Source organism: Methylobacterium sp. WL1 (assembly GCF_008000895.1).
Taxonomy (GTDB): domain Bacteria; phylum Pseudomonadota; class Alphaproteobacteria; order Rhizobiales; family Beijerinckiaceae; genus Methylobacterium.
Genome location: NZ_CP042823.1, coordinates 5,064,020 through 5,287,760, shown reverse-complemented (window position 1 = coordinate 5,287,760; position 223,741 = coordinate 5,064,020). Strand labels below are relative to the sequence as shown.

The window sequence follows — 223,741 nt, the reverse complement described above, 5'->3', positions numbered from 1 at the left end:
TGGCCGCGACCCTCTCGGGACTGGATTCGGGCGGCCTCGTGCTGATCGGCCGCCCCGACGGTGCTGAGGCCTGGAGCGTCACGGCCCGCACCCCGGTGCAGCCCGGCCCGCCCCTGAAGATCGCCGGCATCGCGGATTTCGCGGGTTCCGGCATCGTGCAGGCCGCCACGGTCAGCGCACGGGGCCTGCTGCAGCTCTGGACCCTGCAGGCGGGCCGGATCGAGGCCGCTGGCGAGGCCCCAGGCTACGCGGCGGGCGAGGGAGATGCGGACCTCGCCGTCACGGCCCCGGCCGCAGGCCCACCCGAGCTCGCGGTGCCGGTGGCCGGACGGCCGGAGATCGCCCTCGTTCAGGCGAAGGGTGCGCTGCACGAGCGCTTGCGCATCCCGCTGCCGGCACCGGCCACGATCGGCATCGTGGCACTCGGCGAAGGCGCCGCGACGCGGCTGGTGGTCGGCCTCGCCGACGGGCGGGTCGCAATCGTCGCCCCCGACGGAGGCAAGCCGTGACGGCGGGCGAAGCCGATGGCGGCGGGCGCCTGTTCCCGACCCGGCCCTTCGTGGGCGCGTCGATCGCGGTGATCCGCGGCGATCGCGTCCTGCTGGCGGCCCGGGCGAACGAGCCGATGCGCGGCGTGTGGACCCTGCCGGGCGGCCTGGTCGAGGCCGGCGAGGCCCTGGCCGAGGCGGCCCTGCGCGAATTGTCCGAGGAGGTCGGCCTGGCGGCCGAGGTGGTCGGCGTGCTCTCACCCACCGAGATCATCGTCCGGAACGAGGCCGGCCGCGTCCGGCACCACTACGTCGTCCACCCGCACGCAGCCCTTTGGTGCGGCGGCGAGCCCGTGGCGGGCCCGGAGGCCCTCGGGGTCAGGTGGGCGACGCTCGCCGAGATCGCCGGCCTGGCGACGACGCCGGGCCTGATCGGGACCCTGCAGGAGGCGTTCGACCGGGTCGGCGACAGAGGAGAGGCGCGCCCGTGAGGCTTCCGGTCATCCTCTGCCTCGCCGTGGCGCTCGCGGGGCCGGCCCTGGCGCAGCAGCGCGGCAGCCGCGCGGCGCCAGTCAAGGAGGCGCCCAAGGAAGCGTCCCCACCGGCGGACGTGCCCGCTCCCTACGACCGCGACCTGATGCGGATGTCCGAGATCATCGGGGCGCTGGCCTTCCTGCGCGGCCTCTGCGCGGCACCCGACGCCGGGGAATGGCCGGCCCGCATGAAGGCGCTGATCGAGTCCGAAGGCGTGACGCCGGCCCGGCGTGATCGGCTGGCCGGCGCTTACAATCGCGGCTATCGCGGCTACGCGTTGACCTACCGGGTCTGCACCCCGGCCGCGCACGAGGCGGCCGCCCGCTACGTCACGGAGGGTGACAGGCTGTCGCACGCCTTGGCTGGGCGATTCGGCGGGTGATGCAGAGGCAACACAGGCGGGACGCATCCCCTGAAAGGATCAACTTCGAGCGTCCGCGTTAACCGATCTGAAATTCTCGGCTGGCCGAGCAGCGGGGAGCCACCTATCATTCGTTGGTCCGCCGGGTCCCGTGCCCGGCGCAACGGAAGTATCGGGTCCATGCAGCACATCTCTCAGACCGCCCCCATCGAGGTCGATGTCGAGGAGAAGCGCGTCGCGCTGAGTTATGTCTCGGAGGCGTTCGCGGAAGGCTGTCTCGACGGGCTCGACGGCGACTGCATGGCTCAGGCCGCCTTGTTCGCGGCCTTCCAGGAACTCGTGATGACCTACGGCGAGGAAGCCACCGCCCGCTACGCCGAGGGCTTTCCCGAGCGCATCCGCGGGGGTGCTTTCACCACGACCCTCCAGCATTGACGAGGCGGCCGCGGAGCCCGGACGGTTGAGGCACGGGTGCGCAGCGACTACCTCCCGACCCTGTGCTCCGGAATTCCGGATTGCCCCTGTCGCGTGAGGATCTGACTGCCATGCCCGTCGCCCTGCTGCCGGACCGCGCCCTCGTCACCGTCACAGGGCCTGAATCCACCGCACTGCTGCAGGGCGTGCTGACCTGCAACGTCGAGACCCTGCAGGCCGGAGAGGCCCGCCTCGGCGCCCTCCTGGCGCCCCAGGGCAAGATTCTGTTCGACTTCCTGATCTCGCGGATCCCGGACGGTTTCCGGCTCGACACGGCGATCGACCGGGCGGCCGACTTGGCCAAACGCCTCACGCTTTACCGGCTGCGCGCGCAGGTGGCGATCGCGGTCGACCCAACCGTGGCGGTGGCTTCGGCCTGGGCCGGGGCCTCGCCGGCGGCCGAGTCGGACACCGTGGCGGATGCCCGCCATGTGGATCTCGGCGCCCGGATCTACGCCGGCGAAGGTGCCTTCTCGGCCGACGCGTCGGAGGCGGAATACCACCGGCGCCGCATCGGCCTCGCCGTGCCCGAGGGCGGACGCGATTACGTCTACGGTGATGCGTTCCCCCATGAGGCGCTGTTGGACCAGCTCGGCGGCGTGGACTTCAAGAAGGGCTGCTACGTGGGCCAGGAGGTGGTTTCGCGCATGCAGCACCGGGGCACCGCCCGCACCCGGATCCTGGCGGCTCGCTATACGGGCGAGGCCCCTCCCCCCGGCACCGAAATCACCGCCGGTGGCAAGGGACTGGGTACCACCGGCAGTACCGCGGGCGAGTACGGCCTCGCGCTGGTGCGGCTCGACCGCCTGGCCGACGCCCTCGCGGCCGGTGCAACCCCTCTCGCCGGCGATCGTCCAGTGACGTTCGAGAAGCCGGCCTATGCGACGTTCTCGATGCCTGAGGCCTCTGCATCGCCGGCCGCCTGATCGCTGATCGCAGCGTAAAGTGACGTGTTTGGCGTGGCGATAGCGTTCCGCTCCTGTTCTCGCTAAACCACCGGGATGCCCGAGACCGGCCTGATCGACCATCCCGACGGTTGCCCCCGCTGCTGGTGGGCCGGCTACGACCCGCTCTACGTCGCCTATCACGACACCGAATGGGGCGTGCCCGAGCGCGACGGGCAGGCGCTCTACGAGAAGCTGATCCTCGACGGCTTCCAGGCGGGCCTGTCCTGGATCACGATCCTGCGCCGCCGCGAGGGCTTCCGCGACGCGTTCTCCGGCTTCGACCCGGAGGCCATCGCCCGCTACACCGAGGCCGACGTGGCGCGGCTGATGGCCGACGCCCGCATCATCCGGAACCGCGCGAAGATCGTCGGTACGATCGCCGGGGCCCGGGCCTGGCTGCGGATCGAAGAGAGCGGTCCGGGCTTCGCACCGTTCCTGTGGGACTTCGTGGACGGCCGACCGATCCAGGGGAGCGCCCGGAGCCGCACCGAGATCCAGACCGAGACGCCGGTCTCCCGGGCGATCGGCAAGGCCCTCAAGGCGGAGGGCTTTTCGTTTTGTGGACCGACCATCGTGCATGCCTTCATGCAGGCGGTCGGCATGGTGAACGACCATCTTGTCGGCTGCCACCGCCACGGGCCCTGCGCCGCGCTGGGCCAGCCGGCATGAGCGACCCGGCACCCCGGGCCTGGCAGCGGATGCTGTCCGGCCGCCGCCTCGACCTCCTCGATCCCGCGCCGCGGGACATCGAGATCGCCGACATCGCCCACGGGCTCGCCCGGGTGGCACGCTGGAATGGCCAGACCCGGGGGCCGCACGTCTTCTCGGTCGCCCAGCACAGCCTGCTGGTGGAGGCGGTCGGCCGCCACATCGCCCCGGGCTGCACCGATCGGGACGGGCTTGAGCTACTGCTGCACGACGCCCCGGAATATGTCGTCGGCGACATCATCTCCCCGCTCAAGGCGGCGATCGGCGACGCCTATCGCGGGGTCGAATTGCGCCTGCTCGCGGCCGTGCGCCGCCGGTTCGGCCTCGCGGCTCCCGTGCCCGCCATCGGACGGCTGGTGAAGCGGGCCGACCGGATCGCGGCCCATATCGAGGCCGTCGAACTCGCCGGCTTCGCCCTGGATGAGGCCGAGCGCTATTTCGGGCGCGCCCCGAACCTGCCGGCGGGTGTCCTCGCGCTCGCCGAACCGTGGCCGACCTCGCAGGCGCAGGCGCGGTTCCTCGACCGCTTTCATACCCTGGCGGAAGATTCCGGGGCCCCATCTCCCGATCCGGAATGAGGCGCCATGCCGAGGCTGCGGGCCGCCGCCGCGTCGCCCTCGATCCGTCACGATCACGCGTCAGGTGCCCGCCATCATGCCAACCCTTCACGTCTGTCCGCTCTCGCGCCTGCCCGAGACCGTCGCCGCCACCGGGGCGAGCCACGTGCTCACGCTCGTCAACGTCGGCACGCCGCTCGAGCGCCCGGCGCTGATCGATGCGGAGAACCACTCCGTCATCGGGGTCAGCGACATCGCCGAGCCCCGCGATGGACACGTCTTGCCGGCCGACGAGCACGTGGCCGGCATCCTGGCCTTCGCCCGAGCCTGGCCCCGGGACAAGCCGCTGGTGATCCACTGCTATGCCGGGATCAGCCGGTCCACCGCGGCCGCCTACATCGCGGCCTGCGCGCTGGCACCGGACCGCGACGAGGGTGACATCGCCGACGCCCTGCGCGCGGCATCCCCGTCCGCGACGCCCAATCCGCTGTTCGTGGCGATCGCGGACCGGATGCTCGACCGTGACGGCCGGATGATCGCGGCGGTCGCGCGGATCGGCCGCGGCGCCGAGGCGTTCGAGGGGACGCCGTTCTGCCTGACGCTGACGTGACAGCCGGGCGGATAACCTCCGGTTGTCGGCGCCCCCGCCGCCGCGCACGACCGTCCGGTAGGCGTTCCACGCCGGGTTCGCTAAGGGGCGCCCCAAGGCGCGGAGAGTGTGGCGCAAACGCCGCCGCATGCTGCCAAAACGCGGCCTATCCGGCCGGCCTCGCCCTCGCGTGGGTTGTGGCCGCACCGGCTGCCGCCTTAGAACCGACCCAAAGGATGTGTGTGGGATGAACGCGAGCAGACCCGAGGTGGCCCCGGCCGCCGGCGACCTGCCCTTCGAGAAGGCGCTGGAGCAACTCGAAGAGATCGTGCGCAGGCTCGAGCGGGGTGATGTCCCGCTGGACGAGTCGGTGGCGATCTACGAGCGCGGCGAGGTGCTGAAGAAGCACTGCGAGGCGCTGCTGAAGCGGGCCGAGGCGCGGATCCAGAGGATCACCCTCGGCGCCGACGGGCGGCCCGAGGGCGTGGCGCCGCTCGATATATCCTGAGGCTCGGCGGTCAGACCGATCCCGTCCGATAGAGGTTGATGCCGTGGCGATTTCCCCCGAGCTGAGCGCACTTCTCGACCGTATCCCGGAGCCTGCGGCGCTCCGGCAGCTTCCCGAATCCGAGTTGCAGGGGGTGGCGGACGCGGTACGGGCCGAGATGATCGACGCGGTGTCGATCACCGGCGGCCATCTCGGCTCCGGGCTGGGCGTGGTCGAGCTCACGGTCGCCCTGCACCACGTGTTCGACACGCCCGACGACCGCATCGTCTGGGACGTCGGCCACCAGTGCTACCCGCACAAGATCCTGACCGGACGCCGCGACCGCATCCGGACGCTGCGCCAGGGCGGCGGCCTGTCCGGCTTCACCAAGCGCTCCGAGAGCGCCTACGACCCGTTCGGGGCCGCCCATTCCTCGACCTCGATCTCGGCCGCGCTCGGCATGGCGGTCGCCCGCGACCTCGACGCCGAGGCCGCCAAGGCCAAGGGCCGGACCGCGAAGCGCCGCAACGCCATCGCGGTGATCGGCGACGGCTCGATGTCGGCCGGCATGGCCTACGAGGCCATGAACAACGCCGGCGCCCTGCACTCGCGCCTGATCGTCATCCTCAACGACAACGACATGTCGATCGCCCCGCCGGTGGGCGCGATGTCGGGCTACCTGGCGCGGCTGGCGTCGGGCGGCACCTACCAGTCCCTGCGCGAGACCGCCAAGCAGCTCGGCAAGCTCCTGCCCAAGGCGCTCTACCAGCGCGCGGCGGCCGCGGAGGAGTACGCCCGCTCCCTGGTGGTGGGCGGCGGCACGATGTTCGAGGAGATGGGCTTCCACTATGTCGGCCCGGTCGACGGGCACAACCTCGACCAGCTGCTGCCGGTGCTGAAGAACGTCCGCGACGCCGAGCACGGCCCGATCCTGCTCCACGTCGTCACCCGCAAGGGCAAGGGCTACGCGCCGGCCGAGGCCAGCGCCGACCGCTACCACGGCGTGGTCAAGTTCGACGTGGTCTCGGGCGTCCAGGCCAAGGCCAAGCCCAACGCCCCGGCCTACACCCGGGTGTTCGGCGAGAGCCTGATCAAGGCGGCCGACGCCGACGACCGGGTCGTGGCGATCACGGCGGCGATGCCGGGCGGCACCGGCATCGACCTGTTCGGCAAGGCGCACCCGGACAAGACCTTCGACGTCGGCATCGCCGAGCAGCACGCGGTGACGTTCGCGGGCGGGCTGGCGACGGAGGGCTACCGGCCGTTCGTGGCGATCTACTCGACGTTCCTGCAGCGGGCCTACGACCAGGTCGTGCACGACGTGGCGCTGCAGAACCTGCCCGTGCGGTTCTGCCTGGACCGGGCCGGTCTGGTCGGCGCGGACGGGGCGACCCATGCCGGCGCGTTCGACCTGGCGTACCTGTGCTGCCTGCCGAACATGACCGTGATGGCGGCCTCCGACGAGGCCGAGCTGGTGCACATGGTGGCGACCGCGCACGCCCATGACAGCGGCCCGATCGCGCTGCGCTACCCGCGCGGCGAGGGCGTCGGCGTGGAGCTGCCGGAGCGGGGCGAGGCGCTGGCGATCGGCAAGGGCCGGATGGTGCGCCAGGACCCGGAGGCGCGGGTGGCGATCCTGTCGCTGGGCACGCGGCTGTCCGAGGCGCTGAAGGCGGCCGACACGCTGGCGGAGCAGGGCGTGGCGGTGACGGTGGCGGATGCGCGCTTTGCCAAGCCGCTGGACGAGGCGCTGATCCTGGACCTGGCGCAGAGCCACGAGGTGCTGATCACGATCGAGGAGGGCTCGCGCGGCGGGTTCGGGGCGATGGTGCTGCACCTGCTGACGGAGCGGGGCGCCCTGGATGCGGGGCGCGTCCGGGTGCGCACCCTGACGCTGCCGGACCTGTACCAGGACCACGACAGCCCGGAGAAGATGTACGCCGAGGCCGGCCTCGACGCCGCAACCATCGTCAAAACCGCGCTCGCGACCCTGCCGGCATCCTCCGGCCAGGTCGAGCAGGCGAGCAACGTGGTGAGCGTCCGCCGCCGCCCGCGCTGATTTTTCGAGCGGCGCGCCCAACCAGCCAAAGACCTTGTCCTGACGGCTGTGTAGCCCTCGGGGGAGCCCTTCAGTGATCTAGCGATTCTGCAGGGCTCCTCAGGATAGACGGGGATTTATCCCAACGCGTCCGCCACGGCCTTCCCGCAGGCCTGCGTGTCGGCATTGCCGCCCAGGTCGCGCGTGCGCAACGTCCGCTCGGACAGCACCCGCTCGATCCCGCTTACGATCTCCCGCGCGGCCTCGTGCTCGCCGAGATGCTCCAGCATCATCGCGCCCGACCAGATTTGGCCGATCGGGTTGGCGATGCCCTGGCCGGCGATATCGGGGGCGGAGCCGTGGACCGGCTCGAACACCGACGGGTGAATCCGCTCCGGATTGATGTTGCCGGACGGCGCGATGCCGATCGTGCCGGTGCAGGCGGGTCCGAGATCCGACAGGATGTCGCCGAACAGGTTCGACGCCACGACCACGTCGAACCGATCCGGATTGAGCACGAAATGCGCGGTCAGGATGTCGATGTGGTACTGGTCCCACCGCACGTCCGGGTAGCCCTCGGCCATCGCCTTCACGCGCTCGTCCCAGTACGGCATGGTGATCGAGATGCCGTTCGACTTCGTAGCCGAGGTCAGGTGCTTCTTCGGCCGGCTCTGGGCCAGCGCGAAGGCGAACTTGAGGATCCGATCTACCCCGTGGCGGGTCATGATCGTCTCCTGCAGGGCGAACTCGCGGTCGGTGCCGGCGAACATGCGGCCACCCGCATTCGAGTACTCGCCCTCGGTGTTCTCGCGAACTACCCAGAAGTCGATATCGCCGGGCTTGCGGTCGGCCAGCGGGCACTTCACCCCGGGCATGAGGCGCACCGGGCGCAGGTTGGCGTATTGGTCGAACTCGCGCCGGAACAGGATCAGCGAGCCCCACAGGGAGATGTGGTCGGGCACGCGTTCCGGCATGCCGACGGCACCGAAGTAGATCGCGTCGTGTTTCTCGATCTGCGGCTTCCAGTCCTCCGGCATCATCCGGCCGTGCTGCTCGTAATAATCGCAGCTCGCGAAATCGAACCAGTCGAACTGAAGCGCGAAGCCGTGCCGCTTGGCCGCCTGCTCAAGCACGCGCACGCCCTCGGGCACCACCTCCTTGCCGATGCCGTCGCCCGGGATCACCGCGATGCGGTAGCGGCGCTGGGAGCTGCTGTCTTGACCGGCCATGGATCCTCACGGGTCTCGCGTCGGGGGCCGCGTACCAGCCCCGGGTTGCACGATGCCAGGGTGTTGCACGCGCGCATGCGGTCAACACCCCGGCCTGACAATCACGCAGATTCGCCTGCCATGGCTCGGCGCTGACGGTCCAGTTCCTCACTGTAGCGCTTGAGCGTGTGGCTCTCGGTGAGCAGGCCCAGGACCTGGCGGCTCGCGGCACTCTGGAGCACCGCGAGCGCCTCGCTCTCGCTGCGGTCGAAGGTTGCGGCCGCATCCTTGGCGTTCATCTCCGGCGTCAGGAACCGGTCGGGGTGATGCAAGAGGTCGGCGAGGACCGGCGGGGCGCCGGCCTCGGCGTCGCGGGCGGCGGCATGAGCCTCTGGAACGTTCACGATCCCGGCGTAGCGGCCCTGCGCATCCACGGCGACCACCCGGGAGGGGGAGCCCAGCGGATGCGCGCGCAGGAAGGTCGGCAGCGGCGTGTCTACCGCCACGGTGGCGACGTCCCGGCGCATCAGCCGGCCCACGGTCAGCGAGCGGATCCAGCCGACATCGTGGGGACTGCGGATGGTCTCGCCGCGCAGGTGGAAACGCCAGGTGGCGAAGGAGTAGCCGAAGATCTTCCGGACGGTCAGCGAGGAAGCGATCACCGCCGCCAGCACCAACCCGGTGATCGGCAGGCTGCCGGTGATCTCCAGCGCCAGGAACGTCATGGTCAACGGGCCGCCGATGATCGCCACGGCGAGCGCGCTCATGCCGATCACCGCGTAGGCCAGCGGCGTGAGGCCGAAGACTGCCATCGCGGGCAGGAGCTCCGGGGCCAGGGCGGCGAACAGCTTGCCGGCGATCGCTCCGAGGAACAGCGACGCGAAGAACAGGCCGCCCCGGAACCCGGAGCCGATCGAGATCGCGGTGGCCGTCGCCTTGGCGGCGAACAAGCCGGCCAGAAACGCGGCTCCGTGCCCCTGCCCCTCGGCGGCGAAGTGCATGTGCAGCGCCCCGTGCCCCCCCGAGAGCACCTGCGGCGTCGCGATCAGCGCCAGCGCGCCGACACATAGCCCCCCGAAGGCGGGACCGGCCGCCCGAGGCAGGCCGGAGGCCTGGACCAGCCGCTCGACCAGGGTGACGCCACGCATGATCAGGATACCGAACAGCGCGCAGACTAGCCCGAGGGCGAGGCTCGGCAGGATCTCGAGGCTGGTGATGTGCGAGGTCGTGACCGCCTGCATGTCGCCGAGGTCGACCAGCGGCTGGGTGTGGATCAGCGCCCGGGAGACGAGGTTGCCGCAGAGCGCTGCGACCACCACCGGCGCCAGGGTGGCGATCGAGTAGGTGCCGATGATCAGCTCGAAGGCATAGAACGCCCCGGCCAGCGGCGCCCCGAACCCCGCCGCGATGGCCCCGGCCGCCCCGCACCCGACCAGGGTCCGCAGGTCGCCCCGGCGTACCTCGAAGGCGATACCGAGTCGCGAAGCGAGGCCGGAGGCGAGCTGCGTGTAGCCGGCCTCCAACCCCACGGAGGCCCCGGAGCCGTTCGAGATCACGTTCTGCAGGGCAAGGTAGAGGCTGTCCCGCAGGGACATCCGGCCGCCGTGCAGGGCGTTGGCCTCGATGGGGTCGATGGCCGGGCGCTTGCGCGGCCCGCGCAGGTAGTTCGCTGCGAGGATCAGCAGCCCGAGCAGCACGCCGCCGAGACACGGGCCGATGAGCAGGAGCGGCGGTGCGACCGCGTCGGCGGCGCTGAGCCGGGTCCCTGCCGGGAGGTGGTAGAGCGCCTCGCGCAGGGCCTGCGTCACCCAGGTCATGGCCGAGACCGCCAGCCCGCTGACGCTGCCGACCAGGGTCGCCAGCAGGACGAGCCCGCCCTCGCTGCGCCGAACCAGGCTGCGCAGCCGCCCGGGCGCCAGGAAGATCCGGGAGCGGGTCCAGCGCCTGCGAGGGCTATGGCCCGGCCGGGCAGCCGTCCGGTTCGCCGCCCCCGTCTCGGCGGCCTGGCCCCGATCCCGGCTCCCGGTCGCGCCCGACGCTGGCTCTCGCGCGCTCACGCTCGCCCCTACCCCCCGATCCGCCCTGGCCGACGCGCGGTTTCGTCGTTGCACTTATGAGGCGAATCCGCCCTGCGTCCACCGAGACCGCATGAGCCTGCACACATCGTCTTGAAAACTGCCGCGGCCCACGATACACCGCCCGCCAGTGCCGCCGTAGCTCAGTTGGTTAGAGCACCAGATTGTGGATCTGGGGGTCCCCCGTTCGAGCCGGGGCGGTGGTACCATCCATTCAGCACGATAGCGCAAGGGGTTGGCGGATCGCCGACCCCTTTTGCGTTGCGGATGCTTCGCGGCGCGCGGGTAGGATCTTCCGGCCGGCGTCGACCTCCACGCTTTTGGCATCCGCTTGTTTCAGCGCCCGCCCTCTGGCGGAATCGCAGGGCCAAGACGGTCGCCGACGCATCGCTGTCGGCGGCGCATCGGCCCTGTGCCCACCTGGGGGACGCCGGCGTGTCCGGAATGGCGTACGGTCCAAGAAACGGAGGACGCGCCATGAAGCAGTACCGCATCGCCGCCATCCCGGGGGATGGGATCGGCCAGGAGGTCATCGCCGCCGGGATCGACGTGCTCGACGCCCTCGCCGAGCGCGACGGCAGCTTCGGATTCGCGTTCGACCAATTCGACTGGGGCTCGGACTACTACAAGGCCCACGGCGCCATGATGCCCGCGGACGGGCTGGCGCAGATCGCGGGCCACGACGCGATCTTCTTCGGTGCGGTCGGCGCGCCGGACGTGCCGGACCACATAACCCTGTGGGGCCTGCGGCTCGCCATCTGCCAGCCGTTCGACCAGTACGCCAACGTCCGGCCGACCCGGATCCTGCCGGGCATCACCAGCCCCCTGCGCCACGTCACCGGGCCGGAACTGGACTGGGTGATCGTGCGCGAGAACTCGGAGGGCGAGTATGCCGGCGTCGGCGGGCGGGTCCATCAGGGCCATGCCAACGAGGTCGCCACCGACGTCTCGATGATGACCCGCTCGGGTGTCGACCGCATCATCCGCTACGCGTTCGAGCTCGCACGCGCACGCCCGCGCAAGCTGCTCACCGTGGTCACGAAGTCGAACGCCCAGCGCCACGCCATGGTAATGTGGGACGAGATCGCCGCCGAGGTCGCGGCCGAATTCCCGGACGTGACCTGGGACAAGATGCTGGTCGACGCCATGACCATGCGGATGACCATGAAGCCCCAGACCCTCGACACGATCGTGGCGACCAACCTGCACGCCGACATCCTGTCGGACCTCGCGGCGGCCCTGGCGGGATCGCTCGGCATCGCGCCCACCGCCAACATCAACCCGGAGCGCCGGTTTCCCTCGATGTTCGAGCCGATCCACGGTTCGGCCTTCGACATCGCCGGCAAGGGCATCGCCAACCCGGTCGGGACTTTCTGGACCGCCTGTCAGATGCTCGAGCATCTCGGCGAGACGCAGGCCGCCGCCCGGCTGATGCGCGCGGTCGAGCGCGTCACCGCGGATCCCGGGCTGCACACCCCCGATCTCGGCGGCACCGCCACCACCCGCGCGGTCACGGACGCGGTGATCGCGGCGATCCGCGGAGACAACGGCTGACGGAAAGGCACCCCGCCCGCCGCGATCCGGAGTTCCCCCGGCGGGCTTGGGGCGCTAAGACCGTCCTCCGATCGCGGCGGCGAGCCCGCCCCACAAGAAGAACCAGCCCCCGGGACCCGTCCGATGAGCATCCCCGAGCGGCGTGTCCGCCCCCTGTTCGACGAGGCGGCGATCGCCAAGCGCAACACCGAGCTGGCGCAGGAGATCCTGTCGACCAACCCGGAGGACCTTCTGGTCGTCGCCGTGCTCAAGGGCAGCTTCATGTTCGCCGCCGACCTGCTCCGGGCCCTGCACCGGGTCGGGCTGTCGCCGCAGGTCGAGTTCGTGCACCTGTCGAGCTACCGCACCGGCACGGTCTCCACCGGGCAGGTCGAGATCCTGCGCGACGTGCAGAGCGAGGTGCGCGGGCGGGACGTGCTGCTGGTGGACGACATCCTCGAATCCGGCCGGACCGTCGTGTTCGCCAAGGACCTGCTCATGGCACGGGGCGCCAAGCGGGTGCTCACCGCGGTGCTCCTGGAGAAGCCGGGCAAGCGCGCCGTGACGATCGACGCCGATTTCGTCGGCTTCACCTGCCCGGACGTGTTCGTGGTCGGCTACGGAATGGATGCCGCCCACGCCTACCGGCAACTGCCCTTCGTGGGCGTGGTCGATTTCGGCAGCGGCGATCCGGACCTGTTCGACGAGGCGTGACCGGCCCGCTGGACGGCGCGGCATTTTCGTCCCGGCGGACGGGGATGCGATTGTTTTCCCGAGTTGTGCCTTGACAGCGCAACGGTTCCGTTCGTGATCTGTTATCCATGAGCAGGCCTGAAGTCTCATCTTGGCGGGACATCCTCGGAATCAGGCCCGGGATCAGGAACGTTTACGGGACCCCATGGCGCGCATCCTCCTCGTGGATGACGAAGAGACCGTCCGCGGCTTCCTCAAGCGGGGGCTGGAGATCGACGGCCATGCCGTCGTGACCGCCAATGACGGCAGCGACGGGCTGGATCGGCTCAACGAGGCCGATGGCGGCTTCGACCTGATGCTGACCGATATCCGCATGCCGCTCATGGACGGCATCGCGCTGGCCCTGGCGGCCAAGCGCGATTTCCCGGACCTGACCATCCTGCTGATGACCGGCTTCGCCGATCAGCGGGAGCGGGCCCGCGGGCTCGACGCGATCGTCACCGACGTGCTGACGAAGCCGTTCTCCCTGGCGGATTTGCGCGCCACCGTGAGACGGGCGCTGGCCGCCTGACGGTGCGCGTCCTCGTGCCGGCCGTCGATTTCATCCGCCTTTAAACATCCGTTTTAGGTGGCGCTTCACGAAAGCGTGTCAGTTTCGGCGGTGGATACCGATCCGGCCGGGCAAGACAGCGCGATGGACCGTCGAGACAGGCACGCCTCCGAGGCGGATTGGGACGACGACTGGGACGCGCCGCCGCGTCCTCGCAGAAGCGTCTTCGGACGAACGTTCGGGCTTCTCAAGCTCGCGGTCTTCGTCCTGCCGGTGGCGATGCTCCTCTATGGCAGCGTCGCCGATTGCAGCACGCGTCCCGCCCCGGGGAGCTGGCTGGGGCTCGTCGGCGCGAGCGCCTGTGCGCGCGGCGAGATGATCGGCAGCGTCCTTTCGATCCAGGACAACTTCGCGCTGCTGAAGCGGCTGATCGATTGAGGCCGGCCGGTGAACGCCTGCCGGATCCGCCCGAGAGCATCGTTCCGAATGGCGGTCGCCGGCCTTCGGGACAACGACGATGGGAATGAAGAAGCGACCGCCGCGTGACGGGCCCGAGATCCGGCCCGCCGCCCTGGAGCGGATACCGGCTCAGCGTCAGCGAGCGCGTCACATCCAACACTGAGAGGCGACCCCGATTGCATCGCGACCGGGCTCGTCTGCTACACCGATCTTCGCGAGCCCAGCATGTCCAGCCAGCCCCTCCCCCCGTCTTCCGCCGCGAACGGGCACGACGCGCTTGAGGAGGCCCAGTTCCGCGCCCGCATGGCGCGGCTCGGCTCCGACCAGCGGTCGGCGCCGCCCGCGGAACCCGCGGGCCGCCGGCCGCGGCGGCTTCCGCCTCGGCTGGAAGGGCTGGCTCGTCGTCGACAGCCTGATCGTGCTGCTGGTCGTGGCGGCGGTGGTCGCCTGGCCGCCGATCCAGGCCTGCCGGCACCAGGACAAGACAACCGGCTTTTACGCCGGCGATTCCGTCGATCGCTGCATCCGCCGGGGCATTGCCGAGCGCATCGACCGGGCGGACCAGCGCCTCAAGGCCCTGGTCCGCGGCTCCGGCCGCTAAAGCGCGCGCCGCCGACACGGAGGCCGGCTCAGCCTGAACGCGTCACACCAAGGATCTGGCGCCGTTTCCTGTCACACCGGCATCGGAAATGACGCCCGCCTCGGCACAGGTGATCGGGTCGGACCCCGGATCCTCGCCGGGGCCCGCTTGAGCGGCGGCACCGCGACTGGTAGCAAGCGTGTCGTGGGCCGGTGTAGCACAGCGGTAGTGCAGCGGTTTTGTAAACCGAAGGTCGGGAGTTCGATCCTCTCCACCGGCACCAGATTTTTGTCTAACGATGGCAGTAGGTTAAGCGGATTTCAGGCCTCGGCGACCGCATCGCTCGTACAGCGGCATGTCGCATCGACTCTTCGAACCGCCAGGCCGTGGAAGGACCCGGAAATAGCGGTCCACCATTCGGCCAGCCTTCATCGTGCCATTCTGTGAGGCGCTTCAGACTCGCACAATGCGCTGCGATCGTATGACCTGGCCGTACCACGATCGGCGCCCGTGCTGCCGCCGACCGGACCGTAAGTCCTATCGGTCGGGCAAAGCGTTCGCCGTCTCTGTTTCAGACGCTCGCTTCGACGCAGACCGACAGCCTACCGGCCGGTCTTCTGACGGCCGTGCGGCCCGCTGGACACCTTGGCGTTGTCGAGGTTCTCGGTGAGCAGCTTGCGCCATCGGGTCAGCCTATCGGGATCCAGCTGGCCGTTGGCGACGGCAGCCCGCACTGCGCAACCGGGTTCGTGGGCATGCGTGCAGTCGCGGAACCGGCACGAAGGCGCCAGTTCGGTGATCTCGGCGAACAAGGTCGCGATGCCGTCGGCGGCGTCGCTGACCTGAAGCGTTCGCATCCCGGGCGTATCGATGACCCAGCCGCCGCCCGCGATGGCGTGCAGCGAGCGCGACGTCGTGGTGTGGCGCCCCTTCGCGTCGTGCTCGCGGATGCTGCCCGTCTCCTGGGAGACCTCCGCGTTCACGCCGGTCAGGGTGTTCACCAGAGTCGACTTGCCGACACCGGAGGAGCCGACCAGTGCAACGGTCTGTCCGACGCCGCACCACGGCGATAAGGCGCCTGCAGCCTCCGGGAGACGGGAATCGACGATCACGACCGCCAGACCGCGCTGCAACGCGGCGGCTTGGTCCCGGTAGGTTTGCGCATCGGCCACCGTGTCCGCCTTGGTCAGAAGGATCACCGGATTTGCACCGCCCTGATTGGCGAGAGCCAGATAGCGCTCCAGCCGAGCAGGATTGAAATCCGCGTTGCAGGATGTGACGATGAACAGCGTATCGACGTTGGCCGCGGCCACCTGCGGAATCCTGCCGCCTTCGGTGCGTCGCTCCAGGACCGACCTGCGGTCCAGGCGGCGGTGCAGGGTCTGGGTCCGCGGATCGACCAGCACCCAATCGCCCACCGCGAAGGCGCCGGTGTTCGTATGAACCGGAAGCGTCAACTTGACCGGTCCGGTGAGAGCCAGGGCGGTCATGCGGGAGCGGTGGACCGTGGCGATCCGCATGGGGGCGAGATCGGCCTCGTCGTCCCCCCGCTGGTCTTCGAAGAAGCTGGACCAACCCAGGCTGGCAGGCTGCGCGGAAGGGGGGCAGACGGGATGATCAATCACCGGCTTGGCCATGCCACGGCCTCCCGCCCATGGCCAGCATCGAAATTGTAACGCTGCGCCGGACCCGGCGTGCTTCCAGCGATGCATCCGACCCTGTCATCGACCCGGCTGCACTTCGCGCCGCGTCCTTGGGAGTGACATCGTCGGCTTCCATTGGGTGCGCGCAGTGGCAGGCGGAGCAGAAAGACCGATCGCCTCCGGTGGGTTTCAGTGAGATACCACGGAACAACCAGCCGCTTGAGCTTGCCGTTCTCGTCCTCCAAGTGCTTGCGCCAGCGGGTCGCCAGCACGCCTATGCCGACGAACTGGTTCGTCCCGCGATAAAGCGTCGGATCGGACACGCCCATCTCCCGGCAGACCTCGTCCACTGATCCGCCGTTCTCCGCCTGCCGCCGGCCAAAGGACTCAGATCGCGCGCATCCAGCCCAGAAAGCCCGCGATGGCCAAGATGGGGAGCGGATTGAGATTGGTGCGCCAGAACAGCAGGGTGAAGATCGCTGCGGCGCTGTACCCGCGAGACGAGAAGCCGGCCCCCTCCGCGACCGTCCACCCGCTTGCCAGGATCAGCCCGACCGCGATCGGCCCGAGCGCCGCCTCCAGGGCGATATGCCAAGCGGCCCCCGAGGACGCCTGCCAGATCCGCGCCACGACGATCATCAGCACCGCGGCCGGAAGCATCATGGCGGCCTGGGCGACGACCGCCCCGGCGAGGCCCGCGACCTTGTAGCCGATCATCGCGACGATCAGGTTGCTCGGCCCGGGCGCGGCCTGCGAGATCGCGAAGAGGTCGGAGAACGCGCCGCCGGTGAGCCAGTGCGCCTCCCCGACCGCATGACGCGCCATCTCCGGCACGACGCTGTTGCTGCCGCCGATCGACAGGATCGACATCGTGCTGAAGAAGGTCGCGAGCGCGACGAGAGCGCCGGGTCTCACCGCTCGGTCTCCGCGTCTCCGCGCCGGCGCGGATGCCGCCACGCCACCAGGAAGGCCGGGGGTGCCAGGATCGCCAGGACGGCGAGGAGCGGGAGGTGCAGAACGATCGAGCCCACGAAGGCCAGGGCGATGATGGTGAGCGCCGCGGGCCGCCGCGCGAAGCCCTCGCCGGCCTTCAGGCCTGCCGACAGGGCGAGCCCGACTGCGGCGGCGGTGACCCCGCGCAGGATATCCTGAACCGCCGGGACCGCGCCGCTCCGGAAGTAGGCCCAGGCGAGGCCCAGGACGATGCAGAACGGCACGAGCGTCAGGCCGAGCAGGGCGGCCGCCGCTCCAGGCACGCCGCGGAAGCGGTGGCCGACATAGATCGCGAAGTTCGCCTGGTTGGCCCCGGGCAGCACCCGGGCCAGCGCGTAGGCGCTGAGGAACTCGGCGTCGTCGAGCCAGCGCTTGTCCTCGACGATCAGCTTGCGCGCCCAGGCCGTGAGACCGCCGCCGAAGCTGACCAGCGTCAGCCGGTTGAACAGCCAGAACAGCTCCGGAAGTCCGGGCGCCACGGCGGTTCGGGCCGGGACGGGCTCAGCTGTGTGGGAGGTCGGCATCCGGCTCGAACTCCGCATTCTCCTCCGCGTCGGCCGCGGCGATCGGATAGGGGGGCTCGTACCGCCGCGAGCCACGCCAATCCGCCTCGAAGATCGCCGCGATCGCGCCGACGGTCGCGGCGTCTCGGACAACGACGCCGAGCTCGCGCCGCAGGTCGAAGGCGGCCTGATCGAGGTTCTGGGTGCCGAGATAGACCCGCGCCCCGTCGATGATCGCGATCTTGCCGTGGCTGCGCAGCCCCCGCTGCTTGTGAAGCCGGCCGCCGGCCGCGCGGTACAGGCGCCACAGGGCGAAAGAGTACATCAGGTCGGGCTGGTGCAGCCCGTGCTTGCCGCCACACAACAGGCGGACACGCACCCCGCGCTTCAGGGCGGCGTGGATCCGCTCGAAGATCACCGGCTCGGCGAATTTCGGGTGGGCGAGATCGATGCTGCGCTCGGCGCCGTCGAGCAGGTCGCACAGGATCGCCCTGGCGCCCCCGGGGCTCCAGGACAGGTCGGAGCCGCCGTCGGGCGCGAACGCCTCGCCGCTCCAATCGCCCTCGAAGCAGGCCCGGATGCCGGCGACCTGACCGGGATCGGACAGGACGACCGCGTAATCCCGGGTCTTGGTGAAGTACTTCTCCATGAAGTTGAACGTCGCCACCATGGCGCGCGCGCCGTCCACGACCAGGGACTTCTCGTGCGTGACAAGGAAGCGCGGCGACGTCCAACGCACGGAGATGCCGGCCTCCTCCAGGCGCGCGAAGGTCCCGTCGTTGATGCGTTCGCCGGTGCCCTTGGCCGGGTTGAGGAGGACGCGCACCGCGACGCCCTCGGCGTGGCGAGCCAGAACCGCGTCGATCAGCAGGGGATGGTCGAAGGTGAATTGCTTGAGCAGGATTTCCCGCTCGGCGCTCCGCATCAGCGCGACGACCGGCTCGACGCCGTGGTCCGGTTGAACGATGAGCTGCGGCGCTTGCATGTCGTCGCTACGACCTCCTGACGTCAGACCCGTGCGATGGCCGCGATCGAGCCGGGGCGGTCGAACCGGTTATCGACGCTGCCGCGACGCAGCGGTCTGCCGTGGCGACTCATGTAGATGTACATGGCGGGCGCCGTATAGAGTGTGGAACTCTGCGCAGCGATCAATCTTCGCACCATCGTCACCTATGCCGGCTGGCGCAATTTTGCGCCGGCACCGGTCGCGAACAATATCGGCCAGAAATCCGCGCTGCGGCGGCTGCGCTCTCGACCGCCGTGGCGCCCGGGACCGGAGCATCGCCCTCCACCGCCCGAGCCGTCGATCGGAGCTGCGAGGGCCAGGGCGATGCGGTCCGTGAGGATTAGGCTGCGGCGGCGCCGGGGGCCAGCATCAGCACAGGTGCCCGTCCAGCCCCGCGCGTGGGACGAAGCGAGCAAACCTGCGTTCGGAAACTTTATGATGCCGTGCCGATACAAGTCCATAGCGGCAACATGCAATCCACGGTCGAATTGCGCCATTATACAGGCGTATCGGAGACGGGCTGGTGCAATCTCCCTAAGCTGGTGGACCCGGTTGGATGAGTGGCATGCGGCAGGTCTTCTCGCGCTGGCCGAGCCTGGCGCAGACGTCCCACCACCAGGTCACGGGCAATGACGACCTGCCGGCCTGGATGCGGGCACAGCCATCCCGCCCCGCGCACATCGGCGCGGGAGACCTCGGCGCAGCGGGGCTGTCGGTTGGCATCCCGGTCGCCCTGGCCTTCCTGGCGGGCTCGACGGGCGCGTCGTCGAGCGGCGTCCTGCCGATCCTGTGCGGGATCCTGGCGCTTCTCGCCGCGGCCGCCACCGCGGCCCATCTGATGGCGCTGCGGCGAGGCCGGCGGAGCGCCGACCGTGCCTTCGAGGCCATCTACGAGCGCTCGGGCATCTCGATCTGGCGCGAGGATTGGACTGCCGTGGCCGACGCCGTCGCGGCCCTGCGCCGGGACGGAATCGTCGACATCGAGTGCCATTTCGCCAGTCACCCCGATGAGCTCCGTGCCCTGCGGGCGAAGGTCATCATCACGGATGTGAACGCCTTCACCCTCGAGGAGACCGGCGCGGCGGCCAAGGACGCCTATCTCGGCTCCCTGGATCGCCTGCTGCCCGACACCGACCAGACCTTCGTGCAGTGGCTCGTCGCATTCGGCCGGGGCGACCGCTTCTTTCGCTCGGAAGCCCACATCCTGGGCGCCGATGGGCGCGAACGCGACGTGCTGTTCACGGCGACGCTGCCGCAGGAGCGCGCGGCGTTCGCCGACGTGATCGTCACGTCGCTGGACGTCACGGCGTTCAAGCGCGCCCAGGCCCATCTCGCGGCGGCCGACACGGAACTCGCCAGGACCTCGCGGATCACCACGGTCGGGGCGCTCAGCGCCTCCATCGCCCACGAGGTCAACTCGCCCCTGGCAGCCATCGTCGCCAACGCCCAGGCGGCCCTGCGCTGGCTGCGCCGCTCCGAGCCCGACGTGGTCGAGGCCTCCCTCGCCCTCGACGACGTGGTGGCCGAGGCGACGCGCGCCCGCGATGTCGTGGCGCGGACGCGCTCGTATCTCAGCAACGCGCCGCGGATCGTCGCCCCGATCGACCTGGTCCAGGCCGCGCGGGACGCGAACCTCCTGGTCGAGCGCGAGATCCGCAGCCACGGCGCCACGATCCATCTCGCCGCCGAGGAGGCGATCCCACCCGTCCCGGCGGATCTGATCCAGATCCAGCAGATCTTCGTCAACCTGCTGGTCAACGCGGCCCAGGCCATGGCGGACGCCCCGGGCCGGAAGGACATCACCATCGCGATCCGCCGGGTTGCCGCCTCCGTGGTGGTCGAGGTGGTCGATACGGGTCCCGGCATCGAGCCCGAACGGCGTGCGCGGATCTTCGAACCGTTCCACTCCACCAAGGTTGGTGGCATGGGGATGGGTCTGGCCATCTGCCGGAACCTGATCGACGCGCATGGGGGCGACATCTGGGTCGATGCCGCCCCAACGGGGGGCGCCGCCTTCCACTTCATGCTGCCGCTCGCCCATGGCTGAACGTTCCGTGCGCAGTCCCGTCGTCGCCATCGTGGACGACGATCCCTCGATCCGCTCCGCCCTCGATCGTCTGACGCGCGCGCTGGGATACGAGGCCCTCGTGTTCGACGGCGTGGAGCCGCTGCTCGCCACCCTCGACGAGGCCAACATCGCGTTCGTGGTGACGGATGTGCAGATGCCGGGCTTGAGCGGCCTCGATCTCCTCCGGATCCTGGCGGGCCAGCGGCCGCATCTTCCCGTCATGGTGATGACGGCCTATCCGAGCGAGGCGACCCGCGAGCGGGCGCTCGCGCTCGGAGCCTTCGCGTATTACGCCAAGCCTTTCGAGGCGGACCAGTTCGAGCGCTGCCTGACCACCGTGCTCGGGTCCCGCCCGCTGTCACGTTAGGGGCGCGCCGCCGGGCTTGCCCGAGGCCGATCGGCTCGGCATCGCTGCCGTCCGGGACAACGCTCGGCACGAACCCGCGCGGCCCGTCGGGACGCGGGTCTGTTCGGCGCCGTGACGGCACAAGCGCGATGCTTTCGTACAAGCGGGCGTGGGCGCGGCGCCCTAGGAACCGTGCTCGGCCGTCCGGCGGAACGGCCGGAACGGAATTGGATCAGGTACGGGGAACACCATGGCCACGGTTACGACCCGGGACGGCACCGAAATCGCCTACAAGGATTGGGGTCCGAAGGATGCCCAGCCGATCATGTTCCATCACGGCTGGCCGCTCTCGTCGGACGATTGGGACGCGCAGATGCTGTTCTTCGTGGGGAACGGCTATCGCGTCGTGGCCCATGACCGCCGCGGTCACGGCCGCTCGGCGCAAGTCTCGGACGGCCATGACATGGACCACTACGCGGCCGATGCCGCCGCCGTGGTGGAGCATCTCGATCTCCGGAACGCCATCCATATCGGCCATTCCACGGGCGGCGGCGAGGTCGTCCGCTATGTCGCCAGGTTCGGCCAGCCGCAGGAGCGGGTCGCCAAGGCGGTCCTGGTGAGCGCCGTCCCACCACTGATGCTCAGGACCGAGGCCAATCCGGAGGGGTTGCCCCGCGACGTGTTCGACGGATTCCGCAAGGCGCTCGCCGAAAACCGCGCCCAATTCTTCCTCGATGTCCCGGCCGGTCCGTTTTACGGCTTCAACCGCGACGGGGCGAAAATCCTTCCGGGTGTCATCCAGAACTGGTGGCGGCAGGGGATGATGGGCAGCGCCAAAGCCCATTATGAGGGTATCAAGGCCTTCTCGGAGACCGATCAGACCGAAGATCTCAGGGCGATCACCGTACCGACCTTGGTGCTCCATGGCGAGGACGACCAGATCGTGCCGATCGCCGACGCGGCGCTGAAGTCGATCACGCTCCTGAAGAACGGAACACTGAAGACATATCCCGGATACCCGCACGGCATGCTGACGGTGCATGCGGATATCATCAATGCCGACATTCTCGCCTTTGTCAGACGCTGATCGTCGATAGCTCGGTGGCCTTGCCGACGCGGGCATCGCTTCGGGGCGCCCGAAGATGGCCCACGTCCAGCGTGGGCCCTCCTCTCGACGTGAGCCCTCCTCTCAACGTGGGGCCGACGACGGGAGAGGCGTTGTCTCGACGCGGCCGAGGAAGTCGCGGGTGAGCCGGGCGATCTCGTCCGTCGCCTCGTCCAGCGCGAAGTGCCCGGCATCGAGGATGTGCAGTTCCGCCTTCGGCACGTCGCGCAGGTAGGCCTCGGCGCCCGGCACGATGAAGGATGGGTCGTAGCGGCCCCACAGCACGAGCATCGGCAGCCGATGCTCCCGCATCCAGGCCTGCCAGGCCGGGTAGGACGCGACGTTCGTGCGGTAGTTGGCGAGCAGCGCCGCCTGGATCTCCCGCTCGCCCGGCCTCGCCAGGATGGCGTACTCGTCGGCCCAGGTGTCCGGGTTGTAGCGCTCGGGGTTGGGACTGGTGCCGAGGTGGCGCTGCTTGGCCCCTTCGAGCGACGTGAACGCGTCGACCTGCTCGGGATGAGCGGCGGGATCAGCCCAGTACTGGGCGATACCCTGCCACTTGGCACCGAGGCCCTCCGCATAGGCGTTGGCGTTCTGAACGATGAGCGCGTCGACCCGTTCGGGATGAGCCAGCGCCATGCGGAAGCCGACCGGCCCGCCGTAATCCTGCAGGAACAGCGTGTACCGCTCTATGCCGAGCCGGGCGACCAAGCCTTCCATGGTCTTGGCGAGAGTGTCGAAGGTGTAGGTGTACCGGGCCGGCGACGGCGCGTCGCTCTGTCCGAAGCCCGGGTAGTCCGGGGCGATCAGATGGTAGCGGTCGGCGAGGAGCGGCAGCAGCGGGTCCCACTGCCGGGACGACGACGGATAGCCGTGCAGCAACAGGACCGTGGGCGCGTCGCGTGGCCCGGCCTCACGGTAGAAGATGCCGACGCCGTCGATCTCGACCCGATGGTAGGTCGTCGTGGCCGAGACTGAGGGAATCGGTTGCGCCGTGCCCTGCCCGAGGGCCAGGGCGGTCGTGGCGGCCAGGATGGTTTGCGTCGGCATGGTCCGAACTCCTTCGTCGGCGGAGGGCGTTACGGTCGAGCGCATCGACGGCGGCATGCGGGTGCGGGAGGATCCAGCCCTACAAGGAGGTTAGGACGCAAGGAGGTTAGGACGTCGGAGCCGCGGAGAGGAAGCCTGCGGTCCGTCTCCTCCGTCGCCCTGCCGGCTCGCCGCCGAGGCGGCGGCGTTCAGGATCTCGGCGGCGGACCGGACCGAACCCGCGCGCACGGCGGCGAGGACGTAGCGAAGGGCTCGGCGGTCTTGATGGGCGACACCGTGCCTGCGGCGCCCCCGCCGTCAAGCCGGCGACGGCGTCGTTCCGGCGACCGGGCCACGGCGGTCGATGGCGACCACCCCCTTCGCCAAAACCAGAACCGGTTCCTGGCGCTCGACGATGATCTGCGGCGCGCAGGCGGCGTCGAACGCGACGAGGTCGGCCCGCACGCCGGAGGCCACCGTCCCCGGGCCAAGCCCGGCCACCCGCGCCGGCACGGCGGTGACCGGATCGAGCAGAGCCGTGAGGTCCGCGTCGCTCCTGAGATCGAACCGGTACGCGGCGAGCAGGACGCGGTCGATCATGCCGGTGACCGTGGACGGGTTCCAGCAGTCGCGTACGTTGTCGGTGCCGAAGCAGACCGCGACGCCGAGGTCCCGCAGGCGCGGGATCGGCGGGCACCTGCGTGTGCCGGGCACGCTGCTCACCAGGGTGATGCCGGCTTCGCGCAGCGCCTCCGCGATCCTGCCGAGCCGCAGGTCGTCGGCATCCGCCAGGGCGAAGGCGTGGCTGATGGTGACCTGGCCGCCGAGCCCGGAGGCCTTCGTGCGCGCGACGATCGCGTCGATCTCGTCGAGGCCGGCCTCGCCGCCGTCGTGGAGATGGATGTCGATGCCGCGGCCGTGACGCTCGGCCAGTCCGAAGACGGTGTCGAGCGGCCCGTCCCGGTCCCCGTCGATGCCGACGGGATCGAGGCCGCCGACGAGGTCGGCCCCCATCCGCAGGGCTTCGTCCAGGTAGCCGGCGACCGGGGCGCAGCGGAGGATCCCGCTCTGCGGAAACGCGACGATCTGGATCTGCATGCGATCGGACCAGCGCGCGCGCAGGTCGAGGATCTGCGCGAGGTGGTCCAGCCGGGTCACGTCGTCGATGTCGACATGGGTCCGCAAGCTGGTGGTGCCGCCGCGGAGCATGCGTTCGAGGAGCGCCTCGGCGCCCTGACTCGCCAGCGGCATCCGGCGGGCCCGGCGGACGGCCTTCTCGTCCTCGATGATCGCGCGGACGGATCCCTGGGCCCGGTGCGGCCGCCAGTCCAGGCCGAGCATGCACTTGTCGAGATGCACATGGCTGTCCGACAAGCCGGGCAGCACCAGAGCGCCGCCAAGATCGATCTCCCGGCCTGCGGGCGGCAGGGGTCGGTCTGGGGCGTGGAGCGCGGCCACACGCTCACCTCGGATATCGATGGTGACCTGGCCGCCTGCGATCGTCGTGGCGTGCAGCAGGCGCAGGTCGCAGGACGCACCTCCCGGCAGATCGGACCTCGCCGTCATCGTGAACCTTCCTCTCGGCGAGCCCGGTCGCAGCTACGCCGGCTCGGGACCTGTGGCGTCAGGAGGCGCGCGCCCGGGTGCCCGCCTCGATCGAGCGCTTGGCCTGACGGATGACCTCCTCCGGCGTCGGCGGGTTGGCCGGATGGTAGGACAGGCAGAGGGGTGTGCGCAGCTTGGCCGGCCGTCCAGAGCCCTCGGTGGCGAAGTAGAACTCCCCGGCCCCCAGCTTGCCGATGTCGGCGGCCGCGCCTCCGTTCGCCGCCAGGATCTCCTGGGCGGCCGCGATCGTCGCGGGCGCGCTCTGTCGCCCGAAGAACTGCGTGGTGCAGTTGGAGACGACCTGGTTGTGGATGCCGCGCGGCACCTGCGTCGCCACGATCATCCCGAGCCCATACTTGCGGCCCTGGGCCACGAGCTTGATGCCGCTTCCGAGACTCGGCGACGCCCTCTGGGCCGGCAGGAACGTCTGCGCCTCGTCGACGACGTAGAGCATGCCGCGCGGGGACGGGTTCTTCTTGATCCAGCCGAATAGCGTCATCTGGAGCCGGTTCACGAAATCCTCGCGGGCCGCGTCCGATGCGAGACCCGACAGGTTGATCACCGAGATGCGGGTGCGCGCCGGGTCGCGCCCGAAGAACAGGTGCCGCGGGTCGAGCACCGTGCCCTCCACCTTCAGGAGCGGGTTCGTCGCCACGGCGGCGTGGAGCTGGTCCGCCATGCCGAGCCCGAGCTTGGCGGCGTTGCCGATCTGGCTGATGCCGTCGGGTAAATCCGCGAGCAGGGCCATGAAGGCCGCGAGGTTGCCGCCGCCGCGCTCCGCGAAGCGGCGCAGCGAATCCGCCAGCACGCCGCGCTGGAGATTGGTCTTGGCCCCGGCCAGAGGCCCCAGAGTCTCGGCCGCCATCTCGATCGCCTGTTGGCGCTCATCCCGATCCTCGCCCAGGTCCGCGAAGTCGGGCAGGACGGAGAGGAACAGCGGGTTGCCGGCATGCACGCCCGGCGTCCACACCACCACCTCGACCCGCTCGGCGTAGAGCGCCGCCTTGCGATCGTCGTCCGGCGAGAACCCATGCGGCCGCTCGGGCCAGCGATCGCCAAGGCGCGAGAGATCGTTGTTGGGGTCGATGACGATGGCCGGAAGCCCCGCGAGCGCGGCCTCCTCCACGAGGCGGCGCAGGAGCACGGTCTTGCCGGAGCCGGAGCCCGCGATGATCGCGGTATGCCGGGGCAGAAGGCGCAGCGGCAGGCTCACGCCGGGCGCATCGGGCGTGAGCCGGTGCCCGACCGATATCGCATCCGCTTCGGCACCCGGCGCCGACGGTCCGGGATTGGGCCGATCCGGCCGAACTCCCCGTCCCGCCGGGGCGTGAGCCGCCGGGGGCGCAGCGGGTGCGTTCGCGACAGCGGCGCCCTCGCCGGCGGCTTGAGCTTGTCCCAGAGCTGAAGCGGCCTTCGCCGCATGGGCGAGGCCCGCATCCCGGAAGAACGCGGTGTTCACGAGCGGCTGCTCGGCACGGATCCAGCGCTCGAACCGATCGGACGCGCCCGCCTCCAGCGCCCGCGCGTGGAGGTCGCGCAGGGCGACGAAGACGCGCAGATCCGCGTCCGAGGGGTCGATCGACATGCCCCCGGCTGCCGTGAACGCGTCGACGAGCTGCTTCGTCTTGGCCCCGCCGGGCATGGGCCCGCGGCGGATCAGCAGCAATTCCCGGTCGGGGATTCGCGCCGAGATGCCGGAGGCCGTGAGCGCCGCCCGCAGACGGGCCTGGAACGCGATCGCGTTCTGGTGCTGGAGGGCCCGATAACAGACGTGCCGCTCCCGGTCGTTCTCATCCCGGTGGATGTAGATCAGCCGTCCGTGCAGGGGCGGGATCCGCTGGTCGGGCTCGCCTTTGCTGGCGACGTCGAGGGTGTCGTCCGGATCGTCTTCCAGGGCGTAGAGGTCGAAGGTGTCGCGCAGCAGCTGGCCGAGCCAGGTATCCTCATCGCTGCGGATGCCCGCAATGTCGGCCTCCCGGCACGCGGCGGCGAGATCGAATCCGGCCTCCTCGGATGGGGCTTCCGGAGGTGGACCGGCCGTTCCGAGACTGTCGCAGACCGAGACGGCGCCCTCCGCGAGGCAGCGGCGTCGGAAGGCGTCGCAGCGCATCAGCAGCGTGCGGGGCATCATGCCGGCCGCCGCCGCGGCGGCGAGGGCGCGCTCGCTGAACGGCCAGGTCGGGAACGGTGGCACGTAGCCGGCCTCCGCGTAGGCCGGCTCGAGACGACCGGCCACGAGAGCGGCGGCGGCAGCCCGCTCGTTCATGCCCACGAGCCCCGTCGCCTCCGCGAAACGCTCCCGCATGGGCTTCAGGCCGCGTACCTCCAGCCGCTCCCAGGATTCCTGGAGGCAGGTCATCACCGTCATGCTGCGGTCGCAGACGATGTGGACCTCCAGGAGCCCCGCGGCGAGCACCTCGGCCAAGCCCGCCTCCGCGTCGATCCCATCCTCGGCCGCGAGACGGCCGGTCTCGATCACCCCGTCGATCTGGTCGACGGCGATGAGCGTCGGCCCACTCAGCGCCATGATCCAGCACATGCCGCGCACGAGCTCGACGGGAGCCGGCGGCGGCGTCTTGAAGCCCAGGGCCGCCCGCTCCGCCGGGTCGGCATCGTAGCCCTGCAGCCAGGCATGCGCGAGGCCGACGACGGCGAGATCCTGCGACCGCAGGAGACACAAGGCGCGGAAGACATCGAGGTGCTTGAGCGCCCGACCGGGATCGACGCTCATCAGCGCCCGGACCAGCACGTCGACGATCCGGCGGGCATCCATGTTCGGCGTGTTGAATGCGGCCTCGACCTGCGCCTCGACACGGAAGCGGCGTGCCACGCCGGCGAGCACGGCATCCGACTGCCGCCGCCCGTCCGGCATCGTCTGCAGCAGGGCGGTCACGAAGCTCAGGGCCGCGCTGCGCCAGAAATCCGTCAGCCCGAGGACGTCGAGGGGCACGAACCACGCGCCCGTGCGCCAGGCCTCGCGCCGGACCTGCCCGATGAGGTGGGTCTTGCCGATTCCGGATTGGCCGACGAGCACCCGGCCCAGCGCCCGGTCGGCCGGCTGGTGCGCCTTGCCGTGCAGGTCGGCGACGATCTCCGGGACGAGCCGCTCGTTCGGGCCGCCGGTCGGCGCCGTATCGATCCAGATGCTGTCGAGCGTCCGCACCCAGTCGAAATCGATCGCGCGCAGGGCGTCGAGGGCATCGATCATGATTGAATCCAGAGGATGTGGAACGGCTCGCCGGCCGGGCTGAACGCCGCCTCGCGCTCGGCGGCATTCAGCGATTTGGGGTCGCTGAACTGGCTCAGCCGCGCCGTGCGATCGTTGCGCAGGATGGCCGCGAGGCCCGCATCGACGGTCGCGCGGTCGAGGTCCTCGAGATGGGCGCGCAGGGCACTCAGGCGCACGGCCTTGGCCCGCGCCCCGCCCGTCAGCGCGAGGTAGGCGGCGTCGATGCGCGCCCGGAGCTGCTTGGGTCCGAGCTGCTTGGGTCCGAGCTTCTTAGGTCCGCGTTTCTGCGGCCCCTCGGCCGTCGATCTACTCGCACGTGGGGCAGGCGCCGCCGGTGCCGGCTCGTCGGGGGCGCTCCCGACGAGGTCGGCGAGGGGCCGACCCGTTCTGGCGAGATCGACATGAATGCGCTCCAGCCAGTCCTGCAGCACCCGGAAGGTTGGCGGCAGGGGCTCGCGCATGTGCTCGCCCGCCCAGTTCCAGCCCTTGTCCGTGACGGTCAGGCGCAGGGAGCGCCCCTGCCGCTCTGCCTCGAGGTAGCGCCCCGCGATCAGGGCCTCCCGGTCCGCTTTGTCGATGCGCGGCGCGAGTGTGCTCTGCAGCGCGCTTCCACAGCGGCCGAGGAGGCACCACAGGATCAGCGCCTGCTTCGGCGTCGGCATCTCACGCATCGGTTCGCCCTTCCTGCGCACCGCGTCGCAGGCGGACGACGGCTCGAATCTTCTCGATCGCGAGGGGAAGGTCGGTCGCGACCTGATCGTTGGTCAAGCGCAGCACGAGGTAGCCCGCCGTGAGGAGCTCGTAGTCCCGGTGACGATCGTTGCCGAACTTGGGCTCGACCCGGTGCTCGGGGCCGTCGAGTTCGACGACGATGCGGTGCTTGCGGCAGAGCAGGTCGACGCGGGGTCGTGCGCCCCAGGCCCCCACGGGCACAGGGGCATTGCAGACGAACAGGCCCCTGAGGTCTGCGTCCTGCGCCAGTGCCTCCGCGACGTGCCGCTCGATGGCGCTCGCGTGGTGTGCTCCGGCCGGCGCGATGAAGCGCTCGGCCGCCGCACGTTCCCTTCGTGCGAGCTGATGGACGCCGTAGAGGATCCGGTCGTAGGGCGCGGCGTCGGATGGCTCCGCGGCGAGCACCGGCACCACCGTGGCCTCGTGCCGCACGCACCATTCCAGCGCCTCAATGGCCGGACGCGCCCGCGTCGCCGCCACCGGATCGACCTCCCAGACCAAAATGACGCCGGCGGGGTCGATCAACCGGGACAGGCGGCGGAGTTCGAGGTCGCGCCCCATCTTGCGGAAGCGCGGCGTCAGGCCGAGCCTGGCGCGCTTGGCGGCCGCCTTCAGCCACGGATCGGCGACGACCGGGGTGGGCGACGCATCACGGCCGTACCAATGCGGCCAGCTCTCCAGCGCCAGCTCGGCGAGATCGTCGAGAAGCCGGTCGATGAGCGCCGCGGCCGTGCGTCGGCCTCCGCTTGCGACCAGCAGCGCGCTGCGGTCTGTGCCATCTGAGATCAGCGTCCCCATGGCGGCGCTGTCGACGCCCAGGACGACCAGACGCTCGCCCTGCCCCAGGCCGGCAAGCCTCCGCGCCAGGTCGTCTGGCGTGAGCTGCGGCCTCACCGCAGCGACGGGATGGAGAGGCGATAGCAAACTGCGACCGTGCTGCCCGCTTGCTGCCGGCGCCGAGGCGTCCTGCAGCCGTTCGTCGGACCTATTCAGCACAGCTGCCCGGCCCTGGCTACAGACCCCGCATCTTCAGGTTGTCGCATCCTGCGGGACGCGCCTGGCTTGCGCACACCGAACGTCAGCGCGGTCGCGCACCCTCGACGCTTTCGCCCACGAGGTCCCGAACGTCGCCAGGATGCTCAGCCGCCGTTCAGCCTCAGTGGACGACCTTGGCTTATGGCCAAGCTATAAATAGTATTTCTGAATTGTAACTGGAATATTTGCTAATCAATCACCGTCTAGCTCATAAATTCCGACATTAAGATTTGATGAATACGAAGTTCAGAACCGATTAAATCCGCCGCGCCTACCAGCGCCGTCGGAAGGCGATGGAGCGCGTCTTCGCCGGATCCGGTCGACAGACCGGGGCGGCGGGGGTGCCGCCCCCCCGGGGCCGCATCGCCGAGGATCGGGGCGTGATCATGATCCAGGGCAAGGACGAGCGGGTGGTGACGCGCCTCGCCGGGGAGGCGGAGGGCGCCGGGCTGACGCCCGCGAACGATGCTGCGCCCCCGCCCGACGGCGCGGCCGCACGCCCCATGCCCGGACGACGGCCGATGAGCGAGGCGGATCGCGACCGGATCGGACGCGGCCTGCGCCTGCACTACGCCGACGTCCTGGCCCTGCCGATCCCGGAGCGGCTCCGGACGCTGATCGACGACCTCGCCGCATGCTCCGACACGGAGGCCCTGCAATGATGATGATGACCCAAGCCGCTCCCGCCGGCAGCAATTCCGGGCCGCCATCCCAGGGGGTCGATCCCGAGATGCGTGGCCTCCTGCTGGGGGCGATCCCGGCCCTGCGGGCCTTCGCGTTCTCGCTGACCTACGACATCGACCGGTCCGACGACCTCGTGCAGGACACGCTGGTGCGCGCCTGGGTCAATGCCGGAAGCTTCCGGCGGGGGACCAACCTCACGGCCTGGCTGTTCACGATCCTGCGCAACCTGTTCTACTCGGAGCAGCGCAAGCGCAAGCGCGAGGTCGAGGATGCCGACGGCGTGCTGGCGGGGAAGCTGACCTCCCTGCCCGAGCAGGAGATCCGAGTGGAGATGGCCCAGTTCCAGAGCGCCCTGAACCGCCTGCCCTACGCCCAGCGCGAGGCCCTGGTCCTGGTGGGCGCCCAGAGCTTCACCTACGAGGAGGCGGCCGCGATCTGCGGCGTCGCCGTCGGGACGATCAAGAGCCGGGTCAGCCGCGCCCGCATGCGGCTAATCGAGGTGCTGGGCCTCGAGGGCCTGGACGATATCGGTACCGACGCCCGCACCCGTGCGGCTCTGGACGGCGGCTGAGCCCGCTCACTTGATCAGCTTGACGGCCTCGCGGAAGCGCGGGTGCCGGGCGGTGCCGAGCCATTCGAACACCACCATCTCGGTGGTGACGATCTCGGCTCCGTGGGCCGCCATCCGGGCGAGGCCGGCCGCACGGTTCTCGGGCCGGCGCGAGCCGACCGCGTCGGCGACCACGCAGACGCGCCGACCGGCCTCCAGGAGGCCGAGGACCGTCTGCAGCACGCAGATATGCGCCTCGCAGCCGGTCACGACGAGGTCGCGGTCCCCGATCCGGTCAAGGAAGCCCGGCGCCTGCGCGGCGCCGAAGCTCATCTTGGCGAAGGCCGCCCCGGGTTCCGGGGCGAAATCCGGCACGGTCGGCCCGAGGCCGCCGGCATTCTGTTCGGTGAACAGGGACGGCACGTCGAGCATCCCGGCCGCAGCCAGGAGGCGGCCCGTGTTGGCGATCACCCCGGCGCCGTCCGCGATGGCCGGCATCAGCCGGACCTGGATGTCGATGACCAGGAGGCGCGTCCGGGCGGGATCGATCAGGGGCATCGGTTCTCAATAGGTCGCGAAGAGGCGCGCGACCGCGTCGGGCTCGGAGGTCGCGGTCAGCGCCAGGGCGAGCAGGATCCGGGCCTTCTGCGGCGTCAGGTTGTCGGCGCTGAGGATGCCGCGGGTGCGCAGCCGCGTGGTCAGTGGCACCACCCCGCTGCCGGCCCGGGTCGACATCACCACCGGGATGCCCGCTGCGGCGGCCTCCTCCAGGGCGTCGGCCTCGGCCGGCGGCATCATCCCCGGGGCGAGCCCGGCCGCGACCAGGCCGCGCGCCCCTGCTTGCCGGAACGCCCGCACCGCGGTGCCGTCGGCGTCGGCGTAGCCGTAGCACACGTCGACCCGCGGCAGCGCGGCCAGCGCCCGGATGTCGAAGGGCGTGCCCGGCGCGTGCGCCCGCTCGGAGCGGCGGTAGTAGCGGACATGATCGCCGTCGACCTGGCCGAGCACGCCGAAATCCGGGGTGCGGAAGGTCTGCAGCCGAGCCACCGAGGTCTTGGTGACCTCGCGAGCCGCCTGGATCTCGTCGTTCAGCACCACCAGTACGCCGCGCCCCCGGGAGGCGGGGCTGGCGGCGGTGCGGACCGCCGCCACGAGGTTGAGCTTGGCATCGGTGGACAGCGCGCTCATCGGCCGCTGCGAGCCGACCAGCACCACCGGCAGGTCGATCGTGAGCGTGAGGCTCAGCGCGTAGGCGGTCTCCTCCAGGGTGGCGGTGCCGTGCCCGATGACGATGCCGGCGAGGTCCGGATGCTCCCCGGCGGTCCGCTCGCACAGCAGGACGAGGTCGCGCCACTCGGCGAACCCGATCGCCGGGCTCGGAACCGCCCGGAACGGCACCGGGACCACCGTGGCGACCGTGGCCAGTTCCGGGACCGCATCCAGGATCGCGCCGGCTTCCAGGCGCCGGTCGGTGGCGGTGTAGTCGAGGATGTCGAGGGCGTCGCGTCCCAGCGACGAGATCGTCCCGCCCGTGCCGATGAACGCGACCTTGGGCAATCCCGCCCCGTGTCCTGCCGCCATTCCTGCCGCCATGCCGTGTCTCCTGGCCGCCGGGCCGTCCGCCGATCCCGGGCTGCTGCGCAGGCCCTTGATGCCGCCTCGCTACGCCGGGGTCGACCCCGTCCGGGCGCAGGCGGGCGATGCGCCCGGCGGCGGGCGCCCGTCAGGACGCCGGCACCGGGCATGGCACCGGGGCCGGCCGCGACGATCCCGACGCGCAGAACGGGGCCCGGACCGGCCGCCGGGCCGTCAGACGCCGGCGGCCACGCGCAGGGGCGGTACCATCTCGGGGGTGCGGCCCACCGGTTCGGAATGGCCGTAGAGGCCGCGCTGCTTCGGGTTGGGACTGAGCCGGTCGGTCAGGCCGATCACGGTCTCGGCCGCCCCGAGCAGCAGGGCGCCCCCCGGTGCAAGCTGGGCCGCGAGCCGGGCAAGGACATCCGACTTGGTCGGTGCATCGAAGTAGATCAGCACATTGCGGCAGTAGATCACGTCGAACTGGCCGAGCGACGCGAAGCTGTGCAGCAGGTTGAGCTGGCGGTAATCCACCATGGAGCGCAGGCTCTGGGCGATCTGCCACTGCTCGCCGATCTGGGTGAAGTACTTGATTAGCCACTGCACCGGCAGGCCACGCTGAACCTCGAAGTGGCTGTAGAGGCCGAGCTTGGCCTTCTCGATCACCTCGGTGGACAGGTCGGTGGCGACGATCTCCACCTGCCATCCGGCGAGCCGGGGCGCTGCCTCCTGCAGCAGCATGGCCAGGGAATAGGGCTCCTGGCCGGTCGAGGCCGCGGCGCACCAGATCCGCAGCCGGCGCCGGCTGGCGTTGCGTGCCAGGGCCTCGGGCAGGATCGTGTCGCGGAACAGGTCGAACGGGATGCGGTCGCGGAAGAAGAAGGTCTCGTTCGTGGTCATCGCCTCGACCACGGCGCGCTCGGTCGCCCCATCCTGCCCGAGCTTCAGCGCGCCGCTGAGATCGCCGAGGGTCGCGAGCCCGAAACGCCGGCAGACCGGGGTCAGGCGGCTCTCGACCAGGTAGCGCTTCTCCGCGGTCAGCGCGAGGCCGGAGCGCTGTTTGAGGAAGCTGCGCAGGTATTCGAACTCGAGTTCGGTCATGACAGCTGCCCCGTGATCAGGGCGCGCAGCGCCGTCGCGAGTTCGGGGAGCGGCAGCACGGCCTCGGCGAGGCCGGCTCGGGCGACGCTGCCGGGCATGCCCCAGACGGTGCTGGTCGCCTCGTCCTGGGCCAGGACCGGGCCGCCCGCCTCGGTGAGCGCGCGCGCCCCGTTGGTACCGTCCGAGCCCATCCCGGTGAGGATCACCGTCGCGGTGGCGGCGCCGAACACCACGGCCGCATCCTTGAACAGCACGTCCACCGCCGGACGGCAGAAATTCACCGGCGGCCCGTCGGTGAGCCGGATCGTGGGACCGCCGGGTCCCGCCACGAGCCCCATGTGGCGCCCGCCCGGTGCCACGTAGATCCGGCCCGCCTCTAAGCGCTCGTCGGCCTTGCCCTCGGCCGCGCGCAGCCCCGTGCGGGTGGAGAGGTGCTCGGCGAAGACGGCCGTGAAGATCGGGGGCATGTGCTGCACGATCAGCACCGGCACGCGCCGCAGGGCGGCGGCGCCGATCCCCTCCAGCATCTCGCCAACCGCCCGCGGTCCGCCGGTGGAGGAGCCGATCAGCAGGGCGCGGGGCTGGGTGCGGTTGCGGACCTTCGGCCGGAGGGTGAACGGGGTGGCCGGGCGCGGCACCGGGCGGCGGCGGGCGCCAGCGCGGGCGCGGCCTGGGCGGGGTCGGAGCGGCACCCGGGGCGCCCATGGGACGCCGGGCCCTGGCCCGAGCAGCGCCGAACACCCGCACGCGCTCGATCAGCTCCACCCGGAACGTCTCCGAGGTGGTGACGCCGCGGTTGCTCTCGGGCTTGGCGATGTAGTCGACGGCGCCGAGGGCGAGGCATTTCAGCGAGATGTCGGCGTTGCGCGTGGTCAGCGTCGACATCATCACGACTTGGAGGTTCGGGCTCATCGCCAGCATGCGCGGCAGCGCCGTCGTGCCGTCAAGCTCCGGCATCTCGATATCGAGCAGCACGACGTCCGGGTCGTGCTTGGCCATCATCTCCAGGGCGATGCGGCCGTTCGAGGCGGTCCCGGCGAGTTCGAACCCCGCTTCGGCGATCCAGCGGGCGACGAGCCCGCGCACGACGGCCGAATCGTCGGCGATCAGCACCCGGATCGGAGCCGCCGTGGATGTCGTGGATTGCGCAGGCGGACTGCGAAGCGGGACGACCGCGGGGCTCAGGGCCATGATGTTTGCCTCGGGTACTGGGTCGCGGTTGGGGGCGGCGCCGATTCAGGCCGCGTCTGCGACGAGACCGACCTGTTCGAGCTTGGCCGCCAGGATGTCGCGGTCGAAGGGCTTCATGATGTACTCGTCTGCCCCGGCGCGGAGTGCCCGGGCGATCGCCCCGACATCGTTCTCGGTGGTGCAGAACAGGACCTTCGGGACCGTCCCCCCCTCGCTCTGGCGCAGGGCCTGGAGGAAGGTGTAGCCGTCCATGTTCGGCATGTTCCAATCGAGCAGGATCGCGTCCGGCATGCTGGCCGCGCAGACTTCGAGTGCGGCGCTGCCGTCCTCGGCCTCGCTCACATTGATGCCGAGGGCCTCGATGATCCGCCGCGCGACCTTCCGGATCACCGCGGAATCGTCGACCACCAGGCAGGTCGTCTCGTGTGGCGCTTTCATAGCCCCTCCTTCACGCCGCCTTCGCGCCGGCAGCGCTGAAGCCGAGGAGCGCGTCCACGTCGAGGATCACCAGGAGGCGGCCGTCGAGGCGGTGGACGCAGGTGGCGAGGTTGCGCCAGCGCGGATCCAGGTTGATCGGCACCGCCTCGCGGCTGTCGCTGCCGAGCTTCAGCACCTCGCCGACGCCGTCGACCACGAGCGCGAAGGTCTCGCCGCCCTGCTCCAGGCCGATCGCCATCTTGGGATTGGCCTTCTCGTCCTGCACCACGGCATCGGGCAGGCCCAGGCGTCGGCGCAGGCACACGGCCGTGACCACGCGGCCGCGCAGGTTCAGCAGGCCGACGATCTCGGACGGCGCCAGCGGCACCGGCGTCACGCCGGAGGGGACGAACACGTCGTGGACGCGCTCGATCGCCAGGCCGAACAGGGTGTCGCCCACGAAGACGGTGACATAGTCGTCGGTGGGGCCGGTCTCGGCGCCGTTGGCATTGGCAGCCTGCATCAGAACTCTCCGGGTTCGATCGTCGTATGGCGGGCGGTGCCGGGATCAGGCGGCTTGAGAGACATCCGTGGCGCTGATCTCGGCCAGGGCCGCGATCAATCCGCTGCGGTCGAACTTGGCCACCAGGTCGCTGATCGCCAGCGCCCGAGCCCGCTCCACCGCCTCGGCGCCCACCGACCCGGTGAGGCCGATCACCGGCAAGCCGGCGAGGCGCGGCTCGGAAGCCCGCATGGCGGCGACGAGGTCGAAGCCGCTGCGGCCCGGCATCTCGAGGTCGGTGACCACGATCTCGATCCGGGTCTCCGACTGGAGGAGTGCCAACGCGGCCTCGGCGCTCGCCGCGGTGATGACCTGATAGCCCGCGGCCTTCAGCACCGGGCTCAGCATGTCGCGGAAGAAGGCCGAGTCGTCGACCAGCAGGAGCGTCGAGACCTGCTCCGACTTCTTCGGGCCGCGCGCCCAGTCGTCGTAGGCGAGCGGCAGGAAGTGGGCGATGTTGATGATGTCGGTGGCGCGGCCACGCAGCACCGCCGAGCCGATCAGGTCCGAGCGGTCGGCCGCGATCTCGATGTCGAGGCGCTCCTCGACGATGTCGACGATCTCGTCGACCACGAGGCCCATGGCGCGCTCCCCGTCGGAGAACACCACCAGCGCCTGGGTGCCTTCGGAGCGGATCGTGATCGCCGAGTCGGCCGGGACCAGCGGCATCAGCCGGCCGCGGTACTGGATCAGCGGACGGCCGCCCAGCCACTCGACCTTGTCGCACTCGATCTCTTCGAGGCGGGTCACCAGGGAGAGCGGCACCGCCTTGAAGCTGCCCTGGCCGCCCTTGAACACCAGGAGCGTGGTCTTGGAGTCGATGCCGTCGGACATCTCCGCCTCGGCGTCGGGATCGGCATGGCTGTTGCTGCCCTGGACGCCCTGGGCGACCTGCCGGGCCACGCCGTTGGGATCGACGATCAGCACCACGGCGCCGTCGCCGAGGATCGTGTTGCCGGCAAACATCGGAATGTGCCGCAGCTTGGCCGACATCGGCTTCACGACGATCTCCTCCGTGTGGAAGACCTCGTCGACCAGAATGCCGAAGCGCTCGCGCCCGACCTGGGCCACCACCACGAAGCCCGCCTGCGTCGCCTCCTCGCTCGTGTCGGCCGATTGTCCGAGCAGGCCGGTGAGCGACACGATCGGCAGCAGCCGCTCGCGCAGGCGCAGCACCGGCGAACCGTTGATGCGCTCGACCCGCTGCGCCCCGGCATCGACCCGCACCAGTTCGAGCACGGCCACCTGCGGCAGCGCGAAGCGGTGCTCGCCGGCGCGCACGATCAGGGCGGCCACGATGGCCAGGGTCAGCGGGATCTTGATGGTGAAGGTGGTGCCGCGGCCCGCCGTGGTGGCGATGTCGATGATGCCGCCGATGGTCTCGATGTTGGTCTTGACCACGTCCATCCCGACGCCGCGGCCCGACACCGAGGTGACCGCCGCCGCGGTCGAGAACCCGGCGTCGAAGATGAACTTGGCGACCTGCGCGTCGGTCATCCGCTCGACATCGGCCTGGGCCGCCAGCCCGCGCTCCACCGCCTTCCTGCGGATCGCCGCGAGGTCGAGGCCCTTGCCGTCGTCGGCGATCTCGATCGTGATCGTGCCGCCCTCGTGGTAGGCGGCGAGGCGGATCGTGCCGCGCGCCGGCTTGCCCGCCGCGATGCGCCCGGCGGTGGACTCGAGGCCGTGATCGGCCGAGTTGCGGACCATGTGGGTCAGCGGGTCCTTGATCACCTCGAGGACCTGCCGGTCCAGCTCGGTCTCCGCGCCGACCATCACGAGGTCGATCTGCTTGCCGAGTTCGGCCGAGAGGTCGCGCACGACGCGCGGCAGCTTCTGCCAGGCACTGCCGATCGGCTGCATGCGCGTCTTCATGACGCCTTCCTGCAGCTCGGCGGTGACGTGGGACAGGCGCTGGAGCGGAACCTTGTAGCTCGAATCCTCGTGCCGGCGGGCGATCTCGAGGAGCTGGTTGCGGGTCAGCACCAGCTCCGAGACCATGGTCATCAGGTGCTCGAGCGTATCCACGTTCACGCGGATCGTCTGGATCTTCCCGGCCGCCGTCGTCTCGGTGGCCACCACGGCCTCGGCGTCACCCGCCGGCTCTGCCCTGCCCGACTCGGGCTCGGACGACTCGGGCTTGGACGACTCGGGCTTGGACGACTCGGGCTTGGCCGCGGCGGGCTTGGGCGCAGTGGCCTTGGCGATCGCGGGCTTGGGGGCCTCGACCTTCGGAGCCTCGATGGGAGCCGGGGCCGGCGCGGCGAAGTCGGCCTCGCTCGGGCCCGGGGCTGCCAGGAAGGCCGCCTCCAACTCGTCCAGGGTCACCTCGCCCGGCTTCGGCTCGCGGGAGACCGGATCCGGCAGCACCGGCTCGGGCGCGGGGGCCGGTGCCGCCTGGGGCTCGGGCTCGGCCGAGGCCAGGCGCTCCAGCTCGGAGATCAGGTCGTCGTCGGAGCCCGCCGGCTCGGTGCCGGTGGCTTCCAGGTCGGCCAGGATCGCCTTCAGCCGGTCCAGGGTCGAGAGAATCACCGTGACCGATTCGGAGGTGGCGGGCAGGCCGTCCCGGAAGCGGCCCATCAAGGTCTCGGCGGCGTGCGCCAAGGCCTCGAGGCGCGGAAGGCCGAGGAACCCGCAGGTTCCTTTGATCGTGTGAACGAGTCGGAAGATATTCCGAAGTATCGTCTGGTTATTCGGATCCTGCTCGAATCGAACCAATTCAGCATCGACCGTGTCGAGGTGCTCCCCGCTCTCGGTCAGGAACTCACGAAGCAGGTCGTCCATCGGCGATACTCGTTACACGAAGAGGCTCTCGCGTAACGTACTTACTCGCGCGGGGTTAGGGAAGCGTTTCAATCCCCTCCCCACCCCGTGGTTTTCCAGTTTTTTAGGCGAGCGCGGTGCCGGAATCTTCGTCACCGGCCTCCGCGGGCGCAGCGATCACTGTCGGCGAGGCCGTGATCGTCACTTCATCACCTTCGATGGCGAATCGCACATCCATGGCGGCGGCCTGCGCCACGAGGCCGGCGTAGAACGGCAGGATGGCGTGGGCGTCGACGGTGCCGCTCTCCGGGCTGCCGGCCATCAGCTCCTCGACATGGGGCGGGATGCGGGCATGCGAGCCCTTGGCGGTGAGCACGAGGGTCGGCGCCTCTCCGTCGCCGGAGACGGTGACGTCGATCAGGCCGCCCCGCGGGATCGCCGAGGTGGCGATCATCACGAGGTTCAGGAGCAGCTTGACCTTGTTCTTGGGGAACAGGGCCTGCGGCGCGCTCCAGGCCAGCTTGGTCTTCTCGTCGCTGAACATGCCCTTGGCCACGCTCTCGGCGTCGGCGAGGTCGATCGAGGCGCCGGCGGAGCCGGCCGCCCCGAAGGCGATCCGGGCGAATTTCAGCCGGGCCGAGGCTTGCCGTGCGCTCTTGCCGATCAGTTCGAGGGCGAAGACCCGCATCGATTCGTCATCGTCGTCCTCCAGCACTTCCAGCCCGTTCACGATCGCGCCGACGGGGCTGATCACGTCGTGGCAGACGCGGGAGCAGAGCAGGGCGGCGAGGTCGAGGCCGTCGAGAGTCAGGCGGGGTGCGTTCGGGGAGGACATGCTGCGCTCCGGGCGGGCGGATCTGGGGGCGAATCATCTGCGGGTCGGCCCGTCGCGTCGGAGCCGCCGATCCTTGGCCGCCCGGTTGGCGGTCGAGTCCCCGCGAAACACGCCGCGCGGCCCGGCTGCCGGGCCGGGGACGATGGACCGGTCCGCACGGATAAACGCCACGGTCGCCTTTGAAAAGCGTTACCGGGCGGTTCGGCAGGCAGCTCCATGGGTAGCTTGGCGGGCAGCTTGGAAAGCCCCGTGCCGGCCGCGCCCGGATCGGTTAGGATGCCGGCCATCGTGCCGAGGGCGACGCGGATCGTGCGCCGTCCCGGAAGCCAGACGCGATCGGGTGCGGCGCGCGACTGGTGCAACGCGCTCGCTGACGCCGAACCGGTCTCCGCTTCGGCGGCCAGCGCTTTAGGAAGGATCGGCGTGAGACGCGAGACCACCGGTCGAAGCGGAAGCTCCATCGCCCAGGCGCGCGCCGGCATTCCCACAGAGCCGATCCGGGTGGACGCGCCCGGACGGCCGCGCTGACGACGGCCCGGCCGATGCAGCCCGAACCGACCCTGCGCGACAGCCTGCGCCCCAGCCTTCGGCCCGCCGATCCCGAGACCGCCCGCGCGCGGCTCGCCGAGATCGAGCCGGCCCTCCCGGAGGGTTTCCTCACCCCGACCTGCCGCACCCTGCTGCTCGGGCTCGCCGACCATTCGCCGTTCCTGTGGCAGGCCGTCACCCGCGCGCCGGAGCGGCTCGTCGCCCTGATGGCGCAGCCGCCGGGCGCCGCCAGCCGGGCGATCATCGAGCGGCAGCGCGCGGTCGGCGGGGCCTGCGGGGCCAACCCCGACCTCGCGGAGGTGGCCCGCCAGCTCCGCAGGAACCGCGAGGCGCACGCCCTCCTGGTGGCGCTGGCCGATCTCGGCGGCTGCTGGGATCTCGACGCGGTCGTCCGGGCCCTGTCCGACTTCGCCGACGCGTCGGTGAGCGCGGCCACCGACGCCCTGCTCCGGCAGGGGATGGCGGCCGGCCGGTTCCGGCCGCAGGACCCGGGGGCGCCGCAGGTCGGCTCCGGGCTGGTGATCCTGGCGCTCGGCAAGCATGGCGGGGCCGAGCTGAACTATTCCAGCGACATCGACCTCGTCGTCTTCTACGAGGCCGAGCCCGCCGCGGCCGCCACCGGCGGCGACCCCAAGGCGTTCTTCGTCAAGCTGGCGCAGGGCCTGGTGAAGCTCCTGTCCGAGCGCACCGCCGACGGATACGTCCACCGGATCGACTACCGGCTGCGCCCGGACCCGGGCTCGACGGCGGTGGCGCTCTCCACCGGCTTCGCCTTCGACTACTACCAGACGCTGGGCCAGAACTGGGAGCGCGCCGCCTTCATCAAGGCCCGGCCGATCGCCGGAGACATCCCGGCCGGCGCGGCGTTCCTGGCCGACCTCGCGCCGTTCATCTGGCGCCGGCACTTCGACTTCGCGGCCATCGCCGAGATCCACGCGATGAAGCGGCAGATCCACCTGGTCCGCGGGCACGACACGATCACGGTGGCGGGCCACGACATCAAGATCGGCCGCGGCGGCATCCGGGAGATCGAGTTCTTCGTCCAGACCCAGCAGCTCGTGTTCGGCGGCCGCAAGCCCGCCCTGCGGGGGCGCCGGACCGTCGAGATGCTGTCCCGCCTCGTCGAGGAGGGCTGGATCGACGCGCGAGCCCGGGACGAGCTCACGGAGGCCTACGGGTTCCTGCGCACCCTCGAGCACCGGATCCAGATGATCCGCGACGAGCAGACCCAGCGCCTGCCGACCGGGGATGCGGCGCTCGACGCCCTGGCCCTGTTCGCGGGATTCGACACGCGGGCGGCATTCGAGGCGGCGCTGCTGCACCAGGCCGGCCGCGTCCAGGCCCATTACGCCCTGCTGTTCGAGGCGGCGCCCGGGGATGGGGCGCCGGAGGACGCCCTGGTCTTCGGCGAGAGCGAGGCCGACCCCTCCACCCTGGAGGCCCTGGCGGCGTTCGGGTTCCGCGATCCGCGGCCGGCCTGGGAGACCGTGCAGGGCTGGCATGTCGGCCGCCGTCCGGCACTGCAGACAGGCCGGGCGCGGGAGATCCTGACGGAGTTGCTGCCGAGCCTGTTGCGGGCGCTCGGCGGCACGAACGATCCGGACGCGGCCCTGCTCACCCTCGACCGGGCCTTCGCCCGGATGCCGGCGGTGGCGGAGCTGCTCGCCATCCTGCGCTCGCACGCGCGTCTGCGCCTGCTGTTCGCCGACATCCTGGGGACCTCGCCCCACCTCGCCGACACGGTCAGCCTCAGCCCCCACGTCCTCGACACCGTGCTCGATCCCGACTTCGTGGCGCCGGTGCCGGGTCCCGAGCAGGTCAGCGACCAGTACCGGGCGCTGGTCGGGCAGCCGGCGAGTCACGAGGAGCTTCTGGACCGGTGCCGGGACGCCACCCGGCAGATGGCCTTCGTCACGGGCGCGCGGCTCCTGTCCGGCCTGATCACGCCGCGCCAGGCCGGGGAGGCCTATTCGGCCATCGCGGAGGCGACGGTCACGCTGAACCTGGAGGCGGAGGAGCGCCGGTTCGCCCAGGACCACGGCGCCGTGCCGAAGGGCCGGTGCTGCGTGCTGGCGCTCGGCCGGCTCGGATCCCGGCAGCTCAGCGCGGTCTCCGACCTCGACCTCGTGTTCCTGTACGATTTCGATCCGGAGAACCGGATGAGCGACGGCCCGCGCCCGCTCGACGCGGTTGTGGCCTATAACCGCCTGGCGCAGCGGCTCTACGCGGCGCTGACCACCGCCACACGCCGCGGTCGGCTCTACGCGGTCGACCTGCGCCTGCGGCCCTACGGAAGCCACAGCCCGCCCGCCGTGCAGCTGAACGGCTTCGTGACCTATCAGCGCGAGGCGGCCGAGCCTTGGGAGCACATGGCGCTGACCCGGGCCCGGGTGGTGGCGGGCGATCCCGAACTCGGCGCGGCCGTGATGGCGACCATCGCCGAGACGATCGCGCAGCCGCGCGATCCCGCCCAGGTCTGCGCCGCGGCCGGAGAGATGCGCCGGCTCGTCGCCGAGGAGCGCGGCCATGCCGGGCCCTACGACCTCAAGCTCGCCCCCGGCGGGTTGTTCGACCTCGATTTCCTCGCCCAGTCCATCGTGCTGAGCCACCCGCCGGTCCAGTCCGACGGCCTTGGCCTCTCCGGGGAGACTGTGCTCCGGAAGGCCGGCGCGCGCGGGATCCTGCCCGCCGCCCTGACCGAGCCCCTGGCCGAGACCTACGGCTTCCTCGACGCGGTCTACCAATGGCAGCGGCTCGTGATGGCCGATCCCGGCTCCGACCCGTCCCACGGGGCCGCCCGGCAGATCGCGAAGGCAGTGGGCCTGCCGGATGCCCGCAGCCTCGCGGCGGAGCTGCATCGCCACCGGCGCCGGACCTGCGCGCTGCTCGCCCGGATCAAGCGGACGGCGATCGGCCCATCCCCGCGATAAGGCTTCGCCCGGCGCCGACGCGCTCAGGCGGCCCGGACGTTCCTGAGGAACTGATCGATCTCCGCGTGCAGCGCGCGGGACTGGACGGCCAGATCGTCGGCCGAGGTCGCCACGGCCTTCGCGGCGTGACCGGCCGCGCTCGCCGAGCGGGCGACCTCGGAGATGTCGGCGGTCACCTTGTCGGTCCCGCCCGAGGCTTCGGACATGCTGCGCACGATGTCCTGCGTGGTGACGCCCTGATCGTCGATTGCGCCGGCGATGCGCGTCGTCACGCCGCCCATCGCGTGGATCTGAGCGGTGATGTCCTGAATCGCCTCGGCGGCACTGTTGGTCGCGCACTGGATGGCGTCGATCTGACGGCCGATCTCGTCGGTGGCCTTCGCGGTCTGCCCGGCCAGCTCCTTCACTTCGGCCGCCACGATGGCGAAGCCCCGTCCGGCTTCTCCGGCGCGGGCCGCCTCGATCGTAGCGTTGAGCGCCAGGAGATTGGTCTGGCCCGCGATGGTGGAGACCAGGCCGACCACGTCGCCGATCCGGGTTGCGGCGGCGGAGAGCGCCGCCATGATCGTGTCGGTGCGGGAGGCGGCCTGCACGGCAGAGGACGACAGCCCGGCCGCATGCGCGACCTGCTGGCCGATTTCCTGCACGGTCGAGCCCAGCGCATCGGCGGCGGCTGCCACGGCGGTGACGTTCCCGCCGGTCCGTTGCGCGGCGTCCGCGGCGCTGGTGGAGCGCAGCGCCGTCCCCTCCACGGCCGCCTGCATCGTGCCGGACGAGGCCTGCAGGCCGGCCACGGCTTCGGCCACGTGGGCGACGATACCCCCGACCGAGCGCTCGAACCGGTCGGCGAGGTCGTGCAGCATGGCGCGCCGCGCCTGCTCCTCGCGCAGGCGCGCGGCTTCGGTGGCCTCGAGCTGCTGTGCCGCCTCGTCCCGGGAGGTGTCGCGGATCGCCACGGCGGCGCGGGCGATGGCGCCGATCTCGTCCCGGCGCTGCGCGGCCGCCAGGGCGACGCTGGTGTCACCCACCGCCAGGCGGGTCGTCTCGCTGGTCAGGCGCACCAGCGGCCGCGCCAGAGTCCCGGCGAGCCACCACGCCGTGAGCGATCCGAGAAGGACGGCGCCGCCGCTGAGCCCGAGCATCGCCCAGATCTTCCACGCCGTGGCCTCGCGGGTCGCCTGCATCTGAGCCCGGGTGTCCGCGGCGGCGAGCGCCACGGCTTCGTCGAACCGGGTCCGCAGCCGTCGGCTCTGCTGGACCATGCGCTCGTGAACCGGGATCTCCCGGGCCTGCCGGATGCCGAGCAGAAGCTCGGCATCGTCACGCCACTGGCGGGCATCCGCCTCCGCGTTCCGGGCCAGGACCTGCATCGGTCCGGACAGGGCGATCTCGTTCAGGCGCCCGAGCAGGGTCGCCACCTGAGCGCTCGCCCCGGCGAACTCCGTCTGGATCGGCGCCATGTCGAGGAAATCGGTCATCGCGCTCACCCGCGCGACCAGGCTTTCGGCCCGCAGGAACTGATCCCGGGCGGCGCGACTGGTCTCGGCCGCCTCGGTGGTACGTTCCGAGAGCAGTGAGAGGTCGCCGACCGCTCCGAGGCCGACGAAACCGGTGATTCCGGCCAGGAGTCCGGCGAGGAGCATGAAGGCGAGCAGCGGGAGCAGGATCTTGTAGCGGATGGACATGGTAACTTTCCGGTTTCCCGCTCAGAACAACATCGCGCAGTGTGACGTCCGATTTTTGAATCGCGACGATGGAGAGCGAAGATCTGGATCGATGGTCGAAACGCGATTCCAGGACGACGCATCGAGGCGGCGCTCTGGCGCAGAGTCCAACCGCAAGCGGGCGGGCTCACCTCAAGCCTGTTTGATGCGACGCGCCCGCTGGCGCCGGACCGATATCCGCTGCGGCGGCAGCGGGCGCCCTAGTTGGGCAGGTTCGGCAGTGCGGTCCGGGTCTGCTCCGCGGTTAGGGAGCGCAGGAAGGCGATCACGTCCGCACGCTCTTCCTGGCTCAGCTTGAGCGGCTTCATCAGGGGCGACTTCGAAGGCCGGTCGAGACCACCGGTCACGTAGAACGCCACGATCTCCTCAAGGTTGGCGAACTGGCCCGCATGCCCGAAGGGTGCCCGGTAGGTCAGGTTGCGCAGCCCCGGGGTCTTGAACGCGTGCTGCGCCAGCGGGTTGTCGGGTTCGACGGCCGCCCGGCCGATATCGGTCGTCGGGATGCCGAGATCGTGGAACTTGTTGTCGGTGAAGTTCCAGCCGGTATGGCAGGCGGAGCAACCGGTCTTCCCGGTGAACAGGGCAAAGCCACGCTGCGCCGCCGGCGAGATCGCGGCGTCATCGCCCTCGATCCAGCGGTCGAACGGAGCCCATTCCGCCACGACAGTCCGTTCGTAGGTGGCGATCGCCCTCAGGAGATTGTCCTGGGTGATGCCGTCTCGCGGGAACAGCGTGACGAACCAAGCCCGGTACTCCGGGATCCGCTCGAGTGTCGCGATGATCTCGGGGAACTTGCCGTCCATCTCGGCTTCGGCCGTGATCGGTCCCATCGCCTGCATCTCCAGGCTCGGAGCACGCCCATCCCAGAACAGCGTCGGGATCCAGGCCGCGTTCAGCAGGGTCGGCGCCTTGCGGGCAAGCGGCGCGTTGGCCGACCCGATCGCCCCGGGGACAGGAACCTCGAAGCCGAATGACGGATTGTGGCAGCTCGCACAGCTGAGATTCTGCTTCCCGCTCAACCGCGGGACGAAGAACAGCATCTTGCCGAGGGTCGCGACCTGCGGCGAGAACAGCGCATCCTCCGGGAACGCAATTGCCGTCGGCCTCTTATATTGACCCTTGATTACATCCAGCTCTGCTGCATTCAAACCCGTAAATCCGATAATTTTTAGCAAAACCATCGAAATACCGAATATAATAATCGATCTCATATCGCATCCAGACCAAATCCCGTCGCCTGCCGTAACAACACCTCTGTCGGAGGCGCAAGTTTGGGGGCTGATTCTACGTGACTCTATCAGATCTCAGTTTGAATTTTTCTTAAGAAGGCACGATACGGCTGCCTTTCTTCTGCGCGCCATCGCGAGACGCAGGGCGTCCCGATCGCGCCGGGAAAGACCCGCGCTCGAATCGCCGGCATCCGCGAAGGGCTGGGTGGGGCCGGGTCGGGCCGGGCTGGCCGTCGGCCGTCCCCCGATCAAGACGACGCAACGGAACCGTTTGCCGGCCCGAACCGTCGACAATCTCAACCCGCTCGGGCATGCAGGCGGGGGCGGGAGGCGACATGACGGGCGCGGCGATGTTTTCGGGGCCTGAGCGCGAGCGGATCGCCGCGGTGCTCGCCGAGATCGCCTGCGCCGCCGGTGAGGTGCTGCGGCGCTATCATCGCGGTCCCTGCCCCCACGCCCTCAAGCCCGACGGATCGCCGTCGAGCGCCGCCGACGTCGAGGCCGAGGCCTTGATCGTCGCGGCTCTGGCCGCCCGCTTCCCCGGGATAGCCGTCGTCGCCGAGGAGAGCACCCCGGCGTCCGAACTCGCGGTGCGGCCGTCCCAGAACTTCTTCCTGGTCGATCCTCTGGACGGCACCCGCGACTTCCTGGCCGGGACGCCGGATTACTCCGTCAACATCGCCCTGGTCGCCGGCGAGCGCCCGGTGGCGGCCGCCCTCGTCGCCCCGGCCTCAGGCGGGCCTGGTGGTGGGCCGGCGCGGCCACCGTCGAAGGCCCCGTGATCGACGGACGCCCGGCGCGCGGGCAGTCCGGTGCAGGCCCGTCCGGCGCCGCGCAGCGGACTCGTCGCCCTGGGGAGCCGGCGGCACGGCGATCCCGAGACCGCGACGTGTCTCGCCGCCCTGCCCGTGTCGGAGACCCGCCAGACCGGATCCGCGCTCAAGTTCGGGTTGATCGCGGCCGGCGAGGCGGATGTCTACGTCCGCTGCGGGCCGACCATGGAATGGGACACGGCCGCCGGCGACCACATCCTGGCGGCGGCCGGCGGCTGCGTGGTGGTCCCCGGTGGCGGCCCGATCCGGTACGGCTGCTACCGCGAAGGCTACCGCAACGGGCCGTTCGCGGCCCTGGGCGACCGGACCTCGCCACCGGCCTCGCGCTGCCGGCCCCCGGGCCCGCCCGGCCGGTGCGGACGCGCCTCACCGCGGCGCATCCTTGAGCGGTTCATCCTTGAGAGGCGGGGCCTTGAGCGGCGGGTCCCGAGTCGGCATGTCCAGCTGGTCCTGCAGGCCGGGCCAAGCCGCCTCCGCCTTGCGGACCAGTTCGGGCGCAGCCAGGAACCGGTCGCGTCGGGCCGCATCCCGGAACAGGTAGAGGCGCTCGCCGATGACGGCGAAGACGAGCGGGTCGGCATCGACAAGGCGCCCATCCAGGATCCCGGCGGCGTCGAAGCCGCCGAGCCGCGGGGCGTAGACCTCCGGGTTGTCCCGGAAGGCCGTCCTGTCGGCACCGTTGGCGAAGCGCCAGACTTGGCCGCCCCACGACAGCTCGAACCGTGCGGCGCCGGCCCGCGGCCCGTCCTTGAGGAAATAGCTGACCGGGTCGAACCCTTGGAGCGCCAGCAATTCGATCGCCGCCGTGTCTCCCGGCTCTGCCGCCGTCGGCGCGCCGCCCATCAGGGCGGCGGCGAGCGCCAGGACCGGCACCAAGCCGGAGCGTGCCGCGTGGAGGCGCCGGCGCCCGGGACGCGGCGCGTGGAGCGAGGCCGGAGCGGGAGCGGCGTCAGGGCACGTTAACCACATCTTGCGGTTTTCCTCAGAAGCTGGTCCGACGTATCGATCCGCGCCGCCCCGGATCGCGGGCCCGTCCTCGAGCGGATCCCGGTCGCGGGTGCGGCCGAGACCGGCTCATGTCCGCGGCGGCCAGGATCCGCCGCGGAACCGTTAAAGCATCGCCCGAACGATGGTCACCGGCTTTCGGACGATGCGGAGTCTCAAGACCGGCGGCATCGGCCTGAATCCGATGCTGCCGTCGAACCGGGCGAGGAGGCAACGATGACGGCACGAGACGAGCGCGGCACCCACCGCCGCCACCTGCTCCGCGCGGGCCTCGGCCTGGCGCTGGGCGCGCCGCTGGCGGGTTTTTCCGGAGTCGGCGCGGCGCTGGCCCGCGGCGAGGACCTGGACACCCCCGAGACGTTCCGCCCCGGCGAGATCGTGGAATCGGGCCATCGCTTCTTCGGGTCGGTCTCCCGCGGCCTCGCACTCACCGTCGAGGAGGCGGGGCGGCGCTGGGGCGAGCCGAACGGCTATATCCTCGGGCAGGAGGGCGGAGGTGCGGTGGTCGCCGGCGTCCGCTACGGCGAGGGCACGCTCTACACCCGCAACGCCGGCCAGCGCCGCGTCTACTGGCAGGGACCCTCGGTGGGCTTCGACGTCGGCGGCGACGGCGCCCGCACCATGATGCTGGTCTACAACCTGCCGAACGTGCGCGAGCTGTTCCGGCGCTTCGGCGGCGTCGACGGCTCGGCCTATCTGATGGGCGGCTTCGGCATGACGGCGGTCGTGAGCGACCGTATCATCGTGGTGCCGATCCGCAGTGGCGTCGGCGCGCGGCTGGGGATCAATGTCGGCTATCTGAAGTTCACCCGGGAGGCAACCTGGAACCCGTTCTGATTGATGGGTGGAGCTTGATTTCGCCCCGGCGACCGACCTGGGTTAGACTGATCCTGGGCCGGGTCTTCCGGCCGTCTGCGCGGGCCGTCCCCTCGTGATCGAAACCGTGATGATCTTCGCGCTGGGATTCCTGGCAGCGAGCCTGTGCGGCCTTCTGCTGCTCCCGGCACTCAACGCGCGCGCCGCGCGCCTGGCGCGGCGGAGGGCGGAGGCGCGGCTGCCGCTGTCGCCGGCCGAGATCGCCGCGGAGCGGGATTTCCTGCGCGCGCAGTTCGCCGTGCAGCAGCGGCGCCTGGAGCGCCGGGTCGAGACCGTGCAGGCCAAGCGCCATGCGGATCTCGCGGCGATCGGTGCCGGCGCCATGCGGGCGGCCGCCCTCGCCCGGGACGTGGCGGCCCGCGACGGCGAGATCGCCCAGGCGCAGGCCAAGACCCGGGAGCTCGAGACCGAGCTCACCAGCGCCCGCGAGGACGGCACTGCGAGCGTCGCTACGCTCCGCGTTCTCGAGGAGGCGCACGCGGACCTGCTCGACAGCCTCCTGGCGGTCCGACAGGGCCGGCACGCCGACCAGGCGCCGCCCGGCAATGCCGACGCGAATCCCGTCGCCCTGGCAGCGGAGCGCGACGACCTGCGGGCCAGCCTGAAGGCCGCCGAGGAAGCCCTCGCCCAGACGCTCACGGATCGCCAGGGCGGCGTCGAGCGGGAGAACGCCGACCTGCGCAGGCGGATCTCGGAGGTCGCCGACGCCCTCACCGGCCAGGACCGGATGCCCAGGGCGGCCTTTCCCGCCCCCCAGCCCGAGCGCGTCTGATCGGAGCGCAAAGCCCGATCGCCGCTCAGAAACGTTCGCTGATTGCCTTGTTTCGACCATGCAAAGGCATCATCGCAACCGGGACTTTTCCCGACAGTCCTGCCTCCGAGAGATGGTACGTATCCCCATGCGCCTGAAGCCAATCCTTCTCGCCGTCGCGGCGGCTACCGCCCTGACGCTGCCGGCCGCGGCGCAGCAGTCGAAGCGCGGCAACGAGACCCTGAAGAAATACTGCACCGGCGATTATCTGACCTATTGCGGCAACCTCGCCCCTGACGACCCGGCCACCGACGCCTGCTTCCAGAAGAACTGGAAGAAGCTCAGCGAGAATTGCCGCCGGGCGATCGACGCGTACGAGGCCCAGCAGCAGCAGGACGCCCCGGCCAAGGGCAAGCAGGGCGCCCGCGGCACCAAGGAGCAGCGGGGCTGAGGCGAAGCCGCTTGCTGTGGCGGGTCCGCGCTCGCGCCGCCGCCCGCCAACCGCTAAGGTAAGGCTCCCGCCGGCCCTCGAGCGCCGGCGCCGAGCCCGCCGGATCCTCGCGCGATGTTGTCGTCTCCCGCCCTGAAGCTCCTCGCCGCTTCCGGCCTCATCGCCCTGGCGCTCGCCGCCTGCGGCCGACGCGGCTCCCTGGAGCCGCCGCAGACCGCGGCGGCGCGCGCCCGGGGGATGGGGCCGGGAGGCCCTGCCGGTCTCGGTCGGTCTCGGCGGCGGCGCGGAAGAGCCGACGGCCGCGGCCGTGCGGGCCGGGGACGAACTGTCCATCGCGGCGGTTCCGCCGGGCGGCACCGGGGCCCCGATCGAGACCGGCCGCGGCGCGAAGCGCGGCTACCGGATCCCCAAGGAGCCTTTCATTCTCGATCCGCTGCTGTAGACGGCTTTTTGCCGGAGCCCGCCTCCGCGCCTACGCCGTGTCGTCCCCCTCGTCGATGGGCGCCCCGCCGGCAGGCGGCCGGGATGTTTCACGGGAAACACCCCGCGCTCCGGCACGCAGGAGAGACACGGCCGAGATGCACCACTTCCACTATCGCGACGGTCGCCTGCAGGCCGAGGACGTCGATCTGACGGGCCTTGCCGCGGAGGTCGGCACCCCCTTCTACTGTTACAGCAGCGCCACCCTGGAGCGGCACTACCGCGTCTTCGCGGAGGCCTTCGCGGGCGACGACGCGCTGGTCTGCTTCGCCATGAAGTCGAATTCGAATCAGGCCGTGCTGCGGACGCTCGCCGCCCAGGGCGCGGGCATGGATATCGTCTCGGGCGGCGAGTTGCATCGGGCTCTCGCGGCCGGGGTCGACCCGGCCAAGATCGTATTCTCCGGCGTCGGCAAGACCCGGGACGAGATGGTGGCGGCGCTCCGGGCGGGGATCTTCTGCTTCAACGTCGAGAGCGAGCCCGAACTCGCCCAGCTGTCGGAGACGGCGGTCGGCCTAGGCCTGACCGCCCCCATCTCCGTGCGGGTCAACCCGGATGTCGATGCCGGCACCCACGCCAAAATCTCCACCGGCAAGTACGAGAACAAGTTCGGCATCCCGATCACCCGGGCCCCGGAGGTCTATGCCGCGGCCGCCGCCCTGCCGGGGATCGCGATCCACGGCGTCGACATGCATATCGGCAGCCAGATCACCGACTTGGGCCCGTTCGCCAGCGCGGCACGGCTGCTCGCCGACCTCGCCCGGCAGTTGCTGGCGGCCGGCCATCCCCTGCGCCACATCGATTTCGGCGGCGGCCTCGGCATCCCGTACCGGGACGACAACGCCCCGCCACCCGACCCCGCCGCCCTGGCCGCGACCCTGCGTCCGCATTTCGCGCCGCTCGGCCTGCGCCCGGTTTTCGAGATCGGCCGGATGATTTCCGGCAATGCCGGGATCCTGGTGACCCGGGTCCTGTACGTGAAGCACGCCGAGGGGCGCACCTTCGTGATCGTCGACGCGGCGATGAACGACCTGATCCGGCCGACCCTGTACGAGGCCTATCACGGTCTGCGGCCCGTCGCAGAGCCGGGCCCGGACGCGCCCCGCATCGTCGCCGACGTGGTCGGCCCGGTCTGCGAGACCGGCGACTATCTCGCCCTCAACCGCGAGATGCCCGCGGTGCAGGCGGGCGACCTGATCGCCGTGATGAGCGCGGGCGCCTACGGGGCGGTCCAGGCCTGCACCTACAACACCCGCGCCCTCGTGCCGGAGGTGCTGGTGCGCGGCGACCGGGCCGCCGTGGTGCGCCCGCGCGTGAGCGTCGAAGCCCTCGTCGCCCTCGACCGGGTTCCGGACTGGCTGGCGTGACCGGCGCGCCGGCGGGCTCGCGGGCGGCCGGGGCGGGACCGCTGCCCCTGTCGATCTTCCTGATCGCCCGGAACGAGGCGGACCGGATCGGCGCCACCATCCGGGCGGTGCGCGACCTGACCGACGACCTCGTGGTGGTCGATTCGGGCTCCACGGACGGCACCCAAGCCCTGGCGGCCACGCTGGGCGCCCGGGTGATCCACAATCCCTGGCCCGGCTACGGCCCGCAGAAGCGCTTCGCCGAGGAGCAGTGCCGGCACGTCTGGCTGCTGAACCTCGACGCCGACGAGGTCGTCCCCGCCGAACTCGCGGCCGAGATCCGCACCCTGTTCGCCTCCGGCGAGCCCGGCCGGGCGGCCTGGCGGATCGGCATCGCGGAGGTCTTTCCGGGCGAGGGCCGGCCCCACCCGTGGGCCTACCGGCTGACTCCGGTTCGCCTCTATCGCAAGGACCGGGGGCGCTACGCCGCCTCCCCGGTCCACGACCGCGTCGCCCTGGAGCCCGGGGTGAAACCCGGCCGCCTCCGCGGGGTGATCCACCATTTCTCGGTGCGCTCGCTCGGCGATCAGCTGGACAAGCTCAACCGCTACTCCGACCAGCAGGCGGACGACCTCGAGGCCCGGGGCGTGGTGATTCCCACCTGGCGCGTGTTCGTCGAGCTGCCGGGCAACTTCCTCAAGGCCTATCTCGGCCGACGCCACGTCGTGCGCGGCACCTACGGCTTCCTGACGGCCATGAACTACGCCATCTCGCGGCATCTGCGCATCGCCAAGCACTACGAACGCCGCCGCCGCACCGCCACCGGCCCGGATCGGGTTGACCCGCCCGATCCGACCTTCTAGAGCCAGAGCGCCGGAGACGTGGCCGAGCGGCTGAAGGCACTCGTTTGCTAAATGAGCATACCCCGAAAGGGGTATCGAGGGTTCGAATCCCTCCGTCTCCGCCATTTAAGCTGTAAGCCGCTCTTACAGCTGCCTGATTTTCCAGACGCCTCTGCCAATCCGCCTCCCTGGTACAAAATCCTGGGACAGAGGGATTGCCCGCGTGCGTTCCATGCCGCGACTCGTCAGGCGCGACGGCGTCTTCTATTTTCGTATGGCGGTACCGAAGCCGCTCGTTCCAGTCCTGCGGCGGACGGAAATGAAAAAAACCCTGCGTACAGGTGACCTATCGGTCGCCAAGACGCGGGCGCGGCGGTTAAGCGAGGCATGCGATGCGCTGTTCGGGGATTTGAGGCGGATGCCCGAGTTGACCCAGGAGGAGATCGACCGCCGTCTCCGAGCCTACATGCAGGAGAGTCTGAACAAGGGACTGGAGTTCGCCCGCTTCATACCGAGCGACACGGTCGATACAAACGCGGAGGTGATAGGCCTGCGCGATGACATCAAGCGGCTCCGCGACCAGCTTGCTTCGCAGTTGTTCAAGGAAGACGTTGTCGGCACGGCGAAGCACCTCCTCTCTGAGCCTCCCTCCGGGTCCGAATTCCTCACACTAAGCGCGATCCAGCATGCGAGCGAGGGGGTGGCTCGTGCGAGGATCGAGAACTCCCGTATCCTCGCAGCGCGTCTAGAAGGCCGGTACGACGAAGCCGCTATCAGAGACCCTCTTTTTGCAGGTCTCAGGATCGATACTCTTCCACCCGAACCCGGCGAGACACCGGTTGCAACGACCCAAACGCTGACACTCAAGATGTTGGGGGATCGCTACCTCAGCCATGCAGAGAAAGCGGCCAATCAAAAAAAGACACTGGGTGACATCGAGCGCTCACTCCGCCTAGCCTATGCTGTGATCGGCGAGGACAAGCCCGCCTCCAGCATCAGCACAGCTGACGTCGCATTGCTCGCGGATGTCATCGGCACCATCCCGCCAAACTTCGCAAAACTCGGTATTCAAACGTCCATCGTTGAAGCAGCAGCTGCCAATGCCGCCGGGCCTAAGCTGGAACCAGCGACTCAAGAGAAGCTATTTCGCCTCACAAAAGCTGCGCTGAAATGGGCAGCGGAGATGGAGCTGATCCCAAAGCAGCCGGGCATGTACGTGAAACTGCCCGCGGTTAAGAAGATCAGCAAGAAAGACTCTAGGCATCCCTACTCGGCCGAACAACTGATAGCGATTTTTGCCTCTCCGGCGTTCGTCGGTCATCGCACCCCAAGTCGTCGGACAGAGCCAGGGAACGTGCTCATTCGCGACGGCAAATTTTGGATACCTTGGATCGGCCTCTACTCAGGCATGCGACTCGGGGAGATTGTCCAGCTCCTCAAATCCGACATTAAGCAGGAAGCGGGCGTATGGTATTTTGACGTATCCAAGGGTGAGAACGAACAGAAGCATATTAAAACGGCCGCAAGTGTTCGTCGAGTGCCAATCCACCAAGCTTTGATCGACGCAGGCTTACTGACGCAGATTGCCGTTGCGAAGCAAGGCAAACGAATTTTTGAGGATGTAAAGTTCGGACAGGACGGGTACCCTTCTGCAAATTTCACAAAGCACTGGGGCCGGTACGGCCGCGAAATCGGCTTTTGGACACGGAAAACAACCTTTCACAGTTTTCGCCACAACCTCATCCAGGCCCTTAAAGAGGCCGGAGTTCCAAAGGACATTCGAATCGAGATTGTAGGCCATGAAAGCGAAGACGCACATGACAATTATGGCAGCGGCCTATCAATGGAAAAATTAAAGGACGCGATTGATAAGGCGAAGTACCCAGTTGTGCCGCCTGATGAGAAAATTGAAGTTTAAAAAGACTGGTCGCGCCTTAAGGCTGGTTCGCTCATCATCGCGCCCGGCCGCTGCGCACAATACCCATCGGCCATCTCAGACCGAGCCCGCATGCCAATCAAAATACCGCTCAAGAAGGCCTCTTCTAACAAGACCCAAACCCTAGGCAAAAAGCCGACATCAGAGCCCCAGGGGCCACCTCCACCCCTTCACCCACAGGGCCAGCTTTCCCCGTTCATAGACAAGCTCAGCGTCGTCCTGGAGCCGCTGGAGGAAGATGCCTATGACATTCACAGCAGCATCTGGGAGACACTGAAGGACGGCGGCGTGTTCCAAAGCGCTGGGCCTCAATCTCTCAAAGGCGGGTGGAAACGCGCGCAATTAATTGCACTACCGTCAAGCTTGTCCCGCTGACCTGACCGGCTGGCTTTGGACCGGGCTGATTGAGAGGATCAGCCAGGACTGAAGGAGCTGGACATGAAGCGAGGTCAGAAGACGGGTGCGGAGCAGGTGGTGCTGAAGCTGCGCCAGATTGAGGTGCAGACGGCCCAGGGTAAGAGTTTGGCGATAGCGTGCCGGGGGGCGGAGATCTCCGAGCAAAGTTACTATCGCTGGCGCAAGGAGTACGGGGGCCTGCAAATCGACCAGGCCCGTCGGATGAAGGATTTGGAGCGCGAGAACGCTCGATTGCGCCGGCTCGTGGCTGACTTGTCCCTGGAGAAGCAGGTACTGGCGGATGTCGCCTCGGGAAACTTATAGCCCCGGAGCGACGCCGGCAGGCAGTCGACGCCATCCAGGAGAAGTACGGCCTCTCGGAGCGTCACGCCTGCCGGATCGTCGGCCAGCACCGAGGCACGCAACGCTACGTGCCCACGGTACCAGCTGACGAGGATGCGCTGACCCGCGCCATCATCGCCTTGGCGTCCGAGTACGGACGCTACGGCTACCGCCGCGTCACCGCACTGCTGCAGGCAGCGGGCTGGCAGGTGGGGAAAGACCGGGTTCAGCGGATCTGGCGTCGTGAGGGGCTCAAGGTCCCGCAAAAGCATCGACCACGCAGCCGTCTCTGGTTGAACGATGGCTCCTGCGTACGGCTGCGGCCTCTCCATCGCAATCACGTCTGGAGCTTCGACTTTGTGCAGGGCCAGACCCATGACGGGCGAAGCCTGCGTATCCTGACGCTGATCGACGAGCACAGTCGCGCCTGCCTGGCGCTAAAGGTCGCGAGGCGCATCAGCAGTCTGGGTGTGATCGAGGCGCTGGCCGATGCGATGTGCCTGCATGGCATCCCCGACAACATCCGCTGCGACAACGGCCCAGAGATGATCTCGAAGGCTTTGCGGAAATGGGTCGCCAAAACCGGCCCGCAGATCCAGTACATCGCACCAGGATCGCCGTGGGAGAATGGCTATTGTGAGAGCTTCAATGGCAAGCTGAAGGACGAGTGCCTACGCCAAGAGATCTTCTACTCGCTCAAGGAGGCACAGACCGTGATCGGCATGTGGCAGAATACCTACAACCGCGTTCGACCGCATTCGTCCTTGGGCTATCGGCCGCCCGCGCCTGTCACCTTCCCGGACCTGGCCTTCCGGCTACCCATGGCCGCCACCATGCAGTAGCCTCTCAATCGGCTCGGTCCAAAATACCGGGCAGGTCACCCCTGCCAGAAGACTGGTGTCAGCCCTTAAAGGGCTACACCTGTCCTATCTGTGTCGGTGTCAGCCCACGGCGTCCTTATGAGCCTTCGTCTATGCCCTACGCTGTCGGCCTGGAGCGGGCTGGACGCCCGGGAACGGCGAGAGGACGAAAAACGCAAGATCGGCCCAGTGCCGTTCCGACCCAGGGACCTGAAAAGTGGCACTCCTTCTAGCCTTCTCTCACTAACTCGGGATCAGAAGGTCCTCTATTCCACCTTCAATGAACCAGCCCTTCCAGTCTCGAATGCCTTCTGCGACGTCGGCGAAGAGCTCCTCAATGGCGGCTATCTCCGCAGGCAGGCACCTGGAGCAAATTCCTGCGGATGTCAAAACACACAATTCAATAATTGACCTCTTCGTTACAGCTTGGGATGAGCTCAGTTCGAAGTGGCACGGCACCCATAGGTTTGAGGATATGCGCTCTTTATCAAAACAAATACAGCTATGAAATACTTACAATTAGAACAGACTGAAATCCGGAATTACTGGATGTTTATAGCAAATAATTTTGATTTAAATTAAATAATACTAAATATTTTTCTCAAAAATACAATCAATTTTGCCCGATACTAATCGATCAGAACCCTTGAGCCCTGCGCACAGTTCGATGGATCTGATGCGCCAGGGCCGGGAGATGAGGGTGTTCAAGGCCTGGCAGCAATGGTCGAAGATGTTGGCGTGGGAATTAAAGACGCGATTGTCGACCCAATCGCCGCGCATGAATGGCCAAAGGTTCTCGACCGTGTTGAGTTCGGGGGCGCGGGCCGGCAGGGGCAACAGGGTAATGTGGGCGGGTACTGAGGCTGTATTGGTGATGCGGCAGCCAGCCTGTTTGAGCAGCAGGAAGGCCTACGCGCCGGGGACCACGACTTGTACGATCTCTTCGGGGTGAAAGGCCATCGCCTCGGTGGTGCAGCGGGGCATGACAAGACTGGCCCCTTTTGCCGAGGGCGGGGCAAATCGCCCCGAAATGGAGGCGGGGGCGGTACGCTGGTCCTTAGGGGCAGAAGAGCGCGTGCCACGTTGGGCCCAGCGCAGGGTAATCGTGTTCTCTTGGCAGACTCGGGCCTCATCGGCGAACCAGATCTCTATCGGCTTGCGCGATCTCCGTCAGGCAGGCGGGGAAAGGTTTTTAACAATCGGTATGGCGTCCGGGTCCTGGGCGTGGTAGCGCAGACGAGCGGAGCGCTTCCGATAGCCCATGCTCCGCAGGGCTCGGCTCAGTGTCTGCTAGTGCACTGACGTGGTCAGAGGATTCACGCAGGGGGTGATGCATGCGAGTCTGGGCGATGGCTCAGACCGTCTGCGTGCTCCTCGACGACGCCACCAAGTTGGCGTTGTCCACGATCGCCGGAGACCGATCCCGCCCGCTCAAGCACATCCTGCGGGCGCGCATCGTCCTGCTCTCGTTCGAACGCTTGAGCGTGCAGGACGTGGCTCGGCAGGCCGGCGTCAGCCGGCCCGCAGTCTGGCGCTGGCAGCAGCGCTTTGCCGAGGAGGGCGTCGAGGGCCTGCTGCGGGACAAGACCCGCCCACCCGGCACCCCGCCGCATTCCACCCGCACCGTGGCGACGGTGCTGGCGCTGACGTGTTCGGAACCGCCGGACGAGGTCACGCACTGGACCGGCCGCGCCGTCGCTGCGCGGACCGGCATCTCACTCCGCTCCGTGCAGCGGATCTGGCAGGAGCACCGCCTGCAACCGCATCGGGTGCGGACCTTCAAGCGCTCCCACGACCCGGCCTTCGCCGAGAAGGTCGAGGATGTGGTCGGTCTCTATATGCAACCGCCCGCCCACGCCGTCGTGCTGTCCATCGACGGTCCTTCGACACGCTCAGGATGAGGAGTCCCAGATCCAGGCCCTGGAGCGAACCCGTCCCGACCAGCCGCTCGGGCCCGGGCATCCCGCCGCTCAGACGCACGACGACACCCGCCACGGCACCACGACCTTGTTTGCCGCCCTCGACGTCCTGGAAGGCACGGTGCTCGGCCGCTGCATGCAGCGCCATCGCCACGGTGAGGTCATCCGTTTCCTCAACACCGTCGAGGCGGCAGTCCCAGCGGGCAAGGCGATCCACGTGGTGCTCGACAACTACGGCAGCCACAAGCACCCGAAGGTGCGCGCCTGGCTCACCCGCCACCCGCGATGGACGTTCCACGTCACACCGACTTCGGCTTCCTGGCTCAATGCCGTCGAGGGCTTCTTCTCCACGCTGACGCGCCGTCGCCTCCGGCGAGGCACCTTCACCGGCATCGTCGACCTGCAGGCCGCCATCAAACGCTACATCGGTGAGCACAACCAAAGCCCACGACCCTTCGTCTGGACCAAGCCCGCCGCCGCCATCTTCGACGCCCTCAATCGAGCCCCTGAACCATCCGTCTGAGTCAGTGCACTAGAGCCGTGCCCTGGCGGGTTGAATCGCGCGGGGTAGGCGATCTGGCTGGCGTGTGATTCACTGGATGGGCTTGTGATGGAGGATCGCCATGCCTTCAGCCCTGTCGGTGGATCTGCGCGAGCGTGTGGTCGCTGCGATTGAAGCGGGTGCATCGCGGCGTCAGGCGGCCAAACGCTTCGGGGTCGGGGCGGCCAGCGCGGTCCGTTGGTACGAGCGCTTCCGTCAGAACGGGCAGATCGCGCCCAAGCCCATGGGCGGCGACCGCAACTCGCAGCGTCTGGAAGCGCAGGCGGCCCTGATCCTTCGGCTCAACGAAGAACACCCGCTCTCCTTCGTGCGGGAACTGCGCGACAGGCTCTCGGAACGCGGCGTCCGGGCGAGCACGAGCAGTTTGTCGCGCTTCTTCGCCCGGCATGGGATCACCCGTAAAAAGGGGCTGTCCACGCGGCCGAGCAGGAGCGGCCGGATGTGAAGGCTGCACGCGAGGACTGGTTCGAGCGACAACCCGATCTGGATCCAGATCGCCTGGTTTTCCTCGACGAGACGGCCGCCACGACGAAGATGGTCCGCCGCTATGGTCGTGCTCCGTGCGGTCAGCGCTGCCGGATCGCCGTGCCTCACGGGCACTACAAGACCACCACCATCACCGCCGCCCTGCGCGCCACGGGACTGATCGCCAGGACCGTCTTCGATGGGGCCACGAATGGTATGCGTTTCCGGGCCTACGTCACCGACACCCTGGCTCCGGTGCTGAGGCCCGGTGACACCGTCATCCTCGACAATTTGAACGCCCACAAGGTCGCCGGGGTGCGCGAGGCCATCGAGGCGGTCGGCGCACGGGTTCTCTACCTCCCGCCCTACAGTCCCGACTTCAATCCGATCGAGTAGGTCTTTGCCAAGGTCAAAGCCCTCCTCCGGACGGCTGCAGCATGGACCGCCGCCGGCCTGACCATCGCCATCGAGGACGCGTTCGCCGCCGTCCGACCGGATGAGTGCCGAAACTACCTTACCGCTGCTGGATACGATGCCTATGAGCCAACCTGAAAGGGCACGGCTCTAGCTCTGCCCGGACCAGGCAGTCGGTGCGCCATACGGCGTGATCCACCAGTATTCATGTTCCGGTTGTCTACACAGCTCACGCCGGGCTGACCAAGCGCCAGGAAAAGGCAAGACGATGCAGAACGTCCCCCTCGGTATCGACCACCCCGTGGTCACGGTCCGCAATCATCCCGCGTGTCTAGAGCGCTACCGTGCCATCGGATTTAGCCCCTCGCCGGTCTCGTATCATCCATGGGGGACGGTCCTCTCATTGATGATGTTCCGTGACAACTTCATTGAACTCATCAGCGTTGCGGATCCCAGTAAGTTTGGGATCAACGCGGTTGAGGATTTCTGCTACGGACGGAACGTCGGCCGCTTTCTCGATCGGGCAGAGGGGTTGGGCCTCGTCGCCCTTCACAGCAAAGATGCCGACGCCGATCATGCAAAGCTTCGCCAAGCCGGTCTACCCAGCCAGGGGCGCATCGATTTCCGGCGTGCGACAAAAAAGGCGGATGGAACCCCGGATACCGCGATCGTGTCGCTGGGCCTGTTTCTAAATCCAGAACAACCAGACGTTTCGCAATTCATCTGTCATCAGCACCGGCCCGAGCTCATCTGGGTTCCAGAGTGGCAGGATCACCCAAATGGCGCGAATGCTGTCGCTGGTGTGACATACATCGCGGAGCGGCCCGCCGACCTGGAGGAGCGGTTCGTTGCCTTCTATGGAGAGCGTGCGACGTTCGGGGATGATGCGTCTCTTGTTGTCGATACGGGGTGCGGGGTCATGCGTGTCGTTAGCCCTGACGCCGCGCGCTTACGCTTCGGAAGCAGCGAACTACCGTGGTGGGAGAACAACAGCCCACATGGTATAAGCATCACTGTGTCAACAACGCGTTTTGATAGCCTCGAAGGCTTGTGGTCGACCAACGCTGTGACCTTCAAACGAGGCCCAGGCGGAAATTTGTTTCTACCGCCATCGGAGTGCGGGAACGTCATCCTCGAATTCACTCCGGCGAAGATCGGGACTTGATCAGCACCAGATGGCGGTGACAGCTGCCTGGGTGAAGGCTGAGGCGTAGTCGAGGGCGAGTTTGTCCGAGCGCGCGGGAGGTAAGGGGGAAGTCCGTGAGGCGGTTGAAGGTCGCTTCCGGCTCACCAGCGCAACGTCGTGCTCGTCGGGATGCCGTGGCGTTGCAGGCACCGATAGCGATGAGCGGGGCAAATGCGGGATCGTCGCCTGGAGCGCGTCGAGGCAGGCGTCGAGCGGGAGGAACGCATGACGGCGCAAGGCGACGACCGTCTGGTCCTCGGGTCACTGCTCCGTCGATCCCGGAACCTTCGGCGCCGTGCGCTGGCCGGCGACCGTCTTCGGGTTGATCCTGTAGCGCTTCGAGAGCGTCTTCAGGCTCGCTTGACTATGCTGGATCGCGCGAAAGATCGCCTCCGTCATCGTGGCGCTGTCGTGAAGAACCTACCCAATAGCGCGTCCCTTCACGCGGACATGAAGGGTGCACCATCAAACCCTGGGATCAATCATCTCGCCGACCCGCACGACGGCCTTGCATTCATAGACTTATCGCAAAACTCGGGAGTGGATTGGTTCCCGATTCAAGATTGAGCAGTTTATCGGCACGCCCAGTCAAGTCATCAGGGCTAAAAGAAAGCACACCACAACGACGCATCCGAGGATGACGAGGCCGAGCGTGTGGATACCACGCGCCGACGCATCGGCGCCGTTGTCGTTGGCCGGTTCCGGAAGCGCGCGGGGCCAACGTCGCCACCTGTGGCAAGCGGAGGGGGCCTGACGCCGGGAGCCTCCGGTATCCGAACCCGGCTCACGTCGACATGTCATGGGCGGGATATCGGATGCGGCCCCAGTCAGGGGCGGGGTCGGACACTGCGAGTCCTCCGCCGTACCGGGCGCAATCCTCGATGGCACGTTCGGTCGAGGTCGCCGGTCCGGTGCCGGAACCACCCGGCGGCGAGGCGAGGCCCGGCCGTCTCCGGAGCGCGCGGACCAGCCGTGCCGTTCGATCCAACGCTTGCCTCATGGCACTCCTTGCCGCCTGGCGGAGGGAACCCCGGATTGGCGCCGAGTCACGACCGCGCCCGGAACCAGGCTGGGGTCGTCGTATGGCTCCGCATCGAACGCAAGCCGCGCCCGGAGGGGCTGCAGGCGGCCGTCAGGTTTATCCCGACGCGGTTGCGGGCTTCTCTGACTGAAAGGAGCGCGTCCGGCGGCACAGATGACCGTGTGAGCCGGAGAGGTTGCGCCACATCCGACCGGGGCGCTCACCCGGGTCGGCCTGTCGGCCGAACCTTTCCTCCCGCCGCGCGGCCACGCATGGCCCATTCGGAGTCGCTCCATGAAACGCATCGCACTCGCCCTCGCGGCGGTATCGAGCCTCGTCCTGTTCGCCCCGTCGAGCGAGGCGAGGCCCTTCGGCAGGGGGCATGGCTTCCACGGACATCACGGCGGTTTCCACGGTCACCGCGGAGGCTTCCGAGGGCATCGCGGTTTCCATGGGATCGGTTTCCGCGCGCATCATCGCGGGTTCGGCCGCTATCGCGGGTTCGGCTTGCGCCATGCCCGCTACGGGTATGGACGCCACTATGGACGCTACGGTTACCGTCGCGGTTATCGCGGCCTCGGTCTCGCGACGGGCCTGGGCCTCGGGCTCGCCGCCGCGACGGTGCGGCCAGCCTATTACGGTGCCGGCTTCGGCCGCCCCTACGGCTATGGCTATGGATACGGCTACGCCCCGGTCCGCTACGGTTACGGCCGCCCGTATCCCGGCTGCGGCTACTAGTCTCCGCACGCGAGGAGAGAGCATGGGCCGCCCATCGGCGGCCCATGCCGCGCTTGTGGCCAGCGCGGTCCTTGCCGGTCCGGCGCTCGAGCAGAACGGGACTGTGCGGAGGTTTGGCGGCGACAAGACCGGTGCGATGACGGCGCCTCACGGACGGACAAGAAGAATTCCCGACCGCCAGGCGCTGAGCGGCCAGGTCACGTGGCCCGTTCGCCCCGCCCTGTTTTCTCCAAATAGGCGGCACGACAACGGTCAAGCGTAATCCGGGCACCGGGACGTCGGGATTATCCTGACGTGTGTCGGTGAGAACGGCGGCCAGGAGCGAACACGCTTGTCGGGACCGGCGATCCGCGCGCTACTCGACGCCGTCACGAAAGCTTCGTGGGGGCGGGAAGACAGGCGCCAATGATCATGGAAGTCATCAAGCAGGGCGCGCGCGCCCGTACCTTCGGCCGACCCAGGGATGCCTGCCCCTACCCGGGGGATTCCCGCGAGCGTCGGGCCTGGTACGAGGGCTATGACGGCGCGGCATGGAATTCGGCATGGGATCTTGGCACGCGCGTGCCCCATCCGGCCGCGGCACACCGGGCGGGCACCGCGACGGTGGAGACCGCGGCCGCCGTGAGCCCGGTGGTGTCCCGGATCTGAGGCCATCGGTACGTGCCAAGCTTTCACCGTCGGCCCTCCGGCCCGCATGGCACCGCCCCGGCGGTGCCGCTTCGGTTCGACCCAGGGGCAGGTTGGACGAGGATGCAGTTGAAACACCGGCCATCCCTCGAGGGCCGGACCTTCGGCCGGCTGGAACGGGTGGTGACCACTCTGGTGGAGGCAGGGCTTCAGCACCGCGACGCCGCACCGCCGAACCTGATCGAACGTCTGCGGCACCTCGAGCACGGGGTGTTGGCATCAGGCGGCGACCGGCAGGTCCTGCAAGTCATCGCGTCCGGCCGTCGCCTTCTGGGCGACCGGATCGAACCGGTCTCGTCGGACGATGCCGCGCGCATCGACCCGGGGGAGGCGCTACCCTAGGTCACTCGGAGCCTTGACGCGCGCGTCGGCTGTCGGACGGGGCGAGATTCAGAGGCCTGCGGACTGTGCAGGCTGCGGCGCTCACCACGGACGTTCCCCTTCGAGTGCCCGCGTATGCCCCTTCGGAGAGACGACGTCGACGGCCGCGGCGACCGGCCCGAACTGAGCCGGGGCAACGGCCGCACCTTCGTCGCGCTCGCGCTCGCCGCCGCAATCCCCGTGCTCCTCCTCAGCGCCTGCGTGGCCACGCTGATGGCGCAGCAACAGCGGGACCTGACCCGCAGCGCCGCGGTGGCGAGCGCGACACGCGTCGCTGAGCGCGTCGCCTCCGACATCGCCGCGCAGATCGGCGTCCTCGAAGCGGAGGCTGCATCCGCCACCCTCGACAAGCCCGACCTCGCCGCCTTCTACGCCGAGGCCGAGCGACTGAAGGCGGGGCGTCCCCTCTGGGAGACCGTGGAACTGGCCGATCCGGACGGCCGCCAGGTCGTCAACCTGCTCCGCTCCCTCGACGACGAGCTGGGCCCCACCGCCGACCGCGGGAGCTTCGATACGGTGGTCCGGACGCGGCGTCCCGTGGTCGGCGGCATCGGCCCGGTCGGCCCGGTCTCGGGCAAGCGCCTCGTCGCCCTGCGGGTGCCTGTCATCCGGGGAGGCGGCCTCCGCTACGTCCTCTCGGTCGGTCTCGCCAACGACGCGGTCAGCTCGATCCTGCGCGACGCCGGCGCGCCGGACGGCTGGGTGGGGACCATCGTCGATGCCGACGGAAACACCATCGCCCGCACCCGCGCCGAGGCGGAGGAACTCGGGCAACCGGCCGACGCCGCACTCCAGGCGGCGATCCGGCACGCGCCCAACGGCTTCTACTCGGGCTCCACCTTGGAGGGCTCGAACGTCGAGGTCGTCTACCGGACGCTGGCGGACACCGGGCGCTGGTCGGTGCATTTCGGGATGCCGGCCGCGACGCTGAACGCCCCGGTCCTGCGCGCCTACCTCGTCCTGGCCGGCGGCAGTGTCCTCAGCATCGGCCTCGCGCTGGCGCTGGTCGGCCTGGTGGGCCGCGACATGGCGCAGAGGCGGGCCGGCGAGCGCGCGCGGTTCTCCCTGGCGCTCAAGTCGAGCCAGGAGCAGGGCGCCGTCGCCGCCGAGGCCGCCGAACTCGGAACGCTGCGATGGGATATGGTTCGGGACACGGTGACCGGGTCGCCGCGCGCGGCCCATCTCCTGGGATGGCAGACCGGCATCCCTGAGTCCGGCGAGACGGAGGCCGATGCCGGCAGGGTGATCGGGATGGTGCATCCGGACGACCGCGCCCGGCTCGCCGACGACCTGCACAGGAGCCTTGCGGACGGGGGCGCGCTCGACGTCGAGTTCCGGGTCGCGGGCTCGCCCCCGCGCCGCGCTGGGTCCGCCTGGCCGGCCGAGCTCCGCGGCTGCACGGCGCCGCCGCGGCCGGCCTGATCTACGGCGTGGTGTCCGACATCGAGCCGCGCAAGCGGGCCGAAGCGGAACGGCTCGAACTGCTCCGCCGCCTCGGCGAGGCGCAGGAGAACGAGCAGCGCCGGATCGCGCGCGAGCTCCACGACCAGGTCGGCCAGACCGTGACCGGGCTCTCACTTGGCCTGAAGGGCCTGGAGCGGCTCCTCGCAGCCGGGGGCGCGACCCTCGAGGCGGGGCGTCAGGTCCAGTGGCTGCAGGCCCTCGCCGGCGAGATCGGGCGCGACATCCACCGCGCCGCCGTCGACCTGCGCCCGACCGCCCTCGACGACCTCGGCCTGCAAGAGGCCCTCGCCACGCAGTTGCGCGAGTGGGGCCAGCGCCACGGCGTCCGCGCCGACCTGGAAATCCTCGGCGAGCCCGTGCGCCTGCCGCCCTCCGCCGAGAGCGCGGTCTACCGGATCGTGCAGGAAGCGCTCACCAACGTCCTCAAGCATGCCCGGGCCGACACCGTCAGCGTCTCGGTCGAGCACCGCGCCGGGGAGGTGCGGGTGATCGTCGAGGATGACGGCGTCGGTTTCGATCCCGAGGCCGTTTCCCAATCTCCAGAGGACCGCGCGCCGGCCAAGCCGCGCCTCGGCCTGTCCGGTATCCGCGAGCGCCTGTCCCTCCTGGGCGGCGGGCTCACGCTTGAGAGTTCCCCGGGCGTCGGCACGACGTTGTTCATCGCCATCCCCGTTCCGCCAGCGCCCTGCGCATGAAGGACCGATCCATGGGCCGCATCCGCGTCGTCCTCGCCGACGACCATCCCATCGTCCTCGCGGGCATCCGTGCGCTCCTGAACGCCGATGCCCAGGTTGAACTGGTCGGCGAGGCCACGAACGGCGGCGAGGCGCTGCCGCTGATCCGGTCCGTGGCACCCGATGTCGCCGTGCTCGACGTGTCGATGCCCGGCCTCAACGGTCTCGAACTGACGGAGCGCGTCACCGGCGAGTGTCCGGAGACCAAGGTGCTTGTGCTGACGGTCCACGAGGATGCCGCCTACGTCCAGCCGCTGCTGAAGGCCGGCGCCCGGGGCTATCTGCTGAAGCGCTCGGCGGCCGAGGACCTCCTGCGGGCGGTCCACGCCGTCGCGGCGGGCGGCGTGTACCTCGATCCGTCCGTCGCCGGACACGCCGTGGGGGACGGCACCGCGACGGCGGCGGGATCCAAGCCGGCCGAAACCGGCGAAGCGCTCAGCCCGCGGGAGACGGAGACGTTGCGCCTGATCGCGCAGGGCTTCAGCAACAAGGAGATCGCGCGGCGCATCGACGTCAGCGTGAAGTCTGTCGAGACCTACAAGGCCCGGGCCGCCGAGAAGCTCGGCCTGAGATCCAGGGCGGAGATCATCCGCTACGCCGCAGCCCAGGGCTGGCTGGACGCGCTCACCCTCCGGTAGCGCAGCACGCGTCCGCAGCGTCGCCGGATCGGGCTGCGGGCGCGGCACGGTCGCTGGATTCCACCCGCGCGCGTGCGACCGTCTTCGCCTGGAACCTGGGGCTGTCCAAAGTCTTGTCAGCGACAATCAAAGACTTCTGAGGATACGCTTATGAAATCCGTTGCCATCGCCGTCGTGGCCACCCTCGCCCTGGCCGTGCCGGCCCTCGCCGCCCCGTGCAACACCGGGACGACGAAGGCGAAGGACCCCACCCCGGGTCAGGTGAACCCGAAGAGTTCGGACGTCGACAAGTCGAGCCAGAACCTGGCTGGCGGCCAGCAGCCCGCCTCGCCCGGCACGGTCGGCGCGATGAACGCCGCAGGTGCCAACCAGATGGTCGGCCAGAAGCCGGGATCCGAGGCGAAGACCGACCAGGGCGCCGGCGTCGGCACGTCCAGCAAGAACCTCGCTGGCGGCCAGCAGCCGGCCTCGCCGGGCACGGTCGGCGCCATGAACAACGCGGGAGCCAACCAGCAGCTCGGTGACAAGGCCGGCAAGGGCGACGATTGCTGAGCCAGGCCACGTATTAAGCCATCGTCACAGGGCCCGCCGCGGATCGCCGCGGCGGGCCATTTTCATGGTCATCTACGCTGTCATCCGGCGACGACGGCAGCGGAAGGATCTCCATGCGCACGCCCGTTGCTGTCGCCGTCCCTGATAGCGGGACGTACCTCGCCCCGGCATCCGATCGCCGCGGGTCTATCAGTCCCCCGAGCCGCACCGACCAAACCTGATGGCGATTCATGCGCGGGAGCGGGTGGCTGCGGCGGCCCTCGCAGCACTTGCCGCGGCGGTGTGGTTTCCCGACGGGCTCGACTGGCCGGCGCGGGCCGCGCTGTTGGCCTTCGGCGGAGCCGCGATCCTCTGGATCCTGACCGACCTGAGCGCGGCCTACGTCGCTGTGGCCGCCGCCGTCTTCCTCGTCGCGGTCCGGGCCGTCGAGCAGCGGGCGCTGATCGAGGGCCTCGGCTCGAAGGTGGTGTGGCTCGTGATCGGCACCTTCGTCCTCGGTGCGGCGGTCGAGAAGAGCGGGCTCGCCGACCGGCTCACCGCCGTTATCGCCGGGCGCGGGACCACGGTCGGCGGCCTGATGTGGCGCCTGACGCTCGGCATCGTCCCCCTGGCCTTCCTGATCCCCTCGACCTCCGGGCGGGCGACCGTGCTCCTGCCGCTCCATCGCAGCCTGACCGAGGCGGATGACGACCCGCGCCTGGCCAAGGCCGTCGGGCTGCTGATCCCCGCCCTCGTCGTCATCTCGACGATCTGCAGCCTCACGGGCGCCGGCTCGCACCTCGTCACCGTCGACATGCTGGAACGGCTTTCCGGTCAGAGCCTCGGCTTCGGGCAATGGATGCTCTGGGGCCTGCCGTTCGGCATGGCCGCCTGCCTGATCACGACCTTCCTGATCGGCCGCCTGTTCCTCGACCGGCAGACGCGGGCGCGGCGGCTGGCGGAGATCGAGGCTCCGTCCGGTCCTCTCTCCGCCCGGGAATGGCGGACGGGCGCGGTCGTGCTCGCCATGCTGGGGCTCTGGCTGACGGAAGGGTATCACCCGTTCGGCATCGCCACCGTGGCGGTCGTGGGTGCGGTGGTCCTGACGATGCCGGTCGTCGGCGTGCTCGACTGGGACGATGGCGTGAAGGCCGTGAACTGGGGGCTGGTACTGTTCATCGCCGCCTCCCTGGTGCTCGGCCGGGCCCTCATCTCCACGGGGGCCGCGAAATGGCTGATCGGCTCGGCGTTGTCGGCGAGCGGCCTGGACGGCGACAGCCCGACGCTCCTGATCCTGCTCGGATTGTCGGCGCTCAGCCTGTCGGCGCACCTCTACATGGTGTCACACACCGCACGGGTGGTCGCGTTGCTGCCACCGCTGCTGCTCCTGGCGGACAGGCTCGGCCTCAACCCGGTCGCGGTCGCGTTCCTGGCGAATGTCGGGATGGATTACTGCCTCACCCTGCCGGTCTCCTCGAAGGCGCTGCTGATCTTTCAGGGCACCGAGCGACCGGCCTGGACGGCGAGGGACCTGCTCAGGCTGGGGGCGCTCCTGGCGCCCGCCTACGCGGCGCTGATGGTCGCGGCCTACTATCTCTTCTGGTCGCAGGTCGGCCTGTCCTTGTGACGCCGTCCTTGCGTCGTTCCGAAGCGGGCGCGAGCGAGGGGGATGCTGCGATGCGGAGCAGGAGCGCGTAGCCGGTCAGTCGGTGGTCGGCCTGATGGACGACGTGACGATGGCCCTTGGCGATGGCGTCCGGGATTGCCGTGCACGCTCACGCGGGATCGCCGCCCATGCGTGTCACCGTGAAACGGACATGCCGTGCCTCCAGGTCGGCAAGGTCGTGCGGATCCGCGACGTCGCGCCGGGCCGCGGCGAGGACGAGGTCCGCATGGCGGGCGAGTTCGGCGGTCCGGTCCGTCAGACGCTCGACTTCGGCGACGCGGGTGAGCACGTCGAGCATCCGGGCCAGCACGTGCACCGAGCCGGCGGCGTTCTGGCGGATCATGTGAAACATGGCATCGCACAAGCCGTCATAGTCGGTGACCGGAACGACGAGCACCACCCGGCCGTCGCGCACGACCGTTCCGGACGGCAGGTGGCGCCACGCAACGCGGCAGAGGGCGTCCCCGAGATGGTCGACGACGCTTCCGGCCGTGAACGGGTCGTTGATGCCCGGCGACAGCGCGCGGACTGCAATCTCGACGAGCTGCCGGATCGAGTATTCCAGATCCTGGAGGGCGGCCGGGCGGCGTCCGAAGGTCAGCGCCCGGTTGAGCGCCACCTCGACGTCCTCGATCCCGGCGGAGAGGAACGCGACCGGGAATCCCCTCGGGACGTAATCCCCCGGTCGCACGCGCAGGGCAACGGTCGCGCCATGCGCGTGAGCCCAGTCGGCCAACCCGTCCTCATCCACGGCCTGGAGATAACCGCTGCCCTCAATGCGGACCCCGCCACCGGTCGGCAGCCGGGCCGGGAGCGTCATACCGGCCGTCTCGCAAGTCCGGGCCTCGACGGCAGCGCACAGGTCGCGGTGCACCGCGTCGACAACCGTCTCGACGTTAATGCTGACGGCGATGTGGTGGACGAACCAGACCAGGGTGGCCAGTGACAGCAGCGCCAGCGCGATGGCCCCGGTGATCGCGAGGTGCGGGACGAACGGGCTCTCCTGCACCGTGCGCACCGTCCGCAGGACCATCAGCGCGTACGCGAAGGTGCCGAGGAAGATGCCCAGGACGACCTGGTTGCGGGCGTCACGGGTGAAATTGCGCAGCAGCCGCGGGCCCATCTGGCCGGAGGCCAGCGTCAGGGCCGCGATGGTGATGGAGAAGGTGGTGCCGGCGACCCCGATGGTCGAGGACGCCACCGCACTCAGGAGTGCCCGCGCCCCCTCGGCGCCTCCGGAATAGCCCCAGTTCTGGTTCGGCGAGGACGCGTCGTAGCTGGCGATGTGGGCCGTCTCCAACCAGACCCCGAGCTGGGCCAGCCCGAGGCAGCCGAGAACGATCAGGGCGGGCCTGAGCCAGAACAGGTCGCCCAGGAACTCGATCCAGGCCTGGAGGCGCGCCTTCATGCCGGCTCCTGCTTTCTCTCGGAACGACCGCCTTCAGCGTCCTCACGTTCGAGGTCGTCACGATCGGCGCGGAGCACCTGCCAGCGCGCTCGCGGCGGAGTCTTGCCGGCGGGCCAGCCCTCGCGCTGGCGGGTGCGGTCGCCGTCCGACGCCTCGGTCTGGTCGTGCAGAAGCACCTGGCTCGTGGGGTACGGCAGGTCGATGCCGGCGGCGGTCAGCGCGTCCTTCACGTTCGAGATCGCGTGGTCCAGCGCATCCACCGCGTCGCGGCGGCGTGGCGGGTCGATCCAGAACCGCGCCGTCATGTCGACGCCGGCGGCGCCGAGCCCCGTGACAAGCGCCTCCGGCGCCGGGTCGGCGAGCACGCCCCCGGTCCCGCGCAGGGCCTCGACGATGACGCGGCGGGCCTCCTTCATATCGTCGCCGTTGCCGATGGTGAGCGGGAAGGCGAGCCGGCGCTTGTCGTGCGCGGTGATCACCGTGATCTTGTCGACGAACAGCGTCGCGTTCGGGATCAGGACCCGCTGATTGTCGTAGGTGCGCAGCACCGTGGCTCGCACCCACACGTCCTCCACCGTGCCCTCGTGCGAGCCCGCCCGGATCTGGTCGCCGATCACGAACGGACGGGTCAGCAGGATGAGGATCCCGGCCAGCAGGTTCTGGAGCACGTCCCGGAAGGCGAAGCCGATGGCGACGCCGCCGATTCCGAGGAGGTTGAACAGGTCGGCCGCGGAGACGGAGGGGAAGGCCACCGAGGCCGCGACCAGGAACGACACCAGGATCGTCATGCCGCCGGCGATGCGGCCGAGGACCGAAGCCGAGCCGGGCGAGGCCTGCCGCAATTCGGCGGCCCGGCGGACGGCGGCCCGGACGCCGCGGGCGATCAGCAATCCGACGCCGAATAGGACGAGGGCGATGACGAGCCCCGGCACGAGGGCGGCGGCCGAGCGGCCGAGCCCTTCGAGGCGTCCCAGCGCTTCCGAAAAGATCATGCGGGATCCCGATTCATGGGAAAGCCGCCGGTGGCGGATGTGCCAGCCGGCGGCGCTTCATCTTCGGTCCGCGAGGGCGGCAGGCCCCCGCGGATCATATCTCAGCCGGATCAGCGACGCGGGCCGCCGGTGGTTCCACCATATTGTTGGCCGCGGGCTCCCCGTGAGGGCATGGCGGCGTTGCCGCGGCTCGCCGAGCCCTGCCGCATGCGGTGGCGCCGGTGCATGCGCACCTGCACGAGGTCGGCGTTCGCGGCCGGAGCGACGCCCGTCATGGTCATCGGCAGGGCCGCCGACGGCATCGTGGAGGCACCGAGGCCGAGGCCGGCCAGGAGCGCCGAGGCGAGGATGGTGTGCTTCATGGTCGTCTCTCCTTCCGTGGGGCCGATCAGCTCTTCTTCTTCGAGTAGGTGAACTTCGGCGCGTTCTTGAGGGTGTCCTTGTCGGTGTCGGCGTGGACCGCCCACGTGCCGTCCTTTTCGCTGATGGCGAGCGTCGCGGGATCGAGCACGACGTAGCTCTCGCCGATGCCGAGGAAGCCGCCGACGCTGACGACGACGCCGGTCAGCGTCTTGCCGTTCTCGATCGCGAGATCCTCGATCTCGCCGACGGTCTCGTTCTTGTTGTTGTAGACGGTCGTGCCGATGAGCTTGGACGACATCACGTCCGCGGGCTTCACAGTCACGTACTTCAGCTTCACCGTCGCGGTGTCAGCCATCGTCATCCCCCGGCCGGAGGATGTCATGTCGGAGGACGCGGGCATGGCGGTGCCGGGAGCCGGGGCCGCGGGCGTCGTCTGGGCCAGGGCCGGGGCCGACAGGCAGGCGAGCGCGACGGCGGCGGCGAACGTGCGATAGAGCAAGAAGATCTCCCGAGTGTTGGTTCGAAGGTGCCGCTCGGATCGCCCCTGACGGGACCGGACTCATCCCCGTTCCGGCTGCACAGTTCGGAGCCCCAACGTTCGCGTTCAGGAAACGTTCAGAAAAAACGACGGCCCGCGTGTGACTATTTGGCTAGTTTCCCGCTCGTCAGGGACCGAAAAAGGGGCCCGGGAACCGTGCCGCTGACAATCAAGCGTCAGCATAATGTCGAGCAAACTAGCATGAAGAAAAACTAAGCCCGCGTCATTTACGCAGGGGCGATGAATTTCTTGTGATCTAGGCTGTGAAACCCGAACGCTCATCATCCCGTAACGCCGTGACGAGCCTCGACGATCGAGCCGTGATGACGCCTACAGGACCCTTTATGATGCGTACGATTCTGCCTGCCGCCCTTCTCGCCTCCGGCCTGGCCTTCGCGGCGCCGGCCTTCGCCGAGACCGCCCCCATGGTCGGCGGCGCGCCGATGATGCCCAGCAAGACCATCGTGGAGAACGCGTCCAAGGCCAGCAACCTGACGACCCTCGTCGCCGCCGTGAAGGCCGCCGGGCTCGCCGACACCCTGAATGGCAAGGGCCCGTTCACGGTGTTCGCGCCGACCAACGACGCCTTCAAGAAGCTGCCGGCCGGCACGGTCGACGCGCTCCTGAAGCCGGACATGAAGAAGACGCTGACGGCCGTGCTCACCTACCACGTCGTTCCGGGCAAGCTCGACGCCAAGGAACTGATGGCCAAGGCCAAGATGGGCGGCGCCGACGCCAACCTGAAGACGGTCGAGGGTCAGGTCCTGACGGTGAAGATGGACGGCGACCGACTGGCGCTGATCGATCAGAAGGGCGGCGGCGCCTTCGTGGAGCAGGCCGACGTGAACCAGTCGAACGGCGTCGTGCACGTCATCGATAGCGTCCTGATGCCGAAGTAAGCCGACACCTCGGACGGCCCGCCCCGTGTGTCACGGGGCGGGTTCGACCACGGCGACATCGCCGTCCCGGCAGCGTGCCGGGCCCGGCTTCGCGTTCGACGTACGGACGGACCACACGGGAAACGGATCGTCGCGCCTCGGCGGCCCTGCGCCCGACGAGGAACCAAAGGGGCCGGCGGGGTTTCAGATCGACACCCCCGATCGCCGTCCATCCGACAGGACCGTTTGCATGAATTCGCTCCACCTCGCCCGGGCCGCGTCCGGTCGCGCCGCCACGCGCATCGTCGGCCCACTCCTGTTTGCCGTCGGCGTGGCGTTTGCCAGCCCCGCGAGCGCGCAGTCCGCGGCCAGCTCTATCGACCAGCCGACCGCTGGGACGCTGCCCTCGGGAACCTCGACGGTGAAGGGCGCCGGAAACGCGCGCCACGAGGGCAACGGGCAGGTCGCACCGCCGAGCGCGATCCAGTCCTCGACCGACGTCATGCAGTCCGAGGGTTCGGTCCAGAGCAAGACCCAGGGCGGCCGGACCGACCCGATCAAGCACCTGCCCAAGGACATGCGCTGAGCTCCGCCTGCCCCGATTGCGGGGACGGCCCGACCGGCGTTTCTCGGCTGGCGGTGAGCCAACCTGCCGGGCGCCGCCCGTGAAGGCCCTCGCCCGCTACGCGCTCATCCTGCTTGCCGCCATCCTGGCCGCCGCGAGCCTCGTGCCCTTGATCCCGACCGAGTGGTGGGCGGTGCGGCTGCTCGACTTTCCGCGCCTGCCTTTCGCCGGAGGCCTGCTGGCGGTCGGTCTGGCCCTGTTTCCCTTCCTTCGGGGAGCTCCCAGGTCGACCCTTCCGGCTCTTGCGCTGGTGACCCTCGCACTGGCGGTCAACGCCTGGATCCTGTGGCCATATCGGCCGACGGGCGGCATGCGGGTCGAAGGATGCCCCGTGGAGCGCAGGCTCTCCGTGCTGATCGCGAACGTGCAACTCGGGAGCCGGAACGCCGCGCCCTTGGTCGAGGCCGTCGGGCGGGAGGAACCCGACCTGTTCCTCGCCATGGAGACCGACACGTGGTGGGACGAGGCCTTGAAGCCCGTGCTCGCCGCGATGCCCCACGCCCTGCAGCGGATCACGGGGTCGTATTACGGCATCCACTTCTTCTCGCGTCTGCCCCTGGTGAACGGCGGCATCCGTCATCTCGCCGGGCAGGACACGCCGGCGGTCGTGACCGGCGTCACCCTGCGCAGCGGGGAAATCGTCGATTTCGTCGGCCTCCACCCGAAGCCGCCGCAGCCCTGGCAATCCGCCCGCGGACGGGACGCCCAACTCTACGCGGCGGCCGCGGTGCTGCGCGACCGGGTCGAGCCGGGCGTCCTCGCCGGCGACCTCAACGCCACGCCGTGGGAGATCGCCGTGGAGCGGATGGCCAGGCTCTCCGGATTGATCGACCCGCGCCGCGGCTACGGCTACGTCGCGACCTGGAACGCCCATTCGTCCTGGATCCGCTGGCCCCTCGACCACGTCTTCCACGAAGGCGGGTTCGCGACGCTGGACGTCGAGCGCCTCGACGCCTTCGGCTCGGACCACGTCCCCCTTCTCGTCCGTCTGTGCCGGAAGACCGGGGAACGGGGGAGGATGACGCCGCAGCGGGACGCCGACGATGTCGCCGCCGCCAACGCGGTGCTCGCCGCCGCCGGGGCGACCGAACGCCTCCAGCCGCGATGAGCCTCCGGTCCGGCAAACCCATCGCAGCCCGCTCCGGCGCGGGCGGGAGAGTCCCATGATCTCGATCTTCGACCTCGCCGCACTGCTGCTGACCCTCTCGGCCCTGTTCGGCTGGCTGAATCGCCGCTTCCTGCGCATGCCGCATACCATCGGCCTCCTGGTGATGGGGCTGCTTGCCTCGCTCACCCTCGTCGGTCTCGACCTCGCCTTCCCGGGCCAGCACCTCTACGAGGACCTGACCAGGGTGCTGAGGCAGGTCGACTTCACCGAGGTGGTGATGAATGGCATGCTGGCCTTCCTCCTCTTCGCCGGCGCCATGAGCCTCGACCTGCGCATGCTTCGCGACCGGGCCTGGCCTGTCGCCACGCTGGCGCTTTTCGGCACCTTGATCTCCACGGCCATCGTGGGCGGCGCGTTCTGGCTGGCGGCCGACCTCGTCGGGCGGCCGGTCCCGCTCTCCTGGGCCCTCGTCTTCGGCGCCCTCATCAGCCCGACCGATCCGGTCGCGGTGCTGGCGACCCTGAAGAACGTCAAGGTGCCGGAAACTCTCGAGGTCGAGATGCAGGGCGAAGCCCTGTTCAACGACGGCATCGGCATCGTGCTGTTCACCGTGCTCGTGGCCTTCGCGGCGGGCTCCGGCGGGGAGGCCACGAGCGCTGGCGGCATCGCCACGCTGCTTCTGCAGGAGGCCGGCGGCGGTCTCGTCCTGGGGATCGCGACCGGCTACGTCGCCTACCGGGCCATGCGCGCCATAGACGACTTCCCCGTCGAGGTGCTGATCACACTGGCGCTGGTCGCGGGCACCTACGCCCTCGCCCAGAAGCTGCATTTCAGCGGCCCCCTCGCGGTGGTCGCCGCCGGGCTCCTTGTCGGCGACCGGGCCCCGCGCGACGCCATGAGCAAGGAGACGCAAGGCTACGTCTCGGCGCTGTGGACCCTGATCGACGAGGTGCTGAACTCGGTGCTGTTCCTGCTGATCGGGCTGGAGGTGCTGGTGCTGCGGTTCGAGCTCGGCGGCCTGGCACTGGCCGCCTGTGCGGTTCCCATCGTCCTCGTCGCCCGGTTGGTGGCCGTCACGACGCCGCTCCTCGCCTTCCGCTGGGGCGGCAACCTCTCGCCCCGCAACGTGCCGTTCCTGACCTGGGCCGGCGTTCGGGGCGGCATCTCCGTGGCACTGGCGCTTTCGATACCGGAGAGCGACGCCAAGCCCGCGATCCTGGCATCGACCTACGCGGTGGTGCTGTTCACCATCATCGTGCAGGGCTCGACGCTCGGGCTGGTGGCACGACGCACGCTGCGTGAACGAGTGCCGCCCTCGGATGTCTCCTGAAAGGCCGACTTGGTCGCCGGGCGCTGTCCCGCGCCGGTAGCGCCGTCCGCTTGATGGGCCATACCCCTGACGCAGCCGGTCAGCTTTCGGCCGGACGACGCCATGCCGAATCGCCGATGGGCGCGGAACCGGCCGTTCGACCTTGTGTCCATCACGGCCGTCGAGAGCACCGCGCAGGCGATCACCCCGGGTAGTCTTCGGTGGCGGGCTGCGGCCTCGCTTCCGGCGCTCCGCCTCCAAACGCCCGAGCGGATCGGGCCATTCGCGCATGGAGCTACGAGTCTGAGCAGTCCTTACGCGGCCGGTTTTTATCGGGCGCTCAGCGTTCGCCGATCCGGTTCGGGTTCGGTTCGCTCACCTCGTCGGCCCGGATCGAGGGCCGCTGTTTCGTCCTCCGGCGAGGATCGGTTGTCATCTGCTGTCGGGTCCGTGGCATCCACGGGCAGCCTTCTGCGGTCGAGCTGCTTTGGCGTGAAGGGCGGGCATCCCACTCGCTCGCGCTCCTGAGCCTTCGTCAGGTCCGGGAGAACGGGCCGTCCGTTGGGCCGATCTCGCTGCGGTCTCCGAGCACGTGCCGACCCGAGGCGATGACCTGAATGGCCGCCCGGCTTTCGCATTCCCGGCGCGCTACGGTCTCCAGATCACGGAGATAGGCGATGACCGGACCCCGCGCGCTCCGGCGCTGTCGAAGGACGGGCCGGACCTTCGCGGTGACATGGTCCGCGACCGTGTCCCAAAAGCCGTCAGGCGTCGCGGCGGTGTGGGGCATGATCCATCCTCATGGCGGCGTGTGAACGAGAGGCGGCTCCGCCGGCCAGGATCGGGGGCGTGTCAGAACCGGCGGAGCCGACCGGAGCATGTCCGGTGGCCCGATCTACATCGGCGGCGCCGGTCCCGAATCGACCTGGATCAGAGTCCGTCCAGAAATCTCGCGTCGCCGAACCAATCTTGCATCGTCGTCCGATCGGCGTCGGAATCCGTTCAGCGGAGGGTCGCGAGATAAGCCGCGATGGTCCGGGCGTCGTCCTCGGTGATCCCCATGTTCGGCATGGCATTGCCGGGCACCACGGATTGCGGATCCCGGAGCCAGCGGATCATGGATTGCGGTTCGTTCCGCAGCATCCCTGCGAGGAAGACCCGCCGGCCGATCCCGTTGAGGGGCGGGCCGACCCGACCGGTCGCTCCCTCGACGCCGGGGATCTCGTGGCAGCCTCCGCAGCCGTAACTCCGGATGAGGTGCACCGCGCCATGGGCATCGGTCCGATCGCCGGCGGTGGCCTGACCGTCGCAGCCGGCGGTCGAGAGAGCGCAGGCGAGCGCGGCGAGGGCGAGCGGCCCCCTCGGCCGGGGACGACGGCGATCGATCAGCATGTCGAGACCAGCAGGATGGGAAGGAGCGCGAACAGGATTCCGATCGCGAAGCCGAGGCTCGTCACGATCCCGCAGAGGGCCAGGAAGCGCGTGCGGCCTTCCCCGATCTCCAGCGTCCGCTGCTGGCCGCCCGCCTGCTCGGTCCCGGTGCGTCGCCACGCGGCGTGCGCGTACCAGAGGGCGGCCAGGGAAATCCCGAGGCCCAGGATGTCGGCCACGCCGAGGATTGCCCAGGTCGCGCCCGCCGCATCCATGGCGCAGGACTGGCTCGCGAGGCCGTAATTGACGAGGCTCAGACCGACCCAGGCGAGTGGTGCGCCCGCAAGTCCGAAGGCGACCTGAACGAGGCCGACCCGGTGGCGCTGAGGTGCCGGATGCCCGGCGGCGAGGTCCGGTGCCATCGCGCTAACTCAGGTGTGGCGACAGGGACAGGGTCGCGAAGACCGCGACCTCGGCAGCGACGACGAAGTACCAGTAGGCGGCCCCGATCCGCACCGGCGCCGACCGCGCGGCGCCGAAATAGCCGCGCAGCGTCCAGCCGCTCAGGGCCGCCAGGATTCCGAGTCCGACGACGAGATGCGCGACGTGGACCCCGGTGATGGTCAGGTACAGGGAACGGTAGGCCCCGGCCGTGAGGCTCGCATGGGCGCGCCAATCGAGCCCCTGGATGCCCAGGAAGACGAGGCCCAGGAGGAACGCCGCAGCCAGACCGGCTGCGGCGGGGCGCGGCTGGTCGACGCGAATGGCGCGATCCGCCCACCATACCGCCCCGGCGCTGACGAGGGCGAGGACGAGGTTGGTGAGGGCGTAGCCGAGGCCGGGCGACCCCTGCGGTGGCCATGCGCCCTGCGCGGAGGCGGCCGTGTAGAAGTATCCGAAGATCAGGTAGCCGAAGATCGTCGCCTCGGTCAGGATCAGGAACAGCATCCCGAGCATGCCGGAGGAGCGGACGTCGCTCACCGTGCCGACCGGCAGGGCCCGCTCGGCGGGCTCCAGGGTCCTGTCCGCCGGCGGTGCGAGCGTTGCTGAATCAGCCATGGGCGGGGGCTCCCGTCGCTGCGGCAAGCCGCTGCCCGAGGCCGCGTTCCGGCCAGAGCCAGGCCAAAATGGCGAGGCCGGTGCCGATCATCGCCGCCCCCGCGAGCCACCACGCGTGGAGGAGCAGCGCCACGAACAGCAGGGCCAGGGCGACCGTCAGCCAGAACGGCGCTTGGCTGTCGCCGGGCATCTTCAGGATCACGTCGGGCTCGGCATCCAGCACCGTCGTCGCGATGGTTTCCCGGCCGTGGTCGAGGAGGAGACCCCGGTCGATCTGCGAGCGGTCGGTGCGCTCGTCGGCATCGAGGCGGTCCTCCCAGAGCGGATGGCGGCTCGCCACGGTGGGGATCACCGCGAAGTTGTAGGGCGGCGGCGGTGACGGGGTCGCCCATTCGAGGGTCGGCGCGTCCCAGGGATTGTCGCCCGCCACCGCTCCGCCCCGCAGGCTGATCGCGACGTTGACGAGGAACAGGAGCACGCCGAGCGCGAACAGGAAGGACCCGATCGTGGTGACGAGGTTGAGGTTGGTCCAGCCCATCTCCGGGCCGTAGGTGTAGATGCGCCGGGGCATCCCCATCAGGCCGGTGATGTGCATCGGGAAGAAGCCGAGGTTGAAGCCCACGAACATCGTCCAGACGTTCCACCGGCCGAGGCGCTCGTTCATCATCCGGCCGGTGAATTTCGGGAACCAGTAATAGATTCCGCCGATCACCGGGAAGACGTTGATGCCGACCAGAACGTAGTGGATGTGCGCCACCACGAAGTACGTGTCCGTCAACTGCCAGTCGACCGGTACCGAGCCGGTCATGAAGCCGGAGACGCCGCCGATCACGAACAGCAGGACGAAGCCCACGAAGAACAGGAACGCCGTGGTGACGACAGGTCGCCCGCCCCAGATCGTGGCGATCCAGGCGAAGACCGCCACCGCGCTCGGCACCGCGATCACGATCGAAGCCGCCGAGAGGAAGGAGAGCGCGAGGTCGGGGATCCCGGTGGCGAACATGTGGTGCACCCACACGCCGAAGCCGAAGATCATGGTGGCGACGGTGCCGAGCGCCACCAGGGTGTAGCCGACCAGCGGCCGGCGGCAGAAGGTGGGCAGGGCGTCCGAGACGATGCCCATGGCCGGCAGCACCAGGGCGTAGACCCATGGGTGGCCGAACATCCAGAACAGGTGCTGCCACAGCAGCGGCGAGCCGCCGTCCCGCGGATCGAAGAACGTCGTGCCGAACTGCCGGTCGAGCCACAGGAGCAGGCAGGCGAGGCTGACCGCCGGCACCGCGAACAGGTTGGCGACCGAGGCGGTCATCGTGCCCCAGACCAGGATCGGCAGGCGGTTGATCGACATGCCCGGCGCGCGGGTGCGCATCAACGTCACGACGAAGTTCACCGAACCGACGGTCGTGGAAATGCCCAGGAAGATCAGGCCCAGCAGATACCAGTCGATGTTGGGGCCGGCATTGTAGACCTTCGACGCGTAGGGGACGTAGTTGAACCAGCCGTCGTCCGGCGCCTGCCCGATGAAGAAGCTCGCGTAGAGGAAGAGCCCCGAGGCCAGGAAGATCCAGTAGGACAAGGCGTTGAGCCGGGGGAAGGCCATGTCGCGCGAGCCCAGCAGCAGCGGCCAGAGATAGTTCGAGAAGCCGGAGAGCACGGGGAAGGCGTAGAGGAACATCATCGTCACGCCGTGCATCGTGAAGAGCTGATTGTAGGCCTGCGGCGAGATCAGCGCCCGGTCGGGGCCGGCGAGCTGCAGGCGGATCGCCAGGGCCTCCAGGCCACCCGCGATGAGGAAGGCGAAGGCGGTGACGAGGTAGCGGATGCCGATGATCTTGTGATCGACGGTGGCCACCACCCCGAGGAGGCCGGGCTCGGTCCGCCAGATCCGCTCCAGCCGGTCGAGCACGTCCTGGCCGGGCCGCTCGATCGCCTCGGGGATGCGCGCGGGGGAGGCCGCCGGTGAATGCGCCATGGCGGTCTCCTAATCCAGCGTATCGAGATAAGCCTGGACCCGGGCGAGCTCCGGGCCCGAGATGTCGAGACGAGGCATTTTCGACCCCGGCTTGATGTGCTGCGGATCGGCGATCCAGGCGCCGCGATAACCGGGGTTGTTGGGCACGGTCCCGGCAGCGAGGGTCGTGCGCGACTTCAGATGGGTGAGGTCCGGTCCGAGCCTGCCGCCCACCGGCGTTCCGCGCACGGCGTGGCACAGGCCGCATTTGGCCGCGAAGGTCGTCTGCGCCTCAGCGAGGTCGCCGGTCGGCGGCGGTGTCGGCGCCAGCTGATGCCGATACCACGTCTCGAACGCCTCAGGCTCCTGCGCGATGACGACGAAGCCCATATGCGCGTGCTGCTGCCCGCAATACTCCGTGCATTGCCCGCGATACGTGCCGGGCACCCGCGCCTGAAGCCAGGTCGTGTTGGTCTGGCCGGGGATGACGTCCGTCTTGCCGTGCAGCGCCGGCACCCAGAACGAGTGGATCACGTCCTCGCTCGCGAGCTTGAACGCCACAGGCTCGCCGACGGGAATGTGGATCTCGTTGGCGGTGGTGACGGTGCGCGCGTGATCGGGGCTGAGGTAGCGCACACCCCACCACCATTGCCGGGCGGTGATCTCGATCGTGAGCCTGGGCTTGGTCGCGGGCCGGGCCACGGTGGAGAGCACCACCATCGTCCAGGCCGCCGCGCCGAACAGCACGAGGGTCGAGACGCCGACGCCGACATAGATCCACGGCAGGCCGCCGCCCGAACGAGCCACGGCCAGCGCTCGGGGATTGCCCGAACGGTCGGTTCCCCGGTGGCGGAGGAGGGCCCAGGCCAACAGGGCCGCGATCAGCACCGAGACGAGGCAGGAGATCGCCATCGTGCCGTAGGTCAGCGGCAGGATGCCGTCGGCCCGCGTGCCGAACGCGGTCATGTACCCGAGCGGGGCCGCCGCCGCGCAGGCGGAGTCACACAGTAAAGCTACGCCGAGCGTCGCGCCGGCAAGCAGGAAGTCCCGGCCATCGCGATGCCCTGACCTGCTGTCCTCGCGCAAGCGCTACCTCATGAAGCGATGAACCCGTCCAGGGGGGCCGGCCCCGCACACTCTATCTTGAAGTCTATCGTTCATCTCCCACCGATCTACCGAAACAACATAGATCATAAATCCCGGCGGAATTATTTTCGCAATAAAAACCCTTACTTTGAGAACCCGAATGGAAGATCGCGGTTGGCTCGACAGGGGGCGAGCATCGACTTGGCCCGGTCTGCTGCGACGGAGCGATCATGCGACTGACCGTCACCTCGGTATCTGTTATCGCACTTGTCTGGGGCAGCGTCGCGTTCGCTCAGGATGCGGGCCGGGACAGGAGCCCTGCGACGGGCAAGGGGACCGGGACGGAGGGGCCCTCAGGCAAGACGCCGCCCCCCGGGGACGAACTGGCGAAGAACCCTCAGGTCCTCATGCCGACCGTCAACCCCGTCACGGAAAGCGCCTCGAAGGCGACGCTACCGGCCTTCGCCGCGAAGGCCGACACGGACAACGCCGGTCAATGGCCGAGCCCCGGGCGCAACACGGCGCTCACCCGCTACAGCGACCTCGACGAGATCACCAAAGACAACGTCCAGGGCATGCAGGTGGCCTCGACGTTCTCGGTCGGGACGAACCGCGGCCAGGAGAGCGCACCGATCGTGGTCGGCGACACGCTCTACCTGGTCTCCGCCTTCCCCAACATCCTCTACGCGCTCGACCTGACCAAGCCCGGTTTCCCGATGAAGTGGTCCTATGACCCGAAATCGGAGATCGCCTCGCAGGGGGTCGCGTGCTGCGACACGGTCAACCGCGGGCCGACCTATGCGGGCGGCAAGGTCCTCTACAACACCCTCGACAACGTCACGGTGGCCGTGGACGCCAGGACCGGCAAGGAGGTCTGGCGGCATAAGAACGGCGACATCAACCAGGGCGAGACGATGACGATGGCCCCGCTGGTGGCGGGGGACAAGGTCATCGTCGGCAATTCCGGCGGGGAACTCGGTGTACGCGGCTGGTCGAAGGCCCTGGATCTCGGCTCCGGCAAGGAGATCTGGCGCGCCTACACGACGGGCCCGGATACCGACGTGAAGATCGGGGCGGATTACAAGCCCTTCTACGACCAGGAGAAGGGCAAGGACCTCGGGGTCAAGTCCTGGCCCGCCGACATGTGGCGGCATGGCGGCGGCTCGGTCTGGGGCTGGGTCAGCTACGACCCGGATCTCCGGCTCGTCTATTACGGCACGTCGAATCCCGGGCCGTGGAACCATGAGCAGCGACCGGGCGACAACAAGTTCACTGCCGGGATCTTCGCCCGCGACGTCGATACGGGCAACGCGCGGTGGTATTACCAGTTCAGCCCGCACGACTATTACGACCACGACGGCGTCAACGAGAACGTGCTGCTCGACATTGAGTGGAAGGGCAAGCCGCGCAAGGCCCTCGTCCATCCGGACCGGAACGGCCACGTCTACCTGATGGACCGCACGAACGGCGAAGTCCTCTCGGCCGGCACCTACCACTACACCAACACCAATTTCGGCGTGGACCTGAAGACCGGCAAGCTGAAACACAACACCGAGAAGGCACCGAAGGTCGACACCGTGGTGCGCGACATCTGCCCGAGCCCGCCCGGCGCCAAGGATTGGAGCCCGTCGAGCTATTCGCCCCAGACCGGCTTCCTCTACCTGCCGCACAACAACCTCTGCATGGACGAGCGCCTGTCCGAGGTCGGGTACATCGAGGGCACGCCCTATGTCGGGGCCGACGTGAACATGAAGCCGGGCCCCGGCGGCCACCGCGGCGAGTTCACCGCCTGGAACGTCACCGACGGCTCGGAGGCCTGGACGATCAAGGAGAAGTTCCCGGTCTGGGGCGGGGCGGTGGCGACGGCCGGCGGCCTCGTCTTCTACGGGACCATGGACGGCTGGTTCAAAGCGGTCGACGCGCATACCGGCAAGGAGCTTTGGAAGTTCAAGACCGGCTCCGGGATCATCGGCCAGCCCACCACGTGGAAGGGGCCGGACGGACACCAATACGTCTCGATTATCGACGGTGTCGGCGGCTGGTCCGGGGCACTGGTGTCGGCCGGGCTCGACCCGAAGGAGGGTACCGCGGCGCTCGGTTTCGTGGCGGCCATGCGCGACCTCCCGCAATACACCACGGCCGGAGGCACGCTGTATGTCTTCAAGCTGGCCAAGAACCCGGCCTAGCATGGCCGCGCGTCTCGTTGCGCTGGCGGCTGCGCTGCCCCTGCTGGCGACCGCGACCCTGAAGCCGGCCGCGGCACGCGACCTGCGGGTCTGCGCCGACCCGAACAATCTGCCCTTCTCCGACAAGGCCGGGGGAGGCTTCGAGAACAGGATCGCCCAAATCGTCGCGAAGGACCTCGGCGCCGAACTCACCTATACGTGGTGGGCGCAGCGGCGCGGGTTCCTCCGCAACACGCTCAATGCCGGCCTGTGCGACGTGGTGCCGGGCCTGCCGGTCGGCGTGGAGATGGCTCGACCGACCGCGCCGGTCTACCGGTCCGGCTACGCCTTCGTGCAGAAGGCGGATGCCGTACCCATCACCGCTCTCGACGATCCGCGCCTGAAAGACCTGCGCATCGGCGTGCAGATGGTCGGGGACGACGGCTACAACACGCCCCCGGCCCACGCCCTGTCCCGACGGGGAATCGTGGCGAACGTGCGCGGTTACGATCTCTACGGCGATTACGGCACGCCGCACCCGCCCTCGCGGATCGTCGAGGCGGTCGCGAAGGGCGAGGTCGACGTGGCCGTCGTCTGGGGGCCGTTGGCGGGCTACTTCGCCGCCCGGCAGGATCCGCCGCTTCAGGTCCACCTCGTGCGGCCGCCCTTCGACGGGGCCCGTCTGCCGCTCGCCTTCGACATCGGCTTCGCCGTGCGCCGCGAGGAGGACGGGGGCGCCTTCGCCCAGGAGATCGGCGGAGCGTTGCGGCGGCACCGAGCCGAGATCGACGCCATCCTGGTCGATTATGGCGTGCCGCGCCTCGACACGCCGGAGACCCAGGACGCTCCGAACCCAACGCCCTCACGCCAGGATTCGCAACGATGATGCGCCGCCATGCCCTCCTCGCCGGTCTCGTCGCCCTGGTGTCCGGGCCCATGCTGCACCGTGCGCTCGCCCAGGACCCCGCGGGCAACCAGCAGCCTCAAGTGGTGCTGACGCCCCAGGGCGTCGGTGGCGCCGCGGTCCCGACGACCGGCGCGGAGAAGGCCAAGAAGTATGAGAACGACCCGGCCGCGATCGAGCAGGGTAAGGCCCTCTACGCCGCCTTCAACTGCAACGGCTGCCACGCCGGCGGGGGCGGCGGTTTCGGGCCGGCCCTGTCGGACGACAACTGGATCTACGGCGGCTCCCTGCCGAACATCGTGGACACCCTCTACGAGGGCCGCCCCAAGGGCATGCCCGCGTGGCGCGGCAAGATCCCCGACGAGCAGATGTGGCAGATCGCGGCCTACGTGAAGTCGCTGAGCAAGCCCGGCGGCATCGCCCCGCCGCTCTGACCGTTCGCCCGGTTCCCGAGGCCCGAAGGAGATTGCCCATGCTCACGCTCGACGACGCCAAGCGGATCATCGCCGCCGCCGAGACGGCCGCCAGCGATCAGGTTCAGCAGCCGATGAACATCGCCGTGGTCGATGCGGGCGGCCACCTCCTGGCCTTCGCCCGGCAGCCCGGGGCATGGCTCGGCAGCATCGACATCGCCATCAACAAGGCGTTCACCGCCCGCGCTTTCGATATCTCGACCAAAGCGCTGGCGGAGCTGTCGCAGCCCGACGAACAGTTCTTCGGCATCCATACGAGCAACCACGCCCGGGTCGTCATTTTCGCCGGTGGCATCCCGCTCAAGCGCGACGGGACGGTGATCGGCGCCGTCGGTGTCAGCGGCGGGTTCTCGAAGCAGGACCAAGCCGTGGCCGAAGCGGGCGTCGCTGCCCTCTAGAGCCGTTCCCAATCCTCGATTCGACGCGCTCGCCTGCGCCGGACTGGTATCCGCCTCGGCGGCGCGTGCTCCAGCCGATCGTTTTCCAAGAGATGAGGCGCACGATGCCGGCGCAGATCCCCTATTGTGGCAGCCCGCCCGATCCGGGCACGCTGATGGCGCACTGGAACCTCGACCCGGTCCTGATCGCGGTCCTCCTGGTGATCGCGGGGTTGTACGGAGTGGGCAGCACCCGTGCCCGGCTGAGCCGCGGGGAGCGCGCTTCGTTCCTCGCCGGCTGGGGTATCACCGGCCTGGCCCTGGTGTCGCCGCTCTGCGCCCTCTCCGTGGCGCTCTTCTCCGCCCGGGTCGGCCAGCACATGGTGATCTCCCTCATCGGTGCGCCCCTCATCATCCTGGGACGCCCGGTCCTGGCGTTCGGAGCGCTGATCGGCCGGCAGGCGGCGGGCACGCGACGCCCAGGCCCCGTCGTCGCGGGGCTGGTCTTCGCGATGGTGCTCTGGTTGTGGCACAGCCCCGCCCCGTACGCGGCCACCTTCGCGAGCGACCGTGTCTACTGGCTGATGCACATCACCCTGTTCGGCAGCGCCCTGATGGTGTGGCAGGCCGTGCTGGCCGACGGGCGGGACGCGCTGATCGCCCTGGGCGTCGGCATCGGCACGTCGATCCAGATGGGCTTTCTGGGAGCGATCCTGACCTTCGCGGGCCGGCCGCTCTTCGCCGACCACCTGCTGACGGCCCCGATCTGGGGCTACACGCCACTGGAGGATCAGCAACTCGGCGGCGTCCTGATGTGGGTGCCGGGCTGCTCCATCTTCGTCATGGCCGCCTGCCTGTCGCTGGGACAGCTGATGCGGTCGGCCGGACCGGCGCGGAACGTCCCGGCGGCCTGAACCGGATCGTCCGTAACACCTTGATCTTACGGCTTGGGCGAGAGACCAAGGTCGGCGCCACCCCGCAGCCGGAATGATCTCTTTTGACATCGACCACATCAACAAAGATGCCTGAAATATCTTTGCTGTCCGTCTTTGTTGATCGGAACACCGCCGCAGGTCTTGCTTTGATCGGTTGTAGATCTTGCTGATCCGCCGCGTTTGGCGATCACGAGCCCCGTTGCCGTCATTTGGGAGAATGCCATGCCGATCAGTGACGTGATGACCGCGGACGTATCCGTCGTACGATCAGACCAGAGCATCCGGGACGCCGCGCGCTTGATGGCGGATCTGGACGCGGGTGTCGTTCCCGTCGGCGAGAACGACCGGCTGGTCGGCATGCTGACGGACCGCGATATCACGGTGCGTGCGGTCGCCGCGGGCAAGGGGCCGGATACGCCCATACGCGAGGCGATGACCACCGAGGTCCGGTACTGCTACGCCGACGAGGATTGTGCTGCGGGCGCGCAGACCATGGGCGAACTCCAGATCCGACGCCTGCCGGTGCTGGACCGGGACAAGCGGCTCGTCGGCATCGTGTCGCTCGGCGATCTCTCGACGCTCTACAGCAGCGGCTCGGCCGGGAGCGCCCTCGGCTACGTGTCGGAGCAGTCAGGGTCGTGACCGTGGGCCTGATCTTGCGCCGTCATGACCGATACCACGACGATTCACATGGCGGATAGGAAGCAACGCGAGCACACGCCCCGCAGCCGGGACGAAGCACGGTCTCCGCTGGATGAAGAGCCACCGCTGTTCTGCAGCCACGAGGATCGCTGGCTCGACCGGATCATCGTGGGGTTCCTGGCGCTGATGCTCATCCTGGCTGCGATCGGGCTGATCACCACCCTGGTCGACCTGCGCGCCTTGCTCCGCTGAAAGCGCAGCCAAACCGGGAGTTGTCGCGATGGACAGACGCACCCATCACATGACCGATCCCTCGCCCCAGCGGCTCTCACGCGAGGAAGCCTGCGCGATCGATAAAAAACCGCCTCCGATGCAGGCCGGGACAAGCCGAGAGGCGGTCGTCCCGGCCCCGTCGACCGAACGACTGCCCGACCCGTCGTGGTCCGAGCGACGTTCCACGGCGACCGCAGGGTCGGCGGGTACGGCCCCCGCTGGCACCGCTGGAGCAGCGATCGCCCCATCGGATTCCACCCACCCTGAGGCGGCCGGCACGGCGGATGGCATCACCGCCGATGATCCGACCCTGACCTGAACGACGCCGCCCGGAGCGACGGCCGGGCGGCCTCAGGCCTTCGGGTGCGGTGCATTCCACCTGCGAAAAGGGGCACCCGGATCGAATCCGAGTGCCCCGACAAACGCCAGCGTCAGGTGGTGGAAGGCTCAGTAGCCGTAGCCGTAAGCCGGGTAACCGTAGCCGCCGCCGTAGCCGTAAGCGGGGGCGTAGCCGTAGGCCGGCGCGTAGCCGTAGCCACCGCCGTAATAACCGACCGGGCTTCCGTAGCCGTAGCCACCGTAGCCGCCGTAGCTGTTGGCCACGATCGCGCCCGCGGCCAGGCCGGCGATGCCGAGGCCGATGGCTGCGCCCGGGCCGATGCCGCGACGGTAGCCGTAGCCGCGGCCGTAACCGCCGTAGCCACGATAGCCGCCGTAACCGCCGCGGAACCCGACGCCCCGGTATCCGTAGCCGCCATGACCGTAGCCGCCGCCATAACCCCAGCCGCGTGCCTCGGCAGGTGCCGACGCCAGCAGGCCTAGTCCGAGCAGTGCCGTCGAAGCGAGTGCAAGCTTGCGCATCCGGGTTGTCCTGTTCTGGTGAATATGGCGTTTCAACAATTTGGCCGCCGGCCCGTTCCAAAATGAAGCTGGTTCAGCCTGTCACGGTACAGACGGATGGGCATACTGGTGAGAGCGTCGAAAGCGGCGGACCGGACCTTGGCGGCGCACCGCGTTCCGGATCCGGCACCCACACTGCTACGCCTGCCGGCGATCCGGCGCCGTGCGCGTCCGCACGGGTCTTCGCAGCGCGCCAGACTGGCGAACACGCTGTCTTGATGCGTCATTCCGGAAGGCCGCCCTGCGATCGATCAATCCAGTCCCCGTCGGATTGATGAACGATCCGACCGGAACCGGTTCAGGCCGCCGGCCACATCCTCTGGTCATCCGGTCCGGCAGATGCGGGCCGACGGGTTCAGGAGATCGGGTCATGGTGCGTTCCAGGATGCTCGGTATCGCCGCGATCGTCGCGGCAGGACTTGCCACCGGCACGGCGGCGCAGGCGGCCCCGTTCGGGTACGCCCCGCCCGACAGCGCCGGGCTGATCGAGCACGTGGCCGGCGGCTGCGGTCCGGGCTTCCATCCGAACCCGTGGGGTCATTGCCGTCCCAACGATCGCGGATGGGGCTATGGCGGCCCCCGGGGCCCCTATGGCGGCCGTCCGGGATATGGGTACGGCCACGGGGGTGGTTACGAGCGTGGCCCCGGGGGCTACGACGGCCCGCGCCGGTTCTACGGCGGCTGGTAATCCGTACGGATCGGGGCTCGTCCCGCCCCGTACCCAGCGTCTGAACCGTCCGGGCTCCCGGGCGGTTCTCCCGGCGGAGGTTGCCATGTCCGATGTGTCCCAAGAGCCGAAGCGCGTGAACGTCGAGGACCCGAGTTCGGCTGCGTACTGGGCGCGGCGCCTTCAGGTGCCCGTCGAGACTGTGACGGCCGCCGTGCGGGCGGTCGGCGACGATCCGGCCACCGTCGCGGCCCATCTCGGCCGGCCGTGGCCGTACGACGGCAGCGGTATCGTGTAGGACGTAAGGCCCGCCCTCGGCGGCGACACGGATCGATGGAGCCCTGCGCGCAATTGCAACCACAGGGTGCAATTATTTGAGATCATCGACGCAAAAGTAGTATTCGGCGCCTTACGGTCAAGCTGATACGCAGTCTTTGCAGCTGTGTGCGCCGCAATAACTGGGACATGCTCTGGCAGGGATTCCGTGCAGAGCATGACTTTATGATCGATGAGTTCTCGGACGACCAAGCCGGCAGCCCGGAGTCGGGCTCCGAGATGGCGCAGGAAGCCAACGGGGTCGCGTTTCTACTCGCCAGCGCGGCCTACCTGGCCCTGGCGGATGCCTACCTGCGCCGGGAGGGCCCGCAAGCCCTGACGGTCATGGAGGAGATCGAGGACCGGATCGAGGAGGCGCTCCAGAGCTTCGTCACGGAAACGTCCTACGACGAGGCGCGCCCCGACATCCTCGCCCACGCCACCGCGAAGATCCGTGCCTTGCTCGAGGCCGGGCGCTCGATGTCGCCGGGTCCGGGCTCGCTCCAGTAAGGCGCAGGCCCAGGGACCCGTCGGCGTCGTGGAGCGAGGGACGCGGCTCCCTACGGGCGGGCCGCGGGCGCCTGCGGCGACGCCTTCGGATCGCTCGGAGACTGCGGGTTCGAAGACTGCGGGTTGGGAGTCTGGGGCGGCGGCGGGGTCTGCTGCTGCGGAGCCGGGCCCGGCGCGGTCTGGTCGGTCTGTAGCGTCTGGTTGGCCTTGGTCTGGATCTGATCGGCGGTCTGCTGGCTGATGACCCCGTAGGACACCGCCGCCGCGAGCGCGACGGCGACCACGGCCCCGATGATCGTCTTGGTGAGCTTGGGCGGCATGCGGACCTCCTCGTCGGCGCCGGCGGCGTGTCAGGCGGCTTCCCTGCGGGTGACCACCAGGGCCCAGATCGTCGCCGGGATCCAGCCGATGATCGTGATGTGGAGGATGATGCAGAGGATGCCCTGCAGAACCTTCCCGCGCAGGAACATGGCGAGCCATGGCGCGAGGAAGCAGATGATGATCATGATCATGGATTGAACGGCTCCTTGCAGCGGAGACATAGGCAGCCTGGCCGTTTCAGGTAGGGCCGATCCCGCCGCGGTTTTCCTACCACGCGTTCACGAGGTGCCCCCCGGCCAGCACGAGCACGGCGAGGGTCACGAGCGAGACGAGGACCTTCCGGACAGCGCCGGCCGCGCGAAAGGAACGGCGTCGGCCATCCGGCGTCTTGAGGACCCGGATCTTCGGATCCGAGAGATGCTGCGTCAGGCTCTCGGGCAAAGCCCGCTTCGATACGCCAGACCTGGACCGACCCCTGCGCATGCGCACCCCTGCTCAAAACCGCTCCCCCTTCGTCACCGCTCCCGCGCGGCCGGCCCATCGCGCCGGACAGCGGAATTGGAACGGTGCGCTCCCATTCGAATGCGGCCCGTCGTCCCGCCGAACGCCGGAGACCGCCCTTCGGGACGATGCCCTATCCGACGGTCACGGCACCATCGATCGGGTTCACCGCGACGACGCGCGGCCCGCGGATCTCGGGGTCCCGCTGCTCCCATGCGGACAGGGCCGCGTTGGCGGCCTCGACGAGCGCTCCGGGCGAACCGGTCCCGACCTCGGGGCGGATCGCCTCGACGAGCCGCGCCAGGATCGTCTGCTCTTCGAGCGGGTGGGCCGGCATCGTCGCCTGCCGGCAGAACGCGGCGTAGACGTTCTCGGCAATCCTCCGGGCGACGCGGTCGGCGTCCGGTGTGTCGTCAGCCATCTGTCCGTCTCCCGATCGCCTGCAGCGTGCGGACCTCCGAAGCGGAGACCGGCTGGGCGCCAGCGCGCGTGACATCAAAGCCCGAGCGGCGAACTGGGTTGCACTGCGATCGGCACCGCTCCCGCCGCGCGGCAGCCGCTCAGTCGTCGTCGGTATCGGCCGGCGAGCCAGGCGGCAGGGGGCCGTCATCGATGACGCCGCGGTCGCCGTAATTGTCGGGCACGCCGTCGAAGCCGACGACGCCGTCGGGATTGTCCGGCGTCACGTTCGGGTCGACCGGCCGGATGCCGTCGCGGTCGAGGCGCCTGTCGAGCCGGTCCATCCGCCTGAGGTCGCGCTGGACCGGGACGTCCTGCATGCTCTGCGCCAGCGCCTCCGGTGCTGCCGTGAGGGCCATGACGGCACCGAGAGCCAGAAGCCTCATGTCGGATCGCCCTTCGCGTTCAAGTCCACGCCCGCGGATGGTTGCCGGCAGCGTCGGCATATTCGTGCGTACAGTGGCGGTGATTGCTCGGGGGATCAACGACAAGTGGCGGGCTGTCCCGCCTCCTGTTCGGCTTGCGGCCGCCCGGGCGAGTCGCGCGTGGGCCCGCCCGATGCCGCGACCGTCAATCGACCCCGCATCCTTCCGCACGCTCCCGCCTGCGGCGTTCCGCGTTCTGCTGCGCCTGCTCCTGCCAGCTGTCCTCGGGCGGGATCACGGCGACCCTGTCGGACTCGACGGCCAGGGCGTCCAGGTCCCGCATCCCGGTGGGCAGAGAGCCGGTCGTCTGCGGGTCGTCGCAGCCCGGCCCGGACCGGTCGCCCCGGGCGAGGGCCGGGCCCGCGCATACGATCATCAAGGCCAGGAACGCGAAGCGGTTTTTCATGCGGGATGCCAAAGGAAGCCGTCGAACGATCCGTCGGCGGCGGGCGGAGAGCCGGGCCGGCGTCGGATCGTGGGTACAGAAGAGGGGTATGGGGAAACGCTTAACGAAAAAGAGCCCGCCGCGGCTTGTGCCGAGCGGGCCCGAAGGGGTCGTCTTGGGAGGAGCCGTCACCTACCGCGCGTCCGACGGCCGGGCCACCGGTCATGAGGCATGGCCGACGCGCGCTGGCGGCATGTAACCGCCACGCTGGCAGGCTTGAGAACCGTCCCCAAGAGCAATCTTCGGGGCCTTTCGCGCTTATCGACGGCGATTCTCCGTGCCGGATGGGTGGGCCGGGCGCGAAGATCCGGCAGGCCCGCATCGGAGTTCGAGCCGGGACTGTCTGGTCATGCCGCGCAAGAGACGACGCGATGACCCGGAACAACCCTCCCGAGGGGTGAATTCTTATCCCGAAATGCAACTTCTGATTAGTATTGGCCGCGCTATCGTGCGCCCGTATTGCCGCGTGGCGAGGCTCCCATGTACCGCGCTTTGGCCTGCCTGACCGACGAGCACACCCCTTGGGTGGTTCCCCTGGCAGCCTGTGTCTGCTGGATCTCGTGCTACGTCGCCCTGCTGCTCGAGCAGCGCGTGCGCAAGGGTGGCGCCTGGGCGCCGAGCTGGCTTCTGGCCGCCAGCTTCTCGGCCGGCGCCGGCATCTGGAGCACCCACTTCATCGGGATGCTCGGCTACGATCCCGGTGTCGTCGTCGGCTACGAGGTCGCCACCACGCTGCTGTCCCTGATCGTCGCCATCGCGGCCGCCCTCGTCGCCTTCACGCTCCTGCGCGCCGCGCATCAGGGCTCGCCCTGGGCGGAGGCCGTCGCCGGCGTGGTCCTGGGCGGCGGCATCGCCTGCATGCACTTCCTGGGCATCGCCGGCGTGGTGCTGCCCGGACATTTCGATTGGGATCGGACCCTGGCCGTCGTGGCGGCGACGATCGGCTGCGGCCTCTCAGGCGCTGCCCTGATGGTCCACGGACGCGGCGGCGACGCCAGGACCCGGGTGGCCGCCGCCACGATCCTGACGGCGGCCATCGCCGGGCTGCACTTCCTGGCCATGGCGGCGGCGCGCGTGGTCCCGGACCCGGCGCAGGAGACCCTGGATCTCGGCCTCGCCCGCGGCGCGGTGGCGGGCGGCATCGCGGTGATGATGGCGGTGATCCTGGCCTTCGCGGCGCTGGCGCTGATGCTTGACCACCTGCGCACCATCAACGCGGCGCTGGCCCACCAGGGCCTCGCCCTGCGCGAGAAGACCCTGCTGCTCGACATGACCCTGGACAGCATGGACCAGGGGCTGATCCGGGTGGACGGGCGCGGCACGGTTCAGGTGTGCAACGAGCGGGCCTTGGCGCTCCTGGACCTGCCGCGCGCGATGATGCTGGGAGCCCCGAGCTACAAGGCCGTCCTGCGCCATCAGCTGCGCCACCGCGAGCACAACCGCACCGATCGGTCGTACCGGGACTGGATCGAGCGCGGCGGCCCGGAGCAGGCGCATGTCCACGAGCGCGTGCGCCCGAACGGCCTGGTGCTGGAGATCCGGACCGTGCCGCTGCCGGACGGTGGCTTCGTGCGGACCTTTACGGACATCACCCAGCGCAAGGCCGCGGAGGCCGAGGTGGCGCGGCTGGCGCGCCACGACATCCTGACGGGCCTGCCGAACCGCGGCCTGTTCCGGGAGCATCTCGACGGGTGCCTCGCAGAGATCGCCGTCCGGGGCGGCACCGCTTCGGTCCTGTACCTCGACCTCGACGGCTTCAAGGGCGTGAACGACACGCTCGGCCACCAGGCCGGCGACGACCTGCTGCGCAGCGTGGCGGACCGGTTGCGGTCGTCGGTGGGGGATGGCGTCGTGGCCCGCCTGGGCGGCGACGAGTTCGCCGTCCTGCTCACCGGCGGTCCCGAGGAGGCCGTCGCGGTCGCCGAGCGCCTGACCGGCCTGTTCGCGGCACCGCTCCAGGTGGGCGGGCAGCGGATCGGCGTCGGCCTGAGCGTCGGCATCGCCCTGGCGCCGGAGCACGGGGTGAGCGCGGAATGCCTGTACCGGCGGGCCGACCTCGCGCTCTATCGGGCCAAGGCGGAGGGCCGGGGCACCTTCAGGGTGTTCGGGGCCGACATGGACGAGGAGGCGGAGGAGCGCCGGGTGCTGGAGAGCGACCTGAGGCAGGCGCTAGCGGACAACGCGCTGAGCCTGCACTACCAGCCCCAGGTGGACGGCGCCTCCGGCGCGCTGGTGGGGTTCGAGGCGCTGGTGCGCTGGACCCATCCCGTGCGCGGCCAGATTCCGCCCGGCGTGTTCGTCCCCCTGGCCGAAGAGACCGGGCTGATCATCGCGCTCGGCGACTGGGTGCTGCGCGAGGCGTGCCGCGAGGCCGCGACCTGGGCGCCGTCGCTCAAGGTCGCGGTGAACCTGTCGCCGCGGCAGTTCCAGAAGCCGGACCTGCCCGAGACGGTGCTGGCCGTGCTGGCCCAGACCGGCCTGTCGCCGGACCGGCTGGAATTGGAGGTCACCGAGAGCGTCATCATCAACGACATGGCCCGGGCGATCAACATCCTGCGGCGCCTGAAGAGCTTCGGCGTCCGGATCAGCATGGACGATTTCGGCACCGGCTACGCGTCGCTGGCGACCCTGCAGGCCTTCCCGTTCGATAAGATGAAGATCGACCGCTCGTTCGTGGCGCAGCTCGGCGTCGATCCGCAGGCGGCCGTGATCGTGCGGGCCGTGCTGAGCCTGGGCCGGAGCCTCCGGATGGGGGTCGTCGCCGAGGGCGTCGAGACGCCCGCGCAGAGGCGGTTCCTGGCCGACGAGGCGTGTGGGGAGATGCAGGGCTACCTGTTCGGGAAGCCGCGCCCGATCGGCGACTACGCGGACCGGCTCAGCCATCCCGACCAGACCGACGCGGCGCTGCCGCGCCTGGTCCAGCTCATCAGGGCATCGGCCTGAACCGCGGAAGCCGCGGGCCCGGGGATCCGGGTCCCGCGCAGGCTCCAGGGGCCGTGCCGGGCGCCAAACGAACACATCTCGGGGCGTCGGGGCCGGCCGGCTCAGCCGTGGGGCGTGCGCCGCCGGGCCGAGGACCGCGCCTCCACCCGCCGGGACGCGGTCGCCGCACGCATCCGCGCGGCCCGTGCACGCTCGAGGTCGGCGACGCCGACCGGCCGCGGCGGGCCCTCGCGGGTGAACGGCATCCGGCTGCGGATGTCGCCGTAATAGTCCGAGCCGCTCATGCCGAAGCCGCCAGCCGCCACCGGACCGTCCAGGAGCGGTTCCCCGGCCGAGGCGGCCGTGGCGCAGCAGACGAGGAGGGCGGCGGCGAAGATCGTGCGCATGCGGGAATCCTGGCAGCGGAGGTGCGGCCGTTTTGCGGCCACGGACGCAGCGTCGGCGCAAGCGCCGGGGTTCCGGCCGCTCGGCCCCGCCCCGATCTGCTCACGGGGCGGGGGAGCGTCCGATCTCACCAGCGGTCGAGCCCATACGCAACGCGGCTCGCGACTGGGTATGCCGGAGCGCGGTTAGCGGATCCTGCGGGCCGGTCGGCCGAGCGTTCCCACTGCGGGACTCGTCCGCTCGCGGCTGCCCGCGGACGCGGCCGCGAAGGGTGCGGAAACCCGCACGCGTCGCGGCTCGTTGCCGATCGGACAGGACGGACGCGGCCCTCGCGTCGGCGTATCGATCACGCGCTGGAAGACCGCTCGGCAGGATGTGGGGTTGCCCGATGAGACGCGCGACGGTGATGGGGCTCGTGATCGCGCTCGCGGGCTTCGCCTCGGACCCCGCCGCCGCCCAGCATCGCGGGGCCGACCGGCCGCATCGGCGCGGCACGATCGAGCGGCTGCGCTTCGGCGTCCCCCCGCCGCCGGCTACGACGCTGCGTCCGGCCGACGACGGCATCATCCATTGGAACACCCCCAACAAGGACGGCAATCTCGGCGGTCCCGGAACGGGTGGCGGCGGCGGTGGCGGCGGTTGAGGCATCGCCTCGGAAGATGGCCGCCGGCTTTCTGAACACGACGATGCGCGAACGCGGATCGTTCAGCCGCCGCCGTTGTCGCCGCTCCCGCCCCCGCCGGTCTGGGGAACACCGCGCTCGGGCTGGCTGGCGTTGCCGCCCGCGGCCGTGTCGGTCGTGATCGTCGCCGCGCCCGTGCCGGTGGGCGCGATGACGGCCGTCGTGCCGGGGCCGCCGTTCTTGGCGCCGTCCGGGACGACGACCGTTCCCGGCGGCGTGCCGGGGGCCACCTGCCGTGGCGGTCCAGGCTGCTTGATCGGCGCCGGACCGGTATGGGTCTGGGCAAGGGCCGGCGCGGCTGCAGTGAGGGCAAGAACAGTAAAGACGGCCTGACGCATCATGGGCTCCTCGACATCCTGGTTGCAGGGTGCGCGTTGCACACGGTCTTCGAGCCAAAACGTACCGCGGGAGCCGGAGTTTCCTTCCGGCAGCCCACGGGATCGAACCGGGCGCTCCAGGACGGCAGGGGCGTCGGAGGGATGCCCGAGCCGAAGCGCCGGTCGAGAAGCCCGCCGCGACGGGGCCGGAGGCTGAAGCGTCATCCCGAAAGGTGGCCGCCGGCTTTCGGAAGACACGCGGAAGGAACGATGCGGATCACGGAGCGCATGCATCGCTCCGGTGCCGGTATCCGGCATGACGCGCCAGCCTGCTGGCCGGCGACGTGGAGGCCGGTTCGGCGCAAGCGAGCGCGTTATTTCGAGGCCTGAGCGATGACCCCGATCGCACCGCGATCGGGACCAGATCTAGCGTCCGCTCGGGGCGGCGTAGCTGCCGGTCGTGCCGTTGCCGCCGCTGCTGCCGGCCGGCGCGCCCCGCGTGGTGTTCCGCACGAAGCTCGCACCCGGATATTTCCGCTGCGTCCGCGCCATGCTGCCCCGGCGCATGTGGTGGCGCCGCATCCGGACCTGGGTGAGCAGGGCGGACGGCGTGGCCAATCCGGCGCCGGGACCGGCAGGGACGGCCGCAGCAGGCAGGCACAGGATGACGAGGCCGACACCGGCCAGCGCTGCGAGAGAGGGGATACGCATCGGGATTCCTCCTGCCGCGGCACGAACGGATCGCCCCGGCGGATGGAGAAGTCCGTGAGCCGCCCTCTGGTTCACGGACCCATTCGACGCGGAAGGGTCGCCGTCGGACGGCGAGCGGTCGGCCCGGACCCTGAGCCGCCCTCTCACGTTATGCTGTCGGCTCGGCAGGCAGCGCGGCACGGATGATCGGGCGGTCCAAGACGACACTCATCGCCCTAAGCGTCATCGCGTGCGCCGCGATCGTTGCCGTGCTGGTCCACCTGCTGCTCGGCCTGCTCGCCCTCGACATCGCGGTCGCGAAGACCAGCACGGAGGATCGAGAGGCGGCCCAGGCGCTGACGCAGCTCTTCGAGACCCGGCATCCGCGGGTCCGCATCCGGACGATCTTCGAGCCGGACCGCCTCGGGGCAGCGGAGGCCCTGGACCGGGGCAAGACCCAGCTCGCCCTGGTGCGCAGCGATGCCGCCCCGAAGGACGGACAGACCCTGGTCATCCTGCGCCGAGACGCCGTGGTGTTCGTCGCGCCCGGCGGCAGCGCCGTCGACAGCGTGGCCAAGCTGCGCGGCAGCACGGTCGGACTCCTCGACGGGCGAAAGCTCGATCCGCGGCTGCTCGACCTGATCCTGACCCATTTCGGCGTGCCGCTGGGCAGCGTGCATCGCAGGATCCTGAGCCTGGACCAGCTGGCCGAGGCCGCCCGCACCCGGCAGATCGGTTCGATGTTCGTCGTGGCCCCGGTCGGCAGCGCGCTGTGGCTGCCGCTGTTCACGGCGCTGCGCAAAGGCTCCGGGGCGGTGAAGCTGTTCGAGGTCGACGAGGCGGCGGCGATCGCCAAGGAGCATCCCGTACTCGACACGATCGACGTGCCCAAGGGCGCCTTCCTGGGCTCCCTGCCGGCGCCGGGCGACGACATCACCACCCTGTCGGTCAGCCACCGGCTCGTCGCCAGGGGCGCGATGCCCGACTGGCTCGCCGGCGAGATCACCCGCGAGGTCCTGACCGGCAAGCCGCGGCTCGTGGCGCTCGACGACGACCTGGCCGGCATCGAGGCGCCCGACACCGACGACAAGGTCCAGGCGCTCCCCATCCATCCGGGTGCCGCTTCCTACCTGACCGGAAACCAGCCGAGCCTGGCGGATCAGGCCCAGAACGGGGCCTACTGGCTCGGGCTGATGATCAGCGCGGCGGCCTCGCTGAGCGCGGCGGGCATCGGCCTGTATCGCCGCTTCCGGCCGCGGCGGCCGCCGACCCGGGTCATGCGCCTCCTGGAGATCTGGCTGTCCGTGTCGGGCGCCGAGCCCGCCGATCTCGAACGGCTGGAGCGGGAGGCCGACGCGCTCGCCGCCGAGGCGATCCGGTCGGAGGCGCACGGGCGGACGGAGAGCGTCGAGATGCGCCTCGTCGCCCTGCTGGTCACGCATGTCCGCGAGGCCGTCCAGAGGCGCAGGCGCGCGGCGCGAGAGACGCACCAGCCTTGAACGGCCCGGCTTCGACGCCGGCTCGGCCGCCGGTCCCGGGTTGGCGACGCGCGAACCCGGTCGGCCCAAATCGGCACCGCCGCCACAACCGTGAAGCGCAGAAGGCAGTACTTCGACTGTGCTATGGAGCCGCGGCACTTGAGGTCATCCCGAAAGCCTATGCTGCACGAACAGGATTGTTGATCTCCGCGCTCGACAACGCGCGGTTCAGTCCCGTATGATGCTTGAACGTTGCCGGCACATTTTGCGCCGCCGGGCACGTTAGTCTCAGGAATTCCGCCCACATGAAGCGCCGGAGCGCGCGGCCGTTCACGGTCGAAGTCAAGCATACCCGCACCTCCCGCGTCGCGCTGGTCGATACGACGACGCGGCACCGCGACAATCCCGACCAGTGGTGGGACATTCCGCCGGACACCGCCGACAAGCCGGCCGAGGCCGCATTCGCGCCCGCCGTTCCTGTCGAGCCGGTGCCGGCCGAGACCCCGGCCCGCCGGGTGCTGCCGAGCCTCGTGCCGATGTTCGCGACGGCGAGCGAGCCCGAGGCCGACGCGGCGGACGAAGCCCCATCGGTCGAGCGCCTGCCACGGGTGCGCCGTGCCAAGGCCGTTTCGAAGCCGGCTTCGAAGGTGCCGTCCAAGCGGGCGCAGACGCCGGTCGTCGCGGTGGCGCGGCCTGTTCTCGCCCCGCCGCCGGTCGCGGTCGTGAGCCAGCCGGCCGCGATGCCGACGCGCCCGATCCGGCTTTCCCGGCAGGGCGACACCCTCAAGGCCGGCGAGCGCTGGAAGCGACGGTTGCCGCGCAATCTCTGGTGATGGGATCCGAGGCCGCCCCGCGGTAACGCTGCGGAGCCCCCGAAGCCCCGCGGCGTCTCTCCCCCGGTTACGACCCTCTTGCAGACGGTATCGGGCGGCGCGCAGCCGTCCGGACGTCCTCAGATGCCGACGCTGGCTGCGCCGGCCTCCGCGGCCTGGCTGACGGTCGCACCGTTCCGGAGCGCCATCGCGATCGCGGTCGAGGCCGTGTCGACGGCCTCCGCACGGTCCTCGCCGTAATCGTACATGCTGTTGGCCTGCGACCCCAGCCGGGCGTGAAAATTATCGGGAAAGTTCTTGTCCATCCGCTGTTTCAGCAGGTTGGTCGCTGCATGATAATCACTTTCGAACCCGGATGACTGATAAGCCGGGGCCGCATCGTAGGTCCCGCCCTCCTTGTCGGCAGCAGCTTTGCGGTTCTTGTGGTCGATCGTCTGCGAGAACAGGAAGCCGATAACCTTGGCCATAAGCCATCTGAAGGCGTTCATGTCGGTCCTCGGCGAGAGCAGCGGCGGAATCTCTTCAGGTCTGTACCACGCATTGTCCCGGCGCCGCGGCTTTCTTGGCCGCGATGACCTTTTGCCCGGCCACGAACCGCTCCGGGCGGCCCGTCACCATCGCTCCTCGGCGATGAGCGCCCCGCTCCCATCGAAGATGCCCCGCCAGCCCTTGTCGAGCAGGCGAACCGTCACGCGGGTCTGATCCGCCTCCGCGCCCGAACCGGGCTTGATGCGGGCCTCGACCTGGCCGAGGCGTTCCTGCTGCTTGAGCACGGCCATGGTGACGCCCAGACGCGACGCGAGTTCGCGGGGATCGACGATCCAATCGCCTTTGTGACCGAGATCGAGCCGCACGGAGCGTATCCTTCATCCCCACGGAAAGCGGGACAGAGCCGGCTGCCAACGACGCCGCCGTCGGACTTTAGCGCAGCCGGAGCATCATCCCGAAGGGGGCGCCGGGTTTTCGGGACGACGACGGTGCGGCTCAGGAGGCGCGGGCCGTATTGCGGCGCTTGCGCGGTATCCTGTGATGGGGCCGGGCCGGGTGGCGCCGGACCTGGACCCGGGGCGGCGGCGCTGCCTGCGGCACGACCACCGGGACGCCGTCATGCTCCGCGATGACTTCGCGCGCACGCGCGACGCTCATGTCGCAGGCGCTGGTCATGCCCTGGAGAGCGCCGAGCGCGCGATTGTATTCGGGAAGGTTGCTGCAACCGGGAACGCCCCAGGCCCGGGCCGGGGCGGGCGCCGCCAGGAGGACAGTCGTCACCAGCGCCAGGACGACGACGCAGGGGGCGAGCGGCGGGCGGAGGGCCAGGACGATCCCGTCCCGAAGGGTCTGCACGCGCATCGAAATCTCCCGACCGGCACCAGGGACAACCCGCATCGGCCCGCTTGGTGCGGTGTGGACGGAGTCGCCGTTGCGGACGGCGCCGGCCCGGATCGATGATCCGGGCCGGCTTACAGATGACGACCCGGCGCGGCCGTGAAAGGCGCCCGCGCCGGGTCGTCGTGTCGAGGTCTGGAGCCGGCTTAGAAGTCCATGCCGCCCATGCCGCCCATACCGCCGCCGCCCGGCATGGCCGGGGCTTCCTTGCGCGGCAGCTCGGAGATCATCGCCTCGGTGGTGACCAGCAGGCCGGCCACGGAAGCCGCACCCTGGAGCGCCGCCCGGACGACCTTGGACGGATCGACGATGCCGGCCTGGAGCATGTCGACATACTCCTCGGTCTGGGCGTTGAAGCCGTAGGTCTCCGAGGCGTTGGCCAGGATCTTGCCCACCACGATCGAGCCTTCGACGCCCGAGTTCGAGGCGATCTGACGGATCGGGGCCTCGAGCGCCTTCAGCACGATCTTGATGCCGGCCTGGACGTCGGGGTTGTCGCTGGTGAGGCCCTGGGCGGCCTTCTTGGCGCGCAGCAGCGCGGTGCCGCCGCCCGGGACGATGCCTTCCTCGACAGCCGCGCGGGTGGCGTGGAGGGCGTCGTCGACGCGGTCCTTCTTCTCCTTGACCTCGACCTCGGTCGAACCGCCGACGCGGATCACCGCGACGCCGCCCGCGAGCTTGGCCAGGCGCTCCTGCAGCTTCTCGCGATCGTAGTCCGAGGTGGTCTCCTCGATCTGCGCCTTGATCTGCGAGATTCGGCCCTCGATGTCGGTCTTCTCGCCGACGCCGTCGATGATCGTGGTGTTCTCCTTCTCGATGCGCACCCGCTTGGCGCGGCCGAGCATGTCGAGCGTCACGTTCTCGAGCTTGATGCCGAGGTCCTCGGCGATCATCTGGCCCTTGGTCAGGATCGCGATGTCTTCGAGCATCGCCTTGCGGCGGTCACCGAAGCCCGGCGCCTTCACGGCCGCGACCTTCAGGCCACCGCGCAGCTTGTTCACCACGAGGGTGGCCAGCGCCTCGCCCTCGATGTCCTCGGCGATGATCAGCAGCGGCTTGCCGGTCTGCACCACGGCCTCGAGCACCGGCAGCATCGCCTGCAGCGACGACAGCTTCTTCTCGTGGATCAGGATGTAGGGATCCTCGAGCTCGGCGACCATCTTCTCCGCGTTCGTGATGAAGTACGGGGACAGGTAGCCGCGGTCGAACTGCATGCCCTCGACGACGTCGAGCTCGGTCTCGGCCGTCTTGGCCTCCTCGACCGTGATCACGCCCTCGTTGCCCACCTTCTGCATGGCGTGGGCGATCATCTCGCCGATCTCCTTGTCGCCGTTGGCGGAGATCGTGCCGACCTGGGCGATCTCCTCCGAGGAGGCGACCTTGCGGGAGCGCTCGCTGATGTCCTTCACGACCGCGGCGACCGCGAGGTCGATGCCGCGCTTCAGGTCCATCGGGTTCATGCCGGCGGCGACGTACTTCACGCCCTCGCGGACGATGGAGGCGGCCAGCACGGTGGCGGTGGTGGTGCCGTCACCCGCGATGTCGCTCGACTTCGAGGCCACTTCGCGCACCATCTGGGCGCCCATGTTCTCGAACTTGTCGGCGAGTTCGATCTCCTTGGCGACGGTGACGCCGTCCTTGGTGATGCGCGGGGCGCCGAAGCTCTTCTCGATCACGACGTTCCGGCCCTTCGGGCCGAGCGTCACCTTCACCGCGCTGGCGAGCAGCTCGACGCCGCGCAGCATCTTCTCGCGGGCGTCGACGGAAAAACGGACGTCTTTGGCTGACATGGACAATCTCTTCTGTTGTCGTTCGGCCCCGAGGCGCGCCGGAGCGGGCGCCTCGAAGGGCTTGGGCAGCATCTGCGGGAGCGGACGCCCTCAGAGCGCCGGCTGCTGAAACGGGTACCGGTTCGGCGTTCGCGGGCGCGTCGAATCTAGGACTGAGTGCCGTACCCGATTGCAGTGCGATCAGGGACGGCGCGATCCGGTACGACTCTAGGCGACGACGCCCATGATGTCGGATTCCTTCATGATCAGAAGGTCCTGGCCGTCGATCTTGACCTCGGTGCCGGACCACTTGCCGAACAGCACGCGATCACCGGGCTTCACTTCCAGGGGATTGATCTTGCCGGCCTCGTCCCGGGCACCGGGTCCGACGGCGACGACCTCGCCCTCCTGGGGCTTCTCCTTGACGGTGTCGGGGATGATGATCCCGCCCTTGGTCTTCTCCTCGCCCTCGATGCGGCGTAGCACCACGCGGTCGTGCAGCGGGCGAAACTTCATGTGTGGCGTCCTGGTCGTCCCGCCTGCGGGTCTCGCGTCGGCATGACGGAGCCCGGACGGGAAAGGCGGCGGCGGACCGAATCATCCGCGCCGGGTGTGGATCTCTTAGCACTCAATCGGCGAGAGTGCTAACGCGCTTCGAAGCCGCCGGGCTCGATCGCGGCCCTCCGAAGCGGCTGAGCCTGCACGGGCGGCCTGGAATATTGAAAGTCGCACACCAAAACAACATCGCAAGAACCCGCGATTTCGCCGGCACGCCAGACGGTTTTTCTCCGCGGCCTATTTCGGGATTGTGATTATCCCGGCGATGCGCTAGAGATCACGGATCGATTTGAGGCCAGATATTCGGCCGTCTCGCCACAACAGGGCGAGCGCTCTGCATCTCTCCCATTTTCGACGACTCGCGGATGAGCGCATGCACGGCGTGCGCTCGACCCATTCGATCGTCCAGCGTTCGCTGCCCGTGCAGCGCATCAGCAGCAAACACTGGATCTTTGTTACCGTATGATGATTTTGGTCGGCCGGAATGCTGGTCGATCGCATCATGCTCTAAAGCAGTTGGAATATTTATGACCATCGGCACCGTTAAGTGGTTCAACGAGACCAAGGGCTTCGGCTTCATCCAGCCTGACGACGGCGGCAAGGACGTGTTCGTGCACATCTCGGCTGTCGAGCGCGCCGGCATGCGCAACCTGATCGAGGGCCAGAAGCTCTCCTTCGAGCTGGAAACCGACCGTCGCAGCGGCAAGCAGTCCGCCGGCAGCCTCCAGGCCGCCTGAACCGAGCGCCTCACCAGAGGACGCGTTTCGAAGCCGTTCCCTGTGTGGAGCGGCTTCTTCTGTTTCTGGACCGGCATCCGTGATGCCGTTTCGGGCTCTTGATCGGGCATCATCGGTCTCCGATACGCTTTCGGGATGATGCTCTCGCCACCGGCGCTGCGAAGCGCGCGAGGAGTATCCGTGGGTCAATTCAAAGAAACGCAGCTGTCCGATCGTCTCGAGGCCGGCGCGAAAGCCAAGGAAGAGCGGCTGGCCCAGTTCCGTGCACGGCCCGCGGCGGACGATCCGGCCGTCCTCGCCCGGCAGGCTGAACGCCAGGCCGTCGTCGAGGCCCGCGAAGTGCGGGTGAGCGAGCGGGAGGCCGCCCGCGCCGCCGCCGAGGCGGTCCGCGCCGCCGAAGCCCTTGCCGAACAGGAGCGCGCAGCGGCCGAGATCGTCCGTCAGGCCGCCGAGAAGGTCGAGCGCCAGGCCGCCCTCGCCGCCGAGCAGAAGGCGACCCGCGATGCCCGCTTCGCCGCCCGCAAGGCCAAGGTGAAGCGGTAACGCATCGTTTCCTGCGAAAGCCGTCTGTCCAGGCTTTCCCCCGGAATCACCGTGTCATTCCGGGGCCGCGACGCGGAGCCCGGAATGACGGAGTGGCGCCTTGGGTAGGCGCGCAGATCTCGAACCGTTCGCAAACCGGCCCACCCTTCTCAGTCACGCGCGCCTCGTCTCGTCCGACGCGAAGAACCGGTTCGGCGGGCGCGGCAGGCCGAGATGGTCGCGCAGGGTCGTGCCGGCGTAGTCGCGCCGGAACAGGCCGCGCCGTTGCAGTTCCGGCACGAGCCGGTCGACCACGTCGTCGAGCCCCTCGGGCACGAACGGGAACATGACGTTGAAGCCGTCGCACCCGCGGCTCTCCAGCCATTCCTCCATCCGGTCCGCGACCTGCGCGGGCGTCCCGACGAACTAAAGCCCGGCATAGGCGCCGACCTTGCGGGCGAGGTCGCGCACGGTGGCGCCGGTCCGGCGGGCCTCATCGAGAATCTGGGCCTGGCTGGTCTTGCTGGCGTTGGTCGCGGGGATCTCGGGCAGGGGCGCGTCGAGATCGAACCCGGAGGCGTCGACCCCGAGCCGCACCGACAGGTTGGCGAGCCCGCTGTCGGGATGGACGAGGTCGTCGAGGCGCGCCCGCTTGGCCTGCGCCTCGGCCTCGGTCTCGCCCAGGACCACCAGGGCGCCGGGCAGGATCTTCAGGTGGTCGGGATCGCGCCCGAGCGCCGGCATCCGGCCCTTCACGTCGGCGTAGTAGGCCTGCGCGGCCTCCAGGGTCGGGCTCGCGCCGAACACCATCTCGGCGGTCTCGGCCGCGATCTGCCGTCCCGCCTCCGAGGCGCCGGCCTGAACGATCACCGGCCAGCCCTGGACCGGCCGGGCGATGTTGAGCGGGCCCTTCACCGTCAGGAACGCGCCCCGGTGGTCGAGGACGTGCAGCTTGTCGGCATCGAAGAACAGGCCGCTCTCCGGATCCATCCGGAAGGCGTCGTCGGCCCAGGAATCCCACAGGCCGGTGACCACGTCGTAGAACTCGCGCGCCCGGGCGTAGCGCACGGCATGGTCGAGATGCGCGTCGCGGCCGAAATTCAGGGCCTCGTCCGGGTTGCCCGAGGTGACGAGGTTCCAGCCCCCGCGGCCCTTGGAGATGTGGTCGAGCGAGGCGAACTTCCGGGCCACATGATAGGGCTCGTTGTAGGTGGTCGAGGCCGTGGCGATCAGGCCGATCCGCGACGTGAGGACGGCCAAGGCCGGCAACAGCGTCAGCGGATCGAACGAGGTCACGGTGGCCGAGCGGCGCAGGGCCGCCATCGGCATGTTCATCACCGCCAGGTGGTCGGCCATGAAGAAGGCGTCGAACTTCGCCGCCTCCAGCCGCCGGGCGAAGTGCGCCAGATGCTCGAAGTTGAAGTTCGCGTCCGGGTAGCCGCCCGGATAGCGCCACCACGCCGTGTGGATCCCCACCGGGCGCATGAACGCGCCGAGATGCAGCTGGCGGCCTCGACTCATGTCTGCGCTCCACTCACGGCTGCGCTCCGCGGCGGCTCACGGGTGCTTGTGGATCGGATCGACCCAGTGGACGGATTCGGGCCGCTCCACCGGCTCGACATCCGGGATGTTGACCACCACGGCCTCGTTGTCCGAGCGCACCAGCACGCAGTGCAGGGGCTCGTCCGTGGAGGCGTTGATCTCCTGGTGCGGCACGAAAGGCGGCACGAAGATGAAGTCCCCCGGCCCGGCCTCGGCCACGTATTCGAGCCGCTCGCCCCAGCGCATCCGGGCGCGGCCGGAGACCACGTAGATCACGCTTTCCAGGGCGCCGTGATGGTGCACGCCGGTCTTGGCGTCGGGCTGGATCGCCACCGTGCCGGCCCAGATCTTCTGGGCGCCGACCCGGGCGGCGTTGACCGCCGCCTGCCGGAACATGCCGGGGGTCTGCGCCGTGTTGCTGTCGAGCTGGTCGCCCGGGATCACGCGCACGCCGTCATGCTTCCAGCGCGCCGCCCCCTCCCCTGCGGGATGATCGTGATCATGGTTGTGATTTTGGCCGTCCTCGTGGGCATGGCTGTGGGTGTGGTCGTCGCCGGTGTCATGCATCGTCAGGACCTCTGATCCGGGGAACCGCCCCTCATCATTGCACCGCGACCGGGACTTTCGACAGGCCTGGGGTGAGACCCTGGGATGGGGCTTGGGAAAACCCCGTGTCGAAGATCGCCGCCGCCCGTGGCGCGCGGGCCTTCGGGATCAGGCCGGCGCGGACGTAGAGCTCGATGGTGCGCTGCTCGTCGGCGATCACGTCGGCATCGATCGGCACGGTCCGGTAGCCGGCCCGGCTGAACCAGCGCAAAGGCACCGCCTCCGGCAGGCCGATCAGCTTCGACCACACCGCCGCGTAGGGCGCCGGGTCCTCGAGCGCCCAGGCCCGGGCCTTCGCGAGGCGCGCGGCGAAGTCGGCGAGCAGCGGCCGCTTGGCCGCCAGGGCGCTGTCGCGCGCCACCGTGAAGGTCAGGCCCGGGGTGATGCCGTTGCCGTCCCGGACCACCCGGGCCAGGCCGGCGAGTTCGGCCGCCGAGGTGTAGGGCTCCCAGGTCGCCCAGGCATCCACGGACCCGGACGCGAGGGCGATCTTGGCGTCGGCCGGTGGCAGGAAGCTGAACACGACGCCGTCCGACGGCAGCCCAGCCTCCTCCAGGGCCGCCAGGACGACCTGGTGCCCGATCGAGCCGCGGTTGGTGGCGATGCGCTTGCCCTTGAGATCCGCCACGGTGCGGATCGGCGAATCCCGCGCCACCAGGATCGCCAGCCCGTCCTGCCGGTTGCGGAACGCCATGAACGCCTTCACGGGCGCCCCGGCGGCGGCCGCGAAGGTGAAGGGCGCGTCGCCGACGCCGCCGGCATCGATCGCCCCGGCGTTGAGCGCCTCCAGCAGGGGCGCGGCGGCCGGGAACTCGCTCCATTCCAGCCTGTAGGGCAGGCCGTCGAGCACGCCGGCCGCCTCCATCAGGGCGCGGGCGTTGCCGCGCTGGTCGCCCACCCGCAGCACGTCCTCCGCCCGGGCCGGCGTAACGACCAAGTGGGCCAGAAGCAGGAGGGCCAGAAGCAGGAGGGCGAGCCCCGAAGACAACGCGGCGCGCATCAGGCGGCCTCGGCGGCGCTGCCGCGGGCTGCCAGCGCCGCCTTGAACGCCGGCAGCAGGTCCCGGCCGTACTGGATCGCGTCCTCCAGGGGATCGAAGCCGCGGATCAGGAAGGTGCGGATTCCGAGGTCGTGATAAGCGAGCAGCGCCTCGGCGACCTGCTCGGGCGTGCCGACCAGGGCGGTGGAATTGCCCGCCGCCCCGGTCTCGGCCGCGATGGCGGTGAACAGCCGCGTGTCGAGGCGCGCACCGGCGGCGGCCGCCGCGAGCAGCCGGCGCGAGCCCTCGTTCTGCGGCGCGGCGGCGGGGCCGACTCCCCTGGCCGCCCGGGCGGCGCGGGTCCAGGTCAGGATGTCCTCCGCCCGGGCCCAGGCGCGCGCCTCCGTCTCGGCCAGGATCGGCCGGACCGACAGGCTGAAGCGCGGGTGGCGCCCGTGCGGCGCGGCGGCCTCCCGGACGCGCCCGATCAGGTCCCGGACCTGGGCCTGGGTCTCGCCCCACAGGGCGTAGGTGTCGGCGTGCCGGCCGGCCACCGCCAAGGCCGCCGGCGAGGCGCCGCCGAAATAGACCGGAATGGCGTCGACCGGCTTCACCTCGGAGAAGCCCCGCTCCACCCGGTAGAACGTACCCGCGTAGTCGAACGGCGCGGTGGCGGTCCAGCTCTGTCGGGCGATGTCCAGGAACTCGGCCGTGCGGGCGTAGCGCTCGTCCTTGGTGAGGTGGTCGCCGTCCTGGGCCAGCTCCCGGTCGTCGCCGCCGCTGATCACGTGGATCGCGACCCGGCCGCCGGTGAGCTGGTCGAGGGTCGCGAATTGCCGGGCCGCCACGGTCGGCGCCGTGAAGCCGGTCCGGTGGGCGATCATCAATCCCAGGCGCTCCGTCACGGCGGCGACGTGTCCGGCGAGCAGCAGGGCGTCCGGCGCCGTCGCATGGAACGCCATCAGCACCCGGTCGAACCCGCCCCATTCATGCGCCTGGGCCAGCAGCTTCAGGTAGTCCCGGTCGATCGCCGGACCTTGGGCCGGGTGGATCTCGGAGGTGTGGCGGGGGGCGACGAAGCCGATGAACTCGACGGCCTCCGGGGGCAGCAGACTCATGGAAGATCTCCGTGTCGGGTTATCGGACGTCGAGGGCGGCCTTGCCGGCGGCGACCCGTACCGCGTCGGCCTGGGGCCAGTGGATGCGCGCGCACAGGACGTCGCGCAGGTGCCGCTCCAGCGGGTTCGCCCGCGCCAGGGCGGCGTTGCCGCAGAACTCGACGGCGCGCTGGACCACGGCGATCGCGTTCTCGGTGACGGTGAGCTTCACGAAGCCGGCCTCGTGCGGCGGCGGCGGCCGGCCGGCATCGACCTCGGCCGCCAGCCCGGCGACGAGGCGGGCATTGATGGCAAGCAACTGTGCGTTCTCGCCGACCGCCTCCTGGAAGCGCGGCAGGCTGGCCAGCGGCGCCCCGAGGCTGCCGGGCTTGCGCGCAAGCAGGTAGCCGACGAACCAATTCTGTGCGGCCCCGGCTACCCCGTCGTAGAGCGCCGCCAGGAGGCCGCAGCTCCAGGCCTGCTGGGCCGGGTCCGGCCGCTGCCAGCCCTCCGGCGGCCGCAGGTCGACCGCGTGATCGTCCGGGACCGGCACATCTTCGAAGAACACGTCGTGGCTCGCCGAAGACCGCAGGCCGAGATGGTCCCAGGTCTCCGCGACGCGAAGGCCCTTCGCTGCGAACGGCACCAGCACGTTGCCGATCCGCGGAACGTCTTCGTCGGTTCGGACGAAGACGACCCCGTAGGCGAGCCCCGGCGCGCCGGTAGCGTAGATCTTCCGCCCGGTGATCCGCCAAACCTTGCCATCGCGCCGGGCGATCGTCTCGGGCACCCCGCCCCGGGCCGGCGTGCCCAGTTCCGGCTCGACCCGCAGGGCGTTGATTAGCGCCCCGGTCTCGACGGCGGCCCTGCCGACCGCCTCGGCGACGGCGCGTGGCCAAGCCGAATCCGCCCGATGGATGATCCCGTGCTGCAGACAGTGCATCGCCAGCACCAGGGCGGTCGCCGGATCGCCGGCCGCGATGGTGCGGACCGATGCGGCGGCCCGCTCCAGTCCGGCGCCGCCGCCGCCCAGCCGCCGCGGCACGGTGAGCGCCAGCAGCCCGGCCGCGCGCAGCGCCGCGATGTTGTCATGCGGGAACGTGCCGGCGCGGTCATGCCCGGCCGCACGGTCCGCGAAGGTCTCGGCCAGGCTACGGACGATGTCGGGGAGCGGGACGGCGACGGTCATGCAGGCGAGGGGGGCTGCGAAGCGGGCCGCCATCGTCCGCCCGGCACCGCGACGGGTCAACGAAAGGGTTTTTCGAATATTGCGCGGCGGCAGGACAGGTCTTCGCCTCGACCGGCCGATATCGAGAAAGAGCTTACCGCCGACGCGTGGATCGAAGGCGTTTCCTGGTTAAAGCCGCGCAGCCGCATCCCACGTCGGCTCATGCCGGTGGCAGGCCGTGCTGGATCCGACCCCACGCGCCGCCCCCCAAAAAAAGGCCGGCCGGACCTGTCGGGGTCCGGCCGGCCTTCGGTCCGGGACAACACTCAGTGCCGCGGCAGGCTGTGCAGCGCCTTCAGGAACACGTCGACGTCCGACTTGGTGTTGTAGAAGGCCAGGGAGGCCCGCACCGACTGGTCGACCCCGAACCGGCGCAGGGCCGGGAGGGCGCAGTGATGGCCCGAGCGCACCGCGATGCCGTGCGCGTCGAGATGGTGGGCCACCGCCTCGTTCTCCTGCCCCTCGATCACGAAGGACATCACGCTCGCCTTCTCGCGGGCCGTGCCGATCAGGCGCAGGCCCTTCACTTCGGCGAGACCGCCCTGTGCGTAGTCCAGAAGGTCGTGCTCGTAGGCGGCGATCGCCGGCAGTCCGATCCGCTCCAGATAATCGAGCGCCGCCCCCAGGCCGACCGCGCCCGCGATGTCCGGCGTGCCCGCCTCGAACTTCTCCGGGGCGCCCTTGTAGACGGTCCGGGTGAAGGTGACGTCCTCGATCATGTGGCCGCCACCCTGCCAGGGCGGCATCGCGGCGAGCAGCTGCGTCTTGCCGTAGAGCGCGCCCACCCCCGTCGGCCCGAACACCTTGTGGCCGGAGAAGACCAGGAAGTCGGCGTCGAGGGCCTGCACGTCGAGCGGCATGTGCGGCGAGGATTGCGCCGCATCGACCAGCACCGGCACCCCGTAGGCGTGGGCCAGCGCGATGATCTCCCGCACCGGGTTCACGGTACCGAGCGCATTGGCGACATGGGTCACCGAGACGATCTTCGTCCGGCCCGAGAGCAGGGCCGCGTATTGCTCGAAGATGATTTCGCCCCGGTCGTTGACCGGGATCACCCGCAGCGTCGCACCGGTCGCCTGGGACAGGAGCTGCCACGGCACGATGTTGGCGTGGTGCTCGATCGTCGAGACGATAATCTCGTCGCCCGGGCCGATATTGGCCCGCCCGAAGGAGTTGGCGACGAGGTTGATCGCCTCCGTGGTGCCGCGCAGGAAGACGATGTCGTCCTTCGAGGGGGCGTTGAGGAAGCGGCGCACCGCCTCGCGGCCACCCTCGAACAGGTCCGTGGAGCGCGCCGCCAGGGTGTGGGCGGCCCGGTGGATGTTCGAGTTGTGCCGCCCGTAGAACTCCGAGGTCGCGTCGATCACGGCCTGCGGCTTGTGCGTGGTTGCGGCGTTGTCTAGCCAGACCAGCGGGTGGCCGTTGACGCTCTGGTGCAGGGCCGGGAAGTCCCGCCGGACATGCTCCACGTCGAACGGTGCCGCCACGGGGCTCGCCCCCTGCGCGGTGAGCCGCGGGGCGGGCCCCGGATAGCGGGCGGGCTCCACCCGCGGGCTCGCCGGCGCCTTGCGGGCTGGCCCCGGGCCGGCGTTCAGGAAGTAGTAGTCGGACAGCGGCGCCTCGGGCGCCCGGGACAGGTGCCCGGTTCGCGCGAAGCTCTCCTGGGCGACGTCGCCGCCCGGCCGCGCCGGGTCGGCCGGCACGAGTTGCGGCGCGATCGCGTGCGCGAAGGCCTTGGCCCGGGGATGATCCCCGGCGACCTGCCGGTACAGGTCGGGACCGCCCGGGAAGGCCGCCGGCGCGCTTGGAAAGGCCGCCGGCGCGGTTGGGAAGGACGCCGGCGCGCTCGGGCCCCCGAAATCCGGCAGGACCGGACGCGGGCTCGCCGGATGGACCGGCGGGATCGCGGCGACGTCGAAGAAGGCCGGGCTCGCCGGCGCCAGGTTCGGCACGATCGGGCCGGTGAGACCGGGCACGCCGAGCGCGGGACCGCCGAACGACCGGGCCCCGAGGGCGGAAGCATCCGGCTGCAGGCCGGAGGGTTGCCCCCCGGCCGGAGCCGAGGGGATTCCCGTGGCCGCGCTCGGCACCGGGGCGCCGCCCGGTCCCTGAGGCAGGCCTTCGAGGGCCTGCGGGACCTGCGGTCCCGCGGGCAGCGTCGGGGCGAGGGGCCGGCTCGCGGCCTGCCCCTGCTGGTAGATCTCACGGGCGAGGCGCCCGATCAGATCGCTGTGGGCGAGCTCGGCCGGGCTCGCCTCCGGTCGGCCGAAGGCCAGTCCCTCAGGCATAGTCATGGTAGTTGCCGAGGAGGACGTTATCGAGGCGGGCGATCGAGTCCTCGACCAGCACGGCGGCCGAGAAGTAGCGGGTCACCAGGTGCGAGGCGATCGAGTGATCGTTGGTGCCCATGTAGCGCACCGACAGGCCGGGCTCGATCTCGCCGGTCACGCCCGACTTCTGCAGGCCGACCACGCCCTGCTCGCCCTCGCCGACGCGCAGCAGCAGGATCGAGGTGGTCTCGGCGCCGGTGACCGGATCGATGTCGATCGGCAGCTTGTCGCTCGGCACCAGCGGGACGCCGCGCCAGGTGATGAACGGGGCGCCGAACAGGTGGACGACGACCGGCGGCACGCCGCGGCGGGTGGCCTCCCGGCCGAAGGCCGCGATGGCGCGCGGATGCGCGACGAAGAAGGCCGGCTTCTTCCAGACCAGGGTCAGGAGCTCGTCGAGATCGTCAGGGGTGGGCGGGCCGCCGCGGGTGGGGATGCGCTGACGCGGGCCGACCTCGTTCAGGAGGCCGAACTGCGAGTTGTTGAGCAACTCCCACTCCTCGCGCTCCTTCACCGCGTCGACGGTGAGGCGGATCTGCTCGCGGAGTTGATCGATCTCGTTCGAGTAGAGGTCGGTGACGCGGGTATGGGTGTTGAGGATCGTCTGGATCGTCGACAGGTGATACTCGCGCGGATGCGATTCATAGTCGACGAAGGTGGTCGGCAGCCGCGGCTCGCCGGTCTGGACCGCCAGCAGCTCGATCCCCTGCTCGCCGTGCGAGCTGGTATGGCCCTTCAGCCGCTCCTGCTCCTCCCGGTATTGCGCGATCTTGGCGCGGATCTCGTCGCTCTCGAGGGCGTCCGGATCCAGGGTCAGCAGGGTGACCGCCGAGAGCGCCTTGACGGCCGGTGCGGGCGCGCCGGCGCCGAGGAGGTCGCCGTCACCGAAATAATCGCCCCGGGTCGCCAGACCCTGGCGCAGGCGGCCCTTGTAGGGGCCCGAGAAGGTCAGCTCGACCGTGCCGTCCGCCACCACGGTCAGGGTGCGGGTGCCGGCGCCCTCCTCGTGGATGATCTTGCCGGCCTTGTGCTTGCTCTCGGTGAAGCGCTCGGCGATCTTCGCCAGCTCGGCATCACCCAGGCGGCTGAACAGCGGCACCGCCCGCAGCGAGGCGGAGCGGATCGTCCGGTCCTTGTTCTCGGTGACGAGGTCGACGCGGCCGGGCTGGGCCAGCACGACGGCGCGCCGGTTGACGCGGTAGACGCCGCCCGCGACATCCACGAAGGGCAGGAGCCGGAGGAGCCAGCGCGGCGTGTTGGCCGCGTTCTGGACCGACGTGACGGTGGCTGTCGCAAGATTGCGTGCCGCCGTGGCGCTCACGCTCAGACCCGGTCCACTCATCGTTCGTCCTCTTTCGTCTCGATTGCAGGCGCGCCGCATTGACCCACGGCTTGGCGAGCTACCGCGCAGGACGTGCAGGTCGGGCACAATGTTTTGTTGATTCCGACAAGATCGGATGACCGTGTCGCCTTTGAGAAGATCTCATTTTAGCGCATCCGCACAGTCAGCGGCCTGCGCGACACTTGCCCGTTGCTTCAGCGAGCCAGCAAAGCCAAGGTAAGCTTTGATTCCACACGCGGTCAACGAAACGATTTTTCTTATTTACCGACGCTTCGTGGAATGAATCGCCCGGTAGCGCTACGATTGTAGAATGACGGGCGCGCAAATTCTCAAGATTATGGAATTATATTCTCATCGCAACGCCAATCTTTCAGGATTGGCGATTCTCGTCTGAGAGAAAAATTTTTCTGGCCGGGATCAGATCCCGTCCCCGAAGCCGAAGGACTGATCCATGCTCAGCGCCGGCTGTTCGGCGCCCGCGGCAAGGCGTGACACCACCCGGGCCGGGACGCCCGCCACGGTGGTGTGTGGCGGCACGTCGTGCAGCACCACCGCGGCGGCCGCGACCTTGGCTCCCTCGCCGATGCGGATGTTGCCGAGCACCTTGGCCCCGACGCTCAGCAGCACCCCGCGCTCGACCTTCGGGTGCCGGTCGCCGCTCTCCTTGCCGTTGCCGCCCAGCGTGACCGACTGGAGGATCGATACGTCGTCGGCCACCACCGCGGTCTCGCCGATCACGACCCCGGTGGCGTGGTCGATGAATACGCCCGAGCCGATCCGGGCGGCCGGGTGGATATCGCAGCCGAACACCTCCGAGATGCGGCTCTGGACATGCAGGCCGAGCGTCGCGCGGCCCTGGTGCCAGAGCCAGTGGGCGACCCGGTAGGCTTCGAGCGCCGCCAGGCCCTTGTAGAACAGGAACGGGTCGAGGTAGCGCCGGCAGGTCGGATCGCGCTCGCGGATGGCGATCAGGTCGCGCGCGGCGTTGGCCCCGGCATGGGGGTCGGCCTCGAAGGCGGACAGGCAGAGGTCGCGCATCGACAGGCGCGCGAGGTCGCCGTCGCCCAGGCGGTGGGCGAGCCGGTAGGCCAAGGCCTGGGCGAGGCTGCGCTGATCCAGGATCGTCGCCTGGACGATCCCGGCATAGAGCGGTTCCTCGACGAGCACCGCCTCCGCCTCGGTGCGCAGTTCCGCCCATAGCTCGCCCTCGAGGCTGCTGCGGCTGGTGGCACGCAGCGGCGGGATCGCGGCCGAGACCGTCACGTCCGGCGGATCCTGCAGGGGTTCTGGATGACGGGCGTCATCAATGCACCAGCTGGAACAGGTCGGCGAGGTAGTGCTCCAGCGTCTCGTGCCCTTCGAACTTCACGTCGACCGTGGCCGAATGGCCGTGCTGCCGGTGGATGCCGACGATCCGCCCCCGCGCATGGCGCCAGATCCCCAGGATCTCCGCGAGGTCGAGCCGTTGGAAAACCACTTGATCACCGTGCGCCATCGTCGCTGAACCTTTCGCGCTGTCGTCGCTGCGGGAGCCGATCGTGCCGGCCCGATTCGAAGTCCGAAGCAGGTCCGGCGAGGTCCCGGCTCGTTCCAGGAAAGCTCTTCCGCCTGCCCGGCCGTTGAGGAGAAGGTTTCGTTCGCGGATTGCTCGTGAAAGAGCACGATCTTCATTAAGTGCCTGAAAGTAATCGATAATTGCCGGTTCAAGGGCGTTTGGCAAGGCTTGTTCCGCGCCGTCCCGGGCGCTACCCCGATGGTCGGGGGCTGCCGGGGCGGCCTTCGAGTCGCGACACGAGACCCCGAAGCGAGACCTGCATGAGCACCTATCTCCCGCCGCTCGCGGGCGGCCTGCTGATCGGCCTCTCCGCCGCGATGCTCCTGCTGCTGAACGGCCGGATCGCCGGGATCAGCGGCCTGGTCGCAGGCCTCGGCCGGCCCGGGCGCGCGCGCTGGCTCGCCGACGCCGCCTTCCTGCTCGGGCTGGTCCTCGGGCCGCCGGCCTTCGCGTTGCTGGCCGGGCGCTGGCCCGAGATGCGGATCGCAGCAAACCTGCCGGTCCTGGCCCTGGCCGGCCTGCTGGTCGGCTTCGGGACCCGGCTCGGTTCCGGTTGCACATCCGGGCACGGGGTGTGCGGCCTCGCCCGTCTGTCGCCCCGCTCGCTCGCGGCGGTGCTGGTCTTCCTCGCAACCGGCATGCTGACGGTGGCCGCAACCCGGGTGCTGGCGTGAGCGCGGCCCTGCGCAGCCTCGCGGCCCTGGCCGCCGGCCTCACCTTCGGGCTCGGCCTGGCGCTCTCCGGCATGCTCGATCCGGCCCGCGTGCGCGGCTTCCTCGACGTCGCGGGCGCCTGGGATCCCAGTCTGGTCCTCGTGCTCGGAGGGGCCGTCACGGTGTCGGGGCTCGGCTATGCCGTGAGCCGGCGCCTTCCTGGCCCGGTGCTGGATACCCGTTTCGACCTGCCGGGCTGGCGCAGGATCGATGCGCCCCTGCTCCTCGGCGCCGCCCTGTTCGGGATCGGCTGGGGGCTCTCCGGCTTCTGTCCCGGCCCGGCGGTGGCGGCCCTGTCCACGGGAGCGGTGCCAGTCCTGGTGTTCGTCGCCGCGATGCTCATCGGCATGGCGCTCCACGGCCTGCTGCCGACCGCACCTGCCAGAAACGCGCCCTCTGTGAGACCCTCGGCCTGACCGGCCGATGATCGGACCGGGCGTTCCGCGCGCGGGCCGGCCCCTTCAGAGGCTCTCGATCCAGCTCTGCAGGACCGACAGGGGTTCGGGTCCCCGGCCGGGGCCCGGGCGCTGCGCGGCGTCGCTCGGGATGAAGCCGAACCGGCGCTTGAAGGCGCGCCGGAAGGTGCGCTCGTCCGAGAAGCCGACCGCGAAGGCGACCCGCGAGACGCGCGCCGGCTGCGCCTCGTCCCGGACCAGCATCCGCATCGCGTGCATCAGGCGGCGGTCGCGGATGTAGCTGACGATGCCGTTCGGCGCGAACACGCGGTACAGGGTCGAGCGCGACAGGCCGAGCCGCGCGGCGATCAGCGCCGGCGAGAGCTTCGGGTTGCCGAGCTCGGCCTCGATGAACCGGCGGACCCGGATCCGCACGTCCTGGTGCGGGACAGGGTTCCCCGCGTCCCGGCCGCGCAGCCAGGTCGCGCAGAGCTGGGTGATCGCCGCGGCCGCCGCCAGGGCCTCGCGCTGGTCCAGACGGTCGCCGCAGGCCACGACGTTGGCGACGAAACTGTGGACCAGGCGCCCGAACGGGTCACCGTCGTGGTCCAGGGGCCGGCCGTGCAGGGCGTCGGGGTGGCAGCCCTGCTTCTCGAGCAAGACGCGCGGGATCACGACGTTCGTGGCATCGACGGCGCCCGCGACGATGCGCGCGGGCTGGGCCAGATCGAACACGATGCACTGGACCTCGCCGACCGGCTCAGCGTCGTGGTCCGTCTCGACGAGGCTTTGGCCACGCCGGTAGAACTGCAGCAGGATGTGGTCGAGCCCCTGCTGGCGGATCATCTCCGGCGACCGTTCGAGGATGTGCGCGGGCGCGATCACGTCGCCGACCAGCAGCTCGCCGAGGTGATAGCTGCGCATCGCGATCGGGACGGTGAGGTCGGTCTCGGGTCCGAAGCTGACCGCGAAGACCGGCGCCAGATGCGCCTGCCAGGCCCGGCCCAGCGCGGCCGGATCGCCGGGGGGCTCGAAGCGGAGGCAGGCGATTCCGGGGGCCGGGGCTGCGGCATCCGCTTCGCCTGAGCGGAACGCCTCCGCGCCAGAAGGGGACGCCGTCGATGGGGCCGGGCCCCGCTGCTGTTCTACAGAGTCGGCGAGGGCGCTGTGATGTCTCATCGTATCGGACCCGCAATGATCCCGCTCCCCAGCGATTGATGTCAGTCTTTCGACGAGCACTATCGCAGGAAGCAAATTGAAAACGCCGAATAATATCGATTCTTTTCGACACACTTCGGCCGGACCCTTGGATAGGCTTCCCGCCGGTCAATCCGGATCGAGTGCGCTCATCGCGTGGCCCCGCCGCATGCAGTACGTCTCAAAAGGGGTGAAGAAAGTGCCAAATCGCGCGTGCGCGGCACCCTGTGCCCGGGGTGTCATAGTCTGTCAAAGGAGTGCCTGCGTAAGTCCCGCGACCAACCTTCCTTGGGACTGAACGGACGACCCTCATGTCAGACCGGCACGATGCCATGAGCCCGACGGGTGAACGCTGCGGCCCTGACACGCGAGCGGACCGCGTCGGAAGGCGGCATGGACGGGCTCGGCGCGGGCTTCTACTCGGCTGCTCGCTTGTGGCACTCGCCGCAGCGCTGGAGCCGGCGGCGGCCCAAGGTGTCGTGAGACGCTCGCCCGCGTTCCTGGGCCTGACGGCGTCGGATTTCGATACGCCCGAGTATCGGAACGATTGGGGTCTCGGAGCCATCAATGCCGCGACCGCCTATGCGCGCGGCTTTACCGGCCTTGGCGTGCTGGTGGCCGTGGTCGACACCGGCATAGATGCAGGGCATCCAGAGTTCCGGAACCTGGCGACCCCTGGCGGAACGCGGATCTCGCCGGCCTCAGCCGACTTCTACGAGTGGATTTCGCGGGCGCGGCCTCCTTTCGACATGCCCGCGATCGTGGATCGGGATGGTCATGGCACGCACGTGTCCGGGACCATCGGCGCCGCCCGCGACGGTAATCCCGCCGGTATGATGGGTGTCGCGTTCGAGAGCACGATCTTGGCCCTCCGAGCTATCGTGGGGACCGACGACGGCACAACCTACAATAAGCCCGTCGCTCAACTCATAGGCAACACTTCGTCAGCGATTGAATATGCCGCCGAGCGCGGCGCAAGAATATTGAACGGTAGTTACGGGTATTATTTTAAAGACTCAAATATTTTTCAAAGATATTCTTACGAAGCGATGAAATCCGAATACGACGCGATCAAACAAGCCGCCGAAAAAGACATACTCTTGGTTTTTGCGGCCGGTAACAATCATATCAACGGAAATATTTATAATTGGAATAATGCTTCCAGTTCATCGTTGATTCCGTACATCACACCTAAACACGCTGATAGCGGTGTTTATCGTCTCTTCGACGTAAACGGAATCGAGCAGAAACAGGCGGACTTCTCGGATGTTTCTGGTTATATTGTCGCCGTCGTGAACATCGATGAGAACAACTCGCCGAATTGGTCGAGCAATCTTTGCGGCGCCGCGGCTGCTTGGTGCATATCTGCACCGGGGACGGAGATCTACTCGACTTGGCCGCGCAACGACCATCCGGTCGATCAACATACGAACGGTTATTATACGATAAGCGGCACCTCGATGGCGGCGCCGCACGTTGCGGGCGCCGCCGCCGTTCTGCGTCAGGCCTTCCCGTTCCTGACGGCGCCGCAGATCGCCCAGACGATGTTCACCACCGCCACCCATCTCGGTGACGGTCCGAGCAACATCCCGAACGCCGTGTTCGGCTGGGGCCTGCTCAACCTCGGCAAGGCGATCGACGGTCCCGGCCAGTTCACCTCGACCTGGACGGTGAACACCACCTACAAGGGCCAAGCCTATTACGGATTGTTCGCCAACGACATCTCCGGGCCTGGCGGCCTGATCAAGACCGGGGCCGGCATCCTCGATCTCACCGGCACCAACAGCTACGCCGGCGGCACTGCGATCAACGGCGGTGTGCTCGGCGTCCTGGCCGACCGCAACCTCGGTGCGGCGACTGGCGGGCTCGCGTTCGGCGGCGGCACGCTCGAAGTCCTGGCCGACGGCTTCGCCACCGCCCGGCCGGTGACGCTCAACAGCACCGGCACGCTGCAGATCGATACCGGGACCTCGAGCTTCGCGGGGGTCATGACCGACGGGACGGGGCCAGGCTCCCTGGTCAAGACCGGCCCCGGCACGGCCAGCCTGTCGGCGGCCAACACCTATACCGGCAGCACCTTCGTGGCTGCGGGCACCCTGGCGCTGACGGCGACCGGCCGCCTCGTCGCGCCGATCACCGTCGGCACGGCCGGCAGCTTCCTGAACGCCGGCACCGCCTCGGGCGGCCTGGCCAACGCCGGCTACACCGCCAACACCGGCACCCTCGCGAGCGGCGTGATCAATGCGGGTATCCTGGCCACCAGCGGCACGCTCTCGGGGGGCCTCGCCAATGCCGGATACACGTCAAACAGCGGCGCCATCTCGGGCGGCGTGATCAATACCGGCCTCCTCGCCAGCAGCGGAGCGATCTCCGGCGGCCTGGCCAATGCCGGGTACGCCCTCAACAGCGGCACCATCGCCGGCGGCGTGAGCAACGCCGGGACGCTGGCCTCCAGCGGCAGCCTCTCCGGCGGACTGTCCAATACCGGCTACACCGCCAACACCGGTACCATCGCGGGCGGCGTGAGCAACGCCGGAACCCTCATCACCAGCGGCAGTCTCTCGGGCGGTCTGGCGAATGCCGGATACACGGCCAACACCGGCACGATCGGCGGCGGCGTCGCCAATGCCGGGATTCTCACGACCAGCGGCACCGTCTCAGGCGGCGTGACCAACACCGGCACGCTGGTCGCCAGCGCCGGGCGGGTCGACGGCGCGATCCGGAACGCCGCCGGCACCTTCGCGGTCACCGGTACGGTCGCCAGCGACGGCACCTTCACCAACGCCGCGGGCGCCACCCTGTCGGTGGCGGGTGGCGGCGCCTACGGGCTGGCCGGTGCGCTTGGCAATGCCGGCACGGTCGCGGTCGCCTCCGGGGCGAGCCTCTCGGCCGCCGAGATCGGCAATGACGGCCTGCTCGTCAGCGACGGCGCCCTCAGCGGCCCCGTGTCGAACACCGGCACCGCCCACCTGTCCGGACAGATCAACGGCGCCCTGACCAACACCGGCAGCTTGGTCTTCACCGGCCCGATCACCGGGATCACCGCGCTCGCCACCACCGGCTCGCTCGACCTCGGTGGCGGCGCCTACACCGTGGCCGCCCTGTCCGGATCGGCCACGGCCGTCCTGGGCAACGGCCGGCTCACGGTCGGCGGCCCCGCCTCGTCCACGTATGCCGGCACCATCCTGGATGGCACCAGCCCGACCAGCCTGACCAAGGTCGGCACCGGCACGCTCAACCTCACCGGCACCGGCCGCTTCTCCGGACCGACCACGGTGCAGGCGGGCACGTGGTCGCTCAACGGCTTTTGGACCTCGCCGATCACGGTGGCGGCGGCCGGGACCCTGCGCGGCACCGGCACGGTCGCCGCCCCGGTGGCGGTGGCCGGCGCATTGCGGCCGGGCAACTCGCCCGGCACCCTGACGGTGGCCGGCCCGGTGAGCTTCGCCCCCGGCAGCGTGTTCGGGATCGACATCGACGGCCTCGGCACCGGCGCCGGCACAGGCAACTATTCCCGCCTGCTGGCGGTCGGCCCGAGCGGGGCGGTCGCGGCCAACGGAACCCTCGTGCCGAGCTTGCGCGGGATCACCGGCAATGCCGGCAACGCCTTCACGCCGGCGCTGGGCCAGCGCTTCTCGGTGCTGGTGGCGCAGGCGGGCCTCGGCGGGTCGTTCAGCGGGCTCGCCCAGCCGGCGGCCGGCTTGGCCGCGGCCACGCGCTTCGATGCGCTCTATGGCGCAACCGGCCTCGACCTGGTGGTCACGCCCACCGCCTACGGCAACCTCGCGCCCCTGGGCCTGGCCCAGACCGGCAATGCCGGGCGGTCGGTGCGGCCCTCGACCTGGCCCGGCCGGACGCCGGCACCCGGCCCGACGCGGCGCGCGCGCGGTTCTTCGATCCGCTCTACGCGACGGCGCCGGGCTCCCTGGCGGGCGGGCTCGCCAGCCTGTCGGGCCAGAGCTACGGCGACGCCGTGATGGCCGACCTCACGGCGCGCCGGCTGATCACCGCCACGATCGACCGGCACATGAGCCTCGGCGGTAGCGGGGGCGCCAGCTTCAGCGCCGGCGGTGCCGGGCTCGGCCCAACCGCACCGCGATCGACCTGCGCGGTGGAGCGGGCGCCCCGACCAGCCGCTGGCCTCCGGCGAGGGCCGGATCTGGGCGGACGCGCTCTACGGCTTCGGCAGCCGCGGCGGCGACCACGCCGCCGGCGGGGCCACCCTCGATGCCGGCGGCCTGCTGCTGGGCGTCGACCGCCAAATCGGGCGCGACACCCTGGTGGGCGGCGCGTTCAGCTACCTGCGCGAGACCGGGGCTTCCCGAAGCGGCGGGGCCGGGTTCGCGCCCGGCTCGTTCAGCGCCGACAGCTACGGCGGCACGGTGTACGGCACCACCCGTCTCGGCGCCGTCGTCCTGCGCGGCACGGCTGGGGGCGCCTACGCCGACGGCCGGGTCGACCGGACGGTGACGCTGGGCTCGAACCTGACCCGGGCGCGCGGCGCCCCCGCGGGCGGCGACCTGAGCCTGTCCGGGTTCGCCGGCTGCGCGATCGGCACCGGCCTGCCGGTCGAGGTCGTGCCCGAATTGGGCTTCAGCTACGACCGGCTGAGCCGCGGCCGGGTCGTCGAGCGCGGCGGTCTAGCCGAGCAGGCCTTCACCACGGCGACGTTGGAGGGGGCCCGGATTCTGGCCGGCGGCCGGATCGCCAGCGTGGCGGTGGATGCGGGCGCTGGGCTGCGTCTGGATGCCCGGGCGTATTGGGCGCACGAGCTGGCCGACACCGCGGCGATGGTGCGCTCGAGCCTGTTCGGGGTGCCGTTCTCGACCCGAACCTCTGCGCTGTCCCGGGACGGGGCGGTGCTAGGCGTGAGCCTGTCCGGCCCGGTTGCGCAGGGCATGTCTTTGTCGGTGAGCTACACCGGCGAGGTCCGCCCCAACGCCACCGCCCAGGTCTTCTCCGCAGGGTTGCAGGCGGCCTGGTAGTGCAAACGTTGACCGCTGCCCCTGCCCGGTAGCCGCGGTCACGATCTGTCGCCTGATCTATTGGGTCGGCACGCACAGCGGAAAGCCACACGGGACCCCTCGGCGCTCGCGCGCTGAGGGGAGTTGGGTTCGGGCCATTGAAGGGATCATGCGCTGATCCGCCGGCTCGCTGGTACAGGCGTGCGGGTTCGCGGATGGGACGGGCCAGCCGTCCGAGGCCGGTGTCAGGCACTGCGGACGGCCGCTTCGCTTCCGACGATGAGGGTCGGGCCGTTGCTGGGGTTAACCGCCTTTCCATCTGCCACGTGTGCTTCGGTTGTAAGTACAACTCTTGATTGTAAATAAGACTCCCATCGGCGACGCTCGGTGTCGAACGCTCGGGAGAGAACCGTGATTGAGACGACCGCCAACGAGAGTCCGGCACACCAGGGCACTGAGCGGCTCAGGGAGGCGATCACCGCGGCTGCGGCCATCGGCTTCCTAGCTGGCGGCGGAATCCGGGTGATCGCTGACCTCGGCACCGTGCAGACCCTGCTGACGGCCGTACTCTACCTTCCACTCGGGGCCATGGCCGCGGCAGTTCTGGCCGGTGTTGCGATGAACCTGATCGCGCTTCCCGTCCTGGGCACGGTCCTGACGCAGCGTCGATTACCTGTACTCGCCTACCAGGCAGCCGGAGCGTTATCAGGCGTTGCGGCCTTCGCGGGGGCTTTCGTCCAGTTCGCACCCGGGGTCGCATGAGCGACCGGAGCCGATCCGCATACCGGATCGGTGACGAGGGAGGGCTTGCCGATGTTTCACGGGAAACATCGAACTGAGCGCGGCGAACCGATGAAAAAGAAGCCCCGGCCCGGCGAACAGGGCGGCAGGTTCGCCCAGTGCAACAGCACGGCATATCCCGGCGATATCGGACCGCGTCGCCGCGACCGTTATCGGTTCGGGCCGGACTCGTAAGCGATCAAGCTGGGGTTGCACACACGGCGCCTGCCTGATCGAAGGTGCCCGGAACTTCTCCGGGACATGCCGTGATGACGCGACCGACATCAAACCCGCTCCGCATCGCGATCGTCGGCGGCGGTTTCACCGGCGCGGTGCTCGCCATCCATGCCGTGCGAGCCTCATCGGTCCAGCTCGACCTCGTCATTCTGGAGCCCCGGGCCGAGCTCGGGCGCGGGGTCGCCTACAGCACCCGCGACCGTAGCCACCGCATCAACGTCCCGAGCGACCGCCTCGACATCGCAGCCGAAACGCCTGGTGCCGTCACCGCGTGGCTGCACGCCAACGGCTTCCTGCCCGACGCCGCAAGTCAGGATGAGGCCGGCGGCGCCTACGTGCCGCGCGCCGCGTACGGTGCCTACATCGCGGATGTCCTGGCCGAGACGCTGGCGGCGGCCGCCGAGCGCGTCCACCTGCGCCACCTGCGCACCAAGGCCGCCTCGGTGGCGGCGGCGGAGGACGCTTGGCGCGTCGTCACCGAATCCGGCGAGACGATCATGGCCGACCGCGTCGCGCTGTGCTTCGGCCACGCGGTACCCGCCCTGCCCTGCCGGCTTGGGCCGGGTGTCGCGGAATCCGCGGGCTTCGTGGCCGATCCCTGGAGGGCCGACGCGCTCGCGGGGATCGGCGCGGACGCCTCCGTACTGGTTGTCGGCACGGGGCTGACCATGGCCGACGTGGTGACGAGCCTCGGCGCTGCGGGTCATCGCGGGCCGATCACCTCGGTGTCGCGACGGGGCCTCCTGCCGAAGGCCCACGGGTTGTTCCGGATGGATCTCGACGTAGTCGGCGCCTCGCCGCCAACCACCGCGTTAGGCCTCCTGCAGCTGGTCCGCCGGCAGATTGCGGAAGCCGATCCGGCCTTGGGCTGGCACCCGGTGGTCGATTCCCTGCGCACCGCGCTGCCCGATCTCTGGGGCGGGCTGCCGGCCGCCGAGAAGCGGCGCGTCGTCCGCCGCCTGCTGCCGTTCTGGGAGGTCCACCGGTTCCGCATCGCCCCACAGATCGCAGTGACGTTGGAACGGGCGCGGGCCGAGGGGCGCCTCGTCGTGGAGCAAGCCGCCCTCGCCGGACTCGATCGTGACGCGGACGGGCGTCTGGAAGCCACGCTGCGCCCGCGACACGGCCCGATCACGCGACGGCGGTTTGACGCGGTGGTGCTGTGCACCGGCCCGGAACGTGAGGTCGCGCGCAATCCGCTGGTCGCCGCGTTGCTGGTCGATGGGACGGCCTGCCTCGATACGGTCGGTCTCGGCTTGGCCGTCGACCGCCGAAGCCGCGTACTCGGGCCGGCGGGCCGCCCGCAGCCGGGCCTTTACGCGTTCGGACCGATGACCCGCGGCAGCTTCGGTGAGATGACCGGCGCACCCGACATTGCGCAGCACATCGAGCGCGAGGTGGCCGGCTTGCTCGGGTGAGGAGCGTGACGGCGCGGCATCGACGGCCAGGGTGGTTGTGGGATCAGTTCCCGGTGCCGGCGGCCTGCCGCAGGGCGGCGGCGGCTTTCACGATCGACAGGACGCCGCTGCGCGTGGTCTGATCCGGGATCGAACGGAATGCTGCCACGAGATCCATGATTTCGGGGTCGTCGAACAGGGCCTGGATGGATTCGGTGCCAGCCTCAGCGGGCACCTTGTCGGCGAAGAAGGTCTCCACCGGGACCTTGAGCAGGTCGGCAATCATCTGCAGGCGGCTCGCACCCACGCGATTGCGGCCCTTCTCGTATTTCTGGACCTGCTGGAAGCTGACCCCGATGGCATGACCGAGAGTCGTCTGGCTGAGGCCTTGAGCGGCTCGGAGCGCCGCGATGCGGCTACCGATCGCGCGGTCGGCTTCGGTCGCCAGCTTCGGCTTGGTCACGACGCTCATCATGGTCTCACGGTCTCTCAAGGCGTGCAGCCGAGGTCGGCCACGTTCCACAGGCTGCCTAACTGAATAGCGCACGATTGAGTTTCGCACTACCATGCAACCCTCGCTTGTGCGAGATGCATATCTTGGCTGTATCCGATGCCCTGTGTCACCGTGTCATCGGGTCGTCGGGCTGCGATGGGCCGCACCCACGATCCGATGCGTACTTTGCCACGCCGGCATCCGATCGAACACGCGTGAGGCGTATTCAGCGGAACTCCCACGCTCCTCCCTCCGGCCCGTCGTTCCGCGGCCCCGTCACGGGTTGCCACCGGAGATCCCCAGGGTGGCTGGGACTGCGGCGACCCTGCCATCCGGAACAGAAACCTCTGCGGACAGGCTCTTAGCCAGATTACGTTTCCAGATTGCTGCCACCCGTTCGCATACGCCGCGCGCCGCTTTGTGACGACACGATCGAGGCATCGGCGTCGGCACTGCGCCCGATGCCACGCAACCAACGCGTCTCGATGCGCCTGAATACCCACAGCTCAGCGGGAGGCGCATTGCCGGCCTCGACATCGTGACTACCCAAGGGAGAGGCCTCCCGTAAGCCGCTCAACTTGGAATGAGTCCAGGTTATCTTAGAATCCTTCCATAATATTCCGGTTGCTTTGACCAATAAGGAGATGCCAACACGATCACGGCGGCGTGAAGTCGCGGTTTTTGAGAGAGTACGGTCGGATCCGTGCTTGTATTAGAGGCATAAAGATGAACCGGTCCCGGGCTGCATCGACCTGGAACGTGATTGAACGGTCCGTGGCCGGATCCCTGTATCTCGCGTTGCTCTCAACGACTTGCGCCGTGGTCGCGCCGGGTGCCGCCGGGGCGCAGACCGCGCCGACCACCGACATCGAGCTATCCGAACTGAGCGTGACCGGCGTGGCCCCCAGCCGGACCCTCAACGGTGACCTGTACGGTGCCGGCGGCGCGACCGGCCCGGTTCCAGGCTACGTCGCCAGCCGGAGCACGGTCGGCACGAAGACCGACACGCCGATCCTGGAGACGGCGCAATCGGTCTCGGTCGTCGGCCGACAGCAGATCCAGGACCAGAACGCGCTGACCGTCACCCAGGCGCTGCGCTACACCCCGGGGGTCTTCGCCGAATCGCGCGGGGGTGCCGGCTCGACCCGCCTGGAGCTGTTCAACATCCGTGGCTTCGCCGCCCCGGTTTTCCTCGATCAGATGGCGATCATCGGCGGACGCGACGCCAACACGTCGATCGACGTCTACCGTCTGGAGCGGATCGACATCATCAAGGGGCCGGCCTCGGTGCTGTACGGGCAGTCCGGCCCGGGCGGCATCGTCAACCTGGTCTCGAAGGTGCCGCAGTTCGTCCGCCACGGCGAGGTCTTCATCCAGGGCGGCGGGTTCAACGAGGTCCGGAGCGGCTTCGACGTCGGCGGCCCGATCGCGTCCGACATCCCGGGCCTGGCCGACCAGTTCGCCTACCGGGTGGTCGGGCTCGGCTGGAACGGCGACGGGCCGGCCGTGACCACCAAGGTCGAGCGGGCCTTCATCACGCCGAGCATCACTTGGCGCCCGTCCACCGACACGTCGCTCACCCTGATCGGCAATTACCAGCGCGATCCGTTCTCGGGGTTCTACGGCGGCTTCCCGGCGGTGGGCACCGTGTTCGCACGCAATTTCGGCAGCGGCCTGTTCGGCCGGCTACCGGTGAATTTCTACGACGGCGATCGCAACATCGAGCGCTCCGACCGGACCCAGGCCTCGATCGAGTACCTGTTCGACCAGCGTATCGGCGAGAACCTGCGGTTCCACTCGGCCGGGCGCTACCTGCGCACCCAGGGCGATTACCGCAGCGTCTACGGTGCCTTCAACGACCGGAACGGGCCGACCGCGACGGGGCCGCTCCTGGCGCGGTCGATCATCGGCACCAACGTGGCCGCCGAAGCCTACACGATGGACAACAACTTCATCGCCGAGTTCGATACCGGGTTCATCGCGCACACGGCCCTGCTGGGCGTCGATCACCGGACCTTCAGCACCCGCACCAGCGGCACCCCGTTCCCGAGCGCCCCGGACCTCAACATCCTGGCGCCGAACTATGCCATGAACATCGCCTTCCCGGCCTTCAACACCACCTCGCGGGTCGATGCGCAGCAGACCGGCGTTTACTTCCAGGACCAGGCGAAGTTCGATCGCCTCGTGCTGACCCTCGGCGGCCGCTACGACGTCGCCCGCCAGACCGGCCCGACCCGCAGCTTCTCCGGAAACACCAGCACCCTGACGCTCCAGGACGCACCGTCCGACGCCCTGACCTATCGTGCGAGCCTGCTGTACCACTTCGACAGCGGCGTGGCGCCGTACGTGTCCTACAGCCAGGCCTTCGAGCCGATCGTGAGCGGGCGCGTGTTCGACAGCGCCTTCGGGTCGGTGGGCCGCGTGCCCGACCCGATCCGCAGCGACCAGTACGAGGCCGGCATCAAGTACCAGCCGCTGGGCACCGACATCCTGCTCACCGCCGCATTCTTCGACATCCGCCAGTCGAACCGGACCTCCGCGGATCCCCTGCGCCAGGGCTTCGTGGTCCAGACCGGGGAAGTCGGCGCCCAGGGTTTCGAGTTCGAGGCGCGGGCCAACCTGACCGAAGGCCTGACGCTGATCGGCGGCGTCTCGCTCCTCGACATCCGCAACGTGCGGGATGCCGGCAGCACGGCGAACGACCTCACGCGGCTGTCGGTGCCGCTCCAGGGGCGGCGCCCGGTCCAGGTGCCGGACACGACGGTCTCGCTGCTGGCGAATTACCGTTTTACCGACGGCCCCCTGCTGGGCCTCGCGATCGGCGGCGGCGTGCGCTACCTCGGCCCGTCCTGGGGCGATCCGGCCAACACCTTCCAGGTGCCGGAGAGCGTGGTCGTCGATGCCCTCGCGTCCTACGATATGGGGCACATCGCTCCGAGCCTGGCGGGCCTCACGGCGGAGCTGAACGTCAACAACTTGCTGGACGAGCGCTTCGTCTCGAGTTGTCTGTCCTACTCGGCCTGCTTCTACGGTCTGCCGCGCACGGTCTATGGAACCCTGCGCTACCGCTGGTGAGGGCCGACCGATGCGCAACAGCTTCCGGCAGTCGATGGCGTGGCTGCACGCCTGGTCCGGCCTGATCGTCGGCTGGGTGCTGTTCGCGGTCTTCGTCACCGGAACCGCGAGCTATTACCGGCCCGAGATCTCGCGCTGGATGCGGCCCGAGCTCCGCGCCGATGCCGTGATCGGCCCGGACGCGACGGCCGCAGCGGTGCAGCGCGGCGTCGCCTACCTGCAGGCTGAGGCGGGCGGCGCGCGGGCGTGGTTCATCACGCCACCGCGCCCGGACCTGCCCCTGCTCGAAGTGCTCTGGCGCACCGGGCCGGGGCAGCCGCCGAAGCGGGTGTTCCTCGATCCGGAGACCGGGACGCCGGCCGCCCTGCGCGACACCCGCGGCGGGGATTTCCTCTACCGGTTCCACTTCGAGCTGAACATGGCGCCCCTCTGGGGCCGGTGGGTCGTCGGCATCTGCGCGATGATCATGCTGATGGCGCTGATCTCGGGCATCATCACCCATCGGCGGATCTTCGCCGACTTCTTCACCTTCCGGCGGGACAAGTCCGCCCAGCGCGGCTGGCTCGACGCCCACAACGTCACGGGCGTGCTCGCCCTGCCGTTCCACCTGATGATCACCTATACGGGGCTCGTCACGCTGTCGTTCATGTACATGCCGTGGGGCATGAACGCGGTCTATCACGGCGACACGCAGCGCTTCTTCGCCGAAGCCGGCCAGATCACCGCGCCGCGCCCGGCCGCGGGCCGGCCCGGTACCCTCGCGCCCGTCGGGCCGATGGTGGCGCGCGCGCTGGAGACGGTCCACGAGCCCCTGGAGCGGATTTCGGTCGTCAACCCGAAGGACGCGAACGCCACCGTGGTGGTCGTGTTCGAGGAGCCGCACGGCCTCTCGCACGAGCATCCGCAGGTCGCCTTCGACGGCACCACCGGCGCCGTCCTGGAGGTCCGGGCGGGCGGGTTGAAGCCGGCGGCCAAGACCTTCACCACCATGGTCGGCCTGCACGAGGCGCATTTCGCCGGTCCGGGCCTCCGCGTCCTGTTCTTCCTGTGCGGGCTCGCCGGCAGCGCCATGGTGGCCACGGGGCTGATGCTGTGGTCGGTGGCACGCCTGCCCAAAATGGCCGGGACCGCCCTGCATCCGGGCCTACGCCTGGTCCAGGGTCTGAACATCGCGACGATCGCCGGGCTGCCGGCCGCGATCGCGGCCTATTTCCTCGCCAACCGGATCCTGCCGGTGGATCTGCCGGACCGGGCGCTCTGGGAGATCCGCGGGTTCTTCGGCGTTTGGGTGCTGATCGGGCTGGTCGGAATGCTGCGGCCGCAGCGCCGGGCCTGGCCCGCGGTGCTGAGCGCGGCCGCCGCCCTGTACGCGGCGGCCGCCGTGGCCGATGGCTGGCGGATGCAGCGGGCCTACGGCGCGGGCGATCCGGTCGATCCGCTGTTCGTCGGGGTCGATCTCGTCCTGCTCGGTCTCGCAGCCCTCCTGTTGTTCGCAGCCGGCAAGGCTGCCCGCTACGACGGCCCCCGGTCGTCGCGCGCGCGCGGCGCGAACCGGCAGGCCTTCAGCGGGACCGCCGCCGAATAGAGGGCCGGGATGGATGGGTTCGGCGACCGCTCGGGCCCGCCCGTCAACCGCGCTCGGGCCCCGTGGGGAAGCGGCGCGCGAACCAGTTCCGCAGGAGCTGGCGCTCATAATACAGCCCGCCGGTGGAGAAGCGCGGATTGGAGGTCAGCAGGAAGTTGATGTCCGTGACCGTATCCTCCCCCTGCGCGACGATGCGACCGCCGCGGCGCAGCACGTAGGCGAGGCGGATGCGCGGCGGCGTGGCGTCGGTGACGACGCGAACGCCGCTCGGCGAGGCGAAGCCGGACCGGTCGAACCCGGCCAGATCGACGTCGAGGACGGTGATGTCGAGGCGTTCGTCCGGCCGGAGCCGCGTGTTGCCGAGATCCACCAGGATCCGGGTCAACTCCGCCAGGGTTACCCGGAGCGGCTGGCCGGAGGCGAAACGGTTCTCGGCGTCGGTGAAGCGTTCAGGCGCAGCGTAGCGGACCTGCACCTCGGCGGCGGCCGGTCCGGCCGCCAGCAGGGCCGACCCGGCCGTCGAGAGCATCCCGGCAAGGACGAGGCCGACCTTGCCTGTACCGTGCTTGCTCATCGCGCGCTCACCGTCTCGCTGTGTCGTGATCCGCGGTTGCGGCCGTGTGTCGCCGGGACCGGGCACACTGTGTCCGACTGAGGGGAAACCGCCTGCGCGGGCTCCTGTTTCCGCGTTCCGGGCGATGATGAGCCGGATATGTATTCAGCCATCGGGTGACGGGGCGTCCATAGTCTCGCCGCGTTCCGGGCGCCAGCTGTCGTCATCAGCCCGCGAGGGCAGCCCTTCATGGGAGCGCGCACCGCTTGCTCAATTCTATCCTGGCGATCCTCACCGTTGTCGCGGTCCTGGCAGTCACGGCGCTGTTCAAGCTGCCGCTCCTGCCGTTCCGCCTGGCCGGTCGTCTGCTGCGGGGTCGTCCGGCGGTCGCCTGATCGGCGGCCCGACCGGATCATCCCGCCGCGTCGATGACGAATTCCATCCCGCGACCCGGCCCCTGATCGGCATAGTCGACCAGGGCCAGGCCGCGCTCGGCGAGCGTCTCCTCGACGATCGCGCGTTCCTTGCGGACCATCTGGCCGATCGCCAGCGGGGTCAGGCGCGGGCTCGCCCGCCGCAACTGGTCGACTCCGATATGCGCGGGCGTGCCATCGCCCTCGGCAATCCGTGCGAGCGCGAGGGCCAGATCCTTCGCCTTGGTCTCCGCGGCAGATTTCGGCTTGAACGCCATATGACCGTCTCCCTGTATTCCTAGCGCATCGTCCCGAGAAGCAGCCGCGGCTGTCGGGAAAAGACGATGCGGATCAAAAAGCTAGCGCGTCGTGGTGGTTCCGGTATCCGGCCTGATGCACTGGGCACCCACGCCTCACGCGGCCTGGACATCCACGTTCACGTCCACGAACGCCCGGATCCAGACGCGCCGCCCTTTGGCGTCGTAGACCTCGACCTGCCAAGCCGACCAGTCGAACCGCTCGATCCGCTCCATCAGCCCGAGCGCGACCCGCTCGGCATGGACGCGCATCTGAGCCGCCGTCGGCAGGCGCCGGCCCTTCAGGTCGATCACCAGCTCATGCCCGTCCGTGCAATGGAAGCGATACAGCCGCGTCGGCATCGGCCTGTCCTCGATCAATCGACAGCCCTCCTGAAGAGTTCGAAGCCGCGGCGCCGGCGCAGCCGGACGCCCCCGCGATCGCCTGAAGTTCATGATATGTTCTAGTTGCGTCGGGGTCGTGATGCACCCGTGGCCGTGCGAATTCCCTGTGTGAATTCGTCTCAACCGGATGATGGCGGACCAGGATGGGCGAGCGGATGCAAGCCATCGGATCTCGGCGGTGGCGCTGTCTCGTGGGGGCGCCGGCGGCCCTCCTGGTGGCCGGGGGCGCGCCCATGCGGGGCGAGACGGGAGACCTGACGGCGCTCCGCACGGTCGCGGCGCGCCTGACCGTGCACGCCATCCGTCATCGCGCGGCCGTCGAGGCCGCGCTCGGCATCACGCTCAAGCTCGAGAGCGAGGGCCCCTTCAGGTTCTGGTCGGGACCGGGCTTCCGGCTCGCTGGGATCCCGGTTCGCGACGTCGATTACCGGGAGCCGACGGCCGAGGCGGACCCGGCGGCCGGACCGCTCCTGGTTCTCGACCTCGAACCCGCCGCCTGCCTCACCATCGACGCGATCCGGACAGCCTTCCCGGACACCCGGATCACGGCCATGCCGCGCGGCTCGTACGGCGAGCGAACCTCTGTGTCGATCGAGTCCGGGGGCGGGGAACTGACCTTCGGCATCGCCGCAGACCCGCCGGAATGCCTGAACGTCCTTGTCTTCACACGCAAACGGACGTCCTGACCGCCGGGACGCGCGGTCCGACGCACGCCCGGTCGCGATCAGGCGGCCTTGCCGTTGCGCTTGGCCATCGAGCCGGGCTGGCCCAGACCGATCGCCTTGGCGAGGGCGGAGCGCTGCTCGGCGTAGCTCGGGGCGACCATCGGGTAGTCGGTGGGGAGGCCGTAGCGCTCGCGGTAGCTCTGCGGGCTGAGACCGTTAGCCGACAGGTGCCGCTTGAGCGTCTTGTAGGTCTTGCCGTCGATGAAGCTGACGATCCCGTCATGCTGGACCGACTTGCGGATCTGGGCCGCGCTCGGCCTGTCGACGGCAGCCGGCGCAGCGGTGCTGCCCTCGGTCGGCACGGTGCCGGATGCCAGGGCGGCGATCGCCCCATACACCCGGGCGATCAAGGCCGGCAGTTCGCTGGTCGGGACGGGGTTGTTCGCGACATAGGCCGCGACAAGATCAACGGCCAACTCGGTGAAGTTGGACGATTTCCCATAGGATGTCTCGTTCATATTCAGCCCCTCTGAACCTGCGTCACCATCTTGTTGTTTCGGGCGGTCTTGGGATTCAACACAAGAAATCCGGCTTTCAACGCTATTCTGCTGGCACAGCCCGCTTTTTGGTCACCCCGACACGGGACATTTAGGCAATGACAGGCGCTGTGGCGGCCCTCAGGCCAGCCGGCCGAAGCCCCGAACGGGCTTGGATTCGGCGTCGGCGGACCCGGATGTCCCCTCCAGACATGGCGTGCCCTCCCCCGTCCTGCGAGGGCTCCAATGTCGCACGGACCTGTCATGGTCCCATCCCGACGTTCCCGGATGCGCGCCAATCCGTGCGGCGACCGGTGTCCAGCCCTGGCGCTCGCGGGGGCGCCGGTTTGCGGGGGCATGCGCTGCGAGAAAAACGGCGCGTTCCAGCATCGGTCCATCCGCGGGAGACGGGGAAAGCCTCCCCGGCAAACAGCCCTGTCGGCGACACCGCCCGGTGGCCTGGGTCGGAACGCAAAGCGGCCGGGACATGCGTCCCGGCCGCCAGAATCTGTCATCGATCAAAGGGTCGGGCTTGCGGACCCCTCAGAGGCTCGTCGTGCCCCGGTAGGACCGGACCCGGTTCCGACCGTCGGTCGCGCCGGTTGCCGCCGAGCCGGCGGCCGGAGCCTCCCAGCCCTCGGCACGCCAAGCGCTGGCCTTCTGGTCGAGATCGACCGAGCCGTGCTGCTCCAGGACATCCATGACCATCGGCACCGAGGTGGAGCGCGCCTCGTCGACCCGGACGGTAACGAGCGTCCCGCCCCGGCGCACACCCTCGCCGTAAGCATGGGCATCCGCCTCGCTGACGCCCGCACCGGTCAGGCCGCCGGCCAGACCGCCCGCGGCGGCACCGACGCCCGCGCCCGTCAGGGTAGCGACGAGCCAACCCGCGGCCACGACCGGACCGACACCCGGGATCGCGATCAGCCCAAGACCGGCCAGGAGGCCGGCTGCGCCGCCGACCACGGTCCCGAGCGTCGCCCCGGTTCCCGTTCCGTCCTTGGCCTTCTCCTTGGTGTCGTCGCTGACGTGTGTCCCGTCGGTCGCGGTACGGCCGGCGTGGCGGTCCCCTTCGTTGTTGCTGACGATGCTGATGTCGCTGTGCGGGATACCGCCCGCCTCAAGCTTGCCGACAGCCGCGGTGGCATCCTCGTAGCGATCGTAGAGGGCCGTAATGGTTTGCTGAGCCATGGAAAATCTCCTTCGTGAGGGTCGCGAGGGTCAGGACGTCACTGCGCCGACACGTTGCCCTTGAAATCGAGGCCCACGTTGACCTGCTTGCCGTCATGCATGGCGGTGCCGCGCCAGATGCCGTCACCGTCCTTCATGAGGTTCTTGGCGTCCTTGAAGCCGGACTTCTCGAGCCGCGAGCGAGCCTCACCCTCGGTGAAGCTGTTGGCGCCCTTCTCGAGCTGGACGGCGCCGTGGGCGGCGGCAGTCCCGCCATTGGGGGTCATCTTGTCGGTGTTCGGCCGGGTGACGCTCTCCTGGCCGCCGGATTGCTGGCTGCTCTTCGCGTCAGGGGCGGCCGGGGTGCCGGTCACGGTGGTCTGCGCGAGGGCGCTCGATCCGAACAGCGTGGCGACGAGAAGGGCGGCGAGGGGGGTACGCATGATAGGCTCCGTCGATCATTCCGGACCCCTTCAATCCCCCCGGCAGGTGATGCGTTCCATTATTCGAGGATCTACCGACCAAGCTTTACTTTTTAAACCTTCAGCACGTTTTGTTCCCAAAAATCGTCGCTTAATATCCATTGAACAAAGGCACAGCTCAGGGAACATCGGCCCGGCGGCGACCAGCGGGGCCGCCACCGGGTGGGGTGCCGGTCAACCGGTGCCGTAGCCGCCCTTGCGGTTGTCCGGCTGGGGCACGGGCGGCCGCGTGTCGTAGCCGCCGCTCTCCGGCGCCACCCCTTCAGGGGCTTCGGGATGCCCCGGCGCGTGCGGGCCGTTTCCGCCGGCGGCCGTGTCGGGTGCCTTGCCCGTGTCCGCCTTCCGTGCCGGCGGTACCGTTCCGAGCGCTTCGCGCGCGGCCTCGACATCCTGTCCCATGCGGTCCTCCCAGGTGGGTCTGGAGGGCCAAGACGGAAGGGCCGGCGCATGTTCCCGCGAGCGCGCGTGCACGGCAGGCGGGATGGGCGCAGCTCAGCGGTTCCCGCTGCTTCGCGCGATCGCGCGGCCGAGGCTCATCAGCAGCACGTCCGCGGCGGCCCTGATCTCGGGCGGGGTCTCGGATTCGAGGGTGCGCTTGAGCTCGATGGCCAGGTCGGCCGCCCGCTCCAGCGAATCGACCGGGGCCGACAGGTTGCTGAAGACGTAGCGCTCGCTGCCCTGATGCATCTCGGTGATGTCGATGATGATGCCCCGGGAGCGGACCGCCCGCCCGTTCGGGTCCTTGAACGTGCGGCCCCGGCTGAGCAGCCAGCGCACCGTGCCGTCCTGCGCGACGACCCGGTACTCGGCGACCACAAGGCCGCCGGTCCTCGACGCCTGCTGGACGTGATCGAGCAGCCAGGCGTGATCGGCGGGATGCACGGCGGCCATGCTGGTGAAGCCGTCGAGGTCCTTATCCGCCAAGGCGGGATCGCCGGCCAGCAACCGCGCGGCGCCGGCATCATACACCACCGTGCTGCGGACGATGTCCCAGTCCCAGACACCAACCACGCACGACGCCTCGAGGGCGGCGCGGAGGCGGTCGAGCGGTTCACTGAAGCCGTCGATCGCGTTGACCGGCGTCTTCGAACGCTGTCCCATCGTCTTGATCCCGCTTCGCCGCACCCGGAGAATCTGGTGCGGGATATTACCATTTCATCCGAGAACCTGTCGAAAATTTCATGATCGGCTCGGGATGCATTTGCGTCGCAGGCTGGTTGAACAGCTGGAGCCATTGCTCCATTCGCTCGACAGAGCCCGAACCGGGCCGGACCGTTCATGTGTGACGATTCCAAGCCGTCCGGTACGCCGAACCGCATCGAACCGCACGGAAGCTCCCTCGGCGAGATCGCGCGGGTGCTGGGCGTGCCGGTCTCCAGCTTCTTCGCATCGGCGCCGGACGCCGGGACGCCGGGGGGCGCACGAAGATCCGGCCGCCGCAGCCCTCCTGGATCTCGTCCGATGCTACCTGTTGCGGGCGAGCCCCGAGGCGCGCCGCTACTTCGTCGCCCGCCTGCGGGTGATGCTGGACCCCGCCTCCCCGTGATGCGCGCCGTCGGCGACGATCCGCCGGCGCGCCCCGCTCGCGCTGTGCGACCCGTCCGGATCAGGACCGGACGGCACGGGGGCGCGAACCCATCCTGTCGCGCCGGACGATCTCGATCGTCCAAGCCCAGAGCAGGTGGCCGAATACCTCGGAGAACGCCTCATGGCCGGAGATCTGCCACAGCGGCGGCCCCCACCCACCCAGCGGCAACAGGATGCCGTGAAACAGGAGGGTGACGATCGCGCCGAAGGCCAGGCCCTGCCCCAGGGTCACGAGCGGACAGCTGACGGCGGCGAGGCAGTAGAACAGGCCGAAGACGATCGAGAACCCCTGGTGCATCAGCGCGCCGCCGTAATTGATGACGTGCCCGGTGAATGTGTAGGTCATGTCCTCGACGCCGAGGCCGAACCATTTGAGGATGGCGAAGGGCGGCGCGATACGGCCGGCCTCTCGGGGCGGGAACAGGATCTCCGAGCCCCATTTGACGAAGCTCGACAGGTTTCCGCCCACGAACCCGGCGGCCAGCGCCGTCCTGAACGCATGCTTCGGAACAACCGTCGCGTTGACGCGCATGACAGATCTCACCTCACTGGTTTTGGATGTCATATTGTCCGTGCGTCATCGAACGGGCCGGCTGGAACAACTCAGGCCGCGGTCCGCAAGTCCGCGCCCGACCTGAGATGATTCACGGCCCGTGGGCCCTGCCAACAAGAGTAAGATGTCCGGCATCACCACGAACCCGGTCGATCGTTCGCGTTTTTATCCTTTTGATCGCAGAACAATCCCAACCCATTCCCGAACATCCGTCGGATCGCCTTGATAAGTATCTGCGCCTCGCAATCAACAACGTAGGATATCGCGAGCAGGCAGGACTTCAGCCACGATCCCGCGTACGCCGCGACCTCTGGAGAATGAACCCGGTGAGGCAGCCGCCGGCTTTCGGGGAAACGATGCTGCGAAGCGAAGGGCGCGCGCCGCGGCCCGGTGCCCTCAGGGCAGGGTCCGAGCCTGCGACGCGGCGATCCGCATGAGCTCGGCCATGCTGCCGACGCCGAGCTTGCACCGCAGCGCCGCGGTCGCGTTCACGACGCTGCGGTAGTTGAGCGTCAGGATCTCGGCGATCTCGTCGTACGACTTGCCCTTCCCGATTAGCACCAGGATCTGCATCTCCCGGCTGGTCAGGTTCGCCAGCGGCAGCTCGCGCGCACCGGCATTCAGCATCGCGATCTCGATGGCGATGTCGTGGGGCAGGTAGGAGCGGCCGTTGGCGACCGCCTCCAGCGCATCGAGGAAGGAGGCGGCCGGCGTATCCTTCAGGACGAATCCCAGCGCCCCACATTCCAGGACCCGCGCCACGATGACCGGGTCCCGGTGCATGCTGAGCGCGAGGATGCGCGCACCCGGCTCCAGCGCGCGGATCCGGCGGATCAGCGACAGGCCGGACAGCCCGTCGTCCCGAAAGCTCAGGTCGGTCACCACCACGGCCGGCCGGTGGCGGTGGAACGTGCGGTAGGCGGCCACGATGTCCCGGGCCTCGTGAACGCGCGCGATCCCGGCTTCCTCGGCCAGGAGCCGGAAGCCCTGGAGGACGATCGGGTGATCGTCGACGATCAGGAGATCGCGCGGCCGGGCGGTGGGCCGCGCCGCGTGTTGAGCGAATCCCGGCGCGGCGCTCATGGCGCCGCCCCGGAATTGAGGCCCGGCGCGAACCGGTCGGCGAGCAGCGCCAGGGCGGCGGCGTGGTCGACGCCCCGGGCCCGGGTGTTGAAGTAGTGCTGGCACATCTCTCCGTAGAGACTCTTGTGGCGGCCGCGCCGGGCCGCGACTGCGCTGAAGCCGGTCAGCAGCAGAGCGTATCGCTCGGTCTTGCCGATTTCGGCCAGCATCTGCCCAAGCTGGGCCGTGCGGTTGGCGATCATGCGCGGATCCTCGATGAAGGCGGTCCGGGCTTCCGCCAGCGCATCCTGAAGCACCCGGACGGGCTCCGACCCGGCCGGCACCGGGTGCCCGGCCTCCCGGCCGGCGAGCCAGCGCGCCGGGTCCGTCCCATCCGTGGGGGACAGCCAGGGCGGCAACTCGCTCTCCGCGGTCCGTGCCACCACGGCCTGCCCCTCCTCCGATCCCGATTCCTGGGCCCGGTCGCAGGCGGCGAGCACGAGGCCGGCGACCACCAGGCTTGCGGCCACCAGGCTGGCGAGCCCCCGCCTCACCGGCCGGCCTCTGCGGCGACAGGCCCCTGACGCTGCGCCACCACGGTGCGCGGCCCCTCGGCCACCGGGATCCGGTCGGTCTCCTTCAGCGCCGCGAGGTCCACCACGGAGACGTCGTCGGAGAACCAGTTCGCCACGTAGGCGCGTCCACCGAGGATCGCCACACCTTCGGGATAGCGGCCCACCGGAATCGTGGCGACCGCCGCCAGCACGTCGGCATCGACGATCGAGACGGTGCCGGCATGCTGGTTGGTGACGACCACCCGGCGCCCGTCCGGGCTGACGGCGACGCCGTAAGGGCTCGCCCCGACCGGTATCGTGGCGACGGGCTTGAGCGTTGCGGCGTCGATGACGCTGAGGTCGTTGCTGCGCACGTTGGCGACGTAGAGCCGGTCGCGGACCGGGTCGTAGGCCAGGGCGAAGGGCCCGTCGCCGACCGGGATGCCGGCGATCTGGGTCATCCCGGCGGTCTCGACCACGCCGACGCTCCGGCCCTCGCGCTCGGCCACGTAGAGCCGACCTGCGCCACCGACGGTGAGCCCGGCCGGATCGTGCCCGACCGCCACCTCCGCCTCGACCGCGCCGGTCTGCGCCGAGAGGCGCAGCACCCGGTTGCCGGACCAGTCGCCGACATAGAGGCTGCGCCCGTCCGGGTCCGCCGCGAGTCCGAAGGCCTGGCCGGAGACCGGCCATTGCCGCATCACCCCATCCGGCGCGATCACCGTGACAGCCTTGCCGTCAGGATGGCTGAGATAGAGCTGCCCTCCGGGACCGGCCGCGACCGCGGCGGGCGACGGCGCCACCGCGGTTGCCACCGGGGCGACCTGTTGTGCACTGTCCGGACCCGCGACCCGGGTGACGCGGGCGCCCTGCTGGCTCGCGACCCAGACCGAGTCCGCCGCCGCCGGCCCGGCGGCGAGCGACAGGCCCGCGAGCAGGATCAGGCGCCGCACCGGCCTCATCGCTGCGGCCCGCTCTCCAGCTTCGCCTTCAGGCCCTTGAGCCCCTCGGCAAAGTAGCGGTTCATCGCCTCCTTGCCGGCGGCATCGCTCAGATTCTCGGGCGGCTCGTTGCCGGTATCGCCCCGGTAGAACCGGCCCATCCACTCGACCTTGGCGCCATCGCCTTCCGGCGTCACCGTCACGGTCGCCGAGTAGGACGAGACCGGCAGCGCGTCGAGATCGGGGTCGGACATGCGGTAGGAATAGGTGCGCTCGGCCCCCTTCCACTCGTCGAGGCCCTCGACCAGGGTGCCGCCGCGCTTCAGCGTGACCGTGCGGATGCCGCCCGAACCGTCGCCCCCGGTGGCCTCGACCTTGGCCACGTCCGGATGCCAGGCGCCGATGCCGCCGAACGGCCCGACCACCTTCCAGACCGCGTCCGGCGTCGCCCGGATCGTGATGGTCTGATCGACCTTTTGGGGGGTCGGGCCGTGGGCCGAGGCCGTGCCGGCGGCGAACAGGATGGCGAGGGTGGCGAGGACGCGACGCATGGTCAGGTTTTCCGGAAACGCATGAGGTTGGTGGTGGAGAGGGACGCGGCGGCGCGGCGCAGGAGGCTGCGCAGCGGCGCCGCGAGCAGGGTGCCGAGCACGAGGGCGAGCGCGAGGCCGCCAGGACGGGCGCGGATCGATGCGGCCCGGCAGCGGGCGCGGCGTCCCGGCGGCGATCAGGGCGGTCGAGCCCGCCCGCCGCGTCGAGATGCGCGTAGGCCAGGCCCGTGCTCGCGGCGAGTTGCTTCAGGTGGTCCTCGCGCACGGAGGACAGGTGCTCGCTGCCCACGGCGGCGGCGGCCCCGAACGGGGCGTTGCGCGGATTGTAGCCGGCGCGAGACTCGGCATCGGCCGGCGGGGGACCGAACCGGTTCTCCTGCTGCACGTCGGTCTCGGCGTAGAAGCCGCGCTCGCGGCCGCGCTCGTCGAAGCGTGGGATCGGCGACAGGCCGTAGGCACCCGCGCCGACGATCAGGCCCCGCACCAAACCGGGCTTGCCCTCGAAGGGCGGGATGCGGCCGCCGGGGAGCGGCGGCGTCTCCTGGCCGTCGGTGACGAACAGGAGATCCGCGCCGAGGCCGGCGGCCATCTCGACCGCCCGGTACAGGCCGGCCGCGACGCGGCTGTCCCCCTCCCAGGCCATCCGCCAGTCGATGGCCGCCAGCGCGCCGTCCAGCGGCGCGAAGTCGGCGCAGACCTCCACGGGGGTGAACAGCAGGAACGGCCGCCGCTCGGTGAACAGCGCCAGCGCCACCCGCGAGCCGCAGGGCAGGTCCGCCACCATCCGGCGCAGGGCCGCCTTGGCGGTCTCCAGACGGCTCTCCGGGCGGCCGTCGCGCGTGTAGTCGCGCACGTTCATCGAGCCGGTGATGTCCATCACGGCCAGGACCGCGACGCCCGCGCGGGTCACCGGGAGCGCCGGCACCACCAGGGCGGCGATCACCAGCGCGAGCGCGAGGGCCAGCGCCTGGAAGCGGCGCCCACGCAGATTGCGGGCGAGCGGCAGGTTTTCCAGGATGGTTCGCCGGCTTTCTATCTCCCGGCTCATGGCCCGCCCCTCGGCTGCCCCGGGATGTCGGTCCAGATCTGTTTCGGCTCGGCGCGCAGCTCGTCGCCGCTGGCACGGTCGAATTCCGGGAAGTCGCGGATCAGCCGGGAGGCGACGTCGAGGTTGAACTTCGCGTCCCAGAAGTCCGGCCGGTCGCGCAGCGCCCGCCGGTAAACCTGGCGGGCCAGGGTCACCTGCGGGCCGGCCTTGTCGATGGCGCCGCGGGTCAGGAGCGTGAAAGCCTCCCGCATCCGGGCGTTGGCGACCCGGTATCGCGCGCGGGACGCCGCGTCGGACGCGCCCATCCGGTCGAGCGCTGCGACCAGCGGCTCGGTTTCCGCCAGGCGCCCGTGCCCCGCGAGGTAGCCGATCCGCGCCACCAGGACCGGCGCCGGCGCCCCGGTCCCGGGGTCGAGATCCCTGCCGGCATCGAGGGCGGCGATGCTCCGGTTGGCGGCATCCGCCAGCCAGGCGGACCCGCCGAAGCCCAGCGCCGCGAGGCCGAGCAGCACCGGCAGGCTCACGAGGAGCCGCGGCCGGATCCGGCCCCAGAGCCGCTGCGCCGTCCCGGTCGGGCGCATCACGCCGCCCTCCTCAGATCCAGATCCGCCCGCTGCTCCGGCGAGGCACGGGTGTGGGCCTGGGAGCGTGCGGCGAGGAGGTCTGCCTCGGCGAGGGCCGCCAGAACCAGCACGAGGAGCCCGAGCCCCGCGATCGCGTAGGCGATCCCGGTCAGATCGCGACGGGGCCGGGGCTCGATGTAGGGGATCAGGTTCCGTTCCAGGGCGGCGATCTGCGCGATGGCGGCGGCGACAGTCGGGGCGCCCTCGGCCTCGAAGGCACGGTAGGGCACGCCGAGGCTCCTGAAGAACAGGTCGAGATGGCGCTCCGGGGCGGCCTGGGGGGTATCCTCCCCGGCGGGGCGGTCGTTGATCGACGGAGATCCCTTGGTGCGCAGGAACAGCCAGTACAGGTTCGGGTGCAGCTTGGTGAAGGCGGCCCGCAGGGCGTCCTGCACCCGCGGATCGATCACCGCGGCGCCGTCGGAGATGAACAGCAGGACGCGGGAGCCGCTGCTGTCCGGAGCGAATTGCGACAGCGCCATGGCGAGGCCGCGGGCGACGTTGGTGTAGTCGAGGCCGGGCCGGTCGATCGCCGCGATGGCGGCACGGACGGCGGCGTGCCGGTCGGTCATCGGCATCACCAGCATCGGCGCGGTCGAGAAGGCCGTGACGGCGAACAGGTCGTGCGCCCGGGCGCCGACGAAATCCGCCAGCAGGCGCCGGGACGCGGCGGCCTTCGACTCCTCCGCGCCCGAGGGCTGCCGCCCCGCGAAGGTCTCGTTCATGCTGCCGGAGCGGTCGATCAGCATCGAGATCTGGGCGCCGATGCCGATGCGGGTCACCGGCGCGCCGGCGCCATAGGGACCGGCGACCGCCACGACCAGGCTCGCGATGGCGGCATGCCGGCGCCCACGCAGCCGGGCGATCCAGCGGGACGGCGCATCGGCGGGCGCCGCCGCGAGCGCGAAACGGAACCCGCCGCCGCCCGGGCGAGGCGGCACGAGCGCGAGCGGCAGCAATACAGCCAGGCGGGCGACACGGCCCGAGCGGAAGCGATCCGAACGGCATCGCGTCAGGCCTCCCGCTCGGCGGCGGCGAGCCGGCGCAGGCCGGCCTCGACCTCGGCCCAGGGCAGGCGCGCCCGGGCCGCCTCGAGTTCGCGGCCGAAGAAGGCCCGGCGGGAGGCGTCGAAGAACCGGGCCAGCGCGGGCTCCTCCCGGCGGAAGGCCGGATGCCGGTCGAGGAAGGCCGGGAGATCGTCGGCCAGGACCCGGCGTCCGTCGGTCTCGTCGAGGCCGCGATGGACCAGGCGCAGGGCCTCGCGATAACCGTCCGCGCCCTCGCGGCCCAACCGGCGCAACCCGCGGGCGGCCTTTGCGAAGGGACGTCCGGGCCGGGCGAACCAGCCCCGATCGTACCCGAGCGCGGCGAGCGCCAGCACGGCTGCCCCGAGGGCCGCGAGGGCGGCCCACAGGTCCGGAAGCGGATCCAGCCGGGGGACGCGCCCGTCCGGCCGCAGATACTCGGCCGGGTCGTCGTGCTTCTCCGGCTGGACCTCCCGCAGGGGCGAGACCCCGAGCGACCAGGCGGGGATCTCGGCCTTGGCGGAGGTCGTACCGCCCGCGGCCGCGCTCTCCAGGGAGACGGAAAAACCCGGGATCGCGATCTGGCGGGCATCCAGCGCCGCATAGAAATTCTGGTAGGTGAGATGCAGCCGGACCCGGCCGGGGCTCTCCTCGACAGTGATGTCGCGCAGGTCCAGCCAATAGGTCAGGGCTCCCGGCGCCGGCAGGGAGGCGCGCTGCAGCGTGAAGCCGGGATCGACCGCGATGTCGGCCTGAGCCCGGACGAGGTCGCCCAGGAAATACCCGAAGGCGCGGGGCACCCGCACCTCGACGGAGCGCACCTGCGCCCCAGCGGCGCCGGCCCGAAGCAGGAGGAGCAGTGCGCAGCAGGCCAAGATCACGGGTTTCCGAAGGGAGAAGCCCTTCGGCGGGGTATCGGGGCGGAGCCCTGATGCCTTGGGTCTCGCCCGATCGCAGGGCTCTGCCCCGCACCCGCAAACGGTCTCGGACCTTTTGAAACCGGGACGTCCGACGTGAAAGCCAGCCATCTCAGGTCGCCAGCAGGTGGCGGGTCAGCGCCTGGGCGTCGAAGCGGTCGACCAGGTGGAACGGCACCCGCGCCGAGGACGCCGCGGCGGTTCTGCGCAGCGCCTCGCGCCGGGCCTGCTCACGGGCGATCCAGCGTCGCTTCAGGGCCGGGCGCAGGAACACGAGGCGGCGGCCGGCGCCTTCGAGGTCGTCGAGTTCGGCGAGCCCCCAATCCGGCAGGCCCGCATCCTCGGCGCTGTCGGCGAGCAGGACCGGGACCGTGTCGTGGAGGGCGAGCGACGCGAAGACCCGCTCGATCAGGGCCTGCGGCCAGCGGAAATCGGAGACGAGGAAGACCAGCCGCGGCCGGCCGAACAGAAGGCGGGCGGCCTCCAGCAGGCCCTCCGCGCCGGCCGCGTCGCAGCGTGCCGCGGCGATCCGGCCGGCCATGTCGAGGGCCGGTCCGCGCCGACGGGTCGCCGGCAGGTAGAGGTCCGCCCGGATTGCGCGGTCGCACCCGATCACCCCGAACCCGTCGCCGATCCGGGTTGTCGAGGCGGCGAGCCCGGCGCAGAGGTCCCCCGCGAGACGGAGGCGGTCGCCGGCGCCGCGGAAGCGCATCGAGGCCGAAAGGTCCACCAGTGCCCAGACCTCGACGGCGTTGCGCATCTCGAAGCGCCGGACATGCACGCCCTCGAACGGGTCGCGCAGGCTCGCCCGCAGGTCGATCCGGCGGGCATCCGGCAGGGTGAGGAACGGAACCTGGTCCCGGAAGGTGCCCAGCCCGCCGGCCTCCTGGCCGCGATGCGCCCCGAAGCGACGCCCCCTCGGGCGCCAGCGCGGCAGGTAGACGATGTCGGCCGAGGGCGCCCCGGTCATGGTGCCGGCACCGTCTCGAACACCGCCCGGCACAGCTCCGGGACGATCTCGGCACGGCGCATCTCGTGGACCGGCTCCAGGAAGATGCGGTGCGCCATCACCTCGGGGAAGACCGCCCGGACATCCTCCGGCACCAGCCAGTCCCGCCCTTCCAGCCAAGCGCGCACCCGGGCCGCCCGGACCAGGAAGGCGAGGCCGCGCGGCGAGGCGCCACCCTGGACCAGGCGCGTCATGTCGATCCCGGACAGCCGGATCCCGGCCTCTGCCGGGCGCACGAGCGCGTCCCAGAGCCCGACCACGTAGGTCTCGATCTCCGGGGATGCCTGGATCGCCACCTGGATCGCGCTGGCGATGGCGCCGAGGCGGGCCTGGTCGAGCACGCCCTCGGCCACCGTGCCGATCAGCCGGTCGGTGTCGTGGAAGCGCGGATCGAACACCAGCGCGCGCCTTGCCTCCGCGTCGCGGGGCGCGTCCATCCCGATCTCCATCAGGAAGCGGTCGCGGGCGGCGGCGGGCAGCTCGAAGGTCTCCTCGCGCTCGACCCGATTGCGGTCGGCGAAGACCTGGAGATTGGGGAACCGGTACTCCCGGGCGAAGGCCGAGACGCTGCGCTCCGCCATGATGCGCAGGAGCAGCGCATGGACCTGCGGGCGCGCCCGGTTGATCTCGTTGAAGAAGAACACCGCCAGGTCTTCGGCCTGCCGCAGGACCGGCCCCGGCTCGACCCGCGGACGGCCGTCTTCGGCAAGGTAGGTGTGGTAGATCAGGTCGGTCGGCATCATGTCGACCGTGCCCTCGACGCGCTCGTAGGCGCCGCCGAGGGCCCGGGCCACCGCCCGCAGCAGGGTGGTCTTGCCGACGCCGACATCGCCCTCCAGCATGACGTGGCCGCGGGCGAAGATCGCCGTGGTGACGAGGCGGATGACCCGCGCCTGGCCGACCACCGCCTTGGCGACCTCCGCCTCGAAGCGGGCGGCCGAAGCCCGCCAGTCGGTCAGCGTCGCGTCGCCGGGATGGAGCGTGTTCATCGCGCTGGTTCCGGGACAGGGTGGTGGGCCTCAGGGAGAGACCGGCGTGAGGCGCGCAACCGGCTCGGCCACGCGCGGCGAGATCGAGGACCGGACGCCTGTCGGCCTCCGGCTTTTCACCCTCGACCTCATCCTGGGATGCGTTCCCGAAGCGAAGGCCAGGAGGGAGCCCTCCGGAAACCGCTGCGATCTCCGGTGCCTTCCTTCGTGACCCGGCGATCTTCGATCGCCGGGCATCTCAGGATGAGGGATAGATTTGGATCGTCGCGGCTCAGTTCGCAGAGATCTTGCTGACGTCGTACTCGAACTTGCCGGTCTTCTTGGCGTTCTCGATGCGCTTGCGGTTGCGCTCATCCATCTGCTTGATGGATTCCGCCTGCTTGCCGATTTCCTTGGGGTCGTGCTTCGGGTCGTACTTCGATCCCGCGACCTTCTCGGGGAAGCCGGGCTTCGGCTCCCAGCAATTGCCCGGCGCCTTGCAGGTCTGCCCGTCATAGGCCAGCGCCGGCAGGGCACTGAACGCCCCCGCGGCCACCATCGCGGCGGTGATCATGATTCTGTTGCGCATCGTCGACTCCTTGCGTTCGCTCCCAGGGCGGCCCGATGGGCCGTTCTTTGGCGCCGGCTCGGCCGGGCGCTGCTCCGCGCGGACGCTCACTCCAGCGGCTTGCACTGGCCGGGGGCGTCCTTTGCGAAAGTCTCGCCTTCCTTGAAAGGCGTGTAGTGTTTCTTTTGCTCGTCGGTCAGCCAGGCGGCATCCTGGACCGGGCCGGTATAGAGATGCCGGATCCACGCGATGACCTGCAGCGCCTCGTCGGGGTTCAGGTCCTCGTTGTGCGGGCCCATCATGCCGTTGGCGCCGCCCCAGATCGTCGCGAACAGGCCGGTATCTTCGGTGTTGGCGGGATAGGTCCAGTAATTGTCGTTGAGGCCGGGCCCGACCTTGCCCTCGGCGAGATGGCCATGGCAGCCGGAGCAGGAGGTCAGGTACAGGCTCTCGCCGTTGCGCAGGCACGCCTTGTCGTCGATGTACAGGTTCTTCCCATTCTGGAAGAAGGTCTGGACCGCCTTGGTATCGCGCCCGCCCGGCTTGCCCTCGGCGAGGTCGAGCGGCTCCCCGGTGATGGTATTGCGGAAGATCAGGCCGGATTGCGGCCCCGATTGCGGCTGGGCCATCACGGCGGCCGCGCAGAGCGCCGAGGCGGCGCCGGCCAGGATCATCAACCGGATACGTGGAGTCTTCGTCATCTCACATTCGCTTCACGGGGACTGGGTCGCGCGGCGCTCGCTCGCCGGCCGCGCGGCGAGGGTCAGTTGGTGGCCACCGGCACGCCTTCCTGCTTCAGGATCGCGTCGATCCGGGGCTTGGCCGCGACGATGGCGGCGTCGAGGGCGTCGCGCAGGGCCGTGTCGTCCCGGCGCACGCCCATGGACTGGTCGAAGCTCTGCGGCATCTTGCGGCCGTCGCTGCTCACCGTGTCGTTGGGCACGAGCGTCATGCGCAGGGGCACGGTCGAGGCCTTGACGTAGCGGGCCACGTCGGGGGCGAAGGCGACGCCCACATCCGCCTTGTCGTTGGCGACCTCGCTGACGATGCGGGCCGGATCGATCTGCGTGTACTGGTTGCGCGGCGCCCGGAAGCCGACCAGCGAGTAGAGGTAGGCCATGTCCTCCTCGTAGCGGCCGATATCCTTCAGCATCGCCTCGCCCGGCGAGCCCAGCGGGACGACCATGTGGTCGACCGTCTTGAGGCGCGGGTCCGACCACGACTTCACGTCGAGGTCCTTGTCGGCGCGGGTGATGAAGACGTAGCCGCTGCGGTAATAGGGCTTGGTGGTCAGCACCCGCGGGTCGTCGCTGTCGAGCCCGACCACCACGTCGCAGGTCCGCTTCTCCAGCCCGTCGCGCACCAGGTAGATCGCCGGCTTGTCGAGCCAGACGAACACCGGCTTGCGCCCCATCGCCCCCGCCACCGCGGCCGCGACGCGGTTCTCGAGCCCGGAGCCGTCCCGCAGGGACAGCGGCGGCTGCTTCTCGGAGGCGCAGATCCGCAGGATGGACGGGTCGGCCTTGGGCGCGACCGGAGCCTTGCCGGGCGCGGACTGGATGGCCTGGGCCTCGGATTCCTGAGCCCGGGCGTTCTGGGCCGGGATCGCCAGGGCGAGCAGAGCCGCGGCGCAGGTCGCCGCGCGAAGGAGTCCGCCGAGGAGCGGCATGTTTCGATCCCTCAATGCATGTCTTGGGCGGGCCGGGGGCTCCGCCCGCTTGGCGGGCGGGGGCTCCGCCGCCCCGAGCGGGCGGCGGAGCGGTCGCGCTACGGGGCGCGGCTCACTTTGCGGCGTGCTGCGCGTACTCGCCGACGTTCGGGTCGTCGTAGGGGCCCTTGCCGTCCAGCGAGAACACCACCACGCCGCCGCCCATCTGGGTGTAGTTGGCGAGTTTCTTGAAGGCGCCGACCGCGCCGAGGCCGGCGGTCGGATCCTGCAGGTCGAACACCAGGCCCACGCCCGGCCAGCCGCCGACGCCGTAGTAGATGGCGACGTACTGGGTGCCCTTGTGGGTGTAGGTGATCGGGTAGCCGATCGCCCCGGACGGCAGCTTGAACTTCCAGAGCAGGTCGCCGTTGTCGGAGTCGCGGGCCTTGATGAAGCCATCGAGCGTCCCGTACAGGACGAGGCTCCCGGCGGTGGCGGTGGTGCCGCCCCAGACCGCGAAGCGCTCCATCTTCTCCCAGTTGAACTTGCCCGTGATCGCGTTGTAGCTCTTGATCTGGCCAAGACCTTCGTAGTTCTGCCGGTCACCCTTCGGACCCGGATACATGTTCAGCGTCGCGCCGACGAAGAACTGGCCGGCCCGGTAGGGCAGCATGAAGGGCTCCCAATCCATGCAGATGTGATTGATGCCCATGTAGAAGGCTTGGCGCTTCGGGTCGTAGGAATCGTGCCCCTGGTTGTGGTAGCCCATCGCCGAAGGACAGATGTCCTTGGCGAGGTGATCCATCCGGGTGCCGTATTCCGGGTCGCGCACCGGCGTGCCGGACTTCAGGTCCACCGACTTGAACACGTTGACGGTGTCGTCGATCTTGTTGGCCGTGACCAGCGAGCCGTCCGTGCGGTCGAGGGTGTAGACGATGCCGTTGCGGTCCGGGTGGGTGAGGAGCTTCCTCATCTTCCCGTCCTTGTCCTTCTGCTCGGACAGCATCATCACGTTGACGCCGGCATAGTCCCACTCGTCGTGGGGCGTCTTCTGGTAGCCGAAATGTGCCTCGCCGGTGTCCACGTCCCGGCCGAAGATCGTCATCGTCCACTTGTTGTCGCCCGGACGCATGGTCTCGTTCCAGGGCGCCGGGTTTCCGGTGCCGAAGTAGATCATGTTGGTGCCCGGATCGTAGGCGTACCAGCCCCAGTTGGTGCCGCCGCCGATCTTCCAGGCGTCGCCCTCCCAGGTGGAGGTGCCCAGGCCCTTCTGGCCGTAATGGGCGTTCTTGATGTTGAAGTCCTTGGCGAGCAGCAGGTCCTCGTCCGGGCCGGTCGCGTAGGCCCGCCAGACCTGGGCGCCTGTCTTCACGTCGTAGGCCGTGAGGTAGCCGCGCACGCCGAGCTCGGCGCCCGAGGAGCCGATGATCACCTTGTCCTTCACCACGTAGGGGGCGATCGTCAGCGTCGAGCCGACCTTGATGTCGGAGTTCTCGACCTTCCAGACGGTCTCGCCGGTCTGCGCGTTCAGCGCCATGACGTTGCCGTCGAGCAGGGTCTTCAGGATCAGCGCCGGCGTCTTGCCGTCGCCCGGCCAGTAGGCCAGCCCGCGGTTGACGAGGTCGCAGCAGGCGACCGACCGGGCGGCCGGGTTCTGCTTCGGCTTGTCCTGCCACAGGATCTTGCCCGGATCGTCGAGATCGAGCGCGAAGGTGTTGTTGGGGAACGAGGTGTGGACGTACATCTTCCCGTCGACGACCAGGGGCGCGCCCTCGTGGCCGTTGAGCAGGCCGGTCGAGAAGGTCCAGGCCGGCTTCAGCTGCTTGACGTTCGTCTTGTTGATCTGCGTCAGGTCGCTGTAATTGTCGGAGTCGTAGTTCTTACCGGGCATCACCCAGTTGTCGCCGCTTTTCGACTGCTCGATGAGCTTGTCGTTGGCGAAAGCCGCGCTCGTAAGGCCGACCGGCGCCAGTGCCAGGATCGCCAGGGCCGAGACGGAACTCGCTAGCCTTCTCATGGATGCATCTCCTCGCCAGGCCGCCTCGCCGTTGGGCTGCGCGGCTATTGATTGTTGCAGTGCAAGATCGATCGCGGTCGGTCGCATTGATAGTCAGCTTTATTTGCGACTTAGAGACATTCGACCTTTATGATCTGCTTATTAAGATCTTGTCACCTTTCAGTTTTATGCGCCAATGCCCGATGATGTCTTCAGGCAAGCTGACATTTGTTGTCGGGATAATTTGGCAATGCCGTCGGGCAGGGTCGTAATACGTTCGGCCCGCTTGACCGCGCCCCGGTGCCTGCCCACAACAGTGTTCCCGGCCGGGCCTGCCCTCGGCCTCCAGTTTTCGGGGCCGACGGATGGGCTCGATACGGTCCAGAGCGCTGTCTGCCGCCAAAAGGCCGGTCGCCCGAAAGGCCGCCCGCCGGGCTCCGGGCCGGTGCGGAATCGGGCTGCTCGTGGCAGGACTGGCGCTTGCCGGTGTGGCCCGGGCCGAACAGCCGCAGGCGACCCGGTCGCAGGACCGGGCCGGTCCGTCTCGGCGGCTGGCCGCCCTCTACCCGCAGGACGGACGCCGCGACCTCACCGGGGGCGACTTCGACCGCTTCAGGGGGGCCGGCATCCTGTGGTGCCGCAGCCGCGACGGGGTGCCGCAAAAGGCCGCGGCGGCCTGGCTGATTGGAGATCCGTCGACCGTGGTGCTGAACGCCCACAATTTCCGCGACCGCCGCCTGGCGGTCACGCGCTCGGTGGCGGATTGCTACTTCCAGATCGGCGGCCGCAAATACGATTTCGAGCCCGACAGCCTGGTGCTGGGAACCGCCCCCGGGGCGGACGGCCTGCACATCACCGACGATTGGGCGATCCTGCGCCTGACCCGGCCGGCCGAGGCCGTCCCACAGCCGCTGCCCGATCCGCCGGATCTGCCGATCGGGGACATCGCCCTGCCGGTGACCATGGTGTCCCCGGCCGGCCACGGCAATTATCGGGGCCCGAACAGCCTGGAGCGCTGCGCGATCCGCCGGATCGACCAGCCGAGCGAAGATGCGATCCGGCGCGCGCGCCATGATTGCAACGACGGCTACGGCGGATCGGGCTCAGGCCTGTTCGACGAGGCTGGCCGCCTCATCGCGCTTCAAAGCGCATCCCTGGCGATGAATTCCCGCAGCCGGTTCGACATCGAGTTCCACTACGGCTCCGCCCTGCTCTTCGAAGGCGGCCTTTTGGCCGCCCTCCGCGGCCGCGCGGAGGCGGGCGGGCGCCGGTGAGGGCGCCGCCGGGGCGTCAGCGCCACATCATTTGCGCTGCCCGGTGGGGTTCGGGGTCGCGGAGGTGTCGGGCGCCACCGCAGGATTGATGGGCGTGACCATCGACCAGCGTCCGGCGATCGCGATGATCCCGGCGAACAGGGCGACGAAGATGCCGATGAGAATGAGGCGCTTCATGAGGCTGGCTTGCGGCGTCCGGGCGAGTTGAGACCAGCGGGAAACGGCGCGGGGCCGGCGATCGATCCGCGCTGCGACGCCGCCGCGCGGCCCGTCCCGGGCCGAGGCTCACTGCGGCTGCCGCGCCTCGCGGGCGAGCGGCGGCGCGGAAACCGGGCTCCCGGCATTCGAGGGCGCGCGCAGACGGACCAGCGCGGCCCCGGCCTGCTGAGCCAGCGTCTCGATCCGACAGACCGTCGCGTCGTCCGGGATCACCGAGGCGCACCAATAGGCACCCAGCGCGGCGCTCGGTTCGGGTGATCCGATCGGCACCATCACGAGGCTGCGCATCGACGTGGTGCGGTAGGCCTCGGCCGGCAATCGTGCATCGACCTCGATATCCGGAACCACGGCGGTCTGGTCGTTGAGCATCGCCCAGCCGGAGATGCAGGCGGTGAGCGGGAACCGGCGGCCACACCAGAGCGGCTCGATCGCGTCCTCCGCGGCGTAGAAGCAGAACTCGCCCTCGCGCAGGACAACGGCGATCCCGTCGGAGCCGACGATGTCCCGCGCCGTCTCGCGCAGGATGGACACGACGTCCGCGATGGAACGGGCAACCGCCAGGCGGTCGGTTGCCCGCGCCAGCCCATGATCGGGCGGGAAATGGGCTTCTGACATGCCTCGAAACTACGGGACGCGACCCGGATCGTCCACGCCGCGCGTGACGGGCGCCGCCGTCCGGCGCCGGGCGGGGCCATCCGTGGGGCCGGGTGCTCGCCGCCCGCTTCACGGTGCAATCTGCAGGCGACGCGACCGCGGACGCGGCCCCGGGCGCCGACCTGCGAATGTTGCCGCAGGTTAACAACCGTCCGCCCTCCGTAGTGTGGAGGAATAGTTCTATCGGCCGGCAGCTCTGGCCCAATAATGCGAGATGCTGGGGCTTCGACTGCCCTTGATGTGTGCCAGCGCACGTTTTCTACCGCCGGTTCGGAGCCTTGGCGGGCGCTGTTGCAAAGCTGCACTATCGCGTCGGGCCGTCCTCACGTCCTGTCGTCCGGCACATCCCGATCAACGGGAGATTGAGGACCAGATGATCAAGAAGCTTCTTCTCGCGAGCGCCGCCACGGCCCTCCTGACCGGCGCCGCCTCGGCCGCCGACCTGCCGCGCCGCGCCGCCCCGCCGCCCGTGTTCACCCCGGTGCCGGTGTTCACCTGGACCGGCTTCTACGCGGGTTTCAACGCCGGCTACGCCTTCGACGCCAGCAGCCGCTCGAACAACTCCACCTTCGGCGTCCCGGCCCCGTTCGCCGTTCCCGGCACCACCGCCACCTTCCGCAACCGCAGCCAGGACGGCTTCTCCGGCGGCGCGCAGATCGGCTACAACGTCCAGTTCACCCCGGGTTCGGGCGTGGTCGTCGGCATCGAGGCCGACGCCCAGTACCTCGACTTCGGCCGTAGCCGGAACAACGCCTTCGTGAACGGCGCCGTCGCCCCGGGCTACTACGTCACCGACCCGCGCGGCCTGTCGAGCCTCGACTACTTCGGCACCGTGCGCGGCCGCCTCGGCTACGCCTTCGACCGCACCCTCGTGTACGGCACCGGCGGCTTCGCCTACGGCTCGGGCAGCGCCGACCGCTCGTTCGGCGGCTACGCCGGCAACGACAGCTTCCGCACCGGCTACGCCGTCGGCGGCGGTGTCGAGTTCGCCCTCCCCACCGAGTCGTTCCTGAACTTCTTCCGGTCCTCGGCCGTGACGTTCAAGATCGAAGGTCTGTACGTCAACCTGGAGCGCGGCAACCGCAACCAGGGCGCCCTGGTCGTCAACGCCGCCAACCTCGTCCCGGTGGCCTACAGCGCCATTGGTCGCCGCGACGACGAGTTCGCCGTCGTCCGCGCCGGCCTGAACTACAAGTTCGGCTCGTACTAGTATCGGATCGCGCTCCTCCCGGCCTTAACGCCGGGAGCCGTCTTGGCCGGAAGTCGTCTTGGCCGGGAGCCGCTTCGGCAGCCCAGCCCGATCAAACCGGCCGCTCAGGTCGTGCAGAACCCCGGGTGCCCCTGGCGCCCGGGGTTCTGCCGTTTTGCTGGATGGCAAGCCGCAGCCTCATCCGCGCCAGGGCGACTCGCGGATCACGCGACAAAAGTTGCCGGCGTGGAAATGCGGCTCCTTGTCGGCAATGACGTCGGCCTTGACGTTGCCGAAGGTCGTCTCCGGCTTGTGCCGGATCCCCTCGTAGAACGCCTGGATGATGTCCTCCTTGAAATGCGGGGTCCGCGGATGCGCCCGCACCACGGCCGAGCGCTCCGCGTCGCTGTAGTCGGCGTAGGTCAGGCCGAGCACGTCCATCTCGACCCCGGCGGTGACCAGCGCGACCACGGGGTGCATGTGCTGCGGGATGCCCGGCGTGGTGTGCAGCGCGATGGCGGTCCACACCGTGTCGATGTCGGCCTGGTCGATGCCGTACCCGCGTAGAAAATCCCGTGCCGCGTTGGCGCCGTCGACCTCGAAGCGGTCCTGCGCGCTGCTGTGCTGTGGGGTCAGCCCCATGTCGTGGAACATCGCCCCGACATAGAGCAGCTCCGGATCGTAGCGCAGGCCGCGCTGCTTCCCTGCCAGGGCGCCGAAGTAATAGACGCGGCTGGAATGGTGGAACAGCAGCGGCGATTCCGTATCCCGGACGCGTTCGGTCACCGCCCGGGCAAGCGTGCTGTCGGGAATCGCGACGTCGCGGATGGGTTGGTCCATGGCCATCACTCCTTGCTGACTGGGAAAGACTAGATCACGCCCTTCGCGTCCGAAGTTGACGGCACACGTTCCAAACGGACAAATCACGCCCGCGACGGACGCGCGGGAGGGCATTATGGAGCGGAGGCTGGTGATCGCCGCGGGACCGGGCGTGCAGATGCTCGACGTCTCCGGTCCGCTGGACGTCTTCGCGGAGGCGAACGTCCAGGCCGGGCGGTGTGTCTACCGCACCGAGATCGTCTCGACCGACACCGTCGTCATCCGGGCCTCGTCGGGCGCGCGACTGCTGGCGGATCGGACTATCTTCGAGGCCGATGCCGGCACCCTCGATACGCTGCTGGTGGCGGGATCGCCGGACGCGCCCCATCGCCGTCCGGCCGCCGCCTTTCTCGACTGGCTGCGGCGCACGGCACCCGCGGCCCGGCGCTATGGGTCGGTCTGCACCGGAGCCTTCGCCCTCGCCGAGGCCGGCCTGCTGGACGGGCGCCGGATCACCACGCATTGGGCGGCCGCCGACGCCCTGGCCCGGCGCTACCCCGCGATCCGGGTCGAGCCCGACGCGATCCAGGTCCGGGACGGCCCGGTCTGCACCGCCGCCGGGGTGACCGCCGGCCTCGACCTGGCCGTCGCCCTCGTCGAGGAGGATCTCGGCCGGGACGTCGCCAAGCGCGTCGCCGCGCAGCTCGTGATGTTCTTCAAACGCCCCGGCGGCCAGTTGCAGTTCAGCCGTCGCGGCGCGACCGATCCGTCAGGCCGGGCCATCCTGCAGGAAATCCAGCGCTGGATCGCGGCCGCGCCCGCCGAGGATCACAGCGTGGCCCTGTTGGCCGGACGGGCGGGCCTCAGCCCCCGGCACTTCGCCCGCCTGTTCCGAAGCGAGGTCGGGGTGACGCCGGCCGACTGGGTCGAGGCGGCGCGCGTCGCGGCGGCGCGGCGCTGGCTGGAGGCGGAGGGCCTTCCGCCCAAGCAGGTCGCCGCCCTGACGGGCTTCGCCAATGCCGACACCCTGCGCCGGGCCTTCGTGCGCCACGTCGGCATCACGCCTGCCGAATTCCGCAGGCGAAACGGCGCGGGGTGAGCGGGCGGTCGTTCGGAAGCGGCTGGTGATCGTCGGACGTCAACGCCGATCAGCCGGACATCGTCGGGATCATGCGCCCCCGGCGCGGGAGGTTTTGTCGACATGCCGGTGGTCCTCACCGGAGCGCTGTCACAAACCGGCAACAGGGGGATCGCCTTCACGCCGTCGCTTGCAGGCTCGCCACACGGAGCGGAGACGTCTGATCTTTTCTATCGGGATCAAGTGCAGGTCGTGATGTGCGCTGGATCGGTCTTAGATCCAAATTGATGTATATCGCAAAAACTCAAACATCTTGATACTGCTGGCGATAAACGTGCACTTTGTTGTTGCGTTGAAAATTTAATGCGTCCTATGCTTCGCATCGGACTATCAACACCATGCTTGCATCGTGAGGCATCGTCTTATTCTACATTATTGGTGAATTATTACAATATACTGCGCGAAGAGCGCGGCTTGCCCAAGAAATATCAGCAGTCATCTTGGTGTCTAGCCCAACAATCACCGGACACACCGTGATCTGACCCAACGTCTTATCGGACAACCCGATCGCGTCGCGCATCAGGAACCGCGAGACGAACAAAAGACCGTATCAATAATAAGAATTGATAAAAATACAAAAATAGGGGGGATACACAATGAAAAACGCAATAAAAATCGCTGCCACGGCCATATTATTTCAGATCACACCCAGCCATAGCTTTGCGGCGGGTGAGTATCCGCCGTACGACGGATATTTATTGACCTATTTTACCGGCAATCGGCCCTGGGAGGAGACGTTGAAGTTCTCCTACAGCCTGGACGGCCGCCGTTTCAACAGACTGAACAACGGCAATTCCGTCATTGACGCAAGTCACAGCGAGATGGGCGGCCTCCGCGACCCCTACATCTACCGTGGGCAGGACGGCAATTTCATCATGACCGCGACCGATATGCAGAGCTGGAAGGGTTGGGGAAGCAACCGGGGCATCGTCCTGATGCAATCTCCAGATCTCATTCATTGGAAATCCGCCACCGTCAATTTTGAAAAGCAGTATCCAAATCTGTTCCCCGGCCTCCACGCCGCCTGGGCGCCGCAGGTCGCCTACAATCCGTTGACCGACCGGAACATGGTCTATCTGACCGTCGGATCAAACGATCCCTACAAGGCCTATTACGCCCACACCAACCGAGATTTCACAGCCCTGACAGAGACGCCGCGGCAGCTTTTCTATGCTCGGGACGGGATCGGCTACATCGACTACGACATCAACGAACAAGACGGCAAATATCATATGCTGATGAAGGCGGAGTCATCGCCTCAGGGAAGTACGGCCCGGCTCCGGGTCATCAAGCATGCCGTGTCCGACCATCTGACCTGGGGCTATATCATGCCCTCGCAGGATGAAGTGCAGAGAACCGGCAACGCCGTCGAAGGGCCGCAGGCTTACCGCCTGAACGATGGCAGCGGGTATATCGTCATGTACGACAATTACCTGAATGGCGGCTTCCAGCTGGTGAAGACCACAGATTTCAAGACCTTCACGCCCGTCTCGGGCTCCGACGTCAATCAGCTCTCGCCGCGACACGCTGGTATCATTTCTCTGACGTCCGACGAACTCCACCGCGTACTCGACAACGACACCCATATCACCGTCGAGAACGCGGTGCCTGCCACCGGCACGGGCAGGCAGGTTCAGGCCGCCCCCACGGTCGGAAGCAGCGAGAAGAGGGATCTCGGCACGCTCAAAGCCGACAATGGCTGGGCTTCGGAGATCTGGGGCCTCTCCGCAACCGGACATGTCGCCGTCGGGGATGCCTATACCGACGACCGGGGCGCCGACATGCGCGCCGCGGTCTGGTCGGGCTCGGACCTCTCGCAGAAGCGGGATCTCGGCACCTTGAGGGCCGACAACACCGGCGCCGCGAAGGCCTATGCCGTGTCCAAGGACGGTGGCGTCATCGCGGGCATCGCGGAGAACGCCGACCAGAGGCTGCACGCCATCGTATGGTCGGGGACCAATTGGGCGACCAAGACCGATCTGGGCACCCTGACGTCGAACCAGTCGGGCACGTCCGGCGTCTACGCCCTGTCCGATGACGGGCGCGTCGCAGCCGGCGAGTCGAGCGTCGATTCCGGGACGACCCATGCGGCGCTGTGGTCGGGGCGGACCTGGACGACCAAGACCGATCTCGGCACCCTGCGGTCCGACAATACCGGGACGTCCTGGGCCTACGCCCTGTCGAAGGACGGGTCCGTGGTCGGCGGCTATGCGGCTCCCGATCGCAGCGTGGACGTCTATTCGCACGCCACCCTGTGGTCCGGCGCCAGCTGGACGACCAAGACCGATCTCGGCACGTTGAAATCCGACAACCGGGGCACCTCGGTGGTGCGGGCGCTCTCGGCCGACGGCACCGTGGCGGCGGGCAGCGGCACGACCGATTCCGGCTACACCCATGCGGCGCTCTGGTCCGGATCGCGCTGGTCGGAGAAGCGCGATCTCGGCACGCTCCGGGCCGACAACAGCGGCTCGTCCTGGGTGCGGGCCCTGTCCGCCGACGGGCGGGTCGCCGGCGGCATGGCGAGCACCAGTTCGGGGTTCGCGCACGGCGTCGTCTGGTTCGGCGACGGCTGGCGCAGCAGGACCGATCTCGGCACCCTGAGGTCCGATGGCGGTGGCGTGTCCGAGGTCCAGGCGCTTTCCGCCGACGGCCGGGTTGCGGCGGGTTATTCCGAGACCGACTCGGGCGATCCCCACGCCGTCCTGTGGAAGATCACCTATCCGGGGACGCCCGCCAGCGGGCCCTCGACCCCGCAGACCCAGCCCCAGGCCCGGGCAGCCGTCCAGGCCTCCACCCCGGCGTCGGGGCAGGCCTCCGCCCCGGCGTCGGGGCAGGTCTCCACCCAGGCGTCGGGGCAGGTCGCCGCCCCGACGACCCCGTCGGCTCAGGGGCAGCCCGCCGCACCGACCCCGGAACCGGCTCCAACGGTCTCATCCGCCCAGGCTCCGGCCCCGGCCCAGACCGCGACGACCTCCGCGCCGTCCACGGACGTTCGGACTCAACTCGTCGATGTCACGAACACGCGCCGGTCGATCGCCCGGCTGCGGTACGACACGTTCTCGGTTCTGGAGATCCAGCGGCAGTCGCTCTCCTATCTGCAGCAGACCTGGTCCTGCAGCCGCGGGAGTCTCTGCTGGTCGGCCAGCGCGGGGATCGTCTCCGACGGCAGCAGCACCGATACGCTCTCGACGCTACCCCTGAGTTACGGCCTGACCGACACCCTGGCGGTCGGCGGCCATCTCAGCTACGCGCCCTACCGGGCCCTGCCGTCACCGGCGTTCAACGACAACCGCAACGCTGTCGGCGCGGGGGCCTTCCTCAACTGGAGCCAACCCTACGCGGGGGGTGCGTGGTACCTGCGCACCGCGTTGGCGGCCAGCCAGTACCACGCCGATGTCCGCCGCCTGCAATCCACCGCCACGGAGGCCGGCACCGGCAACGCCCGGATCGGCGGCCTCGCGGGCACGCTGGAGATCGGGCAGTCCCTTCCGGTCTTCGGGGATTTGGTGCTGGGCTGGCATGGCGGGGTCAGGACCAGCCGAGTCACCCGTCAGGGCTACACGGAAGCCAATGTCAGCTTTCCCGTACAGTACGACGGGATCGTCTACCGCAGCACGCTCGCCTTTCTCGGCGCGGATGTTTCGGTGCCGCTGACGACGGGCCTCAGCTGGATCTCGGGGGTCGAGATCGAGCAGGCTGTCCGCAAGCCGACGATGCGGTTCACGGCCCATGCCGACTACATCGGCGACTTCGGCTACAAGGCCGACCTGCGCCGCACCCGAGGCGAGGCGCGTACCGGCCTGGCGTTCGGCCTCGGCAACAGCCTCTCCGTGTCGGCGACCGCCTCCGTGCGGACGACGGCGCTGGGCACCACGGCGATCGGAGGCCTGCTCAGCTTCGGCGGCCAACTCTGACACGCGACGACCCGAACGCCACCGCCGCTCGGGTCGTTCTCCACCGACGGGCCGGTGCGGGCGCGCGCCATGCGCTATCCTGCACGCGTGCCGGTGGATCCGTTGGGGGAGATAGCGTGCCGACGATCTTCGACGCCCACACCTTCGCGCTCACGGCTCACGCAGGTCAGATCGACAAGGGTGGCCAGCCCTACATGCGGCACCTGGAGCGGGTCGCCAACGCTGCGCTGGCCCGGGCCGGTCATGCCCGGCTGGTGGACGGTCTCGACATCGACCCCATGGTGGTGATGCAGGCCGCCCTGCTTCACGACGTGCTCGAGGATACGCCGCGCTCCACCGCGGACCTGCGGGCGGCCGGGTTCACGCCGGAGGTGATCGAGGCCGTTGGGATCCTCACGAAACCGAAGGAACGGACGGCTTATTCCGAGCGGATCACGCAGGTGATCGCGGCGGGCAGTCTTCCGGCGATCCTGATCAAGATGTCCGACAACGAGGACAATCTCTGCCCCTCCCGGACCCTGCCGAACGCCACCTTTCTGCGAGAACGCTACGCGACGGCGTTCGGGCGCCTGAAGGAGGCCGCGGCCGCACTCGGGTACACGGGGTCATGAGGCGCGGCACGCGTAGACCCGGCCCGCCCTGCCCAGACGACGGGTCTTCCCTCAGGCGCACGGACCGCCAGGGCGGCGGCCCCTGGTCGGTTCGCGCTGCGTAGCCGGGTCTGCGGCGGGCGGTCCTCAGACTGCCGGAGGCGTCGCTGCGTGGGCCGCGCCGTTCTCAGCCGCCGCCGATACCCGTCCTGACCTTACCGGTCCCCGCACAAGCCGGGCAGGCCTCACCCGCGACCTTGCCGGAACCGCTGCATTCGCGGCACAGGTTCTCGCCGGTGCCGGGGGCGTCGGGGGGGGCCTCGTCGCCGGGTTTCACGGGGTCTGGCTCACCCATCGGCTTCTCCCTGGATAGGAAGGAAACCGAGGGGCGCCGACACCGTTCCCGCCGCCTTCGCCCACCGGGCGAGCCGGTTTGCCCGCTCGGTGGGCGAAGGCCGCGAAAGCGGGCTCGGATCCGGGTCGTCAGCCTTGGGTATTGCTCATCCTGCCCTGCATCTGCGTCAGCTGCGCGATGTGCAGGTTGATCAGAGGCAGCGCGCCGCGGGCGATGCGGCGCAGGCCGGGATCCTCACCCGACTGCGCGTAGGAGCCGTGAATGTTGAGCGCTTCCCGGTGGCCCTGCAGCGCGTTCGCCACGAAGGTGGCGTCGTATTGCGGGCCCGGCGGCATCGCGGTGAGCTGGGACAGGATCTGCGCCTTCTGCGCGTCGGTCGTCATCCCCTGCGGTGGCGGGGCGACCCCGAGCAGGCCGCCGGCCGCGCCCGTGGCCGTACCGACCGCCGCCCCTGCTACGGCGACCGGGGCGGCGACGAGGCCGCCGAGGAGGCCGCCGGGACCCACCGGCGCACCGGCGCTCGGCGCCGGCGCCACGCCGCCGGTGTAGGCGTTGATCTTGCGGGCCAGGTTCACCTGTTCGACCACCTCGGCGCGGGAGAACTTCTTGAGCGCCGGGTTTCGGGTCTTCTCGTGCGCGTCGCGGGCCGTGTTCTCCAAGAACTGGCCGCCGGTGGTCGCCATCTGGAGGTAGACGCCCGACGGGATCGCGCCGGACGGGGTGACTTGGGCGACAGCGGTACGCGTGATTGCGAGGGCGGCCGTGGCGCCCAGCATCGTGGTGAGGACTTCGCGACGGTGCATCATGAGAAGGCTCCGGGTCGTGAGAGAGGACACCGAGGCGCCAGAGGTCGCTTGAGGTGCCATCCCGCGAACCGGACGGCTCAGCCCAAGTTTCCCGCGGGAAGAGCGATGAGACAAACCGCCACGCGATGCGGGCCAGCGAGACGGGGCGGGCGGCCCAGCCCGACAATCGGCCGGCGTATCCCGCACCACCGCCGTCGCGGCGAGGAACCGCTCCGTCGCAATGGCGAACGCCCCGGAAGCGGTTGCTTCCAGGGCGCTGCCGACCTCGCGACCATGCTGATAGGACTGGGGACTCGAGGTCGAGTGACGTCCGGGGCCTCCCTGGTGAGTGGGCGAATCACAGGGCGAAGAGCGAGGCTCCGCCCACCGAGTTTCCCGGCGCGCACGCCGGGGGATGAGTTCAGCGGCTCTGAGTCTTGGATTCGACGCGCTCGCTCACGCCGAACCGGTATCCGCGTCGGCGGCGATGGCTCTAGAAGGAGCCGAACTTGTAGTTCAGGCCAGCGCGGACGACGGCAAACTCCGTGTCACGGCGCAGCACGGTCGGAGAGACAGGCACGAAGGTGACGCTGTTGCCCAGGGCGACGCCAGGGCTGAAGACGCTCAGTGAAGTCACCCCGTTCGATGCGAAGATCCCGTTGTTCTGATTGCCGCGATCGAGGTTGACGTACAGACCTTCGACTTTGAAGGTCACGGCACTCGAACGGAAGAAGTTCAGGAACGAGTCGGTGGGCAGCGCGTATTCGAAGCCGCCACCGACGGTCCAACCCGTCTTGAAGTCGTCGCGGCTGCTGTTCGGCAGGCCGAAATCACGGCCGCCGCCCGCGCCGTAGGCGAACCCGCCGGTGCCGTACACGAGCACCCGGTCGAAGGCATAACCCAGGCGGCCGCGCACGGTGCCGAAGAAGTCCAGGCTCGCCAGACCGGACGGGTTGAAGATCAGGGTCCCGGGCGCGGCGCCGCCACCGCAGGTGCCGGTCGCGGGGGTGGAGACGCAGTTGCGGTTCCGGTCCCGGCCGAAGTCGACGTACTGGGCGTCAGCCTCGAAGCCGATCACGACACCCGACCCCGGCGTGAATTGATAGTTGTAGCCGACCTGGCCGCCGCCGGTGAAACCTTCCTGGGACCGCTGGCCCGAGAAGCCGATGAGCGTGCCACCGGCAGCCGGGAACAGCGGGCTGGCCCCGGGGGCGATGCCGACGCCGAGATTATCCTGCCGGCTGCTGGCATCGAAGCCATACCCAGCATTGATACCGAAATACGCCCCCGTCCAGGTGAACACCGGCACCGGTGTGAAGACCGGGGGCGGGGCCGCTCGGCGCGGTAGATCCGCTGCCGATGCTGTTGCCGTGAGCGCCGTAAGCGCGGTCAGAATGACCGAAATCTTTTTCATGACCCTTCTTTCCCCTCGAAATACCCAGAACGGGCATGAATTTAATCAATAAAAACCAAACGCGATGTATCCAATTCGCAACACCAAGAATTCGATTTTATTGATTTCTTCAATCGGGCATATATCCGGTGCATCATGCCGTCGATAGGATATGAAAACAGCATATCCGCGGATCCATTGTGGCATGCTCATCCAGAGATGGGCCGAACCCCGATCGGCATACGATGTGCCCTGCCGATCCGGCGCGCGCTCCGGCGATCGGCCGATCAAACCCTGAGACGATGGAGCGGATGCGTGTCGCGGTGAAGGAGAACGGCGCGCAGGGCGCGTCCGATCGGCATGTCGAAGCGATCGCCGGCAGGTCGATCGGCGCTGCAATCCTCTGGCGGCCGGCCGCCCGGATCATGCACCGCCCCGAGGGCGACGACCGCGGCACATCCTGATGCGACAGCCCTATTCCCGGAAACCCGGCGGATGCTTGCCGCGCCGCATCCATGCGGGCGCGGTCTGGTGCCGACCGCCGCTCCGGGCAACGGAGCCGTGGCGGCTAATCAATATTGGTACATTAACGAAATATTAACGATTTAATTAATGTTAATGAACCGCCGCCGTTTCGACACCGGACACATGCCTGTCCAGGACGCGAAATCGCGCTTCCTGAAGAGCGGCAGATGTCGCCCCGAGGCATAGGCAACCTGGGGAAGAGCGGAGCGGGAGGGAGACATGGGGGCGATCATTATGGCGGCACCGCTCGCCGGCCCCAGCGCCGAGAGCCGTCGGAGTACAGTGCTGCACATCCTGCTCGGTCTCGGTTGGGCCGGGCTGTTCGCCTATTGCGGCGCCTATCTGGACACGGATCTCCCGCTCCAGACGTCATCGGTTCAGTCCGTCGGGGAACCGCTCATCGCTCAGCCCGATGACCTGTCCCGGTCTGTGATGGCGCTTGCGGCACCCGAGCCGGCCGGGGCCGTTGCGGCACCCGATGCCGGGGCGCCCCTCGCATCGCCGATCATCGCAACGCAACCGGTCGCACCGCCGGCGACGCCCCGTTCGGCCTCGGCCGGGTTCGCCTATGTCGGGACCTGGGGGCCCACTCCAGATGCCTGCAGCGCCCCCGCGCGCCGCAAGGGCTACGTCCCGGCGACGTTCACGCCCGATCGGGCCCAGGCCGGCGACACCATCTGCAGCTTTCGCGGCGCTCATCGAACCGGCAATGCCTGGGCCATGGCGGCCGATTGCGGCGCCCGCGACCGCCGCTGGTCCTCGCAGGTCCGCATCGCGGTGAACGGCGATCGCCTGACCTGGACGAGCGCCATGGGCACCTCGACCTACGTCCGTTGCGCGCGTCGCGCTGGTTAGAGCGCTCGCCCGCGCAGTGGATACCGGTTCGGCGAAAGGGCGCAACTCCAGCCGGCACGAAGACAACGCCGCCCCGTCACCGGAGCCGGTCGGCCCGAGCGGCAACAGGGCTTGGCAATAGGGCTTGGAATGCCCCGCACCGCGCGGGCCCCGCAGCGCGCGGCCTCCAATCCGCGCGAACCGGCTCCCGGTTTCACCGTCATGCGCGATGACGACAGCGGGAGGGCGCCGATTTCGGAGCCGTGCAGCGTATCCACCGCGAATGCTTGTAGAAACAATCAGCACAATCGTTATCGCATTGCCTTGTGACGTTCGACAGCACATTGTGCCGATTCTTCAAGCACAGGTGCACACCGTGGACGAAACCGTCGAAACGATCGAGCGTGGGGCTCCCGACTACATCGAACTGACGGCGGGTCTCGTTTCCGCCTACGTCTCGAACAACCACCTGCAGCCGGGCGAGATTGCCAGCTTGATCGCCAACACGCACGCCGCGCTCGCCGGGCTTGCCCATAGCGGCGCCCCCGAGGCACCGGCGGCCGACAGGCCGACCCCATCCCAAATCCGGAAGTCGATCACCCCCGATGCACTGATCAGCTTCGTCGACGGCAAGCCGTACAAGACGCTGAAGCGGCATCTCAACGGCAACGGGATGACGATCGAGCAGTACCGGGAGCGCTACGGCCTGCCGCGGGACTACCCCTCGACGGCCGCGAGCTACTCCGAACAGCGCTCGGCCCTCGCGAGGAGCCTCGGTCTCGGCCAGCAGCGCAAGAAGGCGGCCCCGAAGGCCGAGGACCTCACAGCGACAGCCGCGGAGAAGCCGAAGCGTGCCGGGCGGCCGCGGAAGACCCAGGAGGCCTGAGGCCGGGCAGGGATCTGCCCGCCCCCTCCGGCGATCCTGATCTCCTCACCGATCGCGGCGGTCGAGCCTGACCGGGCTCCCGCTTGCGAGCACGCCAGTCGTCGTGCTGCACCCGTTCACGCACGGCCGGCGCGCCCGCACCGAATGCCCCGGCGACCGCTCTGTCAGGCAGCCCTCAGGCGACGCTCACCGGCACTCGGTGCCATGCCGTGCCGAGATAGCCCTTGTAGTTCCAGGTCACGTCGGGGTCGGCAGGCTGTGTCTGCCCAGCCTCGTCCCACGCCCGTACCACCAACGTGCGCTCACCGGAGGGCAGGTCGAGGTCGATGGTCCAGAACGTCCAGGCGAAGGGCGACGCGGCGTCATGCTCGAGCGAGGCCTGGGCCCAGGATCGCCCACCATCGCCGGAGACGTCGACACGCACCACGGCGCGGTCACCCGACACCGCGTAGCCGCGGATTCTGGTCGTTCCGGCCCTCAACGCGGCGCCGCGCAGCGGCTCGCAGATCACCGCGTTCAGCGGCATGGTGTTGATGGTGTGGCCCTTCGCCGGGTCGGCCGTCTCCGCGGTCACATCGGCCGGGAACAGCTTGTAATCGCTCGCCTGGATCGGGTTGTCGGAGGGGTGGTCCTGAACCGTGATGCGCTTGAGCCATTTCGGGCTCCGCACCCCGGCGTAACCCGGCACCACGGCCCGCAGCGGGAAGCCGTGCTCCGGCAGGAGCGTCTCGCCGTTCATGGCGAAGGCCAGCAGGGTTTCCGGCGCCAGCGCCTTAGCGAGCGGAATCGAGACGCCGTAGGGATGCCCCTCGACCATGTCGTGGCTCTCGAACGCGACATGCAGGGCCGCGCCCTCTTGGATCCCGGCCGCGCGCAGCACATCCCCCAATCGGATTCCGGTCCAGTCGGCCGTTCCGATGGCGCCGCCGTCCCACGGATCACCGGACACCGGTGCGACCGCCCGCATGTCGGCGCGGCGATTGCCCGCGCATTGCATCGTCGCGGTGACGACGACGTGCGGAAAATGCGACTGCACGTCGTGCAGCGACAGATCGAGGGGCGTCGGGACCGCACCATCGACGCTGATGCGGGCCTCATCCCCGACGATCGCCGGCAGATCTCCGTGGGAGCGCACGTAGAACGCATCCGCCGGCGTACGGTAGGCGGCGCGCAGCCGGACCAGCGGTGGCTCCGCGTTGTAGGGCGCATCCCCGTGAACGATCAGGCGCGCCTTTCGCTCGGCGAACGTCGACATGCAGGTTGTACCCCTTGATGCGAACTGGGAACGCCTGGGCTCATGGAGCGTAGCGCTACGAGAACGGAGGCGCGCACCATGATTCAGGCTGATACCCCGATGCCCGGCGAGGATCCGGGCGCGTTGATCGAGGATCCGTCCCGCCTCGACGAGATCGAGCCGTCCAAGCCCGCCGTGCCCGAAGAGGACGACCCCGAGGTGAAGGACACCGAGGTGCAGCCGACCTGATCTCGGCCGCCCAACCCCGTCCGAAGGCCGATACGAAGAGCGCCGCGACCATGATCGACCCGAAGCGCCCAGAGACCGATCCCGCCCAGGCAGAGCCGGGGGAGCGTGGCTACGAGAACCTGCCGGTCCGCGGGCCCTCCCAAGGCCCACGCTCCCTCGGCGCCTCCGAGCCCGGGGATATCGGTGCGCCGCGAAACGACGAGGCGAAGCGGGTGGCCGAGCAGGGCGACACACGCTCGCCGGTCGAGCGCGCCGGACAGGAGGCGTTCGACACGGCGAAAACGGACACGCAGCGGCGAACGTGACCGGGCGGGACGCCGGATTCCCGGTGGCCGGATCCAGCCCACCGGCCACCGTGGAACCGGCCGGATCGTCAGTACCGGACGTTGGAGAAACCGTTTGCGCTTCGGCCGATGACGCTCTGGATGACCTCCTTGGTCGAGGGGCTGATCCCGCCATCGCCGCGTAGGCGCCGCCCGTCCGCCCGCTCAACGCGATCGAGCTCCGGACCGCACCGCTCCAGCGCAGGGCGGATTTTGGAGGCCGGGTTCACGCCGCGTTGCGCCTCGGCGCCGTTCATCTCGAACCTGAGGCAGGACGCCAGATACCCCTTCACGTCATCGAACGCCGCGGCGTGCGCGCCCGACGTCAGGGCCACGAAAAGCAATGCGGATCGGATGAGCATCGGACACTCCGGCAAGGCTCGAGGATGGGCAAGGCTCGAGGATGGGCAAGGCTGGATGATGCCGTCAACGCACGACGAGAGCATTCGTCGCCGGCGTTTCAGGCCCGCGCACGCCGTCGGCGAAGGAACGCCACAGCCCCCGCGGCCAGGATCACGCTGAGCCCGGCATTCACCTCCGGCGACGGCGCTCCGCCGGAGGCGCCTCCAGTTCCCCAACCCGCCCCTGCCCCGCCGACGGCGCTGAACGCGAAGACGGGGTCTTCGGAACCGCGGAGCGCGGCGGTGAAGGACATCGTCCTGCTTCCCCCGGCGCCCGGGGGCGACGTGGAGGACGGATCTGCACCGGTCACCGGGGCAATGGCGGGAAGCAAGCGGAGAATGCCGGCGGACAAACCGGGGTTCTGATCGGCCACGCCGGAATTGCCGCCGCCGCCCGCCGCATGAGCGCACAGGCAACGTCCGACCTCAGTAAAGTAGCATATCCCTACGTAGTCCATTGCCAATACTCAAGTTACGCAACGTAAATACATTGACCTTCAGAGGGGCCATTGGCAATTATTTATTGTGGTTAATAGCACTCAACCACAGATAAAACATGCAGTTAAGATTATAGCCAAGCTTCGAGCATCTGGGGCTCTCGTTTCACTTCGCATGGTGCCAGATCCCACGCGACCCGCTCGGGCCGCGCCCCCACGCGTCAGCGACCCCGCCCGCGACATCCGACGTGCCAACGGGTGCCGGAAGGGCGAGCCCGGTTGTCTTGCGATCGGAACCGGCTCCGCGCCGCGGCCCCCGCCGCCCACCGCGCGCACTCGAAAGCGACGCGATGAGGGAACCAGATCATGGGCGCGGCGGGTCGTGGATCGCTTTGACCAGCCCCGCCGAATAGACTGTCATTATCTGGCGTTTAGAATTTTTTAACTATGATAATCGACATTCGCTGTGGTCCATGGTCCTGGATCAGCAATCTTCAGCCCGCCCGGTTCGCCGGTGCGGGCTTTTTGATGCCCCGCGCCCGGGCGTTTGCCCCGGGGTGGCGGGGAGGCTCCTGATCAATCCAGAACCATGAGCGATGCAAGCAGGAACGCCATCTCGATCGCCAGCATCATGGCGATGATGCGAATGACAGACCGATCCTTCGCATTGTCGAGGTGATCCGAGCGGTCATCGGCCATGGTTGGGATCCCCATCCACGAAGCAGGCTATAGCCGCATTGGCCGCACGCTTTATCATGGATTGGAAACGCAACGGTTCGGCGAATATTTTCACGCGCCGAGATAGATCTGGCTACGCAGCCAACGCTAAGGATCGCTGAACCCTCGGCGCCGCATTCCCCGCTACGGTTACCACACGCGCAGCATGTACCCGCCGGCCAGCACGATGATGGTGAGGGTCACGGCCGAGACTGCAAATTTCCTGGCCGCCTCCGATCCCAGATCGACGCCACGACGACGGCTTCGGGGCCTCAGGACCACGACCTTCGGATCGGAGAGCGGCTGGGTCGAACGCTCGGGTCGCCGATGCTTGGATCGCCCCATACGCATGGTCGCCTCCCTAACGCCGCTTCGTCGCATCGAGAGCTTGCGTCAGGTGCGCCACGACGTCATCGCCCTCGGACGCGGTCGAGCCGAGGTCGGCTGCAACCTCAGCCTCCGCGACACGCTTGGCCACCTCCATCAACACATGCTCCACAGGCGGCGGCCAGGGCGTCCCGTTGTCGAGAAGCATCCGGGCGGCCCTGACCAGCATGGTGAACTGCTCCGGCGGGATCGTGATCCCGGCCGCGTTCTGCTCGAGGATGCGGTCGGCGATCGCCGTCGCGAGCCTGGCCACCTCGGCCACCTTGTCGGGTTCAGTGTGGGAGCCGGTCACGTCGGGAATCCCGTTGTCTCACGAGCCCAGGGGCCGCCGACCCGATTGCGTGCCGGTCTCATGCCGGCGGCTTGCATAGGTTGTCCCGGAACAGGGCCCATTCCTCGCAGATGCGACCGTCCGAAAAGCGACAATATCCGATCTGGCCGCCGACGCCGTCCCGGATCTCCGTCGTGCCGCCCTGTTTGGCGCAGTTCACGGACGAGGGGTTCGCCAGCGCGACCCGGACGCCGGCGCTGCCAGCCTGGCTTGTACCCGCGACCAGGCAGACACCTGCGGCTGCAAGCAGAGATTGAGCGATCACGTCAGTTCAGCCCTTCGCCTTCCGGTACACGGTGCGGCGCTTCATGGAGCGCCTCCGATCCTATCACGGTCTCAAGCCCCGTTGATCTACGCTCACTGTGCCCGCTGCAACCCTGAGGATCAACGTCGATGGGAAGACGGCCGCACGCCTCTGGATAAGCGAGAGGCCGGGCAGGTCGTCATGAGAGGGCCGCCCGGCTGGTGCGGGCGGGGGAAGCTGCCGTTTCCGGCCGCCGCCGAGGAACACCCGCGGCGCCTCGCGCCTTGCAGCAGGAGACCCGGCTACCGCACATCAGGCCCGACTCCGCATGATCCGCTCCTCGATCGTCGCCCTTCTGATTGTCGGAGGCCTGATCTTGCCCGGCCGTGCCGCCGACGCGCAGCACGGGTCCGACACGCTCAAGCCGATGCTGCAATCCGATAGCTTGGTCTTCAACGGGTTCACGCGATCGAAGGATGGCCGATTGTTCTCGCCGTTCCAGCGCCAGTCGAAGGGCAAGGGCATTGAACTCGGCGAATGGCGGGACGGTCAGCCGGTGGCATTCCCCGACGCGGGCTGGAACGCGTGGAAGCCCGGTGACGACCCGGCCAAGGCCTTCGTGGCGGTCAACGCGATCCGGATCGGACCGGACGGCGACCTCTGGGTGGTCGACAAGGGCGCACCCGGCATGGGCGAGGTGCCACTCCCGGGCGGCCCGAAGCTCGTGCAGATCGACCTGGCCACCAACGCCGTGCGCCGGGTCTATCCGCTGCAAGCCGCAACCACCGACCGGAGCTTCATCGACGATTTCCGGTTCAACGGCCGCAACGTCTACCTGACGGATGCCGGCCAGCCCGGGCTGATCGTGCTCGATCTCGATACAGGCGCCTTGCGGCGTGCGCTCGACGGGCACTGGTCCACCATCGCGCAGCGGCCGCTGACCGGCCAGGGCCGCACCTTGCGGGACGACACAGGCAAGCTCCTGTTCATCCACGCCGACCAGCTCGAAGTCTCTCCCGACGGCAAGACCCTGTATTACCAGGCCTGCACTGGCCCGCTCTACAGCATCGAGACCCGCTATCTGGACGATGCCGGCCTGGCCGACGCCGAGCGGGCCAAACACGTGACGCTGTTCGCCGCCACCGTAGCCACGGGCGGGACCGCGATCGACGCGGACGGGACGATCTACGCCAGCGATACGGACGGGCTGCGTATCCTCAAAATCGCCCCGGATGGGCGCATGAGCACGCTCGTGGAGGATCCGCGCCTGGTCTGGGTCGACGCGATGTGGATCGACGAGCAGGGCGGCCTGTGGATTCCGGCCGCGCAGATGAACCGCACGCCGGCGATGAACGGTGGCGAGGCCTCGGCGGTGAAATTCCCGACGACGATCTATCGGATGCAGATCGACGCCAAGCCGCTTCGGAACTGATCCGCGTTCGAGCCCCCGGGCGCAGGCCTGGGCGCTCATCGGCGCGCCGCGGCATGCGGTCGGGAGCCTGCCGTGCTGCGGGCAGGCGCCGGGCCGTGCGCACGTGTTCGGTCCGCGCGCACGTGTTCGAACGGAGGGGGCGTTGAGAGCCGACCGACACCCGGCCGCGTTCCGCCGGATCTTGCCGGCAGGCCCTGCGTCCGGAAGCGGGGGGCTCATGCGGATCGGGACGGATCGCCGGACGCGGTGGCCAATCCCATGGTGACGGGGTCCCGCCGCCCGCTTGCAAATCGCAAATGAGCGGTTAAGCTCGAATGCGTAAGTAGTGACGAGGGGCATCGCCATGAAAACCGTACACCCGCAGAACGAGAGGCTTCCTGCACTGCCGATCCACGCCGCGATGACAGTCAATCCATCGTACGAGGATGAGGTTCATCAGGACCGGATGCGCCGTCTGCACAATGCGCGCGCCAGCCAGCGCGCAGCGCGATACCACCGCATCCATCGCGCCGCCTCGATCTGACGGCGGCGCTTCCTGTTCCGCATCCGTGGGGCTGACGACGAGGACATACGGCGCCTCCGGGACGGCATCGTCCTGGGGGCCGGCCTGCTCTGGGGACCCGGGTTCGAGGCGCACGCCTGAGCCGTCTTCGCACCGAAGGCGCGCCCGCTGCAGCTCGGTCGACGCGCCGGAACCGAAAGCCTTTCACAGGGCCAGATCAGCGGCTTACGAGCCCGACGAAGGGTCGAACCGCTTCACGTTCCCACCCAACCCGCGCGCCGGAGTGGCGCCGTGATCCGACGATCGCCGTTGCGCCCATGCCGGAGCGCCGGTGCGACGGTGGCAGTTGTCGGAACGCGTTCACCCTCACCCGCACAGACACGTCGGGCCGACGCTCCGACGAGCTCAGCAGGCAGGATGCTGAGCCAGGGTGCGGCCGGCGAATCGTTCGGACACGCCAGGGCCGGCAACGATGGGGACGACCTCCGCCCCGGGGCGCCGGGCTCGTACGCTGCGTGAACTGGCGCAGGCGACGCTCCACCGCCTCCAGAAAACGCCTGGCGACCCCGGTTGGGCTCGAACCAACGACCTGCCGCTTAGAAGGCGAAGGCTCTAATCCGGTGGGTGGGGGTATCCAGGCTCGTGTCCCGAGGGGGGCTACGGACCCCGCCTACCCGCAACCCATTGTCAGAGAACCTTAAAAAATACCGAACGCCAGTTCGCTTCTACGTCGGTTTCTGCCGAATGGCCAAATTCCGATTGCCTATCAGGCCGATGCTTGTTTTTATTAAGTCGTCCTAGCGTCGTCCTAGCTGTCGCTGGCGGGGAATGGGAGGGAACCATGGCAAGCGAGCGCATCGAGATCCGCCAGACGACCATCGTCAAGGCGAAGGCCGACGCACTCGCTGGCGTCCGGCGCGAGATCAACGACGTCGAGAGCAGAGGGTTGGTCCTACGCGTCCAGCCATCGGGCTGCGTTTGGCAAATGCGGCTCCAGCATCAAGGCAAGGACCGACGGATCACCATCGGTCCAGTCGACGTCTGGTCGCTCGCGCATGCCCGAAGCGCGGCCAGGAACGTCAAATGGCACGTTACGTCCGACCACGGGGTACCCGACGCATACTGGATGAAATCCCTGCATGACACCCTGTCGTGGGAAGACCGCAAGACGGAGCGGACGGGAAAGGCGGACCCGAAGGATCCCAAGCCGCCCCGCGCCCTCATCCATGCGCGGGAGGAGCAGGTGACCACCTGGACCTACCGGCAGGCCCGAGATGCATGGGCGCGGTGGCTCGCTGCCGAGGCCGAGGTAGGCAACCTGACAGCCGAGACGGTGAGGAACTATGCGTCCGTCGTCGGCTGCCCGGCCATGCGCGACCTCGACCGCATCCCCGTGGCGCGCATCGCGGCGTCGGACGTCGCCAAGGTGACCGCTGCGCTGGTGAAGGAGGGTAAGCGCAGCCAGGCCCGGGACGTCGTGCGGGTGACGAAGAGGATGTTCGGCTGGCTGGCGGAGCCTGCCCAGGAACGGGAGTCGGGCATCGACGGCAGCGTTCTCGACCGGCTGAAGGCCCCCAAGCTCGGTGCCGTGAAGGCGCAGCAGCGTTTTCCCGACCTGAACCGACTCGGATTGGTTGTCGCGACGGCACGCAGCGGGGCCATTAGGCCTGTGATCGCGGCCGCGATGGAGTTGCTCGCTTGGACGGCGCAGCGGCGACTGACCATTGCGCGAGCCCGCGTCGAGGAATTCGAGGCGTGGTCCGCATACGAGGGTTGGGGCATCTGGCGCGCCGGGCACCGCAAGACCCCGAAGGCCAAGGCCACCGGGAAGCCGCACAGTATCCCGCTTCCCCCGCCGGCCTGGGCGGCCGTGCAACGCCATTTGGCTTGGCTGGCCGAGCACAAGCCAGGGACCAAGTGGCTGTTCCCGACCCGCAGGCCCGCGAAGCTCGGCGTGCCGGCCAAGAGCGGGCACGTCGAGGTCGGGACGCTGACGAAGAACCTGCCGACGATCCCGGGCGCGGACATGAGCCCGCACGACGTACGACGCTGCTTCTCCTCCGTGCTCGCCGAGGCCGGGCACCACTTGGCTTTCGTCGGGTACATCCTCGATCACGCGACGGCGGGCTCGGAGACGACTCATGACGAGCACCGGATGACCCGGCGCTATACCGAGGCGGAGCTCCTCTCCTTCAAACGTCCCGTCATGAAGACTTGGGCAGAATTGCTGGAACCTGCCGTCGAGTCGGCGAAGTTGCTGCCGCAGCCGGAGCTCAAGGCCGAGATCGTACGGCTACGCGACATCCAACGGGGCGTCACCCGCGATGCAGAGAAAGCGCGCATGAAGGCCGGCAACGCCGAACGCTACGCGGCAGGGAAGATCATCAAGCAACGGTAGCGCACGGTGCGGGACACCGTCATCCCGGCAATCGGCTAGTAAAACGCTGATTCAATCGTCGAGCGGCTTCCACGATGTAATCCACTAGTTTGACGTCACCCCGTATTTTCGGACCCCCCGACTACTTCTGGAATACAATCATGGAGGATGTCGCCCTGGGCAGGGACATCGTACGCCTCCACGTACGCCCGAAGGACCCGCAGGAAAAGCGTCCGCTTGACCATGCCGGTCAGCTGCGACACCGTCCTGCGCTTGATCCGTCGTCGCGGGACCGTACCGTCTCCGCCGCCGCGGGTGGTCGGCATCGACGATTGGGCGTGGCGGCGCGGTCGGTCCTACAACACCATCGTGTGCGACCTGGAGCAGCGGCGCGTCATCGACCTATTGCCCGGCCGCTCATCGGCACCGGTGCGGGACTGGCTCGCCGCCCAGCCGAGCGTAACCGTCGTCGGCCGCGACCGCTCGAGGCCCTATGCCGAGGCTGCGCATATCCGCGCCTTCGCCGATCTACTGCGCCAGAACGATACCACCGGACTGACGCCGTGGCTGGAAGTTGCAGCCGCGACCGATCTCGGCGGCTTCGTCACAGGGCTCTGGCAGGACGAGCCAGCCGTGCGCGCCGCCATCGTCGAGCCCTGGAGCAACGGCCCCGTCGAGGGGCAGGTCAACCGCCTCAAGCTGATCAAGCGCAGTATGTGCGGCCGCGCCGGATTCGATCTCCTGCACCAGCGCGTCCTGCATGCTGCATGAGCCGCGGTCGGCAAAGCTTGATCGGATGCCAACCTTTAGCACCGAAAGTGCGGAAGGACCCTTATTCCACGCTTAAACACAGCTCGCCGAGCTTCCCGAATTTGGTGAACCAGCCGCACGCCCGCTACCAGCAACACTGCAGGTGGGCTCCTTCCGACTGCAACAGATGATCGACCGCACCGTCCGAGCGTTGGCTTTCGCCGAGTGGCGCGAGGGGAATGCCCTCGCTAAACTCTTTCATGCACGCCGTGTGGCGCGGCGAAAACGGCGATCCGAACGCCAATCGTGCGATCGGGAAGCGGCGGACCTCGCTTCTTCAAATCGTCGAGGGAGTCGCTCCGCTCAATTCGGCGAGCGAGCAAACCCTCCGCATAGAAGCCGCGCGCAAGGACCATGAAACGAGGAAGAAGCGGATCGTGGCGTGCGGGCGCGCGACGGTTTCGCTCGATCTCCTGGTCTCTCTCGGCAAGTTGGCGCAATCGCAGGTCGATACGCTACGCCCTAAACTCCACAATCGGTCCGAGCACTGGCGCCGTGCGATGTATCGCAACGCGACAACCTTCGCGCCCGACCTCACCGGCACCGGCGATCACTGTGTCCGGCCAGCGTATCGCAGTGATCTGACCTGGTCATACCAGCTCACCCCGCCGACTCGATTCAGCCGGAGGTCCCTGTCTTGGTCATGGCTCTGCCAAGAGCCTGCCGCAACAGGGTCTCGGCGGAGGCTGTGTCGACGATCTCTTCTCCGTTGGGACCGCAGAGTTCTGCGGGCCGATTATGCTGGGACAGGACCCAATTGATGAAGGTCTTCGCGTCACAAAACGGCGCCGGCTCAGCGACGGACTGCTCTTCCCAGTCGGTAACGATCTCCTCGGCCCAGTCGGCACAGACCTTCGAGATGGCGGTCATGGCGGAACCGATGATGACCGGGTCGAGCAGGGACTGAAGCGCGTTGTCGAGGGCCCCGCCATCCGCCGCGGCCTCCTCCATCGCCGCGTCGAAGGCCGCGAGCCCGTTGGGCTTGAAGGCAACCGCGTCGAGAAAGGCCTCGTAGCTCGTGATGATCGAGCCTAAGCCGGAGTTCCAGGACCGGATGAAGCCTTCGAGGTCAAGACGGGCGATGATGGCCTCGGCCTGGAGGCGAGGCAGCGAGGACGAGATGCGGTGCGTGGGGGAGAAGGGCGTCATGATAAGGTCCTTAGGTTTTTGGGCTCAGATGCCGGCGGCGATGATCATTGCCAGGCGATGGATTGCCTGAAGCTGGGCGCTGGGGATGACAATGTCCGGCCCGTCGCCGGCCAATCCGGCGAGCAGGATGCGGTCGCGCCGGGCCTCGACCAGACGGCCGAGGAGGATGTTGGTCGCCGGTGCCGGGGCTCGCGTCAGGACGATCACGTCGTCGCCGGGGCGGATATCGGCGCGGGGCACGGCGACCACGGTCTCGCTGCGGCGGATGCGTGGGTCGAGTCCATCATCAGGCCAGATGATCGCGTAGACGCCGGGCCAGCGCGCCAGCGGCATCGGCCTGATCATGTGGTGCAGTTGCACCCCGTCCTCGACGCGAAGAGCCTGTCCATAGCGCTGTCCGAACACCGGGATCAGCGCCGACATGGCCTTGGAGGCGGTGTCCTTCCCGCTATTGAGCGTAGAATGGGACCGCAGGCGCAACTCGAGCAGATTGAGCACCGCATTCTCGAGCGTCGGCTCCATCTCGGTGGAGGGGTCGAGGCGGTCGAGTTCGCGGTCGTAGGCGCGCTGCTCCCGGTCGCGCCGCGCCTCCTCGGCGAGCACGCTGTTGCGCTCGTCCTCGCTCCAGTCGGCGGGCAGGTCGGGCTTGCGCGGCGTAGGATCGCCCGGGTCGCGGACGCGCGGGGCAAGATAGGCCGGCAGCCGCGGCGGCGGGGGAAGTCGACGTGCCGGGGTGGGGCGCTCGGGAACGCTCGGGTCGTCACTCTCTCCGACGAGGTAGGAGACCGAGCAGCGCAACGCGGTAGCGAAGCGCGCCAAGGCATCTTCGCGGATCACGGCCTTGCGGCCCCTCTGCAAATCTGACACGAAGCTGCGATTTACGAAGGCACGTCTCGCCAGTTCGGCCTGGGTAATGCCGACCGCGACCAGCCGCTCGCGCACGCGCTGCGCCAGAACCGATTCCGGCTCGCCCTTCACCGGACCTCTCCACCGTTATGATGATGATCGTCGGCCTCGCCACCACTCCGGCGTTCCCCGGCGCGTGTGGGAAGAGGGGCGCGGGGAACGAAGCGGTCGACCGGCCCGGATGGCTCGACGCCGATCGACGCCGGGACCGCCGCAGCATCCGGAACCGACGTTGCCGCCGCCGAAGAAGACGATGACGCGGCCGTCGCGGCGACCTTCGCGTCCGCCTCGCCCGGCCCATCGTCCTGACGGGGCTGGCGCGAGCGAGGAGAGAGGCCTGCATATGAGGCGTCCTGGACGTGGCCATCGTAGCGCGCGATCAGCGGCGCCAGCTTCTCGAGCCCGCACTGGCCGCGGAAGGCCACGACCCCGGCCCGGATCGACCTGAGGCCGAGGCCCTCGAGCAAGGCGACGTCGTCCTGGCTCGGCGCGCGGGCAAGCCGCAACACCACCTCGGTCTCGTCCGCGTCCCGGTCCCCGCCCGCGGGCGGGGCCGTGCCCGCCCGCAGCGCCAGCACCTGCCAGGCCTGACGGGCCTGGACATCTCCCGGTCCCGCCGCGGCATCGGCAAGAGCAATGCGCACCTGTGCCGCTGCCTGGCTGATCCGGTCCACGGGCAGTGCCGCGAGTTCCCCGATCAGGCCGGCCGCCACCGCCTCGCAGGCGTTCCTGTACTCGGCCTGCGCCTCCGTCGCCCTCGCGCGGGCGTGGACGACCCGTTCAAAATCCCATTCCATCCGACGTCTCCGACACGCACGCTCGTCAGCGGCTCAGGATCAAAATGTCGGATTTAGCTCGACACCGCAACAGAATAGTGGCATCGGTAGTACGCTTCCCCACGGGGAGGCCAAGCCTCCGGCCACGAGTTATGCGCAAATCCGACAGATGGATAAACGGAGTGTCGGACGGTCATGCCCCTCTCCTTCGCCTCCTGCGAGATCCTCAGCCTCGCCCGACGCGGCATCGCCACAGCGGCGGCCTATGCCGAGCGCCGGGTCCTGACCGACGACACCGGCGCGGTGCTCTACCGGCCACGCCGGCATGATGACGCGGTCACCGGCTTTACCCTGCTGCCGGAGGACGCCTCCGCCATCTTTAAGGATCCCCGCGTCCTCTGGTACGCGATCGAGCGCCGGGGGCGATCGATGGGAACCACTAGGGTGGTCGGCTTAAGTTTCGTGCTCGGTCTGCCGCGGGAGGCGGAGCTGAGCCTGCCCGAATGCGCCGCCCTGGTGCGGTGCTTCGCCGAACTCCTTCACGACAGGCGTCTGCCGGTGCGGGCCGATATCCACCGGGTGCTCGATGACGACGGACACGTCGCCCATCGCCACGCCCATCTCACCGTCGGGCTCTACCCCGTGATGGGCAGCGAGATCGGACGCACCCTAGAGCGGCGTTGGCTTCCGGTGGTGCGAGGGCGGCTGGTACACGCCCTCGACTGGTCGGCGATCTGGACTCGGGTGCAGGCCGAGTTCTTCCGTGAGCGATGCATCGACCTTGCCGTTCCGCCGCCATCCGGGCTGGCCGAGCCACAGGTCACGGGCCGGCCGAAGCGCGGGTCGAAGGCTGTGCTTGCCGGTCGCAGCCGCGAGCAAGCCCGCGATGACGTCCGCACCGGGCGACGCCTGCTTTCGACCGATCCGGCGGAGGTGCTGCGCATCCTCACCCAGGCGCGGTCGATCGTCTCCCGGACCGAGCTCCAGGCCTTCCTGGCGGGCGCCGGCCATGAGCCCGACGCCGTTGCGGATCAGGTCGCGGCTGTGCTCGGGCACGAGGATGTGATCCGCTTCCGGGCCGCCGCATCGGCGGTGGCCGACGAGCCGCTGTTCACGAGCCGTCTTGCATGCGAGCGCGCCGCGACCATCCTCGCCGACGTGGCAGGGATGCGGCACGTGAGCGTGTCGCTCGCCCCGATCGCGGCCGGCCTACTGCCGGAGTTGCGGGTGATCCTCGACGGGATCGGCGCGGCATTGGATCCTGATCGGCACCTCGTCGTGGTCTGGTCGGATGCCTGGCTGCGTCGCGAGCTGGCGGATCAGATGCCCTGGCCGCGCGGTTGCCGCCAGATCGCCGCTCGTCACCTGGCCGAGCTCGATCGACGCGATGCCGCGGTCCTGCGCTGGTCGCCCGGGACGACTGTGGTTGTTCTCTCCGCCGACAGGCTCGACGATGTCGAACTCGAGATCCTGGTTGCACGCGCATCGCGGGCCGGAGCGGCTTTGCGCCTCGGCGTCGTCCTGGAGGGGCCGGTCACTCGAGCCGAGCGCGGCATCGCCCCGTTGCTTGTCGAGCAGCTCCTCGGCACCGCCCTGCCACTCCCCCGCCGCGACGCGATCTCGCTGCAAATCCTGCAGCAACGGCTGGGCCGGCGTGGCGACGCCGGGCCTGCGCAAGCCTCATATGACGACATCGCCGCCGTGACGATCGGCTCGAATCGACCGGACGTCGGCGCAGCCGATGCAGAAGATGACGCGCGCGCGGGCGGCATCAGGGCGGCGGATCTCCCTGCGATGAGGCTGACGCCGCGCCGGGCCTGGGCCGACCCGCCCAAAAACGCCGAGATCCTGGTGCGAGATCCGTCCGATTGGCTTTGGGCCGGGTCCCTGCTGCGGCACTCTCCGCATCTCGATGTGTCCTTCGCCATCGCCGGAAGCGACCGCGCATTCATCGCCGGCGTGATAGAGCACATTCGCTGGGGACGGGATGCTCTGGGGCTGTGATCGGGGTGACGACATCGGGGGCGGGTCCGGGGCTGGTGCCGCATCCAACCCCATGGCCCCATCACTGACCGCCGACGATCCCGCAGACCGCGACCTCCCGCTCATGGATTCCGACGAGCCTGATGGTCTCGATCGCGACACCGAATTCGATGCCGAGATGGCAGCGGACCCCGATCCCAAAGAAGAACTTGATTACGGTGACTGGGATGCCGATCACGATGAAAGCGACGAGCATCGCGAGACGGGCGATGCCGACGCATACGACGAAGACGATGACCCTGAGGACCCGACGCCGGAGTTCTGAGCCAGGCGATCGTCCCTCGTACCGCGCCAGCCCGAATCGCCGTACGATCACGATCAACCGGTCAGCGGTTCGATTCCCCTCAGCTCCACCAGGGGTCCTTGCGCAAATCGCAGGATCCAGGTGGTCGTCGAAAGTCACGTCATGTCAGTAGCTTAGCTCGAGCGTCCTGCTTCAGCCGCGTCTCTGGGGTGTCTCCGGGGCCGGATCACCGGCCCTTCGGCCCCCGGTCTCCACAGGCCTCATTCCCGTTTCCTGCGATGCTACCCGCGGTCCTCGATTGGTTCTTCCGCGACCGCACCAGCGGGCGCATCGTGATCGGCCAGTGGCCGAACACGCCGCTGTGGCTTTTCGGTCTGATGCTGTCCGTCGCTTGGATCGCGGGGGAGGATACCGCTGTCGGGCGGTGGGCGGATCTCGCATCGAGGATCGCCCTTGCGGTCTGGGCGGGCGATGAGTTGCTGCGCGGGGTCAACCCGTGGCGGCGCTGCTTGGGAGCCGCGGTGGTGATCGGGATGGCGGTGCGCCTATTCGCCTGATCGCTTCCGGAGGCGATGACGTCAGCCGTGGGGAGCACAGGCGGGACGCTCAGTTATCACAAGCCAAGGATGCGTTCCTGTGCATTCCAAGCGGGGGGCAGCTCGTAGAGATGACGCAGGCCGATGCCCCGGGGCAGCCGCGCCTCGACGATCACCTGCACGATGCGAGGGGAGAGTAGGGCGAGGACAGCGTCATGCGCACCGAGCGCTCGCTGACCTGCTCGGCCCTGGCGATCGCCTCGATGCTCGTGCTTCGCCCACCCACGAGATCCCCATCCAGGTCCGGCCCGCGGCGATGCCTACGAGCATGCGGGTGCGATCCTCCGCCTTCATCGCCCGCAGCCGATCGCCCTCGCGCCCCGGCGGTACGACGATCGCCCTGCGGCGGCGCTGCAGCTGATGCGCGAAGGGCAGCGACAAGGGAGGGCGGTCGCCGGTGAGCTGCAGCACGAGGTGATCGGCATGCACCGTCACCGTCTCGAGTTCGGCAGCGACCACGGCAGCGTCTTCGAGCGGTACCGGGCTCGGTGCAGCGATGCTCCGTAGACCAGCCACGACCACCGCCTCGATCGGCCCGGCAGGCAAGCGCAGCCGCTTGCCATCCAGCCCGACCTCACGGGCGACGTAGTAGCGGTAACGCAGTGAACCCTTCTGGGCATGGCTCGGCACCATCGGCTCACCTGCCACATCGCGTAGGCGCCCGGTGAGGAGGTGCACGCTCTCAGATCGCCCGCGGTGATGCTGATGGTGGTTGGTGGTGAGCCGTTCCTGCACCGCCTGCCACGTCACCCCGTCCACGATCGCGGCATGCTGGCCTTCATGGACCTGACCCTTGTGCCGAAGCTGACCGATGTAGAGCGGATTGCCGAGCAGCTTGTACAGATGCCCGCGCGAGAACGGACCCCACCGGTCTCGCCCAGCCCCGTCGCGGCGGGCCGGCAGGGTGATGCCCTGCTCGTCGAGATCCTGCTTGAGCGCCGCCACCGTGCCGTGCGCGAGGTAGCCCGCGAAGATCGCCCGCACGAGGGCGGCATGTTCCTCGACGACGTGCAGGGCGCGGTCCTCGACCCGGTAGCCAAGTGGGACGACGCCGCCCATCCAGATCCCCTTGCGCTTGCTCGCGGCGATCTTGTCGCGGATGCGTTCGCCGGTGACCTCACGCTCGAACTGGGCGAACGACAGCAGCACGTTGAGCGTAAGCCGGCCCATGCTGGTGGTGGTGTTGAACGCCTGGGTCACCGACACGAACGAGACGCCGTGCCCGTCGAACAGCTCGACCAACTTGGCGAAGTCGGACAGGGCCCGGGTGAGCCGGTCGACCTTGTACACGACGATCACGTCGACGCGCCGGGCCTGCACCTCGGCGAGCAGCCGTTGCAGGGCGGGGCGTTCGAGCGATCCGCCGGAGAAGCCGCCGTCGTCGTAGCGGCCGGGTAGCAGGCGCCAGCCCTCGTGCGCCTGGGAGCGGATGTAGGCTTCGGCGGCTTCACGCTGGTTGTCGAGGGAGTTGAACTCCTGATCGAGCCCGTGCTCGGTCGAGACCCGGGTGTAGATCGCGCAGCGCAGCGTCGGCCGTGTGCCGGGGGGCGGTGCCTGTCGTGGTTTGGACGACCGGGCACTCATGCCTCAACCCTCCCCACACCGATCTCCCCACCGCCAGTGGTCTTGGCGCGCAGGCCGAAGAAGCGGGGCCGTTCCACTTGGTGCCGGTGATAGCCTGCGCCACGCGGGACAGGCTGTCATAGGTCGCCCCGTTCCAGGCGTAGCCCGCGTCCAACACGTGCACGGTGTGCATCACACCGGCCCATTCCCGCGAGAGCGTCACGCCGGGTGTGTGCCCGCGTCGGTCCGGCACCGGCACCGACACGCGGATCGGCATATCGTCCCCGCTCTGGCCTCTTGGGCCCCGTGCCTGTGCGAGCCGCTCGAGCGCCCGCGCGGTATCGCGATCGAGGTCACCATAGGCCAGAGCCTGCAGGCGGTAGGCGATCACCCGCGCGCGCAGGGCCGGCGGGAGGCCGGGAGGCGGGGCTGCGCCGAAGACCTGGCGCCAGCGCCGTTCCAGTGCCGCCGCGTCCATCCCGGCGAGCGCGTCGAGCAAAGGCGGACACGTGGTCCGCCTCGCTCCCCAAAATGGGCTGGGTCCGCGCCATCAGGCGACGGCCGGAATCGGCATGCCAGCCTGCGGCTCAGCCTCAGCGCCCCGCGTCAGCGTCTCCCGCTTGCGCCGCGAGCGAGTGCGAGCGGCGGGCGAGGGTGGAAGGATGCGGTAGGCCGTCGTCGCGTCTGGCCGCGCTGCCTTCGCCAGCGGCTGTCCCCGGACCGGATCCGAGAGGGCCGCGCGCGTCGTGTGCGGGAGCCAGCCCGTCGCCGCGATGAGCTCAGCGAGCGTAGCTCCGTTGTCTCTCGTCAGCAGCGTCAGCACCAGCACCTTCTTGTTCGGGCGGCACGCTGTGTTGGTCCGGGCGGGCGGGGTGAGGCCAATTGCCAGGTAGCCCGTGGGCGTCAGGCGATGCTGTCCGTCCGGCGCATCCGATGGGGTAATGAGGTCGTCGCGTAGGAGACGGCCAATGAGCCGTTTGCGACTGGCCGGTTTCATCTCTGGTGCGAAGCGTAGGCGGCCCTCGCATGCGGCGGTCTGCAGGATGCTGGTCTCGGTGCGGGTGAGCGAAATGGTGGTCATGGGTCGGGGTCTCCGTCGGGGGCAGGTCAGGCCACGACCCCGACCCCGCGGGCGGCGCAAGGCCGGCCGGCGGGGCAAAGCGTGGATGGTCGGAATGACAACCTAGTGAAAAGAGGAATGCGTCAGCCGTCGCGTTGCCACTCCGCTACTTCCAGACTCTTGCTAATCCATACAAGTACAGTCTTGGTGACCGCGCCAACGTCGCTTAGTATTGCGATCAACGCGTCGATTCTATGAGATACGCTCAGGCTTGTCATAATGATTAGCCAGTTTCCGTGCGTCGGGCTGGAGACCACACACGCTCCGTTCGCTTCGACAGTCAAGTCGAAGCTACGGTTGGGCTGAAACGGTCCGAAACTTCGCGCCGTTGTCCACTGCGAACGGAAGCTCGTGACCCTTCTCAGACCTTCAGAAGGTCCGCTTGCTGGAGGTCTGATCGAACCAGAATGACCGAAGGTTGCCGAAAGCAGAATGACCGCTTCAGTGAAGGCCGGCCGTAAAAGCCGACGGCCTGCTACCGACCCAACCCAGCCGCCTGAGACGCCGTTGGCGCTTCCCGAAAGCGGCCGTTCGTAAGCCCTCCGGCAATTTCGGCTCGGGGTGGCAACCGGACCTTGGCTTTCCGTCCCGAAGCGGACGTTCCGCCGCTGAGCCGGACGCGATGGCGGGCCATCTACAACGAAGTGCGGCATCTGCAAGCCGCGGGGTGCCGCCGCGGATCTCAACCCTTGAATCACAGAGGCCAAGGCTTCCGGCGCACTTGCCATCGCCACCTTCGCTGCGGGACTGAACGGTGACGCTGCCGCGGTCAGGGCGGCCCTGACCGAGCCCTGGAGCAGTGGCCAGGCCGAAGGCCAGATCAACCGGCTTAAGCTGATCAAGCGCCAAAGCTACGGTCGAGCGGGTCTCGATCTCCTACAGCGCCGTATGGTCCTCGCCACCTGATCCACGCAAAGTGAGCAAGAGCCGTTTCTGTGGACGGTTACGGGGCTTGGCAGAATAGGGGCTCGAGTAACGGGTCCGGCTGAATTTCCTGCTCGTAGACGAAGATCAAGCGCAGAAGCGACATCGCCGCAAAACCCCGGGTGCAATCCCGCGGGACGAGGCCTTTCTGCTTGAGCGGCGCTCGATCTAAGGACCGCGCCTCGGGCTCTGCATCGGCGCGCATCCTTCCTCGCGCTCGGGCTACGACCATCCAACGCGCTCCGAGCGTTGCGCTCTCGCCTCCGCCGCGCGGGGAGGAGACGGACATGGTGGTGAACGATCAGGTGCGGTGGGTTCCCGTCTGCGCCAATCCCCACCTTCGGCTCCTCCCGACGAGGGAGCTGGATACAGCGTCCCACCTTCAGAGTATCGGCATCTCCGGGATGCATTGATCCGGTTGCCCGCCCGCGGGACGGGCACGGCGCATTCGACCGCAGCGGCGTGGCGAAGGCCGGAAATGACAAGCCGTATCTGAGATCATGTTCCATTCTGGAACGAAGTCATTGGCTCTAATCTAGCACTAGACTGACCTGACCGGCTGGCTTTGGACCGGGCTGATTGAGAGGATCAGCCAGGACTGAAGGAGCTGGACATGAAGCGAGGTCAGAAGACGGGTGCGGAGCAGGTGGTGCTGAAGCTGCGCCAGATTGAGGTGCAGACGGCCCAGGGTAAGAGTTTGGCGATAGCGTGCCGGGAGGCGGAGATCTCCGAGCAGAGTTACTATCGCTGGCGCAAGGAGTACGGGGGCCTGCAAATCGACCAGGCCCGTCGGATGAAGGATTTGGAGCGCGAGAACGCTCGATTGCGCCGGCTCGTGGCTGACTTGTCCCTGGAGAAGCAGGTGCTGGCGGATGTCGCCTCGGGAAACTTATAGCCCCGGAGCGACGCCGGCAGGCAGTCGACGCCATCCAGGAGAAGTACGGCCTCTCGGAGCGTCACGCCTGCCGGATCGTCGGCCAGCACCGAGGCACGCAACGCTACGTGCCCACGGTACCAGCTGACGAGGATGCGCTGACCCGCGCCATCATCGCCTTGGCGTCCGAGTACGGACGCTACGGCTACCGCCGCGTCACCGCACTGCTGCAGGCAGCGGGCTGGCAGGTGGGGAAAGACCGGGTTCAGCGGATCTGGCGTCGTGAGGGGCTCAAGGTCCCCAAAAGCATCGACCACGCAGCCGTCTCTGGTTGAACGATGGCTCCTGCGTACGGCTGCGGCCTCTCCATCGCAATCACGTCTGGAGCTTCGACTTTGTGCAGGGCCAGACCCATGACGGGCGAAGCCTGCGTATCCTGACGCTGATCGACGAGCACAGTCGCGCCTGCCTGGCGCTAAAGGTCGCGAGGCGCATCAGCAGTCTGGTGTGATCGAGGCGCTGGCCGATGCGATATTGCCTGCATGGCATCCCCGACAACATCCGCTGCGACAACGGCCCAGAGATGATCTCGAAGGCTTTGCGGAAATGGGTCGCCAAAACCGGCCCGCAGATCCAGTACATCGCACCAGGATCGCCGTGGGAGAATGGCTATTGTGAGAGCTTCAATGGCAAGCTGAAGGACGAGTGCCTACGCCAAGAGATCTTCTACTCGCTCAAGGAGGCACAGACCGTGATCGGCATGTGGCAGAATACCTACAACCGCGTTCGACCGCATTCGTCCTTGGGCTATCGGCCGCCCGCGCCTGTCACCTTCCCGGACCTGGCCTTCCGGCTACCCATGGCCGCCACCATGCAGTAGCCTCTCAATCGGCTCGGTCCAAAATACCGGGCAGGTCATAGTCTGGCCGAAAGCAGTCTGTCTGCTTCGGAGACGAGCCGCCCGAAAAGCGGACGAGCTTCTAGCGACCCAACTCTGTCATCCAGAGCAGGCTTTGTAGTGCTCTAAAGCGGTCGCTCGTGCGCCAACAATCGCAGCGGCGATCTAGCTGCGACCGCCGCGCAAGTAAGCGCACTGGTTCGGAAAGGATTTCGCGTCTCCGCCACTGAAATATTGATCAAGGCTGTCTCGGCCGCTGGTGGACACCTCCGCCTAGCGATTGAGCAAGATGACTCCCCCGCCCATGCTTCCATTAGACTGCGACCGTCTGACGATGCGGTGCTAGCAGGAGCATGCCAAGGGCCGCAAGCATGGCCATGCACGCCCCGAATAGAACCGGACCCGCAACGGTGTGCGTCACATTGCGGATCAGACCGGCGACCGCCGGCAGGCCCGTCATCGATACGTAGAAACTTAGATAGAACATCCCCATGCCGCCGGCGCGACTGTCCGCGGAGAGCAACTCACCCGGAAGCGCCAGTAGCAGCCCCGCCGGCAGCCCGAAGATCACGGCCAGGACCACGAAGGCGACGATCGTCTGGGGACCAAGCGCCATCGCGACGGCCGCGCTGGCAACGAGCATGAGGCTCGCGACCGTGAAGGCTACAGGACGCGCCACGCGCTGCGCGATCCAGCCACCCGCGGGCAGCACGACGACGAGCACCCAGCCAAGGACACTCGCGATGAAGCTGGCGTTGGCCAGGGTGTAACCGTTCGCCAGAAAGAGGTCGGGGGCCGCCGACACGAAGATGACAAGGGACACGTTGTAGAGGCCCCAGACGGCGCCGGCGCCCGTAGCAAGCGCGTAATCGCGCACTCTTAGCCCTGCAGTTGCGGCAGAGCGCATATCAACGTGCTGAAGTGGGTCGCGGTAAAACAAATGTACGAGGACCAAAGCGAGGAGGCTTGGCAGCGCGCTCACGATTGCGATGCCGCTCCAACCATAGACGATGCCGGTCGCCGGCAATGTCACGAGCCCGAGCGCAATGCCGAGGGGCCAGCTTGCTACGAAGATGCTGAAGGCGAGCACGGCGTCACGACCGGCGAACCAGTCCGTAACCATCCGCGTGAGTACGACGTTCAGCAGAACCCCGCCTGCACCGCTGATGATGCGGCCGGCGAACAGCATTGGCACCTCTATGGTGACCATCGTCAAGGCGCCAACCACCATCAGACCCAAGCCGATGAGGACGATGGGCTTGCTCCCGAACCGCTGGGCCAGCAGACCGCCCGGCAGAGCGAGCACGATACCGGGCAGCATGTGGCAGCCGATCAGAAGGCCGAGCTGCGCAAAGCCCAGTTCCGTGCCTTCCGTCAGGGAGAAGGATCCGGCCGCGATCGACTCGAACTGATAGGCGATGGCCGACCGCGCGATGAAGAGGACGGTCAGCATGAGCCATCGTCGGTTATTCACCGGCGTGTTGAGCCGTCTGGACAATCGCTTCCCTTAAACGCTGAAGTTGCGCTCCACTCGAGCCGGCTCGATCTGCCAAATATTGGTGAGGGTGTCATCAGTCTCCACCGGAGTGTAATTTGACGCAAACAGGCTTGCGCGCTCTGCATCGGTAGACGCCAGGAAGGGATACCGGGCCTCGACGGTCTTCTTCACGTCCAGATAGTTCACGACTGACAGGCCTACCGGCTTCGTGAGCTTCGGATAAGGTCGAGCCTCACACAGTTCTGTCGCACTCCAATAACGGCGATAGAAGGCACGATGCTCGGGGCGGATGGCGAGCAGGATGTACTCGCCCTCAAAATGCTCCATTGCCAGCCACGCGAGTCGCAGTGTCAAGTAGGGCAATTCCGGCAGGCGGCGCGAAAGGTTGAGATTCGCGACGAACCGGGTGGGGTCGACGATGATGCAGCCGGCATCGATCATCGGCTCGATGATGTCGGGGAACACGGCGGTCGTCGGCAGGGCACTCGCGTATGGCAGGGTGATGTTGAGACGGATCGACCCCGAGAGCGCGCCATCGACGTATACACCGTAAATGAATGCGTTCTTCTGCTCGTCGACGGCATCGGTGAAACGCTTATCCGCCCGGGCGGTGATCGCGCCCTCCCGTAGGTAGGCTTCGTAGCGGAGGCGGAAAATCGCTTCGCGGTCTTCGGTATCGATGGCGCGACGATACGTGATGCGCTCAAGCAGGGACACAGCGCGCGCCTTGAGTCCTTGCGGGCGCATGGCTTCGATCGTCGACATCAGGGATCCTCACTAGCTCGGTAAGGAAACCTTAACCTTATTCGCGGCGATTTTGCACGCTTGGCCAATCAATAATTTTTTGCGGAGCAGGATACCGTCAGCGACGTCCCGCTGCGGGCCGGGTTGTTCCGGTCTGCCCCGACAATCTGAGTTCGTGGGTTGCCCGCGGCGAGGACCTTGACTGGACCTCACCCTTTGTCACAGCGGCCGTGGCATTGGACTCGTCTAAGAGCGAGAAATGCAAGCAGTCCCACCGATACTTAGTGCCGAAATACGTCGAGATCGATCGCGGCGTTAATGGTATTGAAGTGTCGTCGCGGCATCGTCATTCTGACGTGCTGTCGATGGATTCCTCATCGTGCTGATTTCTAGCTCGCAATCAGGCGATGTGGTCGCGCCTCCCACGCGGGAAGCCGCTCAGGTGCGGACGTCCCTCGTCGAGGCCAATCGTTTGTTGGTCCTGGCCGAAGAGATGGCCCATGTGGGTCATTGGCAATTCGACCAAATCTCCGGCCTTGGCTATTTCTCGGACGAGGCGCGCCGCATCTTCGGTTTCGCGGAAGACTTGAAGATCACGCGCGAACCGGTACTGATGGCCTACCATCCCGAGGATCGCGCGCGGGTCCTGGCGCTGCTGGCCGACCACGTCGCCGCTGGCACCCGGTTTGAATACCCAGCCAAGATCGTTCAGCCGAGCGGCGAGGTCCGCGTACTGCTTGTGCGAGGTCGATGCGACCGCAATGCGGCAGGTACATCCGTCGTGACGTTCGGAACGGTGCTGGACGTCACCGAGATCCGCCGCACTGAGCAGCGTCTTCAGGAGACCAGCACGCTGCTAACGAACACCCTGAACACGATGGATCAGGGACTGCTCATGGTCGACGCCGACGGCATCGTGCAGGTCTGTAACGCTCGTGCCATCGAACTGCTGGAACTGCCCGCCGCACTGATGCAGTCGAATCCGAGCTTCTCGACGGTCGTGCGCTATCAGCAGGAGCAGGACGATTTCCGCAAATCTGATCCGGGTTTCCAGCGCTGGGTTGCGAGCGGCGGCCTGGAGTCGCGGCCGCAGACCTATGAGCGCGAGCGCCCGAACGGCACCGTCCTGGAAATAAGGACCGTGCCGCTGCCAGACGGTAGCGCGGTGCGCACCTTCACCGACATTACAGAGCGCAAGCAGAACGAGAGGCGCATCGCGCACATGGCGCGCCATGATGCTTTGACGGATCTGCCTAACCGAACTCTGTTTCACGAGTGCCTGAACCAGCGGCTCGACGACATGCGGTGGCGTGGGGGCGGGTGCGCGGTGCTTTTTCTTGACCTCGACCGGTTCAAAGCGGTCAACGACACGCTTGGTCATCTGGCAGGCGACGTGTTGCTACGGGAGATGGCCGGCCGTCTGAACCAGGTTGTTCAGATCGGCGACTTGGTCGCGCGCCTGGGCGGAGACGAGTTCGCCGTGCTTGTTTCCGAAGTCGACCGCGTAGGAGCGGTATCCGATCTAGCTGCTCGTCTGGTCGCCGCGGTACGAGTGCCGACGCTCATCGGCGCACAATCCGTCGAGGTCGGCGTCAGCGTGGGTATCGCCTTGTCACCCGAGCACGGCACGGATGGCGAGACGGTCTTCCGGCGCGCCGATCTCGCCTTATACCAGGCGAAGGCGGACGGGCGCGGCACCTTCAGGATCTTCGAATTTGGGTTCGACGATCGGGCCGCCGAGCGCCTCAGTTTCGAGAGCGACCTGCGGCATGCAATTTCGAGCGAGACGCTCGCCCTACATTATCAGCCTCAGGCTCGGAGCGACACGGGCGAAATCGTCGGCTTCGAAGTCCTCGCCCGCTGGACCCATCCCACACGGGGACCGATCGCGCCGGCCACATTCATCGGTCTCGCCGAGGAAACCGGCCTGATCTTGCCGCTGGGCGAACTAGTCTTGCGAGCAGCCTGCCGCGAAGCGGCAGGCTGGGTCCGGCCGCTCAAAATTGCGGTCAACCTGTCCCCCCGGCAGTTTTCTCAGACCGATCTACCCGAGCGAATTCTCGCAATCCTGGCCGAGACTGGCCTATCGCCGGCCCGACTGGAGCTTGAGGTCACCGAGACGGTGATCATCAACGATTTATCTCGCGCCCTAGCCACCCTGTGCCGCCTTAAGGCGATGGGCATCCGCATCAGCATGGATGATTTCGGTACGGGTTATTCGTCGCTGGCTACATTGCAAGCGTTTCCCTTCGACAAAATCAAGATCGACCGGTCCTTCGTAAGCAGCATGGACGCCAACCCGCAATCGAAGGCGATTGTCCGAGCCGTCCTCGGTCTCGGTCGCAGCCTCAAGATGGGTGTTGTCGCGGAAGGGGTCGAGACGGCGGCGCAGCTGCGATTTTTGTCAAAGGCGGGCTGCGACGAGGTTCAGGGGTACTTCATCGGACGCCCTCAACCCATCGAGAACTTTGCTGATCTTATTCATGAAATTGATAAAATTTAGACAGATAGCGTAATTGGTTAAGCAAGACCAGCGGATGTATTTCCTAGCAACGTCCTTCATCGCCGGTCGCGATAAGCGCTAAAGCTTTCCTTAAAATAATTGTAATAATCGTTGTTTCGGAAAATTATTTCTTCTTAGTTATTGACTGAGCAAAAGACGGTGTTGCGACGAACGGCACCAATACGATTGCCAGGCACACAACGCTGATCTCAAATAGAAAGCGAACTGCCCGTTTTGGCAGCTTCCGTATTAACTGAAGTCCGCTTTTCACGCGCCTTGACCAAATGTAGACTGAATGAATTCTACCCATCTGAGACGCTCAGGCCAGCGCTTCGTGTATGCTGCATCTGGCCGAAAGCTGCCTGTCCGGTTTCTGGCAGACCGTGGCTCGAAGCAAACATGCCCGCCTGACCGAGCGTTTCACCGGCGTTTGAAATTCCGACATATTTTCCCGACAAAAAATGAGCCGGTTTGGTAGGGCTTCTGAAAGTTGGGACGACTCGTCGGGAAAGCGATCGGATACCCGACATATGATTGATAGGACAATTGTCCTTTTTAGGGGAGTGGTAACGCATGCTGTTTCTGATCAGCGATCTAAACCCTAATGAGACAAGGGAACGATCTCGCAGCCTTAGCTCACCTACGCTTCGCGCTATCAGATGGGCTCAGCGGCGGACGGCCCGAAACGTACGCTGCGACAAACGGTATATCAAACAATCCCGATAGCCATGCACCTCACATTAAAACACTCGTCCTTATAAGTGTCCTATTCGTCCTCTCATATGCTGCCCGGCAGCCTCAATCGAAGGCCCTCGTGGGATGAGCGCTGATCTGCATCACTTCGGCGCTTCACGGCGCAAGATGGTGCCACCTACGATCTGGTTGGAACCAAACTCTGCTCCGGACCTCATCTGGAGCCGATATCTCGATGTAATACGGCATGGCCTGTTGATAATCCACGCCTCAGGCCGGGTCGTTATCATGACCAACCCGGCCGAGCGCCTACTCAACAATATGAAGTTCGAGCAGACGGCCAATCTATCCTCACGGCAATTGCTTCGAGCCCTGTGCACGGGCGCTTCGCAATCGCAGCAAGAAATCTTCGAGGCCCTGCGAGGCGCACGCGACCTCCAAACGTCCGCTTCGTTCGAGGTGGCGGGCCAGGATCACACGCTGCAGGTCGAGATCCGTTCCGTCGCGGGTGAAAGTTGGGTTGCAACACTGGAGGATGTGAGCGCCCGCAAGGCGAACGAGGCGCGCGCTGACGAGTTGGCGCGTCTCGATCCACTGACGGGTCTGCCAAACCGCCTGCTCCTGCGAGAACGTCTGGCTGAAGCCCTGGCACGCTTGCAGCGCAACGAAGAGGCGTGCGCTCTACTCCTCATCGATCTGGACCGGTTCAAGCCGGTCAACGACACGCTGGGTCACCCGATCGGCGACGCACTTCTGGCGAAGGTCGCTGACCGGCTGCGATCGACCGTGAGGCCCACGGACACCGTGGCCCGGATCGGTGGTGATGAGTTCATCATTCTGCAAACCGGCATCCGCGGGGCAGCCGATGCACAGGCGCTGGCCCGGCGCCTCGTCGATCTGATCGGCCGGACCTACATGGTCGAAGGCCACCTCCTGACGATCGGAGCCAGCGTCGGTGTCGCGCTCGCGCCCGCCGACGGGACCAGTGCGGACAAGCTCCTGAAGAACGCCGACCTAGCCTTATACCGAGCCAAGCTCGACGGGCGCGGGACGTACCGGTTCTTCGAGCCAGAGATGGACGCGCGCATGCAGGCGCGCCGCCGACTTGAACTCGACATGCGTCAAGCCTTGGCGCGTCGCGAGTTCCAGCTTCACTATCAGCCACAATTGCAGCTCGACGACGATAGGCTGATTGGCTGCGAGGCCCTGATCCGCTGGAAGCATCCCGAGCGCGGGATGATCTCGCCCCTCGATTTCATCCCGCTGGCGGAGGAGATCGGTCTGATCGTGCCGATCGGCGAGTGGGTCATCCGTCAGGCCTGTCGCGATGCGATGACGTGGCCCACGGGGATGTCGGTCGCGGTGAACGTCTCCCCTGCTCAATTCAAGAGTGACCGGCTGGTCGAGACGATCATCTCGGCACTCGCCAGCTCAGGTCTGTCGGCTAAGCGGCTGGAGGTCGAGATCACCGAGGGCGTCCTTTTGCAGGAGAGTGAGAGGACCTTGCAGACGCTCCATCGACTGCGTGAGCTCGGGGTACGCGTCTCGATGGACGACTTCGGTACCGGCTACTCGTCTTTGAGCTACCTGCGCAGCTTCCCATTCGACAAGATCAAAATCGACAGGTCCTTCGTGAAGGACTTGTCGGGCAAGCCCGATGGGGACGCAATCATCCGGGCGATCGCAGGCCTCGGCAAGAGCCTGGGCATGACCACGGTCGCCGAAGGCGTCGAAACGCCGGAGCAAATGCAGCGCATTCGCGATGAAGGCTGCACCGACGTGCAGGGCTACCTCATCAGCCGGCCAATACCAGCGGATGACCTTTTGCAATTCATCGCAAGCTACCAGCCCTAATCCTGATCCACCTAACTCGTCGGATGTCCCATGAGTGAGCTCTATCGCCTAGTCTACGCCAGCAAAAACCTGTTTCACGGATCTGAGGCTGAACTGACGGCCGTTGTCGGGCAGATACTGGCCGCATCGCAGCGGAACAACGCTCGGGCGGATGTGACCGGAGCGCTGATGTTCAACGCTGGTGCCTTCGCTCAGGTTTTGGAGGGACCAAGACAGGGGGTCGAAGAGACCTTCGAGCGGATCCAGTGCGATGGCCGTCATGGCGACGTGACGGTTCTTCAGTGCGGTCCGACGGAAAGCCGCAACTTCGCGAACTGGTCCATGGCCTTCGTCGGCGCGTCCGCCGGGGGGCAAGCACGCTTCAGTCGTCTCGCGGCTGAGAGCGGGTTCGACTTGTCCAGGCTGGACGGTGATGCCGTGTTCGCCATGCTACACGAACTGGTGTTGGAGGAGGAGGGCGTGCCGCGCTCCCTCGTCGCCGCTCCGCCGATCGAACCCGCCGAGGTCCATTCCCCAGCAGGGCTCGATGTCGAGCAACTGAAGGCGGAAATCGCGCAGCTTCGACCGGCTACGGCAGCCACGCTGATGTCATCACCAGCGAGCGATAAGCGGACCCATGAGATTGAGAGTGATGGGCCACGATCCCTTACCACCGGCGATGTGAAGCGCGCGTCGAAGGGAACGACCGACGCTGCCCTCTACGTCCTCAAAGCCGCCCTGGCGAGTGAGCGGCAACGCACGAGCGATCTACGAACTGAGATCGATGCGTTGCAGGTCGCGTTGGCATCCAGCGAGGATCAGCTTGATGCTATGCGGGTAGAACGAGATCGTTGGGCTGGGCGCGCGCAGCTTCTCGCGACGGCGATGGCCCAGGAAGCCGGCGACATCCAGATGACATCTCAGCGCGTCGGCTTGTTTGAAGTACGACTGAACGGGCAGGCGAGTTCGGCAGACGCTGCAGACGTTTTTGCCGCCTGAACACCCCGGCAATGCCGTTCGCGCTGTGCGCCGCGTGCGCCTTCTGGGTCTACGTGTGGCAAAGGCGCTGGCGGTCGTGGAAAGCTTGATAGGTTGCTTTGATGGAGTTCTGGTGAGTGCCGTTCGCCCTGTCGTTGAGGCGTTCAGCGCATGATCGAACGAAAAGCCACCACACGACACCTTGTGGTCGTCCCCGCCCTATGCCTTCGCCGCGACGGATCCGAGTTCCACGCGGTCACCGTGGACATCTCGTCCGAAGGATTGAGACTGCGGTCGGCGACGCTGCCTACCGTCGAGGAGCGCCTAATCTGCAACATCCGCGGCATCGGAGCAGCTCAGGTCTCGGTCGTGTGGGTGGGAAACTGCGACTTCACAGTGCGGATCTTCGGGAAAGCGCCCTCGCCAGGTGAAGTGGCACGGCGCTTCATCGAGCTGGCACGCCGGCAAGCGAAGTTGTCCGATGTCGTGCGCGTCCATAAACGGATCGTCCCGGAGCGTACGGCGGTGGAAGTCGTACTGGCGAATGGTCGGCGTGTGCCCGCGCAGATCCTGAACCTGTCGGCCTCGGGCGTGGCGCTGGCGTTGGATAATCCTCCAGCGGTGGGCGAAGTGATACTCGTTGGGCGACGACAGGCAATGGTCGCCCGTCGAATTGAGCGAGGTATCGGTGCGGCTTTCCTCGAACCGCTCGACGACACAGCCATCAGCGAGCACACTGCGCTTTGAGGCGAAATTTTCAGCTGGTCACGTAAAAACCAGCGATGGCGGCCTTATGCTGTCGCATAATCAAGACAATGCCCCAATTTCGCTGATCTGGTGCGCTATTTACATGCGTATGATCCGGCAGTCGGGAAAACGATCGGATAAGCGACATTACCACGCTATGCACTGGACGCGCATTCAGTTGCGGGAGGCGGATCAACGGAGTTGCCGATAGGAATGGCAGGGTTGGGTGGGTGAACGAACCCGCTCGCGCGGGATGGGTGGCAGCTTCGAGGCTAGCGGATTGACCCGAGCGCCCTGCGCCAATTGAGCGCCGCCCAGCCCGGGCGGACGATCCCGGCTCCCTTACTTCGAGTGGAGCCATCCCATGACCATCCTCGCCGTTCCCGCCGCTGCCGGCGGCTCGCTGCGCCAGCGCCTGATCGACGACATGACCCTGCGCCGGTTCTCCCGGGCGACGCAGCGCAACTGCATCCGCGACGTCGGGCGGCTGGCCGCCTTCCTGCGGCGATCACCCGATACCGCGACCGGCGACGACCTGCGCCGCTTCCAGATCGCCCAGCAGGAGGTCGGCCTCGGCGTGCCGACCATGAACGCCATCGTCTCCGCCCTGCGCTTCTTCTTCGTCCAGACGCTCAACCGCCCCGATCTCGCCCGGGGGCTGGTCCGCCTCAACCAGCCGCGCACCCTGCCCGACGTGCTGAGCGCCGGCGAGGTCGGGCGTCTGCTCGATGCCACGGTCTGCCTGAAGCATCTCGCCGCCCTGTCCCTCGCCTACGGCGCGGGACTGCGCGTGGCCGAAGTCGCCGCGCTTCGGATCGGCGATGTCGACTCGACCCGCATGCTCCTGCGGATCGAGCGTGGCAAAGGCGGCCGCGACCGCAACGCCATGCTGTCGGCCGATCTCCTGGACCTGCTGCGGCGCTGGTGGCGCGAGGGGCACCGGCAGGGCGTCCTGCAGCGCCAGGGCTGGCTGTTCCCCGGGCAGGACTGGATACGGCCGATCAGCACGCGCCAGCTGCACCGCGTCGTCGTCGAGGCGGCGCGCTCGGCCGGGATCCCCAAGCGCGTCGGTCCCCATACCCTGCGCCACTCCTTCGCCACCCATCTCCTGGAGGACGGCGTCGACATCCGCGTCATCCAGGTTCTGCTCGGGCACAGCCGGCTCGACACCACCGCCCTCTACGCCAAGGTCGCCACCCGGACGGTGCGGGCCGTGACCAGCCCCCTCGACAGGCTCGCCCTGTTCCACAGGCAGGGGCCCGCGCCGGGCTGAGGCGATGCCCGCCACGACGGGCACGACGACGGCCGCCACCATCGAACTGGCCGACGTCTTCCGCGCCGCCGGTCCAGCCTACCGCGCCGATCAGGCCGGCCATCTGAGCCTGGACACGCTGAAGGTGATGGCGGCGATCGAGCACTGCCGCACGGCCAGCCTCGGCGGCCATGTCGAGGGCTGCGATGCGTGCGGCCACCTGCGCATCGCCTACAACTCCTGCCGCAACCGGCATTGCCCCCGCTGCCAGGGTGCGGCGGCGCGCGACTGGCTCGCCGCGCGCGAGGCCGACCTTCTCCCGGTCGGCTACTTCCACGTCGTCTTCACCCTGCCGGCCGAGATCGCCGCCATCGCCTTCCACAACAAGGCCGCCGTCTACGACCTGCTGTTCCGAGCGGCGAGCACCACCATGATGCGGATCGCCGCCGACCCGAAGCACCTCGGGGCCCGCATCGGTCTCACCGCCGTGCTCCACACCTGGGGCTCGGCCATGACCCACCATCCCCACCTCCACATGATCGTCCCCGGCGGAGGCCTCTCGCCGGACGGGACCCGATGGGTCGCGTCGCGCCCTGCCTTCCTCCTGCCGGTGCGGGTGCTGGGCATGCTGTTCCGCCGCCTGTTCCTCGAAGGGCTCGCCGCCCTCCACGAGGCCGGGACGCTCGTCTTCTTCGGCACCCTGGCTCCGCTCTCGGATCCCAGGGCCTTCGCCCGCGCGCTCGCCCCGGTGCGCAGGAAGCGCTGGGTGGTCTACGCCAAGCCGCCGTTTGCCGGGCCGAAGGCCGTGCTCGCCTACCTGGCGCGCTACACCCACCGCGTCGCAATCTCCAGCCGACGCATCCTCGCCTTCGACGGGGCGAGTGTCAGCTTCCGCGTCAAGGACTACCGGCGCGACGAGGCCGGACGGCCGCGGGTCATGACCCTGTCGGCCACGGAGTTCATCCGGCGCTTCCTGCTCCATGTCCTGCCGCGCGGCTTCCACCGCATCCGGCACTACGGCCTCCTCACGGGCGCAAACCGGAAGGCGGGCCTGGCCCACATCCGCGCGATCCTCGGCGTCCCGGCCCCGCCTCGCCCCACCGCCGACGCGCCCGATCCGCAGGACAGCCCCGGCAAGGCCCGCTCGCCTTGCCCCTGCTGCGGCGGTCCCATGATGATCGTCGGGTCCTTCGCGGGCTGGCATCAGCCCCGGGGGCCGCCGTTCCGCTCCACGTCGCACCGGGCCGGTTCGCCATGACCCGGCATGGCCTGACGCCGCCAACCACCCGCGGAGCCGCGCCCCGGGGCATGCCTCACCGTGTGCCGAATGCCAGGATGGGCCGCGCAACCGCGATCGTCGAACCCCGGTCGGCTTCGCCAAGACCCGGGGGCCCGCCAGTCCGGCAGCCCTCAGCCTCGCAACCGGCGAGGTTTGCCCACCGTTGCTCCGCCCCTGGGGGCGACGCCTAACCCAAATCCCCATAGGACCGCCCGCCATCCCGCGGGTTCGTTCATCCACGACTTTCGTACGCCTCGCGGCGACCGAAACTCTTCAGGGTTTCCGCCGGTCCGCTTCTGAGCACAATCTTGATGAAGCGGACGTTGCCGTCCCGCCTGCCCCCCGATCCAACGCAGCCCCTCTGAAGGTGCGTTTGTCAGCAACTTAGCTGGTCCCGAAGAACCGACCGCCCTGGTGTTTGACCAGCGGTTCGACGATTGCGGGCGGGAGGGCTGACATCTGCGATCAGAGACCCGCGGCTGCCAGCACCTCGTGCATCGTCTGGGGCGGCCGGCCCAGCAACCCCTCCAACGCAGGGTCGGTCGCCGCGAAGTCCCCCCCGGCGCGCGGCCTGGAACGTCCCAAGCAGCATGTTGGCGTAGAGGGCAGGCATCCCGCCTGCGATCTTCGCGTCTCGCCATTCCACGTCGCCGATGACGGTGTGGCGCACGGCGCGCCCGGTCACCTCCGAAGCGATCGCCGCCACCTCGGCCATGGTCACGGCCCGGCCCGCCGTGAGCGGGGGCGTCGGGCCGTCCCACCCGTCTCCCGCCGCCAGGATCGCCGCGTCGGCCTCCGCCAAATCGGCGCGCGCCGTCCAGGCGACTAGCCCGTCTTCGGGCGTGCACAGTTCCCCGGCGCGCAGCCCGTCGCCAACCATGAAAAGGCAACTCTCGGCGTAGAAACCGTGGCGCAGCGCTGTCCACGACCCGCCGCCTGCCAGGTCCGTCTCCGTGCCGGCGTGCTGGTCGGCGGGCGGGAAGGACGAGCCGAGCCGTGCGCCGGCATGGCTCGTGTATAGGATCCGTCGCACACCGACGGCGCGGGCCGCGGCGATGGCGGTGCGGTGCAGGCGCAGCGCCTCCTCGCCGAGCTTGTTGGCCGAGACGATCAGCACCTGGTCCGAACCCTCGAACGCCGCGCGCAGGCTGGCCTCGTCCGCAAAGTCGGCTTGGCGGACCGCGACGCCCTGCCGGGCGAGGTCGGCGGCCTTGCCAATGTCCCGAACGCTGACCGCGATCCGCTCGGTCGGCACGCGGCGCAGCAGGTCCTCGACGACGGCCTTGCCGAGTTGGCCAGTGGCCCCTGTGACGACGATCATGCACAGTCCTCGTAACGATGGAAACATTATCGCTGTATCAGCGATTTCGGTCGCCTTCAATCGCCGCTACCGATCCGATCATACCGATGCTACACCGCGCCATGAACGATGGACTGGACGGCGGGGACGATAGGCAGGACGCCCGGGCGCGCATCCTGGCGGCGGCGTCCGAGCTGATCGCTGACGGCGGCGTGGTGGCCCTGACCACCCGGGCCGTGGCCAAGGCGGCGGCGGTGCAGGCACCGACGCTCTACCGCCTATTCGGGGATAAGCGCGGACTGCTCAACGCTGTGGCCGAGCATGGGCTGGCGACTTTCCTCGCGCGCAAGCGGGCGGTGCCGCCGCACCCCGACCCGGTCGAGGGCCTGCGTGAGGCCTGGGACGCCTACATCGCCTTTGGGCTGGCCCACCCGGCGGTGTTCGCGATCACCAACGAAATAGGCGCGCCGGCCTCCGGGTCGCCGGCCATGCTCGCCGGCCTCGCGATCCTGCGCGAGCGGGTGGGGCGGATCGCGCGGGCCGGTCGGCTGCATGTGCCAGTGGAGCGCGCGGTGGCGCTGATCCACGCCGCGGGCGTCGGCACGGTGGCGACCCTGCTCGCGACGGACGAGGACGTGCGCGACCCGCAGCTCGCCCCTGGCGCGCGACGCGGTGTTCGCCGCGGTCGTCGGCGACCCGCCCGCGCCGGACGGGGTCGGCTTGGCGTCCCTGGCGGTCGGCCTGCGCGCGCACCTCGCCGCGGCCGCAGCGCTGACGCCGGGCGAGCGCCTCCTGATGAACGAGCTGCTGGGCCGGCTCTCAGAGCCGACCGAAGCCGAATGACCGCTCCAGGGCCTCGAGTTGACGATAGCCCCCACCCAACTCGAAGTTGCCGGACGGCTGGCGAACGACCGCTTCCGGCAAGCGTCGATCGCGTCCCTAGCGGCCGGATTGAGTCGATACCGGACGGTCCGCTTCGCGTGAGGCTATAGCAATCGCCACCAATGTCGGAAATTCCATCGAATAAGCAACATCGCCACTCACGCTACCTGGCGTTGAGTTCCAATAGGGCTTGCGTAGTGGAACGGCTTCGCTGGAACTCAGCCGTGCCGTGCATAAGGGCGATCTGAAAACTATCAGCGGGACAGACATAGCTCGTTGGTCTAATGGCGACGAATCGCAGGCACTGACGTCGATTAAAGGATCCGCTCGACTGCGACCAGCAAACGCTCAGGTCCACGCAGGGTCGCCGGACGCCGGTAGGGTGGAGGATCCTCGATCAAGCGCGGAGCCTTGAGGCGGCGAGCCAGCGCAGTGAGCGCGGCCTCAGCTTCGAACCGGCCCAGAGGCGCACCGACGCAGTAGTGCATGCCGCCGCCGAAGCCGAGGTGGCGGGTGCCGATGCGATCCGGATCGAAACGATCCGGATCGGTGAACGCGGCCGGGTCGCGATTTCCAGCAGCGAGCATCAGGATGAGAGCCTCCCCCTCGGGGATCGTAGTGCCGGCGATGTCGATGGCGCTGAGCGTCTTGCGGCTAACGAGCTGCACCGGCGGGTCGTAGCGCATCACCTCCTCGATCACGCGCACGGCTCGGCCTGGGTCGGCACGTAGGCGCTCCAGCTCGCGCGGATGGCGCAGTAGCGTGAGCCAAGCGTTGGCGATCAGGTTCACCGCGGTCTCGTGACCGGCGACGAGGATCAATATCGCGGTCGAGATTAGATCGAAGTCGCCCATCCGGTAGCCGTCAGCAGTGGCCTGGTTGGCCAACCCCGAGAGCAGGTCGTCGCGCGGCCGGCGGCGCTTTTCGGCGATGAGGTCGGCGAGGTAGTCCGAGATGGCATCGAAGGCCCTAGCGTTCTCCATACGGGTCTCTTCGCTGACCGCGACACCGGGTTCGACCGCTGTGGCGAGCTGGCTCGACCAGTCGTGGAACCTGGCCTCATCGCCTACCGGCACGCCGAACAGTTCGCAGATCACCGCGACCGGAAGCGGGTAGGCGAGATCTTCGACGACGTCGATCTCCTGAGCACCCACCTTGCGGTCGAGCATCTCGGCGACCAGCCGTTCGGAGCGGATGCGCATCGCGTGGACGCGCTCGGGGGTGAATTGCTGAACGGTGGCGGCGCGCAGAACATCGTGCGCGGGCGGGTCGCGGAACAGGAACGGCTGGTGCCGGTCAGTGATCCGATCCTTGATCGGGTTGACGAGGTAATCGGTGATCGGATTGCCGACGGTCGGCCGCTTCGTCGGCGGCTGGGTCTCGACGCTGAGGCGGGGGTCGTTCTGCAGACGCGTGATGGCGTCGTGGCTCGCCGCCACCCATACGCTTCGTGCTTCGTCGCCCGACGCACCGCCCCCCTCTCCCACGTCGTCTTGGCGCAAGATCCCGGTCTGCCGCAGCTGGGCGTAGAGCGGGTACGGGTCGACGCGGTTGGCGTAGTCCTTGATCTGCCCGAGAAGGCTGGGGTCGGCCATGGCGTGTCCGCGAACTGGCGTCAGGAGAAGCCCGGCGCGAGGATGTCGAGCGCACCGGACCGGTCGGTGGCCGCACCCGCGGGCGGGAAGGGCGCGCTCTCGGCGATGAGTGCGGCGTAAGCCGGTAGCCAGCGCCCACAATCGATCGATACGGCAGCGATGCACCGCCCGGCCCGGCCGTAGAGGGCGAGGAAGCGACCCGTAGCCGGGTCACCGTGCGCGATCGTCATCGCATCCGCCCCATCCGTGAGGCCAACAGACTTGATCGTGACACCCGCTTGCCCGGACCAGAAAGCCGGCAGCGCTGCGTAGCCCTGTCCAGGCTTGCCATCGGCGAGCAAACGGCCGGCATGCACGCCCTGCGCAACCGCATGACCCCAGTGCTCCACAGCGATGCGGCGGCCGCCGTAGAGCGGGTGTGGGAAGCGCGCGACGTCGCCTGCCGCCGCGATCGCGGGGTCGGGTCGCCCATCCACGTCGAGGACATAGCCGTCTGCATCACAGTCGACCCCGCCTGCGTCGAACGACAGACCGGATCCATCGAGCCACTCGGTGTTGCGCACGGCGCCGAGCGCGGTCACCGCTATGTCGGCGTCGATTGTCGTGCCATCGACGAGGTGCGCGCGTACGAGCCGGCCGTCCGCCCCCTCCAACCACTCGACCTCGGCTCCGAGACGCAAGTCGACCCCGCGGACCTCGTGCATCGCACCAAGGATTGCGCCGAGATACCGACCAAATGCGCGGGCGAGCGGCGCCGGGCCCAATTGCACCAGGGTCACCGGCAGGCCGAGTTGCCGACAGGCGCTCGCCACCTCACAGCCGATCAGCCCACCGCCGATCACCAGCACGCGCCTCGGGCCTCGAGTGAGCGCCTTACGCAGGGCGACCGCGTCGTCCCGACCACGCAAGGTGTGGACTCCGGCGAGCCTGCCCTCGTGCGGGTTCGGCCAGGGCCGGGCGCGGGTTCCGGTAGCGATCAGCAGACGGTCGTAGGCCAGTGCGGTCCCATCCGCGAGGTGAACCATCCGGACCGTACGATCCAGACGCACAGCCGGACTGCCGAGATGCCAGTCGACGTCTTCACCGAGGCTGCTCGGCAAGGTGGTGGCATCCGGGGCGATCTCGCCGGTCAGGACGTGCTTCGAGAGTGGCGGCCGGTCGTAAGGACGGTAGGGCTCCTTGCCGATGATCGTGAGCGAGCCCAAGAAACCTGCTTCGCGCATCGCCTCGGCCCCGCGTAGGGCCGCGAGGCCTGCACCGACCACCACCGCACGGCCGGGCTGACTATGTCCCATCGCATGTTTTCCCCTGGCCCTGATCCTCGACTCGGATCGCTTGCACGGGACAGGCGACGCGCGCCTGCTCGATATCGGCGCGGGCGCGCGTCGTAGGAGCAGGATCGTAGAGCAGCGCCTCGTGCCCCTCGATGCGGAAATGACTTGGTGCTGCGTAGCAGCATTGAGCGTAGGCCTGGCACAGATTGAGGTCGACGCTCACCCGAAGGCCGGGCTGCGGGGCACGAGCGGACATGCTTGGCAACTACGACCCACCGTACCGGTTCCGCTTTCTCCCTAAATGACCCTTCATATAAGGGCTTTTCCTGCATTCGAACGTTGGCGTTCCGCGAGGAGAGACGCCGATGGTCGATGAAACGCGTCACATACAGATGCGGCAGATCGTGGCTGGCCTGTCCGAGGGCGTGATCCTGATCGAGCCGGATCAGACCATCGCCTACGCGAACACCGCCGCCGTGATGATGCATGGAGTTGCCGACGTCGGCGATCTCGGCGCCACCGTGTCCGAGTACCGCGCGAACTTCACGCTGCACTACCGCAATCATCGGGAGATCGGCCCGCTGCAGCATCCCCTCGACCGGGTGCTCGCCGGCGAGGTGTTCCGCGACGTCGTGGTCGAGTTGGTCCCAAAGCGGGATCCCACACACAGGTGGATGCATCGCATCCGTAGCCTGGTGACCATCGACACGGATGGCACGCCGAGTGGCCTCGCCCTGGTGATGCAGGACGTGAGCGAGCGCTACCAGGCCGAGGCCCGGTTCGAGCGGATGTTCAACGCCAACCCGGCCCCGGCGATCATCTGCCGGATCGCCGACCTGCGCTTCGTCCGGGTCAACCACGGCTTTCTCGACCTCACCGGGTACCATCGCGACGATGTGCTCGGCCGGAGCTTCTGCGAGATCGACCTGCTACGCCAAGCCGAGCGGCGCGAGCTGGCGATCCATCGCCTGCACGCAGGCCGCACCATCCCGCAGATGGAGGCTCAGCTCGCAACGCCTTGTGGGAAGGGCCGCTACGTGATCGTGGCCGGGCACGCGATCGAGATGCCAGGTCCGGGCGGCGTCGAGCCGTGCATGCTGTTCACCTTCGCCGACCTGGAGGATCGCCGGAAGGCCGAGATGGCCCTGCGCCACAGCGAGGAGCGCTTCGCCAAGGCGTTCGACCTGTCACCGGTGCCGAGCGCGTTGATGGACGCGGACGGGTTGGAGATCACCAGCGTCAACCAAGCCTTCGTCACCACCTTCGGGCACGCCCCTGAGGCCGCGGGTGGCCAGTCGCTCGCCGACCTCGCGCTCTGGGTTGACCGCGTCGAGCAGCGCAAATTCTCCCGGGATTTGAGACGGCTCGGCAGCGTTCGTGGCTTCGAGGCCACGCTGCAGGATGCGGCTGGCACCGAGATCGACTGCCTCGTCTCGGCCGAGCGGGTGAGCATCAACGATGAGGCCTGCGTCCTGTGCGTCGTGCAGGACATCACCGCCCGCAAGCGCTCGGAGCGCGAACTGATCACCGCCATCGAGGCGGTGATGGCGGACGCATCGTGGTTCAGCCACGGGGTGATCGACAAGTTGGCGACCCTGCGTCAACCGTCACGCTCTGCCCGGCCATCGCTCGGAGTCGAGAACCTGACGATCCGCGAGCAGGACATGCTCACGCGGATCTGCCAGGGCGCCACCGATCGGGAGATCGGTGCCGAACTGAAGCTGTCGCCGAACACGGTGCGCAATCACGTCTCCGGGCTGTACCGCAAGCTCGGGGTCAACCGCCGCAGCGCGGTGGTGGTGTGGGCGCAGGAGCGCGGGATCGGGCCGAACACGCGGCACCGACGCTAAAATCGATGAAAACCGTGACAGAACTACCAAGTCCATTTAGTGCAATCGTACTTTATGTAAATCGTCGGAACTTCAAGTAGATTATCTGATTACGCAGTGGTAGCTCTGCTCACGCGAGCATCTCGGAAGATCATCCGGATGGGTTGATACGAGGAGATCCGCGTGGCCGGGCGTCGGAAGGTGCTATCGCCCGATCATATTCGGGCGCTGATCAAGGAAGCCATCGGCATCATCGAGGGCGACCACGCGATCCAGGCGGAAGCCGCCGCCGAGATCGCTGCCCTCGAAGTCGCACACACGTCGTCGAACACCAAGCCGAGGCCAAAGCGCTCGACCCGCATGTGATGCTGGGGCGCGTGCGGACACATGGGCCGCAGCCGCAGCTTCTGCACGCCCTCGATGATCCTGCAGACGATTATGCTGTGGCGCGACCATGGCCTGGTTGGCCGTCGTCAGGTGCTCCGACGCCAGACAAACCCACTTCCGCCGCTCCCGGCCGAAGATCGAACCACACTGAACTGAGAGTACTGAGCATGGCGTTGACACCCGACACCACCCGTCCGGCCTACGACCGCGATCTCCCCACTGCCAGCCCGGTCACCCCCGCGGAGGACATGCGCACGATGGCGGTGCACTCCATCTCCTGGGGCGCGGTGTTCGCCGGTGCTGTGATCGCGCTGGTCGCCCAGGTCATCTTGAACATGGTCGGGCTGGGCATCGGGCTCTCGACCGTCGACCCGGCCGGCAACGGCACCCCGACCGCGGGAAGCCTATCCTCGAGCGCTGGGATCTGGTTCGTGATCTCCGGCATCCTCGCCTCCACCGCGGGCGGTTGGCTCGCCGGGCGCCTTTCGGGCAGGCCGGCCAACACCACCACCGCCTACCACGGGCTGATCGCCTGGGCGGTCTCGACGCTGGTCGTCGTGTACCTGCTGTCCTCGGCGGTCGGCGGCGTCATCAGCGGCGCGTCGAGCGCGGTGTCGAGCACGCTCGGTGGTGCCGGCAACCTGATCGGCGGCTCGGTGAAGACCGCTGCACAGGCCGCCGCCCCGTCGCTGCCAGGCATGGATAACCCGTTCTCGAACATCGAGAGCCAGGTCCGCAATGGCACCGGCAATGATCCGGAGGCCCTGAAGAACGCCGCCGTCAGCGCGATGCGTGCGGCGGTGACCGGCGACGCCGCCCAGCAGAAGAATGCGCAGGAGAAGGCTGCCCAGGCTCTCGCCAAGGCGCAGAACATCCCGGTCGATCAGGCCCGGACCCAGGTCGCCCAGTACGTGCAGCAGTTCAACGACACGGTCGCGAAGACCAAGGAGCAGGCTAAGCAGGCGGCCGATGCCGCCGCCCGTGTCGGCGCACAGGGGGCGCTCTACGGTGCCTTGGCGCTGATCCTGGGAGCGCTGTCGGCCTTCTTCGCGGGTCGTGGCGCCGCCGTCGACCCAGTCGTGAGCCGCGCCGCGATGACCACCACGACCCAGCGTCGGGTGTGACCATGAGCGATCCCGCCGCCACCGAACCGCACCTCCTAGGGATGCTGGGCGAACACGCGGCGGAGATCGCCGTCGGCGAGACCGTAACGCTCCCGCTGATCGCCGAGACCGCCCGCATCGACAAGCGGGCGGTGGAGACCGGGCGAATGCGGGTCTCGACCCGGACCGAGACCACCGACCAAATCCTGCGCGAGACCCTGCACAGCGACATGGTTGGGGTCACCCGAGTGGCCATCAACCGGACGCTGTCCGAGGGCGAGGTGCCCCCGGTGGTCCGTGAGGAGGGTGGGGTGACGATCATCCCGGTCCTGGAAGAAATCCTCGTCGTCGAGAAGCGCCTCGTCCTCAAGGAGGAGGTGCACATCCGCCGGACCACGGCGGGTGAGGAGGTCGAGGTGCCGGTGACGCTGCGCAGGCAGCACGCCGTGGTCGAACGCGTGTCCCCGGATGGGCACGTCACGCAGCAGAGCATCCCACAACCTGCCGAGGAGACGAAATCATGAGCCAGACCATCACTGCATTGTACGACGTGCTGAGCCAAGCCGAGGCCGCGCAGGCCAAGCTGGTCGCCGCCGGGATCCCGCAATCCGCGATACGGCTCGTGCCGGGCAATCGGACCGGCACGAGCCGTATCGCGACCGCACCGGCGCGCGACGAAAGCTTCTGGGGGTCGTTGAAAGACATGTTCATGCCGGAGGAGGATCGGCATACTTACCAGGAAGGATTGAGCCGCGGCGGCACGATGCTAACCGCCACAGTCGAACAGGCGCAGATCGAGACCGCCTACGATATCCTGGAGCAGCACGGCTCAGTCGATCTCGACGAGCGCGAGGCGACGTGGCGCAAGGAGGGCTGGAGCGGCTACACTGGTGAGACGGCAGCGGGCGCGACGGCGACCACCGGTGCGCTGCGCAACCCGACCACGGCCGAGGTAGCCGGCGGCATTCCGGCGACGGGCGGCACGGCGGCGTTCGCGGCCGGTGGGCGCGATGGCATGGCAAACCGCGAGACGGTCGCGGGTACGGCGGGTGATACCGAGTATATCCCGGTGGTCGAGGAGCGCTTGAACGTCGGCAAGCGCGTGGCCGACAGCGGTCGCGTGCGGGTGCGCTCCTACGCCGTCGAGAATACAGTGAGCGAGGACGTAACCCTGCGCGACGAGACCGTGCACGTCGACCGCCGCGCCGTCGATCGCGCGCCGACCCCAGTCGATGAGGCGTTGTTCGCCGAGAAGACGATCGAGGCTACCGAGATGCGCGAGCAGGCGGTGGTGTCGAAGGAGGCCCGGGTGGTCGAAGAGGTCGGGATCCGCAAGCAGGCCGCTGACCGGGTCGAGACGGTGTCGGACACGGTCCGCCATACCGAGGTCGAGGTCACGGACGAGCGCGGTAACACCAGCCGCACGGGTACGACTGGAAGCACCACTGGGACCGATCCGCGCAAGCCGCTCTGATATCGCCCTGGACGAAAGCGGCGAGGCGACGGTGTGCCTGCCCCGCCGCTACTCATACTGAAATCGTCTTCCTACCTCGCACTCAAATCGAAGTTTGGGGTGGGCAGCGGCTATGATACACAACGCCGGGGTCGTCAGCCGGCGCTTGATCTGGCGATTGCCCCAGCATGTATGCAGAACCGGGATTTCACCACGATCCGACGGGGCATGAAAATTGGACGCTGCAGGCATAGTCGTCGGCATCCATGGCCTTGAGAACAAGCCCCCGCATGATGAGAAGTGGCGGTGGTGGAGAGCGGCTGTCGCTGAGGGTTTACTACGGAATTGCGGCCAGGATGGCGGAGAATTCCCGTTCGAGTTCGTGTACTGGGCTGATCTACGCTACGACTACCCGCTCCTCGGCGACGCCAACGACGAGCCTTACCGACCCGACGAGGAGTCCGGACCATTCCCACGCCTTGAGCCGGGATCTGACGCGAGCTTGAACGACGGTATCGTCGGTAAGGTCTACCGCGGCTTGGCCGCACTCCATACGGCGACGGGAGCGACGCCAATCGACGACGCGATCCTCGAACATCGCTTCGACGACCTGTGGCACTACCATTCCGAGACTCCGTTCGCCCGACAGGTCCGGCGTCGGCTCATCGTTGTGCTCGAACAGCATGCCGGGAGACGCACGCTCTTGGTCGCGCACTCGATGGGTTCAATCATCGCATACGACGCCTTACGCATGCTCGAACGCGAGGCGCCATCGGTGCGAGTCGAGCATCTCGTGACGTTGGGCTCACCCCTCGGACTCGCGGAGGTGAGGGCGAAGATCGGAGAGGAGAACGGTGAGGCTCGGGTCCCCAACAACGTGGATCGCTGGACGAACATGGCCGACAATCGCGACCTCGCCGCGGTGGCCGGTGAACTCTCGGACACCTTCGTGCCCAGCGACCGCGGTGTTGGCGTGACGGACATGGCGGTGGTGAACGCCTACCTGCGCCCGAACGGGTCAGCGAACCCGCACAAATCCTATGGCTATCTTCGGACGCCAGAGTTGTCTGAGCTGGTACTCGGCTTCACGTCGTACGAACGCGCCGATAGCGAGCAAGGGTAAACCGCTACTCTGACAATCGTGAGCAGCACTCGTGGCCAAGATCCCATCCAGAGGTTCAACGTAGGCAGCGCGGTGATAATTCGTTACAATATAGCTTGCATAATGGAATGGCTTCGCTGGAATTGGACGGCTTTTGTTGCCTAATAAAACGGCAATTATTGAGGTTTTTAGCGTTGATTTGGCATGGTTAGACTTCTTATCCCCGGCGATCTCTAAGATGAGATCGTTTTGCTCCCGCCACCGCCTCGGCCCCGTCCGAAGGGCGGGCGTCCTCCAATCGAGAACCGGGCCGCACTGACGGATATCCTGTTCGTGCTGCGCTTAGGCCTGCCGTGGGGGATGCTGCCGGCCGAGATGGGCTGCGGCTCCCGCATGAGTTGCTGGCGGCGGCTGCGGGACTGGCAGGCGGCGGGTGTGTGGAGCCGTACGCCTCTGGTGAAGGCCGCGGTTGAGAGCATCGCACTCAGCGGTGAGGCCTGACCTTAATGCTGGCGTTAAGGTCAGCGGGTCGGGACGATGCGGGGCGAGCTACTGGAGAACGCCGAACGGCGGCGGCGCTGGTCGTTCGATGACAAGGTGCGGATCGTCGAAGCATCGTTCGAGACCGGCGTGTCGGTGTGTTCGGTGGCGCGCCGGTACGGGATCGCCCAGGGCCTGCTGTTCACGTGGCGTCGTCAGGCTCGGGAAGGCCGTTTGGGAGGGGACGAGCAGGCCCCGGTCTTCGTGCCCGTCGCGATCACCCCGGAGCCGTCACTTCCTGTTCCCACCCAGCAGTCGGATGATCCGCGTGCTCCAGCGCCGCTGCGTCGGCCTCGGCGCAAGAGCGGCGTCATTGAGATCGATCTCGGCGGCGGTCGGCGTCTCAAGGTCGACAGGGACGTCGATGCCGCGGCGCTGCGTCGAGTGCTCGATGCCCTGGAGGGCCGATGATCCCGCTGCCGGCCAACGTGCGGGTGTGGCTGGCCACCGGCCACACCGACATGCGCAAAGGCTTTTCCAGTCTCGGCCTGATCGTCCAGGAGACGCTCAAGCGCGACCCCCATGGCGGGCATCTGTTCGTGTTCCGAGGACGGCGTGGCGACCTGATCAAGGTGATCTGGCACGACGGCCAGGGGGCATGCCTGTTCACGAAGCGGCTCGACCGCGGCCGTTTCCTGTGGCCCTCGGTGGCCGACGGAGCCGTGACGATCTCGACGGCGCAACTCGGCTACCTGCTCTCTGGGATCGACTGGCGGATGCCGCAGGAGAGCTGGCGTCCTGGCGCCCTGGGCTGAGGATAACGCGTTACAACACTTGAGGAATATGCTCTTCTCTCCAGCGGGTCGAATGCGCCCGAGCCCCCGCCGCTTCCCACGGACCTTGCCGCCGCCCATGCCATGATCCTGGCCGAGCGGGCGGCCCGGCTCGCCTCGGAGATCGCGGTTGAACGGCTGAAGCTGGAGGTCGCCCGGCTGCGGCGAGAACGGTTCGGGACCTCCTCGGAGCGCAGCGCCCGGATCGACCAGCTCGAACTCGTCCTGGAGGATCTGGAGGAGACGCTGGCCGAGACCCAAGCGCAGGCGGCTGCCGAGCCCGAAGCGCTCTCCGGTGCAGCTTCCTCAAGGCGCAAGCCCGCCCGCCGGCCTCTCCCCGAGCACCTGCCGCGCGAGCGCATCGTCCATCCCGGCCCGACGACCTGCGCCTGTTGCGGTGGGACGCGCCTTCGCCCCCTCGGCGAGGACGTCACCGAGACCCTGGAGCGGATCCCCGCGCGCTGGGCCGTGATCCAGCACGTGCGCGAGCGCTTCTCGTGCAGCGATTGCGAGACGATCGCGCAGACCTCGGCCCCCTTCCACCCGATCCCCCGCGGACGAGCGGGCCCAAACCTTCTCGCCGAGGTGATGATGGCCAAGTTCGGCCTGCACCTGCCGCTGCATCGCCAGAGCCAGCGCTTTGCCCACGAGGGCGTGCCGATCGACGTCTCGACGCTGGCCGGCTGGGTCGGAGCGGTGACGCGCGCCCTGTCGCCCCTGGTCGCCCGGATCGAGGCTCATGTTCGAAGAGCTGAGCGCCTGCATCTCGACGACACGCCCGTACCGGTCCTGGCCAAGGGCAAGACCTGCACGGGGCGGCTCTGGACGGTGGTGCGTGACGACCGTCCCTTCGGTGGTCCCGAACCACCGGCTGTGGCTTACTTCTACTCCCCCGACCGCTCTGGCGCGCATGCCGAGACCTGGCTGGGCGACTTCCACGGCCTCGTGCAGGCGGATGCCTTCTCCGGGTTCGGTCGGCTGTACGAGCCCGGTCGCAAACCAGGCCCGCTCCGCGAGGCGGCCTGCTGGGCGCATGCCCGGCGCAAGTTCTTCGAGCTGGCTGACCTGAGGAAGGCTCCGATCGCCATCGAGGCGGTGGCGCGGATCGACGCGATCTTCGCGGTCGAGCGCACCATCAACGGCCTGGGACCGGACGAGCGCCGTGCGCATCGAAGCGCCCGCTCGGCCGCCCTCGTCGCCGAGTTGAAGGCGTGGCTGCTGGCCAACCGCGCCAAGCTCTCGGCCAAGGCTCCGGTGGCGCGAGCGATCGACTACATGCTCAAGCGCTGGAGCGCCTTCATCCTCTTCCTCGACGACGGGCGCGTTTGCCTCTCAAACAACGCCGCCGAACGCGCGATCCGGCCCATCGCGGTAGGCCGCAACTGAACCTTCGCCGGCTCGGATGCGGGCGGCCATCGCGCCGCGGCCCTCTACACGCTGATCGAGACCGCCAAGCTCAACGGCATCGATCCGCAGGTCTGGCTCGCCGACGTCCTCAACCGCCTGCCTGACCATCCGGCTCTACGCATCGACGATCTGTTGCCGTGGAACTGGACCCAACATCAGCCCAGGCAGATTGCCGCCTGACACCCCATCGGAAGCACGACCGCGGCCTTCACCGCAGGCGTACGTGGAGCCGCCTGCATCGCGTGCTTCTGGAGCGCCTGCACGCAGTGGGTGAGATCGACTGGAACCGGGCTTGCCTGTCATGCAGATTGCCGGCGTCGATCACGGTCTCCATGAGCATGTTCTGCGCCATCGCCAGTTGCTTGCGTAGCTCGGCGTTCTTAGCCTTAAGGGTGAGCAGGATTGCCGCTACGTCATCGCCTATTTGGCACCCGCCGCTCGCATCCGGGATGTCGAGCGTAGAACTGACATAGTTACCGCGTCGACAAGGTGCTGGGTCGGGACTCGTCGGCGTAGGCCTCGTCAACAGCAGAACTCGCGGACGCGCGCGCCGCCGTTTTCTCCAGGTCTGCGCCCAGTCGGATCACATCCTCGTTATAAAACCGAGGATATGGAATATTTTTGGCTGGCGTTAACGATTTAAATTCAATATTCATTCAGACGATTGGTAAATCTATGGTGGCGCCAGTGCTGAATAACAACTGGAAATTGTTTCCGACATTTCTGGTGTGTGCCGCAGCTTCCCTGACCATAGCCGGTCACGCTATCGCTGGCTTGCCGGACCCGGACCACCTTATATCGCAGAAAGGTAAGCAGTTCGGACCGCGGGACGTGGCTCTGCGTATCGGTGAGCACATCACCATCATCAACGACGATGCCAACTTCGTCCACCATGCCTACGTCGACACCGAGGAGTTCGCGTTCGACTCCGGCGATATCGAACCTGGGGCCAGGACCGTAATTACCTTCCCGCAGGAAGGCGACTTCACCGTCCTGTGCGGCGTTCATCCGAAGATGAGACTCGCCGTCCGCGTTCGGTAGGCGGATCACCGCTGAGATCCACCCGCCGACCCCGCCTCAGATCACCGGCAGGCCGGCGACGCCTTCGTACAGGGCCTCGTGGCCGACGTAGTACAGCGCCAGGAAGGTTGCGAGCGCACCACCGTAGTAGGCCGGCGCCCACGTGATGTCGCGGACCCGCACCGCGGTGCGCACGTCGTCGGCGGCGATGCCGAGCAGCACCACGATGATCCCGGAATGCCCGATCGCGTCGACCTTGCCGAACTCGAACACCGCCGAGACGAAGATCGCGGCCAGGATGATCGCCGCGGCGCGTCGCACCAGCGGGGTCCAGAGCAGCGCGAAGGCCAGGGTGAACTCGATGACGCCGGCCGCCTGCATGAACAACTCGGGCGTCGCGCCCATGGTCATCTGTGGCTTGGCAGCGAGCAGCGGATCGGTCCACTGCGGGTAGGCCCACTTCTCGACCGAGGCCCACATCAGCGTGATGGCGGCGGTCCAGCGCACGATGTCGAGCGGACGCAGGCCGAAGGGCTTCAGGTTGAGACCTTGGCAGACGAGGTAGACCGCCACCCCGAGGAACACCGGGTAGTCGGCGAGGTGGAACACGCCGTACTGCGCGGTGGCGAAGCTGAATAGGAAGACGATGCCCAGGCCGGTGAGCGGCATGGTCCGGCGCCAGATCAGGCAGGCGGCCAGCGCGAGCTGGAACCACGGGATCCAGGCGATGTCAGTCTTGAGCTCCGGGGTGAGGATGATACCACCCATCCCCCACAGCGAGACGAAGAAGAAGCCCAGCGTGGCGCGGACCAGCAGCTCGGTGTCGGTTCGGACCCGGGAGGTCACACGATCCAGCGCGTTGAGCAAGGCGCCGCCCAGCGGCGTGCCCTCGGCCAGGCACCCAAACATTAGGCACAAGATGGCCAGACCAGCGAGCCACTCGAAGTCAGCGCACAGCACCTGCTCGAGGCCGCGCGGCTGCCCGGCGACGTCGTAGGCGCAGAACCATTTCACGTGAGCGCTGGCGGAGCTCGTACCGGCGAGGAGGGCCAAGGGTGGGGCTGCGAGGCTTGCCAGCGCGCGCGTACCCAGGCGACGCGTGAGCCTGAGCGCCGAGACCCGAACCATGATGACCTCGAAAGACGTGGCGGGCACCGCCCCGCCTACGTATTTCCTCACAAAGCTAAGCTTCGCGCCAATGAATTGTTAACCTATGTTGCGCGATGGTTAATAGTGACGCTGACCGTGAATTCAAAACACGAAGGCGTTCAGGTCGGCGCTTGGGATCTCGCCGCAGCAAGAAGCAGACGTCGGCCCAAATTAAGAACGTAGGGCAAGGTGAAGGTCCCACCTTCCAGAGCAGCGTCAGGCCTACGAGCCGTTCGACCAGCTCAGCAGATGGATTGAATTTTACGCATTGCCCGGCCGCTCTCTCACCACCTCACGTGCCAGCGTCGTGCCGCAATACGAGGCAGATTATGCGCGCTTATAGAACCGGTATGTCCGTCGTCGTCTTGGCTATCGCGCTCGCCGCGGCGGGATCGGCTCGCGCAGACCTGTCCAGCACTATCAGGATCGTGCTGCAGAAGGGGCGGCACTACGATCCCACTGACCTGTTCCTACACAAGGGCGACACCATTACCCTGGTCAACGGCGACGACAGCGCGGTGCATCACGCCTTCATCGAGGCCGATCGGTTCGCGTTCGATGCCGGCGACCAAGAGCCGGGCAAGCAGGCCACGCTGACACTGAAGCAGCCCGGGGACTTCATCATCCAGTGCGGCATCCACCCGAAGATGAAGCTTACCCTACACGTACAGTAGCTGCTGACCTCCACGGCGCGCGGCGCTCACGCATTCGTTTAGGCTACGGGCCTGAACGCTGTAGCCACGGGCTGGAACGCTCGGATGAGATCGTCGTCCAATTGCCCGGTCATGCTCTGCAGAAGACCATAGGCCTTCTGGCCTGACATTGCTGGCCGGTACGGACGCAGCTCGATCAGCGCCCCGTAGACGTCGCAGACCGTCACCAAGCGCACGAAGTCCGGGATCTCCCATCCCCGGAGGCTATCGGGGTAACCGCTCCCATCGATCATCTCGTGGTGGGAGCGGACAGCCGCGAGCAGTTCGTCGCTGAAGCCGGCGGCCACGAGCATGGCATGACCGCGCTGCGCATGCGTTCGCATCACCGCCATCTCCGAATGAGTGAGCTGGCCCGGTTTATTCAGGATCTCGACGGGGATGTGGATCTTGCCGACATCGTGCAGCAGGGCGGCCCGCGTCAGGCGATGGCGATCAGCTGGGCGTAAGCCGAGTGCCCCTGAGAACGCCGCGGCGAGGGCGGCGACCAACAGGCAGTGTTGGTGCGTGGCATCGTCGAACTGCTGAACCGCTCGGACCCAGTCGTGGATGCCGATGTCACCGACGGCACGCACGACCAGGTCGGTGCCGATATCGGCCGTAGCGGGCGTGATCGATCGACTGGAGAACAGCGCGTGCTGGAAGAACTGTCGAGCTTCGACGGCTCGGGTTCGTGCGAGCACTGGGATCGATGTTCCCTGCAGGCGGTCCACGGCTTCGAGCATCTGTCGCACCCCGGCCGTGGCTGTAGCGCCCAGAACCTGAGCCTGAGCCTCTGCACGGGCGGCATTACCGTGAACGAGGAAGAGGTATGGGACGCCCTCACCTCGGAGCTGAGCCAGGATGCGGCGCAGGCGAACGATAGCGGCGGAGGTGAGCCCCCCGACATCGCTGACGATCAGAGCAGGAGCTATGGCTGGCACTGCGTCGTCGTACAGGTCGTGAACCTGACACCGCCCGCGCGCGCCGAGATCCCGGGACAGACGCTCGCCGCGAGCGACGTCGTCGGTAATCAGCAGAAGCTCGCTCATCGGTATCCATCGCCGGTCATCGGAAGCTCAGCGCAAATTTGAACGTCAGCCATCCTGATGCCCCGCGGCAAACGGGAATGGCGCTAACCCGGCGGCAGACCTCGCTCTGTTGTCGTCCTGCAGGCCTGACCTCGTTGAATGAGCAAGTCGATTAGAGCCAACGCTTCACGTGTCCTATCCCGCAAGTCTACGTTGATGCCAGCGATCCGGGTATCGCAGCTTGGTGCCCGCGCCTCCAGATCAGCCAGGATCGCGACCAACTTGGCCCGCTGTCCACGAAGCAGCGCCAGAATGGCGTCGAGACGCGCGACCGAGAGGTTCGAGGCTTGCCCCTCGACCAGCAGTTCCACCGCCGCGGCATCAAAACGAATGAGGGCGGATGCCTCGTCGCGCTTCAACCGCAGAGGGACGATCGTTCCGGTCACGACCCACGAACCTTGGGATCATCATCGCCCGTTCGATATGGTCCCTGGCGCAGGCCCTGCTTCAGCACGTGCTGAAGTGCCGTGGCTCGATCCACCGCCCAGTCGAGATCCCGATATGGGGCCATCCGGTCACCGAATGCCCGATCGATACGTGCGCAGCTCGCCGCGTACGACTCCGTCGGTTCTTCGACCGCTTCGCGCACGAGATCCGAGAGAGCATCGTCGAGGCTACGCCGCACGGCAGCGCTAACTTCCGATAGCTGAGCCCAGTCATGCTCGAGGATGGGGGCGGTGAAATCAGGGGGCTGGGCCATCGTCACGCGACCGCCCGTGCGGCTTCCCGAACCTGCCGCGTGGCGGCATCGACCCGCTCGCCCGCCCGGGCTATCGCCTCCATGCCGCCGGCGATCGTGGTTACGCCGTTCGCGGCCGTATGCATGCTCCCCGACATCTCGCGCGTAACCGCGGATTGCTCCTCGACCGCCGCCGCGATCGCCGCCGAAACCTCGTCGAGCTGACCGATGGTGCCCCGGATCGAACCGATCGCCTCGACCGCTTCGCGAGTCGCCGCCTGCGTCGCGGTGATCTGCCCGCGGATCTGGTCGGTCGCCTTGGCGGTCTGCTCGGCCAGGGCCTTCACCTCCGACGCGACCACTGCGAAGCCCTTGCCGGCTACACCGGCACGTGCCGCCTCAATGGTGGCGTTGAGCGCCAACAGGTTCGTCTGTGAAGCGATGCCCTGGATCAGCGCAACCACGTCGCCGATCTGCGCCGCCTGCCCACTCAACCCCGCCACGATGCTTCCCGTGCGTCGGGCCTGCTCGACCGCCTCACCGGCCATGCGTGCGGCTTGGGTGACCTGCTGGCTGATCTCGTCGACCGAGGCCGAGAGCTCCTCCGCCCCCGAAGCGACGCACTGGATGTCGTTCGAGACCTGTCCGACCGCACCGACGGCCTCCGCGGTCTGCCGGGTGACGTCGTCGACCGCAGAGCCGATAGCATCGAGGTCGGCACCGATCATCCGCTGCGCCTCGGTCCGGCGCTGACGCTCGTGCACCTGCGCGGTGATATCGGCAGCGAACTTGACCACCTGCAGCACCGTGCCGTCGACATCCTTGATCGGGCTGTAGGTCGCCTGGATCCAGACCTCGCGCCCGCCTTTAGCGATGCGTCGGAACTCGCCCGCTGCGAACTCGCCGCGTCCGAGGTGATCCCAGAACCCGCGATAGGCCGCCCCCGACTGTTCGGCGGCATCGACGAACACGCTGTGGTGGCGACCCACGATCTCGTCGAGGCGATACCCGACGGCGTCGAGAAAGTTCTGGTTGGCTTCCAGGATCGTGCCGGCTGGATCGAACGCGATCACTGCCTGCGAGCGGTGCAGGGCGGTGATCTGCCCGTCGAGATCGAGCGCGCGCATCTTCTGGGCGGTGATATCGGCGGCGAACTTGACCACCTTGACCACCCGGCCGGCGCGGTCGAGCACCGGGTTGTAGCTTGCCTGGATCCAGACAGGTCGACCGCCCTTGGCGATGCGCTTGAACTCGGCGGACTGGAAGCTTCCCTGCCGCAGCGCGTCCCAGAACGCGCGGTACTCGGCGCTGTCGCGGTGTGCCGCCTCGACGAACATGGCATGATGCTGCCCCCGTACCTCAGCCAGGATGTAGCCCATCGCCGTCAAGAAGTTGGCGTTGGCGGTAAGGATGGTGCCGTCGGGCTGGAACTCGATGACCGCCTGTGAACGGTCGAGCGCATCGAGTTTGGCCGCGAGATCGGCGTGCGCACGCATTCCACCGAACATGGCATCACTCCCAGGATCGTTGAGGCTGCTCGACGACACCCAGGAGCCCAACGGCCTACGGTGCAGCCCACCGGCGCGTCACTCAAATGTGGCACCGTTGTCTAGATACTAGAGGAAGAAAGTTATTTATGCCTTAACGTGGCGATGCTCCCGGATCCGAGAGCTAATTTTGACACAGTTTATATTCCAGAAAACAGTAATCACGCTGCCGTGAACCGCACAGATACAACTTATGAGTGTTCAAAGATGCTGAGCGCGCGCAGTACCGCAGTTTGTCCGTCGTCAGATGATTTGGGACATTCAGCGGTGTTCAGGAGCGGAGGCTCTGGTCCATCTGGGGTGAGAGGTTAGGCGGCCTGCGCGTGGTGGCGCAAGCGGCGATCCATCAGGGTCTGGCGCTTGATGCGTTCCCGCTCGGCCAGGATCCCTTCGCCGCGTCCGAAGTAGACGTCAGCGGGCGTGAGGTTGCTCAGGCTCTCATGGGCTCGGGCATGGTTGTAGTGTTCGACGAAGTCGGCAACCTGCGTCTCCAACTCGCCGGGCAAGTACGCGTGTTCGAGCAGGATGCGGTTCTTGAGTGTCTGATGCCAACGCTCGATCTTGCCCTGCGTTTGAGGATGGCATGGCGCACCGCGGATGTGGGTCATGCCCCGAATGCCGAGCCAGTCAGCCAGGTCGCTGGCGACGTAGCTCGGCCCGTTGTCGGAGAGCAGGCGTGGCCGCGGCATCACCCGCGCCTGATCGAGCCCAGCCGCACCCAGCGCCAGGTCGAGCGTGGCGGTGACTTCGCTGGCCTGCATCGTCGTGCACAGCTTCCAGGCGACGATGTAGTGTGAGAAGTCGTCCAGGACGGTCGACAGGTAGTACCAGCCCCAGCCAACGACCTTCAGATAGGCGAAGTCCGTCTGCCAAAGCTGGTTGGGCGCGGTGGTCTTATCACGGAACTCGTCAGCGGCCTCGATGACGATATAGGCCGGGCTGGTGATCAGGTCCTGAGATTTGAGCAACCGGTAGACCGTCGCTTCCGAGACGAAGTAGCGGTGCTCGTCGGTGAAGCGCACCGCCAGCTCACGCGGACTGAGTTCAGGCTGCTCCAGAGCCAAGGCAACGATCTGCTCGCGGATCTCTGCAGGTAGACGGTTCCAGACCCGGCTCGGCTGCGAAGGATGGTCATTCAACGCCTCGGGGCCGCCGCGCTGGTAGGCGTCGTACCAGCGGTAGAACGTCGAGCGCGTGATGCCGAGCTTGTCCAGGGTGGCACGCACCGGCAGGTGGGATTGCTCGACCAGCCGGATGATCTCCAGCTTCTCGGGGGCCGGGTACCTCATGCCTCGTCGCCCCCAGCCCCGCTCATGCTTATGGGATGGCCCGCCCCTCACCGAACCGTTGGTGGCATGCTGCTGCCTTGGAGGAATGGAGGGATCGGGAATGGCAAAGAGTTCGGTCGCCGTGCTGGGTATCGATCTTGGCAAAAACAGCTGTAGCCTGGTTGGCTTCGACCCAGCCGGTACGGTGGTTCTGCGTCGTCGCGCACGGCGTGAGACGATCGTCGGCCTCACGGCCAAGCTGCCCGCTTGTGTCGTCGCAATGGAGGCCTGCTGCGGCGCCCATCACCTTGGGCGGCTGCTGGCCGCGCAGGGACATACCATCCGACTGATGTCGCCCGAGTATGTCCGCCCCTACGTCAAGGCGCAGAAGAACGACGACCGTGATGCCGAAGCGATCGCCGAGGCCGCCACACGTCCGACGATGCGCTTCGTGCTCCTCAAGGCGCAGGAGCAACTCGACATGCAGAGCCTGCACCGGGTCCGGTCTCGGCTGGTCGGCATGCGCACCATGCTCATGAACCAGCTCCGCGCGATCCTGCTGGAGCGCGGTCTCGTTTTCCCGCAAGGCCGCCGCAAGTTCGAGACGGCGGTCGGCATTCTCTTGACGGATCCCCAGGCGCAGATTGGCGCGCGTATCCAAGCTCTCGTCGCCGAGATCCGTGAGGAGTGGGCGAGCCTCGACGGCCGTATCGAAGCGCTCGACCGAGAGTTCGTGGCGCATGCCCGCGCCGACGAGGCGGCACGTCGCCTGGTGTCGATCCCAGGCGTCGGGCCGATGACGGCCACGGCCTTGCGCGCAGCCGTCGATGACGGAAGCGCCTTCGCGTCCGCGCGCGACCTGCCGGCCTGGCTTGGCCTCGTGCCCCGACAGCATACGACCGGCGGCAAGCCGAAGCTGCTCGGCATCAGCAAGAGGGGTAACGCCTATCTGCGTGGGCTCTTCATCCATGGAGCGCGCGCAGCGCTGGCCTCACTGTCCAAGGTCGAGGATGCGACCGGCCGATGGTTGCGCGGTCTGCTGGCGCGGGCGCACTACAACGTCGTGGTCGTCGCGCTCGCCGCCAAGCTCGCGCGGATCGCTTGGGCGACGCTGCGCAAAGGAGTGAGCTTCGAGCGGCAGCCGGAGCCGGCCCTCGCATAGGGCATCAAAAGAGGTTGACCTGAGGCGGAGCGCGATCGCTCGGCCCGGGTCCACGAGGTCTGCGGGAGGACAGTGAAGATGGCCTGACGGTCGAGCGGCGTTCCGGAAGCCTGGCAAAAAAAGCGGCCCCCGAGGCCGAATTGCTTATGAGGCCCGGGACGTGCGGCTCTCCATCTTGGCGGCGGCCACCGTGCCGACATGCCGGATACGTTTGTGCAGACCGGTCACAGGCACCTTCATTGACGACCTTGCAGACGGGGCGGGCCATACGTTTAAGCAGACGGTTCTCCAGGACGAGATCAGCTACGACCTCCTTCAGCGCCCCCGCTTCGCGACGGAGATCCCGCACCTCGTCCGTGGTGGCCGCACGAGCCGTGTCGCCGGACAGGCGCTTCTTGCCAGCCTCCAGGAACTCCTTGGACCAGCCGTAGTACATCGAGGCGGCGATCCCCTCACGTCGACACAATTCGGCGATGCTGTCCTCGCCACGCAAGCCTTCCAGCACCACGCGGATCTTCTCCTCGGACGAGAACTGCCGACGTGTGGCCCGACGGATGTCCTTGATCACCGCTTCTGCCGGCTTCTTGGCCGGTCCGGATGTCTGCTTCATCTTCGTTCCTCAGGGGCTACGATGAACCAGTCATCCTCCGTTCGTGAAGACCCTCAATCTGTCCCACAGGTGCTGACGTCGGACACGGTTACGTCAAGCTCAAGGCCAAGCTCGACGTGCCGATCATGGCGACCGAGTATCCGTAGGCGGGCTTCGAGTCCTACGCGCCTTGGATCCTGCAGCGCGCCACCGATTTCCTGCGCGGCGACGTGGCGGTCAAGGGCGGCATCACCACGCTCGTCAAGGCGGCCCATCTCGCGGAGGCCTTCGGGATGAACTTCGAGGTCCACCACGGCGGCAACTCGCTCAACAACGTCGCCAACCTCCACGTCATCATGGCGATCCGCAACACCGAGTTCTTCGAGGTTCTGCTGCCGGATGCGGCGCAGAAGTACGGGCTTTCCGCGGACATCGCGGTCGATTCTGCCGGCATGGTGCACGCGCCAACGGGGGTCGGGCTCGGCGCGGAGATCGACCGCGATCTCATCCGGGCGAAGGCCACAGCCGTCCTGACGTAGGAGCATCCTCATCGCAGTCATCTTTTCCCGATCATGACGCCGCGTGCGCCCGCGGCCGGTGGCTCGCGGACGGCTCGGCGATGAGCCCGGCGGCGTCGGCGAGGCCGGCGATGTACTGGCCCGCCTCGCGGATATCCTGCCGGATCGCCGTGGCCGCTGCCTCCGCATCGCGGGCGCGCAGGGCCGAGAGCGCCGCGGTGTGCAGGTCGCTGCCCTTCTCCAGCAGCACGTAGTCCGGGATCACGTAGGTCAGGACAGGGCCGCACCTGAGCCAGATATTCTCGATCAGCCCCTCCAGGATCGGCATGCGCGCGAGGGCGTAGAGCTCGAAATGGAAGCGCCGGTGCAGGTCGAGATACGCGTCGAGGTTCCGCTGCCGGATCAGGGCCTTCATCTCGGCGAGCCGCGCGTCGAGGACGCTGAGGTCGCCCGGGGCTGCGCGTTCGGCGGCGCGGGCCGCGGCCCGACCTTCGAGGTCGCAGCGGATCGTCAGCAATTCGTCGAAACGCTCCACGTTCATGCGCGGGACCACGGCGCCGCCGCCCTGACCGGAGCTGCCGCGGTCCAGCACGTGCTCGGCGATCAGCCGGTTGACCGCATCGCGGACAGGCGTGAGGCTGATGCCGAGTTCGGCCGCGACCTCACGCAGGAGGATCCGCTCACCCGGCCCGAACCGTCCGCCGAGCATGGCGGTCCGCAGCTCCGCGTAGGCTTGGTCCCAGAGCGGCAACCGCTCGACCTGTCTCATGGTGTTGGTTCCCCCCTGCCCGCCAGCAATCCTGCGCCGCTGGATCAGGATGGATCAGCGAGACCGGCTGCGACCACACTTGACAACCTACCCACTTTCCATCGTTATAACAAACAACGAATACACGAGGAACGCCATGCTCACCCGCCGCAGCCTCGTCGGAAGCCTTGCCCTGGGGGCACTCGGCGCCCGCGCCGCACTGGCGCAGTCGGGCTTCCCGGCGCGCGAGATCACCTTCATCGTGCCCTGGAACGCGGGGGGCTCGAACGACATCCTGGCACGCGGGCTCCAGCCGCTGCTCAAGGAGCGCGGCATCACGATGATCGTCGAGAACCAGCCCGGCGCGACCGGCACGATCGGGATGCGGCGCGTCGCGACGGCGAACCCAGACGGGTACACGCTCGGCATGGGGACGAGCTCGACGCTGGCCTACATGGCCGAGGGCAAGACGCCTCTGAAGAGCGGCCAGTTCAGCCACATCGCCCGGGTCTCGATCGACCCGCTGATGCTCCTCGTCCCCGGGTCGAGCCCGTACCAAACCCTGGACGATTTCCTCGCGCACATGAAGAAGAACCCGGGCAGCGTGTCGATCGGCACGCCGGGCAACTACAACCTCAATCACATCTTCGCCTCGATGACCGCCCGGGCGGCGGGCGTCGCCTACATCAACGCTCCGTACACGGGCGGCGCCAAGGTCATCACCGACCTTGCCGGCGGGCAGATCCAGGCCGCAGTGCTCAAGCCCGCGGAATCGCTGGGCCAGCTGCAGCAGGGCCTCGTGCGCGCACTCGGCGTCTTTGCCGACGAGCGCCTCCGGCAGTTTCCCGACGTGCCGACCTTCAAGGAGCGCGGCTACGATGTGTTCCCGTTCGGCCCGGTGGTGCAGATGGCCTACGTGGTCGCCCCAGCCAAGCTCCCGCCGGAGGTGCGCACCAAGCTGATCGACGGCTTCAGCGCCGCGATCGGGGACCAGCGCTTCAAGGATTTCGCCGAGCGCAACGCCTTTCTGATCGCACCCCTGACCGGGGATGCGCTGACCGCCGAGGTCGATCGGGTCGAGCAGTCGATCAAGGTCGTGGCCGAGAAGGTCTTCAAATCCTGAGCCGACGCGCCCCTCCGAGCGCTCGAACGATCTGAACAACGACCGGGACGGATAGCGTGACCAAGATCAAGACGATCACCTGCCATGTGGTGACCACGCCGATCAAACGGCCGTTCACCTCCTCGCGCGGCTGGCTGTACAAGACCCGCGGCACCTGCCTCGTCGAGATCGAGACGGCGGACGGCATCGTCGGATGGGGCGAGTGCTACGGGCCGTCCGCAGTTGCGAAGGCGTTCATCGACACGCAACTCGCCCCCCGCGTGATCGGTCAGGACCCGTTCGACGTCGAGGTCGTCTGGGAGGACCTGTACAACCGGATCAAGGATTACGGGCCGAAGGGCATGTCGATCGCCGCGATCAGCGGCATCGACATCGCGCTCTGGGACATCATCGGCAAGAGCGTGGGCAAGCCGGTGCACAAGCTCATCGGCGGCGCCTTCCGCACCAGCGTCGACGCCTACGCGACCGGCCTGTACTTCACCGACATGGATCGGCTCGTCGAGGAGGCGGTCGAGGAGGCGCGCGGCTACGTCGAGGCCGGCTTCAAAGCTGTGAAGATGAAGATCGGTCTCGGCTCGATCGAGCGCGACATCGCCCGCGTGGCGGCGGTGCGCGAGGCGGTCGGCCCGGACATCCGCCTCATGGTCGACGCCAATCACTCGCTCACGGTGCCCACCGCCATTCGCATGGGACGGCGGCTGGAGGAGCTCGGCATTGAGTGGTTCGAGGAGCCGATCTCGCCGGAGGATCTCGACGGCTACGTCGAGGTCACCCGCGCCCTCGACATTGCGGTGGCCGGCGGCGAGAACGAGTTCACCCGCTGGGGCTTCCGCGACGCCATCACGCGCAAGGCGATGGACATCGTCCAGCCCGATGTGTGCGCGGCCGGCGGCATCACCGAGTGCAAGAAGATCGCCGCCATGGCGACGGCGCACGGCGTCGAGTGCGTGCCCCACGCCTGGGGCTCGGTGGTGGGCCTCGCCGCGACCATCCACTTCCTCGCCTCGATCCCCGATCAGCCGCCCTGCCTGTTCCCGGTCCCGCCGATGCTCGAGTTCGAGCAGGAGGAGAACCCCTTCCGGGATCACCTGGCCCTCGAGCCGATCCGGCAGGTCGGCGGCAAGGTCGCGGTCCCCACCGCGCCGGGCCTCGGCGTGGAGGTCGACCGCGCCGTGATCGACCGCTACCGCGCCGCCTGAGGCACACCGCGATGCGCTTCGTCACCTTCTCGAGCGGCGGCGCGGAACGGGCCGGTATCCTGCTGGGCGACGCCAGCGGGCCGGGCGACCTGGTCGTCGACCTCGCCCATCCCGCGCTGCAGCCGGCGCTCGCCGGCTCTCCCCCGCAGGTCCTGGACCTGATCCGCTCCGGGCTGGCCGACGCCGCAGCGCGCCTGCGCGATCATGCCATCCCGGAGGCCGCGCAGCTGCCGCTGCGATCGGTGCGCCTGCGCGCACCGCTGCCCAAACCCGGCCGGATCTTCGGGATCGCGCACAATTACGTGGACGCGTTGGCCGAGCGCGGCGCGCCCCATCCGAGCGAGCCGTTCCTTTTCATGAAGGAGCCGTGGACGGTGATCGGCCCGGGCGAGCCCGTGGTGCTGCCGCCGGGCATCGGCGGCTGCACCTACGAGGCCGAAATCGCCGCGGTGATCGGCAGTCGCGCTGAGCAAGTCGCTGCGCAAGACGCGCTGGCTCATGTCTGCGCCTACGGCGTGTTCAACGATGTCAGCGCCAGCGAGCTGATCCGCCGCGATGGCTTCGGACCCGGCAAGAACATCGCGACCTTCGGCCCGTTCGGCCCCTACCTCGCGACCAGCGACGAGGTGCCCGATCCTCAGGCCCTGCGGATCGGGCTGTCGATCGACGGGGTGAGCCTGCAGGACTCCTCCACGGCCCTGATGCTGTTCTCGGTCGCCGACCTCGTCGCCCACCTGTCGCGGAAGACGGCACTGGAGCCGGGCGACGTGATCGCCACCGGCACACCGGCGGGGATCGCGGCTCTGCGCCAGCCGCCCGCCTGGATCCGGCCCGGCACGACGATGACCGCTTGGGTCGAGGGTTTGGGCAGTCTGATCAGCCCGATCGTCGCCGAGGAAGGTCTATGACCAAGCGCCCCGTGGTCCTGTTGACCAACCCGATCCATCCGGAGGCGGAGGCTATGCTGGCAGAGTATGCCCGCCCCGTCACCGCACCCGACCCGAGCCCCGAGACACTGCGGGCGCTCGTCGCCGAGGCGGAGGGGCTCGTGGTGCGCGTCAAGCTTCCCGACGATATCCTGGACGGCGCGCCGCGGCTGCGCGGTATCGTCCGCCACGGCGTCGGCCTCGACATGATCCCCGTCGCGGTGGCGACCGCGCGCGGCATCCCGGTCGCCAATCTACCCGGCAGCAACACCCAGGCCGTGGCCGAGTACGTGTTCGCGGCGCTGTTCCACCTGCGCCGCCAGGTCTGGCGTCTCGACGGCGGCCTGCGGGCGGGGGGATGGGGCGCCGTGCGACCCATCGCCGAGGGCCTCTCTGAGATCGGCGGCAGCACCCTCGGGGTACTCGGCCTCGGCGAGATCGGCGGCCGCGTCGCGCGGATCGCCCATCACGGCTTCGGCATGCGCGTGCTCGGGACCTCCCGCAGCGGCACGACGCTCGGCGGTCTCGTCCAGGCGGTCGACCTGGAGACGCTGTTCGCGCAGAGCGACGCGGTGGTGATCGCCTGCCCGCTCACCGAGGCGACGCGCGGCCTCGTCGACGCGGCGCTGATCAGCCGGATGCGCTCGCAAGCCGTCCTCATCAACGTCGCCCGCGGGCCCGTGATCGACGCGGCCGCGCTCGCCGCCGCCCTGCAGGCGGGCAAGCTCGCCGGTGCGGCACTCGACGTGTTCGACGTGCAGCCGTTGGCCTCCGACCACCCGCTCCTGGCCTGCCCGAACCTGCTGCTGACCCCGCACGTGGCCGGCATCACGCAGACCAGTTCACGCGCGATGAGCGTCGGCGCCGTTGAGGAGATGCTGCGCATCCTGCGCGGCGAGCGACCGCGCAACCTCGTCAATCCCGAGATCCTGCCCGAGACCCAATCCAAGACTCTTTCCGCCTGAGGAAAAACCCATGCGCATCACCCGCATCCAGTCCGTCCCGATCTCGTTCCGGGTCCCCGAGGGCCAGAACGTCCGCCTCGGCATCGGGCGGGCGGTCAAGCGCGACGCCGTGCTCGTCAAGGTCGAGACCGACGAAGGCCTCGTCGGCTGGGGCGAGGCCCATCACGGCCGCTGCCCCGGCGCCATCGCCA

At 68.5% G+C, this 223,741-nt stretch carries 219 protein-coding genes, 3 tRNA genes and 18 pseudogenes (2 of these 240 cut by a window edge); 122 read left to right on the top strand and 118 right to left on the bottom strand.

Going from position 1 to position 223,741, the window contains the following annotated elements; genetic code table 11:
* The 11 genes from FVA80_RS31690 to dxs all read left to right on the top strand — a co-directional run.
* A protein-coding gene (locus tag FVA80_RS31690; RefSeq protein ID WP_246692148.1) for a hypothetical protein crosses the window boundary here: on the top strand, positions 1–45 show its end. 621 nt of this gene lie to the left of the window's left edge; the window shows 45 of its 666 coding nt (coding positions 622–666); the start codon falls outside the window, past its left edge; the stop codon is at positions 43–45.
* Positions 39–509 (top strand): hypothetical protein, encoded by a 471-nt coding sequence (locus tag FVA80_RS31685; protein ID WP_246692147.1) that lies wholly within the window; start codon positions 39–41, stop codon positions 507–509. The genes FVA80_RS31690 and FVA80_RS31685 overlap by 7 nt, the downstream gene beginning before the upstream one ends.
* Complete coding sequence (locus tag FVA80_RS25825; RefSeq protein WP_147908477.1) at positions 506–979, top strand: NUDIX hydrolase; 474 nt, start codon at positions 506–508, stop codon at positions 977–979. Before FVA80_RS31685 ends, FVA80_RS25825 begins: the two co-directional genes overlap by 4 nt.
* Positions 976–1,404 (top strand): TIGR02301 family protein, encoded by a 429-nt coding sequence (locus tag FVA80_RS25820; protein WP_147908478.1) that lies wholly within the window; start codon positions 976–978, stop codon positions 1,402–1,404. The genes FVA80_RS25825 and FVA80_RS25820 overlap by 4 nt, the downstream gene beginning before the upstream one ends.
* 159 nt (positions 1,405–1,563) lie before the next feature.
* Positions 1,564–1,818 (top strand): hypothetical protein, encoded by a 255-nt coding sequence (locus FVA80_RS25815; RefSeq protein ID WP_007564226.1) that lies wholly within the window; start codon positions 1,564–1,566, stop codon positions 1,816–1,818.
* Between the two features lie 110 nt (positions 1,819–1,928).
* A complete protein-coding gene (locus FVA80_RS25810; RefSeq protein ID WP_147908479.1) occupies positions 1,929–2,783 on the top strand; it encodes a folate-binding protein YgfZ in 855 nt (284 codons plus the stop codon).
* A 75-nt stretch (positions 2,784–2,858) separates the two neighbouring features.
* Positions 2,859–3,473 carry a DNA-3-methyladenine glycosylase I gene (locus tag FVA80_RS25805; protein ID WP_147908480.1) on the top strand — a complete coding sequence of 205 codons (615 nt, stop codon included), beginning with the start codon at positions 2,859–2,861 and terminating at the stop codon, positions 3,471–3,473.
* Positions 3,470–4,090 carry an HD family hydrolase gene (locus tag FVA80_RS25800; RefSeq protein ID WP_147908481.1) on the top strand — a complete coding sequence of 207 codons (621 nt, stop codon included), beginning with the start codon at positions 3,470–3,472 and terminating at the stop codon, positions 4,088–4,090. Before FVA80_RS25805 ends, FVA80_RS25800 begins: the two co-directional genes overlap by 4 nt.
* A 76-nt stretch (positions 4,091–4,166) precedes the next feature.
* On the top strand, positions 4,167–4,679 hold the full coding sequence (locus FVA80_RS25795) for a protein tyrosine phosphatase (RefSeq protein ID WP_147908482.1): 513 nt from the start codon (positions 4,167–4,169) through the stop codon (positions 4,677–4,679).
* A gap of 226 nt (positions 4,680–4,905) precedes the next feature.
* Positions 4,906–5,166, top strand: coding sequence for an exodeoxyribonuclease VII small subunit (locus FVA80_RS25790; protein ID WP_058193261.1), 261 nt, complete (start codon positions 4,906–4,908; stop codon positions 5,164–5,166).
* A 43-nt stretch (positions 5,167–5,209) separates the two neighbouring features.
* Positions 5,210–7,204, top strand: coding sequence for a 1-deoxy-D-xylulose-5-phosphate synthase (dxs, locus tag FVA80_RS25785; RefSeq protein WP_147957896.1), 1,995 nt, complete (start codon positions 5,210–5,212; stop codon positions 7,202–7,204).
* A gap of 116 nt (positions 7,205–7,320) precedes the next feature.
* Here the strand turns inward: dxs and FVA80_RS25780 are convergent, their stop codons facing one another.
* Together FVA80_RS25780 and FVA80_RS25775 are read right to left on the bottom strand one after the other, a co-directional pair.
* The gene (locus tag FVA80_RS25780) at positions 7,321–8,412 is read right to left on the bottom strand and encodes a tartrate dehydrogenase (RefSeq protein WP_147910955.1); all 1,092 of its coding nucleotides are present in this window, start codon (positions 8,410–8,412) and stop codon (positions 7,321–7,323) included.
* A gap of 101 nt (positions 8,413–8,513) precedes the next feature.
* Positions 8,514–10,448, bottom strand: a complete 1,935-nt coding sequence (locus FVA80_RS25775) for a chloride channel protein (protein WP_187193517.1) — start codon at positions 10,446–10,448, stop codon at positions 8,514–8,516.
* A gap of 150 nt (positions 10,449–10,598) precedes the next feature.
* Here FVA80_RS25775 and FVA80_RS25770 point away from each other — a divergent pair.
* From FVA80_RS25770 to FVA80_RS25740, 7 genes are all read left to right on the top strand, one after another.
* A tRNA-His gene (locus tag FVA80_RS25770) sits at positions 10,599–10,675 on the top strand.
* Positions 10,676–10,943: 268 nt separating this feature from the next.
* Complete coding sequence (locus FVA80_RS25765) at positions 10,944–12,020, top strand: tartrate dehydrogenase (RefSeq protein ID WP_147940767.1); 1,077 nt, start codon at positions 10,944–10,946, stop codon at positions 12,018–12,020.
* 123 nt (positions 12,021–12,143) lie between these two features.
* Positions 12,144–12,713, top strand: coding sequence for a hypoxanthine phosphoribosyltransferase (gene hpt / locus FVA80_RS25760; RefSeq protein WP_147909684.1), 570 nt, complete (start codon positions 12,144–12,146; stop codon positions 12,711–12,713).
* Between the two features lie 184 nt (positions 12,714–12,897).
* On the top strand, positions 12,898–13,263 hold the full coding sequence (locus FVA80_RS25755) for a response regulator (protein ID WP_007567202.1): 366 nt from the start codon (positions 12,898–12,900) through the stop codon (positions 13,261–13,263).
* Positions 13,264–13,353: 90 nt separating this feature from the next.
* Positions 13,354–13,680, top strand: coding sequence for a hypothetical protein (locus FVA80_RS25750; protein ID WP_246692146.1), 327 nt, complete (start codon positions 13,354–13,356; stop codon positions 13,678–13,680).
* A gap of 298 nt (positions 13,681–13,978) precedes the next feature.
* The gene (locus tag FVA80_RS25745) at positions 13,979–14,302 is read left to right on the top strand and encodes a hypothetical protein (RefSeq protein WP_246692145.1); all 324 of its coding nucleotides are present in this window, start codon (positions 13,979–13,981) and stop codon (positions 14,300–14,302) included.
* A 187-nt stretch (positions 14,303–14,489) separates the two neighbouring features.
* Positions 14,490–14,564: transfer RNA gene (locus FVA80_RS25740), tRNA-Thr, on the top strand.
* Positions 14,565–14,883: 319 nt separating this feature from the next.
* Here FVA80_RS25740 and rsgA read toward each other — a convergent pair.
* From rsgA to FVA80_RS25715, 5 genes and pseudogenes are all read right to left on the bottom strand, one after another.
* Positions 14,884–15,918 carry a ribosome small subunit-dependent GTPase A gene (gene rsgA / locus FVA80_RS25735; RefSeq protein WP_147909686.1) on the bottom strand — a complete coding sequence of 345 codons (1,035 nt, stop codon included), beginning with the start codon at positions 15,916–15,918 and terminating at the stop codon, positions 14,884–14,886.
* Between the two features lie 215 nt (positions 15,919–16,133).
* Positions 16,134–16,367 (bottom strand): annotated as a pseudogene (locus FVA80_RS31680) (transposase); the annotation flags it as partial.
* Positions 16,312–16,839, bottom strand: coding sequence for a chromate transporter (locus FVA80_RS25725; protein ID WP_210249209.1), 528 nt, complete (start codon positions 16,837–16,839; stop codon positions 16,312–16,314). The gene FVA80_RS25725 and the pseudogene FVA80_RS31680, both read right to left, overlap by 56 nt.
* Entirely contained in the window at positions 16,836–17,441 is a 606-nt protein-coding gene (locus FVA80_RS25720; RefSeq protein WP_147909688.1) for a chromate transporter, read from the bottom strand. The genes FVA80_RS25725 and FVA80_RS25720 overlap by 4 nt, the downstream gene beginning before the upstream one ends.
* Positions 17,419–18,405, bottom strand: a complete 987-nt coding sequence (locus tag FVA80_RS25715) for a phospholipase D-like domain-containing protein (protein ID WP_147909689.1) — start codon at positions 18,403–18,405, stop codon at positions 17,419–17,421. The genes FVA80_RS25720 and FVA80_RS25715 overlap by 23 nt, the downstream gene beginning before the upstream one ends.
* A 586-nt stretch (positions 18,406–18,991) precedes the next feature.
* Here FVA80_RS25715 and FVA80_RS25710 point away from each other — a divergent pair.
* The 3 genes from FVA80_RS25710 to FVA80_RS25700 all read left to right on the top strand — a co-directional run bounded on the left by FVA80_RS25710 (position 18,992) and on the right by FVA80_RS25700 (position 21,927).
* Positions 18,992–20,473: an ATP-binding protein gene (locus FVA80_RS25710; RefSeq protein WP_187193515.1), complete on the top strand. Its 1,482-nt coding sequence runs from the start codon at positions 18,992–18,994 to the stop codon at positions 20,471–20,473.
* A gap of 7 nt (positions 20,474–20,480) precedes the next feature.
* Entirely contained in the window at positions 20,481–20,861 is a 381-nt protein-coding gene (locus FVA80_RS25705) for a response regulator (protein WP_187193514.1), read from the top strand.
* Positions 20,862–21,090: 229 nt separating this feature from the next.
* Entirely contained in the window at positions 21,091–21,927 is an 837-nt protein-coding gene (locus FVA80_RS25700) for an alpha/beta hydrolase (RefSeq protein WP_147909692.1), read from the top strand.
* A gap of 102 nt (positions 21,928–22,029) precedes the next feature.
* On the opposite strand, the gene FVA80_RS25695 is transcribed toward FVA80_RS25700, so the two are convergent.
* The 5 genes from FVA80_RS25695 to FVA80_RS25675 form a co-directional block, all read right to left on the bottom strand.
* Positions 22,030–22,995: an alpha/beta hydrolase gene (locus FVA80_RS25695; RefSeq protein WP_147909693.1), complete on the bottom strand. Its 966-nt coding sequence runs from the start codon at positions 22,993–22,995 to the stop codon at positions 22,030–22,032.
* A 297-nt stretch (positions 22,996–23,292) separates the two neighbouring features.
* A complete protein-coding gene (locus FVA80_RS25690) occupies positions 23,293–24,540 on the bottom strand; it encodes an amidohydrolase family protein (protein ID WP_147909694.1) in 1,248 nt (415 codons plus the stop codon).
* A gap of 58 nt (positions 24,541–24,598) precedes the next feature.
* Positions 24,599–27,787, bottom strand: a complete 3,189-nt coding sequence (locus FVA80_RS25685; protein ID WP_147909695.1) for an ATP-binding protein — start codon at positions 27,785–27,787, stop codon at positions 24,599–24,601.
* Entirely contained in the window at positions 27,784–28,479 is a 696-nt protein-coding gene (locus FVA80_RS25680) for a hypothetical protein (protein ID WP_147909696.1), read from the bottom strand. Before FVA80_RS25680 ends, FVA80_RS25685 begins: the two co-directional genes overlap by 4 nt.
* The gene (locus FVA80_RS25675; RefSeq protein ID WP_246692144.1) at positions 28,472–29,434 is read right to left on the bottom strand and encodes a DUF559 domain-containing protein; all 963 of its coding nucleotides are present in this window, start codon (positions 29,432–29,434) and stop codon (positions 28,472–28,474) included. Before FVA80_RS25675 ends, FVA80_RS25680 begins: the two co-directional genes overlap by 8 nt.
* A 434-nt stretch (positions 29,435–29,868) precedes the next feature.
* Between FVA80_RS25675 and FVA80_RS25670 the strand changes: the two genes are divergently transcribed.
* On the top strand, positions 29,869–30,237 hold the full coding sequence (locus FVA80_RS25670; protein ID WP_246692143.1) for a NepR family anti-sigma factor: 369 nt from the start codon (positions 29,869–29,871) through the stop codon (positions 30,235–30,237).
* Complete coding sequence (locus FVA80_RS25665; protein WP_147909697.1) at positions 30,234–30,830, top strand: sigma-70 family RNA polymerase sigma factor; 597 nt, start codon at positions 30,234–30,236, stop codon at positions 30,828–30,830. Before FVA80_RS25670 ends, FVA80_RS25665 begins: the two co-directional genes overlap by 4 nt.
* A gap of 6 nt (positions 30,831–30,836) precedes the next feature.
* Here the strand turns inward: FVA80_RS25665 and FVA80_RS25660 are convergent, their stop codons facing one another.
* The 9 genes and pseudogenes from FVA80_RS25660 to FVA80_RS25625 form a co-directional block, all read right to left on the bottom strand.
* The gene (locus FVA80_RS25660) at positions 30,837–31,367 is read right to left on the bottom strand and encodes an isochorismatase family protein (protein WP_147909698.1); all 531 of its coding nucleotides are present in this window, start codon (positions 31,365–31,367) and stop codon (positions 30,837–30,839) included.
* A 6-nt stretch (positions 31,368–31,373) separates the two neighbouring features.
* Complete coding sequence (locus FVA80_RS25655; protein WP_147909705.1) at positions 31,374–32,390, bottom strand: asparaginase; 1,017 nt, start codon at positions 32,388–32,390, stop codon at positions 31,374–31,376.
* 228 nt (positions 32,391–32,618) lie between these two features.
* Entirely contained in the window at positions 32,619–33,485 is an 867-nt protein-coding gene (locus FVA80_RS25650; RefSeq protein ID WP_147909699.1) for a protein-glutamate O-methyltransferase CheR, read from the bottom strand.
* Complete coding sequence (locus FVA80_RS31675) at positions 33,482–34,177, bottom strand: CheB methylesterase domain-containing protein (RefSeq protein ID WP_246692465.1); 696 nt, start codon at positions 34,175–34,177, stop codon at positions 33,482–33,484. The genes FVA80_RS25650 and FVA80_RS31675 overlap by 4 nt, the downstream gene beginning before the upstream one ends.
* Before the next feature lie 163 nt (positions 34,178–34,340).
* Positions 34,341–34,676 (bottom strand): annotated as a pseudogene (locus FVA80_RS31670) (response regulator); the annotation flags it as partial.
* A 45-nt stretch (positions 34,677–34,721) separates the two neighbouring features.
* Positions 34,722–35,114 carry a response regulator gene (locus FVA80_RS25640; RefSeq protein WP_147909951.1) on the bottom strand — a complete coding sequence of 131 codons (393 nt, stop codon included), beginning with the start codon at positions 35,112–35,114 and terminating at the stop codon, positions 34,722–34,724.
* Positions 35,115–35,124: 10 nt separating this feature from the next.
* Positions 35,125–35,616, bottom strand: a complete 492-nt coding sequence (locus tag FVA80_RS25635) for a chemotaxis protein CheW (RefSeq protein ID WP_147909950.1) — start codon at positions 35,614–35,616, stop codon at positions 35,125–35,127.
* Positions 35,617–35,661: 45 nt separating this feature from the next.
* On the bottom strand, positions 35,662–38,439 hold the full coding sequence (locus FVA80_RS25630) for a hybrid sensor histidine kinase/response regulator (protein ID WP_147909949.1): 2,778 nt from the start codon (positions 38,437–38,439) through the stop codon (positions 35,662–35,664).
* A 103-nt stretch (positions 38,440–38,542) separates the two neighbouring features.
* The gene (locus FVA80_RS25625; RefSeq protein ID WP_147909948.1) at positions 38,543–39,253 is read right to left on the bottom strand and encodes a histidine phosphotransferase family protein; all 711 of its coding nucleotides are present in this window, start codon (positions 39,251–39,253) and stop codon (positions 38,543–38,545) included.
* Positions 39,254–39,795: 542 nt separating this feature from the next.
* Between FVA80_RS25625 and FVA80_RS25620 the strand changes: the two genes are divergently transcribed.
* Complete coding sequence (locus FVA80_RS25620) at positions 39,796–42,732, top strand: bifunctional [glutamine synthetase] adenylyltransferase/[glutamine synthetase]-adenylyl-L-tyrosine phosphorylase (RefSeq protein ID WP_147909947.1); 2,937 nt, start codon at positions 39,796–39,798, stop codon at positions 42,730–42,732.
* A 23-nt stretch (positions 42,733–42,755) separates the two neighbouring features.
* Here FVA80_RS25620 and FVA80_RS25615 read toward each other — a convergent pair whose 3' ends face one another.
* Positions 42,756–44,417 (bottom strand): methyl-accepting chemotaxis protein, encoded by a 1,662-nt coding sequence (locus FVA80_RS25615; protein WP_147909946.1) that lies wholly within the window; start codon positions 44,415–44,417, stop codon positions 42,756–42,758.
* Between the two features lie 239 nt (positions 44,418–44,656).
* Positions 44,657–45,604: a cytochrome c peroxidase gene (locus FVA80_RS25610; RefSeq protein WP_246692142.1), complete on the bottom strand. Its 948-nt coding sequence runs from the start codon at positions 45,602–45,604 to the stop codon at positions 44,657–44,659.
* 416 nt (positions 45,605–46,020) lie between these two features.
* On the opposite strand from FVA80_RS25610, the gene FVA80_RS32240 reads away from it, so the two are divergent.
* Together FVA80_RS32240 and FVA80_RS32235 are read left to right on the top strand one after the other, a co-directional pair.
* The gene (locus FVA80_RS32240) at positions 46,021–46,467 is read left to right on the top strand and encodes an inositol monophosphatase family protein (RefSeq protein ID WP_348644599.1); all 447 of its coding nucleotides are present in this window, start codon (positions 46,021–46,023) and stop codon (positions 46,465–46,467) included.
* Between the two features lie 30 nt (positions 46,468–46,497).
* Positions 46,498–46,704: pseudogene (locus tag FVA80_RS32235) on the top strand (inositol monophosphatase family protein); the annotation flags it as partial.
* A 180-nt stretch (positions 46,705–46,884) separates the two neighbouring features.
* On the opposite strand, the gene FVA80_RS25600 reads toward FVA80_RS32235, so the two are convergent.
* Positions 46,885–47,391 (bottom strand): YHS domain-containing (seleno)protein, encoded by a 507-nt coding sequence (locus FVA80_RS25600; RefSeq protein ID WP_246692464.1) that lies wholly within the window; start codon positions 47,389–47,391, stop codon positions 46,885–46,887.
* Positions 47,392–47,739: 348 nt separating this feature from the next.
* Here FVA80_RS25600 and FVA80_RS25595 point away from each other — a divergent pair, with 348 nt between their 5' ends.
* The 10 genes and pseudogenes from FVA80_RS25595 (at position 47,740) to FVA80_RS25555 (ending at position 55,785) form a co-directional block, all read left to right on the top strand.
* Positions 47,740–48,360: a DUF1134 domain-containing protein gene (locus FVA80_RS25595; protein WP_147909943.1), complete on the top strand. Its 621-nt coding sequence runs from the start codon at positions 47,740–47,742 to the stop codon at positions 48,358–48,360.
* Positions 48,361–48,469: 109 nt separating this feature from the next.
* Positions 48,470–49,171: a hypothetical protein gene (locus tag FVA80_RS25590; protein WP_147909942.1), complete on the top strand. Its 702-nt coding sequence runs from the start codon at positions 48,470–48,472 to the stop codon at positions 49,169–49,171.
* 127 nt (positions 49,172–49,298) lie between these two features.
* Positions 49,299–49,601, top strand: coding sequence for a 3',5'-cyclic-nucleotide phosphodiesterase (locus tag FVA80_RS25585; protein ID WP_147909941.1), 303 nt, complete (start codon positions 49,299–49,301; stop codon positions 49,599–49,601).
* Positions 49,602–49,715: 114 nt separating this feature from the next.
* A pseudogene (locus tag FVA80_RS31665) lies at positions 49,716–49,783 on the top strand (hypothetical protein); the annotation flags it as partial.
* Positions 49,784–49,908: 125 nt separating this feature from the next.
* Entirely contained in the window at positions 49,909–50,043 is a 135-nt protein-coding gene (locus FVA80_RS32065; RefSeq protein WP_281408723.1) for a hypothetical protein, read from the top strand.
* Positions 50,044–50,179: 136 nt separating this feature from the next.
* Positions 50,180–51,448, top strand: a complete 1,269-nt coding sequence (lysA, locus tag FVA80_RS25575) for a diaminopimelate decarboxylase (protein ID WP_147909939.1) — start codon at positions 50,180–50,182, stop codon at positions 51,446–51,448.
* A complete protein-coding gene (locus tag FVA80_RS25570) occupies positions 51,445–52,290 on the top strand; it encodes a glycosyltransferase family 2 protein (RefSeq protein WP_147909938.1) in 846 nt (281 codons plus the stop codon). The genes lysA and FVA80_RS25570 overlap by 4 nt, the downstream gene beginning before the upstream one ends.
* Positions 52,291–52,302: 12 nt before the next feature.
* Positions 52,303–52,394: transfer RNA gene (locus FVA80_RS25565), tRNA-Ser, on the top strand.
* Positions 52,395–52,501: 107 nt separating this feature from the next.
* A complete protein-coding gene (locus FVA80_RS25560) occupies positions 52,502–54,187 on the top strand; it encodes a site-specific integrase (protein WP_147909937.1) in 1,686 nt (561 codons plus the stop codon).
* Between the two features lie 456 nt (positions 54,188–54,643).
* Positions 54,644–55,785, top strand: a protein-coding gene (locus tag FVA80_RS25555; protein ID WP_147957895.1) for an IS3 family transposase whose coding sequence is annotated in 2 segments (ribosomal slippage) — positions 54,644–54,911 and positions 54,911–55,785 — 1,143 coding nt in all. Because the reading frame shifts where the segments join, the coding sequence is not laid out codon by codon here.
* A gap of 606 nt (positions 55,786–56,391) precedes the next feature.
* On the opposite strand, the pseudogene FVA80_RS31660 reads toward FVA80_RS25555, so the two are convergent.
* Positions 56,392–57,105, bottom strand: a pseudogene (locus FVA80_RS31660) (transposase); the annotation flags it as partial.
* Positions 57,106–57,152: 47 nt separating this feature from the next.
* Here FVA80_RS31660 and FVA80_RS25550 point away from each other — a divergent pair.
* The 3 genes and pseudogenes from FVA80_RS25550 (at position 57,153) to FVA80_RS25540 (ending at position 60,328) form a co-directional block, all read left to right on the top strand.
* A pseudogene (locus tag FVA80_RS25550) lies at positions 57,153–58,245 on the top strand (IS630 family transposase).
* A gap of 100 nt (positions 58,246–58,345) precedes the next feature.
* A pseudogene (locus FVA80_RS25545) lies at positions 58,346–59,301 on the top strand (IS630 family transposase).
* A 130-nt stretch (positions 59,302–59,431) separates the two neighbouring features.
* Positions 59,432–60,328 (top strand): VOC family protein, encoded by an 897-nt coding sequence (locus tag FVA80_RS25540; protein WP_147908636.1) that lies wholly within the window; start codon positions 59,432–59,434, stop codon positions 60,326–60,328.
* 149 nt (positions 60,329–60,477) lie between these two features.
* Here FVA80_RS25540 and FVA80_RS31655 read toward each other — a convergent pair.
* A pseudogene (locus FVA80_RS31655) lies at positions 60,478–60,748 on the bottom strand (IS481 family transposase); the annotation flags it as partial.
* A gap of 916 nt (positions 60,749–61,664) precedes the next feature.
* On the opposite strand from FVA80_RS31655, the gene FVA80_RS25535 reads away from it, so the two are divergent.
* The 8 genes from FVA80_RS25535 to FVA80_RS25505 all read left to right on the top strand — a co-directional run bounded on the left by FVA80_RS25535 (position 61,665) and on the right by FVA80_RS25505 (position 68,170).
* Positions 61,665–62,108 (top strand): hypothetical protein, encoded by a 444-nt coding sequence (locus FVA80_RS25535; protein WP_147908637.1) that lies wholly within the window; start codon positions 61,665–61,667, stop codon positions 62,106–62,108.
* A gap of 405 nt (positions 62,109–62,513) precedes the next feature.
* Positions 62,514–62,756, top strand: a complete 243-nt coding sequence (locus tag FVA80_RS25530) for an Rmf/CrpP family protein (protein ID WP_147908638.1) — start codon at positions 62,514–62,516, stop codon at positions 62,754–62,756.
* Between the two features lie 108 nt (positions 62,757–62,864).
* Positions 62,865–63,137: a hypothetical protein gene (locus FVA80_RS25525; protein ID WP_246692141.1), complete on the top strand. Its 273-nt coding sequence runs from the start codon at positions 62,865–62,867 to the stop codon at positions 63,135–63,137.
* A 114-nt stretch (positions 63,138–63,251) separates the two neighbouring features.
* Positions 63,252–64,598 carry a hypothetical protein gene (locus FVA80_RS31650; protein WP_246692140.1) on the top strand — a complete coding sequence of 449 codons (1,347 nt, stop codon included), beginning with the start codon at positions 63,252–63,254 and terminating at the stop codon, positions 64,596–64,598.
* Positions 64,599–64,606: 8 nt separating this feature from the next.
* Positions 64,607–65,335: a sensor histidine kinase gene (locus tag FVA80_RS31645; RefSeq protein ID WP_246692139.1), complete on the top strand. Its 729-nt coding sequence runs from the start codon at positions 64,607–64,609 to the stop codon at positions 65,333–65,335.
* An 11-nt stretch (positions 65,336–65,346) separates the two neighbouring features.
* Positions 65,347–66,012: a response regulator transcription factor gene (locus tag FVA80_RS25515; RefSeq protein WP_147908640.1), complete on the top strand. Its 666-nt coding sequence runs from the start codon at positions 65,347–65,349 to the stop codon at positions 66,010–66,012.
* Between the two features lie 150 nt (positions 66,013–66,162).
* Entirely contained in the window at positions 66,163–66,564 is a 402-nt protein-coding gene (locus FVA80_RS25510; RefSeq protein ID WP_147908641.1) for an exopolysaccharide production protein YjbE, read from the top strand.
* Between the two features lie 220 nt (positions 66,565–66,784).
* Positions 66,785–68,170, top strand: a complete 1,386-nt coding sequence (locus tag FVA80_RS25505; protein ID WP_147908642.1) for an SLC13 family permease — start codon at positions 66,785–66,787, stop codon at positions 68,168–68,170.
* A 148-nt stretch (positions 68,171–68,318) separates the two neighbouring features.
* On the opposite strand, the gene FVA80_RS25500 is transcribed toward FVA80_RS25505, so the two are convergent.
* From FVA80_RS25500 to FVA80_RS25485, 4 genes are all read right to left on the bottom strand, one after another.
* Complete coding sequence (locus FVA80_RS25500; protein WP_147908643.1) at positions 68,319–69,617, bottom strand: DUF2254 domain-containing protein; 1,299 nt, start codon at positions 69,615–69,617, stop codon at positions 68,319–68,321.
* Positions 69,614–70,609: a mechanosensitive ion channel family protein gene (locus FVA80_RS25495; RefSeq protein ID WP_147908644.1), complete on the bottom strand. Its 996-nt coding sequence runs from the start codon at positions 70,607–70,609 to the stop codon at positions 69,614–69,616. Before FVA80_RS25495 ends, FVA80_RS25500 begins: the two co-directional genes overlap by 4 nt.
* Before the next feature lie 110 nt (positions 70,610–70,719).
* Positions 70,720–70,971 carry a hypothetical protein gene (locus FVA80_RS25490; protein ID WP_147908645.1) on the bottom strand — a complete coding sequence of 84 codons (252 nt, stop codon included), beginning with the start codon at positions 70,969–70,971 and terminating at the stop codon, positions 70,720–70,722.
* 26 nt (positions 70,972–70,997) lie between these two features.
* Positions 70,998–71,471 (bottom strand): PRC-barrel domain-containing protein, encoded by a 474-nt coding sequence (locus FVA80_RS25485; protein ID WP_246692138.1) that lies wholly within the window; start codon positions 71,469–71,471, stop codon positions 70,998–71,000.
* A 383-nt stretch (positions 71,472–71,854) separates the two neighbouring features.
* On the opposite strand from FVA80_RS25485, the gene FVA80_RS25480 reads away from it, so the two are divergent.
* The 4 genes from FVA80_RS25480 (at position 71,855) to FVA80_RS25465 (ending at position 75,451) form a co-directional block, all read left to right on the top strand.
* Positions 71,855–72,409: a fasciclin domain-containing protein gene (locus tag FVA80_RS25480; protein ID WP_210248950.1), complete on the top strand. Its 555-nt coding sequence runs from the start codon at positions 71,855–71,857 to the stop codon at positions 72,407–72,409.
* A 229-nt stretch (positions 72,410–72,638) separates the two neighbouring features.
* Positions 72,639–72,974, top strand: a complete 336-nt coding sequence (locus tag FVA80_RS25475; RefSeq protein WP_246692137.1) for a hypothetical protein — start codon at positions 72,639–72,641, stop codon at positions 72,972–72,974.
* Positions 72,975–73,053: 79 nt separating this feature from the next.
* Positions 73,054–74,121 carry an endonuclease/exonuclease/phosphatase family protein gene (locus tag FVA80_RS25470; RefSeq protein WP_147908646.1) on the top strand — a complete coding sequence of 356 codons (1,068 nt, stop codon included), beginning with the start codon at positions 73,054–73,056 and terminating at the stop codon, positions 74,119–74,121.
* Positions 74,122–74,176: 55 nt separating this feature from the next.
* Positions 74,177–75,451 carry a sodium:proton antiporter gene (locus FVA80_RS25465; RefSeq protein ID WP_147908647.1) on the top strand — a complete coding sequence of 425 codons (1,275 nt, stop codon included), beginning with the start codon at positions 74,177–74,179 and terminating at the stop codon, positions 75,449–75,451.
* A gap of 514 nt (positions 75,452–75,965) precedes the next feature.
* Here FVA80_RS25465 and FVA80_RS25460 read toward each other — a convergent pair.
* The 6 genes from FVA80_RS25460 to coxB form a co-directional block, all read right to left on the bottom strand.
* Positions 75,966–76,220: a hypothetical protein gene (locus FVA80_RS25460; RefSeq protein ID WP_147908648.1), complete on the bottom strand. Its 255-nt coding sequence runs from the start codon at positions 76,218–76,220 to the stop codon at positions 75,966–75,968.
* A gap of 212 nt (positions 76,221–76,432) precedes the next feature.
* Positions 76,433–76,822 carry a c-type cytochrome gene (locus FVA80_RS25455; protein WP_147908649.1) on the bottom strand — a complete coding sequence of 130 codons (390 nt, stop codon included), beginning with the start codon at positions 76,820–76,822 and terminating at the stop codon, positions 76,433–76,435.
* Entirely contained in the window at positions 76,816–77,223 is a 408-nt protein-coding gene (locus FVA80_RS25450; protein ID WP_147908650.1) for a hypothetical protein, read from the bottom strand. Before FVA80_RS25450 ends, FVA80_RS25455 begins: the two co-directional genes overlap by 7 nt.
* A gap of 4 nt (positions 77,224–77,227) precedes the next feature.
* Positions 77,228–77,860 carry a cytochrome c oxidase subunit 3 gene (locus FVA80_RS25445; RefSeq protein WP_147908651.1) on the bottom strand — a complete coding sequence of 211 codons (633 nt, stop codon included), beginning with the start codon at positions 77,858–77,860 and terminating at the stop codon, positions 77,228–77,230.
* Entirely contained in the window at positions 77,853–79,832 is a 1,980-nt protein-coding gene (ctaD, locus tag FVA80_RS25440; RefSeq protein WP_147908652.1) for a cytochrome c oxidase subunit I, read from the bottom strand. Before ctaD ends, FVA80_RS25445 begins: the two co-directional genes overlap by 8 nt.
* Before the next feature lie 9 nt (positions 79,833–79,841).
* Positions 79,842–80,777, bottom strand: coding sequence for a cytochrome c oxidase subunit II (gene coxB, locus FVA80_RS25435; protein WP_147908653.1), 936 nt, complete (start codon positions 80,775–80,777; stop codon positions 79,842–79,844).
* A gap of 350 nt (positions 80,778–81,127) precedes the next feature.
* On the opposite strand from coxB, the gene FVA80_RS25430 reads away from it, so the two are divergent.
* The 7 genes from FVA80_RS25430 to FVA80_RS25400 all read left to right on the top strand — a co-directional run bounded on the left by FVA80_RS25430 (position 81,128) and on the right by FVA80_RS25400 (position 86,645).
* A complete protein-coding gene (locus FVA80_RS25430) occupies positions 81,128–83,083 on the top strand; it encodes a methanol/ethanol family PQQ-dependent dehydrogenase (protein WP_246692136.1) in 1,956 nt (651 codons plus the stop codon).
* A gap of 1 nt (position 83,084) precedes the next feature.
* Positions 83,085–83,948: a substrate-binding domain-containing protein gene (locus tag FVA80_RS25425; RefSeq protein ID WP_147908654.1), complete on the top strand. Its 864-nt coding sequence runs from the start codon at positions 83,085–83,087 to the stop codon at positions 83,946–83,948.
* Positions 83,945–84,400 (top strand): c-type cytochrome, encoded by a 456-nt coding sequence (locus FVA80_RS25420; RefSeq protein WP_147908655.1) that lies wholly within the window; start codon positions 83,945–83,947, stop codon positions 84,398–84,400. The genes FVA80_RS25425 and FVA80_RS25420 overlap by 4 nt, the downstream gene beginning before the upstream one ends.
* Before the next feature lie 38 nt (positions 84,401–84,438).
* The gene (locus FVA80_RS25415; protein ID WP_147908656.1) at positions 84,439–84,837 is read left to right on the top strand and encodes a heme-binding protein; all 399 of its coding nucleotides are present in this window, start codon (positions 84,439–84,441) and stop codon (positions 84,835–84,837) included.
* Between the two features lie 104 nt (positions 84,838–84,941).
* Complete coding sequence (locus tag FVA80_RS25410) at positions 84,942–85,730, top strand: cytochrome c oxidase assembly protein (RefSeq protein ID WP_187193511.1); 789 nt, start codon at positions 84,942–84,944, stop codon at positions 85,728–85,730.
* A 201-nt stretch (positions 85,731–85,931) separates the two neighbouring features.
* On the top strand, positions 85,932–86,393 hold the full coding sequence (locus FVA80_RS25405) for a CBS domain-containing protein (RefSeq protein WP_348644598.1): 462 nt from the start codon (positions 85,932–85,934) through the stop codon (positions 86,391–86,393).
* Positions 86,394–86,441: 48 nt separating this feature from the next.
* Positions 86,442–86,645: a hypothetical protein gene (locus FVA80_RS25400; RefSeq protein WP_147908659.1), complete on the top strand. Its 204-nt coding sequence runs from the start codon at positions 86,442–86,444 to the stop codon at positions 86,643–86,645.
* A gap of 468 nt (positions 86,646–87,113) precedes the next feature.
* On the opposite strand, the gene FVA80_RS25395 is transcribed toward FVA80_RS25400, so the two are convergent.
* Positions 87,114–87,527, bottom strand: a complete 414-nt coding sequence (locus FVA80_RS25395) for a hypothetical protein (RefSeq protein WP_147908660.1) — start codon at positions 87,525–87,527, stop codon at positions 87,114–87,116.
* A 409-nt stretch (positions 87,528–87,936) separates the two neighbouring features.
* On the opposite strand from FVA80_RS25395, the gene FVA80_RS25390 reads away from it, so the two are divergent.
* From FVA80_RS25390 to FVA80_RS25380, 3 genes are all read left to right on the top strand, one after another.
* Entirely contained in the window at positions 87,937–88,254 is a 318-nt protein-coding gene (locus tag FVA80_RS25390; protein WP_147908661.1) for a hypothetical protein, read from the top strand.
* Positions 88,255–88,339: 85 nt separating this feature from the next.
* Positions 88,340–88,531, top strand: a complete 192-nt coding sequence (locus FVA80_RS25385) for a DUF3606 domain-containing protein (RefSeq protein WP_147908662.1) — start codon at positions 88,340–88,342, stop codon at positions 88,529–88,531.
* Between the two features lie 203 nt (positions 88,532–88,734).
* Complete coding sequence (locus FVA80_RS25380; protein ID WP_147908663.1) at positions 88,735–89,058, top strand: hypothetical protein; 324 nt, start codon at positions 88,735–88,737, stop codon at positions 89,056–89,058.
* Between the two features lie 50 nt (positions 89,059–89,108).
* Here FVA80_RS25380 and FVA80_RS25375 read toward each other — a convergent pair whose 3' ends face one another.
* From FVA80_RS25375 to FVA80_RS25355, 6 genes are all read right to left on the bottom strand, one after another.
* Entirely contained in the window at positions 89,109–89,378 is a 270-nt protein-coding gene (locus FVA80_RS25375) for a hypothetical protein (RefSeq protein ID WP_147908664.1), read from the bottom strand.
* Positions 89,379–89,408: 30 nt separating this feature from the next.
* Positions 89,409–89,570 carry a YqaE/Pmp3 family membrane protein gene (locus FVA80_RS25370; RefSeq protein WP_147908665.1) on the bottom strand — a complete coding sequence of 54 codons (162 nt, stop codon included), beginning with the start codon at positions 89,568–89,570 and terminating at the stop codon, positions 89,409–89,411.
* Positions 89,571–89,646: 76 nt separating this feature from the next.
* On the bottom strand, positions 89,647–89,820 hold the full coding sequence (locus FVA80_RS30770) for a hypothetical protein (RefSeq protein ID WP_187193510.1): 174 nt from the start codon (positions 89,818–89,820) through the stop codon (positions 89,647–89,649).
* Positions 89,821–90,013: 193 nt separating this feature from the next.
* The gene (locus tag FVA80_RS25365) at positions 90,014–90,301 is read right to left on the bottom strand and encodes a hypothetical protein (protein WP_147908666.1); all 288 of its coding nucleotides are present in this window, start codon (positions 90,299–90,301) and stop codon (positions 90,014–90,016) included.
* A gap of 139 nt (positions 90,302–90,440) precedes the next feature.
* Positions 90,441–90,725, bottom strand: coding sequence for a hypothetical protein (locus tag FVA80_RS25360; protein WP_187193509.1), 285 nt, complete (start codon positions 90,723–90,725; stop codon positions 90,441–90,443).
* Positions 90,726–90,909: 184 nt separating this feature from the next.
* Positions 90,910–91,170, bottom strand: a complete 261-nt coding sequence (locus FVA80_RS25355) for a hypothetical protein (RefSeq protein WP_147908668.1) — start codon at positions 91,168–91,170, stop codon at positions 90,910–90,912.
* A 519-nt stretch (positions 91,171–91,689) separates the two neighbouring features.
* Between FVA80_RS25355 and FVA80_RS25350 the strand changes: the two genes are divergently transcribed.
* Positions 91,690–94,152, top strand: a complete 2,463-nt coding sequence (locus FVA80_RS25350; protein ID WP_147908669.1) for an EAL domain-containing protein — start codon at positions 91,690–91,692, stop codon at positions 94,150–94,152.
* Positions 94,153–94,253: 101 nt separating this feature from the next.
* Here the strand turns inward: FVA80_RS25350 and FVA80_RS25345 are convergent, their stop codons facing one another.
* Entirely contained in the window at positions 94,254–94,538 is a 285-nt protein-coding gene (locus tag FVA80_RS25345) for a hypothetical protein (RefSeq protein WP_147908670.1), read from the bottom strand.
* Between the two features lie 386 nt (positions 94,539–94,924).
* On the opposite strand from FVA80_RS25345, the gene FVA80_RS25340 reads away from it, so the two are divergent.
* Positions 94,925–95,179: a hypothetical protein gene (locus tag FVA80_RS25340; RefSeq protein WP_147908671.1), complete on the top strand. Its 255-nt coding sequence runs from the start codon at positions 94,925–94,927 to the stop codon at positions 95,177–95,179.
* A gap of 62 nt (positions 95,180–95,241) precedes the next feature.
* Here FVA80_RS25340 and FVA80_RS25335 read toward each other — a convergent pair whose 3' ends face one another.
* Positions 95,242–95,556 carry a hypothetical protein gene (locus FVA80_RS25335; protein ID WP_147908672.1) on the bottom strand — a complete coding sequence of 105 codons (315 nt, stop codon included), beginning with the start codon at positions 95,554–95,556 and terminating at the stop codon, positions 95,242–95,244.
* Positions 95,557–95,961: 405 nt separating this feature from the next.
* Positions 95,962–96,246 carry a hypothetical protein gene (locus FVA80_RS25325; RefSeq protein ID WP_147908674.1) on the bottom strand — a complete coding sequence of 95 codons (285 nt, stop codon included), beginning with the start codon at positions 96,244–96,246 and terminating at the stop codon, positions 95,962–95,964.
* A 248-nt stretch (positions 96,247–96,494) separates the two neighbouring features.
* On the opposite strand from FVA80_RS25325, the gene FVA80_RS25320 reads away from it, so the two are divergent.
* Both FVA80_RS25320 and FVA80_RS25315 read left to right on the top strand, forming a co-directional pair.
* Positions 96,495–97,724, top strand: a complete 1,230-nt coding sequence (locus tag FVA80_RS25320) for a TAXI family TRAP transporter solute-binding subunit (RefSeq protein WP_246692135.1) — start codon at positions 96,495–96,497, stop codon at positions 97,722–97,724.
* 284 nt (positions 97,725–98,008) lie between these two features.
* The gene (locus FVA80_RS25315; protein WP_147908676.1) at positions 98,009–98,536 is read left to right on the top strand and encodes a hypothetical protein; all 528 of its coding nucleotides are present in this window, start codon (positions 98,009–98,011) and stop codon (positions 98,534–98,536) included.
* Between the two features lie 119 nt (positions 98,537–98,655).
* Here the strand turns inward: FVA80_RS25315 and FVA80_RS25310 are convergent, their stop codons facing one another.
* The 5 genes from FVA80_RS25310 to groES all read right to left on the bottom strand — a co-directional run bounded on the left by FVA80_RS25310 (position 98,656) and on the right by groES (position 102,207).
* Positions 98,656–99,024, bottom strand: coding sequence for a hypothetical protein (locus tag FVA80_RS25310; RefSeq protein ID WP_147856340.1), 369 nt, complete (start codon positions 99,022–99,024; stop codon positions 98,656–98,658).
* A 123-nt stretch (positions 99,025–99,147) separates the two neighbouring features.
* Positions 99,148–99,390, bottom strand: a complete 243-nt coding sequence (locus FVA80_RS25305; protein WP_147908677.1) for a DUF6522 family protein — start codon at positions 99,388–99,390, stop codon at positions 99,148–99,150.
* Positions 99,391–99,520: 130 nt separating this feature from the next.
* Positions 99,521–99,886 carry a hypothetical protein gene (locus FVA80_RS25300; RefSeq protein WP_246692134.1) on the bottom strand — a complete coding sequence of 122 codons (366 nt, stop codon included), beginning with the start codon at positions 99,884–99,886 and terminating at the stop codon, positions 99,521–99,523.
* Positions 99,887–100,068: 182 nt separating this feature from the next.
* Positions 100,069–101,712: a chaperonin GroEL gene (gene groL / locus FVA80_RS25295; protein ID WP_147957894.1), complete on the bottom strand. Its 1,644-nt coding sequence runs from the start codon at positions 101,710–101,712 to the stop codon at positions 100,069–100,071.
* A gap of 207 nt (positions 101,713–101,919) precedes the next feature.
* Positions 101,920–102,207 carry a co-chaperone GroES gene (gene groES / locus FVA80_RS25290; RefSeq protein ID WP_007565402.1) on the bottom strand — a complete coding sequence of 96 codons (288 nt, stop codon included), beginning with the start codon at positions 102,205–102,207 and terminating at the stop codon, positions 101,920–101,922.
* Between the two features lie 569 nt (positions 102,208–102,776).
* Here groES and FVA80_RS25285 point away from each other — a divergent pair.
* Together FVA80_RS25285 and FVA80_RS25280 are read left to right on the top strand one after the other, a co-directional pair.
* Positions 102,777–102,986, top strand: a complete 210-nt coding sequence (locus tag FVA80_RS25285; protein WP_147856337.1) for a cold-shock protein — start codon at positions 102,777–102,779, stop codon at positions 102,984–102,986.
* A 135-nt stretch (positions 102,987–103,121) separates the two neighbouring features.
* Complete coding sequence (locus FVA80_RS25280) at positions 103,122–103,529, top strand: DUF6481 family protein (protein ID WP_246692133.1); 408 nt, start codon at positions 103,122–103,124, stop codon at positions 103,527–103,529.
* 153 nt (positions 103,530–103,682) lie between these two features.
* Here the strand turns inward: FVA80_RS25280 and FVA80_RS25275 are convergent.
* From FVA80_RS25275 to FVA80_RS25235, 9 genes and pseudogenes are all read right to left on the bottom strand, one after another.
* Positions 103,683–105,029 (bottom strand): annotated as a pseudogene (locus tag FVA80_RS25275) (LLM class flavin-dependent oxidoreductase).
* 36 nt (positions 105,030–105,065) lie between these two features.
* Positions 105,066–105,617 (bottom strand): cupin domain-containing protein, encoded by a 552-nt coding sequence (locus tag FVA80_RS25270; protein ID WP_147908562.1) that lies wholly within the window; start codon positions 105,615–105,617, stop codon positions 105,066–105,068.
* A gap of 34 nt (positions 105,618–105,651) precedes the next feature.
* Positions 105,652–106,656, bottom strand: coding sequence for an ABC transporter substrate-binding protein (locus FVA80_RS25265; protein WP_210249198.1), 1,005 nt, complete (start codon positions 106,654–106,656; stop codon positions 105,652–105,654).
* Positions 106,656–107,753: an LLM class flavin-dependent oxidoreductase gene (locus FVA80_RS25260; protein ID WP_147957893.1), complete on the bottom strand. Its 1,098-nt coding sequence runs from the start codon at positions 107,751–107,753 to the stop codon at positions 106,656–106,658. Before FVA80_RS25260 ends, FVA80_RS25265 begins: the two co-directional genes overlap by 1 nt.
* Before the next feature lie 19 nt (positions 107,754–107,772).
* Positions 107,773–108,921: an acyl-CoA dehydrogenase gene (locus FVA80_RS25255; protein ID WP_147908597.1), complete on the bottom strand. Its 1,149-nt coding sequence runs from the start codon at positions 108,919–108,921 to the stop codon at positions 107,773–107,775.
* A gap of 305 nt (positions 108,922–109,226) precedes the next feature.
* Positions 109,227–111,254, bottom strand: a complete 2,028-nt coding sequence (locus FVA80_RS25250) for a family 2A encapsulin nanocompartment cargo protein cysteine desulfurase (RefSeq protein WP_147908564.1) — start codon at positions 111,252–111,254, stop codon at positions 109,227–109,229.
* A complete protein-coding gene (locus FVA80_RS25245; protein ID WP_147908565.1) occupies positions 111,241–112,632 on the bottom strand; it encodes a family 2B encapsulin nanocompartment shell protein in 1,392 nt (463 codons plus the stop codon). Before FVA80_RS25245 ends, FVA80_RS25250 begins: the two co-directional genes overlap by 14 nt.
* Positions 112,633–113,049: 417 nt before the next feature.
* Complete coding sequence (cysE, locus tag FVA80_RS25240; protein WP_147908566.1) at positions 113,050–113,895, bottom strand: serine O-acetyltransferase; 846 nt, start codon at positions 113,893–113,895, stop codon at positions 113,050–113,052.
* 40 nt (positions 113,896–113,935) lie between these two features.
* Positions 113,936–114,127, bottom strand: coding sequence for a hypothetical protein (locus tag FVA80_RS25235; protein WP_147857105.1), 192 nt, complete (start codon positions 114,125–114,127; stop codon positions 113,936–113,938).
* A gap of 320 nt (positions 114,128–114,447) precedes the next feature.
* Here FVA80_RS25235 and FVA80_RS25230 point away from each other — a divergent pair, with 320 nt between their 5' ends.
* Positions 114,448–114,861 (top strand): YeeE/YedE family protein, encoded by a 414-nt coding sequence (locus tag FVA80_RS25230; protein ID WP_147908567.1) that lies wholly within the window; start codon positions 114,448–114,450, stop codon positions 114,859–114,861.
* On the top strand, positions 114,858–115,316 hold the full coding sequence (locus FVA80_RS25225; protein WP_147908568.1) for a DUF6691 family protein: 459 nt from the start codon (positions 114,858–114,860) through the stop codon (positions 115,314–115,316). The genes FVA80_RS25230 and FVA80_RS25225 overlap by 4 nt, the downstream gene beginning before the upstream one ends.
* Positions 115,317–115,361: 45 nt before the next feature.
* Here FVA80_RS25225 and FVA80_RS25220 read toward each other — a convergent pair whose 3' ends face one another.
* On the bottom strand, positions 115,362–116,474 hold the full coding sequence (locus tag FVA80_RS25220) for a helix-turn-helix domain-containing protein (RefSeq protein ID WP_147908569.1): 1,113 nt from the start codon (positions 116,472–116,474) through the stop codon (positions 115,362–115,364).
* 452 nt (positions 116,475–116,926) lie between these two features.
* Between FVA80_RS25220 and FVA80_RS25215 the strand changes: the two genes are divergently transcribed.
* The 4 genes from FVA80_RS25215 (at position 116,927) to FVA80_RS25200 (ending at position 123,891) form a co-directional block, all read left to right on the top strand.
* Positions 116,927–120,469 carry a S8 family peptidase gene (locus FVA80_RS25215; protein ID WP_246692132.1) on the top strand — a complete coding sequence of 1,181 codons (3,543 nt, stop codon included), beginning with the start codon at positions 116,927–116,929 and terminating at the stop codon, positions 120,467–120,469.
* Between the two features lie 93 nt (positions 120,470–120,562).
* Positions 120,563–121,477, top strand: a complete 915-nt coding sequence (locus tag FVA80_RS25210) for an autotransporter outer membrane beta-barrel domain-containing protein (protein WP_147957891.1) — start codon at positions 120,563–120,565, stop codon at positions 121,475–121,477.
* A 390-nt stretch (positions 121,478–121,867) separates the two neighbouring features.
* Positions 121,868–122,218, top strand: coding sequence for a hypothetical protein (locus FVA80_RS25205; RefSeq protein WP_147908571.1), 351 nt, complete (start codon positions 121,868–121,870; stop codon positions 122,216–122,218).
* A gap of 287 nt (positions 122,219–122,505) precedes the next feature.
* Positions 122,506–123,891, top strand: a complete 1,386-nt coding sequence (locus FVA80_RS25200) for an FAD/NAD(P)-binding protein (RefSeq protein WP_147908572.1) — start codon at positions 122,506–122,508, stop codon at positions 123,889–123,891.
* A gap of 43 nt (positions 123,892–123,934) precedes the next feature.
* On the opposite strand, the gene FVA80_RS25195 is transcribed toward FVA80_RS25200, so the two are convergent.
* Complete coding sequence (locus FVA80_RS25195) at positions 123,935–124,345, bottom strand: helix-turn-helix transcriptional regulator (protein WP_348644597.1); 411 nt, start codon at positions 124,343–124,345, stop codon at positions 123,935–123,937.
* Between the two features lie 744 nt (positions 124,346–125,089).
* Between FVA80_RS25195 and FVA80_RS25190 the strand changes: the two genes are divergently transcribed.
* Together FVA80_RS25190 and FVA80_RS25185 are read left to right on the top strand one after the other, a co-directional pair.
* On the top strand, positions 125,090–127,438 hold the full coding sequence (locus FVA80_RS25190) for a TonB-dependent siderophore receptor (RefSeq protein ID WP_147908574.1): 2,349 nt from the start codon (positions 125,090–125,092) through the stop codon (positions 127,436–127,438).
* Positions 127,439–127,448: 10 nt separating this feature from the next.
* A complete protein-coding gene (locus FVA80_RS25185) occupies positions 127,449–129,023 on the top strand; it encodes a PepSY-associated TM helix domain-containing protein (protein WP_147908575.1) in 1,575 nt (524 codons plus the stop codon).
* 43 nt (positions 129,024–129,066) lie between these two features.
* On the opposite strand, the gene FVA80_RS25180 is transcribed toward FVA80_RS25185, so the two are convergent.
* Positions 129,067–129,597 (bottom strand): DUF3016 domain-containing protein, encoded by a 531-nt coding sequence (locus tag FVA80_RS25180; protein WP_147908576.1) that lies wholly within the window; start codon positions 129,595–129,597, stop codon positions 129,067–129,069.
* 245 nt (positions 129,598–129,842) lie between these two features.
* On the opposite strand from FVA80_RS25180, the gene FVA80_RS32060 reads away from it, so the two are divergent.
* Complete coding sequence (locus tag FVA80_RS32060; protein ID WP_281407077.1) at positions 129,843–129,971, top strand: hypothetical protein; 129 nt, start codon at positions 129,843–129,845, stop codon at positions 129,969–129,971.
* A 17-nt stretch (positions 129,972–129,988) separates the two neighbouring features.
* On the opposite strand, the gene FVA80_RS25175 is transcribed toward FVA80_RS32060, so the two are convergent.
* A complete protein-coding gene (locus tag FVA80_RS25175) occupies positions 129,989–130,267 on the bottom strand; it encodes an adenylosuccinate synthase (RefSeq protein ID WP_147908577.1) in 279 nt (92 codons plus the stop codon).
* 135 nt (positions 130,268–130,402) lie between these two features.
* Positions 130,403–130,648 (bottom strand): hypothetical protein, encoded by a 246-nt coding sequence (locus FVA80_RS25170; RefSeq protein ID WP_147854111.1) that lies wholly within the window; start codon positions 130,646–130,648, stop codon positions 130,403–130,405.
* A 197-nt stretch (positions 130,649–130,845) separates the two neighbouring features.
* Here FVA80_RS25170 and FVA80_RS25165 point away from each other — a divergent pair, with 197 nt between their 5' ends.
* Complete coding sequence (locus FVA80_RS25165) at positions 130,846–131,376, top strand: hypothetical protein (RefSeq protein ID WP_147908578.1); 531 nt, start codon at positions 130,846–130,848, stop codon at positions 131,374–131,376.
* Positions 131,377–131,414: 38 nt separating this feature from the next.
* On the opposite strand, the gene FVA80_RS25160 is transcribed toward FVA80_RS25165, so the two are convergent.
* The 20 genes and pseudogenes from FVA80_RS25160 to FVA80_RS25065 all read right to left on the bottom strand — a co-directional run bounded on the left by FVA80_RS25160 (position 131,415) and on the right by FVA80_RS25065 (position 148,614).
* Entirely contained in the window at positions 131,415–131,873 is a 459-nt protein-coding gene (locus FVA80_RS25160; RefSeq protein WP_147908579.1) for a MucR family transcriptional regulator, read from the bottom strand.
* 561 nt (positions 131,874–132,434) lie between these two features.
* Positions 132,435–133,082, bottom strand: a complete 648-nt coding sequence (locus FVA80_RS25155) for a hypothetical protein (RefSeq protein ID WP_147908580.1) — start codon at positions 133,080–133,082, stop codon at positions 132,435–132,437.
* Positions 133,083–133,120: 38 nt separating this feature from the next.
* Positions 133,121–133,504 carry a hypothetical protein gene (locus tag FVA80_RS25150; protein ID WP_147908581.1) on the bottom strand — a complete coding sequence of 128 codons (384 nt, stop codon included), beginning with the start codon at positions 133,502–133,504 and terminating at the stop codon, positions 133,121–133,123.
* A 213-nt stretch (positions 133,505–133,717) separates the two neighbouring features.
* Positions 133,718–133,942, bottom strand: a complete 225-nt coding sequence (locus FVA80_RS25145; RefSeq protein ID WP_147908582.1) for a hypothetical protein — start codon at positions 133,940–133,942, stop codon at positions 133,718–133,720.
* A 93-nt stretch (positions 133,943–134,035) separates the two neighbouring features.
* A complete protein-coding gene (locus FVA80_RS25140; protein WP_147908583.1) occupies positions 134,036–134,644 on the bottom strand; it encodes a PAS domain-containing protein in 609 nt (202 codons plus the stop codon).
* Between the two features lie 505 nt (positions 134,645–135,149).
* Positions 135,150–135,662, bottom strand: a complete 513-nt coding sequence (locus FVA80_RS25135) for a DUF1440 domain-containing protein (protein ID WP_147908584.1) — start codon at positions 135,660–135,662, stop codon at positions 135,150–135,152.
* 417 nt (positions 135,663–136,079) lie between these two features.
* Entirely contained in the window at positions 136,080–136,766 is a 687-nt protein-coding gene (locus FVA80_RS25130) for a response regulator transcription factor (protein WP_147908585.1), read from the bottom strand.
* Positions 136,763–137,299 carry an MxaH protein gene (locus FVA80_RS25125; protein WP_147908586.1) on the bottom strand — a complete coding sequence of 179 codons (537 nt, stop codon included), beginning with the start codon at positions 137,297–137,299 and terminating at the stop codon, positions 136,763–136,765. The genes FVA80_RS25130 and FVA80_RS25125 overlap by 4 nt, the downstream gene beginning before the upstream one ends.
* Positions 137,296–138,261, bottom strand: a complete 966-nt coding sequence (locus FVA80_RS25120) for a YncE family protein (protein ID WP_147908587.1) — start codon at positions 138,259–138,261, stop codon at positions 137,296–137,298. Before FVA80_RS25120 ends, FVA80_RS25125 begins: the two co-directional genes overlap by 4 nt.
* On the bottom strand, positions 138,258–138,791 hold the full coding sequence (locus FVA80_RS25115) for an SRPBCC family protein (RefSeq protein ID WP_147908588.1): 534 nt from the start codon (positions 138,789–138,791) through the stop codon (positions 138,258–138,260). The genes FVA80_RS25120 and FVA80_RS25115 overlap by 4 nt, the downstream gene beginning before the upstream one ends.
* Before the next feature lie 2 nt (positions 138,792–138,793).
* Positions 138,794–139,839 (bottom strand): annotated as a pseudogene (locus FVA80_RS25110) (vWA domain-containing protein).
* Positions 139,836–140,420 carry an MxaK protein gene (locus tag FVA80_RS25105; protein WP_147908598.1) on the bottom strand — a complete coding sequence of 195 codons (585 nt, stop codon included), beginning with the start codon at positions 140,418–140,420 and terminating at the stop codon, positions 139,836–139,838. Before FVA80_RS25105 ends, FVA80_RS25110 begins: the two are co-directional and overlap by 4 nt.
* On the bottom strand, positions 140,420–141,403 hold the full coding sequence (locus FVA80_RS25100) for a vWA domain-containing protein (RefSeq protein WP_246692131.1): 984 nt from the start codon (positions 141,401–141,403) through the stop codon (positions 140,420–140,422). Before FVA80_RS25100 ends, FVA80_RS25105 begins: the two co-directional genes overlap by 1 nt.
* A gap of 71 nt (positions 141,404–141,474) precedes the next feature.
* Positions 141,475–142,368, bottom strand: a complete 894-nt coding sequence (locus tag FVA80_RS25095; protein WP_147908591.1) for a nonribosomal peptide synthetase MxaA — start codon at positions 142,366–142,368, stop codon at positions 141,475–141,477.
* A 148-nt stretch (positions 142,369–142,516) separates the two neighbouring features.
* Complete coding sequence (locus FVA80_RS25090; protein WP_147908592.1) at positions 142,517–143,374, bottom strand: DUF58 domain-containing protein; 858 nt, start codon at positions 143,372–143,374, stop codon at positions 142,517–142,519.
* Positions 143,371–144,402: a MoxR family ATPase gene (locus FVA80_RS25085; RefSeq protein ID WP_147908593.1), complete on the bottom strand. Its 1,032-nt coding sequence runs from the start codon at positions 144,400–144,402 to the stop codon at positions 143,371–143,373. The genes FVA80_RS25090 and FVA80_RS25085 overlap by 4 nt, the downstream gene beginning before the upstream one ends.
* Positions 144,403–144,673: 271 nt before the next feature.
* The gene (locus FVA80_RS25080) at positions 144,674–144,970 is read right to left on the bottom strand and encodes a methanol dehydrogenase [cytochrome c] subunit (RefSeq protein WP_187193507.1); all 297 of its coding nucleotides are present in this window, start codon (positions 144,968–144,970) and stop codon (positions 144,674–144,676) included.
* A gap of 86 nt (positions 144,971–145,056) precedes the next feature.
* Entirely contained in the window at positions 145,057–145,623 is a 567-nt protein-coding gene (moxG, locus tag FVA80_RS25075; protein WP_147897891.1) for a cytochrome c(L), periplasmic, read from the bottom strand.
* 89 nt (positions 145,624–145,712) lie between these two features.
* Positions 145,713–146,618, bottom strand: coding sequence for a methanol oxidation system protein MoxJ (moxJ, locus tag FVA80_RS25070; RefSeq protein WP_147908594.1), 906 nt, complete (start codon positions 146,616–146,618; stop codon positions 145,713–145,715).
* A 112-nt stretch (positions 146,619–146,730) separates the two neighbouring features.
* Positions 146,731–148,614 (bottom strand): methanol/ethanol family PQQ-dependent dehydrogenase, encoded by a 1,884-nt coding sequence (locus tag FVA80_RS25065; RefSeq protein ID WP_147910869.1) that lies wholly within the window; start codon positions 148,612–148,614, stop codon positions 146,731–146,733.
* A gap of 530 nt (positions 148,615–149,144) precedes the next feature.
* Here FVA80_RS25065 and FVA80_RS25060 point away from each other — a divergent pair.
* Positions 149,145–149,867: a trypsin-like peptidase domain-containing protein gene (locus FVA80_RS25060; protein ID WP_246692462.1), complete on the top strand. Its 723-nt coding sequence runs from the start codon at positions 149,145–149,147 to the stop codon at positions 149,865–149,867.
* Positions 149,868–149,894: 27 nt separating this feature from the next.
* Here the strand turns inward: FVA80_RS25060 and FVA80_RS30765 are convergent, their stop codons facing one another.
* Entirely contained in the window at positions 149,895–150,044 is a 150-nt protein-coding gene (locus FVA80_RS30765; RefSeq protein WP_187193506.1) for a hypothetical protein, read from the bottom strand.
* Between the two features lie 108 nt (positions 150,045–150,152).
* Positions 150,153–150,701, bottom strand: a complete 549-nt coding sequence (locus FVA80_RS25055; protein ID WP_147910868.1) for a GAF domain-containing protein — start codon at positions 150,699–150,701, stop codon at positions 150,153–150,155.
* A 412-nt stretch (positions 150,702–151,113) separates the two neighbouring features.
* Between FVA80_RS25055 and FVA80_RS25050 the strand changes: the two genes are divergently transcribed.
* Positions 151,114–151,950 (top strand): porin family protein, encoded by an 837-nt coding sequence (locus FVA80_RS25050; protein ID WP_147897873.1) that lies wholly within the window; start codon positions 151,114–151,116, stop codon positions 151,948–151,950.
* A gap of 177 nt (positions 151,951–152,127) precedes the next feature.
* On the opposite strand, the gene FVA80_RS25045 is transcribed toward FVA80_RS25050, so the two are convergent.
* Positions 152,128–152,769, bottom strand: a complete 642-nt coding sequence (locus FVA80_RS25045) for an HD domain-containing protein (RefSeq protein ID WP_147909617.1) — start codon at positions 152,767–152,769, stop codon at positions 152,128–152,130.
* A gap of 115 nt (positions 152,770–152,884) precedes the next feature.
* On the opposite strand from FVA80_RS25045, the gene FVA80_RS25040 reads away from it, so the two are divergent.
* The 3 genes from FVA80_RS25040 to FVA80_RS25030 all read left to right on the top strand — a co-directional run bounded on the left by FVA80_RS25040 (position 152,885) and on the right by FVA80_RS25030 (position 158,411).
* Positions 152,885–153,847, top strand: coding sequence for a helix-turn-helix domain-containing protein (locus FVA80_RS25040; RefSeq protein WP_147909618.1), 963 nt, complete (start codon positions 152,885–152,887; stop codon positions 153,845–153,847).
* A gap of 635 nt (positions 153,848–154,482) precedes the next feature.
* The gene (locus FVA80_RS25035; RefSeq protein WP_147909619.1) at positions 154,483–157,800 is read left to right on the top strand and encodes a family 43 glycosylhydrolase; all 3,318 of its coding nucleotides are present in this window, start codon (positions 154,483–154,485) and stop codon (positions 157,798–157,800) included.
* Positions 157,801–157,916: 116 nt separating this feature from the next.
* On the top strand, positions 157,917–158,411 hold the full coding sequence (locus FVA80_RS25030; protein ID WP_147909620.1) for an HD domain-containing protein: 495 nt from the start codon (positions 157,917–157,919) through the stop codon (positions 158,409–158,411).
* 166 nt (positions 158,412–158,577) lie between these two features.
* Here the strand turns inward: FVA80_RS25030 and FVA80_RS30760 are convergent, their stop codons facing one another.
* The 3 genes from FVA80_RS30760 to FVA80_RS25020 form a co-directional block, all read right to left on the bottom strand.
* The gene (locus FVA80_RS30760) at positions 158,578–158,745 is read right to left on the bottom strand and encodes a hypothetical protein (RefSeq protein ID WP_187193505.1); all 168 of its coding nucleotides are present in this window, start codon (positions 158,743–158,745) and stop codon (positions 158,578–158,580) included.
* Positions 158,746–158,873: 128 nt separating this feature from the next.
* Complete coding sequence (locus tag FVA80_RS25025) at positions 158,874–159,548, bottom strand: DUF4142 domain-containing protein (protein ID WP_147909635.1); 675 nt, start codon at positions 159,546–159,548, stop codon at positions 158,874–158,876.
* Between the two features lie 475 nt (positions 159,549–160,023).
* On the bottom strand, positions 160,024–160,944 hold the full coding sequence (locus FVA80_RS25020; RefSeq protein ID WP_147909621.1) for an outer membrane beta-barrel protein: 921 nt from the start codon (positions 160,942–160,944) through the stop codon (positions 160,024–160,026).
* A 290-nt stretch (positions 160,945–161,234) separates the two neighbouring features.
* On the opposite strand from FVA80_RS25020, the gene FVA80_RS30755 reads away from it, so the two are divergent.
* The 3 genes from FVA80_RS30755 to FVA80_RS25010 all read left to right on the top strand — a co-directional run bounded on the left by FVA80_RS30755 (position 161,235) and on the right by FVA80_RS25010 (position 163,168).
* Positions 161,235–161,387, top strand: coding sequence for a hypothetical protein (locus tag FVA80_RS30755; protein WP_187193504.1), 153 nt, complete (start codon positions 161,235–161,237; stop codon positions 161,385–161,387).
* Between the two features lie 280 nt (positions 161,388–161,667).
* Positions 161,668–162,303 (top strand): peptidase inhibitor family I36 protein, encoded by a 636-nt coding sequence (locus tag FVA80_RS25015; RefSeq protein WP_147909622.1) that lies wholly within the window; start codon positions 161,668–161,670, stop codon positions 162,301–162,303.
* Positions 162,304–162,658: 355 nt separating this feature from the next.
* A complete protein-coding gene (locus tag FVA80_RS25010; RefSeq protein WP_246692130.1) occupies positions 162,659–163,168 on the top strand; it encodes a MucR family transcriptional regulator in 510 nt (169 codons plus the stop codon).
* Positions 163,169–163,343: 175 nt separating this feature from the next.
* Here FVA80_RS25010 and FVA80_RS25005 read toward each other — a convergent pair whose 3' ends face one another.
* The gene (locus tag FVA80_RS25005; RefSeq protein WP_147909623.1) at positions 163,344–164,423 is read right to left on the bottom strand and encodes a molybdopterin-dependent oxidoreductase; all 1,080 of its coding nucleotides are present in this window, start codon (positions 164,421–164,423) and stop codon (positions 163,344–163,346) included.
* A gap of 78 nt (positions 164,424–164,501) precedes the next feature.
* Here FVA80_RS25005 and FVA80_RS30750 point away from each other — a divergent pair, with 78 nt between their 5' ends.
* The gene (locus tag FVA80_RS30750) at positions 164,502–164,651 is read left to right on the top strand and encodes a hypothetical protein (RefSeq protein WP_187193503.1); all 150 of its coding nucleotides are present in this window, start codon (positions 164,502–164,504) and stop codon (positions 164,649–164,651) included.
* A gap of 50 nt (positions 164,652–164,701) precedes the next feature.
* Entirely contained in the window at positions 164,702–164,956 is a 255-nt protein-coding gene (locus tag FVA80_RS25000; RefSeq protein ID WP_147909624.1) for a hypothetical protein, read from the top strand.
* A 68-nt stretch (positions 164,957–165,024) separates the two neighbouring features.
* Here the strand turns inward: FVA80_RS25000 and FVA80_RS24995 are convergent, their stop codons facing one another.
* The 5 genes from FVA80_RS24995 to FVA80_RS31640 form a co-directional block, all read right to left on the bottom strand.
* On the bottom strand, positions 165,025–165,336 hold the full coding sequence (locus FVA80_RS24995) for a hypothetical protein (RefSeq protein WP_147909625.1): 312 nt from the start codon (positions 165,334–165,336) through the stop codon (positions 165,025–165,027).
* A gap of 1,052 nt (positions 165,337–166,388) precedes the next feature.
* Complete coding sequence (locus FVA80_RS32055; RefSeq protein ID WP_281407058.1) at positions 166,389–166,511, bottom strand: hypothetical protein; 123 nt, start codon at positions 166,509–166,511, stop codon at positions 166,389–166,391.
* Positions 166,512–166,679: 168 nt separating this feature from the next.
* Complete coding sequence (locus FVA80_RS24990; protein ID WP_147909626.1) at positions 166,680–166,880, bottom strand: hypothetical protein; 201 nt, start codon at positions 166,878–166,880, stop codon at positions 166,680–166,682.
* Positions 166,881–166,890: 10 nt separating this feature from the next.
* Entirely contained in the window at positions 166,891–167,208 is a 318-nt protein-coding gene (locus FVA80_RS24985) for a hypothetical protein (RefSeq protein WP_147909627.1), read from the bottom strand.
* A gap of 58 nt (positions 167,209–167,266) precedes the next feature.
* On the bottom strand, positions 167,267–167,407 hold the full coding sequence (locus FVA80_RS31640) for a DUF333 domain-containing protein (RefSeq protein WP_246692461.1): 141 nt from the start codon (positions 167,405–167,407) through the stop codon (positions 167,267–167,269).
* Positions 167,408–167,867: 460 nt separating this feature from the next.
* Here FVA80_RS31640 and FVA80_RS24975 point away from each other — a divergent pair, with 460 nt between their 5' ends.
* The 4 genes and pseudogenes from FVA80_RS24975 to FVA80_RS24960 form a co-directional block, all read left to right on the top strand.
* Positions 167,868–168,923 carry a major royal jelly family protein gene (locus FVA80_RS24975; RefSeq protein ID WP_246692129.1) on the top strand — a complete coding sequence of 352 codons (1,056 nt, stop codon included), beginning with the start codon at positions 167,868–167,870 and terminating at the stop codon, positions 168,921–168,923.
* A gap of 343 nt (positions 168,924–169,266) precedes the next feature.
* Complete coding sequence (locus FVA80_RS24970; protein ID WP_147909629.1) at positions 169,267–169,446, top strand: hypothetical protein; 180 nt, start codon at positions 169,267–169,269, stop codon at positions 169,444–169,446.
* Between the two features lie 820 nt (positions 169,447–170,266).
* The gene (locus FVA80_RS24965; RefSeq protein WP_147909630.1) at positions 170,267–171,823 is read left to right on the top strand and encodes an integrase family protein; all 1,557 of its coding nucleotides are present in this window, start codon (positions 170,267–170,269) and stop codon (positions 171,821–171,823) included.
* A gap of 213 nt (positions 171,824–172,036) precedes the next feature.
* Positions 172,037–172,573, top strand: a pseudogene (locus FVA80_RS24960) (transposase); the annotation flags it as partial.
* A 657-nt stretch (positions 172,574–173,230) separates the two neighbouring features.
* Here FVA80_RS24960 and FVA80_RS24950 read toward each other — a convergent pair.
* Genes FVA80_RS24950 through FVA80_RS24940 form a run of 3 tightly spaced genes read right to left on the bottom strand, consistent with a single transcriptional unit; the run spans position 173,231 to position 175,464 of the window.
* Positions 173,231–173,761 (bottom strand): hypothetical protein, encoded by a 531-nt coding sequence (locus FVA80_RS24950; protein WP_147909631.1) that lies wholly within the window; start codon positions 173,759–173,761, stop codon positions 173,231–173,233.
* A gap of 24 nt (positions 173,762–173,785) precedes the next feature.
* A complete protein-coding gene (locus tag FVA80_RS24945) occupies positions 173,786–174,739 on the bottom strand; it encodes a helix-turn-helix transcriptional regulator (RefSeq protein ID WP_147909632.1) in 954 nt (317 codons plus the stop codon).
* Positions 174,736–175,464 (bottom strand): hypothetical protein, encoded by a 729-nt coding sequence (locus tag FVA80_RS24940; RefSeq protein ID WP_147909633.1) that lies wholly within the window; start codon positions 175,462–175,464, stop codon positions 174,736–174,738. Before FVA80_RS24940 ends, FVA80_RS24945 begins: the two co-directional genes overlap by 4 nt.
* Positions 175,465–176,001: 537 nt before the next feature.
* On the opposite strand from FVA80_RS24940, the gene FVA80_RS24935 reads away from it, so the two are divergent.
* The 3 genes from FVA80_RS24935 (at position 176,002) to FVA80_RS24925 (ending at position 178,287) form a co-directional block, all read left to right on the top strand.
* A complete protein-coding gene (locus FVA80_RS24935) occupies positions 176,002–177,447 on the top strand; it encodes a hypothetical protein (RefSeq protein ID WP_348644595.1) in 1,446 nt (481 codons plus the stop codon).
* 52 nt (positions 177,448–177,499) lie between these two features.
* Complete coding sequence (locus FVA80_RS24930) at positions 177,500–177,751, top strand: hypothetical protein (RefSeq protein ID WP_147911048.1); 252 nt, start codon at positions 177,500–177,502, stop codon at positions 177,749–177,751.
* 257 nt (positions 177,752–178,008) lie between these two features.
* On the top strand, positions 178,009–178,287 hold the full coding sequence (locus FVA80_RS24925) for a hypothetical protein (protein WP_147941245.1): 279 nt from the start codon (positions 178,009–178,011) through the stop codon (positions 178,285–178,287).
* Positions 178,288–178,479: 192 nt separating this feature from the next.
* Here the strand turns inward: FVA80_RS24925 and FVA80_RS24920 are convergent, their stop codons facing one another.
* The 3 genes and pseudogenes from FVA80_RS24920 to FVA80_RS24910 form a co-directional block, all read right to left on the bottom strand.
* On the bottom strand, positions 178,480–179,910 hold the full coding sequence (locus tag FVA80_RS24920) for a recombinase family protein (RefSeq protein WP_348644594.1): 1,431 nt from the start codon (positions 179,908–179,910) through the stop codon (positions 178,480–178,482).
* Positions 179,911–180,031: 121 nt separating this feature from the next.
* A pseudogene (locus FVA80_RS32230) lies at positions 180,032–180,367 on the bottom strand (DUF2924 domain-containing protein); the annotation flags it as partial.
* 72 nt (positions 180,368–180,439) lie between these two features.
* On the bottom strand, positions 180,440–180,970 hold the full coding sequence (locus tag FVA80_RS24910; RefSeq protein WP_147957889.1) for a DUF3489 domain-containing protein: 531 nt from the start codon (positions 180,968–180,970) through the stop codon (positions 180,440–180,442).
* Between the two features lie 765 nt (positions 180,971–181,735).
* Here FVA80_RS24910 and FVA80_RS31635 point away from each other — a divergent pair.
* Together FVA80_RS31635 and FVA80_RS24905 are read left to right on the top strand one after the other, a co-directional pair.
* Positions 181,736–181,915, top strand: a pseudogene (locus FVA80_RS31635) (ISL3 family transposase); the annotation flags it as partial.
* Between the two features lie 631 nt (positions 181,916–182,546).
* A pseudogene (locus FVA80_RS24905) lies at positions 182,547–183,687 on the top strand (IS3 family transposase).
* 331 nt (positions 183,688–184,018) lie between these two features.
* Here FVA80_RS24905 and FVA80_RS24900 read toward each other — a convergent pair.
* Positions 184,019–185,158: an MFS transporter gene (locus FVA80_RS24900; RefSeq protein ID WP_147909155.1), complete on the bottom strand. Its 1,140-nt coding sequence runs from the start codon at positions 185,156–185,158 to the stop codon at positions 184,019–184,021.
* Positions 185,159–185,212: 54 nt separating this feature from the next.
* Positions 185,213–185,968 carry a hypothetical protein gene (locus tag FVA80_RS24895; protein WP_147909156.1) on the bottom strand — a complete coding sequence of 252 codons (756 nt, stop codon included), beginning with the start codon at positions 185,966–185,968 and terminating at the stop codon, positions 185,213–185,215.
* A 421-nt stretch (positions 185,969–186,389) separates the two neighbouring features.
* On the opposite strand from FVA80_RS24895, the gene FVA80_RS24890 reads away from it, so the two are divergent.
* From FVA80_RS24890 to FVA80_RS24865, 6 genes are all read left to right on the top strand, one after another.
* Positions 186,390–188,450, top strand: a complete 2,061-nt coding sequence (locus FVA80_RS24890) for an EAL domain-containing protein (RefSeq protein ID WP_147909157.1) — start codon at positions 186,390–186,392, stop codon at positions 188,448–188,450.
* A gap of 861 nt (positions 188,451–189,311) precedes the next feature.
* Complete coding sequence (locus tag FVA80_RS24885; RefSeq protein WP_147909179.1) at positions 189,312–190,997, top strand: EAL domain-containing protein; 1,686 nt, start codon at positions 189,312–189,314, stop codon at positions 190,995–190,997.
* Positions 190,998–191,027: 30 nt separating this feature from the next.
* Complete coding sequence (locus tag FVA80_RS24880; protein WP_147909158.1) at positions 191,028–191,975, top strand: BLUF domain-containing protein; 948 nt, start codon at positions 191,028–191,030, stop codon at positions 191,973–191,975.
* Between the two features lie 150 nt (positions 191,976–192,125).
* Positions 192,126–192,701, top strand: coding sequence for a PilZ domain-containing protein (locus FVA80_RS24875; RefSeq protein WP_147909159.1), 576 nt, complete (start codon positions 192,126–192,128; stop codon positions 192,699–192,701).
* Between the two features lie 364 nt (positions 192,702–193,065).
* Positions 193,066–193,974: a tyrosine-type recombinase/integrase gene (locus FVA80_RS24870; protein ID WP_147909160.1), complete on the top strand. Its 909-nt coding sequence runs from the start codon at positions 193,066–193,068 to the stop codon at positions 193,972–193,974.
* A gap of 4 nt (positions 193,975–193,978) precedes the next feature.
* Complete coding sequence (locus tag FVA80_RS24865; RefSeq protein ID WP_147909161.1) at positions 193,979–195,211, top strand: IS91 family transposase; 1,233 nt, start codon at positions 193,979–193,981, stop codon at positions 195,209–195,211.
* A gap of 397 nt (positions 195,212–195,608) precedes the next feature.
* Here the strand turns inward: FVA80_RS24865 and FVA80_RS24860 are convergent, their stop codons facing one another.
* The gene (locus FVA80_RS24860; protein WP_210249203.1) at positions 195,609–196,553 is read right to left on the bottom strand and encodes an NmrA family NAD(P)-binding protein; all 945 of its coding nucleotides are present in this window, start codon (positions 196,551–196,553) and stop codon (positions 195,609–195,611) included.
* A gap of 257 nt (positions 196,554–196,810) precedes the next feature.
* Positions 196,811–197,119: a hypothetical protein gene (locus FVA80_RS31630; RefSeq protein WP_246692128.1), complete on the bottom strand. Its 309-nt coding sequence runs from the start codon at positions 197,117–197,119 to the stop codon at positions 196,811–196,813.
* An 85-nt stretch (positions 197,120–197,204) separates the two neighbouring features.
* On the opposite strand from FVA80_RS31630, the gene FVA80_RS31625 reads away from it, so the two are divergent.
* Positions 197,205–197,375, top strand: coding sequence for a hypothetical protein (locus tag FVA80_RS31625; protein WP_246692127.1), 171 nt, complete (start codon positions 197,205–197,207; stop codon positions 197,373–197,375).
* Between the two features lie 353 nt (positions 197,376–197,728).
* On the opposite strand, the gene FVA80_RS24850 is transcribed toward FVA80_RS31625, so the two are convergent.
* Genes FVA80_RS24850 through FVA80_RS24840 form a run of 3 tightly spaced genes read right to left on the bottom strand, consistent with a single transcriptional unit; the run spans position 197,729 to position 200,539 of the window.
* Positions 197,729–199,009 (bottom strand): cytochrome P450, encoded by a 1,281-nt coding sequence (locus FVA80_RS24850; protein ID WP_147909162.1) that lies wholly within the window; start codon positions 199,007–199,009, stop codon positions 197,729–197,731.
* A 20-nt stretch (positions 199,010–199,029) separates the two neighbouring features.
* Positions 199,030–200,304 (bottom strand): FAD-dependent oxidoreductase, encoded by a 1,275-nt coding sequence (locus tag FVA80_RS24845; protein ID WP_147909163.1) that lies wholly within the window; start codon positions 200,302–200,304, stop codon positions 199,030–199,032.
* Positions 200,294–200,539, bottom strand: a complete 246-nt coding sequence (locus FVA80_RS24840) for a ferredoxin (RefSeq protein WP_147909164.1) — start codon at positions 200,537–200,539, stop codon at positions 200,294–200,296. Before FVA80_RS24840 ends, FVA80_RS24845 begins: the two co-directional genes overlap by 11 nt.
* A 109-nt stretch (positions 200,540–200,648) precedes the next feature.
* On the opposite strand from FVA80_RS24840, the gene FVA80_RS24835 reads away from it, so the two are divergent.
* The 11 genes and pseudogenes from FVA80_RS24835 (at position 200,649) to FVA80_RS24780 (ending at position 209,918) form a co-directional block, all read left to right on the top strand.
* A complete protein-coding gene (locus FVA80_RS24835) occupies positions 200,649–202,133 on the top strand; it encodes a PAS domain S-box protein (protein WP_147909165.1) in 1,485 nt (494 codons plus the stop codon).
* A 162-nt stretch (positions 202,134–202,295) separates the two neighbouring features.
* Entirely contained in the window at positions 202,296–202,478 is a 183-nt protein-coding gene (locus tag FVA80_RS24830) for a hypothetical protein (RefSeq protein WP_147909166.1), read from the top strand.
* Between the two features lie 269 nt (positions 202,479–202,747).
* Complete coding sequence (locus tag FVA80_RS24825; RefSeq protein WP_246692459.1) at positions 202,748–203,623, top strand: PhnA-like protein; 876 nt, start codon at positions 202,748–202,750, stop codon at positions 203,621–203,623.
* A 2-nt stretch (positions 203,624–203,625) separates the two neighbouring features.
* The gene (locus tag FVA80_RS24820; protein ID WP_147909168.1) at positions 203,626–204,126 is read left to right on the top strand and encodes a YsnF/AvaK domain-containing protein; all 501 of its coding nucleotides are present in this window, start codon (positions 203,626–203,628) and stop codon (positions 204,124–204,126) included.
* Positions 204,123–205,076, top strand: coding sequence for a YsnF/AvaK domain-containing protein (locus FVA80_RS24815; protein ID WP_147909169.1), 954 nt, complete (start codon positions 204,123–204,125; stop codon positions 205,074–205,076). Before FVA80_RS24820 ends, FVA80_RS24815 begins: the two co-directional genes overlap by 4 nt.
* A gap of 214 nt (positions 205,077–205,290) precedes the next feature.
* Positions 205,291–206,178: a hypothetical protein gene (locus tag FVA80_RS24810; protein WP_147909170.1), complete on the top strand. Its 888-nt coding sequence runs from the start codon at positions 205,291–205,293 to the stop codon at positions 206,176–206,178.
* A gap of 222 nt (positions 206,179–206,400) precedes the next feature.
* Positions 206,401–206,604 (top strand): annotated as a pseudogene (locus tag FVA80_RS24805) (transposase); the annotation flags it as partial.
* A 90-nt stretch (positions 206,605–206,694) separates the two neighbouring features.
* Positions 206,695–207,108 (top strand): transposase, encoded by a 414-nt coding sequence (locus FVA80_RS24800; protein WP_053609154.1) that lies wholly within the window; start codon positions 206,695–206,697, stop codon positions 207,106–207,108.
* Complete coding sequence (gene tnpB, locus FVA80_RS24795) at positions 207,105–207,452, top strand: IS66 family insertion sequence element accessory protein TnpB (protein WP_147909171.1); 348 nt, start codon at positions 207,105–207,107, stop codon at positions 207,450–207,452. The genes FVA80_RS24800 and tnpB overlap by 4 nt, the downstream gene beginning before the upstream one ends.
* Before the next feature lie 102 nt (positions 207,453–207,554).
* Positions 207,555–209,057 (top strand): annotated as a pseudogene (locus FVA80_RS24790) (IS66 family transposase).
* Positions 209,058–209,498: 441 nt separating this feature from the next.
* A complete protein-coding gene (locus tag FVA80_RS24780) occupies positions 209,499–209,918 on the top strand; it encodes a methylamine utilization protein (protein ID WP_243959863.1) in 420 nt (139 codons plus the stop codon).
* A gap of 36 nt (positions 209,919–209,954) precedes the next feature.
* Here FVA80_RS24780 and FVA80_RS24775 read toward each other — a convergent pair whose 3' ends face one another.
* A complete protein-coding gene (locus tag FVA80_RS24775; RefSeq protein WP_246692458.1) occupies positions 209,955–211,025 on the bottom strand; it encodes a hypothetical protein in 1,071 nt (356 codons plus the stop codon).
* 371 nt (positions 211,026–211,396) lie between these two features.
* Here FVA80_RS24775 and FVA80_RS24770 point away from each other — a divergent pair, with 371 nt between their 5' ends.
* Positions 211,397–211,720, top strand: a complete 324-nt coding sequence (locus FVA80_RS24770; RefSeq protein ID WP_243959862.1) for a cupredoxin domain-containing protein — start codon at positions 211,397–211,399, stop codon at positions 211,718–211,720.
* A gap of 38 nt (positions 211,721–211,758) precedes the next feature.
* Here the strand turns inward: FVA80_RS24770 and FVA80_RS24765 are convergent, their stop codons facing one another.
* The 5 genes and pseudogenes from FVA80_RS24765 to FVA80_RS24740 form a co-directional block, all read right to left on the bottom strand.
* The gene (locus tag FVA80_RS24765) at positions 211,759–212,787 is read right to left on the bottom strand and encodes an HD domain-containing phosphohydrolase (RefSeq protein ID WP_147909174.1); all 1,029 of its coding nucleotides are present in this window, start codon (positions 212,785–212,787) and stop codon (positions 211,759–211,761) included.
* Positions 212,788–212,870: 83 nt separating this feature from the next.
* On the bottom strand, positions 212,871–213,212 hold the full coding sequence (locus FVA80_RS24760; RefSeq protein WP_147909175.1) for a hypothetical protein: 342 nt from the start codon (positions 213,210–213,212) through the stop codon (positions 212,871–212,873).
* Entirely contained in the window at positions 213,209–213,532 is a 324-nt protein-coding gene (locus FVA80_RS24755; RefSeq protein WP_147909176.1) for a hypothetical protein, read from the bottom strand. Before FVA80_RS24755 ends, FVA80_RS24760 begins: the two co-directional genes overlap by 4 nt.
* Entirely contained in the window at positions 213,529–215,013 is a 1,485-nt protein-coding gene (locus tag FVA80_RS24750) for a PAS domain-containing methyl-accepting chemotaxis protein (protein ID WP_147909177.1), read from the bottom strand. Before FVA80_RS24750 ends, FVA80_RS24755 begins: the two co-directional genes overlap by 4 nt.
* Positions 215,014–215,360: 347 nt before the next feature.
* Positions 215,361–216,371 (bottom strand): annotated as a pseudogene (locus FVA80_RS24740) (IS3 family transposase); the annotation flags it as partial.
* Positions 216,372–216,462: 91 nt separating this feature from the next.
* On the opposite strand from FVA80_RS24740, the gene FVA80_RS24735 reads away from it, so the two are divergent.
* On the top strand, positions 216,463–217,482 hold the full coding sequence (locus FVA80_RS24735) for an IS110 family transposase (RefSeq protein ID WP_147957837.1): 1,020 nt from the start codon (positions 216,463–216,465) through the stop codon (positions 217,480–217,482).
* Between the two features lie 268 nt (positions 217,483–217,750).
* Here the strand turns inward: FVA80_RS24735 and FVA80_RS24730 are convergent.
* Positions 217,751–218,092 (bottom strand): annotated as a pseudogene (locus FVA80_RS24730) (transposase); the annotation flags it as partial.
* Between the two features lie 209 nt (positions 218,093–218,301).
* Here FVA80_RS24730 and FVA80_RS24725 point away from each other — a divergent pair.
* Entirely contained in the window at positions 218,302–218,610 is a 309-nt protein-coding gene (locus tag FVA80_RS24725; RefSeq protein ID WP_243956472.1) for an enolase C-terminal domain-like protein, read from the top strand.
* 31 nt (positions 218,611–218,641) lie between these two features.
* On the opposite strand, the gene FVA80_RS24720 is transcribed toward FVA80_RS24725, so the two are convergent.
* On the bottom strand, positions 218,642–219,358 hold the full coding sequence (locus FVA80_RS24720) for a GntR family transcriptional regulator (protein ID WP_147909492.1): 717 nt from the start codon (positions 219,356–219,358) through the stop codon (positions 218,642–218,644).
* 136 nt (positions 219,359–219,494) lie between these two features.
* Between FVA80_RS24720 and FVA80_RS24715 the strand changes: the two genes are divergently transcribed.
* The 5 genes in view from FVA80_RS24715 to FVA80_RS24695 are tightly spaced (at most 56 nt apart) and all read left to right on the top strand, a layout consistent with a single transcriptional unit that may run on beyond the window.
* Complete coding sequence (locus FVA80_RS24715; protein ID WP_147909493.1) at positions 219,495–220,460, top strand: tripartite tricarboxylate transporter substrate binding protein; 966 nt, start codon at positions 219,495–219,497, stop codon at positions 220,458–220,460.
* A gap of 56 nt (positions 220,461–220,516) precedes the next feature.
* On the top strand, positions 220,517–221,659 hold the full coding sequence (locus tag FVA80_RS24710; RefSeq protein WP_147909494.1) for a mandelate racemase/muconate lactonizing enzyme family protein: 1,143 nt from the start codon (positions 220,517–220,519) through the stop codon (positions 221,657–221,659).
* A gap of 11 nt (positions 221,660–221,670) precedes the next feature.
* Entirely contained in the window at positions 221,671–222,567 is an 897-nt protein-coding gene (locus tag FVA80_RS24705; protein ID WP_147909495.1) for a fumarylacetoacetate hydrolase family protein, read from the top strand.
* Positions 222,564–223,550 (top strand): NAD(P)-dependent oxidoreductase, encoded by a 987-nt coding sequence (locus FVA80_RS24700; RefSeq protein ID WP_147909496.1) that lies wholly within the window; start codon positions 222,564–222,566, stop codon positions 223,548–223,550. The genes FVA80_RS24705 and FVA80_RS24700 overlap by 4 nt, the downstream gene beginning before the upstream one ends.
* Positions 223,551–223,560: 10 nt before the next feature.
* Positions 223,561–223,741: the 5' portion of a mandelate racemase/muconate lactonizing enzyme family protein gene (locus FVA80_RS24695; RefSeq protein WP_147909497.1), read on the top strand. It continues 959 nt past the right edge of the window; the window shows 181 of its 1,140 coding nt (coding positions 1–181); its start codon is at positions 223,561–223,563; its stop codon lies beyond the right edge, outside the window.

What these genes read in the sequence shown, in the direction of transcription:
- FVA80_RS25815 (WP_007564226.1), top strand. Translation starts at nt 1,564, where the DNA reads ATGCAGCACATCTCTCAGACCGCCCCCATCGAGGTCGATGTCGAGGAG.
- FVA80_RS25810 (WP_147908479.1), top strand. Translation starts at nt 1,929, where the DNA reads ATGCCCGTCGCCCTGCTGCCGGACCGCGCCCTCGTCACCGTCACAGGG.
- FVA80_RS25805 (WP_147908480.1), top strand. Translation starts at nt 2,859, where the DNA reads ATGCCCGAGACCGGCCTGATCGACCATCCCGACGGTTGCCCCCGCTGC.
- FVA80_RS25800 (WP_147908481.1), top strand. Translation starts at nt 3,470, where the DNA reads ATGAGCGACCCGGCACCCCGGGCCTGGCAGCGGATGCTGTCCGGCCGC.
- FVA80_RS25795 (WP_147908482.1), top strand. Translation starts at nt 4,167, where the DNA reads ATGCCAACCCTTCACGTCTGTCCGCTCTCGCGCCTGCCCGAGACCGTC.
- FVA80_RS25790 (WP_058193261.1), top strand. Translation starts at nt 4,906, where the DNA reads ATGAACGCGAGCAGACCCGAGGTGGCCCCGGCCGCCGGCGACCTGCCC.
- FVA80_RS25780 (WP_147910955.1), bottom strand. Translation starts at nt 8,412, where the DNA reads ATGGCCGGTCAAGACAGCAGCTCCCAGCGCCGCTACCGCATCGCGGTG.
- FVA80_RS25765 (WP_147940767.1), top strand. Translation starts at nt 10,944, where the DNA reads ATGAAGCAGTACCGCATCGCCGCCATCCCGGGGGATGGGATCGGCCAG.
- hpt (WP_147909684.1), top strand. Translation starts at nt 12,144, where the DNA reads ATGAGCATCCCCGAGCGGCGTGTCCGCCCCCTGTTCGACGAGGCGGCG.
- FVA80_RS25755 (WP_007567202.1), top strand. Translation starts at nt 12,898, where the DNA reads ATGGCGCGCATCCTCCTCGTGGATGACGAAGAGACCGTCCGCGGCTTC.
- rsgA (WP_147909686.1), bottom strand. Translation starts at nt 15,918, where the DNA reads ATGGCCAAGCCGGTGATTGATCATCCCGTCTGCCCCCCTTCCGCGCAG.
- FVA80_RS25720 (WP_147909688.1), bottom strand. Translation starts at nt 17,441, where the DNA reads ATGCCGACCTCCCACACAGCTGAGCCCGTCCCGGCCCGAACCGCCGTG.
- FVA80_RS25715 (WP_147909689.1), bottom strand. Translation starts at nt 18,405, where the DNA reads ATGCAAGCGCCGCAGCTCATCGTTCAACCGGACCACGGCGTCGAGCCG.
- FVA80_RS25710 (WP_187193515.1), top strand. Translation starts at nt 18,992, where the DNA reads ATGCGGCAGGTCTTCTCGCGCTGGCCGAGCCTGGCGCAGACGTCCCAC.
- FVA80_RS25700 (WP_147909692.1), top strand. Translation starts at nt 21,091, where the DNA reads ATGGCCACGGTTACGACCCGGGACGGCACCGAAATCGCCTACAAGGAT.
- FVA80_RS25695 (WP_147909693.1), bottom strand. Translation starts at nt 22,995, where the DNA reads ATGCCGACGCAAACCATCCTGGCCGCCACGACCGCCCTGGCCCTCGGG.
- FVA80_RS25690 (WP_147909694.1), bottom strand. Translation starts at nt 24,540, where the DNA reads ATGACGGCGAGGTCCGATCTGCCGGGAGGTGCGTCCTGCGACCTGCGC.
- FVA80_RS25685 (WP_147909695.1), bottom strand. Translation starts at nt 27,787, where the DNA reads ATGATCGATGCCCTCGACGCCCTGCGCGCGATCGATTTCGACTGGGTG.
- FVA80_RS25680 (WP_147909696.1), bottom strand. Translation starts at nt 28,479, where the DNA reads ATGCGTGAGATGCCGACGCCGAAGCAGGCGCTGATCCTGTGGTGCCTC.
- FVA80_RS25670 (WP_246692143.1), top strand. Translation starts at nt 29,869, where the DNA reads ATGGAGCGCGTCTTCGCCGGATCCGGTCGACAGACCGGGGCGGCGGGG.
- FVA80_RS25665 (WP_147909697.1), top strand. Translation starts at nt 30,234, where the DNA reads ATGATGATGATGACCCAAGCCGCTCCCGCCGGCAGCAATTCCGGGCCG.
- FVA80_RS25660 (WP_147909698.1), bottom strand. Translation starts at nt 31,367, where the DNA reads ATGCCCCTGATCGATCCCGCCCGGACGCGCCTCCTGGTCATCGACATC.
- FVA80_RS25655 (WP_147909705.1), bottom strand. Translation starts at nt 32,390, where the DNA reads ATGGCGGCAGGACACGGGGCGGGATTGCCCAAGGTCGCGTTCATCGGC.
- FVA80_RS25650 (WP_147909699.1), bottom strand. Translation starts at nt 33,485, where the DNA reads ATGACCGAACTCGAGTTCGAATACCTGCGCAGCTTCCTCAAACAGCGC.
- FVA80_RS25640 (WP_147909951.1), bottom strand. Translation starts at nt 35,114, where the DNA reads ATGAAAGCGCCACACGAGACGACCTGCCTGGTGGTCGACGATTCCGCG.
- FVA80_RS25635 (WP_147909950.1), bottom strand. Translation starts at nt 35,616, where the DNA reads ATGCAGGCTGCCAATGCCAACGGCGCCGAGACCGGCCCCACCGACGAC.
- FVA80_RS25630 (WP_147909949.1), bottom strand. Translation starts at nt 38,439, where the DNA reads ATGGACGACCTGCTTCGTGAGTTCCTGACCGAGAGCGGGGAGCACCTC.
- FVA80_RS25625 (WP_147909948.1), bottom strand. Translation starts at nt 39,253, where the DNA reads ATGTCCTCCCCGAACGCACCCCGCCTGACTCTCGACGGCCTCGACCTC.
- FVA80_RS25620 (WP_147909947.1), top strand. Translation starts at nt 39,796, where the DNA reads ATGCAGCCCGAACCGACCCTGCGCGACAGCCTGCGCCCCAGCCTTCGG.
- FVA80_RS25615 (WP_147909946.1), bottom strand. Translation starts at nt 44,417, where the DNA reads ATGTCCATCCGCTACAAGATCCTGCTCCCGCTGCTCGCCTTCATGCTC.
- FVA80_RS32240 (WP_348644599.1), top strand. Translation starts at nt 46,021, where the DNA reads ATGACGGGCGCGGCGATGTTTTCGGGGCCTGAGCGCGAGCGGATCGCC.
- FVA80_RS25595 (WP_147909943.1), top strand. Translation starts at nt 47,740, where the DNA reads ATGACGGCACGAGACGAGCGCGGCACCCACCGCCGCCACCTGCTCCGC.
- FVA80_RS25590 (WP_147909942.1), top strand. Translation starts at nt 48,470, where the DNA reads ATGATCTTCGCGCTGGGATTCCTGGCAGCGAGCCTGTGCGGCCTTCTG.
- FVA80_RS25585 (WP_147909941.1), top strand. Translation starts at nt 49,299, where the DNA reads ATGCGCCTGAAGCCAATCCTTCTCGCCGTCGCGGCGGCTACCGCCCTG.
- lysA (WP_147909939.1), top strand. Translation starts at nt 50,180, where the DNA reads ATGCACCACTTCCACTATCGCGACGGTCGCCTGCAGGCCGAGGACGTC.
- FVA80_RS25560 (WP_147909937.1), top strand. Translation starts at nt 52,502, where the DNA reads ATGCCGCGACTCGTCAGGCGCGACGGCGTCTTCTATTTTCGTATGGCG.
- FVA80_RS25540 (WP_147908636.1), top strand. Translation starts at nt 59,432, where the DNA reads ATGCAGAACGTCCCCCTCGGTATCGACCACCCCGTGGTCACGGTCCGC.
- FVA80_RS25535 (WP_147908637.1), top strand. Translation starts at nt 61,665, where the DNA reads ATGAAACGCATCGCACTCGCCCTCGCGGCGGTATCGAGCCTCGTCCTG.
- FVA80_RS25530 (WP_147908638.1), top strand. Translation starts at nt 62,514, where the DNA reads ATGATCATGGAAGTCATCAAGCAGGGCGCGCGCGCCCGTACCTTCGGC.
- FVA80_RS31650 (WP_246692140.1), top strand. Translation starts at nt 63,252, where the DNA reads ATGCCCCTTCGGAGAGACGACGTCGACGGCCGCGGCGACCGGCCCGAA.
- FVA80_RS25515 (WP_147908640.1), top strand. Translation starts at nt 65,347, where the DNA reads ATGGGCCGCATCCGCGTCGTCCTCGCCGACGACCATCCCATCGTCCTC.
- FVA80_RS25510 (WP_147908641.1), top strand. Translation starts at nt 66,163, where the DNA reads ATGAAATCCGTTGCCATCGCCGTCGTGGCCACCCTCGCCCTGGCCGTG.
- FVA80_RS25505 (WP_147908642.1), top strand. Translation starts at nt 66,785, where the DNA reads ATGGCGATTCATGCGCGGGAGCGGGTGGCTGCGGCGGCCCTCGCAGCA.
- FVA80_RS25500 (WP_147908643.1), bottom strand. Translation starts at nt 69,617, where the DNA reads ATGAAGGCGCGCCTCCAGGCCTGGATCGAGTTCCTGGGCGACCTGTTC.
- FVA80_RS25495 (WP_147908644.1), bottom strand. Translation starts at nt 70,609, where the DNA reads ATGATCTTTTCGGAAGCGCTGGGACGCCTCGAAGGGCTCGGCCGCTCG.
- FVA80_RS25490 (WP_147908645.1), bottom strand. Translation starts at nt 70,971, where the DNA reads ATGAAGCACACCATCCTCGCCTCGGCGCTCCTGGCCGGCCTCGGCCTC.
- FVA80_RS25480 (WP_210248950.1), top strand. Translation starts at nt 71,855, where the DNA reads ATGATGCGTACGATTCTGCCTGCCGCCCTTCTCGCCTCCGGCCTGGCC.
- FVA80_RS25475 (WP_246692137.1), top strand. Translation starts at nt 72,639, where the DNA reads ATGAATTCGCTCCACCTCGCCCGGGCCGCGTCCGGTCGCGCCGCCACG.
- FVA80_RS25465 (WP_147908647.1), top strand. Translation starts at nt 74,177, where the DNA reads ATGATCTCGATCTTCGACCTCGCCGCACTGCTGCTGACCCTCTCGGCC.
- FVA80_RS25460 (WP_147908648.1), bottom strand. Translation starts at nt 76,220, where the DNA reads ATGCCCCACACCGCCGCGACGCCTGACGGCTTTTGGGACACGGTCGCG.
- FVA80_RS25455 (WP_147908649.1), bottom strand. Translation starts at nt 76,822, where the DNA reads ATGCTGATCGATCGCCGTCGTCCCCGGCCGAGGGGGCCGCTCGCCCTC.
- FVA80_RS25450 (WP_147908650.1), bottom strand. Translation starts at nt 77,223, where the DNA reads ATGGCACCGGACCTCGCCGCCGGGCATCCGGCACCTCAGCGCCACCGG.
- FVA80_RS25445 (WP_147908651.1), bottom strand. Translation starts at nt 77,860, where the DNA reads ATGGCTGATTCAGCAACGCTCGCACCGCCGGCGGACAGGACCCTGGAG.
- ctaD (WP_147908652.1), bottom strand. Translation starts at nt 79,832, where the DNA reads ATGGCGCATTCACCGGCGGCCTCCCCCGCGCGCATCCCCGAGGCGATC.
- coxB (WP_147908653.1), bottom strand. Translation starts at nt 80,777, where the DNA reads ATGACCGCGTTCGGCACGCGGGCCGACGGCATCCTGCCGCTGACCTAC.
- FVA80_RS25430 (WP_246692136.1), top strand. Translation starts at nt 81,128, where the DNA reads ATGCGACTGACCGTCACCTCGGTATCTGTTATCGCACTTGTCTGGGGC.
- FVA80_RS25425 (WP_147908654.1), top strand. Translation starts at nt 83,085, where the DNA reads ATGGCCGCGCGTCTCGTTGCGCTGGCGGCTGCGCTGCCCCTGCTGGCG.
- FVA80_RS25420 (WP_147908655.1), top strand. Translation starts at nt 83,945, where the DNA reads ATGATGCGCCGCCATGCCCTCCTCGCCGGTCTCGTCGCCCTGGTGTCC.
- FVA80_RS25415 (WP_147908656.1), top strand. Translation starts at nt 84,439, where the DNA reads ATGCTCACGCTCGACGACGCCAAGCGGATCATCGCCGCCGCCGAGACG.
- FVA80_RS25410 (WP_187193511.1), top strand. Translation starts at nt 84,942, where the DNA reads ATGCCGGCGCAGATCCCCTATTGTGGCAGCCCGCCCGATCCGGGCACG.
- FVA80_RS25400 (WP_147908659.1), top strand. Translation starts at nt 86,442, where the DNA reads ATGGCGGATAGGAAGCAACGCGAGCACACGCCCCGCAGCCGGGACGAA.
- FVA80_RS25395 (WP_147908660.1), bottom strand. Translation starts at nt 87,527, where the DNA reads ATGCGCAAGCTTGCACTCGCTTCGACGGCACTGCTCGGACTAGGCCTG.
- FVA80_RS25390 (WP_147908661.1), top strand. Translation starts at nt 87,937, where the DNA reads ATGGTGCGTTCCAGGATGCTCGGTATCGCCGCGATCGTCGCGGCAGGA.
- FVA80_RS25385 (WP_147908662.1), top strand. Translation starts at nt 88,340, where the DNA reads ATGTCCGATGTGTCCCAAGAGCCGAAGCGCGTGAACGTCGAGGACCCG.
- FVA80_RS25380 (WP_147908663.1), top strand. Translation starts at nt 88,735, where the DNA reads ATGATCGATGAGTTCTCGGACGACCAAGCCGGCAGCCCGGAGTCGGGC.
- FVA80_RS25375 (WP_147908664.1), bottom strand. Translation starts at nt 89,378, where the DNA reads ATGCCGCCCAAGCTCACCAAGACGATCATCGGGGCCGTGGTCGCCGTC.
- FVA80_RS25370 (WP_147908665.1), bottom strand. Translation starts at nt 89,570, where the DNA reads ATGATCATGATCATCATCTGCTTCCTCGCGCCATGGCTCGCCATGTTC.
- FVA80_RS25365 (WP_147908666.1), bottom strand. Translation starts at nt 90,301, where the DNA reads ATGGCTGACGACACACCGGACGCCGACCGCGTCGCCCGGAGGATTGCC.
- FVA80_RS25360 (WP_187193509.1), bottom strand. Translation starts at nt 90,725, where the DNA reads ATGAGGCTTCTGGCTCTCGGTGCCGTCATGGCCCTCACGGCAGCACCG.
- FVA80_RS25355 (WP_147908668.1), bottom strand. Translation starts at nt 91,170, where the DNA reads ATGAAAAACCGCTTCGCGTTCCTGGCCTTGATGATCGTATGCGCGGGC.
- FVA80_RS25350 (WP_147908669.1), top strand. Translation starts at nt 91,690, where the DNA reads ATGTACCGCGCTTTGGCCTGCCTGACCGACGAGCACACCCCTTGGGTG.
- FVA80_RS25345 (WP_147908670.1), bottom strand. Translation starts at nt 94,538, where the DNA reads ATGCGCACGATCTTCGCCGCCGCCCTCCTCGTCTGCTGCGCCACGGCC.
- FVA80_RS25340 (WP_147908671.1), top strand. Translation starts at nt 94,925, where the DNA reads ATGAGACGCGCGACGGTGATGGGGCTCGTGATCGCGCTCGCGGGCTTC.
- FVA80_RS25335 (WP_147908672.1), bottom strand. Translation starts at nt 95,556, where the DNA reads ATGCGTCAGGCCGTCTTTACTGTTCTTGCCCTCACTGCAGCCGCGCCG.
- FVA80_RS25325 (WP_147908674.1), bottom strand. Translation starts at nt 96,246, where the DNA reads ATGCGTATCCCCTCTCTCGCAGCGCTGGCCGGTGTCGGCCTCGTCATC.
- FVA80_RS25315 (WP_147908676.1), top strand. Translation starts at nt 98,009, where the DNA reads ATGAAGCGCCGGAGCGCGCGGCCGTTCACGGTCGAAGTCAAGCATACC.
- FVA80_RS25310 (WP_147856340.1), bottom strand. Translation starts at nt 99,024, where the DNA reads ATGAACGCCTTCAGATGGCTTATGGCCAAGGTTATCGGCTTCCTGTTC.
- FVA80_RS25300 (WP_246692134.1), bottom strand. Translation starts at nt 99,886, where the DNA reads ATGCGCGTGCAGACCCTTCGGGACGGGATCGTCCTGGCCCTCCGCCCG.
- groL (WP_147957894.1), bottom strand. Translation starts at nt 101,712, where the DNA reads ATGTCAGCCAAAGACGTCCGTTTTTCCGTCGACGCCCGCGAGAAGATG.
- groES (WP_007565402.1), bottom strand. Translation starts at nt 102,207, where the DNA reads ATGAAGTTTCGCCCGCTGCACGACCGCGTGGTGCTACGCCGCATCGAG.
- FVA80_RS25285 (WP_147856337.1), top strand. Translation starts at nt 102,777, where the DNA reads ATGACCATCGGCACCGTTAAGTGGTTCAACGAGACCAAGGGCTTCGGC.
- FVA80_RS25280 (WP_246692133.1), top strand. Translation starts at nt 103,122, where the DNA reads ATGATGCTCTCGCCACCGGCGCTGCGAAGCGCGCGAGGAGTATCCGTG.
- FVA80_RS25270 (WP_147908562.1), bottom strand. Translation starts at nt 105,617, where the DNA reads ATGCATGACACCGGCGACGACCACACCCACAGCCATGCCCACGAGGAC.
- FVA80_RS25265 (WP_210249198.1), bottom strand. Translation starts at nt 106,656, where the DNA reads ATGCGCGCCGCGTTGTCTTCGGGGCTCGCCCTCCTGCTTCTGGCCCTC.
- FVA80_RS25260 (WP_147957893.1), bottom strand. Translation starts at nt 107,753, where the DNA reads ATGAGTCTGCTGCCCCCGGAGGCCGTCGAGTTCATCGGCTTCGTCGCC.
- FVA80_RS25255 (WP_147908597.1), bottom strand. Translation starts at nt 108,921, where the DNA reads ATGACCGTCGCCGTCCCGCTCCCCGACATCGTCCGTAGCCTGGCCGAG.
- FVA80_RS25250 (WP_147908564.1), bottom strand. Translation starts at nt 111,254, where the DNA reads ATGACTATGCCTGAGGGACTGGCCTTCGGCCGACCGGAGGCGAGCCCG.
- FVA80_RS25245 (WP_147908565.1), bottom strand. Translation starts at nt 112,632, where the DNA reads ATGAGTGGACCGGGTCTGAGCGTGAGCGCCACGGCGGCACGCAATCTT.
- FVA80_RS25235 (WP_147857105.1), bottom strand. Translation starts at nt 114,127, where the DNA reads ATGGCGCACGGTGATCAAGTGGTTTTCCAACGGCTCGACCTCGCGGAG.
- FVA80_RS25230 (WP_147908567.1), top strand. Translation starts at nt 114,448, where the DNA reads ATGAGCACCTATCTCCCGCCGCTCGCGGGCGGCCTGCTGATCGGCCTC.
- FVA80_RS25220 (WP_147908569.1), bottom strand. Translation starts at nt 116,474, where the DNA reads ATGAGACATCACAGCGCCCTCGCCGACTCTGTAGAACAGCAGCGGGGC.
- FVA80_RS25200 (WP_147908572.1), top strand. Translation starts at nt 122,506, where the DNA reads ATGACGCGACCGACATCAAACCCGCTCCGCATCGCGATCGTCGGCGGC.
- FVA80_RS25195 (WP_348644597.1), bottom strand. Translation starts at nt 124,345, where the DNA reads ATGATGAGCGTCGTGACCAAGCCGAAGCTGGCGACCGAAGCCGACCGC.
- FVA80_RS25190 (WP_147908574.1), top strand. Translation starts at nt 125,090, where the DNA reads ATGAACCGGTCCCGGGCTGCATCGACCTGGAACGTGATTGAACGGTCC.
- FVA80_RS25185 (WP_147908575.1), top strand. Translation starts at nt 127,449, where the DNA reads ATGCGCAACAGCTTCCGGCAGTCGATGGCGTGGCTGCACGCCTGGTCC.
- FVA80_RS25180 (WP_147908576.1), bottom strand. Translation starts at nt 129,597, where the DNA reads ATGAGCAAGCACGGTACAGGCAAGGTCGGCCTCGTCCTTGCCGGGATG.
- FVA80_RS25175 (WP_147908577.1), bottom strand. Translation starts at nt 130,267, where the DNA reads ATGGCGTTCAAGCCGAAATCTGCCGCGGAGACCAAGGCGAAGGATCTG.
- FVA80_RS25170 (WP_147854111.1), bottom strand. Translation starts at nt 130,648, where the DNA reads ATGCCGACGCGGCTGTATCGCTTCCATTGCACGGACGGGCATGAGCTG.
- FVA80_RS25165 (WP_147908578.1), top strand. Translation starts at nt 130,846, where the DNA reads ATGCAAGCCATCGGATCTCGGCGGTGGCGCTGTCTCGTGGGGGCGCCG.
- FVA80_RS25160 (WP_147908579.1), bottom strand. Translation starts at nt 131,873, where the DNA reads ATGAACGAGACATCCTATGGGAAATCGTCCAACTTCACCGAGTTGGCC.
- FVA80_RS25155 (WP_147908580.1), bottom strand. Translation starts at nt 133,082, where the DNA reads ATGGCTCAGCAAACCATTACGGCCCTCTACGATCGCTACGAGGATGCC.
- FVA80_RS25150 (WP_147908581.1), bottom strand. Translation starts at nt 133,504, where the DNA reads ATGCGTACCCCCCTCGCCGCCCTTCTCGTCGCCACGCTGTTCGGATCG.
- FVA80_RS25145 (WP_147908582.1), bottom strand. Translation starts at nt 133,942, where the DNA reads ATGGGACAGGATGTCGAGGCCGCGCGCGAAGCGCTCGGAACGGTACCG.
- FVA80_RS25140 (WP_147908583.1), bottom strand. Translation starts at nt 134,644, where the DNA reads ATGGGACAGCGTTCGAAGACGCCGGTCAACGCGATCGACGGCTTCAGT.
- FVA80_RS25135 (WP_147908584.1), bottom strand. Translation starts at nt 135,662, where the DNA reads ATGCGCGTCAACGCGACGGTTGTTCCGAAGCATGCGTTCAGGACGGCG.
- FVA80_RS25130 (WP_147908585.1), bottom strand. Translation starts at nt 136,766, where the DNA reads ATGAGCGCCGCGCCGGGATTCGCTCAACACGCGGCGCGGCCCACCGCC.
- FVA80_RS25120 (WP_147908587.1), bottom strand. Translation starts at nt 138,261, where the DNA reads ATGAGGCCGGTGCGGCGCCTGATCCTGCTCGCGGGCCTGTCGCTCGCC.
- FVA80_RS25115 (WP_147908588.1), bottom strand. Translation starts at nt 138,791, where the DNA reads ATGCGTCGCGTCCTCGCCACCCTCGCCATCCTGTTCGCCGCCGGCACG.
- FVA80_RS25105 (WP_147908598.1), bottom strand. Translation starts at nt 140,420, where the DNA reads ATGCGCCCGACCGGGACGGCGCAGCGGCTCTGGGGCCGGATCCGGCCG.
- FVA80_RS25090 (WP_147908592.1), bottom strand. Translation starts at nt 143,374, where the DNA reads ATGACCGGGGCGCCCTCGGCCGACATCGTCTACCTGCCGCGCTGGCGC.
- FVA80_RS25085 (WP_147908593.1), bottom strand. Translation starts at nt 144,402, where the DNA reads ATGAACACGCTCCATCCCGGCGACGCGACGCTGACCGACTGGCGGGCT.
- FVA80_RS25080 (WP_187193507.1), bottom strand. Translation starts at nt 144,970, where the DNA reads ATGCGCAACAGAATCATGATCACCGCCGCGATGGTGGCCGCGGGGGCG.
- moxG (WP_147897891.1), bottom strand. Translation starts at nt 145,623, where the DNA reads ATGATCCTGGCCGGCGCCGCCTCGGCGCTCTGCGCGGCCGCCGTGATG.
- moxJ (WP_147908594.1), bottom strand. Translation starts at nt 146,618, where the DNA reads ATGCCGCTCCTCGGCGGACTCCTTCGCGCGGCGACCTGCGCCGCGGCT.
- FVA80_RS25065 (WP_147910869.1), bottom strand. Translation starts at nt 148,614, where the DNA reads ATGAGAAGGCTAGCGAGTTCCGTCTCGGCCCTGGCGATCCTGGCACTG.
- FVA80_RS30765 (WP_187193506.1), bottom strand. Translation starts at nt 150,044, where the DNA reads ATGAAGCGCCTCATTCTCATCGGCATCTTCGTCGCCCTGTTCGCCGGG.
- FVA80_RS25055 (WP_147910868.1), bottom strand. Translation starts at nt 150,701, where the DNA reads ATGTCAGAAGCCCATTTCCCGCCCGATCATGGGCTGGCGCGGGCAACC.
- FVA80_RS25050 (WP_147897873.1), top strand. Translation starts at nt 151,114, where the DNA reads ATGATCAAGAAGCTTCTTCTCGCGAGCGCCGCCACGGCCCTCCTGACC.
- FVA80_RS25045 (WP_147909617.1), bottom strand. Translation starts at nt 152,769, where the DNA reads ATGGACCAACCCATCCGCGACGTCGCGATTCCCGACAGCACGCTTGCC.
- FVA80_RS25040 (WP_147909618.1), top strand. Translation starts at nt 152,885, where the DNA reads ATGGAGCGGAGGCTGGTGATCGCCGCGGGACCGGGCGTGCAGATGCTC.
- FVA80_RS25035 (WP_147909619.1), top strand. Translation starts at nt 154,483, where the DNA reads ATGAAAAACGCAATAAAAATCGCTGCCACGGCCATATTATTTCAGATC.
- FVA80_RS30760 (WP_187193505.1), bottom strand. Translation starts at nt 158,745, where the DNA reads ATGGGTGAGCCAGACCCCGTGAAACCCGGCGACGAGGCCCCCCCCGAC.
- FVA80_RS25025 (WP_147909635.1), bottom strand. Translation starts at nt 159,548, where the DNA reads ATGCACCGTCGCGAAGTCCTCACCACGATGCTGGGCGCCACGGCCGCC.
- FVA80_RS25020 (WP_147909621.1), bottom strand. Translation starts at nt 160,944, where the DNA reads ATGAAAAAGATTTCGGTCATTCTGACCGCGCTTACGGCGCTCACGGCA.
- FVA80_RS30755 (WP_187193504.1), top strand. Translation starts at nt 161,235, where the DNA reads ATGCGTGTCGCGGTGAAGGAGAACGGCGCGCAGGGCGCGTCCGATCGG.
- FVA80_RS25015 (WP_147909622.1), top strand. Translation starts at nt 161,668, where the DNA reads ATGGGGGCGATCATTATGGCGGCACCGCTCGCCGGCCCCAGCGCCGAG.
- FVA80_RS25005 (WP_147909623.1), bottom strand. Translation starts at nt 164,423, where the DNA reads ATGTCGACGTTCGCCGAGCGAAAGGCGCGCCTGATCGTTCACGGGGAT.
- FVA80_RS30750 (WP_187193503.1), top strand. Translation starts at nt 164,502, where the DNA reads ATGATTCAGGCTGATACCCCGATGCCCGGCGAGGATCCGGGCGCGTTG.
- FVA80_RS25000 (WP_147909624.1), top strand. Translation starts at nt 164,702, where the DNA reads ATGATCGACCCGAAGCGCCCAGAGACCGATCCCGCCCAGGCAGAGCCG.
- FVA80_RS24995 (WP_147909625.1), bottom strand. Translation starts at nt 165,336, where the DNA reads ATGCTCATCCGATCCGCATTGCTTTTCGTGGCCCTGACGTCGGGCGCG.
- FVA80_RS32055 (WP_281407058.1), bottom strand. Translation starts at nt 166,511, where the DNA reads ATGGCCGATGACCGCTCGGATCACCTCGACAATGCGAAGGATCGGTCT.
- FVA80_RS24990 (WP_147909626.1), bottom strand. Translation starts at nt 166,880, where the DNA reads ATGCGTATGGGGCGATCCAAGCATCGGCGACCCGAGCGTTCGACCCAG.
- FVA80_RS24970 (WP_147909629.1), top strand. Translation starts at nt 169,267, where the DNA reads ATGAAAACCGTACACCCGCAGAACGAGAGGCTTCCTGCACTGCCGATC.
- FVA80_RS24965 (WP_147909630.1), top strand. Translation starts at nt 170,267, where the DNA reads ATGGCAAGCGAGCGCATCGAGATCCGCCAGACGACCATCGTCAAGGCG.
- FVA80_RS24950 (WP_147909631.1), bottom strand. Translation starts at nt 173,761, where the DNA reads ATGACGCCCTTCTCCCCCACGCACCGCATCTCGTCCTCGCTGCCTCGC.
- FVA80_RS24940 (WP_147909633.1), bottom strand. Translation starts at nt 175,464, where the DNA reads ATGGAATGGGATTTTGAACGGGTCGTCCACGCCCGCGCGAGGGCGACG.
- FVA80_RS24930 (WP_147911048.1), top strand. Translation starts at nt 177,500, where the DNA reads ATGGCCCCATCACTGACCGCCGACGATCCCGCAGACCGCGACCTCCCG.
- FVA80_RS24925 (WP_147941245.1), top strand. Translation starts at nt 178,009, where the DNA reads ATGCTACCCGCGGTCCTCGATTGGTTCTTCCGCGACCGCACCAGCGGG.
- FVA80_RS24920 (WP_348644594.1), bottom strand. Translation starts at nt 179,910, where the DNA reads ATGAGTGCCCGGTCGTCCAAACCACGACAGGCACCGCCCCCCGGCACA.
- FVA80_RS24910 (WP_147957889.1), bottom strand. Translation starts at nt 180,970, where the DNA reads ATGACCACCATTTCGCTCACCCGCACCGAGACCAGCATCCTGCAGACC.
- FVA80_RS24900 (WP_147909155.1), bottom strand. Translation starts at nt 185,158, where the DNA reads ATGCTGACCGTCCTCTTCATCGCGCGGTCGGCCATCGCCTATCAGTTC.
- FVA80_RS24895 (WP_147909156.1), bottom strand. Translation starts at nt 185,968, where the DNA reads ATGTCGACGATCGAAGCCATGCGCCCGCAAGGACTCAAGGCGCGCGCT.
- FVA80_RS24885 (WP_147909179.1), top strand. Translation starts at nt 189,312, where the DNA reads ATGGTGCCACCTACGATCTGGTTGGAACCAAACTCTGCTCCGGACCTC.
- FVA80_RS24880 (WP_147909158.1), top strand. Translation starts at nt 191,028, where the DNA reads ATGAGTGAGCTCTATCGCCTAGTCTACGCCAGCAAAAACCTGTTTCAC.
- FVA80_RS24875 (WP_147909159.1), top strand. Translation starts at nt 192,126, where the DNA reads ATGATCGAACGAAAAGCCACCACACGACACCTTGTGGTCGTCCCCGCC.
- FVA80_RS24870 (WP_147909160.1), top strand. Translation starts at nt 193,066, where the DNA reads ATGACCATCCTCGCCGTTCCCGCCGCTGCCGGCGGCTCGCTGCGCCAG.
- FVA80_RS24865 (WP_147909161.1), top strand. Translation starts at nt 193,979, where the DNA reads ATGCCCGCCACGACGGGCACGACGACGGCCGCCACCATCGAACTGGCC.
- FVA80_RS24860 (WP_210249203.1), bottom strand. Translation starts at nt 196,553, where the DNA reads ATGATCGTCGTCACAGGGGCCACTGGCCAACTCGGCAAGGCCGTCGTC.
- FVA80_RS24850 (WP_147909162.1), bottom strand. Translation starts at nt 199,009, where the DNA reads ATGGCCGACCCCAGCCTTCTCGGGCAGATCAAGGACTACGCCAACCGC.
- FVA80_RS24845 (WP_147909163.1), bottom strand. Translation starts at nt 200,304, where the DNA reads ATGGGACATAGTCAGCCCGGCCGTGCGGTGGTGGTCGGTGCAGGCCTC.
- FVA80_RS24840 (WP_147909164.1), bottom strand. Translation starts at nt 200,539, where the DNA reads ATGTCCGCTCGTGCCCCGCAGCCCGGCCTTCGGGTGAGCGTCGACCTC.
- FVA80_RS24835 (WP_147909165.1), top strand. Translation starts at nt 200,649, where the DNA reads ATGGTCGATGAAACGCGTCACATACAGATGCGGCAGATCGTGGCTGGC.
- FVA80_RS24825 (WP_246692459.1), top strand. Translation starts at nt 202,748, where the DNA reads ATGCGCACGATGGCGGTGCACTCCATCTCCTGGGGCGCGGTGTTCGCC.
- FVA80_RS24820 (WP_147909168.1), top strand. Translation starts at nt 203,626, where the DNA reads ATGAGCGATCCCGCCGCCACCGAACCGCACCTCCTAGGGATGCTGGGC.
- FVA80_RS24815 (WP_147909169.1), top strand. Translation starts at nt 204,123, where the DNA reads ATGAGCCAGACCATCACTGCATTGTACGACGTGCTGAGCCAAGCCGAG.
- FVA80_RS24800 (WP_053609154.1), top strand. Translation starts at nt 206,695, where the DNA reads ATGCGGGGCGAGCTACTGGAGAACGCCGAACGGCGGCGGCGCTGGTCG.
- tnpB (WP_147909171.1), top strand. Translation starts at nt 207,105, where the DNA reads ATGATCCCGCTGCCGGCCAACGTGCGGGTGTGGCTGGCCACCGGCCAC.
- FVA80_RS24775 (WP_246692458.1), bottom strand. Translation starts at nt 211,025, where the DNA reads ATGGTTCGGGTCTCGGCGCTCAGGCTCACGCGTCGCCTGGGTACGCGC.
- FVA80_RS24770 (WP_243959862.1), top strand. Translation starts at nt 211,397, where the DNA reads ATGTCCGTCGTCGTCTTGGCTATCGCGCTCGCCGCGGCGGGATCGGCT.
- FVA80_RS24765 (WP_147909174.1), bottom strand. Translation starts at nt 212,787, where the DNA reads ATGAGCGAGCTTCTGCTGATTACCGACGACGTCGCTCGCGGCGAGCGT.
- FVA80_RS24750 (WP_147909177.1), bottom strand. Translation starts at nt 215,013, where the DNA reads ATGTTCGGTGGAATGCGTGCGCACGCCGATCTCGCGGCCAAACTCGAT.
- FVA80_RS24720 (WP_147909492.1), bottom strand. Translation starts at nt 219,358, where the DNA reads ATGAGACAGGTCGAGCGGTTGCCGCTCTGGGACCAAGCCTACGCGGAG.
- FVA80_RS24715 (WP_147909493.1), top strand. Translation starts at nt 219,495, where the DNA reads ATGCTCACCCGCCGCAGCCTCGTCGGAAGCCTTGCCCTGGGGGCACTC.
- FVA80_RS24705 (WP_147909495.1), top strand. Translation starts at nt 221,671, where the DNA reads ATGCGCTTCGTCACCTTCTCGAGCGGCGGCGCGGAACGGGCCGGTATC.
- FVA80_RS24700 (WP_147909496.1), top strand. Translation starts at nt 222,564, where the DNA reads ATGACCAAGCGCCCCGTGGTCCTGTTGACCAACCCGATCCATCCGGAG.